Raw genomic sequence first — 230,686 nt, forward strand, 5'->3', positions numbered from 1 at the left:
CGACTTTCCTTCACGCAGAAGATATTCATCTTCGGAATGGATCGCGACGCGGCGTTGTCCGTGTGCAAGGACTGCTCGAACGCCTTCATCATCTTCGACTAATAGGTCGCCTGTTGAGGCACCCATAAAAATTTTGACACCACACACGCCCGGCAGCATCTCTAGCTCTGCCAGTTCTTTCGGGTTTCCGTGCGTTGCCCCAACGTAGAAAGCATGATCGCAGAACATTCCGCCGTGATCGACCTTACCCGCCGCCCGCGCAAGCTTGTCTTCAATCGCTTCTTGCGTAACCGTAAGCGGTGTCGTGTTCGGCATTTCGAAAACTGTGGTGACGCCACCAAGAACGGCGGCGCGGCTACCGGTTTCCAAATCTTCCTTATGGACGGGTCCCGGCTCGCGGAAATGAACTTGAGTATCGATCACGCCCGGCAGGACATGAAGGCCCTTACAATCGATGGTTTCCGCTGCATCAGCGCTCGCCGACACGCCAAATTCAGCAATTTTGCCGTTGCGAACACCAATATCGCGCGCACCCTCGCCATCATGATTGACGACAATCCCGTTCTTCAAAATCAGATCAAATGTATTTGCCATAGGGTGTGTTTAACGCTCAGCCATAAATTCGCAAACCGGAATTTCATCCTAAAATTGCCGCGTCGCAAAAAACGCTCGATTTGTTGGTTATTTCGAAATCGGCTAAGTTTTATCCAAGGGAGATTTCACATGACCAATGACCAATATAGTCAAGGGCGATGGGGTACCGGTACCCGTCCCGTAGGAACCGGCCCGGCGCAATCAGCCTGGGACCAAGGGGCAGCAGCCCGGCGACAACAGCAAGAAACGCAACGGCAACAAGCCCAGCAGCAAAGCCGCCACGCCCAGCAACAACGCGATGAATACAATAAAAATTATGGCCCCAACACGCCAAACGGCGCTTCATTACCCGCGAGCGAAGATTCCGAAGCCGCTGGCGGAATAATGCTGATCGCGAGTATCGGCGCTTTCGTGTTTCTATGTGTCGCGGTTTGGAACTTCGTTCTGATGGCCTTTCCATCGACCGGCGGCATTATTGGTACTGCACTCGATTTCAGTCCTTGGGCTGTTGGTGTCGTGGCGCTCGGTGTTGGAATCCGAATTCAGGAAATTCTGACCACAATTGCAATGTGGGTATTAGCGGCAATGCTTCTTTTTTTTGGTGCCGCCATTGTTCACGGAATTTTCTTCGCCTCGACCGGCTCGTGATTGCTCTTTGCACGCGCGACATTTGTTCATATATGACGACGCATGAGCAACATCGAATTTATTGAAAGCCGCAGCATCCTTCGAATTGAAGGCGACGACCGCCATAGTTTTCTGCAAGGCATCATTACGCAAGACATTGAACAACTTTCGCCCGAGCGGGCGATCACATCGGCGCTGCTAACACCGCAGGGCAAAATTCTCGCTGATTTTTTCTTGATCGAAAGCAGCGATGCCATTTTTCTCGATTGTCACGCAGATATTGTTGAAGCGCTCAGTAAGCGCCTCTCTATGTATAAATTACGCGCTAAAGTATCTATTACGCCGTTCGACCAATGTGCGACCTTGGCAAGCCCCCACCCTATTGATCTTGATGGCGCGGTAGCCGTGTTCCAAGACCCGCGCCATGACGACCTTGGGTGGCGCGCGATCGCCAAACCGCACAAGGAGTCCGTGCCAGAGCATACCTATCACGCCCGCCGCATTACCTGCGGCGTTCCGGAGTTTGGGTATGATTACAGCGCTGACGAAAAATTCCTGACCGACATCAATGCCGACGTATTAAACGCCGTGAACTATAAAAAAGGTTGTTTTATTGGTCAGGAAGTCACCAGCCGCATGAAACGCAAAGGCGACATTCGAAAACGCAGCATTATCGCAAAGTTTGCCGATGCCGTCGCGCCGACGGGAACCGCAGTTACGGCGGGCAGCTCAACCCTCGGCGAGATCATGAGCCAAAGCGGTGACCAAGCCCTTGCATTTATTCGCCTTGACCGGTGGGAAAAAGCGAAACTCGACCAAGTGCCTATTCTTGCGGACGGCAAATCGCTGCAATTCCGCGTTCCGAATTACCTTGAACACGACTAGCCTCCATCAAAACCTGCATCCAGCAGGTCATTGAATGGAGGGCAAATCATGACAGCTACATCAGTCGCACTTCTAGGTTTCGTAGCGTGGCTTATATTTCTCGTGCTCAGCTTAGGGATTGTAAGAACTTCCCTTGTGATGACCGGCAAACGCGCCGCAAATTCGTTTAACTCATCCGGCGACGATATGGCACCATTTGGCTATCGCCTGACCAGAGCACATGCAAATTGTTACGAAAACCTGCCTGCCGCCGCCGCTTTATTGCTTTATGCGATGGCAACAGGACAGACCGAAATCACAAATGGCCTCGCCTACATTTTTCTTGGTGCTCGCATAGCGCAATCTGTTGCACACTTGATCTCGACAAACCGAAGCTTTGTATTGATCCGATTTGTATTCTTCGTAATACAAATCGCCATAATGGTAATCTGGCTATTGTCATTTTTCGGTATTGTCTAGTTCATCTCTGGAGCCCAAAGTTTATGACTGAAATCAACTATTGTCTTTGGGCTCCACTAGATGACCCCATTTACCGTCAGTATCATGATGAAGAATGGGGTGTCCCGGAATATGACGACCGTGCACTTTTTGAAAAGCTCATTCTTGATGGTTTTCAAGCCGGCCTGTCATGGCGCACTATTCTTTATAAACGGGACAATTTCCGCAAAGCTTTTGACAATTTCGATCCGGAAAAAATCGCTCGTTACACACCTAAAAAAATTGACCGGCTTATGAATAACGCCGGCATTATTCGTTCAAAAACGAAAATACTTGCCACAATAGGCAATGCTAAAAGCTACCTTGAGATCATGGAAAACGAACCTAATGGATTTTCCGGTTTCTTATGGGACTTTGTTGACGGAAAGCCCATCAATAACAAGGTCAAAAACTACCGTGAACATATGGTCAAATCGCCAGAAAGCGAAGCCATGTCAAAGGAACTGAAAAAACGCGGATTTAAGTTTTGCGGGCCCGTAATTGTCTATGCCTTTATGCAAGCAGTAGGCATGATCAACGACCACGAACAAACCTGCCCGCGCTGGAAAGCCATACAAAAGTTGAGCAAACCCTGATGAAGTTTAATGGAGAAAATTCCCCTTATGTGAGGGATGAAAAACGATTGGCGGATGTGATTGCCGCAATCCAAACATTGGGCACTTACCGCTTTTATAAAATGGACTTTAAAGGTTGGGCTGATCGTATCTCAGGTGACGAGAATCTATGCCGTCATTGGGAAACGGTATTTAAGGAACATCCTGAATTTTTTCGGCTTGATGCAACGCGAGACCAAGCGTCGTTGGTCATTCGACGTCAGCACAGCAAGTTGTTCAATGTGGATAATCATCAGGACATCACGAAAAACGAGTTTCTTGCACTAAACGAAGAGCAGAAATCCCGGGTTTCTCGAAGCCCGCTCTCGCCGGAAGAAATATCAACCCTGATTAACACAGCGGTTTTACTTCACGCACGGGCGATTGAGCACAAACGCAATATGCGATGGTGGATCCCCATATTAACGGCCGGCATTGCAGGGCTTAGCGCAACCATTGGCGCATTTATCGGGTCAATATCCGGAAGCGGGTAAGGAACACCCGAAAGCCCCTATGCGGGAACACCTTACATCGCCGCCTCGAAGCCGCTAGGATACGCGCCAATCAATTAGGAAACGACGATGAACAATTCCGATGTGCGCCTCGTTGCCACCGGCCTTTACACCCCGCCCAACTCTATTTCCAACGAAGAGCTTGTGTCGGCGTTCAATGCTTATGTTGATAAATTCAATGCCGAAAACAGCACTGCAATCGAAGCTGGCACAACAGCGCCATTGCAAAAATCTTCAGCCGAATTCATCGAAAAAGCATCTGGTATCAAATCACGTCACGTGATGGATAAGGACGGCATTCTCGATATTTCGCGTATGGCACCCTTCATCAAAGCGCGCCCCAATGATGAATTATCCGTTTTGGCAGAAATGGCATTTAATGCCGCAAAAGAAGCTCTGCGTAACGCGGACCTTTCAGCGGCCGATATCGATGGTGTCATTTGCGCCGCTTCCAATTTGCAACGCGGATATCCGGCTGTAGCAGTCGAAATTCAAGACGCGCTGGGGATTGAGGGTTTTGCATTCGACATGAATGTCGCATGTGCGTCAGCAACATTTGGTATTGAAACGGGCCTTGGTTTAATTCGTGCTGGTGCCCGGCGCATCTTGATGGTCAATCCAGAAATATGCTCCGCGCATTTGAATTTCCGGGATCGCGATAGCCACTTCATTTTTGGCGACGTGTGCACAGCCGTCATATTAGAGCGCGCAGACGGCCCCGCCCCCGGCGAAGCATGGGAAATCATTGGCACACGGCTTAAAACACAGTTTTCCAGCAATATTCGTAACAATTTCGGTTTTCTGAACCACTGCGAACGCGAAACCGGCGAAGATGCCGATCAACAACGAGACCCGTTTACGGACAAGCTATTCAAGCAAGAAGGCCGTAAGGTATTCAAAGAAGTTGTCCCAATGGTGAGCGCACTGATTAACGAACATCTTGGCGAAACCGGCGTTGCACCCGATCAGATAAAGCGGTTCTGGCTGCATCAAGCGAACCTTTCCATGAATGAATTTATTGCCCGCAAGGTCTTAGGTCGAGACGCCACGCGCGAAGAAGCACCCGTCGTCCTTGATGAATACGCCAATACATCTTCGGCAGGATCAATCATCGCCTTTCATAAGCATCGCGCTGACTTCTCTACTGGCGAAATCGGGGTGATTTGTGGTTTCGGCGCTGGTTACTCGGCTGGCTCGGTAATTGTGCGCAAGATTGCTTAACCCGGAGCCTTCACAATTCATGTGAGAGTGCTAAGGCGTGACAGCAATTAAGGCTGACAACGAAAGACCAAGAGCTATGACCAACCATTTGCATAAAGGTGATCTACCCGAAGGACTCGATCTCGGCCCAGTCGTCGCTGTTGATAGCGAAACGATGGGGCTGATCCCCTACCGTGATCCCTTATGTTTGGTTCAGCTCTCTGCGGGTGATGGTGATACCCATCTGGTCCAGCTAGATCGAAATACCTATGACGCCCCACGGCTAAAGGCGCTGTTGAGCGACACGAATACCCTCAAGATTTTCCATTTCGCCCGATTTGACGTGGCAGCATTTCAACAATGGTTAGGGGTGGTGACAACGCCCGTATATTGCACCAAAATCGCGTCAAAGCTCTGCCGTACATATACCGACCGTCATGGACTGAAGGATGTGACGCGCGAACTTGCTGGCGTGGATCTTTCAAAACAACAGCAATCATCTGATTGGGGCGCAGAAACCCTTTCGGCCGCCCAGATCGAATATGCGGCTTCGGATGTCCTACATCTCCATCTTTTGCGCGAAAAGTTGAACGAAATGCTGGCCAGAGAGGGCAGGACAGCCCTCGCCCAAGCCTGTTTTGACTTTCTTCCCATACGATCGGCGCTCGATATAGCCGGATGGCCCGAAACTGACATTTTCGCCCATTCTTGAGTGGTGCCTGAAGGCAACTCGCGAAAAATCCTCAAAAATCGACCTAATTCGATGAAATTTGTGCCTATTGCTTCCCTCTCGCGGACGCGCGACTATATGGAAAGAGATACCGGTATGACATTATCCGGCCCTCTTAACTGTCTGGAAAATTAGGGAAACGACGCCGGGCATGAATAGCACCGCCACTGATCAGAACAAAGTTAGCGCGTCGGCCGAACCAGCGCCAAAACGCCGTGTTCTGGACACACTACCCATGCAGGCCCGGACCACCGGTGATCAGGCCGCTGCCCGTTCCCGTCTCGTCCGCCGCCTTAGGGTCATTCTCCCGATAATGGCACTGGTTCTTGTGGCGGCGTTTTTCTTTAATACTCAATCCAACTCCGTCGATGAAGCCTTTCTCAAAGACTTTGAGGATGTCGCCTCTTTTGCGGTAGACAAGCAAATGCTGAGCCCATCATTCGCAGGCACGGATAGCAGCGGTAAACCATTCGAGATCAGTGCGGATACTGCCTATCAGCACACAACGCAGAAAGACGTTGTTGAACTTGAACGCCCCAAAGCCGTCCAGGGCAAAGATGCGGAGACAACCATAGTCACCGCCGACAAAGGCCTCTACCAGACAGATGCGAAAGTTTTGGAGTTGCGCGACAGCGTTACACTCCAACATGACGTTGGGGACGACACCTATATATTCCGCTCGCCAGCCGCGACAGTTTCAATCGACGACGAAATTGTCTCCAGCGATGCCGGCGTCGGTGGAAGCGGGCCAGATGGTCGAGCACTCAAAGCAGACCGCATGAAAGCCTATAACGGCGAAGGCCGGGTAGTATTGGAGGGGAATGTTCACATGCGCATCTATCCCAAAAGCACGACGACACTTAAAAATGATAGTGACAGCGCCAACTCCGCACCGGCGCTAAAAGATGTAGACATAGAGACGCCGCAATGACCCTAAAACAATGGATTAGCCCCGCCCTTTTATTCGTCTTTTTTATGACGACGAGTGCTCAGGCTCAGTTGATTTCCAACGACAGCAAAGAGCCTGTGGATATCACGGGCGATACGGCTGAATTTCAAGACAATGTAGCGGTCTGGACTGGCAATGTCCGGGTTGTTCAAGGCGAAGCAATTTTAACTACAAAACGGCTTGAAGCACAGCTTTCAGAGGACGGACAGTTCGAGACAATCACGGCAATCGGACTTGTGCGGTATTCTAACGGAAAAGAAGCGATTACCGGTGAACGTGCGGTCTTTAATGACGTTGCGCGCACGATAACGATTACGGAAAATGTGATTGTCACCCAGGGCAAGCAAGTTATGTCGGCAGGAAAAATCACGTATTGGGTCGACACTGGTAAGATTTTGTTTACCCCAGAGGCCGGAAAGCGCATTCGCGGGCTTTTCTTCACAGGCGAGCAAGACGAACAGATCTAATTGATAAATTTTTAACTTTCACCGAACGTTAAAGAGAGACGCGCTTAATGAGCGAGAATATGCAAACAACCGCAGAAACACAGCCAGTGGCCAAGGAGTCGACGCAACTCAAACCTAAGATCATTGAGGGCGGCGGATCTTTATCGGCCGAAAATCTGGGCAAATCGTTCAAACGCCGCCCCGTTGTGCGCGGTGTGTCCATGAGCGTGAAGCGCGGCGAAGTTGTTGGCCTGCTTGGTCCAAATGGTGCTGGTAAAACAACCTGCTTTTACATGATTACCGGACTTATCCCCGCTGACCGTGGCCGTATCTCTATCGACGGAAATGACGTTACCAGCTTGCCGATGTATCAGCGCGCCCGCCTTGGCGTTGGATACCTACCGCAGGAAGCGTCGATTTTCCGTGGCCTTACAGTCGAACAGAACCTGCGCGCTGTGGTCGAATTGGTCGAGCGAAACAAAGACAAACAACAAGCGATCATTGATGATCTGTTGAACGAATTTCACATCACCCACCTACGCGGCGCACCTGCGATTGCGCTTTCTGGTGGTGAGCGTCGCCGGGTGGAAATCGCCCGTGCACTTGCGACTGCACCGTCCTTTATGCTCCTCGACGAGCCTTTCGCCGGAATCGACCCACTCGCGATCGGTGAAATCCGTGAATTGGTTAAGCATCTTAAGGAACGTGGCCTTGGAGTGCTCATTACAGACCATAATGTACGAGAAACACTCGATATTATTGATCGTGCATACATTATTCACGAAGGCGAGGTATTACTCGAAGGTGCGCCGGGCGATATCGTCGGCGATAAGGATGTTCGCCGGGTTTATCTGGGTGATCGTTTTCAGATGTAGGACGAAAGGTTAAGGGGGCATCGTGGCGTTAGGCCCAAGGTTAGAGTTCAGACAGTCACAGCAACTGGTAATGACGCCGCAATTGCAGCAGGCGATCAAACTCTTGCAGCTATCGAACCTTGAACTTACCGAGTATGTCGAAGAACAGCTCGAACAGAACCCTTTTCTCGAACGCGATGAATCTCCGGCCGACGGCCCTGCCGAACGACGTGGGGAGCGCGAACAGTCGGCTGAGAAACCAACAGAGACAGCAGGCGTAGACCAAACCAATTCGAAAGAAGCCCGCGAATCCCTTGATGTCGAATATGATGACGTTGATCCGGGCGCGTCAGGCAGTGATGCTGCCTATAGTGATTATCAGCCTAACGATTGGGCCTCCTCCTCTGGTGGTGGCGGAAGCTTTGAAGGTGACGACCGCGAGTTTGGCTCAAACCTAAAAAAAGAAATTTCACTCGCCGAACATCTAACCGAACAGCTCCATGTCGCTACCCGTGACCCGATGGAACTTTTGATTGGTGCCTATCTTATCGATAATATCGACGAAGCTGGTTATCTGCGCGAAGACTTTGATATCGCTGCAGACCGCCTCGGTGCAGAATTAAAGGACGTAGAGAAAACGCACCGGATGATCACATCATTTGACCCATCTGGCGTAGGCGCGCGTGATCTAAAGGAATGTCTCAAACTCCAGCTTATTGACGCTAACCGTTATGATCCCTCGATGCAGGCTTTTGTTGAGAATATTGAATTGCTCGCGCGCAATGATCTAAAAGGTTTGATTAATGCGACGCAAGCGGACGAAGAAGACGTCCGGGATATGATCGCAGAAATTCGCGCGCTAACACCCAAGCCAGGCTATGCCTATGGCGGCGGCGTGGTGCAAACAGTTGCCCCAGACGTTTTCGTTACAAAGTCTCAGGATGGTGGTTGGAAAGTTGAGCTTAATAGCGAAACTTTACCGCGCGTTTTGGTCAATCAGCGTTATTACACTGACGTCAAAACGGTGAACGGCACAGGCGAAGAAGATAAGACTTATATTGCCGAACAATTTGCCAGCGCTAATTGGCTTGCGAAAAGTCTTCACCAAAGAGCCCAAACCATACTCAAAGTGTCGAGTGAAATTGTACGTCAGCAAGATGCGTTTCTCGCCTATGGGGTTAAACATTTGCGGCCGCTCAATCTAAAGATTGTTGCAGATGCAATTGAGATGCACGAATCAACAATTTCGCGCGTCACTTCAAATAAATATATCGCCACCCCGCGCGGATTATTTGAACTGAAATACTTCTTTACAGCGTCCATTGCTTCGTCAAGCGGAGGTGAAGCACATTCAGCAGAAGCCGTCCGCCATCGGATTCGAGAGATGATTGAAGCCGAAACCAAAGATACAGTGCTCTCCGATGACAAAATTGTGGAAATCTTGTCAGCCGAAGGCATAGAAATCGCCCGTAGAACAGTAGCCAAGTATCGGGAAACGTTACATATTCCATCGTCGGTTCAGCGCCGTCGGGCAATGCTACAAACGGCAATATAACCCTTTAAACGGGGCCACCGACCACAATATGATGACTATGGAGCGGTCGTTTTAACGACTGCCATTTTCAGGAGGTCCAATGGACATTCAGGTCACCGGCAAGAACATGGATCTGGGCGACGCCCTTCAGACCCATGTTTCAGACAAACTCGCCGATAGCGTACGTAAATACTTTGATCGCGGCGCAGAAGCGTCCGTAACATTCACGAAAGAGCGACATCTCGTGGAGTGCGATTTGACGGCCCACCTCGCGTCTGGGGTATTCTTGGCCGCTCATGGCGAAGGCGGCGACGCCTATGGCGCATTCGACGCGAGTGTAGAAAAGCTCGAAAAGCGTATCCGGCGGTATAAGCGCCGACTTAAAAACCACCATGCCAACGGCAAAGAGCCATTACCGGCCGAAAACGCGTCATATTTCCTCCTACAGCCCCTTGGCGAGGAAACGGACGACGATTCCGTTGACGATGACCACAACCCTGTCGTGGTCGCTGAGAGCCAGACTCCGCTGCGAGAAATGACTGTGGGCGCAGCTGTGATGCAGCTCGACATCGCAGAACAACCAGCAGTTGTCTTTAAAAATGCTGCTCACGGCCGAATCAACGTCGTATACCGGCGCCGAGACGGTAACATCGGATGGGTTGATCCCACCGCCTCATAGGTCTATTGGCGTGCGGCCCGACATCGGATCTCAGAATTATGGGATTTTTGCCGGGCCCACGACAAGGTTAAGGACAAACCTGAGCCAAGTGGTACAACAAATGCTATACGCGTTAGTGAAATGAGTAAGTGTGAGTGTCATGGGACTTGAAGATCTGCTCAGCCCAGAGGGCGTCGTCCACAATCTCCGAGCTAAGTGTAAACGTGATGCCCTACAGGCGCTCGCGGATCAGGCCAGTGTCATCATTAACCGTCCTGCGTCTGACATTATGGCAACGTTGTTGGAACGCGAGCAATTAGGTTCTACCGGCGTTGGCGATGGCGTCGCGATTCCCCACGGGAAAATGGATGATCTCAAAAAGATTGTTGGCGTACTGGCCCGCGTAGAGACACCTGTCACATTCGATTCCGTTGATGATCAACCGGTCGATTTGGTGTTCATGCTTTTGGCTCCAGCGAACGCGACAGCTGCGCACCTAAAAGCACTTGCCAAGGTTTCCCGCCTATTGCGCGATCCAGAAGCACGCGATGCACTACGCGGTGCTGAGTCGGCCGAAGCCTTGTTTGCCATTGCCACATCTGACCGCAAACATCACGCAGCCTGATTAATTTCTGATTTTTTGAATTGCTATTGTACGCAGCGTTTAATGAACGCTGACCGGATTCATTTCGTATTGTCGTGCGGCTGCAAAAGCGAGCTCGCGACTCCCCACAAGGGCGATCCGTTCGCCGCTCGATGAATGAACAGAGTAAAGCGTCTCGTCGTCTTCAACCTCAATAGCCAACTCGCCTTCTTCGTCTATCAATTCATCAAGAACATCCCGAGCTATTACAGTGCGAATATAGACAAGCTTGCGCCCGCCAAGTTCCGCAAAGTCGCGTGCGGACAAAGGAATGCTTTGCCCTTCTGTCGCCATCGCTCCGTTCTTCATAATCGCCATCGTTTCTCACTTCCTTCGTCAGCAGCGATATTGTTTTCGTCCTTGATCTGCCGAGTTGTGATCCACACCATCTTGCCGGAAAACTGGCTAGCAAAATGTGAACGCAAACCACATAACTCGAAGATATTTTTCAACACCTTAAACACCAAGAATTGGTTTCCGTTCGATTAAGGTATTTTCTTCTGCTGACCGAATTACATGTGTGGCTATATTATATCGTTTCAATAGCAGTATTTTCCACACTCGCGATTGTGAATTTTCAGCGACAGGTGGGCAAACTATTGAATTTTCGAAGTAATTTAAAGAATCGGTTCGTTATTCAAGATCGCTGAAAACACCGTTACATCGACATTTCCACCCGAAAGGACAATCGCGGTGGTTTTCCCCCGCCCGTCAAATTTACCCGACAATATGGCTGCTAGTGCTGCCGCGCCGCCAGGCTCAACAACCAGCTTGAGATGTTGATAGGCGAAAATCATCGCTTCACGGATGTCTTTTTCCGACACGGTGACACCGCCACGGACCAGCCGTTCCATAATTGGCAGGGTCAACTTCCCAGGTTGTGGCGTCGCAATAGCATCGCAAATGGTCCGCTTAGTGACATCTGCAATGTGGGGCTTACCATCGCGAATGGTCGCCCATGCTTCATCATAGAACTCAGGCTCCGAAATCCAGACTTCGGTCTCCGGTGAAACAGCCTCAAGTGCGAGCGCACTCCCTGCTGTCAGGCCACCGCCACCGCAACAGATGATGAAACTATCAAGATCAATGTCTTTTTTCAGCGCGTCTTGAAATGTCTCAAGGGCCATTGTGCCCTGCCCTTCGATCGTGTGGGGATGATCAAAAGGTGGCGCGACTGCCAATCCGTATTTTTCGACAATTGGCCTCGCGACTTCTTCGCGGTCTTCAGAGTAACGATCATATGTAACAATGTTTGCACCAAGTGCCCGAACATTGTCTGCTTTCATTTTGGGCGCATCCGCCGGCATCACGATTGTAGCGTGGGTGCCAAGTAGCTTCGCGGCAAAAGATATTCCTTGCGCATGATTTCCTGATGACCAAGCCAAGACACCTCGGCTGCGTTCATCATCAGATAGCTGCGAGATCAAATTATAGGCACCACGAAATTTGAATGACCCGTAATGCTGAAGCACTTCTGCTTTGACAATCACGCGCCCGCCAACCGCTGCGTTCAACGCTTCATTTTCGATAATGGGCGTGCGAACCGCTTTTCCGTTAAGGCGCTCTGCTGCGCGCATAACCCCGTCAGCGGTAATCAATTTGAAATCGTCTGTTTTCGTCAGCATCGCTCAACCTTAATCCACAAAGCATTTGTGACCAGAGATACTGCTCACGCCAAGACCTTTTTGTGGCAAAGCCAAGAAAAATTTAGGCGTTCATCAACTGACCAGCAAAAACCAGCAACAAAACTCCGAAAATCACACGGTAAATCACGAAGGGCGTGAAGCTCATGCGCTGGGTCAACCGCATCAAGAAAGCGATAGAAGCGAACGCGCAAACAAACGAAAGAACTGCAACAATAAGCGCACTAACCACATCAGCGCCCGCGCCCTCCTGAAGGATTTTAATGCCCGCGAAAAAACCAAGTGCGAGAATTGTCGGTATGGCAAGCAGCATCGAGAACCGCGCCGCTTCGGGCCGTGACAGGCCAAGATAACGGCCCATGGTCATCGTTATCCCTGACCGTGAAACACCGGGAATAAGCGCTACCATTTGCGCAACCCCGATAGAGATCGCATCGCGCCACGTGATCTGATCAAGCCCCTCACGCGAACCTTTTGATCGATCCCCATGCCACAACAGAAGGCCAAAAATGATGCTGGTAAACCCAATAACGACCGGTGAACGAAGCATGTCAGAGATACCAAAAGCCACAAAAACACCCGCCAACATCAATGTCGGAATGGTGGCGGCAGCGATAAAGAGAAAGAGCTTTCGATCATCACTCGGATGAAACCGCAGCGTATCAACACCACCGCGAAAAAGCTTGGCCGTCTCCGCTCGAAAATAAAGCAGCACTGCCACCAGCGACCCAACATGGGCCGCGATATCAATCAGTGCCCCCTGATCTTGCCAACCATTTACAGCGAGCGGTGCGAGAATTAAATGCGCGGAAGAGGAAATCGGAAGGAACTCCGTGATCCCCTGAATGATGGCGAGAACGACAAGTTGGATTAATGTCATATGCCGCTCTTAAACGGATTTGCGAAATAAGTAAGTTGATAAATGCATCAACGGAGGTGGCGATTATATAGCAGTCTCTAAAATCAGGGAAAAAACTTTTCCCGGCCTGTTATCCATTGGCCGAAAGAAGCTCCGGATTTTCATTCGCATCAATCAAACCTATTTCCGCAAGCTTGCTTGCGATCGCGAATTTATCAAATGGCTTTAGAATGTGATGGTTCGCACCAGCCGCTTTCGCGAGGGTAAATTGCTGTTGGTCATTTTCGGTCGCGCACAAGATAATTTCTGGTTTTGGTTCAGCCTCGAGCACCGCAGCGCCACGCAGAAAATCTAGCGCACCCATGGACGGTAAATCCCAATCGAGGAAAACCGCTTCGGGATTAGCGTCACGGCAAAACTCCATAGCTTCAGCAGCATTGGAAACGCCTTTTGTCTCTAGGCCAAGATCTTCAATGATCCGAATGGCAATTTCGCGAATGACATCAGAGTCATCAATAACGAGGCAGGTTTTTTTGGCGCTCATGAATTGGGTCCGTTCAAGCTGTAACTCAAACCCAATTCTGCCCCTTTGGCGTTAGCGCATTGTTAATGCATCACCGCGATTGCCTGATATTTTCTCATCGTCAGCTCTTGAAGGCGGCCTTAAAGGTCACGGCTTCTTCTGTGCGCGCAACTTTGACCGAACCGCCAACAGAAGTCACCAACTGAGATGCAATCAACGCCGGCGTATTTTTTGGCGTCAGATCAGATGCATCGCCGCTAAGAACTTTGACAAGATCATCGTTGAGCAAAACTTTTTTGCCTGTCGCAACAATGGTGAAACTCTCAATATCACCCGAGATCGAGACAGTGCCCCCGCGCGGAACACAATCGGCCGCCGCATAGGCCAATACCAACAGAACTTTGACATTCTCTTTTGCCGCAAGACCAGTGCCGATCCCCCATTCGAGATCGGGCTTGGTGATTTCAAATAAACCTTCGAGCGCTTTTTTTGCATCTTCAAGGCTGATCTGAGCGCCAAAACCACCAGCCGCGCCATAGGCCAAACGGGCATAAGAAAGTAGTGCAATCGCTTTTTGCGCGCCGGCACGGATCAAATCCATAGCCGCTTCATGCATCGCGCCTTCCATGGCTGGGTCATCAAGAACCTCTAGCCCAGAGCTAAGCGCCCCCACCGGATTAATTAGGTCGTGGCAAACCCGCGAGGACAGCAATGCTGAAAGCGCGAGCGCATCAGGGCCTTCATCGTCGGGCGGTGTAAGATCGAGGGCTTCGGACATGGATAAGGGACTCTTGTTGCTAAGAGTCTCTTATCCACGATTCGCGCGCGCTTGGCCCGCGTTAAATCGGTTTCTGACTAAAGCTTTACCCAGCCGCCGGATTGCTTGCGAATGCATTGACCAGAAGTCGCGCTATTCATCAGTTTTTCCGCCGTTAGCGCGGCGGTGACTTCGATTGTCACACCATTGCGCCGGGCAAGGTCCGCATAAACCGTTTTGCGTTGCTGATTGATGTCTCGCACCTCACGGCGTAATTGATCACTTGCGTTCGCACCAGAGACGACACCGAGATAACCATCGGCCTGTTCACCGATCACACAGTTATTCTTGGCGTTTTCAACAAGCGCGCTGGCCGCAGACGCAGGCGTTACGAAGGCACCCATCATGGTGCCAGCGGCAATCAGACCCATCAGATATTTTTTCATCGAGTTTTCCATACCGGCTATCCCCCTAAAATATGTCCGGATTTTGTGAAATCAAATCCTCGATCTCACGATCGAGTTTTACGCGCACTTCTTGATCAATCTTGACGTTTAAATTGACCACGATTGGCTCATTCTCGTCACCTTTTAAGGTAACAGTCGTGCAGGCCATGAGGGTTGCTGCGATTACCGGCGCAAATACCGCCAGTCTTAAATACTCTGCCTTGATCATCCTTGATCACCCTCCGCCGGTGAATCCATCGCTTTACGCATGGATCTATCCAATTGATTGTCATTTTGAAACTCGGGACTAGGGTTACCATACCCCGCCCGTTAGGCAAAAAATAGGCGGAATTGCGCACATCACCGATAAAACCCGCCTTATTCTACCCGCTGTAACCCCTGTTCAATCTGAAGTTGGAAGCTGCGCGAAAGATTGGCTTGCTGTAAAAGCTCTAGTAACGCCGCATCCAAACTAATGGTGTATTTGACCGGCACCCGGCCTTTGGCGTTGTCCATATTGACCTCACCCGTGCCCTCAAAAAACATCTGAAAATCGAGACGCCCATCAAGCGCGCCATTCACCCGAACTTCGAGAGAGCTATAACGAAGATCACGGAGGATATCGAAGGCGATTTTCGCATTCCCTCCTGCGCTTGCTGCTTGTTCCGCAGCTTCACCTTGATAGCGAATAGCGCCCGGCCCGGCAGACTTCAAAAAGCCATTCTCAATTCGCGCTTTGCCGTCTTCAAACACAACCGGCAGCACACCATTCATAGTGCCCTCGCCGGAAAGGCCATTAATTTCTACATATTCAAAAATCTGCGCCAACTCGACTCTGTCTGCACGCAGAGGAATTTGCGCTTCACCGGTGAGCGATGCCACCGCATCATAAACCCCGATAACGCCGCCAAACCAAGGGAACTCTGCTTTTGGAATAACAATAGTGTCGTCGCCCGGAACATTAAAACTGATAATGCCGTCGGTTAATTTAAGTGCGTCCATATCGACCACGTCAACGGTAACGGTTTGTGTCCCGTCAGTGGTCACCGGCATTAAGTTGGTTAGCGCCAAATTGCCATTAAAGCCCGTGGTACGCGTCACGGCCCGCGTGGGCCCACCAAACGAGATATTCTTAAAGCTGAAACCCGCACTCGACGTGATACCGCTTTCATTCCATCCGAAAACCATCTCACCGCCCATCTCACCGACGGCGGCATCAACAAAACCCTTAAGCAGTGGTGACAACTCATTGGGCTGTACGCCACCCTGGATGAACTTAAGTCCCTCGAACGAAAAAACAGTCTCGCCGCTGGCCTGCTGCATGTTTTGGGTGCCGCGCCCTGTGCCTAATTGGTCACCTGACGGTGTCGATAACACATAGTCAAATGTCGCATCATTGCCGACGATACGCGCCGTGGCCGTTGCAATAACCGGCGCGATCACGGGCGCTTCGCCATGTTGCGCAATACGGAGATTGTCGACGATCGCATCAATTTTCATCTCTTCGGCATCGAGCACAAATTCAAAACCGCCATCAACCGCTGACATATCAAGAACGTCATTAAGGGTCATATCGCCGTCGGAAATTTTACCAATTATGCGCGTAACATCTTCGACCAAGTGATAGTCTGCATCGAACGCAATGACCGGCGGCTTACCCGAAGCTTTGGTTTGACCGATCCGGAAACTGGCATCCCGTGCGGATAAATTTCCGTTTAGGGTGCTTGTCACTTGTTCTGACCAGTTCACACTCATCAACCGGCCCTCGCGATTGCAAAGCTCTAAACCACTTAACCGGGCTTCTAAATCCTGCTCTGCTAAAAATGCGTGGGTACGTGCGAGGGCAAGACATTCGCTTTTGTTCACTATGGTCGCGTGCTTAGCCGCCGTGTTCGCTGCAATTTCAAACCCGCCCGTAAACGGGGTGTCGTCAATGGTCAGTCGGCCAATGGTCAGTTTTTTCAAACCGGATTTCAGGTTGATATCTGCAAGAATGTTTTCACCCTCTGAGCGAGCGGCAATATCAACCCGGGAGCCATTGAGCGATAGCGCGGGCGATTGATAAGCATCAATATTAATGGGCGCTGCAAGTCGCCAATTTCCGTCAATATACTCTGCGTCCGCCGCACCATTGGCGTTTACACCGCTGCCGGAAATCGCGAATTGAAACGACGTTGCATCCCGCGCCTCTCCATGGGCCAGAAATGGTGCGCTGCCTTGGGGACTGACGACCAACTTCGTGCCCTTGTCGGTTTCAACGGTCAGCGGCGGTTCATCATCGGCAAAAAGTATTTTGATGCCGTCTTGATTAAACGTCACGTCAAAAGCGCCACTGATCGCGCCACCAGTAACAGAGCCGCCCAGTAAGGCCTGCATCGCCGGTGTGCTTAGGGGCGCAAAAATCTCCGCTTGTTCAATGTTGATATTCGGTGCCTTAACATTGATCCGTGCCGCGCCCGTCAGTTTTTCCCGCGCGCCGTTTGCTGCGTCGCGCCATGATGCGCCCTTGCCATCAACACCCAAAGATAAGGCATGAACCGTCGCACCTTGGTAATCAATATCGCCGGTGAACTGCCCTTTCGCAGAAATATCTCCGTTGTCGGACAAAATAAGATTAAACGCCGTTTCGCCATCGCTTATCGTCATATCGCCGAAGCGCAGCATGTTGCTCAGAACTTCAAGTTTTGCGACGCCGCCGGTTCGCTGGTCATATTCAGCGGAGATATTACCCGCCGCTTGTCCTTCAGGGGCGTCGATAGAAATCTCAACATCGGAAAGGGTCAGGGTTTCAAATGGCAATGCCACCCCGCGCGCGCCGCCGCCCTCACCCAAAGTAATACCGGGCAGTGAAATGCGCCCCTGTTGGTCAATGTCGATCCGAACCAAGCCGGGTCCGACACGGACATTCTTTACCGAGCGTTCTGACAGTAATTGCCGCCAGTGATAGTCGCTGTTGATCTGGGCAAACCGAATGCCCTCGCCGCCAATGGGGCCAGCGGAGAGATTTTCTATGCGGATCGCATCAAGTGTTAACGCAGTGACCTGACCTTGCGGGTTTTCAAGCCCGGCCTGTGCCATCCCTTGACGCAGTGCCCAACTGGCGACGGGCTTGCGCAATAAATACAGCGCAGCCAATAAGATGGCCAACAGCAGAACGACAATCGCCAAAAAGCGCGCCACACGCATGATATTACCTGTATCCCTCAAACTCGACCGCCGCTTTTCTCTATTGATTAATGACATTTTCGTCTAATGAGCATTGCGACAAACCAAGCATGCCGAAAATTGAGGCGTTTGGCGAGGCGTGCAAAAATATGGCAATAGAGGGTGACGGCTCTTTCAAACGGTCCCAAAACCCCGCGAAACATTTGGCGAAAGCAATAAGAACGCGATGACTGACGACTTTGTTCAAACAGGTCAAACCTTTACGGGCGGTGACAATGCCTATTGCCCGCTTGAGCGTCGGCGCCGGGGCCCTGCTGCATTGGCGGTGGCCCTGTCGGTAATGGTCGCTGGTGGCGGTTTTCTGATCTATTCGGCCGCCTCGATTCCCGAAGAAGCAACGCAACTCGCGATTGAAACGCCAAGCCCGGCCGAAATTGCCGCCGAAGACCAATTCGCGGCCGTGACGCCAACAGCAAACAAAATCCCGCCCGCAGGTGCTGGCGCGCGTAAGCCTGAAAACTCCCAAGACGCTATTGATGCTGCGCTTGCCGAATCCCGTGCGGCCCGGGCCATGGTCACCCCCACTAGCAACCCAACCGGCGCTGAACCTCGGGGGTTGTTGCCACGCGTCAAACCAACCGAAGTCGCCAAAATCGCCGCCGCCGCAGATAACCGTGCGAAATCCGTTCCCGCCCCAGTCGCTGCCACGCCAGCAGAACCCACAGCGATTGCGAACCCCAGTCCGATGCGCCTTGGTGGTCTTGAGGTCGCCAGCGACACCGATGCACCGCCCGCATTTTTCTTTGCAGCCGACATCGAACCCGTTGTCATTACACGGACGATGCCCGTCCTTGCCTTTGCGTCTGATATTTCGCGCGCGCCCCAAGAGATCCGCATCAAGATCAACAAAGGTGAGAATTTTGTTGATGCACTGAAACGCGCTGGTGTCAGTGGTGCTGACGCCAACACTGCGGCTTATGCTTTTGGTAAACATCAAGATTTGCGCCGCCTCCGGCCTGGCCAAGAAATGGCGATGACCCTTGCTTGGCCAAACCAAACCCTTTTCCAACTGGCGTCCCAAAACGATGCCCCCGAAGCGCGATTGATGAACCTCGAATTTCGTGCTGATCCGGAAAACCGGATCGTTGTTCAGCGCGAGCTTTCTGGCGAGATGGTTGCCGAGAAACATATTATTCCGTTGACCACACGGGTGATGTCGATTGCTGGTCAAATCAACGGCAGTCTTTATATGTCGGCCAAATCGGTCGGCGCGCCAGACGAAGTTATCGCCAATCTGGCTGACGCTTTTGCCTATGATGTTGACTTCCAACGCGAGATTTTTGGCGGCGATGAATTCGAAGCGATTTTCGAGGTCCGGTATGATGATATGGGCCGACTTGTCTCCGCTGGTGACATCCTTTTTGCGCGCCTGAAATGGCGGGGCCGGTCGCGCGAAAAAGGCTATTACCGTTTTGCAGATGATGACGAGCGCGGCGATTTTTATGACGCGACGGGACAAAGCGCGAAACGGCTTTTGATGAAAACGCCAATCGATGGCGCGCGGCTTTCTTCTGGGTTTGGCACGCGCAAACACCCGATTCTGGGTTATCGGCGCGCTCATAAAGGCGTTGATTTTGCGGCACCGCGCGGCACCCCGATCAAAGCGGCGGGGGATGGCACCGTTCTTCGCGCTAATCGCTATGGCAGCTTTGGGAACTACGTCAAAATTCGCCACGCCAATGGCTATGAAACTGCTTACGCACATCTCAAAGGGTTTGCGCGCGGTATGCGCGCCGGCAAGCGCGTCCGACAGGGCGACATCATTGCTTATGTGGGCACAACTGGCCGTTCGACGGGTCCGCATCTTCATTACGAAGTCCACCTCAATGGATCAGCCGTAAATCCGCAGCGTCTTAAAATCGCGACGGGCAAACAGCTAAAGGGTGCGGCGCTTACGCGCTTTAAAGCCGAACGTGACCGGATCAACGCCATGCGTATGCCTGTTGAGGAACGCGATGCGCTTTATGCGCGCGAGACGGTGGCGGCCCAAGGCGCGCTCTAGGACAGCTGTTCATTTTTGATTTATCTGGATCGCACACGTAATTCACCTCTTGCTAATGACAGATGCAATTTACCCCCGTCCCGAAAGGCGGGGATGAAATTTAATGAAATAAATTTCAGCGAAACCACTTGCGTCACCCGGTGGTTGTAAAACCCGCGCCGGATTAACCCGACCTTTAGCGCTACGTGTTTATCCTTCCCCTATATCTGGGGGAATATGACTGCGTTTCGAAACATCCTGAACGTTCTGGCACCGATCGCATTTATCGCGGGGCTGGCCCATCTTATTTTTCAACTGATGACGCATTGGTCGATGATCGCACCCAATAGCCAACTGATATGGCTGGCAGGGCAAAGCTGGACCATTGGCGCATCGCCCTATCAAGCGGACCTTGCATGGCAGCCAATGCCCGCATGGATGCCCATCGCGAGTTTTCTTTCGTTGATGGATCCGCTCTTGGCATCGCGGGTGTTGATGGTTGTGACCACCGGGCTATTGCTCGGGGCAAGTGCGCTCAACGTATCGGCGTTCTATTCATTCAAAGATCGAACGATTCTGGTTTCGGAAAATAAGCTGACGGATTTCTTTCGTAGTCAGCCGCCTGTCATTTTGTTCTTTTTCCACGTCAGCTTTGTAGCGCTTAGTCAATCCGCTGCGTTTGGCCTACAACTAGGTGGTGCGCCTGCCCTCGTTTATTTTGGCGCGAGTTTATTGATCCGGTCTGCCATCGGTAAACGTGAACTTTCGTGCGGTGCAAGCCTTTGCATTTTGTTCTTTGTACCCACGGTTGCAATTCTAACCGTGCCTGCGCTTGCACTTTCCGCCTATGGTCGCCGCGTCATCGCGTTGGGTGTCTTACTCACATTTATCATCTCCGCACCGGCACTGGCGATTACCCCCGCACCCGACATGATTAGTGCTATCATCAATAGCCACCAAAACCTTCCGGAATATTCGACCGGCCTTCGGCACTTTATGTTTTTGGTGGGCGCACCAGACCTCGGCACAATATTCTATACGCTGCTAGCATTAACCGTGACCTGCGCGGTTGGTCTAACCGGTCGCAACAGCAATCCGCGATTAAAAACCATTGATAATCTTATGGCAGCGCTCGCGGTGATGATGGTCGTTGCACCGCTTGAGCCCGCTTACTTCTTATTGGTCGGCAGTATTCTTTTGTATGGTGCCGGCCTTCGGCCACCACTTGGGGCCATCGCATTGTTTGCCGCACTCTTGTTTTGGCGCGGCAGCAATTTCCCGGGGCTTCCCATCTCCGATGTGCACGCCACGACGAGTTTTTATGTCAGCGTTGGTGCCCTCATTCTCGCGCTGACTTTACTCCTCAGCAGTATCAATGCCCCTCGCCCGTCTCATCGTTCATCTTCTCACCCCATGGCGCGGGCGGCGATTTCACGGACTGCGTAAGGTCAAATTCTGCTCTGAATGTTCGATTTTCGCGAAATAATTCGTAGGCAAATTGATCATCACTCAGCTCAATCGCCCATGTGTTCGTCACGGCTGCTGTCAGCCCTTCTTTTTCAAATAGCGCCACCGAAAATTCATCTACCGGAAACTCAACACGGTGTCCGTCAAAACGCGCAGAATCGCCACCGTAATTTGTAACCGGATCGAGCGTGCCATCCATGTGTCGATGGATATGCTTCAGGCGTAGACCATCACCCGTTCGGGTAATGACCCAGGTGCGCGAGCGGTTGTCATCAATATGGAATGGAATGCGGATTTCGTCTTCAGAACAAGTGCGAACTTCCATCACCAACGGTGCATCAGCATAATCAGCATCCGCTGCATCGTTTGATGTGATCTCCCCGGCATATGATTTTCCGCAATGAGCGCTCAAGGTTTCAAAAAATGCATCAGCCGGAGATTGCTTGGGTGCACAACCCACAAAGATAAATGCCGTTATGAAGAGCAGAATTCGCATAGGATCTTGCCTTTATTGTTATGGCCAACCAGGAAAGCTTTCGACAAATTCCACCTTAATGTCTGGAAAGCTATTCACATACTGAATTTTCAAATCGGGAAAACTATCGACAAATTCCCACTCGCCACAGTTGTCTGGAAAGCTCGAAACAACTTTGACTTTGAGATCAGGAAAGCTCGAAACCTGTTCTACCTTTATGTCGGGGAAGCTTTCGACAATTTGCACACGCCCATTAAGCGGAAAGCCGTTCCACAAACATGCATCATGATCATAACCATCTTCCGCCAGAGCGCTATTGCCTGACATCAAGAACGCCAGACCCGCATAGATTGCGCATCGAATATGTAATCGCTCCGTCATGTGATGATTTTAGGCAACAAAATACCGCGACACCAGCCACATAGCCCCCAAAAAGGGCCGAGATTGTTGACTCTCGCCGGAAAGGCCCTTACCTCCGGCATCGCAATGTTGCAATGCAGCGCGCGCAATCGGTCGAAATCCCTGAGGAATCAAAATTCACAGGAACTCGGTCCCACGATAAGACGCCAGCGCAATACCCATCGCGACCGCGCCCCACCCGGCGCAAATTGCCAGATGACGCATCGCTTCCATGGCGGAAGAGCGGGGCGTTGAAATCAACCCCGCCGATGTGACGAAAAAGACTGGATAATTTCGAGACCCTGAACCGGCGAATAACCGGCTCCCCTCTTGCAATACCAGCAATAAATATAAACGGAGACTGAATGTCCTTTGCCGAACTCGGCCTATCGCCGAAACTCCTCGAAGCTATCACTGCGGCTGGCTACGAGAACCCAACCCCAATTCAAAAAGAAGCCATTCCACCTGCGCTAGAGGGCCGAGATGTTCTTGGTATCGCGCAAACTGGAACGGGCAAGACCGCATCATTTACATTGCCAATGATTGACCGGCTGGCCAAGGGCCGCGCCAAGGCGCGCATGCCGCGATCACTTGTTCTGGCCCCGACCCGCGAATTAGCCGCGCAGGTCGCTGAAAATTTTGAAAAATATGGCGTCAACCACAAGCTATCCATGGCGCTTCTGATCGGTGGTGTGTCGTTTGGTGATCAGGACGCAAAATTAACCCGCGGCGTTGATGTGTTGATCGCAACGCCAGGCCGCCTGATAGATCACTTTGAGCGCGGGCGTTTGTTGCTCAACGGAATCGAAGTCATGGTAATCGACGAAGCTGACCGGATGCTTGATATGGGCTTTATTCCCGATATCGAGAAAATCTTTAAGCTCACACCAATGACGCGCCAGACATTATTTTTCTCGGCGACGATGCCACCAGAAATTCAGCGCATCACAGACCAATTCCTTCATGCGCCTGCGTTCGTTGAAGTCGCTAAACCCGCGACCACAGCCGAAACGATTACTCAGCGCATCGTAAAACTCCCTACCCGCGATGACAAACTCAAACGCAATGTGTTGCGCGAGTTGATTACCGCCGATGATGTGAAAAACGGCATCATTTTTTGCAATCGCAAATCCACCGTCGATATCGTTGCAAAATCGCTTCAAAAGCACGGCTTCAACGCGCGCCCCATTCATGGCGATCTTGCACAAGCCTTCCGTATGGAAACGCTAGACAAGTTCCGCAACGACGAAGTCCAGTTCCTTGTTGCCTCTGACGTGGCAGCACGCGGTCTTGATATTCCTGCGGTAAGCCATGTGTTCAATTATGATGTGCCCATTCATGCGGATGATTATGTCCACCGCATTGGCCGCACCGGTCGCGCCGGCAAGAAAGGCGCAGCGATGATGTTGATCACCCCTTCGGACGATAAGCATTACGACCAGATCTTGAAAACAATCGCACAGTCAGAAATCGAAGCCTTGGATTTCACGAAATTTTTTGAAGAAAATCCGGTTACTGACAAGCGACGCGGCAAGTCAAAAGCCGAACCACGCGGATCAAAGCGTTCTTCGCGGAGTGCTGAAAAGCGCGGCGACAAATCAACTGAGAAACAGGCCGAAAACCCGGCGGACGCCGATCAACAGCCCGAAATTGCTGAGGCTACTGATGGCAACGAGCAATCATCTCAAACGGATAAAAAGCGCGAGCCCAATCGTGCCCCACGCCGGAATAGCCGCAATGATTCAAAGTCATCCCGTCGCCGCGAAACATCACCAACACCAGTGGTCGGCTTGGGCGACCATGTTCCCGCATTTATCCTGCGCGAAGTCGCACGTTAATACACTGTTAACCTACGCCTAAGGTTCTTGCTAAACGCACAATGCGCGCGGCGGTCTTAGTCTTTATTTTACTGTACTGACCTAGTTTTTCCTCAGGGGAGAACCCTCATGATGAGGAACGATAGGGCAGTATGACGGTAAGAATTGACGACACGCATCGTTTCGCGGAAATGGCATTGGCAGCACTGAGAGCGACCGGCCTTTGCGCGACACCACGAAATTACGAACTTTGGTATGCGCATGCGGAGGGAAAAAACCCCGCGCTCTCTGCGCATATACAAAAAGCGATGGATGAAACCGGCAAGGTCAGTCAGGAAAAAGCCGACGCGCTTTATGACCAGCTCGTCCAGCATGACGACATATCAAATGATGTCATCAATCTTGTCACGCGCTTCCACACAGAAGTGACCGACCTTTGGGATATCGTCGAAAAGTCAGGTGAAAGCGCGAGTGGGCACAATGAAAAATTGACCAGCCTTAGCGCTCAACTACGCGAATCCACGAACAATTACCCGGCCGTTGGTACCCTTCTCGAAGGTGTGCTTTCAGTCACAAAAAATATGATGTCGGAAAATGCAAACCTCGAAAACAGGCTTGCGGCCTCCGCCGAAGAGGTAAGTAACCTTCAACGCGATGTGGAGGCCATTCAGGCCGAGGCCATGCGCGATGCCCTCACCGGGATTGCGAACCGTGCTACCTTTGACCGTTCGCTAGACAAACACATGACCGAAGCGGGCGAGGCAAAAGAACCTTTGGCACTTGTACTGAGCGACATCGATCATTTCAAAAAATTCAACGACACTTGGGGCCACCAAACCGGAGATCAGGTCTTACGATTTGTTGCCGATGTGATGACCGCCAATGTGAAGGGCAAAGATCTTCTCGCGCGTTATGGTGGTGAAGAGTTTGCAATCGTGCTGCCGGGTACGACGCTTAAAAATGCGCACATGCTTGCTGATCGTATCCGCACGGCCGTTGAATCACGGCGATTACGCAAACGTCGAACCGACGAAGACTTGGGCGTTGTAACAATGTCTATGGGTGTTGCTCTTCTTAAAGAAGGTGAGACGATGGAAATGCTCATAGAGCGTGCCGATAATTGTCTTTACGCGGCGAAAAATAGTGGGCGCAACCGAGTTATCGACGAAAAAGAATTCAGTGAAATGCCGCAAGAAAGGCAAAAAGGCGTCGCATAGGCGCGCCTTTACCCTTCTTCATTCACCAAGTCGCCGCAAAAGAAAATCACGTGCTTCGTTGATCTTTGCGGCTAAATAATCTGTCCCCCCCTTATCGGGGTGAAGTTGCGCGATTAACTTTCGGTGGGCGGTTCTGATTTCTTCTGCCCCCGCCTCAGCCTTAAGGCCAAGCACTGAGAGTGCTTCATCTTCGGTCATTGTCCGTGCCGGCACTTTTCGGCTCGGTGGTGTTTCATCCAGCCCGGCTTCGTTGCCGCGCCATGCCTCAATGGCCGCAACACCAACCGCTGCGATAAGCACCATGAATGCGAGTGGCCATAATTTTGCGGCCAGCAGTGCACCACTAAGCGCGAGCCAAGCGATTACTTTTAAGGTGGTCATATTGCGCTTGCCGCCTTTTTGGGTGTTACCCGCAAGACGAAACAACAGCCATCCGGCCGCACCAATCGCAACGATCAAGGCAAGAGCACCAATCAACATAGTGATAGCATAACCGCATCCCTACTGACTGGCGATTACAATCAATCTGATGGCCCGATCGGCTAGGCCGCCGCAGCCTCTTTGGCGGGTGCCGAAGCTTCACCGGCAGGAAGATTGAGGGTTGCAACCAAGGACCGAATTTCCAGCCTCGCCGTCACGTGGCTCATGGTTGAAAGCCGCACTGGCGAATCTACACCACCGAGATCGAGCAGCGTTAGCCCGATCGGGAACAATTCGCGATAGATCACCCGGTCGCCAAAACCGCGCGCGAGGCGAAAACCAATTCGCGAAGACAGCTCTTCGAGCTTGTCACCCATCGTTTTCTTATTGCGGGCCCGGGTTGCGGAAAGGCGGTTCCGCATGACGACCCAATCAATGCCACCCGGCACACCAGACATCGCCCGATGCTTTCGCGCGGTCCAGACCATTTCGCTATAAAGGCTTGGCCCTGTGACTTTATTGGTTTCGGGATCGATCCGCGCCAAGAGGTCGAAATCAACGAAGCTATCGTTAAGCGGCGTGATAATCGTATCGGCATGAAGGTGGGCAAGACGCGACAAATGGGTGTTTGCACCGGGACAATCGATCACCACGAAGTCACATTCATCAAGGGTGCCCAGCGCTTCCTGAAGGTTCGCGGTTTCCTGTGCCTGAGACTCCGTCCGGCTGTCTACACTCGATGGCTTAACCTCTGCCATAACCGGAAGATCAAGTTCTTTTCCTTTGATTTCACTGAATTTTTTTCTATTTTCGATATATCGCGTGAGACTGCCCTGGCGAATATCGAGATCGACCGCACCGACCTTTTTGCCGGACTTCATAAGCGCCACAATCACGTGCATCGCGGTTGTGGACTTACCTGATCCACCTTTTTCATTCCCTAGCACTATTACGTGTGTCATCTCAAAATCCGCTATTGGCACGGTTGGCCAATTTTCATGAAACTTGCTTACCGATGGGAAACGACTCCCCTCGTATAACGAGTGTGAGACGATTCTGGTGCTTATGGCGATAGTGGTTAATTGCGTACTTTCTGTGATGGTGATGCTTCTGGCAATCACCACAGCGCATGCGGATATGGGCCTTGCGCCATTGCGTCAGGTCCTCACCGCGGAACACCCACGGGCGGCGTTCACCGTATCTAACGCCTCAGAGCATATTATGGACGGACGCGTCACCTGGGTCGATCTCTCTGCGACCGATATTGGATACGCCCCAGCTACGCCCACCGCCCGCGCGGAAATGAGCGCTGCACCCTATTTGATGGTTTCACCTGCGCAGTTTCGCCTGAAACCCGGCGAGCGAATGCTGGTCGATGTTTGGATAAAAGACGGTGTCACTATTCCTAACGGCGAAAAGCGGTCGCATTTGCTGATCGAAACCGAGGCTTCCCGCACCCCGATCAGAAAGGCCAGTAACAGCGGTCTTCAAATTGATGTGGGGCTTGGGATTTCCGCACCGGTTATGCTGCGCAATGGCGGCGAGGCAAAAGCCAAAATTACCGAAACCAAATTGTTGCGCGATGATGCCGGCTTATTAATGTTGGAAACGACCATTGAGCCGCGCGGCACGGTTTCTACCTTTGGCAGGATGCTGGTGCGCTTTACGCCAAAAGGCGCACCAACACGCGAGTTAGGCCGACGCGAAAATGTTGCGGGTTTTATTGACGCAACCGAACGCAAAGTCACCATACCGTTCGGCTTTGTCGCATTAGATGCCGGCGAGCTAGAGCTGCGTTACGAAGGCGATGCAGAGTTTGACGGGGTATTGTTTGATCGGCGCGTCTTTGATATCGCACCGCCTAAATAACTCAATGGGTAATGCCGCCAGTTCACCCCTGCCCTTCGGCCAAGGATAAACGATCGCCCTCAAATCCGGTTACGGAACAAAACAGTCCCCGCGATTTAAGCTGCAAACAAAGCGCTTCGGCCTTGTCACGCGAGGCAAAACCCCCACCCACAAGCCGGACAAACTTTCCTTTTCCTTTAACGGAAACGCTTTCAACACGCGGTTCTAACAACCCAAGTTCTTCGGGGTTTTCACGCTGTAACTGTCGCCATCCAGCGCGCGCTTCTTCGGGTTTGCGATAAGATGCCAGATGAACACCAAACAAAACACTTTCTGTTTTGATGTCACCTTCGGCTTCATTCTCAAACACGGTTTCATTTGAGGCGAATGTTGGTTGCACGAGACGTGGTGAGGTTTCGACCGGCACTTCACTCTGCGCGAGTGCGGGCGACGGCGCGTCATCAACCACCGCCTGTTGCTTTGGCGGTTCTTTCTTCTCAGCCACGTCTGGCTTTGGCGTCGGAACCGTTGTTTCTGCGCTCTCAGCGGCAGCAAGGCGATCTTTATCCCGCTGAAGCGCCAAAACCTCATTGGAAAGTCTCGCATTTTGCGACTTTAATCGTGTAACTTCCGCTTCGAGTGAAGCCACCTTTTGCAAGGCGGCTTGCTGGTCCGCGACGCTCGCATCGACCAACGGTGACCTATCTGGCGTTGAGGCGCACGCGGAAAGCGTCGCAAAAATCAGCGCAAGACCAACGTTTTTCAACGACGGAAAGGGCTTGGAAAATCTCGGTGACGGGATCGATTTATAGAACGCTGACACTATCGGCCTCTCCTGCAAAAGCCCCCGATTCGACCTTATCATAGCCCCCCGCGCCAGGTCATCCAATCCTTTGAAATAGTTTTAGGAAAGTTTCAAGACCACCACTAGCCACCGGCACCTGCGGCTTGGTTTTGGTCAAAATCCATCAATGTAAACCGCAATGGCGCATCGGCATTATCTTTTTCGATCAATCCCACATGATAAAAACGTGCAGACCCACCAGCCATTAGCCCCGCAGAATAGCCCAGAATTTCTTCGATACCGTCATTGTCAAAATCAGCATTGGCAAGTTCGGTCAGAAAAACGGTCTGATCACCGATATTAATTTCCCAACGATAATCGTCGGCCCGCGACACTGAAATCGACTCGGCCAGATTGCGCACCTCCCCCATTCGCATCGTAGGGGCAAGGCCCGCAACTTCTTCATCGGTAGGGGAACCATTCGAGAAAAATTGTGTTGATGCCTTTTGCGCTTCAAACAAGGCTGTCAACACGCCACATGCGCGCTTAAAATATCCCTCGCGGCGCATATCGCGCGATGTCATCGCGAACCAACCATCAAACATATATTCGCGATACTGACGGCAGGTCGTTGCATCCTCGGGCGTAATGCTGGCGTCACTTGGGTGCGTGAGACGAACAGAGACGTTGGCACCGTCTTGATTGACCAATGGTTTATCTAATAAGTCGTAGATTTCTTTTCGGTTATAACACCGCGCATCAGCGCCCTTAAAAAGCTGTAAATCTGCTTTCAGGCAAAGTGAATATTGATCGGCCTCTTTGGTGGCTTCTTCAGTACTGTTATTGTTAAGTATTGGCGGCGTGATAACCGCAATACCAGCCGCCCCGACGGCCCCTGCGCCCATCGCAATCGTTTTTACTGTTGGCATTATAAAAGCCCCAATTCTGCCAGTTTGCGCCCAAGTTCAGGGGGTGGCCCCTTCCGCCCCTTGCCCTTTTTCAAATCCGCTGGCGCGTCCTCTGCGGTGAGATAACGCCAACCTTGAAACGCTCTGCGCGGTTGCGCTTCGGTTAAAACATAACCCGGATCAAGCATAATCGCAGTGCGCCGGATATCATCTGTCCCCGTCTGTTTATTAAAACCGACGATAGGTTGGCGCGCAAGAATAACCCCTTTTATAACCCAATAGATCGAACCACCGGCAAGCAATTCTGATTCTCGCCGTGGGTGCATCCGCGTCACATGATCATGAACCCTGCCAATACCAGCGGCCTCATTCACGCGCACGCGATGTTCGATCCGCGCGATTAAATCATCTATTGCTTCAGCCCCGACACAGAGTTTTACGAGATTAAGGGCTTTCATGCTTTCCTGTCACATCCACGCTTGTTTCGTGGATGGATGTAAGTGCTATTCGGCGACGCGCAACTGGGCGAGGTCTCGCGCACGTTGTCGCTTGAGGTCGTGACGCGCAGAACGCTTCACAAGGATATAAAGGATGAAATAACACATGGCCGCGCCGATCGCTGAAATCCAGATGGGCAGGCTTTCAAAAATCGTCGTAAAGCGCTCATAGCTAAGGCCCATCGCTTCGGCGAGACCGGGCGCTTCTTGCCCGACAAGCAAGATCGCACCAATACCCGTCATCACAAAGGCCAAAAGCCCCGCAAGAAGTGCCCCAACGGTAACGCCCATATCGGCGCGTTCTTCGGCCTTCGAGATAATCATTTTTGTAGGCTCACCAGAAAGCGCCTGCGTTGCCGCAAACAACGCACGTGTACGTGCCGCGCGCTCCTCTGGTGCCAGTGCCCTGTTCGCATCGTCTTTCAGGCTATCGAAATCGACTAATGGCTTTGCACTATAGACACGATCCGAAACATATTCCGGTTCACATTCAGCGGCGGGATGAACGTCAGAAGTCGGAACAACCAATGCCGCATCTGTTGGCATCAAGAACAAAGATTTTTCGGCCGCGCGGCGACGTACCAATCCATCAAGCGTGACCAGTTCATTATTTACGTATGCCTTAGTCCAATATTCGAACGCGTTCGCAGCACCAAGCTTATCGCCAGCGTTGAGCTTGCGCAGAGCCGTCGAGCGCTTCCAATTATCTTCACCAATATTGAAAATGAGCGAAACAACCGCGTCATGCTCGTTTTGGTTCAGCGGTGCCCGAACTGTATCGGTGATTAATTGTTCGATTGGTCGCACGTCATCTTTAAGGAGACGTTCGGCATCCCCCTCTGTGACACTCATGCCGTGGCGCGCTGAACCTGTATGACCATAGCCGACGGTCCACTCCTCTGTCGGTGCGTAATGCGCCGACATACGAAGCCCCTCGTACCCTTTGATCAGATTAAGACCGGTCTCTCCCGTCCGCATCAGCCCGCAGACCCCCTCTAGACTACTGTTCCCACCAGAGTTCGCCGCTTCGCATCAAACTAGCGAAATCCACGGCTCCCCCCACGAATTTACCGTTAACGATTCTTATCATGTTAGGGCTGAATTGGGTAGATGCACCACCGCGATCATGCACCGGCCGCAAAAAAAATGCGTCGGATCGGCACAGTTTTGCCGCACATCCTTGGCAAAATGCCCCTATCTGGGATGCGCCCAATTTAGCCAATTCAGCCTAAGTCATTGAATTGAAATAGGTTATATAAAAACCAGCCAACTTCGCGTGCGCTATTTTCTGGCACAGAAATTGGGAGTATCGCTCACAGAGCCAATCGCCCTCTGCTGAATTCGCCATAATGGCGTTATGAATGGCATAAGCGGGGGCGTGGCGTTTGAGGTGTCTTATGATGGGTAATGGGATCACGAACATCGTCGCTGCTGCGATCATTGCGCTAGCGATTTTGTTCACAGGTGGGTTTGGCGGCGACCAAGCAAGCTCCACTGGTATGAGCGACGAAGAATTCGCGGCGTGGTATGCGCGAGCCGTCGGTGACATTCGCAATGACATTGTAGTCAACTGCGGTTGCTGTGGTGAAGGCGAGCGGAAGGTCACCAAAGAGGCTTTTTAGCACCCCGCCCGGTTCCTACGCGGCTTGCCGGTTACAATCCGGTCAAGCCAGCCGAGCCGAGGCGGGTTCCGACAGAAACGCCTGTTGCGCCGCCAGTGAACCCGGTTGTCAACGAGACGCTGTATCCACCAATTCAGCCGCTATTCCTGCCGGACTGGCCGCGTCAGCCACCGGTCCTTATACCGCCAGTGGTCATCCCACCCGTCACGCCCCCTTGTGACGAAGATGATGAAGATTGCGAACCACCCACAGAACCGCCGGTCGATGCTCCAGAACCCGGTTTACTGATTATTTTGATGCTGGGCGGTGTGATGCTTTATTGGCAGCGGCGTAAAATTCAGCACACCACATAAAAGCGACTAGCTTGCCGCCGGTAACAATACCGCGGCGGCAAGCCCCAAAAAGACAAAAAACCCGACAATATCAGTGATAGTCGTAACAAACACCGCAGAAGCAACCGCGGGATCGGCCCCCGCGCGTTGAAGCCCAATCGGCACCAAAATCCCAGCAAGACCAGCCGCCAACAAATTAATGATCATGGCTACACCAACAACGATCCCTAAACGGATGGCTTCGTTTTCTGTGCCCCAGCCGCTTGCAAAATACCAAACACCCGCAAGCATGCCCATGATCACCGCAAAAATAACACCGTTCAAAAACCCAACCGTGGCTTCGCGAAAGACAACACGCGCAGCGTTTGTCGCGGTCAAATCTTTGGTTGCCAATGATCGCACAACAACCGTTAGTGTCTGCGTGCCCGCATTGCCGCCCATCGACGCAACAATCGGCATCAAAACGGCCAGCGCAACAATCTGACCGATGGCTGCATCAAAAAGCGCAATCACCAAAGACGCCATGATTGCCGTACCTAAATTAATCGCAAGCCAAGAAAAGCGAGACCGCACGGTCTCGATCACCGTGTCGGATAGACCCGTGTCGGCCTCAACACCACCAAGCGCAAGCATATCTTCGTGGGTTTCTTCGCGGACCATTTCGACCACATCGTCCACCGTGATCATCCCAATCAATCGATCAGCATCATCAACCACTGGCGTCGAGATCAGATTATATTGTTCAAAGAGATACGCGACCTCTTCTTGGTCCATAGTGACCGGCACCAACCGCATATCACGGCTATTCATCAAATCTTCGATGACCGTTTCGCGTGATGCCTTTAAAAGCGTCGAAAGAGGCACGGACCCGACCGGTTTGAAAGCGGGATCAACTACAAACACTTCGTAGAATCGGTCGGGAAGTTCCTCGGCGCTACGCATCCGGTCGATGATCTGACCAACAGTCCAAAACGCAGGTGACGCAAAGAATTCCCGCTGCATCAGGCGGCCGGCACTCTCCTCTTCAAAGTCGAGTGCCGCGCGCAACGCTAGCCGATCTTCGATTGGCGCGAGCGCCAGAATTTCTGCCTGTTTTTCTTCGTCGAGGTCTTCGAGCAGAAAAGTCGCGTCATCAGTGTCAAGCTCGACAACCGCCTCAGCGACCTTTGATGGCTCCATTGCATCGATGACTTCTTCGAGGAGATCGCCATCAAGCTCCGCGAGAACATCAGATGGGATCGCCCCACCCATGAGCCGGATCAGAGATTCGCGCTCGTCATCGCGCAATAGGCCCATAAGGTCGGCAAAGTCAGCCGCGTGAAGCTCTTCGGTCAGTCCCTTAAAGGTTTCAGCGTCTTCGGCGTCCAACGCGTCAACAACCGAGCGCACGAATTCCGTCGACAGCGTGCGGTCGTCCGCAAACTGAGCGTCGTCTTCCGGTTCTTCCGGGCGCAACTCGTTCTCGGCGGGCGCGATTTCGCTCATAGACAGCCCTCGCCTCTTATACCTATGGAAAAGATTAATTGGGGTCTTGCTAGGATAGCCTATTCACGATGGCAAGGGCAGTCGGTGACGAAAATATTTCTTAACGCGACGATACCGGGTCAGTCAGTGAAATTGAAAATGCCACTAACAATGATTGCTGCCGTCACCGCCCAAAAGATCACCGCTATCTTCGTTGCGAGCCACGCCTTGGCACCGATATTGGGCGTCACCGGTGCGCCGGGATCAGCCCCTTCGACACCGTCGTCAGGTGCTTCCCATCGGCCTTGAATATCGCGCGGCAGAACAGCGAGAAAAACCACCCACCACCAAACGATATAAATGACGATTGCGCCTGCGGGATTCATTATTCGATCCTATGTATCTGGGTGATGACGATAGGACGCTTGCCCCAAACATCATCAAAATAAACGCGAACAGCGCGTTTCACCGCCAGCGAGACGGCTTCGTCATCTTTGCGCTTGGTCTTTGGTAGCGCAAATAATGCCTCTTCGATATCCCCCGACAGGTCCGACATATCGTCGCTTTCTTCTATCGTCGAGACAATACCGACCCCATCAATCGCGACGTCATCAACGAGTTCTGCCCGTTCAAATACAACCGAGACCACCAGTACCCCCGCATAGGAGAGCTTTCGACGTTCGCGGATTGGCGGCGCGCCATCAGGCAATAAAGTATCGCCATCAAGGAAAATTCGCCCCGCAGGCACCACTTCAATACGTTCCGGGCCTTCGGGCGCGATGCGGATCAGATCACCGTTCCGCGGCGCAAAACTGCGCTTAGTGCCCAGCTCCAGAGCAAATTTAGCATGTTCTTCGAGATGGCGAGCTTCACCATGCACCGGGATCGAGATTTCCGGGCGTGCCCAGTCATACATAGCACGCAACTCTTCACGACACGGATGACCAGAAACATGGATGAATTCGTCTTTCTCGGTGATGATTTTCACACCAAGTTCGACCAGGTCGTTCTGGAGGTTATAAATCTCACGGTCATTGCCGGGTATAATCTTGGACGAGAAAATGACTGTATCCCCCGCCGACAAGGTCAAGTCGCGGTGATCATTCCGCGCGATCCGTGAAAGCGCGGCCCGCGGTTCGCCTTGGCTTCCGGTACAAAGATAAAGAACGTGCTGGCGCGGTAAAAACCCTGCATCACGCGGCTCTACAAACCGCAGCCCTTCGGGCAGAATACCCGTCTCGCGCGCGGCGTCGACGATACGCAACATAGACCGCCCCAACAAACACACGCTGCGATCTGCGGCCATCGCCGCTTCACAAATGGAAACAACCCGCGAAACATTAGATGCGAAAGTCGTGACTGCGACACGTCCCTCTTGCTTTGCGATCAGCTTGGTCAGTGATTCACGCACCGCCGATTCTGATCCGGACTCGCCAGACGATAATACATTGGTCGAATCACAAACCATCGCCATCAAGCCATCATCGCCCAATTTTTTGATGATTTCAGAATCAGTGACCGGCCCCAATGTCGGCGCTTTATCGATCTTCCAATCGCCCGTGTGCAACACATCCCCTAGCTCTGTTCGCAAGATGATACCGCTTGGCTCAGGGATTGAATGGGTCAACGTTACATATTCAATATCAAACGGGCCGATCTGAAAACGCGCATTCATGTCGATGACATTCAATTCAACATCGTGCTCGCCATACTCCTCCAGCTTTCGCGCGACCAACGCAGCGGTAAACGGCGTCGCATAAACCGGACAGCCAAGCTTTGGCGCAAGCAAAGCAACAGCACCAATATGGTCTTCGTGGCCATGGGTCAGCAGCAATCCATTGAGCGCTTCTTTTTCTTCGAGAATATATGCCGGGTCAGGACAAATTAGATCAATACCCGGCGTCGACAGGTCCCCAAACATGACGCCGCAATCAATCATGATCCATTGACGGTTGGCCGGCGTGCCGAACCCATAAAGGTTCATGTTCATACCGATCTCGCCGGAACCACCGAGCGGAAGAAAGACGAGTTCTTTTTTCGACATCTAATTTACATCCGCATTTTGCGCGCGGGCAGCTTTAATGCGCTTATGTATTTCAAGAAGACCACGAATAGTCAGATCATGATCAAAAACATCAATGGCTTTCGTTTGACCTTCAAAGAGCGACGCGATACCGCCTGTCGCCACAACCTTGATAGATTGTCCGTACTCAATCTTTATCTTTTCAATCAGGCCCTCAATCAAACAGATATAACCCCAATAAACGCCAGTCTGCATTGCGCCCACTGTATCTGTACCAATAATTTTTTCAGGCTTTTCAATAGCGATACGCGGCAGACGCGCGGCAGCTTCATGAAGGGCTTGCATCGAAAGGTTAATCCCCGGCGCTAGCACCCCGCCCTCAAACGCACCATCCGCGCCGACAATATCGAAATTGGTCGCCGTACCACTATCGACCACGATCAACGGCCCACCATGGGCAGTGAACGCGCCGACGGCATTGACCAGTCGGTCGGCGCCCGCCTCAGACGGTTTCGTGATCCGCACTTCCAGACCGGGAACGTTATCATGACCAATCACAAAAGGTTCGCGCTCAAAATAACGGCGCGAAAGATTGCGCAAATGAAACAGCGATTGCGGCACCACAGTTGAGATTATGCACTCACTCACGTCTGAGAGTTGATAATCAGCCATGCCCATCAATTGCGATAACCAGACCGCATATTCATCAGCAGTTCTGACGGTGGATGTCGATGAACGCCATTGCGCGACGGGTTTCTCGCCGTCGAACAGCGCGATAACAGAGTTTGTGTTGCCGACATCAATCGCAAGCAGCATTGGCAATTCCTATTCGTAACTATCGGCGGGGCCCAAAGAAGACCTCACCGGCTGTAATAATCCGCTTTCCCGCGCCAGAGCGCAATATCAGCGCACCATTATCATCAATGCCGTTAAATGTGCCTGAAAGCGTTTCATTAGGCAGGCGAACCGTAATCTCAGTGCCGATTCCTACAGCCCTGTCGGTCCAGCGATTTTTAATCGATGGAAATCCCGTCGCGCGCCACTCGCGGTATAGTGTCCAGAAATGATGGTCCAGACGCGCGCAAAGCTGTGCTGGTTCCGGCGGTGCATCCGTGAAATCCATCATGCGGGCAGTTTTATATTCGAGCCCGCCGGGCGCATTCACGATATTTACGCCAATCCCAATCGCGAGATAGTCATCAAGATTTTCAAGCAAGATTCCTGCGCATTTCGCGCCGCCTAACAACACATCATTAGGCCACTTCAATTGGATGCGTTCGGCGTCAATAAATTCATCAAGCGTGAACGCAAGCGTAAGCGCTACAATAAACGAAAGCTGACCACGATGTTCAACGGGACCATCTGGCCGAAACAAAAGTGTGCCGGCAAAATCGCCGGTGCGCTGTTTCCAATCACGCCCGCGACGGCCATACCCCGCCGTTTGTTTTAGAGCAACAAACCAGCGAGGCTCAGCCATGCTTTTTTCAGCACGGCGCTTTGCCTCTAGGCTGGTTGAGTCAAGACTATCATAAAGTTCGAACGCGGTGCCAGATGGAAACCGGGTCACGCGTTAGAAAAGCGATGCGGCGGCATGCCCCGCAGCGCTGGAAAGTGGGCCCATAAAAATAGTCAGAACAGGGAACATCAAAATCGCCGAACCCCAAGCCGCAACTTTCAAAATTGATCCGCTGTCACGTTCAAACGCCGGTACAGGCTCATCAAACCACATGAACCAAACGATCCGAAGATAGTAGAACGCGGAAACCGCACTCAAGACCGCGCCCGCCACAGCAAGCCAGATTAAGCCCGCATCAACAGCCGCAATAAACACAAACCACTTTCCAAAGAAACCGGCTGTCGGCGGAACACCCGCCAGCGAGAACATGAGCACCGTCATGATCACGGCCATTGGCATGTTGGTTCGTGAAAGGCCCGAAAGGTCGGAAACATTTTCGGTCATGCCACCACGACGACGCATCATGAGAATGATCGCAAACGTACCAATCGTCATGGCCATATAGATCGCCATGTAAATTAGAACAGAACCAACACCGTCATTGGTGCCCGCCGCAAGGCCAATCAACGCATAGCCCATATGGCCAATCGAAGAATACGCCATCAGACGTTTGATATTGGTCTGCGCAATAGCCGAAAATGCACCAATGGCCATCGACGCCAACGCGATTAATGCAATCACCGGTTGCCAATCAACAACGACATCAAGGAATGAACTTGTTAGCAAGCGGGTGAACAATGCCATCGCCGCTAGTTTTGGTGCCGCAGAGAAGAAGGCCGTAACCGGCGTGGGTGCGCCCTCATACACATCAGGCGTCCACATATGAAACGGTGCTGCTGAAACCTTAAACGCGAGGCCTGAAATCATGAAAACAAGACCAATGATCAGGCCATAGTTTTCCGATGACAAAGCGGCAATCCGCGCGATTTCTGAGAACGTTGTAGCCCCTGTAAAGCCGTAAACCAGCGATGCACCATAGAGCAGCAAAGCAGACGACAACGCACCAAGAACGAAATATTTCAACCCGGCTTCTGTTGAGCGGCGGCTGTCACGGTTGAACGCAGCCAGAATATAAAGTGCCAGGCTTTGCGTTTCGATGCCCATGTAAAGCGAAATAAGATCGGTCGCAGACACCATCAGCGACATACCGAATGCCGCAAGCACAATCAGCACAGGAAATTCAAACCGGCCTTTTTGCTCGTTCGCCAAATAGCGCTCCGACATAAGGATAGCGATTGCCGCAGAACCAAAGATCAACACTTTGCAGAAGTCAGCGAACGCATCAATTCGGAACGCACCATCAAACAGCGACGCGGCCGGCGCACCCGGTGCAAAAAGCACAAGCAGAATTGCAGCAACCAATAAAAGGACCGCACCCAGCGAAATCTGCTTTGCAGATTTATCACCGATGAAAACACCCGCGATCAGTAGTGCCATTGACCCAATCGCCAACAGCAATTCCGGATACGCAAAGGAAAGGGTTTCAGCGAGGCCCATTAGTTTCCTCCGCCAGCGGCGAGCGCTGCATCGTAATTTTCAATCAACAAATCAACAGCCGGGCTGAACACGGACAATGCCGGCCCTGGGTTGAAACCGAGATAAAGTGTGAATGCCATCAGCACGCCGAGCATGATCAACTCGCGTCGGTTCACATCGGCAATATTCATTAACGCTTCTTTTGTCAGCTCTCCGAAGATGACCTGACGATAGAGCCGCAACGCATACGCCGCAGAAAGAATGACCCCAAACGCCGCGAAGAACGCAATCCAGCTATTGACTTTGAACGCACCCGTCATCGCAAGAATCTCGCCGACGAAGCCGCTGGTACCCGGTAGGCCCACATTCCCCATCGTAAAGAACAGGAACAAAAATGCGTAAATCGGCATCCGATGGACAAGGCCGCCATAGGCAGCAATCTCTCGCGTGTGCATCCGGTCATAAACAACGCCGACACAAAGAAACAGCGCACCAGAGATAAAGCCATGTGAAAGCATCTGAAATAGACCGCCCTCAATCCCCTGCTTCGTGCCGGTAAAGATACCCATGGTCACAAAGCCCATATGCGCAACCGATGAATAGGCAATCAGTTTTTTGATGTCTTCCTGCGCCAGCGCCACAAGCGAGGTGTAAATGATCGCTATGATCGAAAGCGCATAAACCAGCGGCGCAAAGTCAAAGCTGGCGATCGGGAACATCGGCAAGGAGAAACGAAGGAAGCCATAGCCGCCCATTTTCAAAAGGATCGCCGCCAGTACGACGGAGCCCGCCGTCGGGGCCTGAACGTGTGCATCGGGCAGCCAAGTATGGACCGGCCACATCGGCATCTTCACCGCAAAGGATGCGAAGAAGGCAAGCCACAACCATTTCTGTGCCCCGGCTGCGAAATCAAAATTCTGAAGGCTTGGGATATCCGTTGTACCAGCTTGCCCATACATCCACGCCATCGCAACGAGCAGCAACAATGAACCAAGCAACGTATAAAGGAAGAACTTGAGCGACGCATAAATCCGGCTCGGCATAGAAACGCCCGCGAACTCTTTTGTGCCCTTCGATCCCCAAACGCCGATGATCAAGAACATCGGGATCAAGCTGCCCTCAAAGAAGAAGTAGAACAAAAACAAATCGAGCGCACAGAACACGCCAATCATCAAGGTCTCAAGGATCAGGAATGCGATCATATATTCCGCAACGCGGTTTTTGATCGAGTCCCACGATGCCCAGATACAAATCGGCATAAAGAACGTGGTCAACAAAACGAACAGAATCGAAATTCCGTCCACGCCCATTTTATAGCTGATGCCACTTCCGATCCATGACACTTTTTCAACGAGCTGATAGCCCGCGATTGTTGGATCATAGAGCGCATAAACACCGAGCGAGATGACAAACGTACCAATCGTAAAGACCAGTGCGATAATTCTCGCATTGCGTTCGACATTTTCAAGATCACGGCCAACGATAACGCCATCATCGCTTTTGCGTGCCATCAACTGAGCCGCGACAATAAACAATGCACCAACGAGCGGCGCGAATGTCAGCATGGATAACCAAGGCTGGTTGGCGAAACTTTCAGTAATCACTGGCCGCCCCCTGCCCGAACGAGAATGTAAGTTACGAACACGGCGATACCGATAAGCATCGCGAACGCGTAATGATAAACATAGCCACTCTGCATTTTTACGATCCGGCGTGCGCCAATCGCGACCACATTCGCAATACCGTCGGGGCCGACACCGTCAATGGTTTTACCGTCACCGTCTTTCCAAAGGAAACGCCCGAAACGAAGCGCCGGTTTGACAATCAAGTAGTCATAAATTTCGTCGAAATACCATTTGTTCTTCAAGAAGGCATAGATCATGCCGCCCTCTCGCAAGAGCCCGGGCCGCAATGGATCGCCGCGCAGATAATGGAATGCGGCAGCACCCGTCCCCGTCAACATCGCAAATAACGGTGCCCAGAGAACCCATGTCGGCACGTGATGTCCGCCATCGTCGCCATGCGACTCAGCTGCATCATCGCCGTGACTTTCATCAGCATGCGACGCTTCGGCCCCATGATCATCGGCAGCAAGCGCAGCAACCTCAGCCGCATTCAAATGATCGGCAGAACTTACCACTTCTTCGTGGTGGGCGTCGGCCTTGTAGATAGCGCCGTTCCAGAACGCTTCGGACTTATCGCCCATGAAGTTCGGGAAGAACACGATACCAGCGAGCAACGCACCAATCGCAAGCGGAATTAGCGGCATCATCATCGCATCAGGCACGGCATGCGGATGCTTGCGGACATGTTCAGGTGCGCGCGATGGCCCCCAGAACGTCAAGAAAATCAAGCGCCATGAATAGAACGCCGTCATCACCGCCGCGAGCATACCAAGCGTAAAGGCGAAATAGCCAAACGCTTTGCCCGCTTCACCGCCGAAAAATGCCGCTTCTAGGATCATGTCTTTTGAAACAAAACCAGCGGTGCCGAACGGCGCACCAAAAACCATCAATCCCGGAATACCAACGCCGGTAATCGCAATCGTGCCGATAATCATCAAAATATGGGTGAATGGCATCAGCTCTTTGACGCCGCCCATTTTTTTGATGTCCTGTTCGTGATGCATCCCAATGATAACCGCACCAGAACCAAGGAACAGCAGCGCCTTAAAAAATGCGTGTGTAAACAGGTGGAACATCGCTGCGTCATACGCGCCAACGCCAGCAGCAAAAAACATATAGCCAAGCTGCGAACAGGTCGAATATGCAACGATTTTTTTGATGTCGTCTTGAAGAAGGCCAACGGTCGCCGCAAAGAACGCGGTAATCGCACCGACAAGCGTAATCATCGCCGCTGCGTTTGGCGCATATTCATAAATGACGGACGCGCGGCATACGAGGAACACACCAGCGGTCACCATGGTCGCGGCGTGGATAAGCGCGGAAACCGGTGTCGGACCTTCCATCGCATCGGGCAACCAAGTGTGAAGAAGGAACTGCGCCGATTTACCCATCGCGCCGATGAACAACAAAATCCCGATGACGGTTAGAGCATGAAATGACTGACCAAGGAACGTGATTGTCAGTTCCTGAATTGGTGCCCCGACGGTGCGTCCAAAGGGGATAACCTCCGCATTTGCAGCAACGGCGGAAAAAACGTCGTCAAATTGGATCGAGCCAAAAACGTAAAAGACACACATGATCCCAAGCGCGAAACCAAAGTCGCCAACGCGGTTGACCACAAATGCTTTGATCGCCGCCGCATTCGCCGATTTTTTCTTGAACCAGAAACCAATAAGCAAATATGACGCGAGGCCCACACCCTCCCAACCGAAGAAAAGCTGGAGGAAGTTGTCAGCTGTCACCAAGGTCAACATCGCAAAGGTAAAGAGCGAAAGATACGCAAAAAACCGCGACTGCTCGCCATAGTCCTTCATGTACCCCATGGAATACCAATGAACGAGGAATGACACCGAGTTCACCACCACCAGCATGATCGCGGAAAGTGTATCAAGGCGAACCGCCCAGTTTGCTTTGAACGCGCCCGACCCAACCCACTCAAACAACGTAATCGTGCGCGCATTACCGCCGAGCGCAACGTCAAAAAACAGCGTCCACGCGATCAACGCCGTAATCAACAAAAGCCCCGTCGTCAGAAGCTCGGCCGCACGCGTGCCGAATGCGCGGCCGACCGGCATCGCAAGCATGGCCCCGAAAAGCGGAAGGAGAACAACAAAGGGCTCAAAGGTCATTGTGATCAGTTCTTCATCAAGTTGGCGTCTTCGACGGCGATATCGCCACGATTGCGGAAATACGCGACAAGGACAGCAAGACCGACCGCAGCTTCAGCAGCAGCAACCGTCAGTACCATGAACGCAAAAACCTGGCCCGTAAGGTCCCCAAGAAATTGCGAGAATGCCACGAGATTAATGTTCACCGAAAGCAACATCAGTTCGAGCGACATCAAAATAACGATGACATTTTTCCGGTTCAGAAAAATGCCCGCCATACCGATCGCAAATAAGATTGCAGCGACGATGAGATAATGGCTAAGACCAATTGCTGCCATTTTAAGAAACCTTCCTCATGACAAGCCCTGTCCCGACTGGATGTCCACCAGCTCAACACCGTCGTCGCGTGTACGCGCGACCTGTGCGGCGGCATCTTGTTTTTTGATCCCTTCACGGGTGCGGAATGTGAGAATGATCGCCCCGATCATCGCCACCAAAAGAACGATGCCAGCGATCTGAAAGTAATGGACGTAGTCAGTATAAAGGATCAGCCCCAGTGCCTCGATGTTCGTCGGGCCGTTCGGGTCAGCAACCGTTTGCGCAACGGTCGGCGAAGGGTGCGCCCGCGCCAGATCTGCCTCGGATGGAAACACCCACACAGACACAACCAGAATAAGCTCGACCACGACAATACCGGCGAGCACCACGCCATAAGGCAAATATTGCAAAAACCCCTGCTTCAACTCGACGAAATCAACGTCGAGCATCATCACGACAAACAGGAATAAAACCGCGACCGCGCCCACATAAACAACGACCAGCACCATCGCGAGATATTCAGCCCCCATCAGCACGAAGAGCCCCGATGCGGCGATAAACGCACTAATCAAGAATAGAACCGAATGAACTGGGTTCTTTGACGCGATGACCATTACCGCAGAGGCAATGACAGCGACGGCGAAGATATAAAAGGCGGCGACTGCAATCATAAGGTTTCGCGGCGTAGCGTCCGTTCAGCTTAAGGGTCAAGTTGATGAATGGTCGGCAGAATGGAAAATTTCCGACCGGTTGGCGGTCCTTCTAGCGGTATGGGGCGTCAAGTTCTAGGTTTTTGGCGATTTCTCTTTCCCAGCGATCGCCATTAGCAAGCAACCGGTCTTTATCGTAGAAAAGCTCTTCTCGGGTCTCGGTCGCGAACTCAAAATTTGGCCCCTCGACAATCGCATCCACCGGGCAAGCTTCCTGACAGAAGCCACAGTAAATGCACTTGGTCATGTCGATGTCATAGCGCGTCGTGCGTCGTGAACCATCATCGCGCGGTTCGGCCTCAATCGTGATCGCTTGAGCCGGGCAAATCGCCTCGCAAAGCTTACAGGCGATGCAGCGTTCTTCGCCATTTGGATAGCGGCGCAAAACATGTTCGCCGCGAAAACGCGGGCTAAGCGGACCTTTTTCAAACGGATAGTTCAGCGTCGGTTTTGGCCGCACGTAATATTTCATCGCCAAAACAAATGCTTTGAGGAAATCCTTTAGCAAAAAGCCGTTTAGCGCCTGTCCAACACGCGACATTAGTATCTCCAGCTCTGGAACCAGTCTTCAAGCCCAGGGATCGCGAGCATCAGCCCGGCGACCAGAACAACCCACAAAAGCGAGAAAGGCAGGAAGAATTTCCAACCGATCCGCATAAGTTGGTCATAGCGGTAGCGCGGTACGATGGCTTTCACCATAGCGAAGAAAAAGAAGAAAAAGACGATTTTCAAGCAGAACCAGAAAACCGGTACGGCCTCTAGCGGAGCCCACGGGATGGGCGAATGCCAACCGCCAAAGAACAAAATGGTCAACATCGCGCACATCAACAGGATGTTCGCCAGCTCGCCGATCATAAACAAAAGGAACAAGGTCGAGGAATATTCGACCTGATAGCCGGCAACCAGTTCTGATTCAGCCTCGGGCAAATCAAACGGCGGTCGATTGGTCTCGGCCAGTGCCGAAATAAAGAACACAATAAACATTGGAAATAGCGGGATGAAATGCCAATTCAAAATCCCCCACCCGCGCGACTGGCTTTCGACAATATCCGAAAGATTCAAAGAGCCAACCAAAAGCAGAACCGAGATGATCACAAAGCCGATTGAGACCTCGTAGGAAACCATCTGCGCGGCCGAGCGTAGAGAGCCGAGGAAGGCGTATTTCGAGTTGGAGGCCCAACCACCCATGATGACCCCGTAAACGCCCAGCGACGAGATAGCGAAGAGATAGAGGATGCCCACATTGATGTCGGCACCAACCATGCCCGGCCCCACCGGAATGACGGCCCACCCCACAAGCGCTAAAATGAACGTAATCATCGGCGCGAGGATAAAGACGACTTTATTGACCCCTGATGGGATCAAGATCTCTTTGAAAACGAATTTCAGCAAATCCGCGAAAGATTGGAGCAAACCAAATGGGCCAACGACGTTCGGCCCTTTGCGCATTTGAACCGCCGCCCAAACCTTGCGGTCGAAATACATCAGGAAGGCCTGCGCGAGCAGCAAGGTCACAATTAGCGCCAACGCCTGAATGACTGTTGGCACAAGCCAGCCAACCCAGCCCTGATCCGCGGGACGGGTCGACAAAAATTCCCAGATATTGGTCAGCATTTCCATGGGCCCGCGTCATAATGCGGATTGCATCACTAGTCACGGGGGTAAAGGGGGCCAATCGGTCGCAATTAGGCCCTATTGGGCAAAAATATCAGCTTTATTCCCCCAGCATCAGCGAACAGTGATGTCAGAGAGAAAACTTGTCTGCTTTTGGACCGTCGTTGGGTCGCCATAAATCTCGACGGAACCAAGCCCATTCACCGCTGCATTCACTGATTCGGAGGCGTAAATACTGGCTTCCCCCAAACCAGAGACAGCCAGATCTGCATTTTCACACCGCAGCTCTTCAGCATCGAGGTCGCCTAACCCCGAAAGCCGAGCTTCTAGCTCGCCACAGCGGCCCCTAAGATTGAGGCTAGAAATTCCAGAAACGTCCACCGTGAACGAATCTGCATCGATCCCCACGATGGAACCATCAGAGATCCCCGAAACTTCGAGCCGGGAAAGTTTGGGAACCGTAATCGTGGCGGTCATACCAACATCCCGCCATTTGCGCTTGCCGCCACTCGTAATCCGAACCTGATCAAGCGCCAGCGCCCCATTAACCACATCCGCCTCTAGCCGATCCAGCGCGGTCTCGCTGCCGGAAATTGCAACGGAATAACCTTCGCCGACATTGATATCGAATTCGAAAACGCCCCGGATATCAATCGCATCAAATTCAGAGAGTTCAAATACTCTCGTTATGTCTTGCGTTTTGTCGCGATCTTCAATGTGACGCAACTCACCGAATGCGTAATAAGCCGCACCAATCCCAACGCCGATCGCCAAAAGCAATCCTATCAGTATACCTAGTATAATTCTCATGTGGCCCCTCCCGATTGTCACCACATAAAAATATCACCCCAACGCCGCGTGCGGAATACCATTCAGCGCAGGGACGATGCGCCCCATCTCATTCTCGGTTTCTAACATAAGAAAAGCCAGCGGATTTTATTCCGGCCTCAACACACGCGACATCATTAGCGGGTGCTTCACCAGATGCGGCCGCCGCACCAAGAAATGTTCTGCCGTCAGACGAGTAAACCGGAACACCGCCCGGCACTGTCACCACACCAGGGGCATATTGAAAGCCCGGTGTGTTTTTGACACCTTCCTCCATGCCACTTGTGGCAAAACCCCACATAGCAACAGCCTTGGCTTTTTCCATTGAGAACAACATTGCGCCAGCACTATTTCCGTTCATGCGCAAAACCGCGATCGGGCTAGCCCCCGGATCATAGACAGCAATGGCGTGACTGCGACCATTGTCGAGCGCAAATGCACTACAACCCGCAATGATAGATTGGGCCTGCTCTGCATTGAGTGATTGCGCAAATGCGCCACTAAAAGAAACCCCTAAACACGCAACCCCTAAAAATAATGATCTCATTTCAATCTCCCTTTATGAGAAGATGATAGATCAAAACTTTCCCTAATTATCGCTGCCCGTCGCACGGAGCCTTCCGTTCACCGCACAAAAAAACGGCGCGCATTTTTGATGCGCGCCGCAGAACAGTTGATCGTCGATGTCTTAGTGGATTGTTATGTCCGAAAACATACTTCCGTTTTTATGAACATCTTCAGGCGAACCGAACACTTCGATGTCGCCCATTCCTGAAACGCGTGCCTCCACCGCTTGCCGTGCAAAAACACTCGCGCTGCCGACACCAGAAACTTTGACCTTTACGTTATTGCACTCAAGGTCTTCCGCTGTCAGATCACCGACACCCGAAACTTTTGCGTCTAGGTCGTTGCACTGACCCGTGATTGTCAAATCACCGACACCTGACAAATCAAGATTAAAGCTATCCGCATCAACGTCCGTAATTTTGCCCGCGACCACGCCAGAAACCTCCAAGCCTTTTAGGCTCGGCAAAGTTACAACGGCCTCAATACCATCGCGATGAATACCATTTTCATTTCGCTCGCGTTTGCGCCGGTCAAGGATCAATACGCCATCACGCACCGATACCTGCGCAACATTCATTTCGCGCTCTGGACCAGTTAAGACAATGGAAAAATCAGACCCCACCTTAACGTTGAGATCATAAACCCCGGCAATGTCGATCATATCAAAACCGGAAAGATCAAAAGTTTTCGTTACATCGTCCTCGGCCCACGCTGCGCCGGTAGCAACGACGGCGGCCAATCCCGCAGCGATGCCTGCATTTAGAAATTGTTTCATGTTGTTTGCCTCCCTGATCCATACTGAATGTAACGCGTTGTCGGCGCGGCGTGAAGGCGGCCTGTCGCAGCGTCGGTCCGTTCTGTCGAAAGTTTAAGAACGCGAATGGTCAATGAAAAAAGCTTCAATGAAGGCGTACGATATTCGTACCATTGCGGCCCATCCCTGCCTGGGTGGCCGCTGCGTCGGCTTCTGCTTTTTCCGCTGCGCGCCAGACTGGGGCCATCATCCGCGCAAACATAAGCGCCACGAATATCGCCGGCACAAAAATTCGCGCGACAATCCCTAGGTTAAAGTCTGTTGCGGCCGGAAGTCCGCCCACAGAAAGAACAAAGGCAACAATGGACACCGCAATTGCCGCCGCCAAATAGGGCCAGACATTGCGGCGTTTATTTTTCTCTAGAGAAATAAAAAGCGGGGCACCGATCGCAACACTTGCGAAAAAACCTACCAGAAAAATCAAAAAACTGGCAAGAACGGTATCGAGAACCGCAACAAGCAATCCGCCAAAAGAAAAGCCGCCGAACGCCAAACCGAGCAATTCGAGCAATAAGGTCAGTGCGCCCCCCAAAGCGGCACCCGTCAGCACAGATGTGACCATTTTTTCGAACGCGATGTTGACGCGTATCTGATCGAGAGTTTGTTGCGCCTGATCATCCATCCTGCGCAACAAACCTATTCCGCTGCGATCTTACCAGAGCCACTCATAACCGACGAACATTCCGCCATCGTTTTTGACGCGCGGGCGATAGGGTTGGTCAGATAATAATCCTGAATTGGCGAGACCAATGATGCGCTATCGACCGAACCAGCAACGCCCACCGCATTGACATCGAATGCTGTGCCATTGCCGCCGATTTGATCAATCCGGCCCATGGTTGGTGCTTCTTCCAACATTGCCTGACGCAGTGCAAACATATCGTCATATGGCAGCGTCTTGCCCAAATGATCGGAGAATGCCCGAATGATCGCCCAATCTTCACGCGCCTCTCCCGGCGGAAACGAAGCGCGCGTCGCGAGTTGTGCGCGACCTTCGGTGTTCACGAAAATCGCGTTTTGTTCGGTGTAGGCTGCAGCCGGGAAAATAACATCCGCATAGCGCGCGCCGGCGTCGCCGTGGCTACCTTGGTAGATAACAAACGCGTCACGCATTTTAGACGTATCACATTCATCAGCACCGAGACTATAAACAACCTCGATATCGCCGGACTGAGCACCGTCAAGAATACCCGCAAAGTCTTTGCCGCCCTCACCCGGTAAGAAACCAAGATCAAGCGCGCCAACGCGGCCCGCCGCCGTTTGCAGTACGTTAAAACCGTTCCAGTCCTCACGAACCGCACCTATTTGCGCAGCAAACGTGGCCACTTGCGCAAGAATTGCTGCGCCATCATTTCGGGTCAAAGCGCCCATACCAACAATGATCGCCGGATTCTTCGCGTCTTTGAGGACCGCCGCAAAGTCACCCTCACCATTCGCCAAGGCAGATAAGCTGTCAGGGCCTGCGCCCAAATATTCATATTCGTAGGAAAGGTCTTTTTGCTCGCCGATCAATCCAATTTTGACCCCTAGCTTGTTCAGCCAGATTTTTCGCAAGCGCGCATTGATCATTGGCGCTTCGGCGCGTGGGTTCGTGCCAACAAGCAAGATCGCGTCGGCATTTTCAAGACCGGCAATGCCAGAATTAAACAAATATGAACGACGATCACCGCCGCCAATCGCTGCACCGTCCTGGCGGCAATCCATATTCGGCGAACCGAGCGCGGTCATCAGGTCTTTTAGCGCTTTGACCGCTTCGGTCGGCACAAGATCGCCGACAATCGCCGCAACTTTATCGCTGGTGGTATTTGAAAGCTTCTCCGCCGCCAGTTTGAACGCTTCGTCCCAGCTCGCCGGGACAAGCTTGCCGTCTTTACGGATATAAGGCTGGTCGAGGCGCTGTCGTTTTAGGCCATCCCAAATGAAGCGCGACTTATCGGCGATCCATTCTTCGTTGATGTCTTCATGAAGTACCGGAAGAATCCGCAGAACTTCGCGGCCACGCGCATCAACGCGGATATTCGACCCCACCGCGTCCATGACATCAACTGTTTCGGTCTTACGCAATTCCCAAGGACGCGCATTAAACGCATAAGGTTTTGAGGTCAGCGCACCAACGGGACAGACATCGATCAAATTGCCGGTCAATTCGCTTTCAACGGCCTTTTCGAGATAAGTCGTAATTTCTGCATTCTCGCCGCGATTAACGAGGCCGAGATCATCAACGCCAGCAACCTCAGTCGCAAAACGAACGCAGCGCGTGCATTGAATACAACGGGTCATGATCGTCTTGATCAACGGCCCCATATGTTTTTCTTCAACAGCGCGTTTGTTTTCTTCGTAGCGCGAACCATCACGGCCATAAGCCATAGCTTGGTCCTGCAGGTCACACTCGCCGCCCTGGTCACAAATCGGACAATCCAGCGGGTGATTGATGAGTAGAAATTCCATCACCCCTTCGCGGGCCTTTTTGACCATCGGCGTATTGGTGAAAAGCTCTGGCGGTGCGCCCTCCGGGCCGGGGCGCAAGTCGCGAACATTCTGAGCACAAGAAGCAACCGGCTTGGGCGGTCCCCCCTTTACTTCGATTAGGCACATGCGGCAATTACCAGCAACCGACAGTCGTTCGTGATAACAAAAGCGCGGAATTTCTTCGCCTGCCGCTTCGCAGGCCTGAAGCAATGTCAGGTTCGACGCGACTTCAACTTCACGATTATTGACCTTGATAAGGCGAGTGTCGGACATCTTGGAGCGTTCCCATTACGATTCGCGAGAGCAAACAGGCTTCGACATACCGTGGATTTCTTCAATGACAAGGGCTTAGAGTGGGCGCGGTTTGTCCCATCTCGCGCGGATTGCCTTTGCATAGCAAGAAAATAGGCTTTTTTCGGCAAAAAAATGCACGAAAGAATCGTCAGAAATTTAGTTCCACAACACCAGTTTTTGAATCAACATTGCAATCTAAACGCGCGCCACTCTGGGGATTTTACTGCGCTAGTCGTCACTACGAAGCTTGAGCCGCTGAACCACGCCCGCCATACGCTGAGTTTCTTGGTGTATTTGGTCCATCCGATCATCCATCTGACCAATCGCCAAAGAAATTTTTTGCAAGCTCGCTTCGATGGCGGAAAGCCGCTCCTCGGTACTTGTTTTGGCTTTGTCTGCTTCAACCACGTTTTGCTACTCCTTAGATCCGAATATTGGGAGATCCGGATATTGGGTCCTGATCGAACGACCATCAATTATACGCAAATATGGCAACAAACGGGCCGTTTTAACTAATACTCGTGATTTGTGGCATGTGCGTCACGTCTTCAATGCAAGGAAGTTGTGTTTTTCTCAATAATTATACCAATTTGTTGTGATTTTATCCATCGATTTTCAAGGCCTATAGGCACATCTTTCGGCCATGAATCAAGAAACCATGTGGATACAAGCCGCCCTTGACGAAGACCCGACGAAATCAAAAACCGGGCTGGCGCACGCACTCAATGTGGATAAATCAGCGATCTCCCGGCTTTTGCGCGGGGAACGCCGTTTAAAGTTTGATGAAGCCCAAAAAGCGGCCACCTATCTGGGTATTGACCCTTCCGGTGCGAAAACTGGATTCCAAGAGCCCGATGCTGAATTTCAGACCGAGGCTCGGCAGGTCCCTTTCTATCGCGTAGCGGAAAAAAAGTCTGGAATTTGGACGTTAGACCGTAGCGTCGTCATAGAACAACGCCGTGGCCCCAGTGAATTCACGACCGCTGAAGGGGTTTTTGGCTTGTATATCCCAAATTCGGACATGCAACCGCGTTTCCGCATAGGCGAGACGGCATGGATCAATCCCAACCGCCCGGCGGCAATTAATGAAGACGCGCTGATCATGCCGGCACAAACCAGCAATCCGATCGTCGAGGTCTTTCTGTGCTGTTTGGCCACTTCCGATGAGGAAGCAATAATTGGTGAGCAATATGGCTCCGGCCAGGAGCATCACTTTAACCGCGCCGAGTGGCAGGCGGTACATGTATTGGGCCGAAATTAACCGGCACTACATTATTCGGCGCTGCATTGTGTAATTTTTCGAGATTTTCAACGAACGTAGATCATAATCGCCCGTTCAAAAGTGAAATTGGGGCCAAGCGGGACGTTTAATGACCACCGACCACGATGCATATCTTGCGCGGAAATACTTTCCGGGCCTTGATGGCCTTCGGGCAATCGCCATTATTGCCGTTGTTTGGCACCATTGTGTGCGTTCAGAATTGCTTCCGATGTTCTCGCGGGGGTTCGCGGGCGTCGATCTGTTTTTCGTTCTCAGCGGATTTCTGATCGCGACATTGCTTATTCGCGAGAAAGCCAAAAACGGAAAAATTTCACTGCGCGATTTCTGGGCGAGGCGTTTTCTTCGCTTGATGCCTGCCTATTATCTTTTGCTGCTGGCCATGCTCGCTGCATACCTTTTACTCAAGCCGGACGATCCGAACACCCAACGGTTTGTTGATGGTTTTCATATTTACGCGCTTTACCTATCGAATTGGTATAATCCGGGCACAAACAATATGGGCATAACTTGGTCACTCTCGACCGAGGAACAGTTTTATATAATTTGGCCGTTCATCGAAGCGTTCGCAGCACCCTTTTTTCGGTTAGGATTCTGGCTCGTTGCTATCGTCATCAATCAGCTTGTCAATTTCGGTGTCTTCGATCCGATGATTGAAAATATTTTTGGTGCTGGTGCTCATGAAAAAGAAATACTCGAGGCAACCTTCACGCCCATTCTTTTTGGCGTTGCACTCGCGCATATTCTGAATGACAAAAAATATTATGGCTGGGCGTGCCGCCTATGTGGGTTCAAATATGCGCCCTATGTTATCGCCGGTTTTTTATTGGTACTCGTAAATATTCCTGCGGATGATATTTCTGGATTGTTCCGTCTTGTGATGCATCTCGGCATGACCGCGTGGATTGCATCCATTGTGCTTCAGCCCACCGCCCCACTAACAAACGCACTTAGCCTGCGCCCTATCGCTTTTATCGGTGCTGTTAGCTACGGCATGTATCTTTATCATATGTGGTGCATTCACATTGTGCGTGTCGTTATCGGTAAACTTGGTCTGTCGCAATTCTGGCTACAATTTCCAATCTCGTTGCTGCTGACTATGCTTGTTGCCGCTGCAAGTTTTTACCTCTACGAAAAACGTTTCCTCGATTGGCGCAAACGTTTCCGCAAATAAAAAAAACGCCCGGCAGCAAAAAGCAAACCGGGCGTTTCTGTACTGATGAAATCAGTGAATTAAAGAACGCGTTCTTTAAGGTCTTTCGCAGGACGGAAAGCAACTTTCTTAGAAGCTTTAATTTTGATCGACTCGCCTGTCGCAGGGTTGCGACCCATGCGCGCTGCGCGGTGGCGCACAACGAGGATACCAAGACCAGAGATACGAAGCTTCTTACCTTTTTTCAGGTAGCCGCCCATGCGGTCGATAAAGTCAGACAAGATTTCTTCTGTTTGCTTCTTCGACATTTCATGTGTTTCAGAAAGCTCAGCAGCAAGATGCTTAAGAGTAAGCACGTCTGGCAATGCTTTTTTCGCAGCTTTTTTCTTTGCTGGAGCTTTACGTGCTGGCGCTTTTTTAGCGGCAGTCTTTTTCGCAGCAGCTTTTTTCGCTGGTGCTTTGCGGGCCGGAGCTTTCTTCGCTGCCGTCTTACGGACAGGAGCTTTCTTTGCTGGGGCCTTCTTTGTAGTTTTCCGTTTAACGGCCATGTCGTTATCCTTTATGAATCAGTAGTAGCTGAATGCAGACAGAATCACGCAATTGCCTGCAACACAAGCATTAATGCGCGTGATTCGGTGTAGGAAGAGAAACATAAAAATGCGTTTACGCCTATTAAATCGCACTTTTCTCGATACTAACGCCACCGCGTTTCATGATCCATTCTGGATCCGGGTACTCACCGACCATAAAAATATAGTCTTGGACCTTCTCAAAACCATAGCGTTGATAGAGTTTTTGCGCGCGCACATTCTCTGCGTAAACACCAACATATAAGTGCTCAAAATTGGCTTCGAGCCATGCCAGAACGATATCCATAAAAGCGCGCCCAAGGCCCGTTCCCTGTTGGGACTGCTCAAGGTAGAGACGGTATAATTCCCCTGAATTCAAAGGCATATCATTAACTGGCAAGGAGCAAGGACCCGCTGCGCAATAACCTGTGATGGCCTTGTTATCGCCCTCGGCGACCCACACAGCACACTCTTGGTCGGTCAAAAGCGCATCGTAATATTCGCGCGAATGCCCCTCGTCGAGATAGGCATTGAGATCTTTGGGATCATAAAGATGCCCGAATGTATCAGTGAACGTCGCAGCCCCAAGCACCGTTAGAACGGCAGCGTCCGCAGGAACTGCACGGCGAATATTCAAACCGTTCAATTCTGTTTTTACTGACGGACGTTCATTCACTCTGCGGCGACGCCGGCCATCGCAACGTGTCCACGATCATTACGGTAGGAATTGATGCGCTCTTCGATCTCATGGCGGAAATGACGAATAAGCCCCTGAACCGGCCAAGCAGCCGCATCGCCCAATGCACAAATCGTATGACCTTCGATCTGGGTTGATACTTCAAGTAGCTTATCAATTTCGGCGGTTGTCGAATTGCCCACCGCCATGCGCTCCAGGACGCGCCACATCCAGCCGGTTCCTTCGCGGCAGGGCGTACACTGGCCACAGCTTTCATGCTTATAGAAATAGCTAATACGGGCGATTGCACGAACAACATCGGTTGAGTTGTCCATAACGATCACACCCGCTGTACCGAGGCCGGAGCGCACATCGCGCAGCGCATCAAAGTCCATAAGGATATCATCACAGATATCGCGCGGCAAAAGCGGCACAGATGAACCACCAGGAATAACGGCTTTGAGATTATCCCAACCACCGCGAACACCACCGCAATGGTTGTTGATTAATGTCTTGAGCGGAATCGACATCGCCTCTTCGACATTGCACGGCTTGTTCACATGACCGGAGATACAGAAAACTTTTGTGCCGTGGTTATTCTCGCGCCCGAATGAGCGGAACCAACCAGACCCCCGCCTCAAAATTGTCGGCACAACCGCAATCGATTCAACATTATTGACGGTCGTTGGGCAGCCATAAAGCCCCGCGCCCGCCGGGAATGGCGGCTTAAGGCGTGGTTGACCTTTTTTGCCTTCGAGGCTTTCAAGGAGCGCGGTTTCTTCGCCGCAAATATATGCGCCAGCACCGTGGTGAACATAGATGTCGAAATCCCAGCCCGAACCCGCTGCGTTCTTACCGACAAGACCAGCCGCATAGGCTTCGTCGATTGCCGCCTGAAGGTTGTTGCGCTCGTCCACATATTCGCCGCGCACATAAATGTAACACGCATGGGCCTGCATGGCGAAAGAAGCGATCAAGCAGCCTTCAATGAAAAGATGCGGATCATGGCGCATCATCTCGCGGTCTTTACATGTTCCCGGTTCTGACTCGTCTGCATTGACGACCAAATAATGCGGACGGTCTTTGACCTCTTTGGGCATAAACGACCATTTGAGACCGGTCGGAAAACCCGCGCCACCCCGACCACGAAGGCCAGAGTCTTTAACCTGCTGGATCAACCAATCCGCCCCCATCGCCATGAGATCGGCAGTGCCGTTCCACGCGCCACGTTGTTTGGCCGCTTCCAGCCGCCAATCATGGAGGCCATAAAGGTTGGTGAATATCCGGTCTTTATCTTCGAGCATTGTTTAAACCTTGTCGCTCAGTCCGATTTCAAATCGCTATTCGGTTTGGCCTTTAGGGCTTTACCGTGTTCGTTAAACCATCGCACAAACATCGGACCAAAAATTAGCGTTGACCCGACAATACCGCCAATTAGATGCACGATATTGTTCGTGTAGAGATAAGTACCCACGACACCCAAAAGAACGACACCTTCAAGCATGGCGATATTCATTAACGCCTTTACTGCTTCTTTTCGTTTCTGGTCTTCGATGGGGTTCATTCTAATTTACTCAGCCGGTGCCGGCGGCGCGGCATTCGGAATTTCTTTGAGCGGCTGCGCGCGTGATCCATCATAAAGCGATGGGTCGGTCAGCGAGGTGTTGTCCCCTTCCGGATCGGATGTATGCCGACCCGGGTTTTGCGTACCGATTTTGACTTCTTCTCCGCGACGCATCTTGCCCAACATGTCTTCGAGAATTTCCGGCGTCAGGTCTTCGTAATAATGATCGCCATCATTGGTCGAAATTTGCATCATCGGCGCATTCGCACATGCGCCAAGACATTCAACTTCGAGCCAAGAAAGCTTGCCGTCATCGGAAACATGGTTTTCAGGGCCGATGACTTTTTTGCACGTCTCACGCAGCTCTTGCGCGCCGCGCAACATGCACGGGGTCGTGCCGCAAAGCTGAACGAAATATTCGCCGACTGGAGCGAGGTTGAACATCGTATAGAAACTCGCAACCTCGTAGACGCGAATATAAGGCATACCGAGCTGCTGGGCGATGGCTTCCATCATGGGGATAGAAATCCAGCCCTCTTGCTTTTGGCCGCGCCACAAAAACGGGATCACACAAGATGCTGCCCGACCCTCAGGATATTTCTTGATCTGCGCTGCGCACCAATCCGAATTCTCGGACGTCCAGTTAAAGGACGCGGGCTGGTCTTTCGCGGGGCGTCGGCTCGCCATGGTCTCTCCTCGTCGCTGATGTCGTCTGGGCCGTCAGGCGAATTCCAGACTAGCGTGAATCTTGGGGCGCAGACATACCGGATTGGGCGCGAAACGGAAGGGGTGAGATGCCGCAATCAACGCGCTTTCGGCCCTATTCCAGCTCAATTTCGTTAATTGCCGCCGCATCTTCGAAGCAACCAAGGCAAATTACGCCGATATTCTCGGGACCTAGAGCCTCAAACGCTTCCTGAGACAGGCTGTTGCACTGATTACAGACGGCATCCCACACACCGTCTTCGCCCCGGCTCCACCAGAATCCTTTAGCCTCGCCATCGCGAATTGATTCGATGATGTGAACGCAAACAAAGGTCTGCGGCTGCTTGCCGTGGGTACCACAGGTGACGGATGGGACTTTCATGGCGCGGCTTTTAACGCCGCTCCCCTATAGGCGCAATAGGCAGCCTATTTCGCCTTCTCAATGACACTAAGTCCAATGAATTTCTTTCAAATACTTTGATGATAAATGACGCACTAATAAACGTTGTCGCCATTATTTCGTGGATGAGATCTTGTCCATGCGCAACTGCCCCAACTTAACACCCGACCTACAATTAGCTCCCAACTTTCCTTCCGAGGAAGAAACTTGCATTATCGTAGAATTGGTCGGATCGACTTGCAGCGTAATAAGTTCATTCTGTTCTGATACTTTTGTAATCTGCTGGTAAAACAACGAAGGATCACTTTCGATTGGCGAAATGGCGCGATACAAAGTCAGCCTAATCTTTCCGTTTCGAGCTTCATAGTCGCAATAAAGAGCAATTGGCCAAGTATCTATCGGAACAGCGTTTTGTAGTTTCTCATACTGAAGTCGCAGGTTAGACAATTGTTGGTCTTGCTGTCGGTTCAGTTCGCCCAACTCGCCGACTAGGGCAACACGCAAGCTAAGAAGCTCCTCCTCACCAACTAACTGTCGGATATCAATCTCTCGAATAGTCTGCAGGTCGCGTAGAATTTTTTGGCCTTCCGCATCTGCCGCATCCAGTCGCGATTGCGTAGCTACTAAATCCCCTTCTACTCGATTCCGAATCTCTAAAAATCGTCCGTACTCTTCCCTTATACTACTAAATTCGGAATTTAGCCGGTCGAAAGTTTCCTGACTACTTTTAGCAGCTTCACTTTCACCAATTACGTAAGCAAATTTCCCGAACACAAAGCCGAGAAGCGCGGCAATTCCTAGGAAGACGAAGCCGTAACCGCGCAACGATCTGAATACTTGATGCTCAATGAAGTCGCGGGCCTCTTTTTCGTTCATATAAGCTCCCCCGAACGAACTTACCTATCGATCTCGCCAAACACGATATCAAGCGATCCAAGGACAGCCGAGACGTCCGACAACATATGCCCGCGATTGATCCAGTCCATTGCCTGAAGGTGCGGATAGCCCGGCGCGCGAATTTTGCAACGGTAGGGTTTGTTTGATCCGTCAGAGACGAGATAAACACCGAACTCGCCTTTTGGTGCTTCGACGGCCGTATAAACCTCACCAGCGGGCACGTGAAAGCCCTCTGTATAAAGCTTAAAGTGATGGATCAGCGCTTCCATCGAGCCTTTCATATCGGCCCGTTTGGGCGGGGTTACCTTGCCGTCCGTTGACATCACAGGGCCCGGCGTCTCGCGCAGCTTGGCGATTGCCTGCTTCATGATGTGTACGGATTGTGTCATCTCTTCCAAACGGCACAAATAACGATCATAACAATCACCGTTTTTACCGAGCGGGATTTTAAACTCGTATTCGTCATAGGATTCATATGGCTGCGCACGGCGCAAATCCCATTGAATGCCTGAGCCGCGCACCATCACACCGGAAAAACCCCATGCGAGTGCTTCGTCTTTGGTCACCACACCAATATCAACATTGCGCTGCTTAAAGATGCGGTTGTCGGTGAGAAGTGTCTCGATATCCGCCATTCTTTGCGGGAACTGATCACACCAGACATCAAGGTCATTGATCAGATCTTCAGGTAGATCCTGATGAACGCCCCCAACCCGGAAGTAAGCTGCGTGCATACGCGATCCGGATGCGCGCTCGTAAAACACCATCAGTTTTTCACGCTCTTCAAAGCCCCAAAGCGGCGGTGTTAGCGCGCCAACGTCCATCGCTTGTGTGGTGACATTGAGAATGTGAGAAAGGATGCGACCGATCTCGGAGAACAACACACGGATGTGCTGAGCGCGTTTTGGCACTTCGATGCCAAGCAGCTTTTCTGCCGCAAGACAGAACGCGTGTTCTTGGTTCATCGGCGCAACATAATCGAGCCGGTCAAAATATGGGATCGCCTGAAGGTAGGTCTTATGCTCGATCAGTTTTTCAGTGCCGCGATGCAAAAGCCCGATATGCGGATCGACGCGCTCAACGATCTCGCCATCAAGCTCTAGCACCAGGCGCAAAACACCGTGGGCCGCCGGGTGCTGCGGGCCAAAATTGATTGTGAAGTTACGCTCAGACGATGCGTCAGATGTCGAATCTTCAGGATTGATATGTCCGTCCGCCATGCGTCAGTCTTTCTGTGCGTTAGCGAACATTTCAAATACTTGCTCGCCAGTCATTTGTTGAGTTTTTTCCGCGAAGGAATAATAGCCGGGTTTTTCGTCAATAAAGACTTCGTGATCTAACCGCAGCCCATCAATGTCGTCAAAAATGTCGATCGCAACGAGATTGCTCGACCTATCTTTCAACCGCCAAAACAGCGACGAACCACACCGTTTACAAAATCCGCGCTCAGCCCATTCTGACGAGCCAAAGACACCGAGCTGTGCTTCATCTGCGATTCTTAGCGTATCACCACAATCTATCGCAAAAAATGGCCCCGCCGAATTTTTGCGGCATGATGAACAATGACATACACCAACATCGCCGTTTTTGGGCGTAGCCGTAATTTTCAACGCGCCGCACAGGCATTGCCCTGTTTTTTCAGACACCGCTTACTCCTTCTCGGCTTCAGCCTTTTCATCACCCGGCAGCACATATTTTGCGCCCTCCCAAGGTGAGAGATAATCAAAGTTCCGGAATTCCTGTACCAGCTTTACCGGCTCATAAACGACGCGTTTTTGCTCGTCGTCATAACGAACCTCGACATGCCCCGTTAGTGGGAAATCCTTGCGCAGCGGATACCCCTCAAACCCATAATCGGTCAGGATGCGGCGCAAATCCGGATGACCGGAAAACACAATGCCATACATGTCAAAGGCTTCGCGCTCGAACCAATCGGCACACGGGAAGACATCGGTGATCGTCGGGATGGTCTCGTCTTCGGCGACCTGTGCCTTCACCCGAATGCGGGTGTTATTGTGCATCGACAAGAGATGATACACCACGTCGAAACGCTTTGCCCGGCCCGGAAAATCAACGCCAGTCAAGTCGATCATCACCAGGAATTTTGCCAGCGGATCGTCACGCAGGAATTGCATCACCTGCACAATGCGATCAGCGCGCACATCAATGGTCAGTTCACCATATTCAACCCGCCAGCCGCGGATATCGGCATCAATGGCGGTTGCAATATGGGAACCTAGTTCTTGGAGTTCTTCGCTCATAAAACCCTAGCGGACAATCGAGCCTTCACGGCGGATTTTCTTTTGAAGTTGCAGGATGCCATAGACCAGCGCCTCAGCAGTTGGCGGGCAGCCCGGCACATAAATATCAACGGGCACGACACGATCACAGCCACGCACGACCGCATAAGAATAGTGGTAATAGCCGCCGCCATTGGCACATGACCCCATAGAGATCACATAGCGCGGGTTTGGCATCTGGTCGTAAACCTTGCGCAGTGCCGGTGCCATTTTGTTAGTCAATGTTCCGGCCACGATCATCACGTCTGACTGGCGTGGGGAAGCACGCGGCGCGAAGCCAAAACGTTCAACGTCGTAGCGCGGCATGGACGCCTGCATCATCTCAACGGCGCAACAGGCGAGGCCAAACGTCATCCACATGAGCGAGCCGGTGCGCGCCCAATTAATCAAGCCATCGGCAGGCGCAGTAAAGAAACCACGATCCGCGAGCTGGTCCGATAGTTCGCCAAAGAACGGATCTTTCGCAGACGGGTTATACCCCGGCGAGCCGACACGCGCGCCCGTCCCGTATGGAAGGGCAGAAGCATTTGGGAGTTTCGAAGCGTCTAGCGCCATTCGAGAGCACCTTTTTTCCACTCATAAAGAAAGCCAACGGCGAACACCGCGATAAACACGAACATCGACCAGAAGGCGAAAATCTGGAAGCCGCGATCAGCCCCCAATTCAGGGTTGAACAAAGTGACCGCCCAAGGGAACAAGAATGCCACATCGAGATCAACAATGATAAAAAGAATAGCGACGATGTAGAACTGAACGTCGAATTTCATCCGCGCATCATCAAAAGCATTAAAGCCGCATTCATAGATAGAGACTTTTTCCGGATCTGGATCGTTCGGCGCGATAATCGAAGGCGCAAGGACGAACCCTACAGCCAATGCGACCGCAATCCCGAGAAATACGATAATCGGTAGATAATCGAGCAGAAAATCGGCTGTCGCCACGGTCAGTCTCCTCAATGGGCGCTAGATCAATGGACATTGATCAATGAGTTACAGACCCCGTTTTGAGGTGGGGCCTTAATTCTGGCCGGAACCTAGAAAGGTGCGGCAGCAAACGCAACGCGAATCCGCCCCGCTGAGGCCGAAAACCGCAGGGATTTTACCCTGATCGGTGTCTATTGGGGATCTTGCTGGTCAATTTCGGTCTGATTGGGGAATTCCCCTTCCCGGCCATCACTCAAAAACTCGCCCCATTCTTCCATTTCCCAGAATCGCTGGTCGAGCAGTCCTTCGCGGATATTCTGCGGAAGGCTGTCGGGGGTTAGCCCCTTTTGGGCGTCGCGATCAGCGGCAAAAGCGGCAATATCTGCGATCTCATCGGCTGTCAGGTGGATCGTGTAACCAAGTTCAATCGACTGTAGCTCGACCATCGCGGGCGCACCAAGCCACATGCGAGCCGCAAAATCGAGCGGATCAACAGGCGGCGCACCGATCTCAGCATCAAGTGCGGGCGCGGCTTTGCCGCCGACGCCATTGGTCGAATGGCAAATCACACAGCCCTTTTCGACGAACAGTTCCCGGCCATTCAACGGGTCCACGCCGCGCGTCACAACCGGCTTTAAGCTTACCGATGCTTGGTTTTGCGTCGCACCTTGTTGTGAAGTCTCACCACCGCAAGCCGCTAACAGCACCGCGCCCAGCCCAATGACCAATCGTTTTGCCATGTTATTTGTCCCCTTTGGCATGACCTTCAGTCTCGCGCCATTTCAGCATGACCGCAACGGGCTTAATCATGAATCCCGTGTAAGCAAAAGCGCCCCTGAGTAGATAATGATACAACAAAGTTCACTTACACGCTCAACGCTGCGTATCTTGGACAAATTCGGCAATAAATTCTGCAACGATCTGTGACTTGGTGTGATGCAGTAATTGCCCTGCCCCGGCGATCGGCGTGACCTGCGCGTGTTTATATTTTTGCGCAAAACTCTGTGCCCAATTCAACGGACATACCGGGTCTTCTTCGCCGATAACATAGTGAAGTGGCACTTGCATCTTTTCGACATATTCCGACCAGTCACCAAAGATGCGAAGACCGTCGCCAACAAACCCGTCAAAACCACTATCAGCGATCAGATCCATTCCCTCTATCAGCAATTGCCTGATCTCCGTGGAAGCAATAGCCCGCATATCAGATGGGGAATGGCCATAAGCTCGTTCGATTATTCGGCGACGACCGCTTTCGCTGCGATAAAACACTGTGGACGAACCCAGAAAAAACCTAAGTGCCGTCGCAGACATTCGTGATGTTCGCGACATAATCCGAACCTGTGTCGGATAATCCGCAAGCATCGAAAGGTCGTTGATCGGAACGCCGCCCGCCAACGCACAGACTCCATTAATGCGATCAGGATGCGCTGTCGCTGCTGCACATCCATAAAGCACACCCGATGTATGGGTCACAACGGTCACGGTCTTAAGACCAAATGCATCAAGAATTGAGGGCACCATCTCTGCCCAGCGCTCTACGCTTTGGCGCCAATCGCGAAACGGATCTGAACGGCCATATCCCGGGCGATCAACACAGATCGCCGTTATATTGAACTTCACAAGCGCATCAAGAAACGCCTTAGTCATGCTGTGGCCAACAGTCATTCCGTGCAGGAATAAAATAGGTGTTCCGTTGGCTGCTCCCCTCTGTGTCCACCCGATCCGTAGCCCTTCAGGCGTCGTGACGATGCCTTGATCAGGACCATATACCGGCGCAATTTTTGTTGGTGCACGGCCTGCAAAAACCAAATGGAACTGAAGCGCCGTACGAACAGCATCCTCACGGTTTGACGCGAGCATTTTTCGGTAGATTGATCGAGACTGGGTTTTTAACGTCTCAGACGAACGTCCCGTTTCGTCAGCCACCGCCGCAAAACTCTCCCCGACGGTCATTCGCTTTAATAGCGCCAATTCAGCTTCGGTTAGCTTAAATTCAGACGCAATCAAACTGCCCACATCATCGGACCACAAAGTCCGCGTCATACGCACGAGATAGCGGGACTCTGCCGTCTCGCTAGGTGAAAAAAGACGGCGCACCGCGACACCCGTTACACTTCCGTCTGGAAGCTCAATTTGTAGGAAACCCGTCCTCGGTTCCGCGATTTCGTGAAGCGACATCACCACGGATTTCAGCTTGGCGCGATCCTCGGCTTCTGTGCAAAGCTCCCACAGTTTTTTCACTGACTCAGGCAGAAAATCTCGCCAGCCCGAATTACTGGCGATCAATCCACCCGATGCGTCAATTATTGCGGCCGGGCCAACCTCAGATTCGACCAATGTCTGCGCATCAGGCTCATCTAGAAATACCGTATGCAACCGATCTAAAATTGTGAGCGCTTTTTCGAAATGAACCTGCAAATCGATGCCGTCATCTAATTCCGGATCAACCTGCGCGATATAGCGGTCCCATTGCTCGGCAAAAACCTCGTAATGGTCAGGCGTTAACGCCACCTCATAGATGGCGTTAATCGTATCAAGCAATTGTTTCGGTGAAGGCCCCTCACCATAATCTACGCTACCCACATCCCCTCGCCAATCTCCGCCCAGCTGTTCGCGGAAATTACGCGAATTGTGCCAATTCGCAACTGATTACTACTAATCGAGGATGTTTGGGCGTGTGGGCACAACGCCTTGACGGCTATGGAACGGACCCTTGCGCGGCCAGCCCCGCCATTACGTTTGTTTGCGTTCGCTCATAAGGCGGGTTCGCTGCCGCCTCACGCATGGCGGTTAATGCGGGTTGATCAAACCAGTTCCCGCGCCGCATCACGCCCGCAGGTGTTTCAACACACGAAATGTCACTAAGCGGATCACACTCATAAAACACCAGATCCGCGACGAAACCTTCTGCAACTTGTCCGCGTTCATTCTCTTCATTGAGAACTTTAGCCGGATTATAGGTTGCGGTCTTTAATGCATCATACGGACTTAGCCCTGCCTCGACCAAAAGCTTTAATTCATCCATCAGCGACTTACCGGGAACGTTCAAAAATATTCCTGCGTCGGTTCCCGCGACCATAGTCACGCCCTCTTCGTTGAAGATTTCTGTCACGCGCTTATAAAACGCATCATTGGTGGTTAAATCTTCGGTTGGCCGGGAACGCCAAAACGAAATTGTTTCCTGTTCTGCCTCAAGAACGAACGGGTTTAAAAGCTCTTTACCGGGCCTATTGATAAAGTTATCTTTTTCTCGCGCCGTCCGCAGCAGGTTATGATGCGCAACCAAAGTTGGTGTCACCGCCACATCAAGCCGTGCTATTTTCCGCGCCAGTGCTCGCGCTGCCAGTTCATCATGATGTTCACGCAACCCATGCCAGACAATGGATTCAACATGCTCGATCGTGACAAAGTCATCATCAAGAATATCTTCAAACGAAATATTAAAAGGCGTTTCATTAGGTATCCCTTCGTTACGCACGCCCTCGGGTGTGTGCCCACTCAACGTCATACCCAACAATGCAGCGTCGGTTTTGATCGCATCATATGCGTCACGCGTAAGATTTGAATACACCTTCAAATCGCGAAAACCAGTTTCATATTGCGCCCGAACAGCATCGGTCGCCGCGGCCGACGTATCCACAATTTGATGATTGATATGTGCATTAGGCCCCGTACTGTTCAAAATCGGCCCAGTGGTTAGAAAGCGCGGTGCAATGCGCTCACCGGAATCGATTTCTTTTTTTAACGGTATATGAAAAGGCATACCCGAGAGGTTCCTCACCGTGGTAATACCATAAGAAAGGTAGCTACCAAATTCAGCCTCATCCCAAATATGTACATGCATATCGGAAAGGCCCGGTATAACCGTCATACCTTTCCCATCAATCACTTTGGCCGCGTCCTTTGATGAAACTGATCGTTGGTCCCTAACGGCAGTGATGCGGCCTTCATCAATAACTATTGTCTTACCTAATTGAATAGTCGGTATATCATTCGAGAACTGAATTACTCGAACATTCGAAACCACCGTGGAGGTGTCATCCACCACAAGGACATCATTACCCGTCGTGCATGCCACCATGGTCACAAAAACCCCAACGGACACAACCGCAGCGGCAACGGCATCCACCAAAATTTGATTTTCCTTGCGCATCATTTTCCCCCGTCTTTCGCAGTGTCGATTACGGATTTTTTCAACTCAATCTGATTTCCATCTGGATCTTTAATATAAATCGATGGACCCATTCCTTCTGCACCGTATCGCAAAACGGTCTCACTCATCGAATGTCCTCGTTCAATCAGGAATTTGCGGATAGCCTTCTCATCCCAATCGTCCAATGTAAGACAGAAATGATCCATATTCTGTTCTTGTGCATTCGAATGGCGTTCGTTGCCATCGCTCACATCCAGCAAATCGATCAGACACACACCGGCGCGTAGCTGAACCAATAATGCGGTCGGAACAGTGCGCTCAATCGTACAGCCGAGTGTCTGGCAATAAAACTCTAGTGATCGCTCCATATTTCGCGTTTTCAAAACCACATGATCAAGCTGTTTAATTTTTATAGGACAATTCTTCATGATCCACTGCCTTTTTGTAGTCTGGTATCGAGCGGGCGATATGGCTCTTCTTGGACACCGTGACCAAGAACGATTTTAAAAAACAAACAGGGTACGAACCACTCAAGCCCCTCTGGAAAGGCCGGGCCATAGGTACTTCCCATAATCGCCATAACAACAAACGCCGATGCGAATGGTCGTTGAAGATATAGCGGCATTGCATGAGTTAACGCCGTGCTCATAAATAATAACGCATACCACGTAATGCCGACGCTAATATCACCATAAAAAATTACGCTAACCAGGATTGGGTGAATATGAAATGCCGTAAACGCGATTGGATTTTTAAGAATTTTTACTGTACCGGATTCGCTGGCCTGAAGCGGCGCATGGTAAAATCGTTTGCATGAATTCAACATGTTCGCGACAACGCCACCGGCTATGTCGAAAACCAGACCAACCATTGCCCAGTACCGCCACCCGTCAATTAATGGGCTTTCGTTGAACTCGTAATATTTCATCAACAACACCGTAATGCCAAGCGCAAAACTATAGGCTAATAGACGCTCTGCCCATGTAGCGCCTGATCCGCACAACGGGTCTGGTTTCGCTGAGTATGACCAGTCAATCAGTGTCGGTTGCATTTTCTCCCCCCTCCACTAGTCGCGCCCAAAGCGGCGCGCCTCATTCTCAAAATATTGCTTTAGCGTTTTCTCGCCGTGAGCCGGTGCAGACATACAAATAGACGATGCCGCCAAAAAGAATTCGAGCGGCCCAGTCTGAGATCTAAACCCTAGATTTTTTGCAAGAAACACAATCGCCTTTCCCAACCACAACGGCACATGGGTAATGCGCTCGCTCTTACCCAATGCCGCAAAAGCCATTTTGGCTATTTGGTTTTGGCTCAACGCATGTGGGCCGCCCACATCAAGCTTGGCAACACCGCGTTCGGCGGATTCAACTATGGTTGCCGCTAGGTCACTTCCATGAATGGGGCTGATCGCAAATTCGCCTTGTCCGAACAAATATATTTTTCCCTTTTGTGCCATCTCCAAAAAAGTTCGCAAGTCGGAGAAGTATCCACTGGGGCAAATAACACAGGACCTTATTGGGGCTGCGGCAAGCGCATCAACAAATTTCTGTTTTGCAATCGCTAACTCTACGTTCGGCATTCGATCAGCGTTTAACACATGAACATAGACGAACTGTTTAACCTCGCTACGCAGTGCTTCGTTCATCAAGTTTAGATTGGCACCGTAATCGACTTGTTCATAGCTCATCCCGTCTTGTTGGCGCGTTATGCCAAGGGCTGAAACAACCAGATCAACACCGTCACAAATACCTCTGAGACTTTCTACTTTTGTTGCCTCTCCGACATAAATCTCATCAACCCAAAGGTCGTTTTCGCGAATTTGATCTGCTTGCCGACTAAGTGCTTTCACACGATACCCAGCGCGCTTATAAGCTTCGGTTAAAAAACTACCGAGGTAGCCCGTCGCACCCGCGATTAAAACTGTTTTTTGCATTCTTCGACAACCCTTTGGAAGGGGTAGATGCCGCTAACGACATCTACCCCTTTTATTACCCGACGACTTGGTGGCCACGATTACGCATACAGGAAACGACAACAGATTTGCGTTCGCCTTTCGCCTTATAGGCACCAGCCGCCGTACCAGATGCGCCGCCAACGATTGCGCCACCAAGTACATCGCCATCTGCAGCACCGATTAACGCACCTAACGCCGCACCGAGAAGCGCATCACCTTTGGTGTCATCGTTTAAGTAACCGCGCTCGGTCGCCAAGGTCTGACAGGCGGAAAGGTCGGCGTAAAACGCTGAATTTTTCGGTCCGTCAACGATCGGTGTGTAATTTGCACCCGTGTTTGCACAGGCAGAGAGGCCGAGTGATATTAGCAGAAGAAGCATAACATTTTTCATTTTTATTTCCTTTCTAAAATGCTTTGCGAAGAACAATCGAAATACCCTCGGCACCAGAAACATCATCTGCCCATGTTTTTTCGTAGCGTGCGCCAAGCTTCCAGCTATCATCAAATTCAACATCGAACCCGAAAGCGGCGCTCAGTCGATCGGGGGCAACGCCGTCCGTCAGGAAGACTGCGCTATTGGCTGTGTTATCGATTAGCTGTGATGTCAGTGTATAACTTCCATCGGTCAGCTCTCGGCGGTAGCTAAAGTCCGCAACGGGGGACACTGAAAAGCGCTCTCGAACACGCCATACCATTGGTTGAATTTTAAGACCTGCCTCAATTCTTCGGCTCTTGCGTGTTTGCTTCTCATAACTAAGTGCTAGGCCCTGCGCGCCGCTTTCAATAAATCCGTCAACGCTGATTTCGCTGGCATGAAAGGACACATCACCATCGACGTTGATCCCCATGAAATCGGTTTTCCCACCAACTGCGACATAGGTATCCCAATAATTTCCGTCAGTTTGTCCGCTAGCGGACAAAAGTGAAACGCCAGTTGGGCGAATGATATCGTCAATATCTAACCAGCCATAAGCCGCACCAATCCGAACATCATACCAGTCCGGTTTGATGCCGATATACCCGTGCAAACCTTTTGACCCACTGTCATACCGGCCACCAGCAATAGTATCGACATCACTTTCCGTGAGCGTAAACGCTGCGCCGGCAAACACCGTTTCAGTCAAAAACCCTTCGCCGCCAATTACGACGCCTTTATAATCAGTCTCAACCAAAGAACGGATATCGTCATGGGCCAATAGTGGCGTGCCCATAAAAAAGTCACCATAAATACTAAAACGCTGATCCACATCGGGCCGCCCTGCCCCAACGCGCCCCAAGACATTTTCCAATTCAAATTGAGCGACATCACCAATTCGTGCCACCTGGCGCGATGCTTCGCCCGATGCTGCATTCAGTGTTGATTTCCACCACTGGGCCGCCAAACGGTGCCCCCCTTCAGAAAAATGAAGTTCATCAATAAAGACGTGGCGGTTTTGCTCATCGACGTCAGATGAACAAAGCGCATCAGTATCATCGTTGTAACAGGCAACATCCGTTTTCGTGAAACCAAGTGCCGTTGCATTACCCGTCATATATGAAAGAAAATTCTCATATTTCATTGTGACAAGGTTCAAATCCGACGGTAGCGTCGCCCCAGCAATCGCATCGAACATTTCTTCATTCGCTTCATCCATTAATTCGTCGAGCGACGATTTTGCGGCATCATCATCGGCAAACATTGGTGAATACTGAAGCGGCTGAATTTCTGAGATGATAATTGTTCGTATACCCGCATTTGCGAGTTCCACGACATTTTCCGCCGCAGCATTTGCAACATCTGTCGAAATTAAGTCGGCATCCTCTCCTGCATCCATGCGATCCAGAAAATCGTTTCCGCCAGCGATCATGAACGCTACATCGTCGTCATCAATATCAAGCATTCCGCCACCGACAAGGGCGGCAAACTCTTCGGTTTGAACACGCACGCCAGTCTCAACGCCAAATGGTACGAGGTCGCCACCGCGCGTCATATGCGCACCGGATATAGCGAAGTTTAAGTTTGAAGAATTTTGATCTGGATCAAGAACAATATCGACGTCTCTCCCCATCATTTCAGCCCAAACAAGTCCATTTGAGTCTCGCTCGAACCCGTTATTTGATGAATAGGGCGTGAAATCCTCTCCGCGCTCACCAACAATAGCGCTAAAATTTCCCTGCCCTATCGAGCTATCGCCGAAGAAATACCAATTCCCGTCTCCGGTCTCTGCGTTCGCCATCGGCGCATATAACGTTGCCGCTGCAACGCCCATTAAAAGCGCGGTAGTGGCATTTTTGGCATAAGGTCTTGTGGTGTATAATTTAGAAAAAGGCATGAGTCTCTCCATTGGGCCAAGAGGCCCATCGTTTGATTTTCATTTTTTTGTTGTGATCGACGCTTTGCGCGCCTTAATTCTTTGTGCCCAATCGGCCCAAAGTTATACTAGCTAGAATTATTCATTTCTCTCTCCGGTATCTACGCGCTAGCTGTATTCGGTTATGGGTTCGCTTTAGTTGCATGCGGTTTAAACCGTTCGCGATATTCGCTCGCGGCAATACCCAAATGTCTCTGAAAGGCGCGACGCATACGCTCGGGGTTCACAAACCCAACGTTCATCGCAATAACTTCGACAGGATGATTTGTCTGTTCTAATTCTACCCTCGCCGCCTGAAGCCTTGCCATTTCCACATAATTTGCTGGGGTAATGTTGGTTTCGTCCTTAAACTTCCGCGCGAATGATCGCTCTGACATCGCCGCGCGAGCAGCCAGCTTTGTAACATTGAGGTCTTCTTTGACATTGTTCAAAATATACTGGAGCGTTTCAGCAATCGCACTATCATCCGCTGTCTGAGCAATAAGTTGGGTACTGAATTGCGATTGGCCACCTGGGCGCATCATATACATTACATTATATCGCGCGACCTGAAGCGCGACCTCATGCCCCCAGTCTGCTTCCACAAGTGCGAGCGCCAGATCCATTCCCGTTGTTACGCCTGCGGAAGTCCAAATGTTTCCGTCTTGAATATAGATGGCATCGGGATCAATTTCGACTTTTGGATAACGCTGTGCAAGAATTGGACACCACCACCAATGGGTTGTCGCTCGCTTGTCATCAAGCAACCCCAGCTCAGCCAAAATCATAGCGCCCGTACAAATCGACACTATGCGCTTTGCGCGTTGTCCTGCCCAACTCACATATTCTAATAAATCACTATCGTTGATCGCCTCGCCCGTGCCATGACCACCAGAAATGATCAGAGTATCAATCTCTATCAGCTGATCTTTTGCCCCGTTAAAATCGTAGTCTGCCTGAAGCGTTAGCCCGCTCGTGGTCGAGACTGGCCCCTTATCATGTGCCACCAAAGCAACACGATACGGATCAATTCCCTCCGGAAGAAAGAGCTTGGAACCGGTCAAAATCTCGAGCGGCCCGACAACATCAAGAATATGTGCGTCGGGATATGCGACCATAACCACGTTCCGTGGCGGCTCTGCTGTTGTGTATGTTTTTGTTGTTTTCTTCATAATCAGACATTAGCCCGCCAGTTCCAAGACCGTTAGGACAAAGACCCCACCGTTCCTGCCAAAGTTAAATAGAGCCACTAAACCGCTGATTTCCGCGCAACGATAAAAACCACCTTCCCCGTAGAGGGTTGCCACTCATATTCGATTTCAAACCCCGCCTCGCGGAGGTCAGCGATCAATTCAGTTTTCCGCAAAAAATCAACATACGGTAGTTTTCCGATCATTCGGCCCATCCAAATCAATGGTTTCAAATACCCCATTGAATCATTCAGACAGACGGTGCTCGAAACAAAGACGCCATTTGGTTTGAGTAACGCATATACTTTCGCCAACGCTGCTTTTCTGTCTACCAACAGATGAACAATCGACATCCCTAAAATGACGTCAAAACCAGATGCGTGTCCGGTAAAATTTTCGATTGTCGATTGTTCAAAATCAATATTCTGGACGCCGGCTTCACGAGCTTTGTCTCGTGCTATGGCGAGCATGTTATCGGAAACGTCCAGGGCCAGGATGTGTTCTACATTCGGCGCATGTAGAATTGCCGTTGAACCGGTGCCGCAACCGAACTCAAACATCCTAGTCTCCGGCGTCAAATATTCCCTCGTGACCTTGAGTTTATGCTCGTAGGACTCTTGATCAGCGATCGGCTGCTTGGCGTATTTCGCTGCAACCTTGTCCCAGAACCGCTTATTTACCTTGCCTTGTGCTGTCACCGTGAACTCTCCCATAAATACGGTCATCTATTGTTTTCAGCATATACAGACAGCTTCGACATACGCATATTGCCTAAATTTCATGAACTGATATACGAAAATGCATGAACTGGGAGACTGTATCATTTGACTGGAACCAAGCTCGCGCCTTCCTCGCTACAGCCGAGGAAGGATCACTTTCGGCTGCGGCGCGTGCGTTAAATGTTACCCAACCAACCCTCAGCAGACAGGTAAGCGCGTTAGAGACGGAGCTGAATATTGTTCTTTTTGAGCGTGGCACGCGAAACATGTTGCTCACCGAAGCTGGGCTTGAACTTCTCGATCATGTGCGAGCAATGTTTGAGGCCGCCAGCCGAATGTCGCTTTCCGCATCCGGCCAATCGCAATCGATTAAGGGATCCGTAAAATTATCTACGACGAACACATTGGCCACCTATCACCTTCCCGCCATCATCGAGGTTATCCGCGAACAAGCACCAGAAATCGAAATTACCATTACGACGTCAAATTTGGTGCGCGATCTCACCCGTCGCGAAGCAGATATATCGATACGTCATGGGCGACCGACCCAACCAGAGCTTATTGCGAAACTCATCCGAGAAACGACGGCGCGTTTTTATGCGTCTACGGAGTTCCTAGATCGAATCGGGCGTCCACGCTCACCAGACGATTTAAAAGATGCTGTTTTCCTGGGGTTTGAAAACCTTGAACAATTAATCGCGGCTTATGGCGAATATGGTGTTCATTTGACCCGCAAAAACTTTCCGATCAATTCGGCAAGCGGAACCGCCATCAATGAAATGGTACGCCGGGGACTTGGGATCGGCACTCTATTGCAGGAGGACGCTGCACTTTTTCCCGAGCTAGAATTAGTTCTACCGGATTTAGAACCTATTCCTGTACCGATCTGGATCGTGACACACCGGGAACTTCATACCAGCCGACGAATCCGCTTGGTATTTGATCTGCTTACAGAACACCTAGCAAACATATAAACATTAGCCTTTGGAATAGTCATCCTATGCAATAGCTTGCTTCAGACCTTGAATCTATATGTGTCGAAATCATCAATCCCGAGAGGTTCTTGAGTTTCGACAACATTCGGCGCAACCTCACCCGTAATTTCAAGGTTTATACTGGCCCTACCAGCGTGCAGAATTCGCAAATCATAAAGCCCGTCCCATACATATATATATCCAGACGTGCCGTAGGTTGTTCCGCCCCCAAATAACCTTCCATCGTCGAGCAATGACCAGGTTGAATAACTTGCTTCAGCACCAGTAATATCTTTTATGCGTTCCATGCAATGCCCGTTTGAGGAATTCACCGTCGGAACCCAACGCTTCACTTGGTTCTGATCCAATCGGTTCTCAACGCGGCATTTAAAAGAATGCTGCTCGCCTTCTGGAACCACAATCCAGTCAACCTGAACATCCGGCGCGGGCAAGTGCCGATTGTCTACATAACGCTGTTTTTCGGAATGCTCCAATTTACCAAAATTATGATTTGACAACACGGCTTTTCCACTTGCGGCATCGGCAAAAAGCGGCAACGGCATAACATCAAGGCATTTGCCCGTGCGACGATCCCAAACTCGACCGAGATAGTCTCTACCCCATGTGATCAGCTTTCCCCCGGCTAATAGCTCTGCGCCGTAAACCGTGCCTAGATGATGACCTTCAAGATAAAGCTGCCGCTTTCCGGTCGTCAGATCCCAAATTGCCATAGGTTGCGGATGAAGAGATCGACGCCAACCGGCCTCTAGAAACTCCTGTCGATAGCACTGCCAACTATAATCAACCCCCAGCGCAGTCTCGTCACCAAGCTCATAAAAATTTGAAATGTGGGCGCTGTCTTTAAGCTCAAGCTCAACACCCGGTTTTGGGATATATGCTGCAGGTGCCGTTCCACCCCAGCTAATCAAAAACTGTCCCTTGTCTTGATGACGTGAAAAATCAGTAGGTGTGCGAATGAATTTTTCAATTGTTTCTATCGCCGATTCCATCTTTTGGCGTGCGGAAATATTCGCTGAATGCACAGACAGCTTTGGCGGCGTATACCCCCGCGTGAGCACTGCTTCTTCGATCCACAACAAAACATCATAGCCTGTCCCGCGATCATCATCGCCAAGATCATGATCGAGACTAACTTCCGAGACATTCTCGGTGTGCAATAAATTGATGACTTCATCTGGCCAGAAACATCGGGTCCAACCATCAGGCGTCGGCCGTTCATCGTCGAGATAAATTTTCACGCTATACTCCCCGGTCGAAACCCTATCGCCTTAAACACCTTAAAATACCCACACGCGAACAAAATCGAACGTATGTACTGAGTTTAGCTATTTAGGGAATTTGTTTTTATAATGGCGCGAGTGAAGGCGGGGCTTAGAACCGGCGATTGGACATAGTCTGTCAGACCGAGAAAGCGCAATTCCCGGAGTATGATGTGGGGCGGTTTTAGAACAGTTGAATAAAATCCTCTAGAGCATTCGGCTCAGGCGATTTGGCACCCTTTCCGTAAAAATGAATTCCCTGATTTTAATTCGCCCCACGAAGCCTCGTCAGGACAACGTCATTCGCAGTGCCCGAATTTGCAAAAACAAAGTCAATCGCACCATCACCGTTCATATCCCCTACAGCAACGCCATATGTATCGGCGCTATTCGGAAGAGTCTCTCGCTGGAATACTCCTGACCCATCATTAAAATACAACAGATTGTTTCCATCTGCACCCGCAACAAGATCAATGTCTCCATCAGCGTCAATGTCGACAGCAGCAACCGCCTGAACATTATCGCCGGTCCTTCCGAACAGCTTTGGTTCGGTAAACTCTTCCTCTTCGCTTTGCTCGTATAGCAAATGTACTCCAGTGGTGCCGGTCAGTATGATATCCACCCTCTCATCACCATTCATATCCGCGAATACGGCCTTACGATGATCGCCCTCGCTTGCAGGAAGCGCAATTGCATGGAAATCACCACTACCCTGATTGTTCAGAAGAACGCTTGCTGCACCATCGCGCCTAGCTATCAGTAGGTCGTAATCACCGTCGGCATCAAAATCACCGACATCGACACCGGTCGATCCATACCCATCTCCTGGAAGATCTGCTGGCAATCCGAAACCACCTTCACCATCACCGATATAGAGTCGATCTGTCCCGCGTCGGGTAACCATAACAAGGTCGAGATTTGAATCACCGTCGACATCAAGGAGACGCGCTGATCTTGTAGGACCGGCGCTTTTCGCGATTTCCCCGATCAGGGAAAATATGGCGTGGCCGTCATTTTCGAATACAAGGGCCGTCAAGTTATCCCGGACGACAATGGCATCAAGGTCGCCGTCCTTATCAAGGTCGCCTGCTTGTATTGTGTAGCTCGCGCCTATTTGTTCGCCAATCGGCCTTGCTTCCAGCATTCGGCCAGAGCCAGCGTTTAAAAACACAAAATCTTGCTCTGCCCAATGCCGGCCATTTGCCGTCAGAACGTCTAAATCTCCGTCACCGTCAAGATCAGCTAGCGTCACGTCTGCGGTAAGATGTTCAGCAATATCAAATGTTAAAAACGGGTGTTGATTGAAAGATAGTGCACGGTCCTGCGCAAATACAACACCGGATACTGACAATGTAGCTAGAAGATAACTCAGAAGCATCTTTCCACGCATAGACAGGTCCTCCTAATCACCAACCAACATATGAGCTACTAAATAATGAGAAAATCCACCCAGTCCGGCACAGGTGGCAGCAAACTATATACCGTCTTCACACGTTTCCCCGGCAAAGAGTTTACCGCTCGGCGTGCGTAGTGACGCTCAAGTTCTGCTTTTAATAGCTCAGCACGTTTTGCCATGCTTTATTTTTGATCTAACAACGACAGCACCCACAATAGCAGTAATTTCCACGGCTTAACTACGGCCCAAACGGACCGCCCACGAAAAGCGTGATGCATTAAAGACTGTTGTTATGTAAATTAAAAGTGGCGCGAGTGACGGGACTCGAACCCGCGACCTCCGGCGTGACAGGCCGGCGCTCTAACCAACTGAGCTACACCCGCATCAGATAAGCCTGACGCTTAATAGAGGGTGCCGTTTAAGATAGGGCGCTAAGGGCGTCAAGCGGAATATCGCAGATCGCGGCCACAATATTGGTAATTCTTCTTTCGAAACCAAAAAGATGTCCAAAAATATGAATAATTGCCCGCTATATAGCCACAAGCATAGCATTTACCATTAACGCTCAGAGCGGCACTTTTCACCGAGAGTTTTCCCCATCTATTCACCTCGCGCGATAAGTCGGATACTGGCGGGATGCCTCCACTCAGACCACGCGTTAACTGCCAAGATGAGAATTCCAATGACCGATACCCCACAATATTTTCCCGGACCCCATGGCCGCCTCGCCTATCGTCAAGTCTCTGGTGAGGGGCATCCGGGCATAATTTGGCTCGGTGGTTTTCGGTCCGACATGCTCGGCACGAAAGCGGAATTTCTAAGTGATTGGGCCAAGTCGAATAATAGACCATATCTCCGTTTTGATTATTCCGGCCACGGCGAGTCCGATGGTAAATTTGCCGATGGCTGTATCGGGGAATGGGCCGCCGACGCGCTCGCCATCTTTGATGCACAAACCCAAGGCCCGCAAATCTTGGTCGGGTCATCAATGGGTGGCTGGATTGCGACGCTATTGGCGCTTCAACGACCGGACAGAATTGCCGCAATCACTTTTATTGCCCCCGCGCCGGATTTTACCGAAAAGCTTATGTGGCCCTCGTTTTCGGACGCACAACGCGAAATAATCTTGTCGAAGGGTCGGTTAGAGCAACCATCTGAATATTCCGATGAGCCTGAAATCATCACAAAAAAACTCATAGAAGATGGCCGGAGAAACCTTGTCATGGATGGGCCGGTTCCGATCCACTGCCCGGTTCGGATCCTTCAAGGCATGAAAGACGAAGCTGTCCCCTATGGCCATGCTTTGGCATTTGCCGAACTTATAGAGACCAGCGATGTCGAAATATCGCTTGTCAAAAATGGCGATCACCGGCTCTCAGAGCCAACCGACCTCCAGCGGCTAACGGATACAATTAGCGCGCTGTAGACGAAACCGTTCACCGCGAAGACGAAACGGCTCATCGCATCAACGGCCCGAAACCCGGTCAATCGGTTGCGACAGATGTCGCAATGCTCTATTCTGGGGCCAAATAAAAGGGCAATTAGCCCTGTTTTTAGGCTGGGCAGCATATGACAGACATCAAGGGGACCGATCCCACCAAACCCGAACTCGCGATTTTAAAACGCCTTTGGCAGGCCAAAGAAATGAGCGCGCGCGAGATCCATAGCGAAATCTCCCCTGATTTCGACTGGTCATATTCTACAGTGCGCACCGTATTAGAGCGCATGACCGACAAGGGGCTAATCTCCAAAACTGCCATTGATGGCGTCAATATCTATGAACCTCAAATCGGCAAAGTCACGATGCTTTCGCGCATGATCGCTGATTTTTCAAAACGGGTTCTAGAGTTAGATTCGACACCGGCCACAGCATTCTTCTCCGATTCAAAACTACTTAGCGATGACGAGCTTGAAGAACTTCAAGAGGTCCTTCGAAAAGCGGAGACAGAATCATGAACGCGATGATCGAGCCATTTTTTCTTTGCTTACTCGCGTCCATGATCTGGGCACCGATTGTTTTTCTCGGCGCTTCTTATCTCGCGAAACACCAAGAGCGCCTAACCGGAAAATCGGCCATGGGTGGCACCATATGGCCAACAGCACTTGTCATTGCCGCTCTACCCGTCTTGCTGGCGCCGATCGCCGCATCATTCGGAATTTCAATGCGCGCAGGCTCGCCGCTCCCGCCAATGATGGAATTAGCAAACATTGCCGTGAGGCCAACGACGGGCACCGAAGCATTCGTCGCGGAGGCACCAACCACAGTCTCTCTTGCAGATATTTTGCGCATGTCGGCGGTGTTGTATTTTTATGGATTTGTCATGGTGATAACGCTTGCCGCTATTCGCCATGTTTGGTTTTCGTACCGGCTCAATTTTGCATTGTCGCTAGACGAGCCACAACTGGAAACTGCACTCGAGATGTGGCGGGTACGGATTGGTGTTTCCCAACACCCGCGATACGTGTTTTCCCATATTGTATCAAGCGTCTGTGTTTACGGCGTTTTTCGCCCCGTTGTCGTGTTGCCGTACAACCTTTTGGATCGCGTATCGATCAAAGATGCGGCCCTAATGGGGGCTCATGAAATGGCCCATATAAAACGCGGTGACGTAGCGCTTTTTGCACTATGTTCAGTCGCCAAGGCCGTATTCTGGTTTAATCCGTTCATGCACCGAATTTGCGCTCAAGCCAATCTTGCAGCAGAACAAGGTGCCGATGCGCTCGTACTTTCAGCCGGTGTTGATCGTCATCAATATGCGAATTGCTTTGTTCAAGGTCTTCGCCTCGCGGCAGGCGCGCGTTCGGGTTTTGCGGGCGAGTTAATCCCCTCCTTTACGCCATTTGATAAGCAATCGCGCCGAGCGCGGCTTGATGCGATTTTGTCAGGCGGCACAAGCCAAGCATTGCTTTCCACACCGAGTAAAATTGCCCTTATCGGAAGCGCCATATTCGCCGCCGGAATAGCTGTAGCGCAGGCAACGATCGCGGTTGCGCCGCCTCCGGCGAGAGTGGCGCTTCCCGTAACGCCCGTAAATGGCGAAATCACCATCAGTTTTGGCGAGACGAATGACGGAAAGAAGCTAGCTTACCATGAAGGTGTTGATATTCGCGCCAAGCGTGGAACGCCGGTTCTTGCCGCAGGCGACGGTAAAGTCATTGATGCAACTGATCTTTACCGTGGCGGAAAGTCATGGGGCAAAGTGGTGGTTATTGATCACGGTCACGGGCTGGTAACGCGCTACGCGCATCTTGACAGTTATAAAATCAATAAGGGCGACCGCGTAGCCGCAGGCGATGTCATCGCAAATGTCGGCAGTACAGGTAACGCAACCGGGCCGCACCTGCATTTTGAAGTCATTGAGAACGGCACAAATGTTGACCCCTCTCGGGTGATCATTCCTGATGCGCCACGACCATTGTCCACTGAACCACCTCTACGTGCACCGCGTGCAGTTGCCATCGTGCCGGCTGCGTCATCGCCCTCTTCCAAACCCGCACTAGCACCTGCCGCCCCAGAAGCTGCAAAAAATGCTCATGCGCTAGATAACAAACTCGCCCAGATTGAACACAAACTACGTAATCAATTTAGCAACTTCGACGCTTTCCAAGATTTCAATAAGATTGAATTTTCATTCGACAGCTTTCAGGGGGCAAAAGATGTAACCGCCCTTATCGACGATCAGCGCAAACAATTTCAAAAACTTGCGAAAACAAACAACGCTCTTCCCACATTCCAATTTAACGCCGTCGATCTAACGGAGGCCGAAATCGAAGCCATCCGTCAAGAAGGCGAGCAAGCATGGGAGGACGCACAACGCGAAATCGAAGCCGCACGCGATGAGATAGAAGCAGAGTTTCGGCACGAATTCAGCGATGTGGACCATGAACAATTTGAGCGCGAGTGGAGCCGCACTGCAAAACGCGAAATTGAACGCGCGAAACAGGAAATCTCCGTTGCATTTGCAGAGGCAGAACGTGAACGCCAACAAGAGATCATTCTACGCGAAGAAGAAATGCTGGATATAAGAGAAGACGCATTACGAGACGCAAAAGCTGATTTAGAACAGGAACTGCGAGACATTAAACGTCGCCGCAAAGAATTGTTGGCAGAAAACAAACGTTAACCCTCGATCCTGAATACTAGGCTCAAGGTGATATAACAGCCGGGCGGTAAACTCGGCTGTATACATCGTATTATTTTTTACATTTTCTCTACATTCCTAGTTAAAATTTATCCGCAGTCGGCTTATCGCACCGATCAGGCGACTGGTCGAATAACAGATGCATTGATCCCTACTCGGCGTAAGAGTCTCTTGAACCTTTCAAAAAGAAAAAGGCGGGAGAGAACCGATGGGACTGACACGGCTTTGCCTCAAAAATCCGGCGGCGGCACTTGTTGTACTGGCCCTTATCACAATGCTTGGCGCACTTTCTGTGTCGCGCCTACCGGTTCAACTCTTCCCCTCAATCGAGCGGCCTCAGATCGGCATTTGGACGGGATGGCGCGGTGCCTCCCCTCGCGAAGTTGAAAGCGAAATCACCGAACCCATTGAACGGGAGCTTCGAGGCATTCCCGGTGTCACGGTCATGCAATCATGGTCTAATCAGGGTGGTGCTTGGATCTCGCTCGAATTTTCCCTCGGCACCGATATGGACAAAGCCTTCACAGAAGTGAACGCCCGGCTCCAACGTGTTCAGGGATTGCCCGCCGAGGCCGATCGCCCCGCGATAAATAATGGTGGCGGCGGCGGCGCTGACAATCTCATCTTTCTTTTTCTTCAGCGACTGCCTGGTACCACAAATCAAAACGTCAACCTTAGCGATTTTGCGGAACAACGCATCGTCCCCCGCCTCGAGGCTATTGATGGTGTGGCTAGCATCGACATTCAGGCCCCAGACGGTGAACGAATCTTGAGTATCGAGTTCGATCCTTATCTTGCTGCGCAACTCGGCATTACACTCGATGAAATAACGCAAAACGTAAATCAGTCTACGGATATTACCGGCGGATCTGTAGAAGTCGGCCGACGTAACTATACCATGCGCTTTAAAGGCCGCTTTACCGCAGACCAACTAAGCGAGACCATACTCGCCTGGCGCGAAGGCGCGCCGATCCGACTCGGGGATATCGCCGACATATCGGTCTCCCCCGACCGCCGAAATTCGGGCCTTTCCTACCAAAACGGTAACCCGGCCATCGGCATGAGTGTTCTGCGATCTCCCGGGTCAAACACCCTCGAAGCCATCGACGGGATAACAGAGGTAATAGACGAATTAAACGCAGGTCCACTTGCTGAAATGGGCTTTGCTATTCACAAAAGCTTCGATCCCTCGGTCTTTATCAAACGGGCAATTACACTGCTTTCCGGCAATCTCGTTATCGGCATAATGCTCGCGATCGGGGCTCTATGGCTATTTTTACGCCGTGCGGCAGCAACAATGATTATTGCGGCATCAATCCCTATTTGCCTGATGGCAACTTTGATCGTCCTCAACCTCTTTGGACGGACGATCAATATTATTTCGCTTGCCGGATTGGCCTTTGCTACCGGAATGGTACTCGATGCTGCAATTGTTGTTCTTGAGAATTTTGTCCGCCTACGTGAAGAAGGCCGGACACCTTTCCAAGCGGCGGAAGAAGCCGTGGGACAGGTATTTGGCGCATTATTTGCCTCGACGGTCACGACCGTCGCAATTTTTATTCCGATTATGTTTTTTGAAGATGTCGAGGGGCAATTATTCGCCGACCTCGCCTTAACGATTGCGATTGCTGTTTCTTTCAGCCTTATTGTCGCGATCACGCTTTTGCCAACGGGGGCGCGGTATTTCGTTAAAAAGGGAAAATCCGAAACTGAACATCCTAATTTTGCCAAGGTTCTCGCGAATTTCATTATTCAACTGACCTCGACAAATAAACGACGTGGCTTAATCATTTCGGGTCTAACAATTCTACCGGTCATAGTTGCGTTCGTCCTATGGCCACAGCTCAATTACCTACCGCCAGTAAAACGAGATGCGGTCGATGGGTTTATTAGCTTCCCGTCTGGCGCAAACGCAGACACCATCCGCGAAGAATTCGCTGAAATCGTTGTTGAACGCCTTCAACCCTATATGGACGGTGAAAAACAGCCTGCTCTGCGCAACTACTATCTCTTTTCAGATGTCTTTGGCGGTAACATCGGTGTTCGGATTAATGATCAATCCCGAATTGATGAAATGGTCGATATTGTTAACAATGAAGTGCTCGCCGGCTTTCCCGACACGCGTGTCTTCGCAAGTCAGGGCAACTTGTTTGGTAATTTTGGCGGATCTGGCTCCATCACGTTGCAACTTCAAGCCGCTGATTATGACGCCCTCGTTGCGTCAATGCCTGCGGCAATGGATTTAATTCAAAATGCCTTGCCCGGTGCGCAAGTCTGGCCAAACCCTGATCCCGATGTCGTAACGCCAGAGCTGCAATTACTACCGAATGATCGCCGTATTGCCGAAGTGGGTATGACCCGCGCCGCCGTCGCGCGGGCCGTTCGCGCCTTGGGCGACGGACAATGGCTTGGTGAATTTTTTCATGAAGACGGAAGAATTGATGTCTTTTTGCGCGCGAAAGATTGGGCGGAACCGGAATATCTTGAAAGCGCCCCCATTGCGACCCCCTCTGGCGTGGTTGTACCCCTCGGTGAGTTGGTGACCATAACGCGTAGCGTTGGTCCACAACAGTTACGGCGGCTCGATGCGCGGCGGACGATCTCCCTCGGAATTAATCCACCCGATGGCATGGCACTTGGCCCTGCGGTTGAAATGCTAAAAGAAAATGCGGGCGATGAAATCTATGATCTCCTCCCGCAAGGCTCGACGGTCATTTGGGGCGGCGATGCGGATTCGCTTGCGCGCGCAATTAAAAACCTCGGTGCAAACTTCCTGCTCGCAGTGGTCATTCTGTTTTTGATCATGGCCGCGTTGTTTAAGTCAGTGAAAGACTCGGTGCTCGTTATCATCACCCTTCCGATGGCGGCGGTCGGCGGCGTTCTCGCTATACGGCTGCTTGATCTGTTTAAAACAACACCGCTTGATCTGTTGGGAATGATAGGCTTCATCATTCTTCTTGGATTGGTCGTCAACAATGCGATCCTATTGGTGTCACAAACACGTGCGTCTGAGCAGGACGGAAAATCTCGAACGGAGGCTGTACGTGAGGCCTTGATGTTGCGTATACGTCCAATTTTTATGTCAACATCCACATCGTTGATGGGCATGTTACCACTGGTGCTGGCACCGGGTGCCGGTAGTATGATTTATCGCGGACTTGCTACCGTTATTGTTGGCGGTATGGCGATCTCCACACTTTTCACATTGCTCCTGTTACCGGCGCTTCTCCAACTTGGTAACGCACGTTCTGCTCAAACCGACCCGCGTGGCCTCGCCATGCAGCCGGCGGAATAAGGAATTTCTATCATGAACCGTAAAATCGCATTTTCTAGTATCGCCGCAGCAGCGCTCGTTATTGCTGCTGGCACCGCATTCATTTATGGCGGCCATGTCGGCGCAAGCACAGAAACAGCAAGCGCGGAAGAAACCGAACAGCCACAAGGCCCGCCCCCCGCAGCTGTGACTTTGGCCAAAGCGGAAAGCCGCAACCTTGCTCCGCACGCAGAAACGCCAGGTACAATCGTATCTATTCGCGATAGTCGTATTTCCGCGGCCACGAGTGCAAAGGTCGAATGGGTTGCCGAAATTGGCGCGGAAGTTGAAACCGGCGACTTGATTGCGCGCTTAGACCCTTCGGATGCCAATTTTGCACGCAATGATTCCGCCGCGGCCGTTCAACGCCTAACGGCGCGTGCTGAATATCTCGACAGTCTATACAAACGTTATCTCGGGCTTGGCGAAGAGGCTGGTGAATCTGCTGCGACATTAGATGAGATGCGATCAAACCGAGATGAAGCATTCCAAGCTGTTGCACAAGCAGAAGTCGCATTGGATAGGGCGGAAACGAACTTAGACCGAACCGAAGTTCGTGCACCCTTCGCTGGCCGAGTCGTGTCGCAGGAAACTCAAATTGGTGAATACGCTACACCGGGTACGGAGCTTGTACGGCTGGTAGATATTCATCACCTTGAAGTCACCGCTCGCGCGCCCGTCGGGTTAACGCGCAATGTCGGTCCCGGCGAAACCATCCGTGTTGCGAATGGACCGGAAGTGCTTGATGCGAAAGTCCGCGCTGTCGTGCCGGTTGGCGATGATCGCTCTCGGATGTTGGAAATTCGGCTCGAATTGCCGGAAACTGCCTGGTATATCGGGTCCGCTGTTAGGGTTCATCTTCCATCCGCTCGACCAGTAGCTGTTACGGCAGTTCCCCGCGACGCGTTGATATTGCGCGCTGACCGCATCAGTGTTTTCGTTGTTGGCGAAGACAACCTCGCGAAACGCGTCGATGTAGAAATCGGTACGGCAGAAGGCGAATTCATCGAAGTCATCGGTGACATTGAACCGGGACAAAATGTTGTTATACGCGGGGGTGAGCGCCTACGTGAAGGACAATCGGTGACGGTGTCTCAAATTCTTGTTAGTCCGAGCGCTTAGTCTTTTTCGCCAAACCTGTCCTGCACAAGCTTAACGATTGAATCGACTGCTTCGGCGGCCTGTGGACCGGTGGCGGAAATTTCTAATTTTGCGCCTTTGCTCGCAAGCAGCATCAATAGGTCGAGTTGTGAATCCGCGAGCGCAACGCGATCTTGGTTTTTTACAGAAACAACCGCGTCATAAGACTTTGCTAAAGAAGAGAGATAACGTGACGGTCGGATGTGCAAACCTAGTTTATTACAAACTTCAACAGTTTCTGTAACTTTGTCTGCCACCTATTCCGAAGCCTCGCCAGATAAAACCCAAGATGCAACATTGATATATTTTCGGCCTGCATCATGGGCAGCCTTTACAGCTTCGGGCAAATCATCTTCAGCCCGCGCCGACGCAAGCTTTATGAGCATGGGTAAATTCACCCCTGCGACGACTTCCGCATTAGCTTTTTCCATCACTGAAATCGCAAGGTTTGACGGGGTCCCGCCAAACATATCGGTAAGAATGATGACACCCTCACCGCTATCAACCGAACGCGCCGCTTCAAGAATATCTTGCCGACGCTTTTCCATGTCGTCATCCGGCCCAATGGATACGGCTTTCACCTGTTCCTGAGGACCGACCACATGCTCAGCGGCAGAAAGAAACTCTTCTGCGAGGCGTCCGTGGGTTACAACAACGAGACCAATCATTTGTTTTTGCTCAACTCCGTCACAACTCTACTATGGTGCGTGATTGTTCCGAGATGTCCACCAAAAAATGGTTATTGCTGCCCCGGTAACTCAACCACAAAACGCGCGCCGAGCCGCTCACTTTCCGGATTTTCCGGCTCTGATAGGCGGTTTTCGGCATATATTCTGCCGCCGTGCGAATTAACGATCTGACGCGAGATTGCCAGACCTAGTCCGGAATTATTACCAAATGACGCACCCGCAGGCCGTTTGGTATAAAAACGCTTGAAAACGGATTCTAGATTATCCGGCGGGATACCGGGCCCATTATCCACGACATTAATCCGCGCGAATGGCAATCGGATAGAACTCGGCTCAAGCGTTACCCTTACCTCGCCGCCAGCGGGACTGAACGAGCGCGCATTATCAATTAGATTGCGTATGACTTGGCCCAGTGCGGCGGGGCTACCCAATATGTAAGCCGCCTGAAGCGGTTCATTAAAAGCGACAGACACGTCGCCATCTTTTGCCGTATCCGCATAAACGGAAACGATATCTTTGATCAGCTTTCCGAGATCAATTGCTTCGCGACTTTCGCGCGCGAGTTCCGCATCAAGACGCGACGCATTGGAAATGTCGGTAATAAGCCTGTCCATTCGCGCAACATCTTTTTGCACGACGGCCAAGAGCTTTGCCTGCTGTTCTGGCGTCTTCGCTAGCTGTAAAGTCTCTGCAGCACTCCGGATCGAGGTCAACGGATTTTTCAATTCGTGGGAAACATCTGCCGCAAAGTTCTCAATCGCATCAATCCGCGCATAGATTGCCTGGGTCATGGATTTCAGCGAACCAGATAATTCGCCAATTTCATCTTTACGGTTGGTAAAGTCGGGAATGCGCGCACGCCCCGCGGCACCAATTCCTTCACGCACTTTGTCAGACGCAATCGCCAACTGACGGATTGGCTGCGCGATCATCGTTGTGAGTAACAAAGAAGAAAGAATCGCCGCCGCAACCGCCCAACCAAAAAAAGGTAATATTGAAAGTCGCGCATCCTCAACCAGCGCATCAATCCCGCCACTCTCGGCTGTCACTATACCGTAGATCGCTTGAACCCGGCGAATAGGCACAGAAACCGAAGCAACAATTTCACCTTCTTCGTTGATCCTGACGGATGCTGCCCCGCGTTCCAATGCGAATGGCGATGATTCAAGCGCAGCATTTAACTCGTCTTCAATTGATCGGCGGGCCGCTTCTGCTCGATAGGCACGCGAAAAATAGCGTGATAAACGACGCCAAACATCGTCTCCGCTGAAGCTTGAAAAACTAGGCTGGTCATCATCAATAGCCGGAAGTTCTTGCGCAACAATTTCATCCTCGCGCAAAACAACGTCTTCGATGAGCAGGCTGCGCGCGTCACTAATGGGCGGATCTGCAAATGTCTGCGGCGCATTGAAAATCCGTACCCGACCTTCAAAGCTATCCCAAACACGATTGAACACCTCGCGCACATCACGCTGACTTAGCGCAAGCGCACAAACAGCTGTTTCATCCTGTAAGGCAATGTCAGTTTCTTCGATCGGCTGACAGGTATTCTCGTCTATTGCCACCTGCGCCAAAACATCGGCAATGATTTGTGCTTGCGCACGCACGCCTTCGAGTTTTGCTTGAACGAGGCCATCGCGATACTGCGTCAGGGCAAACGTGCCCATCAACAAAATAACCAGACCGATAAGATTGGCGAGAACGATGGTCAACGTCAGACGCGACACCGCCATGGGTGCGCGACGCTTGCGCCCGATCCCGCCCTCCTTTTCCATCAGCGATTAAGTATCCTTATACTTATAGCCGACGCCGTATAGCGTTTCGATAGAATCAAATTCCTTATCGACAACGCGGAACTTCTTCCGCACACGCTTTATGTGGCTATCGATTGTGCGGTCATCCACATATACTTGGTCATCATAGGCCGCATCCATTAGCTGATCGCGACTTTTCACAAAACCGGGGCGCTGCGCCAATGCTTCAAGGATAAGAAATTCAGTAACGGTCAGAATAACTTGCTGTTCTTTCCACAAACATGCATGCCGCATCGGATCGAGTGTTAGTGGCCCACGGCGAAGAATTTTCTTCTCTTCTTCCTCAGTTGGCGTATCGCCCGCCTGACCGCGCCGCAAAACGGCCTTGACCCGCTCAAGCAATAGCCGCTGTGAGAATGGCTTCTTGACATAATCATCCGCACCCATCGTAAGACCAAGAACTTCGTCAATTTCCTCGTCTTTAGAGGTCAGAAAGATCAACGGTAAGTTGGAGGATTGCCGAATACGGCGAAGCAGCTCCATGCCGTCCATGGTTGGCATTTTAATGTCCGAAACCACCACATCGGGTGGCGTCGCATTGATAAACTCGAGCGCTTTCGCACCGTCTTCGAAAGTTTTTACCGTGTGTCCTTCAGATTCCAATGCAATAGAAACTGAAGCCAAAATGTTTTCGTCGTCATCTACTAGTGCGATTGTCGCCATAGTCTCTAATCCCCGTGTAATATCAGTTTCTTACTATGTACCGGCGCGGGCGTATAGAAGGCGATGCCAAGGCGTTTTTGTGACCACCTCACTTTTGCCTTACATCTACCTCAAACACCGCCAGCAGCAGAATCGATAAATTTCGCTAACGACACGTCGCGCTCCGAAAGCCCGTCTGCGTCATGAGTCGTCAAAGTGATCTCTACTTTATTATAAACATTGAACCACTCCGGATGATGATCCGCCTTTTCTGCGGCCAAAGCGATACGGTTCATAAATCCCCAAGCGGCATTAAAATCGCCAAAAACAAAGGTCTTTTTAATAGCGTCTCGACCGTCCTGTGGTTTCCACCCCGGATTTTCACCCAAGAAAGCTTCGCGAGCATCTGCGGACAGTTTTTGGACCATTTGATTTCTCCTCTTCCTTGAGCTCCGGCATAGCCAAATTTCAAGCCATGCCCAACCTTTATTGACCATTGCCAAAACCAGCAGGCGACCGGGCAGCAACAGGTAACGCGAAAAGCGATACCAGCACCCTATTGTAATTGACAATCATTATCATTTCTTCTAGCCAACTCGTAATTGATAATCATTATCACAACCTCCGAAAACGATACGAAAGACCCCGAAAAAATGTTGAGGAAACTGGCTTTATTCACAGCCCCTATCGCCCTTTTGTCTGCCAATGCGCATGCCGACGAAGAATCACTTGAACTTGCCGCAATGGACAGTGTCGATCAGGTCACAGTCTTCGGGTCTGCTGGCGGGTTAAGCGAAGTCCCAGGTGCAATCACCTATCTCGACGCTGACGACATTGCCAAGCAATCCTACACCGACATTTTGCGCACTTTACGCCGCGTACCCGGGGTCAACATTCAAGAAGAAGACGGCTACGGCCTACGGCCAAATATTGGCTTACGCGGCTCCGGCTCGGATCGATCTGCACGAATTACAATTATGGAAGACGGAGTTCCGATCTCCCCGGCCCCCTATGCGGGACCGGCAGCATATTACTTCCCATACGCAGGGCGTATTAACTCAGTCGAGATCACCAAAGGCACCGGGGCAATAAAATATGGCCCACGGACAACTGGTGGCGCGATCAACCTGTTCTCGACACCAATTCCCGAAGATTGGTCCGCAGCTGCGCAATTTTTACTGGGTTCAAATGATGGCCGTCGCCTTCATGCCTATGCCGGTGGTCGGGGTGATCTCGGCGCGCTGGACGGCGGAATCTTGATTGAGACCTTCCAGCAATCCACAGATGGTTTTAAGAAAATTGATGCTGGCGGGGATACCGGCTTTGATGTTTCAGATTACGTGATCAAGGCGGGGCTATACACAAAAGATGGCGCGGCGATTCCCCAAAGCCTTGAATTTAAATATCAGCGTTCTGATGAAACATCCGACGAAACATATCTTGGGTTGACCCGTTCTGACTTCTCGCAACAACCCGATCGACGTTACAATGCGTCGCAAGAAGATCAATTTAATAGTGATCATGAAACATTTCAGATCACCTATAACGCGGAAATCACATCTGATCTAAACTTTAATGTAAACGCCTATAGAACTGAATTTGCGCGCGATTGGTTTAAGCTTGAAAAAGTATTGGGGACGTCCCTTTCAACTGTTCTCAATGATCCGACCACCTATTCAACCGAATTTGCAAACCTTGTTGCGGAACCCGGTTTTGTCGGCACCGCCGATGCCTTGGAAATCCGACATAATGCCCGTGAATATGTGGCCAAAGGAATTCAAGGAACGCTAAGTTATCAAACAAGAACCGGTGCAATCGCTCATAACCTCGAAGCAAGCTTGCGTTGGCACGAAGATGAAGTCGATCGTTTCCAGAATTTTGAATATTTTCAAGCGAACGATTCAGACCTACTCCGCACCAGCGTGGGTGCCCCCGGAACAGATTCCAATCGCATCGAAACCGGCGAAGCACTTTCAATATTCGTACAGGACAACATTGATTGGGGGCGCCTCCATGCAACCCTTGGTGTACGGATCGAAGACATTGAACTAAAACGCTTCGATTACGGCAAGGCCGACCCAAACCGAACTGGCGCTAGCCTTTCTACGCGCGAGAATTCTTTGACAGCCGTAACCCCTGCATTCGGGATCGTCTATGACGTTACGGATCAGTTTTCAGTGTTAGGCGGCGTCTATCGCGGCTTTGCTCCTCCCTCTCCTGGCAATTCAAACTCCAGCGAAGAAGAATCGACAAATTGGGAAGGCGGTTTCCGTTGGGCTAATAACGCCGCAAGCATAGAAGCAATCGGCTTTTTCAACGATTACCAAAACCTATTGGGCACATGCACGGCTTCCACCGGCGGCGGGTGTGTGATCGGTGATCAGTTTGGTGGTGGGGAGGTCGATGTATACGGCCTCGAACTAGTGACTGCTGTTGATGCCGCACAATGGCTTGAAACGCCTTTCTCATTACCGCTTTCAGCAACATACACCCTCACACAGTCTGAATTCAAAACCAGCTTTTCATCTGGCTACGGACCATGGGGTAATGTAAATATTGGTGACGAGCTTCCATTCGTAGCGGATCATCAACTTTTGCTTACCGCTGGCATCGAAGATACCCGCTGGGGTGGTGAAGTTGCGATGTTCTATCAATCCGAACGCCGCACGTCAGCGGGTCAAGGAGCGATAGCACTCGCGGATAGCCTTGATGCGCATACCGTGTTTGACGTTTCCGCATATATTCAAGTCATGGAGAATGTGAAAATACGCGGTAAGGTCGAGAACATCTTTGACGAGGAATACATCGCCTCGCATCAACCTGCGGGATTACGCCCCGGCCTACCCCGGACATTCTGGATCGGCGTAGATCTTTCGCTTTAACAAAAAGAATAGGGCCGCTCAAAAGAGCGGCCCTCAATCCATTTAAGGATCGCGATTCCTTCAGCCAAATGGCCTCGAGATCTATTCAAATCTGGTGGTCAAACGGCGGTCGAAGGCTGCTCCGAAACGCGCTTTTTCCACAAAGACCTCTTTGGCTTCCTGAAATCACTCGACATCGAACCACCTCCTCTCGTTGATTGAAACTAAGGGTAGTTTGGGGTGCATTATCCCATTTGGCAAGGGGGTAATAGTTAACATATCCGAGGTTATTTTCGTTGACGGTCACGCCCCTGCGCAGTCAATTCAGTATAAAAATACTATTTTAAAACCAGTGCGTACACAGAAAAAAAGGGCCGGTCATCAAATGGATGACCGGCCCTTTCATTTTGTTCAGCACAAGCCCTATGACGCGAGCATAGGTGCCAAAATTGTTGAATAGACGATCACCAACAAAATACTTGCCGGGCAAACGTAACGAATAAGAAAGCGCCAGCGTTGGAACCAAGCTTCAGATTTAAATCCAATGGCCTCTCGCGCAGTAGACGTCGATACAACCCAACCAGCAAACACCGCAGTGATAAACCCTGCGATTGGCAGCACCAGATCTGTCGTCGCGCTTAAGAAATCAAGAAGTACCATCCCCTTGAACAAGGTCGTATCGCCCAAAGGCTGCCACGTATTCCAGAAGCTAGTTTGATCTTCACCATTTGGCCCGACAGTCGGTACCTGACTAAGGGCATTCAACACACCAATTACAAATACGACTAACCCGATACCACCAGCTGAGAACAAACGTTGATCACTCTTGGTTTGTTCATCAACCCACTTTGTCGCCGTTTCCAACAATGCAATTGACGATGTAATGGCCGCAAAAAAACCAAGAACAAAGAACATCAATCCAAAAATTCCGCCAAACGGAATTCCTTGGAAAGCCAACGGCAATGTTTGGAACATCAAAGTTGGTCCGCTGCCTGCATCCAATCCCATTGCAAACACGATTGGGAAAATTGCAAGGCCTGCGATAATACCGACACCAGTATCTGCAATCGCCACCAGGCGGGCAGATTTCGGCAAGTCCTGTTCCTGACGCATATACGCGCCATAAGTTGCCATTAATGCTGAACCAAGGCCGATCGAAAAGAAGGCCTGTCCAAGCGCCGCAGAAATGACAGAGCCGTTTTTAACCCCAGCCCAAAGATCATCAAAGCGTACGCCCAAAAGAAAATCGACACCTTGGGGGGCATCGCCTTCGATCATCGCAAAACCAAGCAGCACAATCAGCAATACAAAGAATGCAGGCATCAAAAACATCACAGCCGCTTCGATACCGCCTTTGACGCCGCGCATAACGATACCCACCGTCAACACCATGAAGACCGCGTGAAACGCAATCATGCGCGTCGGGTCATTCAGAAGCTCACCCAGCTTGGCCGCCACTTGTTCGCTTGATTGCCCCTCGAAAGCACTGGCCCCAAGCCCGGCAATACCGCTCCGACCGATTGAAGCGATCAAATCGCCACCAATCATGATGACATAGGCCAATACCCAGCCCGCAATCACAGAATAGAACGTTAATATTATAAATGCGCCAATCATGCCGATCCATGATTGTGCGGCCCACATTGGCGAGCGCCCCTCAGCTTTCGCTAGTTTTACGACACTGCCGACAGCTGACATGCCGCCCCGACGGCCAATGAACAGCTCTGCGACCAATATCGGTAGGCCAATGACGGCTACGCAAATTATATAGAATAGGACAAAAGCCCCGCCGCCATTCTCTCCCGCGACATATGGAAATCGCCAGAGATTCCCTAATCCTACGGCAGAACCTACCGCCGCCATGATGAACGCCGCCCTAGAAGACCAGTGATTACCCTCGCCAGCCGTACCTTGCATAAATGCAACCCCTTATATTTTTAGCCACCGGAATGGTGTCTTTATAGATTTTAGACAAATTTTTACTGTTGTTAGCAAATATTGCTCAAGGGAGAGAGCATAAAAACACGGCCGAAGACGCGAATAATCGTCTAAAGCACATAAATTGGGGAAAAACCTTGCCGGAAACGCAGCTTTTCGAACCTTCTCACCTACAGACCGAACAGGTCGAAAGCCTTATTGCTGCCGCAGGCGTGGACGGCACCCGCGCTATTCTCGAAGCATTTCAGCGCTCCACCTTGGAATTGCTAGCTCTGCTCGACCATGGGCTTAAAGATGGCTCGCTAAACGAAGCCTATAAAAACGCTCACGCCGTAAAAGGATCCGCAGCCAATGTCGGCGCACAGCTTCTGGCAGAGGCTGCAGGCTCAATCGAAGGCGCGTGTAAAGACGGCAATGCGGTGGCCGCACTCCAGTTTCTGAGCGAGGCTCAATCGAAATTCGAGACATTCTGCGTACATTTCGACGCTCATCTCGCGCGATATTAGATCTCATAAATTTTGCGCTTGAGCGCCGGTCCAAGCGACGATTAGAATTCGCTCGACCGGTACATGTCCTGATCTCGGTGGACATGGGCGCTCATCACAATGCCAAACCCGGCCATAATTGTGAGCATCACAGTACCGCCGTAAGAGACAAGCGGTAATGGCACACCAACGACTGGTGCAAGTCCCATTACCATGCCGGTATTGATCAGCACATACAGCGTGAACGTTGCGACGACGCCTGTTGATGCCAATCTGGCAAAATGTGATTTGGTATTCATCGCCACAGAAAGCCCTGTGATGATGACTGCCATATAAATCAGCAACAAACCAACCGCACCAACGAAACCAAACTCTTCTCCAAAAATCGTAAAGATGAAATCGGTCTGCATTTCGGGAAGGAATTTGAGCTGGCTCTGCGTTCCCTCCATATACCCCTTGCCGTCAAGGCCACCCGAACCAAGCGCAATTTTTGATTGCATCAGATGGTAGCCCTCACCTAACGGATCGCGGTCAGGGTTTAGAAAAGTCAAAATCCGGCTGATTTGGTATTCTTTTAAAATCTCAAACCTATAGGCACCATATGCAGCAGCAATACCGCCCAAAATTGCAGCAAATCCGATTCGCCAACTCAAACCCGCAACAAAAATGATGATCGCGCCAGTGGCAGCGAGCAGTATCGCCGTTCCAAGGTCAGGTTGGATAAAGATCAAGCCAACTGGCACGCCAATCATCAATGCCGGCGGAATTAGGTAAAGGATATGGGACACCTGTTCCGCGCGAAGGCTATGATAATAACGCGCGAGCCCCAAAACCAGACCGATCTTCATCGCTTCTGATGGTTGAAACTGCATACCCCCAAATTCAATCCAGCGGCGCGCACCCATATTGACTTCGCCAATAAACGGCACCGCCAGCAATGCAACGAGTGAGGCGAAATAAATCGGATAGCTAAGCGCCATCCAATATCGAATGGGCACCATTGCAATAGTAGCCATGATCGTGAACGCCGCGACATAACGCAGACCATGTTTCAGCGCCCATGGCTGCCAGCTAGCCTCGGCAACTGAGTAGAGCGTGATCACGCCCGCACCAGCGAGCATCGTAAGCAAGATGACCAACGGCCAATGCAACCGAGAAAGCTTGTCGCGAATACCGCGCCGCCGACCGGGTAAGATGATGGATGACATCGCTATCCCCGCCGTGGTGCAGGCGCACGAGCCAACGTACGCGGATCAATAGCAGACCGAGACGACGGGTCTTTAGCCGCAACGGCTTTCATGATTTCACGGGCCTTTGGCCCCGCCATGGATGCGCCGCCGATTCCGTGTTCCACGACCACGGCACAGGCATAGCGCGGGTTTTCATAAGGCATATAGCTGACGAACAATGCGTGGTCTCGTCGTTCCCACGGCAAGTCCTGCGGCTTCGCAAGGCCCTTTGCCCGGTCTTCAGCGGTGATCTGGTAAACTTGGCTTGTACCTGTCTTGCCCGCCATTTGCCATTCAGGATCGTCGATACGCGAACGCGCGGCCGTGCCCCATTCATTCGTAACCGCATTCATCCCTGCACGGACAACAGAAAGGTGATCTTGGTCAACGTCGATCAATGGCGCTTCTGGCGCTGGCAGAATTAAATCACCAACAGCCCGAACAAGACGTGGCCTTACCGCCCGGCCCGTAGCCACGCGCGCGGACATCACCGCCAACTGCAAAGGTGTTGACGTAACGTAGCCTTGTCCGATGATGACAGATAAGGTTTCGCCCTGGAACCACGGTTGGTTCGCTGGATTGCCCGCAAAATACTGACGTTTCCAATCGCGGTCTGGAATGATCCCTTTTTGTTGTCCGGGAATACCCAATTCATAGGTCTGACCAAGGCCAAATTTGCGAGCGGTATCGGCAAGCAAATCAACATCAAGCGTTTTCGCGATATCATAATAAAAGATATCACAAGAATGTTTGAGTGAGCCTTTCATATCAACGGTGCCGTGACCACCGCGCTTCCAGCAATGAAAATAGCGGTTTCCGTACCAGATGCGCCCATTACAAAATGCGGTGTGGTTTGCCTTCACGCCGGCGCGTTGAGCCGCAATTGCACTCACGATCTTAAACGTTGATCCCGGCGGATAAACACCAGAAAGCGGTTTATTGAGGAGCGGTTTATATGGACTGGAATTTAAGTCGCGCCATAAATCAGGATTGATTCCGACGTTAAAATCATTCGGATTAAACGCAGGTGTTGAGGCCATGACGAGAATGTCGCCAGTTACGACATCCATCACCACGGCGGCAGCGCTTTCGCCCGCAAGCTCTTTCATCGCGGCTTCTTGCAGTTCCGCATCGATCGTCAACGACAAGGTTTTACCTTGCGCAGAGGGCACAGCAGAATCCGCCATCTCCTCAATCACGCGACCATGCGCGTTGACTTTAACGTTGATCGCGCCAGCGCTCCCGCGAAGCTCTTTTTCGTAGGTTCGCTCTAGCCCTTCGCGGCCCACCTTGAACCCCGGTTGCCGCAACAAAACACGGTCTTCGTCAGTTTCCTGAGAGGAGAGATCACGCTCGGTTACCGCACCGACATATCCGATGACGAAGGCAGAAGCCTCCCCTTCCGGATAGTCACGTGTCTCACCGACATCCGGCAAAACACCTGCTAAATGCGGCAGTTCAAAATTGATCTTGGAGAAATCATGCCAACTCAGATTGTCAGCAATTTGTACCGGGGTGAAGGATCCGCGACGACGAATTTCCCGCAAAATACGCGCGCGGCGTTCTTCGCTCACCGGCGTGATGCTAGCAATTTTATCAAGCGCAGCGTCAACGTCCCGGGCTTGCTCAGGGATCAGCAGAATACGAAAGTTTTTCCGATTAGAGGCAAGCGGCGCACCGAAGCGGTCAATGATCTCTCCGCGTAACGGCGTTAAAATACGCCGGTTAAACTGGTTGCGTTGGGCAAGGTCTAAATATTTCTGGTGGTCGGTAACTTGCAGCTGATAAAGCCGCCCGGTAATGCCCGCAAACAAAAGCCCAACGCCGCCACCAAACAAAACCGTCCGGCGGCCTACTGTTTCCTGTCGTTCTGGGTCATGTGGGTTTACACCAGCCATGATTACGCCTCCACCAAAACGCGGCGATGCAGCTCGCTAAAGGCTGCGCCAAACAGAGGGTAAATCAAAATTGTGGCCGCAAGTTGTAACACCAACGAACGGACGGGCAGCAAAACGCCTGACATCAAACTCATCACAAGCCACAGGATAATCCCTGCGCCCGCTGCTGCAAAGGCAAAACCGACCCAGACCACTTTTTGTTCTCGTCCTAAAAAATAAGAACGCTGCGACATGACGATAAACTGGGTAAAAAGGTAAACCATCGCCCATAAGCCAAGCGGCCCGCCAGTTAACAAATCCTGAACAAAGCCAATCAGAAATACGCTGACAGACGGTAGTGAATCCGGGCCATAGATTGACCAGAAAAACACCACAACCAAAGGAATGATGGGTGTCGGGGCAAAGCCTTCAAACAGTCTTATTGGCGCTGCCAGAATGATAACGCCGAGAAGACCCAGAATTGTCGGGGTAATTGCTTTGAGGAGCCGAAAGAGGTTCTCTGCACGGTATCCCATGCCCTACCCCTCGACTGGCGGCTGGTCGCTATCAGCGGCTGTTGCTTCGTCTTCAACGGGGTCAACCGTAGGAAATGCATAATTGATCACACGCACCATACGAGTTCTCGCATAATTTGTATAAAGATCAACAACGATGCCGCCATTACGTTCACCACTGACTTCACCAACGGGTAAGCCACGCGGCAACGCACCACCAGAGCCAGACGTCATCACTCTTTGACCAGGTGCGATTTCAACATCGTCACTCGTGACTGTTACAGTGATGACCGGATTTACGCGCGTATTGCCAACAAGAATACCTTCGATATCGGCACCTTCTACATAGACTGGAATTCGACTTTGGATGTCAGTCAGCAACAGAACCCGCGACGCCGCCCCTCCTGCCTCAACGATCCGGCCGATTAATCCATGATCATCGACGACGGCTTGACCAACTTCGACATTTCGAGCCCGGCCTGCATTGACGATCATCGAACGTGCGAATGCGTCATTTGACTCGCCGATTACAAAGGCTGTGACCGGTTGGGCACTTGGTGGTGCTTGGTATCCCTGCAGGGCATTGTAGGTGGCAACAGTCTCACGAAGCTCAAGCGCCTCTACCATCCACTGGCGAAGCTCTGCGTTTTCTGCACGCAACGCCTCGTTCTGTTCCATGACATTAAAATAATCGCCGACAGATCCGGCAACATCATGAACATAATTAATTGGTGCTGAGAAAAATGACAAAATGGGTGATGCTGCGTCCATCACCCCTTCGCGCGCCTTTTTGAAAACTGATGCCTGCGCCGAATACAAACTCGACAACAGCAACAAAATGGAGACGAGCATCAACAAGACGAGCACAAAGCGTGAGTGCGCTTTACGTCCCAATCCCTCGCGTTTGTCCTGCCCTAGAAATTCCATGCCTCGCGAACAAGATCCATTTTGCCGCGCCGTTAAAAACTGTGTCGCCCTAGATGGCCGAAGACAGAACGCCGCGCATTGCTTTCGTGTTTTCTAATGCTGCGCCGGTGCCTAACGCAACACAAGATAGTGGGTCGTCGGCGACAGAAACCGGCAAGCCTGTTTCATCGCGTAGCACCTGATCGAGATTCTTGAGGAGAGCCCCGCCGCCCGTCAACATAATTCCGGTGTCGACGATATCAGCCGCGAGTTCCGGTGGTGTCGCCTCAAGAGCAACTTTGACCGCTTCAATGATTTGGCTCACTGGTTCTGCGAGCGCTTCGGCGACTTGCGCCTCACCGATTCGGACTTCTTTCGGAACGCCGTGCATCAAATCGCGTCCCTTGATTTGGATAGTCGTACCTGATCCTTCGGTCGGGATCATCGCAGAGCCGACTTCTTTTTTGATCCGTTCAGCAGAAGCCTCACCAATCAGCAAATTATACATGCGGCGAATATAAGCGACAATGGCGTCATCCATCTTGTCGCCGCCAACGCGCACAGAACGCGAGTAAACAATGCCGCCAAGCGAAAGGACTGCAACCTCTGTTGTACCGCCGCCAATATCCACAACCATGGAACCGGTTGGCTCTGTCACAGGAAGCCCGGCGCCGATTGCGGCCGCCATTGGCTCTTCGATCAATTCAACCTTACGCGCGCCAGCTGACAAAGCCGATTCCTGAATCGCCCTGCGCTCAACAGCAGTTGCACCCGAAGGCACGCAGACAACGATACGTGGCGACGCGAATGAACGACGATTATGCACCTTACGGATAAAGTGCTTGATCATCGCTTCAGCGACTTCAAAATCGGCAATCACACCATCGCGCATCGGACGGATTGCTTCGATCTCGCCCGGCGTACGCCCAAGCATTTCTTTTGCTTCGTTTCCAACAGCACGCACCATCTTGCGCCCGCCACGGGTTTCAATTGCAACAACTGACGGCTCGTTCAGCACGATACCGCGACCTTTGACATATACCAGCGTATTGGCGGTACCGAGATCGATCGCCATGTCCGCAGAAAGCATGCCTAACAGTGTAGAGAACATTGGGCTTGTCCTATTCGTGGATACTAAAAATCACGGACGTTCTTATCCTTAATGGGTTCCTAAATCGTCAACAAAGAAACAAACGCCATTCTTTTTTCAGAAAAGATCAACGCTGAATATTTACGCATTAACAAGATTCTCGATCAACATACGCCTTTCTTCAGTGAACATTATCGCTTTTCCGCAAACGTCGATAAATCCAGCGCACCAAAAGCAAGAAGCTCAACCACACGACGATAATCAAAGCAACGATCGATAAGTCCTTGGGATTGCGGCTAGTAAAGAAATCAAACACGCCTGAAATTCCCTCGCGCAGCGCATCAGTATCCGGCGTGAAAGCGGCCAGCCCTGCGACAACGAGAATCTTCGGTATTATGCCAATGCCGGTCCCCACCCAGAATTTCCACAATGGAATATGGGCCGCACCAGCCGCCGCGTTTACAACAATGAACGGTGCCGACGGCACCACCCGAACCAGCCCGCTTGCCAAAACGCCGTGGCGACCGATGAAATCTATGGTGCGCTGCACACGTTCACCGCCCTTACGGCGCACCCAACGCCCCCCAAGGAAATGTCCTAGCCCAAAAGTAAGCGTGGCGCTCGTCATTGTGGCGATCCAAGAATAAATCGCACCATTCTGGGGGCCAAAAACAATCACTGTTGCCGTAATCAAGAAAATCTGCGGGAAGCCGGTTAACGCCAAAAATACGAAAATTGAGACGACACCAATCACAGCCCACGGGGATTCCGCTGCGGTCATCAGGAGTTGGGTTAAGCTGTCTTCTTGATCAATATTGAGCCATTGCTGGCCGAATGCGAGCATTAGCACGACAAAGACGAGCAATATCAAAGAAACAGCCAAAGACGTAAATGCCTTGGCATCCATCGACGTGAGCAAGCGCCCCAGAAGGCGCAGAAACTCAATCATAAAAGCGGTTCCACCTAGCGCAGCGCCCTCGTAGGCGCTAGCCGAATTGACCCCAAATTTGACTGCTTAACTATCCCCAAGCAGTCTTTTCCCTTACGTTATTTAATAACGCTCGCCCCTTAACAATGCAATCTATCCGGGCATATTTACGGTTAACGTTGCAGAAATAGCCTAGAGGGTTCAACATACACGTGGGTTTTTGTAGCCAGCGCAGGACCGATTTGATGCGCTGCGGGGAGAGTAAATATGCGTATTTCGATATTCGCATGGGTCATTATTTTTATCATTGGCGCACTCATTGGGGACCGATACGGAACCCCAAATTGGGCTAGTAACGTCGCTGATCGTGGCTTTGTCGCCGTTGAAAGTTGGTTCGGAAAACTAGATGAGCCAATACCTGCCGCAAATGAAGATAAAGCGGACGAAGATGATGACATCGCCGAACCACCTGCCGAAAGCGACCCCGCGCCCACAAATGACGCTGACGACCAAAAACTCCGCATTAATGCCGCGGGCCTTCAAATCATCAAGGAAAGCGAAGGCTTGCGGCTTGATGCCTATAATCTGAACGGCCAGTGGTTGATCGGATATGGCCATGCACGCACAGCGCAAGCAGGCATGACAATCACCGAAGCCCAGGCCGAAAAATTGTTACGTGAAGACATAGCGAGCACCGAAGGTGCAGTTCGCTGGATGGTCGAAGTGCCGGTTAATGCAAACCAATTCTCGGCGTTAGTTTCACTGGCTTATAATCTTGGTGCAGGTGGTTTTTCCAAAACATCAGTCTTGGAAAAACTAAACAAAGGCGAATACCAAAACGCAGCCGAAGCGTTTTTAAGTCATGACCGTGCCCGCATTGACGGCGAACTACAATCCATCCCCCATTTGACGGAGCGTCGCCAAAAGGAACATGATTTGTTTTTGCAACCAGTCTAAATTTAGAGAATCAAATCAATTGCTGCGGCACTGTCTTTCACTTGCGGCCAGTCGCGCGTTTGGTTTCTGAACCAAGTTAATTGGCGTTTAGCAAACCGCCGTGTGTTTTGTTGTAATTGACTGAGCGTCATTTCGCGGTCCCATTCATCTTGGATAAATGCCGTTAATTCAGCGACGCCTAGCGCTTTCATCAACGGCAAACTTGGATCGAGCTGCCGATCGAGCAATGCCCGAATTTCGTCAATCGCCCCCTGCTCTAACATTGCCTCGGCCCGTCTATCACAAGACGCATAGAGCCGTTCGCGTTCGGGGGCGATAACAACCCGCTTGGCGACACCATCAATCATCGGCTTTCGCGGCATTGCCTGAAAAAACGAAAGCGGCTTTCCTGTCGCCCGGTGCACTTCCCACGCACGCAGCAAACGCTGACTATCCCCTTGGGGGAGTCGCGCCATGGGCGGGTCAATCGCGACCACTTCAGCACGGAATGCCTCTGCGCCCAAGGTTTCGCGCCGGGATATGGCCTCTTCGCGCATCGACGCGGGAACATCCGGTATGGGCGACAGCCCTTCCGTTAGGGCGCGGAAATAAAGCCCCGTACCCCCAACGATCACCGGAAGTTTTCCGCGAGCCGCGATTTTCTTAATAACCTTTGCAGCACTTTCCGCCCACATTCCCGCCGAACAACGGGTGTCACCGTCAAGATGCCCATAGAGATGGTGCGGAACAACGGCTTCGTCAGCCACCGAAGGCCGCGCCGTCAAAATCCGCAAATCCTCATAAACTTGCATTGCATCAGCATTAACAATCTCGCCATCTAACTTTTGGGCAATAGATAATGCAGCCGCTGACTTGCCGCCGGCGGTGGGCCCTGCGATAAAGATTAAATTTGCAGCGCTCATGGAGTCGTCCGTACCCGTATGACTTATATTCTCTCGGTCATTGCCAATCCCGAAAATCCGGCCATTGATAACGAACTTCTCGACCGCATAGGCGACGCGGTCAAGGGAACCCCGCCCCGTATTTTGGCTCATAATATCGCCTATGACATAGGACTATCCCACCCGCCATCGTCAGAAGCCCTGACCGAAGCGGCCATGATTGCGCGCGAAGCACGCGTAGACATAAACTTGATTTCCGCCGAAAATCGCCGAAAAAAGCTGCTGATTGCCGACATGGACTCAACAATTATCCAGCAAGAATGCATTGATGAAATCGCCGAATATGCGGGTAAGCGCGATGAAATATCAGACATAACCGAACGTGCCATGCGTGGAGAGCTTGATTTTGACGCGGCGTTGAAGGAACGCGTTGCGATGCTCAAAGGCCTATCCGAAGACGTCCTGAACGAGGCTTTCACAAACCGTATTTCACTCACGCCGGGTGCAAAGACCCTTGTCCAGACAATGAATACGCTTGGCGCAATGACCGCATTGGTTTCTGGTGGGTTCACCTTTTTCACCAGCCGGGTCGCCAAGGAAACGGGCTTTCAATACAATCAAGCAAATGAGTTATTGCTCGATGACGGCGCGCTTACCGGCGATGTCGGCATGCCAATATTGGGCCGCGCGGCGAAAGAAAGCGCCCTTAAGCGCCTGGTTAGCGAAGCCGACATCACACTTAGAGATTCGATAGCCGTTGGCGATGGGGCAAATGATTTATCGATGCTGGGCGCAGCAGGCATCGGTGTTGCGTTTCGCGCAAAGCCGACAGTCGCCGCGGCCGCCCATGCAAGGATCGACTTCGCAGATCTCACCGCGCTGCTATATCTTCAAGGTATTCCGCAAACGGAATTTCGTACTTAAGGGCGAAGCGATTCGTAGAACAAAAGATCGCCGCGTTGGACATAAATCTGAACCGGTCCGCTATTGAGGTTCCGCAACTTGCCAAGCTTATCGACCGCAGACGAAGGCCGCGTCACACGCTCCCAACCGATTTCAAGAATGATGTCACCGGGCTGGAGTACGATCGCTGCTGCGCTATCTGGGTCAACTGCGGTTACAACCACGCCCTGCACTGTGGCCGGAAGGCCGAATGCCTGACGAATGTCATCCGTCGCCTCTTGCAATGTGAGGCCGGAACCTTTGGCCGCGCTGGCCGGCAAAACGCCCGTTGAATTCGACGCCAACATCCGCGTTTCACGGCGATCAACACGAACCGACACTTTGATGCGGCGGCCATCACGCAACACTTCAACGGGAACTGTTGTCCCTATTTGTGTATCCGCCACGGCGCGCGTTAGATCTCGGACACTGCCGATATCGCGGCGGTTAAACAGCAAGATCACATCATTAGGTTCAAGACCAGCATCGGACGCCGGGCTATTCGGGCGGACGACCGTGACTAAAGCACCTTTGGGCGAGCGCAGACCAAGCGTTGCCGCAAGTTCGGCAGAGACATCATCAATCGACACCCCAAGCCAACCACGACGTGTTTCACCATGTTCAAGCAACTGCGAAATAACCGTATCAGCGAGATCCGCGGGAACCGCAAAACCAACACCAACTGAGCCGCCAGTCTGTGAATAAATTGCCGTGTTCACGCCAACAACTTTGCCGCTCATGTCGAATAGAGGGCCGCCGGAATTACCTCGGTTGATCGCCGCATCGGTCTGGATAAAGTCATCATACTGACCTGAATTAATGTCGCGGTTACGCGCAGACACGATACCCACTGTCACCGTACCACCGAGACCGAATGGGTTGCCGATTGCAATCACCCAGTCCCCGACCCGAGCCGCATCTGAGTCACCAAAACTTACGAACGGAAATTTCGTCGAACCGCCGTCGAGCTGAAGCACCGCAAGGTCGGTTTCGCGATCGCGGCCACGAACGGTCGCGGCGAATTCGCGCCCATCATGTAACGTGACCGTAATATCGTCGGCGTTGTCGATGACGTGGTTGTTGGTGACCACAAGACCAGCCGCATCAACTATAAAACCAGAACCAAGCGACACCGCCGGCTGATTAAATTTACGCTGAAGCGGCGCAAGTTCACCACTCGCCTTGCCACCCGCGCTACGTTGGGCAGAAGAAATATTGACCACCGCAGGCGTCAATTTTTCGGCGAGATCGGCAAAGCTATCTGGCGCCCCGCGGCCCGCTGCGACCGCACCCATATCTGCTACAAGCAAACTACCTGACGCTACAAAGCAGGCTAAAAAACCCCGCACAATCCCCAATCGAGCCATAATCGCCTCTACTCTTTCCCCGAGAAAAACACCCTAGCAGAAACAGGTTAACCCAAAGACGACCGCCGGGAAACGCTTCTAATGCGCTTCCCGGCGGGCATTTTTGAACCGATTGGCTTGTGATTACCGCTTTCCGTCCAAGCTATTGAAATAACGGAAAAATTCGCTTTCCGGCGACAACAGAATTGTCGTATCCCCCATTTGATCATCCTTTTTAAGGGCCGCTTCATACGCTTGAAGAGAGCGATAGAACGCGAAAAACTCTGCGTCTTTGTCATAGGCTTCGGCGAAAACTGCGTTTCGCTCACCGTCAGCAGCACCCCGAATTTTTTGGGCTTCTTCTTCCGCGGCAGCTTTAATCTCGATCACCTGACGGTCGGCCTGAGCCTTAATCTGGTTCGCTTTTTCGCTACCTTCAGAACGATATTGCTGAGCAAGCTGACGCCGCTCAGCGATCATCCGTTGGAAAACTGCCTCAGAGTTCGTTTGAGGCAGGTCAGCACGACGGATTTTAACGTCGATGATTTCAACGCCCAAAGGCCGAGCCGACTCGCTAAGTTGCTCCTGGATACGCCCCATCAACTCGCTTCGGCGCTCAGATATAATTTCATCTACGGTGACCGAACCCAAAACAGCACGCATAGAATTCTCGAGCTGTGAACCGACACGATCTTCACCAACCTTTTCCGTGCGAACGGACTGGTAGAAGCGAAGCGGATCAATAATGCGATAGCGCGCAAATGCATCAACGATCAACCGCTCTTGGTTGCGAGCAATGATCTCTGTCTGCCCTTGCTCAAGATTACGGTTTCGTTTGTCGATGAAATTTACACTCTCGGCGAATGGCACTTTGAATTTCAAGCCAGCTTCGGTGTACTGATTTTTTGGCTCACCAAAACGGAAGACGAGTGCCGAATGTGTTTCTGGTACGATAAATGCCGAATTCACAACAACAATCAATAACGCCAGCACAGCGACGCCAATAAGGGGCAATGGAAGTTTATTCATCTTAGTTTGCTCCCTGTTTGTTGCGCAGCTCGTTTAGCGGAAGATAAGGAACGACGCCTGAGCCTGCATTTTCATCAACGATAATTTTATCCATATCGCCGAGAACACGTTCAACGGTCTCAAGATACATCCGCTGACGCGTCACCTCAGGTGCGCGTGCATATTCCGCATAGATCTCGTTAAATCGCGCAGCCTGACCACGGGCATCGGCGGTCCGTTCTGCTGCGTATCCTTGCGCTTCTTCAAGAATACGTTGCGCTTGACCGCGCGCTTCAGGTACCACCTGATTGGTGTACTGCCGCGCTTGTTGAATAGCCGTGGCCTGATTTTGCTCCGCTGCCTGAACATCACGGAAGGCTTCGTTGACCTCCTGTGTTGGCGGCTCAGCAAGGGTCATGTTGACCCGGTCAATTTCGATGCCCGCCTTATAGCTGTCGAGCGCTTTTTGCATCAGTTCTTTGCTTTCTTCCGCAACCTCAACACGGCCTTCGGTTTGAACAAAGTCCAGCGTATTGCTGCCGACGACTTCGCGCATTGCCGCCTCGCCGGTCATCCGAACCAACGCCGCCGGGTCATCAATGTTGAATACAAACTGTGCAACGCCCGGAAGGTCCTCGCCCGCGGCAGGGGTCCGGTCTGGCTTAATCCGCCACTGAACGATGAAAGCAATATCGACAATGTTTTTGTCGCCGGTAAGCATTAGCCCGCTGGACAACTGGCCCGAACGCCGCTCGGCCACGGGGATGGTCGTGTCTTGCAGCGCAAGCGCCGGCTGTTTGTTGACACCTTGAACTGGTGCCGGAATATGCCAATGAAGGCCCGGCCCCTGCACAGAATCATATTTGCCGAATGTGGTCACGACAGCGAGTTCGTTTGTCGCCACCTGATAAATGCCGCTAAAGAGCCACAACAGCACGACCGCGCCAGCGACCAAGCCGCCAGTCGCAGCGGACATATTGAAACCACCGCCGCCGCCATTGCCGCCACCACGACCGCCGCGCGGGAACGCGCGTTTCAATCGTTGGCGTGAGGCTTGAAGTAGATCTTCAAGATCCGGCGGGTCATTCCGTCTGCCGCCATTATTGTTTCCGCCGCCGTTACCGCGAGGGGGTTGTCCCCAAGGTCCGCGACCGCCGCCATTGCCAGAATTATCTTGCCAGGGCATTGAGCCTCTCTTTGCTTGATTTTTTTCACGCAGCGCCCATTCATTTTGCGGGCGCAGGTGGAAGTGACTGTATAGAGCCGTATATATGTTACCAGATCGTCCGCGCAACGCGCGGCCTGCGTTTTTTTAAGGATTTCAAAGGCAAAAGTGACCAATCCCCTCATCTTGCGCGTCCGCGCCGCTCTCGAAACCATCTCCGATCCCACAACGGGACGCAACCTAATAGCAGCGGGAGCGATTCGCGGCCTCGCGGCCGATGATGGCGGCCGGGTCCGTTTTACGCTTGAACTCGCTGGCGCTGACCGGAATGCCTCAGAAAAGCTGCTCGAAGCCGCAAAATCCGCAGCAAACGCGGTCGATGGGGTCCGCGTCGTCACTGCTGTGGCCACCTCGCATCAGCAACAACCGACACAAGCCAAACACACACCAGCAAACACGGCCAATGCACACGCAAACCCGTTTGGGCTGAAAAAAAAGCCCCAAATTGAAAGCGCGGGTGAAACCCTTTCCGGCGTCAAATCGGTGATTGCAATCGCATCTGGTAAAGGTGGCGTGGGCAAATCCACGGTCGCCGCCAATCTCGCAGTCGCGCTTGCGGCGCAAGGGGTCAAAACTGGCCTCCTCGATGCGGATATCTATGGCCCGTCATTACCCACCCTGTTTGGGATTAGCGCGAAACCCACCATGCGGGACGGCAAAATCGTTCCTCACGAAGCTTTTGGCGTCAAAGCCATGTCCATTGGCTGGCTGGTCGATCAGGAAAAGGCCGTCGCCTGGCGCGGCCCCATGGTCATGGGGGCCGTCCGTCAATTAATGAGTGACGTCGATTGGGGCGAGCTAGACGTTCTGCTGATCGACACTCCGCCCGGCACAGGTGACACGCACCTATCCCTCATCCAATCAAAACGCTTGTCAGGGGCTGTTATCGTCTCCACACCTCAAGAAATGGCATTGGCCGACATGCGCCGCGGCGTTTCTCTATTCCGTCAAGCCAAGGCACCGATTATTGGCATCATTGAGAATATGGCATGGTTAGAAATGCCCGACGGCTCTCGACAATATATTTTTGGCGAAGGCGGCGCACGCAAAGCTGCGGCAAAACTGGATGCACCATTCCTTGGCTCGATCCCGCTCTATCCTGAGCTACGTCAAGCATCAGATGAGGGAATGCCCCTCGCCGCGCGAGAACATCCCGCATCAGATAGCTTTAACGAGATCGCACATACCCTCTTCGAATTTACAAAAAACGACGAAGCCTAAACTATTCGTCCGCTGCGGTGTGATCGTGGACAATCCGCCAAGCGCCATTGTCCCGCCGCAACACGATTGTAAAGGTACCGCTCGATGGCCCTGCGTCGCGCACAAGATTGAAACGGCCAGTCGTCACTGCGACATCATCCGTAATCATCTTTATATCTAGTTTTTCAAAATTAAGCTGACCAAGGCTAGCGCCACCACCATAGGTATCGCGATAGCGTTTCATTGTGGACGACCAGCCACGAGTGATTGACGTTCCCGAAACGAATTTCAAGTCATCACTCTTCCAATAGGACTCCATAAACGCGTCTAGATCACCCTCATTCCATGCGGCAGCCTGCGCGTTGATGGTTGCGAGTATCACATCGCGCGGCGTCCGCAGTGACTTCGCCGATCCTGATGCGGTTTTTTTCTCTTCCACTTTCGGGGTCGCCACCGGCGCGGGTTCTGTTTCGGGGGTGCGGATCGGTTCTGTGGGCTGCACGGTTTGATCTTGCGCCATGCTGGCCTGGGTTACAGCCTGTGCAGGAGTTGGCGCGTCTGGCGCTACGCCTGAAATCCGGCCGACACCTACAGAAGCATGTCGAACACTATCTGTTTCCGCTCGTTGTGCGATCAATTGCGCGGGCCCACCCGAAGCTTCACCAAGCGAAGGCTGAGCGAGAATTTGGCTCATACGATCTTCTAGCGCATCGTCTGCGGACGCGACGACAGTTTCTTCTGCCATCAGAGTTTCGTCGATCTCGCCTTCCTGAAAATAGGTTGTCTCGGGGGCAACAATTTCAGGTTCAGGTGTGGTCGCCGCGACCAATAAAGGTTGCTCAGAATCGACCCCCGCCTCTGGCTCTGTCTCTGCATTTGTCTCGCGTTGCGCCTCGACTACATAATCACTAGCCGCATCCGTAGAAACATCAGTACGCAGAGCAGGTTTTGATGTTGTGCAAGTAAAGCCAGCGCCGCGCAATCGATTTACGATTGCCGTCGCCTTTTCGATGCAAAAACTGTCTGAGTTATTTGCGTGATATGGGACGGAAACATTTGCCCCACCACCACGGGTATATCGCACGTCACAGCTCTGTCCGACGTTACCCGGTGTAATCACCTCAATCACGCGCGCATCGCCCCCGCGGGCGCAGCTAGTCTTATCCGTTGCGGCTTGCGCTGGTCCCGCTGTCATCAGCACGCAAGAAATCGCAATTCCTGAAATAGCCTGTTTCATCTGTCCCCTCCTATATTCATCGCCGGTTGCGAAACGCGCATAGCCCGGACATGCCCCATTACCAAGACAATACCGCACCAAGCACCGCATTAGGAACTTTATGCTTGTTAATGGTTAGCCTATGGCAAATTTGGTGAATGTCTGGTCGTGAAAACCTATAAAAAACAGACTATTTGCTTGGAAATTCTTGATTTCGATCAAGAATGAAAAATTCGCAAGAATACTGATTTTTCGGCCCCTGAGCGCATGATGAGTGATGCGTTCGCGCCCATCGCGCCGAATCATAGGCCGGGAAATATGCATCACCCGCCACTTTGGCATCGACTTCACTTAGATATATCCGGTCAGCCTGTTCAATCATCTGGGCATAAATCTCCGCGCCACCGATGACACAGACTTCACTGGTGCCGCCTATTTCCGCACATTCACGGCCAAGACGCGTTGCCGCTTCAAGGGACCGCACAACGAACACACCCTCGGCTGCGAAGTCTGGCGCGCGCGTCACCACAATATTATCCCGTCCGGGCAATGCACGCCCTATCGAATCAAAAGTTTTCCGTCCCATGATAATCGGCTTGCCCATTGTCACCGATTTAAACCATTTAAGATCGTCGGAGATTTTCCATGCAAGATCACCGTCAACGCCAATGACACCATTTCTGGCGACGGCAACAACGAGGGCAAGGGAAATCGTCACTGTTCAGTTTCCGGCATTCTGCGCAGCCAACGCTTTTAATGGCGCACCCGTCAGCCGAAATGTCGTCCAGCCATCCATCGGCTCGGCGTCTAGAGATTTATAAAACGCTATCGAAGGCGCATTCCAGTCGAGTACTGACCATTCCATCCGGCCACAATCATTTTCCACGGCGACTTTTGCAAGCGCCGATAGCAGTGCCTTTCCGGCACCCCCACCGCGATGGTTTTTCTGCACGTACAAATCTTCAAGATAAATTCCGTGTTTTCCCAGAAAAGTAGAATAGCTGAAAAAATAGAGTGCAAAACCAATGGCGACGCCTGACCGTTCTGCGATCAACGCAAATACTTTTGGCTGGTCAGCAAACAGCGTTTTGGACAGGTGATCCGTTGTCGCAACGACCTCGTGGCTCAGCTTTTCATAATCAGCAAGCTCATTGATAAAGCCCAAAATAGTTGCTTCATCTCCAGTTTTTGCCGACCTTACGGTAATACTCATATCGCAACGGGTGCTTTAATATGCGCTTGCGGCACATAGTTTTCGATAGCGATATCGTCGTAAGTAAAATCAAAAATATTGGATATTTCCGAGTTTAATCGCAACTTCGGCAACTCCGTCGGTGAACGACTTAGTTGTTCATTGGCCTGATCAATGTGATTAGAATAGAGATGCGCATCACCCAGTGTATGCACGAAATCGCCAGCCTCCAGACCACAAACTTGAGCCATCATTGCTGTTAACAATGCATAAGAAGCAATATTGAACGGAACCCCTAAAAATACATCTGCCGAACGCTGATAAAGCTGGCAAGACAATTTTCCGTCCGCGACAAAAAACTGAAACAGACAATGACACGGCGCGAGTGCCATCTGATCGAGCTCAGCCGGGTTCCATGCGCTAACGATCAAACGACGCGAAGACGGGTTGCGCTTAATTTCGTCAATGACCCAAGAAATTTGGTCAATAGTTCGGCCATCGGGCGCGGCCCAAGACCGCCATTGTTGACCGTATACCGGGCCAAGGTCGCCATTCTCATCAGCCCATTCATCCCAGATCGAAACTCCGTTCGCTTTGAGATAACGAATGTTTGTATCGCCCGAGAGGAACCACAATAATTCGTGTACGATTGATCTGGTATGTAATTTTTTTGTGGTCAGCAGCGGGAAGCCCTCTGACAAGTCATACCGAGACTGGTGCCCGAAAACCGCGCGCGTACCCACACCTGTCCGGTCGAGGCGTTCATTTCCGCTTTCCAGCACTCGCGACAGTAATTCTAGATATTGACGCATAAATTTAGCGAATCTCCTGTTTCGGCCACAGTTTAACGATCCTGCTGAGCGATCCAACTGCTGCTTTTTCCACCGCCCTTATAATGTTACGGTTCTGGAAATCACTAATGGGGAACCGGGGAATGGGATTTTCAACAACTGATCGGCCCGAAAATATACAGGCGGGCAAGGGCTTGGCCCTGCCGGGATTGGTACTCGGGCTACTCACCGGGCTTTTGTCCTATGGAATCATTGAATTCTGGGTTGATGGAAACGACGAGAACTATCTCGCGATCACTAGCCTGTTTTTTTTAGTCACCGCGTCCATCGGTTATCTATTGCTCGCCGAGACTGGCCAGTTTGCGCGCGCGAGTGTCGCGGCCATTGTCATTGCCGCATTTCTCGCCCTCCCCGATTATTTCATGTTCAGCACCCTTGCCATCGAAACCGGCAATTATGACTCTTTTCCGGGCATGTTTTGGATGATGCTGGGGCGCGGGCTTTCAGCGTATCTGCTTATTACGTTGGTAAAGGCAGGGTTTGAAAACAGCACGGCTGTATTTTCTATCCCCTCTTATCCTCAAGTGTTCTTTCACGGCCTGACCATTCCCTTGATCGCAAGCGGTGCAAAGCTATTTGCCGGTCTCGCGTTACTCCTGCTTTTTGCTTGGGCGTATCTTCTCAAACAAATGGATGTCGAGTTTTTCCACAAGCTGTTTCAGGAGCCATGGTTCATCTTGCCCTTTCTCGGTGCGATTGGCGGACTTTCGATTGCCCTGATGCGCGGGCAGCAATCAGTTCTAAATGCATTGCGATTCGTGCTGTTGTTGTTCTGTCGCATCCTCATGGTCATCACCGCTTTATTCACAGTTACACTGCTTTTAGTGCTCGCAACAAAAGGCGTCGGCGTCGTTTTTGACCGCCCTTACCCGAGCATGTGGATGATGACGCTAGCCATCGCAGGCATGTTGATATTCAACGGTGTTTATCAAAATGGCGAAGCCGGACCGCCGCCAATATGGCTCAGAATCCCGACGCTGATTACGCTTATTGGCTTTCCGGTTTATGCGCTTTTGGCGTTTTACGCCTTTGGATTACGGATCGAGGAATACGGCCTCACCCCCACCCGAATTGTGGGAATTGCAATCAATGGCCTCGTGGCTGGTTATTCTTTGGTGTGTCTTGCGGGCCTGATCACAGAGCTAAATTGGCGTGGCCAAAAGTGGATGCCGCTTGTTGGGCCGCTCAATATTCTAATGGCCGGTTTTTGGATTGTCGTCTTATTCTTGCTCGCAACGCCAATTTTGAACCCATGGGCAATGAGCGCCCAAAGCCAATATAATCAAATCGCACAGCAAAAGACTGCCGCTGAGGAATTCGACTTTGGATATTTACGGTTCAAGCTAGGTCGTCACGGTGATCACGCGCTCGACAAAATGCTCAAGCTTACGGATCACCCCGAAGCTGACGCCATTCAAAGCGGTGTCACCCGCGCCCGTAGCGCAGAAAATTACTGGAGCTACAAAAACCAATTCGACGACGCGCCGGTAACCGAGCCTAACTAGCGACCGGCTCAAGAACCTTATCGGTCTTTTCTTTATCGGCTTTCTCTGCCTTGTCGCCGTGCTTATCAATCAGATGAAGCTTACGGTTCGGACCATTATAGTCTTCGATCCCTTGCGAAATCGCATAACATGCGAGCCGGACCGAACGAGGGATTTTGACTTTTTCTCCGTCGCGTTCGCCCTTTTCGTAATATTGGATCATGCGGCGCTTAAGGCCGAGGAGATGCGCTGCATCTTTCTGGGACAGCCCCAGTGTCTTACGCCATTTGCGGAAATCGCTGGATTCCATTTTTCCTGCCCCACCTTGGATTAAAATATCAGGCTGGTGCGCACATAATGCATGGATATTACAGAATATTGACATTAACCGAGTTTTTTCTGCGAATTTTGCTCTGAGCCTTGGTTTTTTTACGAGCGACACTTATATTTAGGGCGCTCGCGCAAGTGAGCTATGGCAATAAATGACGCGTGTAATAACCGTATCGGACCCGGGGGCGGTACCCGGCGGCTCCACCAAAACCCCTCTCCCATAAAAAAGCTGGGAGGTTTTGGCGGGGCCGAACTAGGATCGACGAGCGTCTAAAGACGATGTTTTTGCCCGGGTTGCCTCCGTTATTTGGCTAAACTGAATAGTTGCTAATGACAACAATTCGGAAGAGTTCGCTCTTGCTGCTTAATGCAGCTGAGTAAGCTCGCTTTTTAAACTCCTAACCCCTTCCAAGGGTTAGGCGGGGTTCCCCGGTACCTGGCAACAGAAACCGGGACTTTAATTTCCCTCGATTAATTCATCGCACGGTCACTCACCGCACCGCAAAGAAAGCAATTTCCCGCGCGTGCTGGTATCCAACCACAGGGAATCTATGCAATTCAGCCCCAGTAACGGCGCGGAGACGCTAGCGCCCAACCAGTTAGCTCGTTAAAAGACGGGATCGAAATACCAGAAGGACGGAAATCGTGAGTGAAGACGTCGAACTAGATTACAGCGAACTTATTCAGGACGCGCAGAAAAAAGCCTACCGATTTTTGATGCAGGACGTTTTGAAGATCGTTGCGGACCTCGGCGACGCGCCCGGCGAACACCATTTCTTCATCGAATTTCTCACGAATAGCAAAAATGTTACCATTCCCGATCACCTGAAATCGCAATATCCCGAACGCATGACGATCGTTTTGCAACATCAGTTTGAAAACCTGATTGTGACCGACGACCAATTCAGCGTGACATTGTGGTTCAAAGGGAAAGAAGCTCATCTGGTCGTCCCTTATGACGCGGTTACCCAATTTGCTGATCCCAGCGCACAGTTCGGCGTTAGCTTTGAGGCTGTCGAAGAAGAGTTCGAGGAAGTCGAAGACGAAGACGCGCCCGACTCCGCTGACAGCGATTTGCCGGATCCGGATGATACCGGTGATAGCGAGGACGAGAAAAAATCAGATGGCGCAGATATCGTCAGCCTTGATGCATTTCGGAAAAAGTAAATCAGTGCTCGCTTGACTCTCGTCTTGCCAGCACACCCTGTTTGCGGTTCGCCACGAAAGCGAACAACGATGATCCCCAAATCTGCGAAAGAAGATGTGATGACCAAAACTCGTACTGAATCCGATAGCTTCGGCAAACTCAATGTTCCCGGCGATAAATACTATGGTGCGCAATCTGCACGTTCTTTGATTAATTTCCCAATCGGCACCGAGACAATGCCGATTCCGCTCGTTCGGGCGCTTGGTATCGTAAAGCTGGGCGCTGTACGTACGAATATGAAGCTGAAATCTATTCCGGCGAAAACCGGAAAAGCGATTGAAAAAGCTGCGAAAGAAGTCGCTGAGGGAAAGCTCAACGATCATTTCCCACTTTCAGTCTGGCAGACCGGTTCAGGCACACAATCCAATATGAATACCAACGAAGTGATTGCGAACCGGGCTATCGAAATTCTCGGCGGGGTTATCGGCACGAAAGATCCGGTACACCCGAACGACCATGTAAACATGAGCCAGTCATCGAATGATACGTTTCCGACAGCCATGCATATCGCGGCGGCGGAGCAAATCATCCATGAATTAATCCCGGCGCTTGAACACCTTCACGCAGCACTCGCGGAAAAACAAAAAGCCTACGCCAAGATTATCAAAATTGGCCGGACACATCTTCAAGACGCAACTCCAGTGACACTTGGGCAGGAGTTTTCCGGCTACGCACATATGGTTAAAAATGGCATCAAACGCGCGAAAGGTGTTCTACCGACGCTTTATGCGTTGGCCCAAGGGGGCACAGCCGTAGGCACGGGCGTGAATTCCAAAAAAGAATTTGCAAAAACATTCGCAGCAGAGGTCGCGACTTATACTAAACTTCCCTTTGTGACCGCGCCAAATAAATTCGAAGCCCTAGGTACACATGACAGCATGGTTGAAGCGCATGGTGCATTAAACGAAATTGCCGTCAGCCTGTTCAAAATTGCCAACGACATCCGTCTTTTGGGTTCCGGGCCACGGTCTGGATTGGGCGAGATTAGCCTGCCGGAAAATGAACCTGGCTCGTCGATCATGCCGGGCAAAGTTAACCCAACCCAGTGCGAAGCAATGACGATGGTCTGCGCGCAAGTCATGGGCAACAACACTACCGTCAGCTTTGCCGGGTCACAGGGACATTTTGAGCTAAACGTATTCAAGCCAGTCATTGCACTCAACACGCTTCAATCAATTCGCTTGCTCGCAGACGCATCGCGGTCATTCACTGATCGTTGTGTTGTCGGCATCAAGGCCAATGAGGCACGAATCAAGTCATTGATGGAACAATCATTGATGCTCGTAACAGCGCTTGCACCGGTTATCGGATATGACAACGCAACCAAAATTGCCAAAACGGCACACAAAAATGGGACAACTCTCCGCGAAGAGGCGGTTGCCCTGGGCCTTGTCAGCACAGAAGAATATGATCGAATTGTTCGCCCAGCCGATATGGTTGGCCCTAAATAAGCGAATAGATTCAAGAGATTTTCCAATTATACGGAAACGGCCCAACCGCTTCCGTATGAGATTGGACCGGTTCTTGCCTTATCCATTCCAAGCGTTGTTCCAATGGAATGAAAATTGGGCACTTGGCGCTTTTTGGGACACGGAATTTAACAAGGACTAGGACCATCATGGCCGATACCAAACCTTCAGATAGCCAATTGCGAGTTCTTCTCGCTCAATTCCTTTTTGCGCATAATGTCGATATTGAAGCCCTATACGGCGCTATGGGAACCGATCTTTCCAATGCCGATTCAGAGGCCGTGTCACATATGGCGGGCATCATCGATGGTGTCATGCTTGCGACGTCGAAGATCCGCGCACACGGCATCGACAACTGGACAAAAAACTAGAACGGCGACGACTTTACTTTTTACTTGCACTGCGCGCGCGAACCGGTTTCCTCATGGGGGTGAGGAGCCGGTTTTCGCTATTCCAATGTTAAAAAGATCCATCACCCTAAAGGGCCACCGCACCAGTATCTCCCTAGAGAGGGAATTCTGGGACGAATTGGTTGTCATAGCCGCGCAGGAAAACTGCACCCTGCCCGCTTTGATCAATCAAATTGATCGCAATCGCCTCAAGTTAGATCCCGCACCGGGGCTGGCATCAGCGATACGGGTTTATATTCTCAACGCAAAAACCAGGGCTGACTAACCGGCAGCGTGGGCAACAGAACTGATACTTGGTCGGCCCAACACAATTTGCGCATAGGAACGACTGACCTCATCTGCATATCCTCGCATCATTGGTCGGACCTGATCATATTCCCGCACGCCACCTGCCCGGGCTAACAATCCGCCAAAACGGCTGCGCACCGGCGCTTGGATTGGATCACGCCATTGGCTGAGTGTGCGAACCAACTGAAGGCGCGCCCAGAAAGAACGCGCAGACCGCAATGTTTTTGCAGTTTCCTCAGAAATAAGCCCCGAACGTGCCATGGCCTCTAGCGCCTCAGCGGGGTCACAGTCCTGCACGAAGGGATGCGCAGAAGCATGTTTATAAATGAGCGTGCTGATGATCAGCTCTACGTCTGAACGTCCGCCTTCGATCCGATCAATATCCCAATCCGAGCTAGGCCGTTCGCGTCGCATTCGTTGCGCCCGTGCTCGATCGAGATCGCGGAACAAAATATCCGCGCGGCGCGCACCGGCGATTGCACCCCGAAGGGCATCACGGGCAGCATCCGCAACTTTATTATCACCGGCTGCAATCACGCGGCCTCGCGCCAACATGATCTGTTCGTGGGCGATAGCCTCTGATTGAACATACGACTTGAACGCTTTGAGGTCGGGCACCAACGCACCATTCACCCCCGAGGGTCTGTGCGTCGTATCGGGCAGCACCGCAAACACGCCGTCACACATATTACTTAAAGCTTCGAGATACTCCCGAGCAAATGCCTCGCCGGCCTCACCAAGCGGTTCTGCGCTGATAAACCCGAGATGCGTCGACGCGCCCGGCAAATGCGGCCCGTCAGATTCAAAAATATGCAGCGCGATTTTGTCCGCAGCCGACTTTGTATCAGCGGAAGCTGAGGCTTTAACGGCCTCAAACGTTTTCGTCAGTGTGCAGATATGAACGTCATTGATAGCTTCCACGGCCGTATCAAAACTCGTGGACCCGGTTGACGCACTATAGGCAATACGCGCAATCAATTCCTCACGCCACACGCCAATATCATGAAGAGCATTCTGCGCGTCAGGTTTCGGCGGCATATACCGCGTCAGCCATTCTTCTCGGGATTTAGGAACTTCGACCCCGCCCCCATCAAACAGCATATCAGTAGCAACATCGGTTTTCAGCAATGGTTCAACCGCAGCAGCAAAAGAGCCAATCGCATCAACAAGCCCATCGCGCTCTGGCGCACCTTCACGCACAAGCGAGAACACATCGTGTTTTTCACCCGCTACGCTGATCAATAGATCAAACAGGCGCACGGCTTCGTTCGGATATTGTGTTTCACCAAACGCAGTCAGCAAACCCGGTGCGCATGCAGAAAATCGTGTTTCACCACTTTTCTCTCCACTCCGACGCATCCATTTATCAATGGATTGCGACAATCCTGAACCGTTGAGGAAGCCAAGATCCTCAAGCTTATCCGCATCATGGTCTGCACCATCTTCTTGGCTACGGTATAGTGCCACCTCTTGTTGTGGGCCAGTCGCGAGCCGACGCAAAGAGTTCTTCGCATCCGTTTTTGCGCCCTCAAGTGCAACCAATAGATCGTCATATTCCGTATACCCACACAACCGTGCAAGTGCTTCTTTCTCGTCGTCGCGCTGTACATCAATGGTCGGGCAACCTTTGATAATCTGAAGTCGCGAAATATAGATATGAGCCAGCTCTTCACCGGCAATCAACCGACGAGACGCATCGCGGGTAATGAAATTCGATTGCGCTGCGGTTTCAAAAATATCTCGCGCCGAAGCCGTACGAAACACGGGGCGCACGCCGCCGATCGCCAACCGGCAGAGATCAGCAACACCGCGAAAAGTACTCCGAGGGTCGCTATCATTTTTTTCGACAAAGTTTTTCAAGACTTCAACCGAAATCGGGCTGTCGCTCCAAACCAGTTTTTCGATACTTTCCAGAAACCCGCCACCTGACGCACGATCACCAGCAACAATGCGTGCAGTACTCAACCACATCTTCAAGAGGTCTGCTTGTGGGCCTTTTGCCGTTGCCGAAACCCGCGCCACGCTATCCGCATAGCCCGCACCGCCGACACCAGAACCCAATGGGGTACGCAAGGCATAAAGCGTGTGCTCGCCCGGTTTACCCTCAAAGGCCTCTCTTAGTTCGGCACCGATCCGCACAAAAATACGGTCTGTTCCGCGTGCATTTGGTGCCGCAAAAACGCTTTCGTCATAAACGACGATTAGATCAAGCGGCCCATATGGTGAAAGATCCTCGTGCGCGAAATCTCCTCCCGCCACGACGAAGACACCTTTTAGAAAATTGTCTGGGTCTTCAACGCTAAGCTCGCCACGTTTTACTGCGGCTCGCACCAACCAGCGTAGTCCGGTCTCAACCATCCGTTCCGTAAAATCCACACGCGCGGCGGTCGCCTCTGCGACACCCCATTGCCCGCTTAATTCCGCAATCGCTATCGCCACATCGACCCGGTTTTTAAGCGGCGCGAGCGCCGCATGGAGTGCATCTGGCCCACCGACACCACGATCAAGTGCAGACATATCGCGCGCTGCTTGTGCCAAAATAGGTGATGCACCATCGGTGAGCGAGGTTGCTGCCGCGTCAGGATAGGTCATACACAAATCGGCGAGCCGCCGGGTTGTGCCAAAAATACGTAGCATCAATAGCCGTCTGTCGGGTTGATCCAGCGGCGCACCGGGATCGCCGCCCAAAGCCTCCGCGACTGCGCGACGCCACCGCTCAAGCGCAGATGCCGCACGAGAAGGTTCGATCTTGTCTCCGCTATTGCGCGCCGTATAGGTGCTCGCAGTCATAGTGTTCCCCATGATTGGCTTATTAATCCAGAATGGACTATGCCGACCCACGGTGAATGCTGCGTTAAACATATTGTGACATTTAGACTTCACCAAGAAGTCTGTTATGAGAACCTTTCCTTAACCACGCCAGATTGGTCATGACGCGGAACGTTGCACGCATATTGATTTTACTGCGCAAAATGCGCCGCCGCTTCCCGCGGATCGATGTGATGCGTGTTTGGGTGGTCGCAATTTTAATCGGGATCGCCGCTGCCTATGCGGTAATCGGGTTTCGCTTCGCAATCGACAATGTCTCGCTTTTTGCCTTTGGAGCGACCGAAGCCAGCATGACAAGCGGCGCGGCCTCGCTTAGCCCATGGCGGGCCTGGGTTGCCCCTGTCCTTGGCGGTTTGGTCGTCTCGGCGATGCTTTATCTTGCAGAAAGGTTCAACTGGCTCCCCGGCGGGCGCGGTCAGGCTGTTGCTGACGTCATCGAAGCCAGAGCCGTTTCCGGCGGCCGCATTTCTTTGCGCGCCGGTCTTGCTGCTGCGGCTGTATCTGCGGTTTCACTCGGCGCGGGCGGCAGTGCCGGGCGCGAGGGTCCGGCTGTCCATTTGGGGGCGACGATATCCTCTCTTCTTAATCGGAAGCTTGGATTTGATGCTAAACAACGTCGGGCACTGTTGGGATGTGGCGCTGCTGCGGCTGTTTCCGCCAGCTTCAACGCTCCCATCGCAGGTGTTTTGTTCGCATTAGAGGTCATTTTGGGCAATTATGCCCTCTCTGTTTTTGGGCCGATTGCCGCCGCCAGCGTTTCCGCAGCGATTGTCACGCGAATCCATTTGGGGAACTTCCCGGCATTTGCCCCCCCCGAATATGGAGCGATTTCCAACATCGATGTTCCGCTCGCCGCTGTGCTGGGTATTATTTGCGGGCTAATATCATCCGGTTTTCTTCTGTCTACGGAGAAAATGACGGTATCAGTTCGTGAATTCGCGCAAAAACGAAATATTTCCTATCTGCTGCTGCCCCCCATTGGCGGTTTTATCATTGGCGCTATTGGCATATTCTATCCCGAAGTTTTTGGCGTCGGCTATGAAGCCGTAACCAAGGCGCTCAATGGCGATTATGCAATCCCGCTATTGGTTATGTTAGTCGTGATGAAATGTGCGGCCACAGCGATTACGCTTTCTTGCCGCTTTGGTGGTGGTGTGTTTTCACCGGGCCTCGTTATTGGTGCGTTTGTTGGCGCGGCCTTTGGCGCAGCGCTAGGGCAATTACTGCCCGGCGTAACCGCAAGCCCCGTTTATTACGCAATGATTGGCATGGGCGCGGCCAGTGGCGCAATTCTCGGTGCCCCGATTTCTACAACCTTGATCGTGTTCGAGCTAACCGGCGAATACGGAATCACCATTTCGCTGATGGTAGCCGTCGCCATTGCGACCTTGATCACGCAATATATTTGCGGGCGTTCATTCTTTCATTGGCAGTTGTCACGTCGCGGATATGATCTCTCAGAGGGGCCGCAAGGAATTATTCTCAAAACCACCCGAGTACGCGATGTCATGGAGGCGATGCCGCCCGGATCACCACTCGCCCCCGACGCTGATCGCCTTGAAACTCGCCAGTCTCTAGGTGATGCATTAGCCCGTCTCAATGACGCAGAAGAGCATGGCTTGCCGGTTGTGAATGCTGAAAATCGCGATCAAATTGTTGGCTATCTTTCACGCGTAAAAGCGCTTGCCGCCTATAATAAAGCATTGATTGAAGACAATATCGAACATCACACCTAGTTAGATCAAAACCATCCAAAAGCCATTGCAAAGAAAAGCTTCAAACGCTTTTTGATCGGAAACTGACGGCTTTGATGGCTTACGTATAGCTTTGTAAGAGCCACATGAAGCAATGCCGGAGTGGCCTCTGCCGGCGCTCGTTTCAACTCGGGTCGCAAAGTAGCTGCAATCGTAACCGCACGTTCACCAATTTGATCCGCCAAATTTGAGGCAAGCCCCCGCCCCTCACGCGCCAATGCAAACCCAGCCCCGGCTTTTTTTGCAATATCGATCAACGCGTCATCACCACCCAATAATTTAACGGCTATCGCATCGATTGCACCATCCGCTGTGATTAGCCACGCCTCCAAGGTGTCAACATCCGAAAAACCTTCGCCATATAGCGGACGCGCGGCTGCATCGATGGCCCCGTCTATAAGCGAAGAAAAACCGTCACCGGCTAACCCAACGGCAGCTAACTCTTCAACCACCGGGTGTGCACGGGGAGGTTTTGCATTTCGAATTTCAACAAATGCTTCGCGCCACCACTGAAGTCGGATTTCCCCCAATGCTGGCTCACTGACCGCCGCCGGAATTCGGCGCAATTCAATTTGGAATGCATAGAGCGCAATCAGCGCACGCTTTTGCGGTTCGGACGCATAGCCGCAGGCTAACCACCGATCCTCGTCTTGCGATTGGACCGTGGTGGAACAATATGTACTGCTATCTGTTCGTTGTTCAGACATGACGGTTTTTTTGCCGCAAATTGGGCGACGCGCCTCTTTTTGATTTCGACTTCAGGCGTTATGAGCCGAAGTCATATTATGCAACCCTGAGAAAGGCGAATTCCATGGCGATTTCACTTCCCGATCTTCCTTATAGCAAGACCGCTCTTGCACCACACATTTCAGAGCAGACCATTGATTTCCATTATGGCAAACATACTGCCGCTTATATCGACAAAATGAACGCTGCCATTAAAGGCACAGATCTTGACGGTGCAGCGCTCGAAGACATTGTTCGTGCCGCCGACGAAAAAGGCGACCAAGGTCTTTTCAACAACGCTGCGCAATCTTGGAACCACATTTTCTATTGGAACTGCATGGCACCAAATGCTGGCGGCAAGCCACAAGGTGACCTCGCCAAAGCGATCGACGATGTCTTTGGCGATTTTGACGGTTTCAAAAAAGCGTTCTCTGACGCTGGTGCAACACAGTTCGGCTCAGGCTGGGCGTGGCTTGTGGCAAAAGGCGGAAAACTCGAAGTTCGCAAAACGCCGAACGCTGAAACACCATTCACTGAAAAAGGCGTAACGCCGCTTTTGACTATGGATGTCTGGGAACATGCTTATTATCTCGATTACCAGAATAAGCGTCCTGACTATATTGCTTCATTCCTCGACAATCTCGTGAACTGGGATTTCGTCGCCGAGAATCTCGCCAAAGCATAAATTGGCCATCCCAAATAAACAAAAGGGCGGCCCGTGGGCCGCCCTTTTTCGTATCTTACTGTTGAACGAACGCTCACGCGCCGCTCGGCACAACTTTCGACCAATCGCGCTTCACATTTGTTGCCATCAAGAATGGCGACGCCACAAATATGGACGAATAAGTACCAATCACAACGCCCCAGATCATAGCGAGTGTAAAGCTGCGCAAGACTTCGCCGCCAAAAATAGCCAACGAAACAAGCGCCAACATTGTGGTCAATGAAGTCATAACCGTACGTGCCAAGGTTTCGTTGATTGATTGATCAAGCAATTCAGAAAGCGGTTTTTGTTTATATTTCCGCAAATTCTCACGCACGCGGTCATAAACAACCACGGTATCGTTCATGGAATAACCAACAATCGTCAGGATCGCAGCAATCGTCGCAAGGTTAAAGTCAAGCCGAGTGACTGCGAACATACCAAGCGTAATGATCACGTCATGCACAAGCGCCACAATGGCACCAACCGAGAACTGCCATTCAAACCGTAGCCAGATATAGATCAGCATCATGCCAATCGCGAGCGCAACGGCGAGCGCCCCTTTCTGAACAAGCTCACCCGAAACTGTTGGGCCAACAATGTCAGTCTTACGAAAATCAACGCCATCGCCAAGCAGATCAGTCAGCGTATCCCGCACCAATGCGGCGGCTTCCTCTTGCGCGAGTTCATTTTCAAGCGCGGCGTCGTCACCCTCTTCTGTGGTTGCCGTTTGTTGTTCAATGAAAATAACCACCGCATCATCAGAACCAGCAAAATCATTAATTGCTTGTACTTGAACGTCGCCAAGACCGAGCGAGGTGACCGCATCGCGAATTTCGCCAATGTCTAACGGTTCGTCATCCGCAACTTCGATCGTGACACCGCCTCGGAAATCAACACCAAAATTAAGACCAAGGGTTGAAACAGCGATAAGCGACCCAACGACCAAAAACGCGGAAAATACCAACGCGATGGCACGCATCTTAATGAAACGAACATTCGTACTATCCGGGACCAGTTTAAGCAGCATCATTTTGTCCCTTACAATTTAATTTCTTGAGGCCGCTTCGAGAGCAGATAACCGCCCGCAAAGAGACGCGTCAGAACATAAGCCGTGAAAACAGATGTCACCACGCCAACCGCCAGCGTAATCGCAAAGCCGCGTACCGGCCCTGCACCAAGCTGGAACATGATCAATGCAGCAAGGAAGGTGGTGATATTCGCGTCAATGATTGCTGAACGAGCCTTATCATAACCGACTTCGGCGGCTTTGATTGGCGTCTTCCCGGATAGAATTTCTTCGCGGATACGTTCAAAAATTAGGACATTGGCGTCAACCGCCATACCAATCGTCAAAACGATACCGGCAATCCCTGGCAAGGTCAGTGTTGACCCCATTAACGACAGTGCACCCATCAACAAAATTACGTTCGCGATCAACGCAATATCTGCATACAGACCAAATCGTCCATAAGAGATAACCATATAAAAGATGACCGCGATAAAGCCGATGACCAATGCTTTCGCACCAGCATCAACCGAGTCCTTACCGAGTTGGGCACCAACAGATCGAGTTTCCAACGTATTTAACTCAGCTGGCAACGCGCCAGAGCGGATCAGGAGTGATGTTTCCGCAGCTTCTACTGCGCTAAAATTCCCGGTGATGCGGCCCGAGCCTTGAGTGATCGGTGTTTGAATATTTGGCGCAGAAATAATTTCGTTATCAAGCACAATAGCAAAGATAGAACCGACATTGTTGCGCGTATACTCAGCAAACCGGCGTGCGCCGCGCTGATCAAAGGCAAAGTTAATCTGGAACCCGCCGCCATCACTATTCGGGCTGGCTGATGCGGTTTGCACCATGTCCCCTGTTACTTCGGCATCGTCGTAAAGAACAAGGCCCGGACGCCCCGACCCCTCAAGCGAAGCAAACGGTAAAAAGACCCGGCCCGGCGGCAGGAGGCCCGCCATAGCATCTGACAACGAAACCGTCGGGTCTTGTCGATGAAAGCTGAGCTGGCCGGTACGGTTGATCAGATCTTTCAGCGCTTCCGGGTCATTATCGCCAGGCACCTGAACCACGATACGATCAGGCCCCTGAGGCGCGATCAACACTTCTTTATTGCCCGCTGGATCAATACGACGACGAACAACCTCGATCGAATCACGCACCGCCTCATCTGCGTAAAAACGCTGAGCCTCTGGCGTCATCGCAACTTCAATCGTTCTGCCATCAACATTGACGGAATACGCACGCAACCCCAAACCGAGGGCACCGCCTACACCGCCCTTTGTGAGGTCACGGATGCGATCTTCAGCCTCTTTTTCCATCGCACTGTCGGCAATCCGAAGTGTAATGGTGTCGGTCTGGTCATTATAAGTCAGGTTCTCAATCGAAATACGTTCTTGGCCGGCGGAACGATTTGGGCGCATCTCACGACGGAGATCTCCCATCAGGCCCTTCATTCGGTCATCAACAACTTTGCCTGTCTCAACCCTTAGCAGCAAATGTGAGCCACCTTGGAGGTCGAGACCCAGATTGATTGTCCCCTTTGGCAAAAAGCCCGGAAGTGACTCACGGGCTTCGTTGGAAAGAAGGTTAGGAACACAGAACACGACGCCCAATAAAATGAGCAGCATGATTCCTGCGGTCTGTAGTTTTGAAAATGAAAGCATTGATCAGCCCAGATGCAGCGCGTTTCGCGCCTCGTTTCTTTTGGTCGTTCGCTTATTTATCGTTTGCAGCCGGTTGTGTCTTGTTCCGCACGTCTGTGAGTGTGGATTTAATGACCTTTACCGTTACATTGTCAGCTAGCTCAACCATAACTTCCTCGCCTTCGAGGACTTTGGTCACCTTGCCGACAATACCGCCAGCAGTCACCACAACATCCCCGCGCCGAACATTGGAGACCATTTCCATGTGTTTTTTCCGCGCCGTCATCTGCGGGCGAATAAGCAGAAAGTAAAAAATCACAAAGATCAGGACGAGCGGAGCCATCTGCATCAAAGGATTGACGGTAGCGGCCTCAGTAGCCTGCGCATAAGCGGGCGAAAATAGCATGTTTTGTATACTCCCTCGGGAAGTGTGAGCCAGTTGCTTCTTATTCCTATGGTGAAGTTCGGCTTTGCCGCCCCTTCGCCAGCCAGATTCATTAAACCCAGAGTCCGCGGGTATATAGCGATCCAACGGTCAGTTGCAATCCACGTAACGTCATGGAATTCGGGAAAACCCGACACTTCCTTCTCTAATCGCAACAGAATGGTATGGTTTTCGCTTTATACGAAGGTGAAACGCCTTAAAACACCTGCGATTCTTGGGAAAATACACTAAAATGTCTGTCAAAACACTTCTAATTGGCCTTGATGGCGCAGATCATAACTTGATCGACGAAATGATTACTGAAGGTGAACTCCCCAATTTCAAAAAACTCCGTGACGACCTCACGACCCATGAGGTCGAAAACGACCCCGGCCAAGGTAACGGCCAATTTTGGACATCAGTCGCCATCGGCGGCAATCCGGCCCATCATGGCAGATATTTTTATATTCAGTTCAATCCAAAAACCTATGACATCCAGATGTGCGACGACCTGGATCTGCCGATACTCACACCGTTTTGGAAAACGCTAGACGACGAAGGCTATAGCGTCTCGATCGTCGATTGGTACAAAATGCCGGTGTCGCCCCTCGACAATGGCGTGGTCATGCATCGGTGGTTCGCCCATGAACCGCTAACCGCCAGCGTTTTTCACCCGCCAGAAATGGGTGACGTCGCCGCCAAATATATCGAAAGCGACCCCATTGCCGAAGGATTCGCCAGCCAGCCGCGTGATACAGCTGAAAAACTGCAAGATTTCCTCGACCGGCTATTGCAGCGCATCGAAATCAAACAGTCGTTTTATTCTGACCAAATTCGCGAAAAGGATTGGGATCTTTATATCGCCTGTTTCGGCGAGGCACATAATGTCGGGCATTATTTCATTCAACTTGATGACGAAGGCCACGCGCTGCACGATCCTGAAATAGCCCAAAAAGTAAAAGCCCCACTCCGGCAGACATACCATCGGTTAGATATCGCCATCGGCGAAATGTTGGACGCTGCGGGTGATGAAGCACAAATTTTTGTGCTTGGCGGCCCGGCGATGGGCCGGTTTGTGAGTGCCAATGGCGCGCTCGAAGAAATCTGCCGTCGTGTGGATTTGGGGTATGAAGCCCCCCTATCCACCGCAGAGACCGCCAAGAAGACCTATCATTCGCTAGTGCCCGAAACCATGCGCCGAAGGCTTGGGCCATTGGCTCGTGCAGTGCGGCGCCGCTTGGCAGGCAGCGACTTTAAACGCCGTCGATTCTTATGCGTACCGCATAATGACAATTCGGGATGTATACGAATTAACCTGAAAGGCCGAGAACGTTTCGGCACCATCTCTCGCGGTGAAGAATATGATGCACTGATTACAGAAATAACCGAAGGCGTATCTTCGTTTATCAATCCTGAAACCGGACGCTCGATCGTTAAGCGCGTTGTGAATGTCGATAAAGAATTCACTGGCCCCAATCGAGATTTGCTGCCCGATTTGTTCATAGAATGGGACAAAACAGAAACTTCAGGAAACTTCTCAACATTGATTTCCGAAAAGTTTGGTGAGGTATCTCAACCAGCGCACTCCCGCACAGGCGACCACGAACCATTCGGATTTTTCTGGACACCAAGAGAATTTGCGACGGACGAACCGGATCGCCCTGCGGACATCACGCCGATAATTCTAAAAGCGGCGCGGCAGTCGCCTCCATTAGGATAGCTTTTTTGACTGGCTATCTTTTTACGCATTTTGCGTTCCTCCTACGATATGTGCATATTTATAGCATCTGTTGAGAGGGGGCTAAATGTCTGCACGCAATCTATTTTTCGGTTTTGACGGATCAAATCCAGTCTTGGTTGATCAGATGATCACCGAAGGTGAACTTCCAACATTTAAAAAAATCCGCGACGCCGCATCTGTTCATGCCATTGAAAATGATCCCGGCATGGGTGCGGGGCAATTTTGGAGCAGCGCATCAATCGGCGCTGACCCGTCATATCATGGACGCTACTTTTATCTTCAATTTAATCCGTCTACATATGATATTGTTCCAAATCATGAAACGGAGTTGCCAGGCGTAGCGCCATTCTGGCATACGCTCGATGACGCCGGTTATAAAGTTGCCATTGTTGACTGGCACCGGATGTACGCAAAGCCATTAAAGAACGGCATCCTCGTCGATAATTGGCTCGGGCATGACCCGCTCACAGACACTCAATGGTTCCCGCCGACACTTTCGGAAAAAGGAAAGAAGTATTTCACCGGTGATACCATTGGGGGTGGCTTTGCCGCGCGCGCACGCCATTCCGAGAAAGACTTTCGGGATTATTTGACCCAAACTTTCAAGCGCATCGAGGCTAAAACCGATTTCTGTGTTGATCAAATCGCCTCTAATCATTGGGATCTGTTCGTCGCTTGTTATTCTGATACGCATGATATCGGGCATTACTTTTATTTTCTCGAAGATGAAAATCACGAGCTTTATGATGCTGCGCTAGCAGAGCGTTTACACAATCCATTGCGGCAAACCTATCGCGAACAAGACCGCGCGATTGCCCGTATAATTGAACAGGCCGGACCTGACGCTAATATCTTCGTATTCGGTGGCCCCGGCATGGAGACGCTCATCAGCGCCAATAATGCGCTTGAAGAAATGCTACGCCGCATTGACCTTGGCGTTGAGGCCCCTGCGTCTACGGCAGAAGTCGCAAAGAACACCTATCGCAACATTCTGCCCCAAGCTATTCGTAGGCGTATTGCGCCATTCGCTCGCAAAGTTCGCCAACGCGTCGCGAATTCCGAATATCAACGGAGAAAGTTTTTCAGCGTACCCCATAATGATAATGCCGGCGCAATTAGGATCAATGTTAAGGGCCGCGAAAAATATGGCATCGTCACAAAGGGGCAAGAATATGATGCTCTGGTCAAAGAAATAACCGCCGCCCTAGCAACTTTCCGCAATCCTGAAACGGGCCGCGCCATAGTGAAAAAGGTCGTCAGTATCGACCGCGAATTTGATGGCCCCTATCGCGATTTGCTTCCTGATTTATTTGTCGAATGGGACAGAACGGATACCGCGCGCGATTTCCGAAAGATAGTATCCGACGAATATGGTGAGATTCCTTTGAAATCAGTTCTGCGAAATGGTGATCACAATGCGCACGGCTTTTTCTGGATGCCTTCTACTGCACCAGATGATACATATACCCGACCGGGCGATATTAGCGCGCCGGTTTTAGATGCAGTACGAACGCGGTAACAAATTACATCATTACATTCTGTGTCATTTTCTCAAATGCGGTGCCAGATTTTTGCGCAGATCTCTTCCAAAAAATAACGAAGTGGACCGGTCCATGTTTAGTTTCGCAAGAGCGGTTTTATTTCGAGTGTTGTATTGGGCAACGTCAGTTTTTTATGTTCTCGGCGCGATACCACTATTGATGCTTCCGGGTCGAAAACCAATTATGGCATGGATCCAGACATACACACGCACTATGTGCTTCTGGATGCGTTGGATTGCAGGGGTGAAAATTTCCGTCCGCGGCAAAGAACGAATTCCAACGGGACCAATCATCATTGCAGCAAAACATCAAAGCTGGGGCGATGGCTTTGTTATGTTCTCCCAGATTGATGATTTGGCATTTGTTACCGGTGATCATCTTGAAAAATTTCCCCTCGTGGGAGGCTTATTGCGAAAAATGGGCGCGATCGTCGTTGATAATTGTGGTGGCGCGTATGCACGCGCACGCCTGATCGATCAGGAATTGAAGGTGGCCCAAGAAGAAAATCGGCGGATTTTAATATACCCCGAAGGGCATTTGGCACCGATCGGTCAGCAATATCGCTATAAAAAAGGCATATTTCATATGTATAGCGCTTATAATTGTCCCGTCATGCCCGTTGCCACCAATCTTGGCCTACGCTGGCCCCAACAGCACTGGCGTTTAAACCCAGGTGAAGCAGTTGTTGAATTTCTTGATCCGATTGAGCCCGGCCTCGACAAGGAAAGTTTTATGGAACGCCTTGAGAAGACCATAGAAGCACGCTCTATTGCCTTGCTGGGCGATGAACGACCAGACGGTGTAGTGATCGGCACCACCCTCCCCGATCCTCGGAATCTAACCTCTTGAAACAGGACACAGACAAACCTTCGCGGGGCGATTCGCCGCTATTCTTTCAGCGACGCTTCCTGCCCATGTGGACCGCTTTGTCCTTTGGCACCTTCGCAGATAATACACTGCGTCAAGCATTACTGATCGGGATTCCCGCCGGCGTCATCGCTGTTCCTTTTTTCTCCGATTCCGATAACGCCATCCCCTTCATCGGCGCGCTTTTACCTATCGCAATTCTAATTTTTTCATCTGTATCGGGACAGTTAGCTGATAAATTTGAAACATCATTGATGTTTAGACGTACTAAATTTATCGAATTATTGCTTATGACTTCTGCGGCCATTGCATTTGCGAGCGGAACTGGGTGGCTTGCCATAGCGATGTTGTTTGCGATGGGCGCACAGTCTGCGTTCTTCTCGCCGGTACGTGTGTCCGCCATGCCGAAATATCTTGCGCCTGATGAATTGGTCCGCGGCAACGGCCTTTGTAATGCTGGGTTATTCACTTTTATTCTAGTGGGCTACATGGTTGGCGGATCACTGATCGTTCTTGAAAATGGTGGTGCAATGGTTGGAGTGGTTCTCATCTCTGCATCCAGCATTGGCTTTTTCGCCGCCACAAGAACGCCATGGGCTGCGGCAAACGCACCAGAGCTGAAAATTAGCTTTAACGGCTTTACCCAAACCATTTCTATGTTCCGACATGTTTTCAACTCGCCGGGCGTCGCCCCGCCACTTATGGGCAGCGCAGTTTTCTATTTTCTTTCAACGGCGATTACGGTTGTCATTCCGCTTTACGGTCGCGATGCACTATTCGCGACACCGCTCGTATGGGCAGCCTTGAATGGCCTTTTTGCGATTGGTGCTGGATTGGGCGCGATCACTGCTGCAAGCATGTCAAAAAACCGGTCCGGTCTTGGCGCTTCAACAATCGCGATTGGATGCAGCGGTCTTATGAGTTTTGTTATTTACGCAATAACGCCGCTTGCCGCAGGTACGCCTGAAGCGCCCATAGGGTTGGGCGGATTGTTCACACAGCCAATGGGTATTTTGCTGACATTGTCACTTGTATTCACCGCAGCGCTTTCCGGTGTCTATATCGCACCTCTTCAAGCCGCGACCCAGCGGCGCGCACCAAGCACATTTCGTGCGCGGATTATGGCCGCCGGCGCATTTTCAAATGCCATGTTTGCTATTCCCGGCTCTTTGTCGATTCTCGCTGTTACGGGCCTCGGCATAAACCCGCGCTTAGCCTTTATTGCGCTGGGGTGTGTGATGTTGTTGATCTGCGCTGTTATGATGTATCGCAAGAAAGCCAATGCCGAAGGCCTATATGATGAGGTTTTGCACGCGGCACATAAAGCGAACACGAACCTTTAGCTTTAGGTACCTCCCCCAAAAATCGCGAATTCCGAATTCGCTTCTTACTGAAACACGACCGTGATATTCATAACTTGTTAACCATCCCGTATCGCGCAACCCTTTGCACTACACTCAAAAACATTTCGCATATTCTTTAATCTAGTTAACTGTGCGGCAAGGACAAAACGGTATTTTCCACAGCTTATGGAACTCACGATTGCCATCATTGCGACCTGTCTGGTCTTTGGGTTTGTAGCGGCTCTTGCCTCTTTCCGGCCGAACCTGATTCCTGAAATCGGCGCGAGTCTGCGCAAGACCGAAACGGTTAAGAAATTCTCGCCGCGCAATACACTGTTCATTATTGGGTCGACCGCAAACCATCCTGCCTGCCGGATGCAACGCCGGTTATTAAAACCTGCGATTGCCGCTCTCATCCGCGAAGAAGTAGCGGTCATGGAAATCTACGGCGAAGATACGCCGCGCCAGAATGGCGAACCAATTGACTGGCTCGATCCGGCGCTATTGCGCCATGCACTAAACGCCGAAGGCGGATTTTTTGTTATCTACGTGGATGCTGCCGGGAAAACATGCTTTCGCAGCGAAGCCCCCATGGTGACAGCCGATATTCTAAACCGCGCACAACTTGATATCACGCAGCCAAACCAAAATGCGCGGCGTAAGAATGCGATCTTGAAAAAACTTCGCGCGGCTTGATTACTTTAATTCAACCCGAGAACTTGGACGCCCAATTGAGTGGTAATCAAAGCCCGCTTCGGCCATTTCGTCGGGTCGATAAATATTTCGCAAATCAATCATCAACGGTGTTTTCATTGTCGATTTCACGCGTTCAATATCAAGCGCTCGAAACTCATCCCACTCAGTTATAATCACAACCGCATCAGCGTCATCAAGCGTATCATACGGCCCGTCCACATACTGAACATCTTGCAACAACCCTTGAGCCTCGTGCATCCCAGCCGGATCAAATGCCCGAACTTTCGCGCCCGCTTTTTGCAACTCCGGTATAATATCAAGTGATGGCGCGTCGCGCATATCATCCGTATTAGGCTTAAAAGTCAGACCAAGTACAGCAACAGTTTTGCCCACCAGTGACCCACCGCAGGCTTCAATAACCCGCTCGGCCATTTTCTTTTTACGCGCATCATTGATCGCCACAACAGCTTCGATGATCTGTGTTGGCGCATTATGCACCTGCGCTGTACGGACGAGCGCTAACGTGTCTTTGGGGAAACACGACCCACCATAGCCGGGCCCCGCATGCAAAAACTTGCCGCCAATACGGCCATCTAGCCCAATGCCACGTGCCACTTCCTGTACGTTCGCGCCAACCTTTTCGCACAGGTCAGCCATTTCGTTGATGAAAGTGATCTTGGTCGCAAGAAAAGCATTCGCCGCGTATTTGATAAGTTCAGACGTCGCGCGGTTCGTAAAGACAATCGGCGTTTCGTTGAGATAAAGCGGCCGATAGATTTCGCGCATCAGTTTTTTCGCGCGATCATCCTCTGCGCCGACGACCACTCGGTCAGGACGCTTAAAGTCCATGATCGCCGCACCTTCGCGCAGGAACTCCGGGTTAGAGACCACCGAGAAATCTGCGTCGGGACGTGTCCGTTTTATGATTGATTCAACCTCAGTGCCCGTCCCCACTGGTACCGTCGATTTGGTGACGACAACTGTATAGCCGTCCATGACTTCAGCAATCTCTTCCGCAGCCTTATAGACATACGAAAGATCAGCGAACCCATCACCACGTCGAGAGGGCGTACCGACTGCGATAAAAACAGCATCGGCATTTGGTGTGGATGCTGCGAGATCTAGACTAAATGAAAGCCGACCCGCCTTTACGTTCTCAGCGACGAGCGCTTCTAAACCTGGCTCATAAATAGGTATTTCACCCGCACGCAGCTTTTCGATCTTGGAGCGATCTTTGTCTACGCAGACGACCTCATGGCCGAAATCGGCGAAACAAGCACCAGAAACAAGGCCTACATATCCGGTACCAATCATGGTGACGCGCATGTCGATTTCCTACTCGCTATTTGGCCGAAAAGCGGCCGCGGTCCCTTGTGCGCGAAGGCCGATACCAGCCCCCATCCACTATCGCCTGCGTCTTATACGGCGTTAGTAGGAAAAACTACCGCCTTGACGGTCAGAATCAAGATTTTTGCATCAAACCAAAGCGACCAGTTATCAATATAAGCAAGGTCATAGCGCACTCTGTCCGCCATTTGTTCATTCTCAGAGGTCTCACCCCGAAAACCATTAACCTGTGCCCATCCGGTAATACCCGGTTTTACCTTATGTCGGCCTGAATAGTTTTCGATGGTTTGGGCGTATTGGTGATTATGCGCCATCGCATGAGGACGTGGCCCAACTAAGGACATCTCGCCGCGAATCACGTTGAAAATTTGCGGCAGTTCATCAAGGCTATATCGCCGAAGAAAACCGCCCAACGGGGTGATACGGTTATCCCCTATTTTTGCCTGCGTCACGACATCGCCGTCCTCGGCAACTGTCATTGTACGGAACTTATAGACCTTGAAAACAGCGTTGTTAAATCCATGGCGCTTTTGCGCAAACAATATCGGGCCTTTGCCTTGAAGTTTAATAGCAACAGCGATGACCAGCATTAGCGGTGCCAAGAGAAGCAATGCTATTGAGCCGATAATATAGTCCTCAATTGTCTTTAAGATTCCGCCCCAGGCATCCAGCGGGCGTCTGTATAACGACAAAACACGCACGCCCCCCACATCGCTTACGGCACCGCCAAGATGATCAAGCCAGTGGATATTTGGGCAAATCGCAATCGACACTGGCAAAATAGAAAGACGGCGGACCAATTTCGACATATCTTCGGGCGCTGCGCGCGGTACGGCGATGACGATATCATCTATCTCGCCATTCCGCGCAGCGATAGCCAGATCATCAAGATTGCCCTTTATACTGACGCGATTGGTATCACCCGTGTCGCTTAATCCGGAATCATAAACCCCGACAATAGAAATTCCGGTGGGCGATTGGAGTGCCTGATCTGCAAATTTTCGGCCCAAAGATGTAGCCCCAACAACAGCAACTCGCCGTGCGAATACGCCGCCATCGCGACTCATACGGCGCACACAGGCACCGGCAAAAAACCGTATCGAAATAATCCCGGTTAGTGTCGTGGCGGACCAAGCAGCAAGCCATACGCGAGAGAAATTTTCAGAAATCTTTAACGCGAACCCAAACGCCAACAACCCCAACAATGTCAGCGCCCATCGCGAAAGAATTGCACGCACCGCATATTCCGACGTCGCAATAACTTCATACTCATAATAGCCGTCGCGGCGCATCAACGCCGTAACACCTGTAGCCCCCATAATTCCGGCTGCGGCGTAGCTCTGGAAATCAAAATCCGTTCCCAACGTAAAGCGGTGATAAAGGAACGCGACTAGAACCGATGTCGAAATAACGACAAGAAAATCGATAAACTGAAGCACGTCACCAACAAGCGCCCGCGCAACTGGGCTACGCCGGTTAACGCCGTCTGTGGAGAAGCTATCTAAATTACTACTAATACCTGGTTCCGCCATGTTGGCGCTTATCCCTCAGTCTCGTGTTATGGGCAATTATATAATTGGAGAACTTTCACACTAAGTGAAAATTCAGAAAATTAACGCGGCCCAAAGCTTGAATATCCTTGAACACGGAATAGGGCTAATTTACGTCAAAAAGGGCAACTTGTACCATGTCGAAACAGTTTACCACGTTTCACGTGAGTTGGCGGGACGCTAAAGTCCGCCCATTAGGCCTATTTGCGGACGAACGCGATTATGGCCGGGCGGCTGCGGCGGCTCTGCAGGTCCGTCTTAACCAACTCGCGGACGAAGGCTGGATCATCCACGAAATCATCCCCATTACGGGTATCACCCCCAAATTATCCGCAGCTTTCACCATCATCGCATTTCGGTAGGTCCACCGAAAAAAAACGTTGCGTTTCCCGCGCGGTCATTTCATGGCTGGGAAATGACAAAAATTATATACGCCAACAGCCCATCTGACGCCGAAGCCTTAAGCCAAGCATTTGTCGATCTTGCCTTGAAGGCCGGATCAGCAGCGATGAAGATATATAATCAGAATTTCACAGCTGAAACGAAAGCTGATGCATCCCCCGTCACTGAGGCTGATCGCCTAGGCGAAGAAATAATTCTGAAGGGCCTTCGGGAATTTGCCCCAACAATACCAATTTTAGCCGAGGAAAGTGCCTGTGACGGCGACATCCCGGATGATCTCGGTACGCAATTTTTTCTCGTGGATCCGCTCGATGGCACACGCGAGTTTGTCAATAAAACAGGTGAGTTTACGGTGAACATCGCGCTGATCGAAAATGATCGCCCGGTTATGGGCGTGGTTTACGCGCCGGCAATCAACACTCTTTTTATGGGGACACCGTCAGGTGCGTGGAAGGCGAAAACCACCGATGATGGCCAATGGGGCGAGCGCGAAAATATTTCTGCGCGATTGGTCGATGAGCAAGGCTTGATCGCGGTGGCCAGCCGATCACATCGTTCGCAGGAAACCGACGACTACCTGAACCAATTAAATGTCAGTGATTTTACGGCGGCTGGTTCTTCGTTGAAATTTTGCCTACTCGCGGAAGGCGTCGCAGATATTTACCCACGCTTTGGCCGCACAATGGAATGGGATACGGGTGCCGGCCAGGCCGTGCTTGAAGCTGCCGGTGGGTCAGTGATGGCCCACCCAGAAAACATCCCATTGCGTTATAGTAAGCGCGAAAGAGGTTTCGATAACCCGTATTTCATCGCCTGGGGTAAACGCTAGCGATACATTCCAACATCAGAAATATGGAACAGCTTTGCTGGAGCCTGAGAGTCCCGACGCACCCAAATTTCCCATAGCGCAGTCCGCTCAACCATTTTGAATTGCGTATAAAGAAGCGCCTCCGCTCGTCCTTTTGCGGCCGTGGTTTTGGGGTCCATTTCCAAACGGGGTACGAAAACTACATTGGCGGCATTTGCAGCGGCATTGCCGTCAGCACGGCACCTGCGCGCTTCGGCCAACACACATGCGGTATCCGCTCCGGTTAAAAATGCAACGTCGATTCCTTCTGCGGTTAGCTCCCGCGCGCGGCTCGCGGCTTCTAACAACATCGCAGACTGATCAACGGGCGTGAGGGCAAAAAACTCTCGCGCCTCTGGCGTCGAAAAGCGCCCCTCTTCAACCCATTTCGCTATGGGCGCCCCGCCCGGCTGAACAAGCGCCAGCTCAGCGCGAATATTCTCCGGGGCTTTGGCCGTAACTTGATGCTGAAGTGAGAATTGACCCAGCGCATGAATGATGATTGCAAATGTCCAGAACAACGCAAGCGCAGCCGATGTCAGCGCGACCGAAACACTGGCACGATCATGAGCCTTGAATAGTCCATCGTAAAAGGGTGACGCCACAGAAAAGCAAGCAAGTCCCGCAGCAAGGCCAAACACAGGCATAGGGTTTGCGCCTGTAAGCCGTGATGCAATAACCCCCGTTAACAGTATCGCACTCGCGGCCATCCAATTTTTTCTGTGGGCATGGCCACCAAAGACAGCACTCGCAGCGACGACCAAAATCGCCGCATAGGCTGCGCCACCAAGACCTATGGCGCTTTCACTACCGCCCAATAATGTGCTCAGGTTAATAGCTTTTGACGCCAATGCCGCGCGCTCACCATTGATGCCGAAACTGATCAGTTCAAAGAGTAGGGCCAAGACAGCAAACGCACTAAGCGCCGATACATACCGCCACAACCCAAAACGCCCTGTAAGGAATGGACACCCAGAAAGAAGCGCGAAACCAACCAAGGCAAAAGCAGGATTGAGCAACCACATAGAATATAAACAAAGACCACCGATCGCGCCTTCAATACGAGCACGCAATATGGATTCATCAGCAGACACTGAAACAAATGAAAGTGCAGACACGAGAAAGAGCGCCAGACCTAACTCTTCGACACCCGCGAATGGAGCCGCGACATAGGCAGCAAAGGCCGCAGTTAATACCGCCGCAAAAATAGCTGGGAAACGCGACGCCGAGAGAAAAGCCAACGGATAGAAAATGATAACCGCGCTCAATGCTTTGGCTACAAGGTGAATTCGGCCCGGCGCATCGACAAAGACATCCGCGCCGATGAGCAACATTAAATAGAAAGGGGCATCATGAGTCGCTAATTTCGCCTCGCCCGACATCACTGCCCGCGCTTCCGCGATGGGGGCGATTAGATCAACGGTCGGCGTCAAACTGAGCAACGCCGGCGAAAACACGGCAAGAGCCGCAAAGATCAAAGCCCCCGCCATAGCCGCCAAGAAAACCCATCCCGGCTCCCGCCACGAATATAACTCCATAGCGACACGACGCGCCTTTGGGGCGTCTCTACGCCAAGGAAGTTCGGCTGTTTCGGGTTTTTGATGCGTTTTCATATGGGACACCCTCACCGTTATCTTGTGTCATTTCCGCCAGTCACGGATGACGCTGATGAGGGCATTGCAAGCCGAGTGCCGATCACTCGCCTAAAACGGGAAATTTCTCCCCGAAACCCCAAGTATTGACAGATTCTGGCTTTGCTTGGTCGGCAGCGCTGCTATGGTCGCGGGCCATGCGAACCTTATTACATATGCCACTTGATCCCGCTTCACGGATGGTCCGAATAGTTCTTGCCGAAAAAGGACTCCCCGCTGAATTGGTCGAGAGACGCCCTTGGGATGACGCCGAGGGTGCCCTCGCGTCGGTTAACCCTGCAGGTACCGTACCCGTTTTAATTGACGAGCCGCCAACCGGTGGTGAAGTTGCAATTTCACCCGTGAGTACCATCATCGAGTATCTCGACGAGGCTTATTCAAATGCCCCGCTTCTACCCTCGACCTCTGCCGCACGGGCCGAAGCCAGGCGCATTTCATTTTGGTTTCTCGACAAATTCGACAAAGAAGTTTCTGACTTCACCCTCCGTGAACGCGTCGATAAACGGTTAATGCGTCGTGGCCAGCCCGATTATGAAAAGCTAAAACATGGCGGCGAAGCATTGGTATGGCATCTCGACTACGCTGCGTGGCTACTTGACCAACGCCATTGGCTCGCCTGTGAGCGATTAACCATCGCTGACCTTGCTGCTGCCGCTCAAATTTCTGCGCTTGATTATATCGACCTAGTACCTTGGGACAAATTCCCCGCAGTAAAGGATTGGTACGCACGGATTAAGTCCCGCCCGAGTCTGCGCCCTATTTTACGCGATAGAATTGATGGGCTTCCGCCCCCCGCCCATTACGATAATCCAGACTTTTAGAGACATCACGGATGGATGCTCTCTCCCAACAAATTCGTCGCGCCGCCGCCGAGTGCGGATTTGATGCCGTTGGCTTCACATCTGCGGCAGTCCCCGAGACACTTCGTGAACGTCTAATGCGCTTTATATCTCTTGGCCGTCATGGAGAGATGGGATGGCTCGAAGATCGCGCAAGTCAACGCGCCCATCCACAGTCGCTGTGGCCCGATGCAAAAAGCGTCATCATGTTAGGTATGAATTACGGGCCAGACACAGACCCATTGGATGCTTTGAAAGAAAAATCAAATGGCGTTATATCCGTATACGCTCAAAATCGCGACTATCACGACCTTGTAAAAAAGCGGCTAAAACGCCTTGCGCGCCAACTCGTTGAAGACACGGGAACTGAGCTTAAGGTTTTTGTAGATACGGCACCCGTGATGGAAAAACCACTAGCGGCCCAATCCGGGCTTGGCTGGCAGGGCAAACATACAAATCTTGTGTCGCGCGACTTTGGATCTTGGTTATTTCTGGGTGCTATTTTTACCGCTATTGAAATCCAACCAGACGAACCGGCACGTGATAATTGTGGATCATGCCAAGATTGCCTTGATATTTGCCCAACAAATGCATTTCCCGCACCATATCAGCTCGATGCACGCCGGTGTATTTCTTATCTCACCATCGAGCATTCGGGCCCCATCCCTAGTGAATTCCGTACTGCAATGGGAAACCGCATTTATGGTTGTGATGATTGCTTGGCGGCATGCCCATGGAACAAATTTGCCTCGAATGCACGCGAACAAGCTTTTCATGCACGTGATGAATTGCGCAGTCCAGATCTACGGGAACTCGCCGGGTTGGACGATGCAAACTTCCGAACACTTTTTTCTGGATCGCCTGTGAAGCGAACTGGCCGCAATCGTTTTGTGCGCAATGTTATGATTGCAATCGGCAACAGCGCCGACAAAACATTACTGGATGTTGTCATTGATCGTTTGAAAGACGAAAATCCACTCGTCCGTGGCGCTGCAATTTGGGCACTGTCGCGTTTGTCACCAGAGCGATTCAACGAGGCAAAGAGTCAGTATGCCCCGGAAGAATGTGAAGAAGGTGTTCAAGCGGAATGGAATCAACAGAATGTCTAAGCTTCGACGGTAACTCTGACCAAGCCTTTGTCGAAATTCCCGTTATCATCCTCCAGCCAATACATAAACGCATCCTCGCCGGTGAAATTCGGGTCTGCAATGTAGCGCACTGAACCATCCTCATTGACGAAAACCTGACCGTTATTGGGCGGGCATAAACCGTCGATATTTATCTCACCACCGTCTGGGTCGTAATCATTCGCCAGAACGTCGATATCTATGGTACCCCCGCTTGAAACGGTTCCAAAATCTGTTCTCGCGACGGCTGCATTATTATCGCTTAGATCCAGCACACCGTTATATTGCGGAACGCCATCAACATCACTGAAATCGCGCTCCCACTCAACAAAGACTGTGACTTTATCAACTGAACCCGTCACTCGATCGGCGAAATATTGATCGATAGCGGTGACCTTCCGCCCGTCCGGTAACGTCCAGTATCCTTCTTCCACAAGGGCATTCCGAACGGTAAAATAATCGTGCCGAATAGGATCCCATGTGGGAGACACCTCAACCGCACCGATTGAATCAGTCTTAGTTCCCGTCACATCTACATATGTATGGTCTTCAGGCGGAGCGATCCAAGTCACATCCCCAAGATCAGAGTCATAAGTCAAACGCCCCTCAACCAGCTGATCACGTGTCAAATACACGTCCGAGCTGTGACTATTACTGTATTCGGTTGTCGCTCCATCGATATTTACGTCAATGAATACATATGCCCAATCGCCATCAAATGGATAGTTGAGATTGATTGCATCACGGCCCGCATGAAAACCGGTAGGGAACCCTTCGATATTAGCGCCATTAATCACCATATCGATCGTATTTGGGCCATATTCGATACCAAATCGGGCTGGCCGCGCTCCACTTGATCCATCGGTTGCAATGACATCAATATCTTTCAAAGTATAGTGCGCTGTATACTGAAGATGAACACCTGTGCGGACTTCCCACGCCGTGAATTGCTCAATCATTGAGCGGACATCGTGTTGTTGCTCTGGACCAGCTTTAATGACTTCCAAGCCGGTACCAACAGCGATTGCTTCGTTTCCTTGGAATTGCGAAATAACCGGATAGTTAGCAAACGCTTCGTCAATGTAACGCAAGCTTTCTGACCAATCGGCGGTTGACGGATCAACTTTTATGACACCACCACCACGCGACATCCAGACGAACCCTTGCCCCCCAGGAACACCGGCCGCTACGTTGTCGACCGCATCGACGAGGCGCCCTTGAAACCAGAAACCAGCGCCTGTTCGTCCTAAATCAAATGCCTGTACATCTTCGAATGATTTCGCGCCGCCGCCATTGCCGATAGATTTAATCGCGATGTTACTTACCCATCGACCGATTTCATTTCCTGTCTCAGCAACAAACGCGGCCCCATACACATCATAAGCAGCATTGTCAGAAAGTATCGCGTTAGAATCGTGCTGAACAAATCCCCAGCCGGGAGACCCCCAAACAGAATTTCCCATTAACATCGCTGGATCATCTGGGTCATCGACCCCGACGCGGTGTAAGTGGAGTGAGTATCGAGCTTTGGCATTCGTATCAGACTGAACATTGCCAACATCCGCGATATCGACTGCGCGTTCTGATTTATCGGTCCGTCCAAGGTCAGAAAATTCAGCATAGCGGATATCGATTGTATCTGAATGCATCAACATCACATGACCACGTTGGTGGACTGGCAGATCGTCGGCATTTTCTGTTTCAAAGCGAATATTGCGCGAATAGTTGGCAACATATGCCTTCAAGTCATCACGCGGTGCGTCATGGTCAAATTGTAGTGGTGTATCGAAATAGATCGTGTTTCCTTCGATACGTGAGATGACAAGCTCTTCGTCTTCTGTCTGATCGTCACGTGCAACTTGCGGCGCGACTTCCTTGCTATAAGTAAGATGGGTTCCCGTAAGCACCAGGCGATCGCCGACATTCCATCCATCGGCCGCAGACTCCAGGGTAATTGAGGTGTCGCCCGCCATCGGGTCAGTTGCGACTTTCAAAAAGGTTGTTTTCTCGGCGCCATGCACTTCGATCTCGCCGTGGCTCAATAAACCACGTGACAATAATTGTGGGTCCCACGAAACATCGATCGGCCCATTATCGGCAAACTGAATAATTGTTTGAACATTTGCGGAGACCGGGTTATCCGCAGTTCCAATTGTTAGCGTTCCGCTTGGCGAAACCACGAACGTATCAACCTCCATAAAGGTATCTTTATCAGTAGCAAAATCCAACTGGCCATCAACGCGAACGGTAAATAACGAAGCGTTATTTTGACCATCATAGGCAACTGAAACACCTTCTGGAATTACAACTTTTGCGCCCTCACCAGGGACTTCGCCGCCCGCCCATGTAGACGCATCAAACCATGAACCATCTTTCACAGCCACATGGGTTGCCTCTGAGACAGGCACGAGATTCATCATTGCCATGTGCTCGCTTGCCTTTGACGGATCATCCGAATGCACATGTCCGCCATCGCCCATGCCAGGCATGTCGCCATGTCCACTATCATGTTGATGGCCATCGCCATCTTCCATCACATGAAGATTCACACTGGCTTCGCTCAGATTTCCTTTGCTGTCACGAATTTCATATCGAAATGATGCCATTCCTTCGTAGCCGGAATCAGGCGTGAACATGATCACACCATTGTGCATCATCACAGTGCCATTTGCCGCCCCGAATACACGTACTAACTCGGCACCACCGTCTGGAATGTCATCATTTGCAAGAAGATCGTTTACTGCAATATGGACAGAGGCATCTATTTCAACGTGAAAGTTATCGTCGTCTTTTGCTTCTGCAACACTTACCGTAGCGGGAGGCGTCACGCCACCACCAGAGCTTGGTGGCGTCGTGGGCGTGCTGGGCGTTGGCTCCGGGATATTTACAATTGGATCACCTTTTCCGCCAATGGTGAAGCATCCTTCGAGCGCAAGTAAAGGTGCAATCATACCCATCTGACCGGTACGCTGCTTTAACGACTGCTTTCGCGAGCGCCGGTTGGCCTGAATAGATTTGGGTAATTGACCGTGCTGCGATGCCTCAATGAGGTCGCTAAAGTCAAATCCAGAGCCATTTTTAGGGGCAGTATACTCAACACTCATATCTCATCCCACAAAAGCGCACAGCGCAGCAACATGGGCGTAATAATATGTGCCTAGAGGAAAAGCTTAATTGCGTGGATTGATAGAATTGTTCCTAAGAAAGCGGTTTTTTCCGCCCACAGAGTTTAATGAATTGAATTTAATATAGACGAATCCCCACAGATATCGCGATATTCTGGGGCATGTTAGAGATTGAAAAGTTTTCTAACATGTTCAGTTAACCATATGCGGGGTTATTTACTTTTTGTTTAGGCCGAACAAATTCGCATTGGTAATGCCGCGTTCAATGAAACGCGTACGATCGGATTCCGGCAACCAACCAAGTATTTCTTTCGCTTTCTCATTTCGATAAGGGGAAAGCTGCGCACGAGATTTCCAATCCCGCATGCTCGGTTTTGTAAGCCCACTGCGCTTAGCCAGAACACGCTTCAACCAGTATTTGATGACATCAACCGTATAATAGGTCCATATCGGTGTCGGCTGCGCACGCATTGCGACCCCCGCCCCGTCCTCAATAGCCTTGAAGTAATCTTGGCCACTCAACAATGGATCACCAATCAGATTAAATGACTTTCCAGCTGCGTTTTCGGCTTGCATTGCCGCTACAAGCCCATCTGCGACATCGTCGACTAGGACAAATGGCATGATATTGCGACCATCCCCCCAAAGTTTACACGCTGTAGCCCCACGCCACATCGCAATTCCCCAATGTTGCAATGGGCCACCTTTGCCAATCACAATACCAGGCCGCACAATAACAAGTGGCAACCCGCGCGTAGCCGCAAGGTCGTTCAACTCCATCTCACAGGCCGCTTTAGATCTTGCGTATAAATTGCGTCGCTCAAGATCGTGGTCAAATGGCGTATCTTCAGTGATAGGACGATCCGCCTGAGATGCATCATAAGAATCGATAGTCCCCGTATAAACTAAACGCTCAACACCCGCAGCGAGGCAAGCCTCACCGATGCGGCGGGTAACAGCGACATCATTTTCAAGATACCCTTCCCAGCTCGCTTCTGTTGCCTTCGCAAGGTGATAGACGCCGGTAACGCCATCCATGGCCATGGTCAAATCTGTGTCGGATTTGAGACTGCCAGTAAAAACAGAGATACGGTTGTCGGTTCTTTCGAACCCCGCCCCACGACCACGCGAAAATACTCGAACATGATACCCCTCATCCGCAAGCGCATGACATAGGGCACGACCAATAAACCCCGTACCGCCAATGACCAACATGGTCATATCGTTTGACGGCTTAGTTTCATGGGTTTGTGGCTGTTGGGTCGGAATAAATTTCGGCGTGGCTTGTTCCGTTGCGACTTCTATCAATTCGATGGTTCTTGCCGCCAAGCCCGCTGATAAGCGCCGGTCCACGGGCTCCCCGCTAGCAAGTGATTGATAAAAACTTTCGATGGCGCGGTGAATTGATAGGCCATACGGTGCTTGAGCATTTAAAGATTTTGTCTGCCGAATTGCGTTCGTGATGCCCGTTTTTAATGACTGCCCCGCGAGCGAGAATTGACGCATCAAAGGCGCAACGACAATGTCTTTCATTGAGGCTTGCTCAATACGATAGGCGTCTTCAGCAAAGTCATATTGGGCAACGGCCCCAATTCCCCTCACCCGTAAGCTGCGATTATCGTGCCCCTCAACGAGTGAAAGATTGAGCGTAACCGCAGCGCCCATTGCTGTACCGGTTATCTGCCAATTTTGATGATGGGTAATGCCACCTGGAATTACGATTGGGTTTCGTAGCTCGACCGAGACATTTTCCAATTCACCAAAAATGTCAGCCACAAATGCAAACAAATGTGGCCCCAATTCAAACAGTAAGTTTTGTGGCTGACGAAGCATCCAAAGACTAAATGGTCCCGATCGGAGCGGCGTAAGCGGAAATTGCCAATTTGCCTCAAATGTATCAATCGGACCAATAGTTTTATTTTTTATGGCCGCTTTCAATTTGTCGTAGGAAGGCAGCATCAAAAAATTATGGTTCACACCGAGCGCTACATTTTTCTCCGTAGCCAGCGCATCAAGACGATGACATTCCGCAGCATTCAACGCAAATGGCTTTTCCACAAAGGCCGCGACGCCCGCGTTTAAAATCTGCTCAGTGGCTGCTCTGTGATGGTTGGGCGGTGTGAGTACGTGAATGCAGTCTGCCACATTCGCCGCCAGCATTTCTTCGAGCGAGGTGAAAACATTTGGCGCGCCATATTGATCTGCAAGGTTTTTCGCCGCATTGAGCGACAAGTCACAAACGGCGGTAATTTCAACATTGGGCAAGCGTCGCAAAACATTACCATGCCAGGATGAAATATAACCCGCCCCTAAAAGGGCCGCTCTTATAGGCTTGTTTTGCATGTCCAACCGTTCACTTATATTCAACAATGCCGATATTCCGGCGCTTTAGCTTTTTAACCCGATAATCGATTATTCCTTTCAGATTAGGAAATTTCGACAAGGTCATAAATAATGCCGCCAAGGTGGCGTGCTGTGCCGCAATACCGGCCGCTATTAATCCGCTTCGTGTTCGGAATAAAGAAAGCGGATAGAGAAACAACAAAAGAAGACTCAGCCCCCATGTCATTGGTACCAATAACAAAGACAAAACCGGCAAGAAAAACCCCCATCCCCAAGCGCGACGGCGCTGGGCCTTGAAATAGCCGGGATGAATTTCACCTAATTGAGCAAAGGCATGACCGGCCCTCACCATCCGTTGCCACCACTGCCTAAAGTGATGAATGTCTGCGTCATGGAGGCACATATCGGCGTCGATGCGAAGGATTCTCGAGCCGTCTTCACGAACGCGGACACAAAAATCATCATCTTCCGCCGCGATAATCGTTGGATTGAATCCGCCGACAGATTTAAAATTCTTGGTGCGTACAAGAAAAATTCCGCCACATGCAGAAATTTCGCCGATAGGCCCATTCCATTCAATTTCACATAGGCGGTTGTATATCGTTGCCTCAGGGAAACGCTCTCGGCAACGCCCTGTGACAATAGCAGTATCTTGATTTTTTTCTAAATGTCGATTGGCGGACGCAACGAACCCGTCACACAAAATACAATCGCCATCAATGAACATGACACGTTCTGTATCCGGCCATTTTGCGATCAGCGCATCAAAACCAGCATTGCGGGCGCGCGCCGCCGTGAAGGGAATGTCGGTCGTTAGCTCTACTACGTTTGCGCCTTTCCCTTGGGCAAATTCTACACTGTCATCATGAGATCCGGAATCAACATACACAACCCGCTCGCCGACGGATAACAGCGCCTCCAGACATGCCTTAAAGCGGCCGCCTTCATTTCGACCGATCGCTACGAACCCAACGGATGACGCATCTGTCATTGATCGTCCTCACGAGATGCATCCCGGGTCGGCGTCCAACGTTTTGCGCTGGCGCGGCCTTTTGCGCCAAAAACAGCTGCCTTTGACATCACAAATTGCAACACTCCACCAAGCGACTCTGGCGGAAGTGCCTCTCGGCCAAAGCGATGCCACCCCACAATGATAGCGCCACCCGTCAACATCAGCGCCCATAATGCAAGAATGAGCGGTAGTGGATCACCACTAATAGGCCACGCCAACATCCCAATGCCCGCGACAGCAACCAACAAAATAGAAAAAATTGTCAGTGGAGGAATCATCAAATCGATCGCCGCACCAATCAATGCGCGCCTTTTTGTAAATACCCCTTCGATCAGCGTCGAAATGCAAGCACGGAATGCGAACCGCATCGAACCAATTGACCAACGCGCGGATTGCCGCGCAAGGGCATCATCACCGGTCGGAAACTCACTAGTAACAATCGCATCGCTTATCAAAACTGGCGATTGCCCAATACGGATTAAGTCAAATGTCAGCGACAAATCTTCGACAATTTCACCGCTTCCCAAATGGATATTTTTTATCCCATCCCACGAAACGGCTAAGCCAGCCCCGGTAAAGCGCGTAACATCAAAAAGGCGCTGTAATCCACGCATACGGACATTATTGATGAAAGCCCATGCAAATTCCGAAACTTGTAAACGCGGGCTGGCCTCAGCTGGCGCACGCATCAGATATAGCGCCTGCGCCGGTCGGCCAAGTGTTACGGCACAATGCACAATACACGAAAGCGCATTAGGCCCGAACTGACAATCGGCATCGGTGAATACTACCATTTCCGGTGGTGTGTCCCGTAACGCATCAAGCGCAAACTGCAGCGCATAACCTTTGCCGCGATTTTCTGGGTCCGTGCGCTCTAAAACGCGAGCGCCAAACCCACGCGCGACCTCTGCGGTGTCGTCAGTGCAATTATCCGCGACCACGAGTACTTGGTCTCCTTCGCGCAGTTGGTCGTTGATATTTCCAAGCGTCGTGCCGATTGAACTGGCTTCGTTATGAGCCGGAATAATTACAACCACCGGGCCAACGGCAACCGCGTTATCGCTTCGTGTCTTCGCTGGCAGTATTGCCGCTACGGTTTCGAGCGCTAAAAAAATCGCCAGAAACAACGCCGTTACGGCTAGCGCAAAAGCAAAGAGAAAAACAAGAAAGCTCATAGTACGGACCAGTTCTGCGGTCGATCACCACGCAATGAGTTAGCGTGTTGGGCGGCTACCACCCGTCCAGAAACGTAGAACCCCAAGACACTGAGGTATCCGGCCAAAAACTGCTCCGAATGCACCGCGCCATCCTTCGATACTAAAGACACCACGTCTTAATACACTCGCAAAGATTTTTATGCCGTAAACCGCCGCCCCTAATAGCAATATACCAAGAGCAACCAAAGGTGCGGGCGTGAGCGGTGCAAACATAGATGCCGCAAGCCCACCAAGCCCTGCCGCCAAAACAATCGATATCGGAATTGCGCCGCCCCATAACACAGAAAACACTGTGTCGTTTACGCCGTGACGTTCTGGTGGGCTACCATGCAGCGACATAGCATAAGCACTATCAAATCCTGACTGAATTGACCGTTGCCACCAGCCATTTCCAGCACCGCGCCGTGGCTCATGGATGATCATATCTGCATCGAGCCGCCATATATGTGCCCCACGTCGACGCTGGCGAATGCAAAGATCGTCCATTTCACAGGCCAGCAGATCACCCCGATAACCGCCGGCAGCCTCAAAAGCATCCGTTCTGACGAATGCCGCATTTCTGGCAACCGTTACGATCTCGCCAGGCGTTTCATTCTTTTTTTGACCTGCAAGTGTCGCAAACACAGGCGCCGCACCTGTTCGCCTGATCGCACGACCTTCAATAATCGCTACTTCAGGGCGGCGATTCATAAATTTCTCTGCCGAACCCAACCAATCTGGATCGAGCACACAATTCACGTCAATGAACTGAACATAACGGATATGGGGCGCTATTTTCTTTAGCTGGCGATAGCCAGCATTACGCGCGCGCCCACTGGACGGTGCCGCTTTTCCGCCCTGCTCTGCGATAATCGCACCAGCGTTACGCGCCGCCGCCATTGCTTCCGGCATTGCCCCCATAGGAACAAATACGATAGCGCGCCCATTCCCTGCGGATCGGATTGCGGCTTCTGGAGAAATCTTAGGATCAATACCCAATACAACCACACCAGTAATTGCACTTGGTTCGTTTTCAGAACGCTCGCGCGCCGGTGCCGATTGCGTCGTCGGTTCGCGCTTTGCTGTTGCGGCCTTTTTTGCGTGCGCAACAGGCGGCGAGGTTCTCGATTTCGGCGCTGGGTTCGGTTTCGCCGGTGCCTCCGGCCTTTGTGTAATATTTGTTTTTACATCGCCTAATGTTTTAACAGATAAATGCGCTTCTTTTTGCGCATCGCGTTCAACTGACGATGGGATCTCAGTGCTTGGTGCGGGTTGCTCATCGCGCGTTGCACGTGCCTGCTCTGTCAGCTCTTGTAAATCCGGGTCGTGCTCTCCAACGAAGGCATCCGGCCCCTCGCCGTCTTTGTTTTCAATCGGTCCCGCAAGCGGTTCATTCGACGCGATGCCAAACACACCATAAGCTTTTTTATCGCGAATGACGTTACGAATTGTCTCAACCCCAACAACCAAGTCTTCGCCCGAAAAGGCGTAGACCAAAGCTGTATCCGCAATCACATTGATCACGCGCGGCACGCCGCGGGATTGTTCCGCAATCACGTCAATTGCGCGCTCGGTGAAAATTCGGCGCTTGCACCCCGCGATAGTAAGACGGGTTTCAATATAGGCGTGAACTTCGTCGCGGCTAAGCGGTGTAAGATGAAAGTCAGAACCAACCCGCTGGGTAAGCTGTAACAATTCTGGCCGGTTCAAAACGTCTTTCAACTGCGGCTGACCGACAAGAATAAGTTGCAAGAGCTGATCTTTACCGGCGTTGATATTCGACAACAGGCGTAGCTCTTCGAGCATATCCATTGAGAGGTTTTGCGCCTCGTCGATGATCAGGACGATACGTTTGCCCTTTGCATATTCACTAATGAAAAAGCTCTGGAGCTGAGAGAATAACGCTACATGACCTGAATCAGTGAACGGCTCACCAAAAGCCATCAAAACCCAACTTAAAAGATCGCCGCGCCCTTCCTGAACGTTTGAAAGTAGCGCAACGGTATGGGTGTCAGACAATTGATCGAGTAGACGATGCAACAACGTGGTTTTGCCGCAACCGACCTCGCCGGTGATTACCGAAATACCTGCGTGATTTAAAACGCCATACTCCAGCATCGCATAGGCAAGACGGTGCGTTCGGCCCCAATATAAAAATGACGGGTCCGGCTGAATGGAAAACGGCTTCTCCGTCAGGCCGAAAAACTGTTCGTACATAGTCGTAAAGCTCTCGATCGGCGATTAGGTCGCCAACACATACTGGGTCAGCCGGTTTCCTAGTCTGATTACATTTGATCTAAAAGTCCGCGAACCTCGTTTTCGTAGCCAAAGCTCGATCCACCCGCGCTGAGTGCACTTTCAAGAGTGGTTTTTGCGGATTCTTTATCCCCATTGGCGAATTGCGCCGCTCCGAGATGATAAAGCATCTCTGCATTATCCCCCGCTCCCTCAACAGCTTTGGTCAAATACTCCACCGCCGTTGCATAATTTCCGGCCCGGTAATTCGCCCAACCGACAGTGTCGCTGTAATAGGGATTATCAAGTTCAGCAATCGTCTTGGAAACCTCCAAAGCACGCGCGATGCTCGCCGCATCCGTACGCAGATCGCTCGAAAGACTAACGAAATTATTTGCGATGATACGATCCGTTGGTCGCGCTTCGATCAATTCGTCATAAAGCGCAAGTGCGGCCTCACGATTACCCTGGTTCAATAAAACGTCGGCTTTGAAAACTCGCAACGCCTCGCTATCGGGTTCTGCGCGCAAACCCCGTTCAATCAATGATGCGGCCTCTTCGCGTCGTCCGTCAGCCAAATATGTTCGGTACAAGAGCTCAAATGCTTCCGCCCGCGCTGGGTTACGTTCGGTTGCGTCAATCAAAGTGGCCTCGTAACCATCCAAGTTTTCTTGAGCAACCTGCACCCGAGCAAGCAAAATCCGAGCGTCGTAATTATCTTCGTCAGTCTCAATAATACGTTCGAGCAGGTCTTTTGCTTCTTCCGTACGATCTTCTTTAATATAAGCTGTAATCAAAGCCGTCAGTGGGCGGCTTTTTAACGGCGCACTCTCGTTTTGCGCTGATAATGTCTCAATCACGCTATCAAAATCTTGCAACCCGACATAAGCCGCAGACTTAATACTTGATGAAAGCTCCCCACTCTTTCCAATTGCTTCGATTTGAGTGGCAACTTCCTCAGCGCCGCGCCAGTCCTGACGCGACAAACGGATAGATGCTAAAAGCTGTAAATTATCGACGTCGGTTGGATGAGTCGAAAGAGAGTCCTCAAGAACTTGCTCAGCTCTATCGACGTTTTTCCGACGCAGCAAGAAACGCGCATAGCGGTTTGTAATTTTCGGGTCACGCTTACTTGAATCATACGCCTTCGCCAATTCAGATTGCGCGAAACTAAAGTTGTCTTGGCGTTCAAATGCCGCTGACATTAGAATCATCGCGTCATATGCATCAGGGCTATTGTTCAATGCTGTCCGCAAATTGACGATGGCTTGGTCATATTCTTCGTCGTCAATCTGAAGTGCAGCAAGCTTGATCAGCGCATCAGTATTACGGTCATCGGATGCAAGGATTTCATCAATGATCGGCTTTGCTTTATCTTGCTCGCCATTCGCCAAGTAAGATGCCGCAATTTTATTCTTTGCACGGAATGCAATGTCCTGCTCTTTGTTGCCTGCCAATTCTTCAAGCTGAGCATCAGATTTCTCGCGCTCTCCTTCGCCGAGGTAAAAATCAGCAAGCGCAAATTTCAGCTGCGTATCGCCAGAATCCGCCTCAATATATGACTTCAACTTTGCTTCCGCAGCGGATGAGCCTTTTGCAACTTTTACAATCCGGACCACATCAAGCTTAGCGTCAAGGCTCTCCGGATTTAGATCGACAATCGCTTCAAGTTGAGCCTGCGCGCCGTTCAGATCTTTGCGCGCTATCAATTCATTCGCGTAAACGCGACGGTAGGCAGATTGGTTAGGGAATAAATCAATTAATTTCGCATATGCTGAGTGGGCTTCATCATCACGGCCCAATGTTTTCAACGTATGTATCCGCAATAATTGCAACATAGCGACCTGCGGATTGAGATCGAGCGCTTTGTTCAATTCCGCCAACGCCGCTTCGCGATCGCCCTTCACAGTTAGGTCCGTGACCACCACCGTGACAGCTTCCGCGTTTTTGGGGTCTTCCGCCAAAACTTCACGAGCAAGCGCAACAGCACCTGCATTATCGCCAATTTTTAGAAGAATTCCCGATTTTAAGCTTTTCGCGTCTGTATTGTTCGGATCAAGTTCTAGGGCTTTGTCGGCTTTTTCTAGCGCACTAGTTTCATCACTACTGATCAGGAATAGTTTTCCGAGACGGATTTGAGCATCAATCTGGGTTGGATCGAGACGCACAGTCCGCTGAAGAAAGCCAAACATCGCCTCGAAATCCTGGCGCCGTTCTGCAATTTCCGCGAGGCCAAGAAGTGTAGGAACGTGTTCTTCATTATTTTTCAGAGCATTTTGATATTGGATATACGCTTTCGCGAGGTCACCCTCTTCAAGGAATTCTGTGCCTTCCTTGCTGTAACGTTCCGCTTTTTCCTCTGGTGATGCGCAGGCCGATGCCATCGCAAGTGCAGAAACCGCCAGCAACCAAGTTGCCGCCTGTTTTTTCGCCGAATTTTTGGCCGCAGCTCGCGGACGTCTAAAAGTGCCTGTCGTCAACATCTTCCCCTACCTTTGTCGCTAAGATTGCTCGGTTTGCCACTATTGCATGTTCGATACAATGAAACTCTTAACTTGCTATTTGCTGAACTGGTAATTTATCCAGTATTTTCAACTCTCTGGCATTTACCAACCGATAGTTCATGTTGTTCGAACGCAAAAGCGACTGAAGAGAACGTCTTGCACCCGCTATTTGAAGAACAACTGGTGCCCCCATAAGGTTCTTTTCGAGCATCAAAAGCTGTCCCAGAAAGGCACGATCAACGGCCTGTAACTCAGCAAAATCAAGAACAATCGCTTTTGCACCATGGTCTTGAGACGCTGAAACGGCCTGACGAAATGCTTCGCGCACGCCGCGCAGATTATGACGAGTGAGTACACCGGACAGCCGAACAACAATGTTCCCAGCGGCGTCTTGCGGTTCAGTGGTTGCTACACCCTCGCCCGCGAGTTCTTTTGCGCCCGTCATTTGTTTCGCAAAATCCGTAATTGCGATCTTGGCCAAAGCCAAACCGTCATCGAAATAACGACGCCATAGCGCTGGCTCTTCTTTAATACGCCACAACCATTCAAGACCTGAACGTTGGACCCATTCCGGCGCGCGTTCGATACCGCCAGCCGTGAAATCAACGACCGCACCCAAATGCGCAGTGACTGGTGCGTTCAATCGGTCTCGGTTGAATTCAATCCATGCCTGACCTTTGGCTGCACCAAGAGCAACCATCACGAAATCCGGGTTTGCAGCATTAATCTCTTCAATAATGGCGTCCGTGCTCATGCTTTCGACATCACCGAAACCAGGATTGATCCAGCCCACAGCTTCAACGCCGCGATTTTCAGTATTGAGCGCGTTGGTTGCTTGCTCCGCTGCGCCCTCCCGTCCGCCAAAGAAAAACACCTTAAGCTTACGGCCACCGAAACTGGGGCGACGACGTAATGCTTCAAAAACATCGGAACCGGCGACCCGTGAAGAAACCGGCAATCCCAGCATTTTCGCCATTTTGACCAGCGGTGCACCATCAATAACGCTAAGATCAGCGTTAAGCAGCTCCGCTCGGGCTTTTTTGTCTTTATTTGCACGAACGAGAAAATTCACATTTGGCGTAATAAAAGAAAGGCGCTTTCCGCTCCGCGCTGAATCTTCGATCATGCCGACCGTGCGATCAATATCAGCAATATCGATCGGCAATCCCATTAAACACCACACATCGCGATCGAAATCGTCTTTACGCAGCGCCGATATTTCAGCCGAAGGAGATGTGAGCCCGTTTTGGGCTTCTGCCGGGCTTACTATTTTATGTGTGCGGGTCTCATTCATGAACGTTTGGTGCCGTTTATTGTCATTAACGCGTTAACGTCGTTTCAGTTCTGAACTCTTTGCGCGGTAATTACGTTTCCAAGTTCAATCTCGAGACGACATGAGCAAGCTACGGGCCAAATTCGCGTGAAACGTGTTTTTAACGAAAAATTTACCCCAAAACTGCCGGAAGCAAAGCCTTATCGGCATTCGCGTCAAAATGCGTGCTTTTGCGCAGGTACCGGTTACTGAAACTAAGGTTCTGAATTTTTTAAGATATTTACCTTAACGCAGAACAATTATGATTAATATCCCGAGGCCTAAGAATAGGGCTTAAAACCCCTTAACCTTCGATCGTGCTTTACTTTGATCGGCACCATATGAATTGATCTACGGCATTGAATTTGCTGTTTAGCTGAGAAAATGGTTGTAACCGCGCCAAAGATGCGGAAACGAAACGGAGGGGTTCAAGCCCCTGAAACGCAGGAAACAAGACGCCCCTCATGAGTGACACCCCATCAGAGCAATCCCTTCCGCCCAGCAATAAGTTTGAGCTCCGCCCAATCTACCTTTTGGTGATTTTGGCAGCAGCGTTCACATTCGCCTTTTGGGGCGGGATTGAAAACCTATTCAAACGCTGGGGCGAACAGGAAGAATTGAGCCACGGTTATTTTCTACCTGTTATTGCCGCATGGATGTTGTGGGCACGACGGGACGCATTGCTCGGCAGCCTCGGTAAGCCAGTAGCCCTTGGTTTGGTCGGTGTCGCCATTTCGGCACTTGTTCTCATTCTTTCAGAGCTGACCGTTACATCATTGATGATCTTTCAACATCTGGCGATGATCACTTTGCTCGCATCGCTGGCACTTGCACTTGGCGGCTGGAAAGTATTCTGGCTTTCGCTTCTACCGATCGGGTTCTTGTTATTCATGGTGCCGCCGCCCTACTGGTTCATCACCATCCTGTCACAACAGTTTCAGCTCTGGTCGTCGCAGCTCGGCGTTTTCATGATCGAGCTTCTAGGGATCCCGGTTTTTCTTTCAGGCAACATTATTGACCTTGGCGATTATAAACTTCAGGTCGCCGAAGCTTGCAGTGGTCTTCGCTATCTATTCCCATTCCTAAGCTTGGGCTTCTTGGCTGCGTATCTATTTAACGCCCCATTATGGCAGCGCGCCATCGTATTTCTTTCAACCATTCCGATCACCATCGTCATGAACAGTTTCCGCGTTGCGGCAACGGGCCTTCTCGTACAACGCTTTGGCCCAGAGCACGCTGAAGGATTTATTCACATGTTCGAAGGCTGGGTGGTCTTCTTGATGTGTCTTGCGATGCTGTTTGTTGTGATCGGCGTTCTGTCTCGCTTTTCGGGCAAAAAAGGGGTGACCGAGCTAATGGGTTTGCCGGAAATTCCGGCTCAACCCTCCTCAACGGTTTGGACAGAAAAAGCCTTCACGCTTTTTGCAGCCATTTCCATCGCGATCATTCTTGCTGCTGGGGCTTATGTACATTTCGGCACGTCGAACATCCTGAAAGTGCCTGAGCGCACGAGCTTAGCTGGGCTGCCTTATGAGTTCGAAGGCTGGACCAGCGACGTACAGAAGGTCGACAATGAAACCCTCGAAGTGCTTGGTGCAGATGATTACATCATCACCAACATGGTCAATCCGACTAATGAACACTTCAACCTTTATGTCGCCTATTTGAACATGCAGCGGCACGGTCATAGCTGGCACTCACCGCGCCAGTGCATCCCAGGTGGCGGTTGGCAAATAACCCAGCATGACGTGGTTCCTGTAGAATTGCCGGACGGCGACAAGTTCCATTATAACCGCATCATCATCGAGAATCGCGGCGTAAGACAACTTGTCTATTATTGGTATGATCAGCGCGGTCGGAAAATTGCCAATGAATTCGTGATGAAGTTCTTGCTAATTTTTGATGCAGTGAAATTACGCCGGACCGACGGCGCTATGATCCGCATTATGACCCCAATCGGGCGCGAGGAAGTCGTCTCAGAAGCTGATGAACGACTGATGGGCTACATGAAGGAGCTAAATCCAAAATTGCCGGCCTATGTGCCCCCTGCGGATGCCCCGGTCACACGTGAGTTCGATCCGGACGCGTAATAAGCGCGATTTTATTGGCAGAGATCTGTCACCCACCAAGGAACAGCTCTCTGCCTCATTTGTGACCTGATTTTAATTTAGCAGCCCGTTACCGCCCAGATTGGGCGGAAATGGCTATTCAGGGAAATAAATCGTCTAGCGCTTGCTAACGTCACCTTTAACATATTGTTCTATGATCATAATCCGTTCATCGAAACAGTGTGTACTAGGCTGTCGATTTGATCGATATGGGAGAAATCCCGTCAAAAAGAGCGTATAATTTCCGGACGAAAGCGCCGGTATGGCGTTAAGGCTACAGTAGGAACAGGACCGACCGACTATGGGCGACGAATTTACTCTTGAAGATGCGCTGATCATCCTTCAGCGGCGCTTTTTAGCGTTCATCTTACCGGTCCTTGTGTTTGCACCGCTCGGCGTTCTGACCGTGATGCTCCTGCCCGCTAAATATACCGCCCAAGGGACGATCCTCGTCGAGTCCCAACAGATTCCAACGGAGTTTATTCGCTCAACGATCAATGCCTACGCTCAGGAACGAATTCAAACTATTCGCCAGCAAGTCATGACGCGCAACCGCCTGTTAGAAGTTGCCGACGAGTATCAACTGTTTCCGCGCGAACTTGGCCTGTCCGAGAGCGAACGAGTTAAACTGATGCGCCAGCGGCTGAACGTTCAGCTCATTACCACAAGCGCCAATCGTGGAAGCCAAGGTGACGGAACCATCGCCTTTACGGTTGCCTATACAGACCGTGACGCGAGAAAATCGTTTCTTGTTGCGAACAAATTTATGACGCTTTTTATTGACGAAGATATTCGCACACGAACAACAAGTGCATCCAATACAACTGAATTTTTTGAACAAGAATCGACACGTCTACGCAACGCAGTTGCCGACATGGAAAACCGCGTATCAGAGTTTAAATCCCAAAATTCTGATGCCCTTCCCGAACACTTAAACATGCATCTCAATATGCTTGAACGTGCACGCGATGATTTTAGTAATGCACAAGCATCTATCACCCAACTCGAAGAAGAGCGGCGTTTCCTTGAATCTCAGCTCATCAGCGGTACAGCCGGTGACAACAGCATGTCCATGGAATTGACTCGGCTTGAATCGGAGCTCGCGCGGCTTCGTGCGACCTACCGCGATAGCTATCCGGAAATCATCGCAAAACGTGAAGAAATTGCATCAATCCGCCAACGGATGGCACCTAGCTCCGAAATCAAGAGATTGCGCGAAGCACTATCTACAAAAGAAGATGCGTTGATTGCCTTGGAGCGCGCAGAAGCCCCTGACCCAGAGGCAATAGCTGCTGCTGAAACAGAGGTTGAAACGGCGCGCGAAGCATTGAGCGAACGGATCAGCGACGAAACGCGCAAAGGGTCCCCTGATATCACTGGCGTACAACTTGAAGGCCGCATCGCGGTTATCGAGAACCGCATTCGTATGCTGCACAAAAAATCTGACGCCACACAAGAACAGATTATCTCTCTTGAACAGCGTATTGCCAAAACCCCAGAAGTTGAGCGTGGCCTTGCTAGTTTGACCCGTGATTACGAAAACTTGTTCGGTGAATATCAGGATGTTTTATCGAAGCAACAGGCTGCGCAGTTGGCAGAAAACCTTGAGATCAACAACCGCGCAGAAAAGTTTTCTACGCTGGAGCCGCCGCTACTTCCCGAGAAGCCGTCTAGCCCCGATCGGGCAAAACTTATCCTTCTAGCGCTCTTCGCATCACTAGGCGCAGGTGGCGTGGCCGCGTTTGGAATGGAGCTTTTTAAATCTCGGCTTCGCGGACGGGCGCATATTTCCAGCATTATTGACGGTCCACCGATTGCAGTTATCCCCTATATTCACGGCGAAAAAGACCGGACTGGCCGATTACCATTCCGCCTTCCTATCGGCGGCAAACGGAAGAAACCTCGTAGTGGCAGCCGTGGCAATGCTATGCCAGATGCAGTGTGACCTTGATTACAAAGTTTGAGAAATAAGGCTTCCCCATGGACCGAATTCGTAACGCAGTAACACGCGCCCGACACACTAGAGATGCCGGCACGCAAGAAGCGCCCAAGCCGGGGCCAACGCCGTATGAAAAAGTAACGGAACGCGCCCGGACAGCTGTGAAACCAGATACCGTACCGTCCGCCGAAGTTCCAATAGATGACCTTGCCCTGCCAACAATCGAATGTGATTTTGATCGTTTTGGTACGAACCGAATTATCGCGAACGAACAAGACCCTGTTCTCAACGCATACCGCGTATTGCGAACACGAGTTTTGCAAAAAATGGATGCTGAAGGGTGGAAGACCCTAGCCGTTGTCTCGCCCGGGTCTGGTGCCGGTAAAACAGTTACAGCTATCAATCTGGCAATTGCGATTAGCTCCAAAGCAGGCTCGCGAGCGACGTTAATCGATCTCGACTTTTACCGACCCAGTGTCGCGCGCTATCTCGGCCTGAAGGATTTTCCTTCTGTTCTCGACTTCTTTGAGGGACAGAGCGACTTTAGAAATGTGGCCGTGCGCCCTCAACTAAGTGACGTCGTTCTTGTTGCAAATGAGCGGGTAACCCGGCGTGGTGCTGAACACCTCACATCGGCTCGGGCAGATGAGATGATAGACAGTGCGGTCAATGATTTTAACTCACGCGTCGTTATTTTTGATATGTCCCCAATTTTGGGATGCGATGATACAATCGCCTTCCTTCCAAAGGTGGATTGCGTCCTTCTAGTTGCGGCCAGTGGTGACACTCGCGTCGACGAGCTTAAAGAGGCGCGTCGAATTCTCGGAAAAGCCAATATTCTCGGCACCGTATTGAACAAAGCGCCGTCTGCGTTCCTTCCCAATCAATACTACTAACGCCCCTCTCGTACCGACTGTTCAACCTCGGTGCGGGAAAGTGATCATTGTGTCATTATTGTCAGCAATAATCGGTTGGTGAAACTTGAAGCCCACCGGTAAACTACCCAGTATATTAACCCGTGAATGAAATATTCACTCCAAGGGGTTTTAACAACCTATTAGCTATCATCGGAACGAGCCAACCGACATGCAGATTTCTCAGCCCGTCAAACTTGCAGGCATCATCGTTGCTCTGATTGTGATCTATTTTTTGGTCCGCGGAATGTTCGGTGGTGGAGATACGCAAATAGAAGCCGCAGCAAGTCCCGACTTTACCGTGGTCACAGAGCTCACCGCCCCACTCGAATGGCGAGATGAAGTCACTGTCCGTGGCCGTACGAAAGCAGAACGGAAAGTAATCGTCAGATCAGAAACAAGCGGAAACATTATTGCGACGCCGACGGCGATTGGTGCGTTGGTTTCAGAAGGCGATGTGTTGTGTCGCCTGAGCGTCGATGCACGCCGTGCGCAGTTAGCCGAAGCCAATGCCGGTTTAGCCAAAGCGGAACTGGATTATAACGCAGCCGTAAAGCTAGGCGCAGATGGTTTCCGTTCAGAAACAGGTGTTGCCTCCGCCAAGGCCGTTCGCGATCAAGCCGTAGCGCAAGCTGAACGCGCTCGACTTGAGTTAGAAAAAACAAATATCGTCGCGCCGTTTGATGGAATTTACGACGCACGCCACGCAGAGACTGGTGATTTTCTTAGCATCGGCGATCCGTGTGCAACAGTTATTCAGCGCTCCCCATTTCTTGTGGTCGGCGCAGTTTCAGAACGCGACGTCAATAAAATATCCAAGGGTGATCGCGGCGTCGCAACACTTGCAACCGGTGAAACAATCGAAGGCATTATACGCTTTGTTGCAGCTTCGGCAGATCCGGCCACCCGTACATTCAATGTCGAGCTTGAAGTTCCAAACGATGATGGAGGTTTACGCGATGGTGTTACCGCAGAATTTACCGTTTTTGCAAAAGAACGCAGCGCACACCGTGTCCCGCGTTCGGCACTCATTCTAAATGATAATGGTGATCTCGGTATCCGTTCCCTTGATGATGGTAATATCGTCGAGTTTCAGCCCGTTAGGATGTTGGGGGAAACGCCCTCTGGCATATGGGTATCTGGCCTCGAAAAAGATGTTCGCCTGATCATAAGTGGACAGGGGTTTGTTTCATCCGGACAAAAGGTACAGGCCGTCGATAGCTCGGAGCATCCGTCGTGACTGGCTTAATCGACGCTGCTTTCTCGCGAACGCGCGTCGTCATGACTGCGCTTGTGGTCATGATCCTATTTGGGTTTGTTTCCTACAATACCATACCGAGAGAATCCGAGCCGGACATCACCGTCCCTATTGTTGCGATTACACTGCCATTGCCAGGTGTTTCACCTGAAGATGGTGAGCGTCTTTTGGTGCGTCCAACCGAGCTAGAACTTCAAAACGTCGAAGGCATCAAACAGATGGATGCCCTCGCCTATGATGGCGCGGCGCAAATCATTTTAGAATTCAATACAACGGTCGATATCGATCAGGCCGTTCTCGATGTTCGTGAAGCGGTCGATCGCGCGAAAGCCGAATACCCGTCTGATGCGGAAGAACCTGTCGTCTCTGAATTCAATGTTCAAAACCAATTCCCAATTCTCACGACGATTATATACGGCAATGCCCCGGAACGAGCACTTTTCCAAGCCGCAAAAGATCTAGAGGATCGACTGAGTGGCGTTTCGGGTGTTCTCGAGGCGAAGCTCACGGGCGCGCGGGAGGAATTGCTCGAAGTCATTGTTGATCCCCAAGTACTCGAGTCATATGGGCTTACAGAAATCGAAGTGGTCAATGCCGTTAATGCGAACAACCAATTGGTCACTGCTGGTTCTATAAAACAAGATGACGGCAGTTTCTCGATAAAAGCCCCCGGTTTGGTACGCAACGCCCAAGATCTGGCCTCAACGCCGGTCAGGGCCAATGGCGACAATGTCGTCACCATTGGCGACATCGCGCAAGTGCGCCGCACCTTTAAAGACCGCGAAGGCTACGCGCTTTTCAATGGTGAAATGGCCATCGGTGTTGAGCTGACCAAACGCGCTGGATCAAACATCGTTGAAACAATCGAAGAGGCCCGCGCGGCAGTCGAGGAAGAGGCCAAGTTTTGGCCCGCAACGATCCGATACGAATTTCTTAGTGATCAATCCATAACTGTAAAAGATAGCCTTGAGGGCCTGACCGCTTCAGTCATGACAGCGATCTTGCTGGTGATGGTCGTGATCGTGGCCGCGCTCGGATTGCGTTCTGCGCTCATGGTCGGGATCGCAATACCCACAACATTTTTGATGAGTTTTCTGTTTCTGTCTGTCTCTGGCTACACCCTCAATATGATGGTTATGTTTGGCCTCATTCTCGCGGTAGGGATGTTGGTCGATGGCGCTATTGTCATTGTCGAGTATGCCGACCGGCGAATGGCCGAAGGTGCAGACCGAAAAACCGCCTATCTTGAAGCATCAAAACGTATGTTCTGGCCGGTGATCACCTCGACGGCGACAACACTCGCTGCTTTTGTGCCGTTCCTTTTCTGGAATTCTGTTCCCGGACAATTTATGCGGTACTTACCGCTGACATTGATATACGTCTTGCTCGGCTCACTTGTCGTTGCCCTTATTTTCCTTCCCGTCCTCGGGTCGCTATTCGGCATCCCTGATTGGATGAAGCGCCGGATGAAGCTAAAAGGGAAAACCGAGGGGCCACCAAAGCAATATGAAGTTGATGAAGTCGATCCCACGACATTATCAGGGCCGGTTGCTATCTATTCGCGTGTACTCAAGAATCTTGTTGGCAGACCCGTACTTGTCGGCTTTGCGGCCTTCGGTCTCGCCTTTGTTTGTCTTGAAGCCTTCAAGGCTGCTGCCCCAGAAGTTGAGTTTTTCATCCGGAGTGATGATGAGCAAATCAATGCATTGGTTCTAGCGCGGGGTAATTTGTCTCCTGAACAAAAAATCAATGTCGTCAGGGAGGTCTCTGCACGCCTCGACGATCACCCAGCCATCGAACATATCTACATCCAAACCGGCCCCGGCCTATCACGCAGCACAGAACTTCCGGCGGAAACCATTGGTCAGGTCGGTATCGACCTCGTTAGCTATTCCAATCGCAAGCATTCCCAAATTATTGTCGATGAATTGCGCGCCCGCGTACAAGATGTTCCCGGCGTGCTCGTCGAAGTGCGACAGCGCGAAAGCGGCCCCCCCGTCGGAAAGGACGCGCAAGTCGAAATTACCTCGCCAGATTTTGAAGCAATGGTTGCCGCCGCGAAAAAGGTCCGAACATTTGTCGATGAATCGACCATCATTGCGAATGGGCAGGAAGTGCCTGCCTATATGGACCAAGAAGATACGCTACCATTGCCCGGTATCGAATGGTCAATGGAAATTGATCGCGCCTTGGCCGGGCGATACGGCCTTTCAGTACAGCAAGCAGGTGCGGTTCTTCAGTTTGTGACCGATGGCCTTTTGATCGACAAATACCGCCCATCAGATTCAGACGACGAAATCGACATTCGCGCGCGCTATCCAGAAGAAAATCGAAACATCTTCGCGCTTGATGCTGTTCGAGTCCAAACGCCCCAAGGGTCAGTACCGCTTTCCAATTTCGTAACCCGCGAGGCAAAGCCGCAAGTTGACCGTATTGTCCGTCGCAACGGCAAACGTGTCATCGACGTAAAAGCAAACGGTAATACCCTCGTTGAGGGACATACGGTTAGTCAGGACCGCGCTATTAGCCATATGAAAGAATGGCTAGAAACCGGCGCATTGGGCCCCGATGTGAACTGGGTCATGCGCGGTGCGGATGAAGACGCCAATGATGCGGCCGCCTTTTTTCAAGGTGCGATGGCATCGGCGTTGTTCATGATCGCAATGATCCTGCTATTGGAATTTAACAGTTTCTATCATGCCGCCCTTACGTTGACCGCTGTCGTTATGTCCGTCTTCGGTGTTTTGTTATCGATCGCGCTTACGGGTCAGTATGTAAGTATAATAATGACCGGAACCGGCATCGTCGCACTCGCGGGGATCGTCGTTAATAACAACATCGTCCTGATTGATACTTACCAATATCTACGGCGCAAAGGCTTGCCCGTCGAAGAGGCCGTTGTCCGAACAGCCGCACAGCGTATCCGCCCAGTGCTACTTACCACAGCAACCACCATTCTCGGCCTGTTGCCCATGGTATTTGAAATTAACGTAAATTTCGCGGCTGGCACAGTCACTCATGGCTCAACCACATCCAGCTGGTGGGTGCTGCTCTCGTCAGCCGTTGTTTTCGGACTCGCGTTCTCGACGGTTTTAACGCTTATCCTGACACCAGTAATGCTCGCAGCGCCAGCCGTTTTGCGAGGCCGAGCGCCAATGATTAAACACGCGATAGTTGGCACATATCGATGGGGACAACGTCAGATCGGGATGACGCCCAAAACGAGCACACATTCCAACGCTAAAAAAGATACCGACTATCAGCAGGCTGCAGAATAAATTCCGAACCTGCTGATATGTTATCTATTGGCCATCGTCCGGTTCATTAGAAGTCGGTACCTCAAATATCTGTCCCGGATAGATTAGGTCTGGGTCACGAATTTGATCGACGTTTGCCTCGTAAATAATCGTATACTGCGCGCCACGGCCATAAGCGCGGCGTGCAATCCGCCACAAACTGTTTCCGGGCTGCACAATCACTTTACCGTCACGCAATTCGATTTGATCCAAGGTCGCGCGCTCAAACGGCAACTCGATTGCATATTCAGGCCGCCCATCTTCATCAAGTTGAATTACAAGCAATTGATACACACCCGGATCAACCTGAATTTCCGGCGCTATCATCCATTTGCCTTCTTCATCCGCAGCGACTTGGCCAATGAGACGCCGGTTGATGAACAACTGCACGACACGCCCGGGGTCCGCACGCCCCGAGAAAATCACGGCACCCGTGTCGTCATAATCAATGACGTCTAGGCTCAGAGGCCCAAGCCCTTCGGCTGCATCACGAGGGTCTTGAAGCACTTCAGTCGCGCCGCCCGGCGTGGTCCGCAAGACGAGCGGTAAATCCCCCTCGCGTTCCGGCACATAAATCAAAATGGTATCTTCCGAGCGAATTGTCGTGCCATCCGCCGTTTTCATGGAAAGCGCAAGCTCAACCGGGCCCGCGTCGAGCGGCGTGTCTGTCGCAACCACCCATGAACCGTCGCGATCGACCTCGGCTTTCTCAAGAACTTCATCATTTGCGTATATAGTCACGTCGGAGCCGGGTTTCGCACGGCCAGCGATCACCGCATAACCGGTGCGGTCAACGCGAACAATGTCGAAACTGGGTAAGGTCGGCTCTGCGATTTGATCAGAAGGTTCGTCGGTTGGCGTCACCGGCGCGGGTTGCTCGCTCGACTGATCTTGCGGGCTATCAATAATTTTGAATTTTTCGGCGGCCTTCCAGCCAATAAAACCGAGAACAATCAGTAACAGGATTATGATGATTACACGCACAGGACACTGCTCCTTTTGGTTAATTCGCAGGTATGAATTTACTTTACCCTCATGCAAAACCGCGTACAATGCCCGACCAACAAAAAGAAACTTGTAAGACTATGAAATCATTATGTGTTTATTGTGGATCGCGCCCAGGCAACGATCCAGCCTTCAAACAAGCCGCAATTGAGCTAGGTCAAGAGGCCGCAAAACGCGATTGTCGCATCGTTTATGGCGGCGGAAAACTGGGCCTTATGGGTGCGACAGCAGGTGCTGCTCGCGATGCCGGCGGCAAGGTTTTCGGTGTTATTCCCGATTTTCTTGTTGAACTTGAAGGCATTCTTGAAGGCGTCGACCACAAAGTCGTCAGCAATATGCATGAGCGTAAAATGATGATGTATGAGGAGTCAGACGCTATTTTGACGCTTCCTGGCGGCATCGGCACCCTTGAAGAGCTGATCGAAGTGCTTTCATGGGCGCGGCTCGGCCTTCATCGCAAGCCGCTCATCGTCCTGAATATCAATGATTTTTGGTCGCCTTTGCGTGTGCTTCTCAACCATGTGGTCGAGTGTAACCTTGCCGACAAAGAGCTTCTCAACGATCTGGTCTTTGTCGACAATGTTCAGGACGCGCTCAACGAAGCCGAAGACCGGATGCTTCGCTCAAAGGTCTAATCGCAATCTAGGCGCGCTCGCCCCGAAGACGAGCGCGGGCCTTTTCAGCGCCAATTAGCGGCAAGAGAACAGCCATTTCCGGGCCACGTTCCCGGCCGGTCAGCGCCAAACGTAGCGGCATAAATAATTTCTTGCCTTTGGCACCGGTTTTTTCCTTGAGCGCATTGGTAAGCACTGCCCAACTGTCGCCGTCTAACGTATCAGGCACCAACCCGGCTGCCTCGTCGGCAAAGGCCTGATCGTCGATTACCGGATCAACCTCACCGGAAATGACTTCAACCCAATCGGCCACGTCTTTTAGCCGCGTGATATTACCGCGAATAGCGTTCCAGACATCAGCATTAATCTCAACGCCATCAAGTCGTTCAGCAACTGCCTCAAAGTCAGTTTCGTGAAACAGTTTAGCGTTCAATGCTTCAAGCTCAGTGTTGTCGAAGCGCGCTGGTGCGCGACCAAGCCGGTCAAAGTCAAAGCTTTCAGCTTGTTTCATTAAATCAGCCTGCGGAACAACTGGGTCCGCCGTACCTAATTTAGCAAGTAGACTTGTGATCGCAGCAGGTTCGATACCGTCATCGCGCATTGCCTCGATGGATAGCGAGCCGAGCCGCTTCGAAAGCCCCTGCCCATCCGCGCCCACAAGCAAAGAATGGTGCGCAAATTGCGGCGGTGTACCACCCAAAGCTTTGATTATTTCGATTTGCACGCCGGTATTCGTAACGTGGTCTTCACCGCGCATCACATGCGTAATCGCAAGATCAATATCATCAACACAGCTCGGCAATGTGTAAAGAAACACGCCATCGGCGCGGATCAAAACCGGATCAGATACACTAGCGGTATCGACAACTGTTTCACCGCGAATGAGATCAGTCCATTTTACTTGGCCTTGCGAAAGCTTGAAACGCCAATGCGGTTTTCTGCCTTCTGCCTCAAATGCTGTCTTTTGTTGTTCAGTTAGCGATAACGCCGCACGATCATAAACCGGTGGCAGACTACGCGCCCGTTGAATTTTTCGTTTACGGTCGAGCTCGTCTGCTGTCTCATAGCAAGGATATAACAACCCAGCGGTCTTCAGGCCTTCGGCAGCTTCGGCGTAACGGTCAAAGCGCGCTGACTGGCGCATAGTTTCGTCATAGGTCAGACCAAGCCATGCGAGATCAGTTCTAATCCCATCTTCAAAGGCTTGGGTCGACCGCTCAAGGTCCGTATCGTCAATGCGCAAGACAAACGTCCCGCCGGATTTACGGGCAAACAACCAATTCCAAAGGGCGGCGCGCACGTTACCAACATGGAGCTTCCCCGTGGGGGACGGCGCAAAACGGACTTTAACACTCATGATTTTTTTCAACTTTCGCGGAACTTGCGCCGGATTAGCGGTTCCGGCGGCAGCGGTCAAACGGGACTATTTATCGCGCCAGCCATTGGTGATCGGATAACGCCTATCGCGGCCAAAATTGACCGAAGCAACCTTCGGCCCAGGCGGTGCCTGACGGCGCTTATATTCAGCAACATACAATAGATGCTCCACTCGCCGGACGAGTGCCTCGTCGTAGCCCTTCGCCACAATGTCCCTGACGGCCATTTCTTTCTCAACAAGCATTTCAAGCACCGCATCCAACACCTCGTAAGGTGGTAAGCTGTCTTCGTCTTTCTGGTCTTCACGCAACTCAGCCGACGGCGGTTTGGTGATGATGCGATCAGGAATAACCATCCCCTTTGGCCCTAACAGCCCATCGGCGTGATGCTGGTTGCGCCATCGGCACAGTGCAAAAACTTCAGTTTTGTAAATGTCTTTAAGCGGATTAAAACCGCCATTCATATCGCCATAAAGCGTGGCGTATCCAACCGACATTTCGGACTTGTTGCCTGTAGTCAAAACCATGTCACCGAATTTGTTCGAGAGCGCCATCAATATTACGCCACGAAGTCGCGATTGGATATTCTCTTCGGTCACATCTTTTTCGCGCCCCTGAAAACTTGGCGACAACATTTTGTCAAATGCCTCAACACCCGGCGAAATTTTAATTGAGCTATATGAGACACCCAATAGGTTAGCGCATTGTTCGGCATCTTCGAGACTATCTCTCGCAGTATATCGTGACGGCATCATCACGCACCGCACCACGTCTGCGCCCAGTGCATCCACCGCGATGGCAGCGGTCAACGCAGAATCAACACCGCCCGAAAGACCAATGACCACGCCTTTAAAGTGGTTCTTGTGGACGTAATCGCGCACAGCAAGCGTAACCGCACGATACACCATTTCATCGCCGTCGACCCACGCCGCATTCGGCCCGTTCGTACACTGCCAATGACCGTCAGTTTTGGTCCATGTAGTCAGAGCAATTGTTTCAGCAAATTGCGGCGCACGATATTGCACGACACCGCCGGCATTCATCACAAAGCTAGCACCTTCGAACAAAATCTCGTCTTGCCCTGCTAATTGATTGACAAAAATCAGCGGCAATCCCGTTGCAGTTACCCTTGCCCGCGCAGCCATTGTGCGTTCTGCGATCGCAGGTTTACGAAACGGCGACCCATGCGGAACTACAAAAATCTCAGCACCTGCGTCCGCTAATGCTTCCCCCGCACCCGGAAGCCACATGTCCTCGCAGATCATCAACCCTAATTTGACGCCCCTGAACATTGTTGGCGCGGGATAGTCTGGTCCGGGCGTAAAGCGCCTCGGCTCGTCGAAGACACCGTAATTTGGCAACCGTACTTTGTATCGGATCGCTTCAATTTTTCCGCCATCCAAAAGAAAGGTTGCATTAAACAACGCCTCGTCAACGCGCCACGGTGATCCGATGATCATTGCGGGGCCACCACTTTTTGTGTCCGCCGCAAGGGCATTTACGGCATCTCGACAGGCGCGCTGATAAGACGGCTTATTCACGAGATCTTCCGGCGGGTAACCCGAAACCACCAATTCGCAAAATACGACGAGATCCGCGCCCAATTTCGCGGCGTCGGCGCGCGCATTGCGTATCCGCTCGACATTACCGTCGATGTCCCCAACAACGGGGGCGATTTGGGCGATGGCGATTGAAAGAGTATCTGTCATCGGTGCGATTTAGGCGGTTTTTCCCAAGATTAGAAGCGCTCTGGCGCTTCACCCACGAAAAATTGCACAACCAACCCAATCAATCCTCATTCGGTCCTCGACCAACGGCTCCATAAACATCGCTGAAGAGAGGCGCGACTTCCGGCATCGCCGGACGGCCACGCGTCATCCCGGTTCGCACCATGACCATCTTTTTATCGGGTACGATCACTACATATTGACCTTCATGGCCACCCATATAGTACGCGCTCTCCGGAAGGCCCGGTATAAAGCGCTCGCGGCCATCTGCTCCGTCAAGGTTCAGCCAGAAATGCGCGCCATATTGGCGATCAGCCGCTGTCGTTGGAGACGTAACATATTCCGACCAACCTTCCGGCAAAAGGCGGACACCATCCCAAATACCATCGTCCAAATATAGCTGGCCAAGCCGCGCCCAATCCCGTGCAGTTGCATAAACATAGGAGGAGCCGATAAACGACCCTGAAGCATCCGGCTCGAGCACAACACTTTCTGCACCGATTGGATCCAGTAACGCATCATGGGCGAATTGATAAAAATCAACTCCTTGCTCTTTCATAACTTGGCGTAACGTCCGCGCAATTAAGTTCGTCGTCCCGCTTGAATAATACCAAACCTCGCCCGGGGCGTACTCGGCGTTACTGTGGGATGCAGCACCTCCGGCATCCGGCCGTTCAAACAACATGCGATTTACGTCAGATCGCGGATCATCGTAGTTTTCTTCAAAACTCAATCCACTTTGCATGCGCAACATATCATTCCAGGTTATTCTCGATTTAGCATCATCACCCGCCCATTCTGGTACTGGGATTGGCGCTTCAATATCCACATATCCGTTTAGGACTGCTGCGCCTACCAAACTGGCGGTCACACTCTTTGCCATCGACCAAGAAAGAAATGGCGTCGTTTCGGAAAACCCTTCCGCATACATCTCATCGATGATTTTGCCGTCCACAATAACCAAAAATGATCGTTGATTTGTGGTATTTTCCTCAAATGATTGAGTAATCGCGAAATCAACCGCTGCATAATCAACATAGTCCAGCGCTTCACCGGAGATCGGCCGCGCTAACGGCCACTCACCACCTGCTTGATCGGCGAGTTTCACAGGTACCAACGGACGAACTCGGCCCGCGTTCGCCAGAGTGCAGCCAAAACCTGAACGGTAAACGGCGTGAATGCCGCCAAGTCCGAACGGCCCTCGCGCTTTTACGGTTTGAGCATCTTCATCAACTTTGACCGTCACCTGCTCCATCGTCGCCGGCATACCGGCAAATTCAGCCCCAAGAACCTGCGCCTTATTGCGGCCTGCGACAAAGAGTTCCGAACAAACGGTTTTCGCTTTATAGCCAGCGCCAATCCGAACAAGTCGATCAACCTTGACGGCAGCATACACCGCCCCCGCTATACCGATCGCTCCAGCGACCAAAATAGCCTTTTGAGCAAATTTCCATTCTGTCATGGGCAAACCTTAGACCGCACACCGCCACGCTGAAAGCCGTTTTCACAGATCACGCTATCGATTTGTAGACGGGCCCAAGGTTTTGCGGTAGTCGAGTGGCGCATATGGGAGACAAGTTATGAAGAAGATTCACCAAGACGCCAATTCAGCACTTGATGGGCTCTTGTTTGACGGCATGACCATCATGGCTGGCGGATTCGGACTATGTGGAATTCCCGAAAACCTAATTCATGCGCTACGCGATAGCGGTGTCAAATACCTGACATTCATTTCTAATAACGCAGGTGTTGATGACTTCGGTTTGGGGCTATTGCTTCAGACACGACAGATTAAAAAGATGATTTCGTCCTATGTGGGCGAGAACAAAGAATTTGAGCGTCAATACTTGGCCGAAGAGTTGGAACTTGAGTTTAATCCGCAAGGAACACTCGCCGAGCGTTGCAGAGCCGGCGGTGCTGGCATCCCAGCGTTCTACACAAAAACCGGTGTTGGCACGCTGATCGCAGAAGGCAAAGAACACAAAGAATTCAACGGTGAGACTTACATCATGGAAACTGGCCTTGTTGCCGACCTTTCTATTGTGAAGGCTTGGAAAGCCGATGAGCAGGGAAATCTTGTTTATCGCAAAACTGCACGCAACTTTAATCCGATGATGGCAACGGCAGGGAATGTTACTGTTGCTGAAGTTGAAGAGATTGTCCCATTAGGCAGCCTAGACCCTGACAACATCCATACGCCGGGTATCTTTGTGCAGCGGGTTATTCCAGGCAAACAAGAAAAACGCATTGAAAATCGGACTATCCGCCAACGGGAGAACGCATAATGCCTTGGGACCGTAATCAAATGGCCGAACGGGCCGCAAAAGAGCTTAATGATGGGTTTTACGTCAATCTTGGTATTGGCATTCCGACCCTCGTCGCCAATTACATCCCTGAAGGCGTAGATGTTACGCTACAGTCTGAAAATGGGATGCTCGGCATGGGCCCATTCCCCTATGAGGACGAAGTCGATCCGGACCTGATTAATGCTGGCAAGCAAACCATCACCGAACTGCGCAGAACATCTTATTTTTCCAGCGCTGATAGCTTTGGGATGATCCGAGGCGGTCATATTGATCTGTCGATCCTTGGCGCAATGGAAGTTTCCGAAGATGGAGACCTCGCCAACTGGATGATCCCCGGTAAAATGGTCAAAGGTATGGGCGGTGCGATGGATCTTGTCGCTGGCGTCAAGCGGGTTGTTGTGGTGATGGACCACGCCTCGAAATCAGGCGCGCCAAAGCTCCTTCACAAATGCGCTCTGCCGCTTACTGGTAAGCAAGTCGTCGATATGGTCATTACCAATCTCGGCGTTTTCGAAATCAAAGAAGGTGAAGGCATGTCGCTCACCCAACTCGCTCCCGGTGTGAGCGTTGACGAGGTGAAATCACTTACGGAAGCTGACTTTAAAGTTGCAGTATAGCCGTTAGGACGCGACGGAAATTTCTTCCATCGCCGCTTTTTTGTGGTCGCCACTTTCGTGAACAATACACGTCAAAAGGTGCGCGATCACTTTCTGATCTCCAGAAAATTTCATTCGCGCCTTTGCCTCGTCGAGAGTTTTCTCGCCGCGGAATGATTGCATGATTGTGCCAACGTCCGCCGAAATTGTAGCAACCGCTGGTCCGTCAGCCCCACGACGGCATGTCATCTCGCCGTTCATATTATAAACAGTGTACGGAAAATCATCGATCGCAATATGGGCGACGTAATTCAATTCTGGTTCCGGGCATAATCCCGCAAACATTTCGATCGCAAGCGCAACCGAATCCGGCTGTAGATTATCTGTATAAATACACTCGCGCGCTGGAGATGAATCCGGCCTCTCAATAAAATAGAGGATCGACCATTTCATAAGCGAACGCACAGTCGTACGAAGCCCCTCCCCCATTACCGTCAAACGATAGCGCGTTTTGTTATCGCTATGTCCGGGCGCATCGATCAGATCCGCCTCTTCCAACTCCTTGAGGCGCTTACTTAATAAATTCGCGCCAATTCCCGGCAAGCCAGCCTGCAAATCGCCAAAACGTTGCGGTCCTAAAAACAGCTCTCGCAATATCAACAACGTCCACCGCTCACCCAAAAGATCGAGCGCGTGCGCCAATATGCAGTCCTGATTATAGGTTCGTGCCATTCAGCTTCCTCCACCATCAATCGGGCTTTTTTAACCAAGCTACTACTTTCGCTGGCATTTTGTTATGCGCACAAAAAAATCATGCGCTAGCTTCAAATGTATTTGACACTTCATTTTTATATAGTAAAGTCTTTCTTGTTATCAAATGGCGAAAAAATGAAATTTCCATCGCCGGAATCCCTGAAACGGAGAAACCCTATGTTTAACAAGATTGTAGCTGGCCTGGCCGTAAGTTCCGCCCTTGTTTTCGGCACTCCCGCATTTGCCGGCGATTGGACAGAAACTGTTGATTTGTGTGCCGCCGCCGCCGAAGCCGAAGGCGCAGTAACCGCCAACGAATATCGCTCAAAATTTCTGTATGGCTCTGGTGCCTCAACGAAAAAAGTTGCGATTGAAATGACCTCTGCGAATGGCGACGTCGTTAAAGCCGAATGCAAAATCCGTCGCGGCAAAGTGACGAGCATCGATATCAAAGCCTAACCGGACTTGATACTCCCTGAACTAAGCGCCTCATCTGAGGCGCTTTTTTTATGTCTGGGCTTCGCTTTAATGTACTAACTATGAGGCAACCAAAGAGCGATAGGCTGAACGGGTCATTTTCTCACCGTTGATAAACCCCTGCCCCCAGTGCGGATTCAGATCACTTAACGGGTCCGCCGCAACAACAGCGTCTTCGCTCATACCTTGGTTTATGAGGTTTTGGATTCGCCCTTTGACGTCCTTCAACATAGACACCGTTTTCTCAAGATCCGATTTGTCGGCTAATGGGCCATGGCCGGGGATTATTTTTGTGCCTTCATTAATCATGGCAAGAACACTGTCATGAGTTTCAATGTACCCATTCAAATCGCCTCCTGCATCAATATCGATATATGGATAACCACCGTTAAAAAAAACATCACCCATATGAACAACATCAGCATCTTTGGCGTAAATGATTGCATCTCCGTCCGTATGCGCTGGTTTTGAATGCCAAATATAAATTTCCTGCCCATTCCAATGGAAAGTCATTGAGTGCGAAAAGGTAATTATCGGTAGCGCATCATCGGTGCCATTCTCAGCACTCGCCGCGCCCTCCAAAAGTCGCGCTCGAACATTGTCGTGGGCCACTATATGCGCGCCAGCTTTTCCAAAAGCTTCGTTCCCGCCCGTATGATCTCCGTGGTAATGCGTGTTCAGCACGAATGCGACAGATTGGTCAGACACCTCGGCAATTGCTGCCGTAATTTTTTCACTCAAGGGAGCGAACTGATCATCGATAACGAACGGACCATCGTCACCAATCGAAAGACCAATATTGCCGCCCGCGCCTTGCAACATAAAAAGCCCCTGACCCAACTTGACTGTCGTGATCTCGACATTAGAAAAATCTCGTTGTGCACTCACCGGTCCGACCGAGAGCATGCCCATGCCAATTCCGAAAAAAGTCGCCTTTATGAAAGTTTTCCGATTCATTCGCGCCACGGCGGATCCCCTTTGCCAATACATCTGGGCACTTTGATAGCATTTTCTGCCTTATTCAAAAACCACCGCGACGCTATTGCCGGTTATGGCAGGTGATTTGATGACTTATGTTGCGACGCGGTGACCATACGGCTAAAGGGTCATCCATATGGAGTTATTGTGATGAATTGGACGAAAGACAGCTGGCGTCAAAAGCCTGCCAAACATATCCCGTCGGACTACCCGGACCCTGCGGCCCTTGAGGCTGTGGAGCAAGAACTTGCTGGGTATCCGCCTTTGGTATTTGCAGGCGAAGCCGAGACCCTGAAAACCGAATTAGCCAAAGTAACACGCGGAGAGGCATTTTTGCTTCAAGGCGGCGATTGCGCCGAGAGCTTTAAGGAGTTCCACGCCAACAATATTCGTGACACGTTCCGGGTTCTTCTTCAGATGGCGGTCGTCTTAACTTTCGGTGCAGCCATGCCCGTGATTAAAGTTGGTCGTATTGCGGGGCAGTTCGCCAAGCCACGTTCCTCTCCTACGGAAACAATAGATGGTGTTACCCTCCCCAGCTATCGCGGAGACAACATCAACGGGATTGAATTTGACGAAGCGTCTCGTGTGCCAGACCCGCAAAGGCTTTTAAAAGCATATGGGCAAGCAGCCGCGACGCTCAACCTGATCCGCGCATTTGCTACCGGTGGCTACGCGGATTTACACAACGTCCAAAATTGGAATCTCGAATTCGTTTCTGGTAACCCTCAGGAAGGCCGATATCGCGCACTCGCCGATAAAATTTCCGAAGCCATCACATTCATGAAGGCTTGCGGCATTAACGGCTCTAGCGTCCGCGGCATCAGCGAAGTTGATTTCTACACGAGCCACGAAGCTCTTTTGCTCGGCTTCGAAACAGCGATGACCCGTGTCGATTCAATCTCCGGAAAGTTTTACGACACTTCCGCACACATGTTATGGATAGGAGATCGCACACGTCAGCCAGACGGAGCACATGTAGAGTTTTGCCGCGGTGTCGAAAATCCGATTGGAATTAAATGCGGCCCCTCCCTCGAACCAGACGAACTCATCAAGCTACTCGATATTCTTAATCCGAAAAACGAAGCGGGACGTATTGTCCTGATTGCTCGCTTTGGCTCGGAAAAAGTTGAGGCTGGATTACCACCTCTGGTTAGCAAGGTGCTTTCAGAAGGCCGCAATGTCGTTTGGTCATCAGACCCGATGCACGGAAACATCATTAAAACCGGGCAAGGTTTCAAAACACGACCGTTCGACGCTATTTTGTCCGAAGTTGGTACATTTTTCGATGTATGTCGCGCAGAAGGCGCAATACCGGGCGGTGTGCACTTTGAAATGACTGGCCAAAATGTGACGGAGTGCCTGGGCGGCTCGCAGGAAATTTCGGAAAATGACCTGCATTCTCGCTATCACACCCATTGCGACCCAAGGTTGAATGCCAGTCAAGCGCTCGACCTAGCGTTTATCTTGGCTGATCGCTTTAAGGATAAGAGATCCTCAGTTTCATGATCAAAATGTCATCTTCTTTAGTGAAGACTTTTCATGAAATAGCCGGATATATAGTGTGAACTCTTCCATGTCGCGTGGCCTTCCATTTGCCGCGCGACATAGAGTATGACTAAATCCGGATCTGACAGGTCCGACCAGCCTAACGCGCGGGGGCGCAAACGGGGGGACAAACCTGTGACCACATCTTTGAGTGTAGGCGTGGCCGGTGCCGGTGTATTCGGTGGCCACCACGCATCAAAATACCATGCCCACCCCCATGCGCAGTTAAATGCAATCTTCGACATAGAAGTTGGTAAGGCCAGCGCTCTCGGTGCACGCTTTAATGCGCCGACATTTTCGGATTTTGACAAACTCCTCAATTCGGGATTGGACGCCCTTGTCATTACGACGCCAGCAAGTGCCCATTTTGAATTGGCAAAACGCGCCCTTCACGCAGGGCTGCACGTATTTGTCGAAAAACCGATCTCTATTGACCCCAAAGAAGCAGATGCGCTTATCAAAACCGCTTCTCGCAATCGTCTAGTTTTACAGGTTGGCCATCAGGAACGGTACGTCGCAGCGACGGCTGGTCTATTTGATCGCAAGCACCCCCCCGTCAAAATTGATTGCATTCGGGGTACAAGCGCGTCCGGTCGTTGTGAAGATGTGTCTGTAATTTATGATTTAATGGTGCATGACATCGATATCGTCCGCAAACTGACCGGTGCCGATGTCAAAAATGTATACGCAAGCGGTAACACGCACGAAGCCACCGCAGACCTTACATTGTCAAACGATACTATCGTTTCATTGAAAGCCAGTCGGCGTGCAAATGCGCCGCAGCGCCGTATGACGCTCGTTTATGAGGACGGCATCATCGACTTTGATTTCATCAATCGCGAGATGAACAACACGACGCCTGCCGCAATCGGAATCGACTTTGGTCAAAAAACTGGCCCCCTCGCTTTCCGCGATCCGCTTTCTTTTGGTGCAGATGAGTTTATCAATGCTATTATCGAAGGCCGCCGTCCCATCGTGACGGGTGAAGATGGACGTGACGCCGTAGCTTGGGCTAAATTAATTGAAAAAACTGCTGGGATTGCCAATACGCAATTTGAAAGTGATCTTCTTGAAAGACAACGTGCATGACTAGTGTCATTAACCTGAAGCCTGCATCCCCAAAAAAAATTGACGACATCGCTTTTATTGACCTTGTGGCTCAACAAAAGCGCATCAGACCTGCGATCGAGAAACGCCTTCAGGCCGTTCTCGATCATGGGCGTTATATTGCCGGCCCGGAAATTGACGAACTAGAAGATTTACTTTCCGAACGTACTGGCGCGCCGACTGTCATTAGTTGTGCAAGCGGAACTGCGGCTTTGATTATTCCCCTACTCGCGCGTGGCGTGGGGCGCGGGGATGCCGTTTTCCTTCCAGCATTTACCTATAATGCCACCGCCAACGCTGTGTTATTGTGTGGCGCGACGCCAGTTTTCGTAGATATTGATCCCAACACATTCAACATTGACCCTGTTGATTTAGACCACCGAATTGCCGCTGTTCGCGCTGAAGGGAACTTGCGCCCTCGTGCAATAATTCCTGTAGACTTATTTGGATCGCCTGCCGATTACCCAGCTATTCACGCCATTGCAAAACGTGATGACCTATTCATTCTTGCTGACGGCGCACAAAGCTTTGGCGGCGAGTTAAGCAACACACAGGTCGGTGCTTTAGCACCTGCGACCGGCACAAGCTTCTTCCCCGGCAAAGCACTCGGTGCCTACGGAGATGCGGGCGCGATCTTCAGTATGAACTCCCACGACCGCGAACGCTGGGCTTCTATCCGTTGGCATGGCACCGATGACGCCAGAAAAGAATCTGTTCGGGTCGGTTTCAATGGCCGCATGGATAGCTTTCAGGCCGGTGTTTTGCTCGAAAAACTAGCGATCTTTGACGACGAACTAGCAACCCGCCGACAGATTGCTGGCGTCTATAATGAGCGGCTAAAGTCCGTAACGAAGCCTCAGTCACACATTAAAGGGGCCTCATCCGGTTACGGATATTATTCGCTCAGGACAACTAATCGGGATCAGGCCGTCAAGAAACTCAAAAATATGGGCGTACCGACAGCAATTTATTACGCAACACCATTACACTTGATGCCTGCCTTTGCCGATTACGCACCGGTGAATGGGCTACCGCAGACTGAACTCGTTGCCACCGAAATTTTCTCATTACCCATGCACCCCTATTTAAGCGACGCGCAGATTGATCATATCTGTGACTCGGTGCTGGAAATTTGCGGTTAGCCCCAAGATCGTTCAGCGTTTTTCGGTATGAGAATACGCTTTGTGTATAAGGTGCTTACCTGCTTCGGGCCCCTCATCAATCTGCGCTAACAAGCGTTCGCGATCCGTCACGCGGAATTGCTGGATGTAGTCCTCAATCGTATTACTCTCATACCCCATACGCTCTAGCGCCTCACGCGCCATGAGAACGCTTGATTCAAGGGTTTCACGAACGATCACGTCGGGTCCCAGTTTTCGAAGCTCGATTTCGTGCATCCGGTCATGGGCACAAGCAATGATCGTTACATTTGGCAGACTTGCCCGTAACGAAGCCGTTGCATGATTTACCGCCTCTGGGTCATCCATACACAGAATAATTGCTTGAGCGTTCGCGGCGCCCGCATTCATTAACATATCCAACCGCGACCCGTCGCCAAAATATACTTTGAAGCCAAAGCGCTCCGCATTACGAATATGTTGTGGGTTGCGATCAATCGCGACAATGTCAACGCCGGAGTTTTGAAGCACCTGCGAAACGATCTGTCCCATACGTCCAAACCCGACAATAACCGCATGGTCTCGCCCCGCCTCCGGGCCAGAAAGGTCTTCACCATTATCCTGGCTACCCTGTGCCACACGGTTTGCGAGGGCGACCAATGCAGGGGTCAGCATCATCGACAACGTAACGATCGCTGACATCAAATTCGCCTGAACATCCGTAAACATCGCGGAGCCGACACCCAAAGTCACGACAACGAATGAAAATTCCCCACCTTGAGAAAGCGTCGCTGCGGTGCGCAACGCGTTATCTTTCCGGGCACCCATTAACTGCGCGAGGACAAATAGAATTGATGCTTTCAGGAAAACCAATCCTGACGCACCACCAAGCACAACCAGCCAGTATTGAAGAATGATACCAAGATCGAGACGCATACCAATCGAGATAAAGAACAATCCGAGAAGTAACCCGCGGAACGGTTCGATATCGGTTTCTATTTGATGCTTGAAAGAAGATTCAGAAAGCAAGACACCGGCGAGGAATGCACCCAGCGCCATCGAAAGGCCGGCCCAAGCCACCGCCAATGAGGTAAGTGCGACCACTAAAAGTGCTGTAGCGGCAAAAGCCTCGCGCGAGCCGGACCCGGCCACCAAACGAAAAATCTTATCCAACCCGAATCGGCCAACGATAATCACAACCGCGATTACACCGATAGCTTTTGCGCTGGCGGCAAGCGCATTTCCATCCGCGCCAACCCCAGCCAAAACGGGCACCGCCGCCAGCAATGGAATGACCGCCAGGTCTTGGAACAACAAAACGGAGAAAGACTGCCGCCCATATGCGGTGTTTAGTTCGCCTCGGTCTTTCAACCATTGTAGCGCGAACGCGGTAGAGGAAAATGCGAGAGAAAACCCAGCGATTGCAGCAGCCTGCACCGGCATGACACCAGCGGCCACAAATAAACAGGCGATAACCACGCCCGTGATGCCCATCTGCGCGGCACCCAATCCAAAAATCTGTTGGCGCATAGACCATAAGCGAGAGATTGAAAGCTCAAGTCCGATGACGAACATGAACAATACGACGCCGAGTTCCGCAACGTGAAAAACCCCGTCCTGACGATGCAGCAAATTCAGCCCATAAGGACCAGCAGCAACGCCAGCGGCAAGATAGCCAAGAATTGAGCCGAGTTTGAAACGGTTAAACAGCGGAACAGCAACAGCGGCAGCACCAAGATAGGTGGCCGCTTCGATCAAGAAGGCGCTGTCAGTTCCCGCCATAATATTTCAGATCAAACCCTTCGCTATATGCTAAACCAAGCCCTCAGTTTCATTCAAACCTAGCGCCAGATTGACGTTTTGGATCGCCTGCACGGCCGCCCCTTTTAGGAGGTTATCTTCTGCCGCGACAACGACAGCGCATTTGCCATCTTCACTAAGAGTAAAACCACCAATAATCACACCCGTGAGGTTCGTTCCCTCTTTAAGTTCCGGTGCATCACTACGCAAGAAAATCAATGGGTCGTTACCAAACTTATCGTCAAACCGCTGCGTTAAATCCGCAAGAGACATCGCTTTCGCGAGGGGGATATGCACGGTAACCATCAGCCCACGGAAAGCTGGGTGAACATGGGGCGAAAATCGTACCTGTGTTCCCAGATGGCGTGTGGCTTCGCGTTCATGCTTATGGCCCGCAAGCGCATATGGCATCAAATTGTCTTTTAAGCGATCAACATCATTGCGCGGGCTCGGCGTCGTGCCCGCACCAGAATAACCCGACACGCCAAAAACGGACGGCGTTCCTTCAAGGTCAGGCAATAATGGTGCAATCGCCAACTGCATAGCGGTCGCATAGCAGCCCGGATTAGCAATACGTTTAGCGCGGTTGATTTTCGCGCGATTGAGTTCGGGCAAGCCATAAACCCAATTATCGTCGAAACGATAATCCGCAGAGAGATCTATTATAATGCGATCCGGCGCAAATTTTTCTAGCGCATCTACATAAGCTTTGCTGGCACCATCGGGCAGCGCCAGAATCACAACATCTGCGCGGCGTTTGGCGGCTTCTTCAGGACCAAGCGCCTCAAAAACGCATTCGTCTTTGTCCTCTGGCGCTATTTCAGCGACCGCACGGCCGGCAAATTCCCGACTGACGGCAAAGGCGAGCATCAGTTCAGAATGACCAGCAATCAACCTGATCAATTCGCGACCAGTGTGCCCCCGCGCACCGACAATCCCAACTAAAAACGGGGTACTCATTCTGCGTCATCTCCAATGAAACTTGCTGGCATCGCGGCCACCCGGTCGGCAATCCGCGAGATTCTCGCCCAGTCTTTCTCACCTTTCCAAAACACTGTCCACGGCCCCGCCTTCACAGATCCGTCAGCGCTATTGTGGTAAAAGCCATTAAACCCATTGGAAGTGCGTGACCGCCAGAAAAAATTCGGGTTATTTTTGGTAAAAGCACGCCAAACGGTCCGGGAGAGCCCCTCCCCACGCGCATCCTCAATCACTGCGAACTTATCGAGGTAAACAAAATCATCGACCTTGGTCAGCAATGCCCCGGCCCGATAACTATCGGACATAATGACCTCATGAACGTCGAGCCCATCCCACCAATCTTTTTTCAGTGCGCGGCCAAAGGCATTTTCCACAAGGGCAATCGTCCGGTCACGATCAATCGCCGCAATGGTATCATACCTATTGATCGCCTCGCCCATACGAACGAGCGTGCCAGAGCCACCATGGGTGAAAAGCTCACGGATCAAACCTTCGGGGGTGGTAATCGAAACCGACGTCGACAACGGCGACGCATCAAGCAAGCGTTTTATTTCGCTCAATTTCAGGCGCATGCCGCCTTCGACCCATGACGCGTTCATCAGCTTATCATATTCCGATGCCAAATTGATCGAATGCATGATGTCACCATGTTTATCAAGCAAGCCACCAACCCCAGTCAGAAAAACGATTTTCATCGGCTGAAGCACTTCGACTAGCGCGCGTGTCGCGCTATCGCCATTAATGTTCAAGAGCTGGCCACCAGGCGCGATACCCAGGCATGTCAAAATCGGCATCGCACCAGAACGCACAACAGATTGGATCAGCCCCTGTCTTATGGTTGCGGGTTCACCGACAAGTCCAAATTTTTCTTTGTCCAGATAATTTGCTTCAATAACCCCCGCGATCACGCCCTCAGCTTCGACCCCCTGTTTACGGACGGCCTCAACCAGCTTGATGTTCTCGCCGATGAATACATCGCGTGCCACATCAAGCGTTGCCTCGTCAGTGACGCGCAGCCCTTCGACTTTTGGCGTTTTTATCCCGCGCTCTTTGAGGGCAATATCAAGCTGTGGGCCACCGCCATGCAGCACAATCGGTGTCAGCCCAACTGTATGAAGAAACGCCAACGCGGACGCGGTTTCTTCAAGCTGTTCTGCGAGGATGGCACCGCCAATTTTGATGACCGCAAAGCGCGACTGATCCACTTCGGAAAATCGCTGCAGATAGGCGCGGATTTCCTTGCCGTCGCTCATATTTGAAAGCAACTGGACGATCGTCTGGCGTGTGAATTCTGTCTGGGTCATTTAAAGTGCGGTCTTTTACAATATTTCGTCCCTGAGGACGGGCCCTAAAGATAGGCAGTTTCATCCGTAAGCCGGGAGCACAACTACCCTTTAACCGATAGCATGCTTACCAAATTAATCCGACCCGTTCGGCGTCAACCGAATGGTCAGCATCCAACAGAGCTTCATCGGACTACCGCTTTCATAATTGCTTTTTGCACGTGAAGCCGATTTTCCGCTTCATCATAGGCAATACAATTCTGGCTTTCGAAGACTGCATCCGTCATTTTTACGTTGCGACGCATAGGCAAGCAGTGCGACACCAATGCATCATTGGTCTTCGCCATTTTATCTTCATCAACTATAAAGTGTTTATACTGGTCGCGAATTGGTTTCTCCGGTTCCCAATTTCCAAAATAAGGAAGCGCGCCCCAGCTTTTTGCATAAACGACTTCTGCGCCATCATAGGCAGCGTCAATATCATGAGAGATGGTCAACTCGTGCCCATTCTCGCTAGCATCATGGGTGGCTTGATCGATATAACGCTGATCAAGAATATAATCTTTAGTCGGACAAAGAAGTGTTGGTTTCATGCCGAACTTTGCTGCGATGACAAGCGCCGAATTCGCCACAGCCGTGTTCAGAGGCTTTGGGTGGTATGTCCAAGTCAGGACAAACTTTTTACCTTCAAGCGATCCGAGCCGTTCCTGTAGCGCCATAATATGCGCCATTTCCTGACAAGGGTGGGTAATTGTCTCCATGTTGACCACGGGCACATCAGCATATTTCGCAAAAGCATTGAGAATTTTGTCTTTGCGATCTTCCTGCCAATCAACGAATTTCGGAAAGGCGCGAATACCGATCATATCGCAATAGCGCGATAGAATCTTGGCCGCTTCTTTCACGTGTTCTTCGGCATCACCATCCATGACGACGCCATCTTCGAACTCAAGTGGCCACATACCGCCGGACGGAGAAAGTACAACCGCGTGCCCACCGAGCTGTTTCGCGCCCACATCAAATGATGTTCGCGTCCGCAGCGAATTATTCAAAAACAACAGCGCGATCGTTTTGCCCTTCAAAGCATCGCCCAAAGGCGCGGCCTTCATGGCTCGGGCATCGTCGATCATGGCTTGCAACTCGGGGCGGGACCAATCCGCTGTGTTCAAAAAATGTCTCATATGCGCTCTTTACCGACCAAATCGGCTAATTCCAAGCTCCTGCTTTGGGGAAAATGCCTATACACGCAATAGGCGATTCGCGCGTGACACCGAGCGCCGAAACAGAATAGTTTCCAAATCGTTAACCCGTGACGTGCAGCATGCTGCTAAAGACACGGCCTACTTGTTACTTTTGGCGTATTTTTACCGGATCGGTCCGATTTTCCATGGCGGATGAGCCCAAACATATTGATGGCGAAAAACTGGCAGCGCGCATAGATGCGCTCTCGCCCCGTCGTCTCGGGATTCTAACTGGTGCGTTTTTAATCGCTTTGGCGACGCTTTTTGTTTTTGAGATGAACGATAAGGCGCTTTTGCGAGAATCAGAGACCCAACTCCGCCTATCCCAAGCGGCAAGTGATGGGGCTGCAGCGCTTAATATCGCGATCATGACGGGCACTCCAGTGCGCGATGCGCTTAGCGGGGTTGAGCCGGGGGGCTATACAGCGATGTTCCACCTTTCGACCTCGGGCGACATTCTGACCGCTGAGGGACGCACAGATATGATCGACATCCCTGCGTCTTCGCTCCGGGCATTAAACCTTGATGCTTCGACCTCAGCGCGCCTCGACCTGCCAGGCGGTAAAGTCGCAGTAGCTTGGCGGCGGCTGGATAATGGCGATGCTCTTGTGATTGCCGCCCCTGCGCGGGATATGTTCGACCGCACGCGTGTGTGGGTTCTTTACGCGGTTCTTATGGGCGCAATTACATTGGTAATTGGGTCATTGATGGCCGCGTTCATTCGCCAAAGCCGCGCAGCCGCAAGCGCCGCACATGCGCTTTCGACCTTGACGGAGTTCAATGCTGCGTTGACTGGTGGTCGCTGTTCACCGTGGTTTTACGACCATAAAGAACGCACAGTGCATTTGACCAAATCGTTCTTACAACCTCTTGGGCTCAGCGCGCGAGATCGCAAATTTTCAATGCGTGAAATTTCTGCGCTTGTTCACCCGCAAGACTTGCGAACGGCCTTGGCTGTTATCTCAGGCGAACCTTCCGGCGTCAGCGAAGGTGTTGTGCGTGTGAGAGAACCCGGTGGCGGTTGGTCACGGGCCTATTTCCGCACTTCGCCCGAGGCAACCCGCTTCCACCGCGCGGGCGTAGCATTTGACCTTGTGGGGGCATCCACCCTTGCGCCCGGTGCCGCAATCGCTGAAACGCGCCTGCGCGATGCGATAGAGAGCATTCCCGAAGCATTTGTTTTGTGGGATGCGCAAGGCAAGCTGGCGATCTGGAACAAACGCTTCACCAGCATTTTCCGTATCCCCGCAAAGGTGTTGAAACCGGGGTTGACCATTGACGAGGTATCCACCTGTGCGGCGGTTGCTGGCGATATTTTGGTGGCGCATTTCAGCCCGCTAGAAGACGCACAGCAAGAAAACCAAGAGGTTGCTCTGCCCGGCTCTCGATGGGCGCATGTTTCTCGGCGCAAGACCGCCGAAGGCGGGTATGTTTGTGTGGCAAGCAATGTCACCGATCTCAAACGCCGTGCATGGGCGCAGAAAAAGAAAGAGCGCGAACTTCAGCACACCGTCGAAGATCTGGAAAATTCACGCAAAGAACTCTCCGAAGCTCTACGCAAATATGAGTTTGAGAAATATCGCGCCGAAGAAGCCAGCCGTTCGAAATCTGAATTCCTGGCAAATATGAGCCATGAGCTACGCACGCCCCTGAACGCGATTAATGGCTTCTCTGAAGTTATGCAATCGGAACTCTATGGCCCGCTTGGCGACAATAAGTACAAAGAATATGTCACTGACATCCTATCTAGTGGGCGGCACCTACTGGAGTTAATTGACGACATTCTCGACATGTCTAAAATCGAGGCCGGTCGGCTTTCACTTGAACCAAAACGCATCGAACTTGAGCGCATTCTCAACGAAAGTGTCCGGCTAGTGGCGAAACGCGCGAGCGACGCTGGCGTTAAACTGACGGCATCTGTGGCCCATGCGCCTGCGGTTTGGGCGGATCAACGTGCGGTAAAACAGGTTGTATTAAATCTTCTGTCAAACGCGCTGAAATTCACGGGCCGGGGTGGTGAAGTCACCTTAACCGCCGAGGCGGACCTTGATGGCGTTACTATCATTGTCGCGGATAGCGGTACTGGCATTACTAAAGAGCAGCTCCATAAACTAGGTGCGCCGTTTGAATTGGCCGAGAGCCATTTCTCGCGGTCACGTAATGGCTCGGGCCTTGGCCTCGCCTTGTCAAAGTCACTCATGGAAATGCAAGGCGGTATCCTCGCGTTGGCTAGCCAGCCCGGTCGCGGCACGGTCGCTTGTGCGACCTTCCCTCGTCGCAAAGAGGCCAAGGTTCGCTTGCCGCAATTCGTACGCAAGGAAGCCTATGTGCTGACAGGCCGCGAAGCACCGCAACCCATGCAAATCGTCGGTACACAAGCCGCCGAATAAAGTCGGGCTGTCGAAATGAGGTCAGCAAGACTTTTGCGTGTTTACTCGTCGCGTGGCGGTTCTGGTGGACGATCACCTTTTCCGCCTTTTTTGTTACGCCGTCGTTTTTTATATTCTTTGCGGCGTGCATCCGCAGCCTCGATCAGACGCGCACGTTCCGCCGCAGGCAATTTTTCAAACGCATTCACAAATGCTTTGTTGAAGAATACATATTTTCGATCTTGAATTTCGCGAATTTCATCAAGCTTTGCATTAATCGCGTCACCGTCCCACGGATCAGCACTCATTAACGTGCCCAGCTCATCACGCAGCTCATGCATCCGATGATGCTCTTCACGTAAGTTTGGCAATTGCTTTTTAAACTCACCGCGAAACTCGTCTCGCAGTTCAGGTGACAGCTCTTCTGCATAACGCATAAGCTTAAACGGGTCGTCCAACCCAGAGCGGTGACGACCTTCACTTTTGGCGGGCGGCGGATCACCAGCGATAAACCGCCCCGACATATGCCCGATGGCAAAAATGTTCAGGCCCAATGAGGCAACAAGTAATATAATCAGTCCTCGTCCCATTGAAGGGTCTCCTCATCCGTCAAGCCAGAGAATGTAAGGCCATTCTCAATATAGGAAAGCGCCTCAGATTCGGGCGGAACCGGCGTCTGGGCAGAGGCCGACACAATACCCGATGCAACGCCCATAGCACCAATCCCCGCCAAAAGCCCGGCTGGGGCAAGCCGTATTCGTGGCAATGATCGACGCAAACGCGCAATCCAACCAACCGCAATGGGCGCATTATCGAATTGTGCGAGCACTCGGCGCTCCAAATCCTCCGCCATACGCGGCGCTGTCGCCGCGTTCAAAAAGCCATCAAGCATTTCAGCTTCGTTACGAATTTCGGGTACGTCATCCAACAGCGGGCCATATTGCTCGCGCAGTTCGGCTGGCCAGCGGGCGCTATCAGCGCCATACGCATCACAAATCTCGCGCAGTCTATTCATCTGTTCAGTTGACATGGCTACTTTGCTCATCGTCCATCTTCCCCATCAAATGTTCACGCATTGGTGCCAGCATGTCGCGCAATTTGCGTCGTCCGCGTGCCAATAATGATTCCAAAGCATCAACACTAATCTCCATTATCTCAGCAGCTTCGATATTCGTCATTTCCTGATAATGACATAACGTAATCGCCATTCTTTGCCGTTCAGGTAGCTTTTCCAACGCTTCGTCAATCGCGAAACGCCGCTCACTGAGAAACAGTGACTGATCCTGACGATCAGCACTATCGGCCCGTTCCGGGGCCGCATCTTCTGGTACGTCTCTTTTGGTTTTGCGCAACTGATCTACACAGATATTCATTGCGACACGGTATAACCAAGTCTCAAATTTTGCGCCTTGCGGTTTCCACTTCGACGCATGCCGCCACAATCGCAAGAAAGTCTCTTGCACCGCATCTTCTGCGGCATGCTTATTACCGAGCATTCTATATGACGCTGCATAAATCATATTCGTATGCCGCTCCACGAGCATCGCCGCCGCGGTTCTATCACCGTTGCCAGCGCGCTTAACCAGCGCTTCACTGCTATCCGTTTCTTGTTCCAACAAAGCGCCAGTCTTGTTCTTTTCCCGGTCACACCATTATGACATGATCGGAATTCTTGGACGTCAATTACTGATCACCGCGACGTTTGCCTTTATGCCCATGCCGACGCTTTTGTTCGTCTTCGGAAAGAATGCCATCGTTATTCTTGTCCATCTTGTCAAAACGAGCTTCGGCAGCATCCATAAATTCACTGCGATCTATAACGCCATCGTCATTTTTATCGGGATTGCGTTTCTCGCGGCGCTCCGCACGCTTTTTCTCGTGATGAGCTTTAAGTTCGGATTTTGAAACCGATCCATTGCCGTCTGTATCCGCTGCCGACAGAAAATCCCTATTTTTAGCGGCCATCTCTTCGGCGGTAATTTCGCCGTCACCATTAGTGTCCAAACGATCCCAACGACCATCACCCTTGCCATCCGCCGCAAACGCGCCCGCCGAAATAAGGACGGTGCCAGCAGCTGCCAGGGTAGCAATAGTAAACTTTTTCATAGCGTTCCTCTAGGTTTTCGCCTTTCCAGCACCTGTTAAACGCGTCACCGCCGAAAATCCGTCGCGCGGCCCTGCTCGCTCACAAAACGGTGTTCTAGAGCGCTTTCCGTGGTTTCAAACCGCTTTGCGGCAACCCTACCGTCCTCAGGCGTCAGCATCGCAATTTCGTAGTCCGCCCCCCTGCATGAGGCGCTGACATCTGCAAAAACCAACACCCGCTTGCGCGCAGGCGACCACGCACAACTGGTCACGCGGCCAACGTTTTTGCCACCCTGAAAAACCGCGGCCCCCGGCATTGATTGTTCTGCATCCAGCGATAGCGAAACCAAGCGCCGTTCGGGATGCCCCGCTGATTTACGTAACGCCCGTCGGCCATTAAACCATCCGCCATCAAGAGGGGCCAAATGCGCGAGACCTAACTCTTCAGGGGTACGTTTCGCGCCGCCGTCGCGACGGTCAGACGGAATAAAATCCAGGCCCGCCCGGGGCACACCGCTCTCAAGACGCAGAACATCAAGCGCATCAAGCCCGATGGGCCGTGCAATGCTTCGCCGAATTATCCGTTCCCAAATGGTCAACGCATCATCTTTTGGAAAGATCAGTTCGACACCATGGATACCGCCGAATTGAAGCGGGCGAGCTGCGGTCTCAACACCGCGCAAAACGCCAGAAGCCGCAAATGTTTCGCTAACAGATTTCAATCCAGCAGCACTTAAAACGCTTCCTGTTTGCGGGCCTAGAATGCCAAGTGCGGCTACATCGCCTGAGATATCCTGTGTTTCCAACTCCATACCGCGCGCCGCCAGATCAATACGCCGAGCATGAGGACCGGGCAACGAAACCAAAAACAACTCTTCGCTTAGGCGAGAAACTTCGGCGAGATCAATTACATGCCCCTGGTCATCCAAGACTAGTCCACGTGCGCCTTCCCCCACATGAAGCGAGATCGCGGGTGCCGTGGTTAATCGGCTGAGAAAATTCGCGGCATCCTTACCCCTCACGGCATATCGCGCCATCGGTCCAAAATCGGCAATTACGGCAGTATTTCTTGCGGCCTCATACTCCTCTCCTACCGCTGTATATACGCGCGCAGCCGTCCATCCGTTTACGGATGTCCAAAGGTTAGCTTCACTGACCGATGCGGCCGCCGAAAACAAAGGCGTGGGACGCGGTGCATCGGCAAAAATATCTTCGGCAGCAAAGATCATGGCGCGCCCCTCTTATAGTCACGTAAAGCGGTCTTGGCGGCGGCCCGCCCGGCAGAACAGGAAATACCACCACCGATCTGCGCCTCCGGCCCACAAAAATAAAAACCGCCGATTTTTGCCGCACTGGTGACTGTGCGCGCTGTCGCCCATTGCTGAATAATATCTGGTTTGCTGGCATAAGATTGGGCGGTCGCCCCGGTATTTTTTGCATCATCAGCAGGCAATCGCAGATCAACAGCTTCAATTCGCTCCGATAAATCGGACGCGAAGATTTCGATATTACTGAGAAGCGCTTTCTTGATCTCTTCACGGCGCACCTCATCCGGTGTCTTATCAAATGGCAAGGGATGCGCCATCACAGACATAAGTTGCCGTTTTTCGAGCGAGCGCTCTTGGTCCAGGGCCGTCGGAAAAATCGCTTCTATAATTAATTTTTCGGGAATTCGGCCCGCACGCGCATCCATAAAAGCAGCTGACAATTCTTCGGGTGTCGGTGTGAATACGAGCCGCCGCGTCATATTCTTACGAGTCGCATCATCCTGAGCGACCCCTTTTAATAAAAGATGTAATCGTGCCGAGCCTATGTCACTTTGCGACACGCTCAGCATGCGTTGTAGTTCTATATCAATCAGCTTGGGACCGATCATATCCATATAAGCTTGTTTCGCATCAATAGCAGCGACAACAATATTGGCGCGAAGTTGCCCCCCATCTTTAAGTGTGACGCCCGCCACCCGGTCACCTTCAATTAGAATTGACCGAACCGGCGTCGCAGCCCGAACATCTACTTTCGCAAGCTGCGCAGCACGACGTAACGCAGTGATCACCGACATCACCCCGCCCTTGGGGTAAGCGACGGCACCTTGCAGGCCAGCGGCCTCCCCTGCATAGCGACGGATCAGCGACATAAAACTAAATGCTTCAAAAGGGGGAACACCTGAACGAAAGGATGCTTCACTTAGAAGTAAAGCTCTCAACCGTGTATCGCCAAGCCGTGCACGCAAAATGTTGTCCGCTGTCCCGAATAGTACACGGTCGATCCGCTCGGATACTTCAGTCGGAAGCGACGCTAGGATTTTTTCCAATCTACGGTCACCATCCTTTTCCGCGAACACAGACATATTGAACGCTGGTCGCAGACGATCTGCGATTTCCAGCATTTCGCTCATGAATGTTTCGAGACGCTCGCGATCAGCATCATCATCTAAAGATAACAACGCCGCCTGGGCGAGATCACCGTCGAAACGCAAAACCTCGCCATCATCAAAGTAATAAGTCGTATCCAAACGGCGCGCAGCATACTCAAGTCCGTGCCGATACAAATCCAACTCTGCAACAACATCTGGATCAAGCACTGTTACCAAATGCTCACCGTCTACCACAGGCACATCGGGCGCAATTTCCCGAACGGCGACTTTCCCGCCGATCTCTTTTCCTGCCCCCACCAAAACCGTTTTTAATCCAGCGCGTCCAAGATACGCCGCTGCAGCAAGCCCATCAGCACCCGCACCAATGACTATCGCGTCGATGCCACCTTCGATCCGGCCCGGTAGCCGTTCATCATCAGGCATCACCATATGTTCGTCAGCATTATCACTCATCGCGGGCGATGACCTCGTCAATCAAACTCACGGCAGCACTAATGGTGTTGTGTTGGGACGATTGAATAATGATACGATCATTACCAGCAAAGGGTGATTTCCCTAGGAACGGTGTTATCACATCCGTCTCGGTTCGGCGTATCTGAGGGGACAGGCCAGGAATTCGGCTCGTCAGACGTTCCTTTATAAGAGCCGCGGCGGCTTGTCGGTCTTGCCCGGTCCATCCCCGCCATTCTCCATCTTCAAAGAACGCACCCGGAAGATAAGATGATCGCGCGACAATCTCACCATGTCTTGTGAATTCAAACTCTACGGGGAGCTTTTTAGGAAACCGCCCCGCAACAGCTTTATCACGCGCTACCTGCAAGTCCGAAGGATCATCTATTATTTGGAATATATCCGTATTATCGCCCAGCGGTAAATCAACCATCTCCGCCAGCTTGAATTTAACACTGAAAGTTGCATGCCCCGCTGCTGCATTGATCGGAGCATCTAGATGTTCATGTGCACCAAATTGCCGGGCGGTATCAGGTGTCGCAAAGAAAATATATTTAGCCTTAAAGCGTTCATCCGTTCCGACAGAAAGTGAAAGATACTTTCCATTCGCCGGTGTGATCTCTGTTACCCTACCCGACAAAAAAGTTACGCCTTCTTGCTGGCATATTTTTTCAAGAATTGACCTAATGCTCGGCGTATTTTTATCAGGCCGGACACGCCAAGATGCTTCGTCAAGAAAATGAACAAGCGCCGCCGCAGAGCCTCGCTCTTTTGGACCGAATCCAGACGGAGAGAGCGCATGTGCAGCCAGATGCGTTTTCAAAGCGTCGTCACTAAAATAATCATTAAGCACATCTATGCATGGACCAAACATACGTGCTGCGCGGTCGAGGGCGTATGGGTCAGCCAATAACGCGGCAAACCCTTTGCGCGACGATATCTGCGCAGAATATTGCAGCGAAGACAGATAATTATCATCATTCAGACTGACAATTTCATTTTGGAAATCAGGCCATAACAGGTGATCTTTGATATCAGCAGCAACCAGTGAATTCACTGTATCGCGATTAGTTGCATGGGTCGAAACGGCTTTTGAACCGTTTAACAAAGTCACCCGCGCGCCTACAGGCACTAATGAAAGGTCATAATCCTGTAGATCGAGCCGTCGCCAAACAAAGTTTGGAACCGCTGATGTCGACGCAACGAAGTTTTTGCGCCGTGCATCATCCTTTTTCAACACCCCTATACGCGCACCGGATTTCGCAGCACAAGCAGCCGCACACAAAGCTGGTTCTTCGTCGCCTACGATCAATATGTCGAACGGGCCCATCATGAAGCAGTCGTTGGCTTCATTCTAAACACGCGCATTCCGTTCACCAATTTTTTTGGTAAAAAGTTGCGCCACTTGATCCTGATGGTCTTTCAATACTGTTTCCGCTTTTTCTATTTCTTCTTCTCCGCATACAGATGCCATTCGACTTCGTAGCGCTTCACCTGCGCGTTCAGGCGCAAAGACACCGCCCGTTGCTGCGCGGCTTGCCTGTAAAACCGCTTCGAACATTGAATGCGCATCAATCAGAATCATCGCGTCGGATTTTGTCAGTTTTTCTTTCTCTTCAAACCACTTCAACGATAGCCTCACTGGTCGTGGCGGTCGGCCAACCTCATGGGCATAGCGCAGTGTCAAATATTGGCAAATGAATGCAATATCCGTTAGCCCGCCAACTACATTTTTAACATCCCAAGCGCTCATTCCGGGTTTTGCTGCATCAAGACGCATCCGCATATTGGCAATATCAATTCCCAATGTTTCCACATCTCTAACACGCGCCAAGATAGAATTGATCTCAGCTTCAACTTTGTCTGCCAATGCGCCCGCAGGACCAATCACCCGTGCCTTCACAAGTGACATTACTTCCCATGTCCAAGCCTCATCCATGTAATAATTATGGAACGCAGAAAAACGCACCGCAGCAGGCCCCGCCTTACCCGATGGACGCAACTGCATATCGACCTCATAGAGCGCGCCCTCTTCCGTTGCCGCCGAGAGGGCCGTTACAGCGCGGCGCACGAACCGACTGAAATATTCGACGACACCTAACGAGCGCTTACCGTCAGACATTGCTTCATTTTGGGCATCATAAACAAACATAAGATCAATGTCTGATGTAGCAGTCATCTCACCTGCACCCAACCGACCTAACCCTATTACAACAAACGCACCATCAATGTTGCCGTGTTGTAATTTCATTTCCTCCATTGCCGCTGCGAGCAACGAATTAATCGCGGCATCCGCAATTTTCGTAAAATGCGCCGAAGCATCGCTAGGCGCAATTAACCCCACACCAAGTTGTGCTGTGACCTGAAACTTTTGCTCACCGACCCAACGTCGCGCCGCGTTCAACGCAGCCTCGTAATCGGGCGCATTGGCAACCGTAGCGGCACATGCTTCCGCATATGTAGATGGTAATGGCGGCGGCGCAGACCAACGATTGTCTAATAGTCGCTCGATCAAATTCACACGCTTCGAAAACTCTCGTCCGAGATATGGCGATATTGTCATGATGCGAATAAGTGCGTCAAAAACATCAAGATTATTTAAGAAGAGAGAGAAAATCTGAACACCGGCCGGTAGACGTTCGAGAAAACCCTCAAACGCAAAAAAGGCCTCGTCAGGGTCACTGGCTTTTGCTAGCGACTCCAACAATGGCGGCACCAGCTTGGTCAAGAGCGTTCTTGCCCGTTCTGTCTTGGTCGCGCGCATTGCCCCGGTGTGCCAACGCCGGATAGCAGCGCTCACATCCGCCGCGCGCTTAAATCCTAGCCCTTCCAGCGTATCAAGCGTCGCCGGATGCGCATCGACCCCGGTAAACACCATTGGGCCCAGACGTTTTTGTGGGTCTTCGTCATCTTCGAACAACGCATCATAACACTTTTCAACTGCGTGCAATGTATCCATCATTTTGTGTCGAAATGACGCTGAATCATCTGCACCAGAAAAAACCGAGAGTCGCGCAATATCGTTCTGTGACGCCGGCAAGCGATGAGTCTGCTCATCATTGATCATCTGAAGCCTGTGTTCCACATGCCGCAAATAGAGATAAGACGCCGTCATAATATCACGCGACTCTTCGTCGATCGCATTGACTTCAGCCAGCGCCTTAAGCGCATCAAGCGTCGCGCGATGACGTAATGCTGGGTTTTTGCCGCCTAAGATCAACTGTTGTGTTTGCGCATAAAATTCGATTTCACGAATACCGCCGCGCCCAAGCTTTACGTCATGCCCTTCAAACGCAACATCACGACCACCCTTTGCAGAATGCATTTGTCTTTTGACCGCATGCACATCCTCAATGGTGGCATAGTCAAAATATTTTCGCCAAATAAATGGACGCAAGGTTTTCAAAAACTCTTCACCCAGAGCAACGTCACCCGCACATGGCCGCGCCTTGATAAAGGCCATACGTTCCCAGTTTTGACCATATGATTCATAATACGCCTCAGCGGACCGAACAGAAACTGCCGGAGCTGTCGCTCCGGGGTCCGGTCGCAAACGCAGATCAGTCCGAAATACGTACCCATCGGCAGTCTGCATTTGCATTTGATTGACAAGCTCGCGTGCGATACTAACCGCATATTTTTGCGCATCAAAACGATCCGCATCCATACGTTCTGGATCAAACAAAACAACAAGGTCAATATCGCTAGAGTAATTCAGCTCAAATGCACCGTGCTTGCCCATGGCAAGGATGACAATGCCGTCCGTACTTTCGAGTTTAGACCGATTGATAGCGCCTTGTAACGCACCCTGCACCGCAGCATCGGCAAATCGCGATAACGCACCAGTCGCGGTCATGACATCCCAAACGCCACCAATATCTGCAAGTGCGATGACAAGCGCAGCATCCGCTTTCGCCTCTCGCAGTGCTTTCATTTGCGTATGGGCGCCACCCTCATTTGCTGAGGTGAGTGCATTTCTTATTGCTGCGGCAAGACAGTCTTCTGGAGGTGACGAAAGGAACTCCACAAGCTTGCTTTTTCGGCGCACCAACAAGCGGCGTAAATACGGTGAGGCACTCGCTACGGCATTTAAGAACTCATTCGCACTGCCCGGCAATTCGGCGAGTGCATCGGCGCATTCGTCGCGAAAGCGCTGCGCTGCATCCGGATCATAAACCGCAGGCGCGCACTGAATGCGATCAGTGAGACTTTGTTGGTCTTTCATGCAACCTAAGTTGACATTGGCCGGGTTAAAAAATCCAGCAAAAAAACCGCTGATGAACAAATTCCACCAGCGGTTTCGCGTAGACTAATGTTTTGGTTCGATCGGCTAACAGCCAGCCGCATCTTTCAATGAAGATGACGGGCGGAACCGCAAGCTTTTTGACGCTTTGATTTTAATTTCTTCGCCTGTGCGCGGATTGCGCCCCTTGCGGGCTGCGCGTTTGGAAACTGTAAAGGTGCCAAAAGTGCCAATGGTATATTTTCCGTCTTTTTTAGCGCGCTTTAGACCATTTTCGATTTCGCCAAAAACCAACTCCACGACGCGCTTCGCTTCTGCGTTGCTCATGTCGCCTGCTTGCGCAACATTCGCAATAAATTCTGCCTTGCTCATATTATTTCCCTCACGAAAATGCGGCCGGAAACATTCTGAAAAGGCCGCGATTGCAGATAGGTTTATCCCCCAAAGTGAGAACTGATTTTCCCCATCACGCAAGGACAAAGGCACTCAATGCCTGTTACAAACTGGCATTTATGGCCAATCGAATCACTTTTCTGATTCGTTCGCAGCAGGAGCGCCGCTCACTTACTCCGGTGGTCCGAAAATCATAACTATCCGTAGGCCAAACGAATCGCCATTCTTTTGCGGCAGTCCGTCGGTTAGCTCCAACGTCGCCCCATGGGCCCGAGCAATCGCTGACACCAATGATAGCCCCAGCCCGCTGCCCGGTGTTGTCCGGCTTTGTTCAAGCCGCACAAACCGCTCAAACACGCGGTTTCTATCCTCTTCTTTGATACCAGGGCCATCATCCGAAACCGACAAAATTGCGCCACCCGCTTTTGAAGGCTCAACCCGCAATTCTATGTGTGATCCGCCCTCGGCATATTTCAATGCATTATCGAGGAAGTTTGCAATCGCCTGAGAGACAAGCTCGCGCGAGCCTTTTATCGCCGGTGTTGGCGCGGTAATGAACGTAAACTCAAACCCGGAATCCTGCGCCGCAGGTTCGTAAAGCTCCGCCATTTCCTCGGCGATCGCTACAATATCAATAGGCTCCATCACGCCAGCCCCCTCGCCCGAACGAATTCGGGCGATAGACAACAGCGCATTAAACGTCGCCAATACCTTATCGGAATCATCAATGGTCGCGCGCAATGCGATGTCTTTATCATCGTCGGAGCCTTCGAGCGCACTGTTTAACCGGTTGCGAATTCGCGTTAATGGCGAGCGCAAATCATGGGCAATGTTGTCACTGACATCGCGCATACCGGCCATTAAGCGCTCGATTTGATCGAGCATTGAATTCAGGTTCTTACCCAGATCATCAAGCTCATCACCCGACCCAGTGGTCGGAATCCGTTGAGAAAGATCACCACCGCGAATGGCCCGTGTGGTTTTATTGACCACCTCCACACGGCGCAAAAATGACCGCGAAAACATAAGCCCGATGACCACACCGAAAGCGATTGTGACTAGTGCGGCGCGCGTCACCACGCTTTGGGAACGACTGCGTAGAAATTCCCGCCCTGCCACATCGCGCGCGACAACAACAAGGTATGATTGTTCTGCATCCGGAGCAGCGCGGAACCGCATCATCTTGCCGCGGGCTTCGCGTTGCTGAATACCAACCTCACGCCCCGCAGCATCGACCAATGGTTTTTCAAATTTGAAGTTGAAAAAATCACCCTCACCCGTAAGAGCTTCGGGTGGTAGCGCGGTCAAATTCCCCGCGAGAACAGCACCAGATGGCGCGCCGATAAGCATATAAATCGCGTCATCTGACCATGCGACCCGCTGCCGAATCACGCGGGTTAACATCCCTGAGCCGCTAGTTGAGAACAGATCGGCGAGGACGCTAATTTCGCTGTCGATCACCGTATCTGTTTGCTTTGCGGCCTCGCCAAAGGTCGCACTGTAGAGATATGCCCCCAGCGCCGCCATCGCCCCCGCAAACAACACGACATAGATGATCGTGAAGCGGAACGATGTCGTGCGCAGTATACGGAGCATTGCGTTCCTATGGCTCTTCAGAGAGCCTGTAACCCGCGCCTCGAATCGTCTTTAACAATGGTTTGTCAAAGTCTTTATCAATTTTAGCGCGAAGCCGCGAAATGTGAACGTCAATAACATTAGTTTGCGGATCAAAATGATATTCCCAGACATTTTCTAATAGCATTGTCCGTGTAACCACTTGCCCGGCATGGCGCATTAAATATTCCAATAAACGAAATTCACGTGGCTGTAGGTCAATTTTTGTTTCCGCACGACGAACCGTCCGCGTCAAAACATCAAGCTCAAGATCAGCCACTTGGAACCGTGTCGTGACTCCAGTTGGTTGCGCACGGCGACGCCCAAGCGCTTCGATACGCGCCAGTAATTCGGAAAAAGCATAAGGCTTTACAAGATAATCGTCGCCCCCGGCCTTGAGACCTGAAACCCGATCATCAACTTCACCCAAAGCAGAGAGAAACAATGCCGGCGTTTCGTCGCCATCGTCGCGGCGCTTTGACAACAAAGAAAGCCCATCCATCTTTGGCAACATACGGTCAATAACAAACGCATCATAACCGCCCGAATTCGCCATATTCAGACCGGCCTCACCGTCAAGCGCGTGGTCAACCACATGCCCCGCTTCCCGAAGGCCTTTTGCGACATACGCCGCTGCCTCTGCATCGTCTTCAACCAAAAGGATTCGCATAAGTTCACCTTACATTAAAACTGGCGACATGGATAGAAAACAGCGCCCCAAGGACAACCCGCAACCCCTAATGGGGGTGCGAGCGCACGAGGAGCGCCATTAGACAATTCCTACTCGCTATCTAGTGATAACGCGCCGAACTGTCTGTTTGATCCAAATTGCATGCGTAAAAGTACGGCATCTTTTTTAGATTTTTTCGCATTGGCTAATTTGCTGCGAAGATCATTGCCGGAATCAACAGCCTCACCATCAACCTGAAGAATAACAACGCCAGGCTGGAGGCCCGCTTCTTGGGCCGGGCTACCCGGGCGAACCGCCGTTACAACAACGCCGTTCACGTCATCCGGCACCCGGAATTGCTGGCGCAACATGTCTGTTAGCTCAGATACTCGCAAACCAATATCAGCAGCCAGAGAATCATTGTCGTTTGACGGCACTTCGGCTTGCGCGACTTCTTGGTCTTCATCGCGCGCGCCTAGCGTGACGGTCAGGTTACGGACCTTACCATCGCGATGAACTTTTACGTCAATTTTTTTACCGGGCGGGAATGACGCCACACGCCGCGATAGCGCATTCGCCGTATCGACCGTATCGCCTTCAATACCAAGAATAACATCGCCATCGCGAAGCCCAGCTTTTTGAGCTGGTGTGCCATCAATCACATCAGCAACCAACACGCCTTTGTCGTCTTTTAGGCCGATCGCAGCAGCAATTTCGTTGGTGACTTCTTGTAATTGAATACCCAGCCAACCACGGGTTACAGAACCGCTTTCGATAAGCTGTGCAACCATATCTTTGGCGACACGCGCGGGAATAGCAAAGCCGATACCGACGCTACCCCCATTAGGTGAAAAGATTGCGGTGTTAACGCCGACAACCCGACCCTTAAGATCAAATGTCGGACCACCTGAGTTACCGCGATTGATCGGTGCATCGATCTGGAGGAAATCGAGATACTGGTTTTCGCGGTTCTGGCCACCGATTGCAGAGACGATCCCGCTCGTGACCGTGCCGCCAAGACCAAACGGATTACCCACAGCAACAACCCAATCGCCAACACGCAGATTCACATCATCTGCGAATTCAACATAGGCCTGTCCTTTGATCGGCTCGATCTTGAGAACAGCAAGGTCTGTCAACGGATCAGTACCAACGACGGTAGCATCAACCTCATCGCCGTTAGCCAACCGGACTTTGACGCTGTCAGCATCGGCTACAACGTGGTTATTCGTAACCACATGCCCTTCGCGATCAATAAAGAACCCCGAGCCTTGGGCTTGCATGCTCTGAGTGCCGCCATCGTCAAAATCTTCTTGGGGGGCCGTGTCTGGGTCGCCAAATCGGAAATTGAACAGACCATCCAGACCTTGCGGAAGGCGCGGTCGTTCGACTTCGCGTTCGACCAAAACACTCACAACGGCCGGGCTGACGCGCTCAACCAGATCCGCGAATGATAGCGTACCGTCGGCGGCCAGTGGCGGTGCCATCAAGCGGGGTGCTTGGGCATCAGCCGTTGAAAATCCAAAACCCGCTATTGTTAACGCGGTTGCTGCAACACCCGCCGCGAGAACCGCAACCGGACGCTTAGATGATCGTTTTGTAATCTGTGACGTCAACTTCATATTCCTTCTCTGCCCTCTACTCTGAAAGCGCCCCAATATCGTGACCATAAGGTAAGTAATCACGAAAGGACGTTATCAAAGCGGTCTGGCCCCATTAAAATTTGTTAAAAATATCAAACGATTCGGGAGTTTACGGTGACCCCCTCGGTTAAGACCCGATGAACCGGGCATTTGTCGGCAATTTCAAGCAGCCGTGCTCTCTGGGTTTCGTCGAGATCCCCGGTGATCCGCAGCTCCTTTTCGAGCAAATGCGGCACATGCGCGTCTTCAGATTTCGCACGACGGATTCGAATTTCCACGTCTTCCACGTTCCACTTCTTGCGACGGGCATACATTTTGATGGTCATAACACCGCAAGCGGCCAATGCGGCCTCCAGCGTTCGCGTCGGGTTCGGGCCGAGGTCATGCCCGCCATCTTCTTTACCAGCGTCGATGAGCATCGGGTACCCATCAATCGAAAGCGCAACCGCAAATGGCTCTCCCGAAATATTTTGGGCCAATGCCCCGCCGTTAAATGCGGGTGCCGATTGCGCTGGTTCTGGCGTAGCAGCAATGATCTCCTTCGCCGGTCCATCAATGAAACGTCCCGCCCATGCTTCAAGCACCGAGGCAGCATAATGCGCATCTTTCGGGCTCGACAATAAGTGATCGGCCGTATCCAAACTAACAAAACTTTTGGGATGTTTCGCAGCCACAAAAATCTTGGTTGCGTTTTCAATACCTACCGTTTGATCAAGCGGCGCATGCATAATCAATAATGGTTTTTTCAGGCGGGATGCGCTTTCAAGTACATTCTGGTTTTCGATATCATCAAGGAATTGCTTTTTGATTGTGAAAGGCCGCCCAGCAAGCTTTACAGTCGCGTGGCCCTTTTCTTCAATTTCCGCACGGCTTTCGCCAATTTGCATTGCTACATGATCGGCCTCGGCTGGGGCACCGATAACCGCTACGCCCTTAACCTCAGGAATACGCTCCGCCGCAACGAGCGCCGCCGCGCCACCCAAAGAATGACCTATAATCAAACTCGGTGCCGAGTATGTTGTACGCAGATAATCAGCGGCGCTCACAAGGTCATCAACATTCGAAGAGAAATTCGTGTTTGAAAAATCGCCCTCCGACGAGCCAAGACCAGTGAAATCAAAACGAAGCACGGCAAAACCCGCAGCCCTTAAAGCGCGGGCCAGTTCGCGTGCGGATTTGATGTCTTTGGTACAAGAAAAACAATGCGCAAACAGCGCAAAGGCGCGTGGTGATTGCGCCGGAAGCTCAAGCGCTGCGGCAAGCGTTTCACCGGTCTTGGTTTTGAACTCTGTCTTTTTTGTCTCGCCTGTCATTAGCTGCGCCCTTTCGCGGTTCAATCTGTCGTCCGGCGCTTCTCAGTGCCATGACCATCCCCTGCGCCCATATGCGCAGCAAACGCAAAGATAGACCTAAACGGTCACAGCCGCAGCGGCCGCACGGTCACGGATCAAGCCCGCTTCATCACTTTTCAGTAAGGGGCCAATCACAGATAGAGTTTGATCGAGTAGTCGCCGCGCCGCCGCACGATCATTGCCTTCTGCCGCGCGAATTTCGGCGACCAAATCATTGGCATAGGTTTTAGCCTGATCATGGGCACCGTCAGTAATAGATTGGGCATTGACCGGATCATCGCCCAACCGACGGGCATCAAGCGGGGCCGCTACGATCAACTCCACCGCACTTTTCGCATCATTGACAATTTCAGGCGCAAGTGGTCGCGCAAAATCAGGTCGTGGCGGCGCAAGTCGACTGGATCCACCTGCTCGACGCACCGGCAATGCATCCCGCATGTTGGCCAGTGCCAACTCCATAAATCGCGCATGGGCTTCGCTAGCGATATCCCGGCAAGCTTCAATCCGGTTGACAAAAACATTGTCGCCCGTCCGTGTTGCCTGCCGCATAAGGCCATCAGCATATTCCGCAAAATAGGAAATTCGCGCCATAGCCGACTGTGCATCAAGTGGCAACGCGCATGCACGCTCCAATGCGCGTGCTAATTCCTCTATGTCTTCGAACAAACTTTCAGGCAACGCCATCACCGCATCTCGCGCATCATGAAGTTGCTCGTCGGCGCTACGGGCGAGATGGTAATAAACCCCAAGCGCACGCCATGGGGCCTCCAGCCGCCCCTTTAGCGCCAACAAAACATAGGAACCCAAAAAAGGGGACTGTTCGTGAGCAGATAAAAATAACTTTCGCAAATGAAAGAACTGCTCTTCATTGAGTGATGGCGAGGACGATGGCACGACCGCACGAAGGTCCTTCAATATGTCGATTGCGGGCAATAAATGTCGCAGTTCTTCAAGGTCGAAAAACGCGCCCTCACCGCCAAGCTCTGATATTAGCTCCGTCTCAAATTCGGAATTCGCTTGCGCCCGAGAGAACAAGCGCCCAAGCCCCGCCTCAGCGGCCAAGTAAAGCGACGCTAATAAACCATCCGCCTCTGCACCCGCGCGATAAGCATCGTCTAATGCGGCGGCGGCCATGGCCGCCTCTGTCAATGTCGGGTCCGTCATCATCAAACGCCAAATTGGCTCTAACGATGTTCGTGCAATTTGCGCCCTGCGCTTTTTACCAGTTCGTATGCTGATAAAATAATCTTCGAACGGTTCAAAAAATGACCGTTTTGCATTTTGTGGTCGCGCGGGCAGTGACGCACTTCGCGATGCTATCCGTTGGCGTAGATCCTCAAGAACGGCATTATGGGGAATACCCTTGCCCCCAACAGCGCGATCAATCTCTAGCGCAGAAAACAACTTCACCGCAGCGGCCACGGGCAACTCGCCCAAAAAGGCACTTAGGCGTTCTCTTTTGCGCGGAGAAAGTGTCATCAGTTTTATTCTTGCTCGCCGTCGAATTGTAAGTCGTCAGAAAGGGGCTATCGGTACGATTTTAACAGCCAGCGGTCAAACACGGACCAGCTTTAAGCACCTGCGAAATCTTTGCGGGACTTTTCGCTCTTCCACTTTTTAACAAAGTCTTCGAGCTCGGCATCCCCCCCATCGGGGAGAACAATCTTGAGCTTCACATACTGATCACCAGCCCCGCCGGATTTACCCTTGGGCACGCCGCGTCCCCGAAGACGTAGAACAGTGCCTGAGCTAGAATATTTCGGTACATTGACCGAAACATCTCCGGCGATTGTTGGGGCCGTTACCTTGCCGCCCAAAACGGCTTGCTTGATGCTGATCGGTACATCAACGTGAATGTCATCGCCTTTGCGTTCAAACATCGAATGTGGCCGAACTTTTACTTCCACATAAACATCGCCAGAACCGCCGGGGCCACGTTCGCCTTGTCCCTTTAGGCGCAAAGTTTGACCATCTTCGAAACCCGCCGGAATCGACAAATCAAGATTGCGTCCATCGGGCATGGTTACGCGCTTTTTCGCACCATTGACCGCATCAAGAAAATCTACGTCGAGCCGGTAGCGCACATCGCGTCCGCGCGCTTGCTGCGCCGAAGCGCGCTGTCGTGCGCCGAACAGGTCTGAAAAAATGTCACCAAAGTCTTCAAAATTGGCCCCAGCACCGGGACCACCGCCTGGCCCACCGGGACCCGCACCATAACCGCCGCCCTGGGCACCGCGCTGCGACCATTGCCCAAACGGATTGGCGCGTTCGCGGCCATCATCGTCTAATTCGCCATGATCGTATTTTTTCCGGCGCTCGCTATCGCCCAGAATCTCAAACGCGGCAGAAATTTCTTTGAATTTGTCTTCAGCTTTTTTGTCATCGGGATTGCGATCCGGATGATATTTTTTGGCAAGCTGACGAAAAGCCGTACGGATTTCTGCATCCGTCGCCTTCGGGGATAGTCCTAAAACGATATAAGGGTTTCGTGCCAAGGCCCGTTTCTTCCTCTTACTTCACCAAAGTGGGCGCAACCAGCTGCGCCCACGGCCATAGAGATAAGTGATTTTGTCCCAAATTGAAGTGTTTAGAGTTAATTTTGACCAGGAAAAATCACTCAAAACCATTGTTGTTTTAGGTAACTTACCCCCTTTTTGCCACGCCTTAGCGCATCGCCATAGGCACTGACCAACAGCCCGTGATACCCCACAGACAACATAAAAAATGGGGATATCATGAAAAAAACGATTTTGTTGCTGGCCTGTTCTACACTTTTGCTTGTCGCCTGTGACAGCCAAAACAACACGGCGCGATCCGAGGGAACTGCGAATCAAGACTTCCGAGCCACTGAAACCGCCGAGGATGTGACCGTCATCGCTGATGATTATATCAATGCGATGGCCGATGTTCATCCGCTGTATCTGGTCGCAACGGGCCTTGCCGCGGATTACGGCATTTCGAACACCGCTTTTGAGGATATCAGCCCGGAAGCCACCGCCCGCTTCGAGGCTGCCGAAGATCAATTACTTTCCCGGATTAATATGGTTGATCCGGATAATATCGAAAACCGCAATGATTGGGTCTTGCATCAATCGCTGAAAGAAACTCTCGAAGCAAGCATTCAGATGCGGGTGTGTAAAACGCCGCTTTGGTCGCTCAATCATATGAGTGGCTGGCAGAACTCGCTGGGGCAGATCGTTCCCCTGCAACCGGTTTCCACCGCCGAAGAACGTACCGATGCGCTGGAACGCTGGGCAAAACTGCCCGCATATCTGGCGCATGACCGCGCCAATCTCGAGGCCGGATTAGCCCAAGGGTATTCCGCACCCAAACGGGTTGTTGCACGCGTCATCAAACAGCTCGACATCGCACTTGCGACACCCCCAGCCGAATCGCCCTTTATCGGTTTTATCAAAAACGCAGAAGACGCACCGGAATTTAGCTCAGCCGCTGAACGATTGGTCATCGACAAACTAAACCCCGCGATTGCATCTTATCGTGCGTTTTTGAATGACACCTATATGCCCGCTGCGCGAGATGCGCTGGCGGTGACGGCCCTGCCCGATGGCGACGCCTGCTACGAGGCATTTCTGCGTCTGTTTCATGGCGCGAACATTGGATCGAAAGCCACCTTTGAGAACGGCCAAAAGGCCGTAGCGGCCAATATGGCAGGACTTCTTGATCGCGGTGAAGAGGTCTTTGGCACGCGCGATCTTGGAGAAATTTTGGCCCAAGTCAAAGACGCTCCGGGCAACCGATTTGAAACCGAGGAAGAGTTGATCAGCTTTACCCGCGATCAAGTCGCCCACACCCGCGAAAAATCTGAACCCTTCTTTAGCGCACTTCCAGAACAAGAAATGGTGGTTGAACCGTATCCGGATTATCTTAAAGGCACCGGGCAATCGTCTCGATACGAACCCACCGAAGCGGAAAAAGGGCCTGCAACCTATCGGATCAATACAGACGATTGGGCAGAGCAAACGCGCGGCGAAGCGATGGTGGTGGTCGTTCACGAAGGTTGGCCGGGACACCATTTGCAATTAGCAACCTTTACTGAAAAAGGTGACCTGCACCCCGCGATGAAACTGCTGGGTTCTTCGGCCGCTGTCGAAGGTTGGGCGCGCTATGCCGAAGCACTTGCTGAAGAAGCGGGCATCTATCACAACGTCTACGGAGAGATTACGCGACGCGCATGGCCCGCACGCGGCATGGTCGGAGACCCCGGCCTTCATGCCTATGGTTGGACCAACGAAGAAACCGCAGCCTATTTCATAGAAACCGGAAACTTTAACGAAGAAACCGCAGAGGTTTTGCTTGACCGCATGGCCGTCATTCCGGGCCAGTTGACCGGCTATGACACAGGCGGTCTAGAGATTTTTGCCCTGCGCCGCGAAGCCGAAGAACGGCTTGGCGACCGGTTTGATATTCGCGCCTTCCACGATCATGTCCTCGAAGTTGGTATGGCCCCGATTTCCGTCATACGCGCAAATGTCGAAGCATGGATTGAGGAAGAAGCCGCTCAATAGCCTATTCAATCAACACGTCCCGGTGGGCGGCGATGCCGTCGCCCACCGCATCAGACAGCTGAACAACCGAAAAACTGATGACGCCGTCAGGCGGTGTTATGCCAAAATCAACAGCAATATCAGCGCTATCATAGAGATATTCGGGCTGCGCGAGTTCAACAGTTTTCAGCACTGTTTCCCCATCGAAAATCGTCAATCGATAGCGCTCAAACGCTTCACCCAACGGCACTTCGCCTTGCCAACTATCGCCGCTGGTTCTTGTTCGTCTTATCCAACTCAACCTTATATCACTGCCCACGCGTTTTGCCCGAAGGTGCACAGGCGAAAGCGGCATCAATGCACGAAGGTTTAGCGCATAGGACCGTTTCGTAAACTTATCTGTATCAGGAATTTCTGACTCGGGCCCGGCCTGCCATTCAAATTCAATGCCGCGCAAATCATTAGAAAATTCGACTGGCGTAACCGCTGGCGACAACAAAACTGCACGGGCATTGATGGCAGCACCTATTTTGGCTTCGCTCTCGGTGCCCGCCTGCCCACGCAAAAGATTTGAAAGCCGCCAAGTGTTATCCTCCAATAACTCGGCATCGCGAAACTGAAGCACTTCCCATGCTCCATTATCCGCCATGACAAGCAATGTGTTGGCACCGGAAAAGATATCGTCGGTCATACGCGACGCGAGATTACCATAGAACAATCGCAACCCCACCGATGCGCCGGACCAACGCCCGCTGGGCGCTGGTGGCAAAGAGGTAACAAGCCGCCCCATCACCGCGCGCGCCGGTGCACGACCCGCTAACAATGGTGCCCCACCCGCGCTACGATAAAGCGCTGCACCGCCCGGCCACGGGTCAGAAAAGGCCGCAAACATCGGCGCAATTCCATCACCCAAAAATGGCAAATCCATCAATTCCCATATCGGCGCGGAAAACACGGGCACCAGCGATGGCGGCGTAAAAACAGCCGGTCCCACCGGCGCATTATAGACGTCGGGTGAAACCCGAACGAGCGAACATTCACGGCCATCTGCATCGTCGATTTGGAGAATTCTATATTGTCGATCCGTTCCAAGATCATTTAGATTAACCGCGTCTCCCGGCTCTAGACCGATCAATGACGGGGGCAGCGTGAATTCTAACGCTTCACGCATCACCCACGCATCCGCAAGAATTGACCGTGCGCGCGCTTCCGCTTCGGCGGCGGGGATCACAGCGGCGATATCGACCCCAGCTTCCCGGAGCGGGCGTGCGCCGGGGTCACGGGCCTCAGCCACCGCAGCGCCAAAGTCATCTTGTTCATCAAAAAACCCCAATCGAAAGGCCGAAGGCAAATCGGCCTCTTGGGTGAAATGATGACTAAACGGGCCGTCGTTTCGCGCCAACAAATCACCCACAGAAAAGTTGGCGACCGGTGCCGCGTGACGAGGTTGGCACCGAATTTCATCGCCGACTTCGATCATGTCGAATTGATAAACATCGGCAAGCGGATCAATCATTTCACGCGCTGACATTGGCCGATCAATCAGGTAACCGGTGACCGTTCCCTCAAGCTTATGGGTCACCAGATTATCGGCCCCGGCTTCGGCGCTAAGGGCCGATACCAAAAGACCCAATGGCGCGCGGCCCAATCGACCGTTCAACCAATGTCCCTTTTCCCAATTAGCAGTATCACCCCAAATATCTGACCGTGCGGGAAAGTCTGGGAAAGGCCGCGCATCCCACGCATAAACATATTGCCGGTCAGCATCGACCATCGCCGAACCATAAACCGATGACACAGGATTGTTTGCCGCCTCGCGCCAAAAATGACCGTGGGCTTCAATAAGGCTACGTTGCGCCAAGTCGTCTCGGCGTCCGTCAGAGAAATAGGGCAGCGCGCTTTCGCTGCTCTTCGCATCGACAAAAACATTGGGCTGGTTCGCCCCCTTATCGACCGCAGGGCAACCAATCTCGGTGAAGTAAATCGGTTTTGATTGTGGTTGCCAGGTCGTCGGTGTTTCTGAACGCGTCCCATTCGGGCGGTCATAATGATAATTCGACCACCAGTTTCGAAGGTCTTTGCACCGCCATACCCATGGCTCGTTATACGCACTATCTGTGATGGGGGTGCGTGTTTGCGCCGCGCGGTCGGCCCCGGTGGCGTAGTAATAATCATACCCCTCGCCCCCGGCGATATTCGCCGCTAGGTAGTCGCGATCATATTGGCTGGCATAACCCGCCTCTGCATCAAGATGACCGAAACCATCACGCCAATCAGCCAGCGGCATGTAATTGTCGATCCCGATAAAATCGACATTCGTGTCACTCCAGAAATCATCGAGATGAAACTGCACAGCGCCACCGCCGGGATGATGGCCAAAATATTCCGACCAATCGGCCCCATAAGAAAGCTTGGTCCCTGCCCCCAGAATAGAACGGACATCCGCCGCCAAAGATTTTAACTGCGCCACCGCCGGATACGCACCCGTCTGGTCGCGCGTGGTGGTCAGCCCGCGCAATTCCGACCCCAATAAAAAGCTATCGACACCGCCCGCCAGCACACATAACCGCGCGTAATGCAAAATCATACGCCGGAACGACCATTCGCTCGGCCCTGAATAACTCACGGTATCGCCGCTTGTAGAAAATTCCGACGGAGACGCCGCGCCAAAGAAATATGTTATGTCCGAGCCGGCCATCGCAGTTTGATCATCCCCCGCAATACGCCCCCGCCACGGAAAACCTGCGGCGTCCATCAGAATAAACGGGTGGAACATGACTTTAATGCCGCGATTATTCAGTGCCTTGATAGTCTCGATAACATTGCGGTCGGCGGGGGTTCCGCCATAGGCCGCACCGCCATCAAGATTTGAGATCAGATGCGCACCATCACGATCGACACCGCCCACAACCCAATCATAAGGGGTCGTTTCTTTGGTGCGGGTTTCAACACCGGGGCGCAGATCACAACTGCCAGCATCAATCGTATTACCAAACCAACTGACGACAATCGATACATGGTCAAGGTTGGGCGCAGCATCCAATAACGCATCAATAGAGGCCGTGAAATCTGTGCCGCCTTGATTGTTGTGAATGTTCTCCGACGCGGTGACACCCTCATCCAGAATACGCGTAACGCCGGTCGTCCCATAGACAAACTCTCCCGACCCAGGGATCAGGCAAACAGCCGACAACCGGTTTTCAAGCGAATCGGGGTCAGTTTTCTTGAGGCTTTTTTCAACCTCAAAAGAAAGCTGTGGAATGCGATTTCCAAATTCTTTCAGGGGCATGTCCTCAAACACAATATAGGCAAGCCCCCGAAACGCCGGCGCTACGTCTTCTACGGCCTCGATCAACGGGTCCGGGTTTTGGCTTTCTGTGCCGCGATAGACCCGAACATTTAGCCCCGATAGATCAAGCGGCTTTCCGTCGGCCCAAACGCGGCCAATTCGGTCAATCTCGCCCTCACAAATGCCCACCGCAAAAGAAATAGAATATAGATATTCCGTATAGGTTGTTTGTGCCGCTGGGCGTGCGCCTTTACCGCCCACCGCTTCGGTCGTTTCTGCCGTGTTTTCCTTAAAATTCGCCGCCCATATGAGCTGACCAGACATGCGCGCACGCCCATAGACCCTCAGGACTGGCGCACCTTCTTGTGCGGCCTGAACCGAAAAACTATCGAGACGCGGCCCATCAACGGCGCGTTTGCGCGGGCCAAAAATCAACCGGTCTGCATATCCGGCCGCATAGGATGCGGCTGTGGTCGCCGCTGTCCGCGCGAGAAAAGCACCAATTCCGGCTTTCGAAATCGCCGTGCCGACACCAGAGGCCGCTGTCAAAAGTAGTTGCGCCATTATTCAGCTCCCGGAAAAATAAAAACACCCGCAATGCGCATTTGCCACCAACGGTTCATCCAACTTTCCACGACCTTGCGCCCCGCATAGGCGTGAATAAATTGCTCAGGCGCACTGACAATGCCGCAATGTTTTGCCGGACCATCGGTGGTGACGCGAAAAACCAAAACATCACCCGGTTCAAATCGCCCATCAATTCGCTCGATCAGGTTCCGGCGCGCAGCACCCAATAATGGTTCCTCACCCTGGTGGCGTTCATTCCAATCTGGCGTATAGGCGGGCGGGTGCTCTGGCTCATCTCCATATAGCGAGCGCCAGACACCCCGCACCAAACCAAGGCAATCACATCCTGCTCCGCGTGCGCTGGCTTGATGGCGATAGGGCGTGTCGATCCAATCACGCGCGGCATCAATGATTTCCATCCGTGATCGGACAGCGGTAAAACTATTGGTAGCGGTCATGACCTTTTACCTCCGTCATTGTTCTCGCTGCGTAGTGGATAGGAAATCGCCACATCATTACCCGGCATCATCGGAAAACCGCGGAAATTGACGCTGTTAGAAAATTTCTCACGGCAGGTTGCGAAACGCTTGTCGCAACCCGCTTGAATTTCAAAAGCATCACCGAGCTTTATGGGGCCTCCAGCTGGCAGCCAGAGCGAAATTGCGCCTGCGCCAGCTTGGTTTTTCACATGCGCCGCTAGCCCCGCATTCGCCCCGCTAAGCCATTTGATTAAACCGTGAGAAAACCACCCATCGTCATAATGATCGAGCGATGAAGCGCTGAAATTCTGGCTGTTGCGAAGTGAAGTGACTGCGGCGCTGACAAATGCCGGGCTGATGCCGCATTTATCACTACCAAGATTGACATCACAAAGCCGCTGATAAAGACGCCCGGTTGGTTGGTCGAGTTGGTGGGAAAGACCGCGAATCTCTGCGCGGAACTGCGCCCCCACCCGCGTGACTTCTCCGATTGTACCAGCCTTTAACAACACATGTTGCGATGGCGCGGCCCAATTTACGCGATAAAGTTCAACCGCCGCACCATCATAGCGACCGGCATTCAGATCATCAGCGGAAATCGACGACAACAGCCCTTCGATTTCCGAATTATCGACGCCAAGATCCGCACTGGCCCGCAGCGCACTGCCCTTTGCGCCGCTTTCTGGCCGGAATTCTGTTTCAATAAAATGAAGCGCCCGGTCATGATCGGTAAAGCCGTGCACAACTCCATCGCGCCGCGCGATTCGCCAGCACGTCGCAAGGGTGGTTATTCCGCCTTGAAGATGTGCCGCAAATGCAGGATCAAGAACGCGCATTACACCAGGACCTCAACCAACGGAATTGAGGGAATATCGCCAGCTTGAAACGCCGCTAAATTAATCCGTAGGTCATCATTATCAAAACGAACCGGCACATCAAAAACAAATCCTGCTGTGACGACCGCGCCATCCGCTGGCGGCGAGACCATTGTCACAATCCCGGTAGTCGGGTCGATAGAATAATCATCCCCGATCGTCGCTTCGCTTGCGTCAACGGCGACGCGAACACTGCCCTCCACCGGTTTTTTGATTAACCGTCGATAACTATGCGCGCCGGAGGCATAGGCTTTTGAAAGTTGAAACTCAGTTTTGGTGCCGTCGCCTGTACCGATCAGTTGGTCATCGGCTTGGGGGGTGTTGGCGATCACACAGCTTTTGCAATCAAACGGGTCGCGAAATCGAAACCCATACAGCCGGCCATGCCGAGCCTCGAAAAACGCAATGATATTTTCAATATCGCTGATCGATTTTACGCCGTATCCCGCATTGAACGAGCGACGAGAGGCCGCCCAAGGGCTATTGCGTTCTTCAAAACCAGAATGAAGCGCTACGATTTCTGTCTTGCGGCTTGGGCCACCTTCGGAATTAAGCGCGATATCAAGCGGAAACAAAACTTCATGAAATGTCATGCTAATACCCTTTAAGCGTTGCGTTGACCGCGACCGACCGCGCGCGCCAACGCGCTGGCGATCTGGGTTTCAGACCTGCGAAAACTGTCCGTATCCGTCACAGATGGAAGCGTGATATTGACGTTGACGCCGCCACGGCTCGTGGGTTGAATCCCCCCACTCTGCTTTGGGGTGAACCATTCTGGCCCGCGTTCGCCAACCAGATAGGATTGCCCCGGCGCAACCGTCCCACCATTGGCGCGCGCACCGCCAAAGGCACCGGACAACGCCCCACTGACCAGATTATGAACCGGCTGACGCACCAAACTATCAATGGCGAACCCGCGAAGATCACGCAAAAGCGACTGCGACAGTTTTTTGAGTGAAATCTCACCGCTTTCGGCCGCGCGCGCCAAGTTTGATTGAATGGAACGCGCCGCAACCGAGAACGCATCCTCAATCATCATCGCCGCTGGTGCGATCTGATCGCGCGCAAGACGCTCAATTTCCGCACTGGCTTCGGCAATACCAGAAATATCTACATTCACATTTACCGCATCAGTCATTTTTATTTCCTTCGATCTGGTGAATAAGGTGCGCAAGATCCTGTTGTCCCATGCCGCGCGCATCACTGATCAGTACACGCCATTCCGAAACGGAAAGATTCCAAAAATCGCGTGGCGAGAGGCCCAAGCCGGTGACCGCAAAGCCAAACATCACGGGCCAGCTTGCGACTTTCCCGGCGCACCGCCCAAAGCCGCAAAAGCTTTTGCGATTGCTGTCCCAGCCTGCGCGAGATCTAGATCACTGGTCCTTAAAACCTCCATCGCCAGCGGCGCACCACCCCCAGCGATTAATGCGTGAAGGACGATGATGATGTCGCTGACACGCGGATTTTTTAGCCGTTCTTGAAGCGCTAAAAGATCACCGCCACCAAGTTTATCTTCGATGTCGGCAAGCGCACCAAGCGTAAGCCGAAGCACGCGCTCTTCACCATTTATTTGTAATCGAACGTCGCCGCGAGGATGGGTCATTACGCGCCCTCCGCGGCAAAGGTGATTGCGCCCGCTGACTCGAGCGCGAGCGCCATCGTCGCTTCGCGGTCATGTTCACCCGCATAGTCCAGATTGGTGATAAGAAATGCGCCCGCGATTGTCCCAAACCCCGGAATAATGATTTGCCAATTCCGCGTCTCGCCCGCAAAGAATACGGATCGCACCGTCACAGCGCTCGCATCATTTAAAAACACCCCTGCCCCCGATACTGACGCTTGGCGAACGCCACCACCCACTAATAGCTCGCGCCAGCCACCGGATGATTGAGAATGGGTAACATCAATCATCTGTGTATTGAGTGATAGAGTTTTCGTCCGCAATCCACCGATAATCGAGAACGCTTCTGGGTCCGATGCGTCGCTGAGTTTTAACAATAGGTCTTTGCCCCGTTGTGCGGTCATATCATTTCCTTTTCTTGTGTAACGGCACGGAATCTGGCCACGCCCTGATAGGTCTCGCCATCTTGGCGACGAAAAACATCGCCAAAGACAAAGCGGATATTCACCAAATCGTGGTCTGGCAGGCTGAGCATGGCTTCGTGAAGCGCGTCATAAACCACACCCAAAATGCGCTTCACCTCACGGCGGCCCGCATAGCGCGAGAACACATAGAGCTTCAGTTCGTGCTCCAAACCGCCATCAACGCCTTTCCAATCGCTGGCGCGGGCCTCCCCCAACGTCAGATAGGGAAAAACCGCATCAGGTGGTGGGTCATCGTAAATCCGAGCGGGCGTACCGAGTTCGGCTTGCAGCGCGCTATCCGCGCGCAAATGTTGATAGATTGCCTTTTGAAGGTCCCAAGTGACAACACTCATGCCAGCACCTCTTCACAAATCAGGGTTAAGCGGCGGTCATCTTCGCTCTCTATACTGACCACCTCATATGGCGAATCTTCAAATATAATCCGCTGACCAAGGAGGATATCGGCGCGATAACGCAGACTGGCCGCGATACGACGCAATCGATTGTTACGGTCTCCGGCTACATCGCGGGTCGACGTAAGACGCTCGACGCGCGCCCACATTTCCGGTCCGGGCAGCCAAGAAAGACTGGCTCCACCGGCCTCATCATCCACACGTGACGGTGTAAGAAATTCGATTTTTTTGCCTAAACCACCGATCACAACCGCATCTCCCGATAAGGTGCGATCAATGCGTCGATGGCTTGTGGCACGTCAAAAAAACGGGTCGCGCTCGTGCTTTCGCGTTGTTCATAAAACGCTCCACACAACATTTTGGCGGCCTGTAATAAAGGGGCCGGAACATCATCGGTAAAGCCTGCCGTAAAGGTTATGGCGATACCCCCTAGGGCCGCTTTGGGCCATGGCGCGGTTAACCGAATTCGCCCACTCGACGTTTCGTAAAGGGCTTCATCAATCGATTGCTCCGTACCGGACACATTGGTGACTGTGACACTATCCAGACCGATGACAGGCCCTATAGGCAATGTCAGCAAACTCGGCATGGTATCTAGTCGCAAACGCCATTGTTGTGGCGACATTGCTATGGCGCAGCGCGCTTCAATCGCGCGAACCGCAGCAATGATAATGCCTGTAAGCAAGGCATCTTCGTCGTTATGGGTAACACGCAGATGCGATTTTATATCGTTCAGGGTTATGGGTTCCGCTATTGGCGGTGTCATTAAAGTAAGGGACATAACGCAACTCGTCCGTTGTTTTTGAGGTTGGGCGACAGGCCTCCGCCCCGTCATCCCGGACTTGATCCGGGATCCAGAAATCGTCGCAAAACATTCTGGATTGCGGGTCGGAGCCCACAATGACGAGGTCGAACGAAAACTTTACGACACAGCGAATTTCAGAAACTTGATTGCGTCGAAATCCTGAACGCCGCCACCAACACGTTTGGTTGTATAGAACAACACATAAGGCTTGGCAGAGAATGGGTCGCGCAAAACGCGCACGCCCACACGATCAACGACCAGATAGCCTCGGCGGAAATCACCAAACGCGATTGAATGACTGTCCGACGCAACATCATCCATGTCTTCCGCTTCGGTCACCGGATAGCCCATCAACCGTGCTGGCTCACCCGGTTCGCTATTGGGTTGCCACAGATAATTGCCGTCCGTGTCTTTGAATTTACGCAATGCCCCCACGACCGAACGGTTCATCAAGAACCGACCATTGGCGCGATAGGCCTGTTTCGGTGCATAAATGAGGTCGAGCAATTTGTCCGACGGGTTCGACGCCGCAAAGGCACCATCCGCACCCGATGCAATATAGCCAAGCTCGCCTGCGCTACGGGTCGCATCCGCTGCAATCGTATAAGACAAAATTCCTTTGGGCTGGCTCGTGCCATTGCCGCCGATAAAGGCCGCAGACTCTTGAACCGCAAATTCCGTTTGCACTTCATCGGCGAGCCATTGTTCAATGTCCACGATCGAATCGTCCAGCAACGCCTGGCTCGCGGCCGGCATCGCATAAAGCTCCATGGTCGGGAAATCGAGCGCCGTTAGTGATGGCGATGTGGTCTCAACCCGTGCGCCGGTTTCTGCGACCCAACCTGCAACGGCGTCGCCGTTAGAGATCGGTTTGCGAAAGACATTGCCGCCAATTTCACGCACGGAGGCAATCTGGCGCATGGGCGAGATGTCTTTCACCGCAGCAGTGATCAGGCTTTCCACCTGGTTCGGCGCGAGATAACCGCCCTCTGCGCCGGTATCGGTATTGACCGATTTTGCCTCTAAGGTTGTTCCGATATCGCCCGCCCGCATATAGCGTTGAAAGGCGGCTTTGCGCTCATCCGGTTCTGGCGTCTTACCGCCATGCAGCGCTGGCCGCTTCGCCTTTAGGGCGATACGATCGACCACGTCTTTTTGTTCGGTAACAGCCTTGTTGATGCGGTCGATTTTATCGCGCAATAACACATCGTCTTGACGCTTTTTCTCTAGCGCATCCAACCGGTCATCATTGGCGGTTTTGAAACTTTCAAAGGCCGTTAGAAATTCGCGCATCGCGCCGCGGACGTCACTGCCCGCTTTGGTTTCAATATTCATGGTACTCTCCTTTACTGATAGGCTTTATACTGACAAGGTCGATGTTGCTTGACGCAACGCACTGGTGAAATCACCAAGTGGCCCGTCGATATTTTGTTCTTGGCGATGTTCTGGTCGTGGCGATCCCACCTGCGATATCCGCGCTAATGGGGCCATGGGAAATGTCACCACTGATATTTCCCACAAGGAAGCAGACAAAATCTTCCGGCCGGTCTTGGTTTTCACGGCACGGATGGTTTGATATCCAATCGACAACCCATCAAGCGCACCGCCGATAAGTAGCGCGTGGATTTCGCGTGCGCGCGGTGACGAAAGAATAATCTGCCCCCGAACGAACAACCCGAAGCGATCTTCGCGGAGTTCCATCCAACGGCCAATGGGGGTTTCTGCGGCATGTTGATAGAGCATCCGTACCGGTCCATCGCGATTAAACGCGCCAGGAACGACAATATCGCCATTGAGGTCCGGCTTGTGAAAAACCGCGCCATAGCCTTCGATATCGGCGACGAGGCTATTATCATTGGCTTTTATGTCGGTCATGATTCTGACCATCACTCCCCCTCGCCGCTATTGCGGTCGATTTTGTCTTCGATGCGCACCAACGCCGCCGAGATAAAGCGCGTCTGTTCTTCTAACCGCGCTGTGCGTTCAAGAATTTGAGCGTTGCCCGCCGATCGGCGCTCTAACTGCGCCAAGCGTTCGGTGGCTGCGCCGGCCCAGATCAGCCCCAACCCGCCTTGAACAATCATCGCCGCGCCAATCGCAATGGTGACGCGCAATTCCTGTGGTCTATCGCTGGGTGATTTTGGTATGGTCACGCTATGCATCACGCGCCCCCAAACCCAACGCTTGCCGCTTTTCATCATCGTTCAGGAATTCTGCGCGGCTGACCCGCGCCCAAAGCGCATCACGATCTGCCGACAGCGCTTCAATATCCGTTGACTGACAAATAATCTTTGCGTCAGGATAGACCGGCGAGAACCAGTTGGTCAGCGCATTTGCGGTCTTTTTAACCAGCGGCAAAACCGTTTGCTTCCAAAACGCTAAATTTGCCTCTCGGTAGTTGGAATAGGTATTGTCACCGGGAATGCCGAGCAACATGGGCGGCACACCGAACGCAAGCGCAATTTCCCGCGCGGCTGCATTCTTGGCCTCGATAAAATCCATATCCGACGGCGACAACGACATGCTGCGCCATTCAAGCCCGCCATCAAGCACCAAGGGGCGCCCTGCATTGGCCGATCCTTGATACGCATCTTCCAGTTCAGATTTAAGCCGCCCGAATTGTTCCGTCGTCAGGTTCTCGGCACCATCTGGCCCCTTATAAACTAACGCACCAGAAGGCCGCGCCGCATTATCGAGCAATGATTTGTTCCATGCGGACGCCGCATTATGAAGATCGACGGCGGTTGACGCTGCTTCTAACGGTGAAAGCCCGTAATGGTCGTTGGTGGGATGAAATAGTTTAAGATGCAGGATCGGTGACTGACCAATTTCAGGCTTACGGAACACTACCGAGCGTCCACCCGCCGAATATTCATAAGCCTCCGCCCAACCCGAATGACCGGCGCGCACTTTCATTCGGTCGGGACGCAGAACATAAAGTTCACGCGGCGTACCATCGAGTGCAACAGATTCCAGATACGCATTACCGGCGGTTTGCAGATAGCCGTAAAAACCCTCTAACAATTCACTGCCCGATTGTTCATCATTGGGCCGCGCCAACAAATCAATCAACGGGTGGTCAGATAAAACCTCACCGCCTTCTGTAATCTTGAGCGGCGCAGATGCCGCTGCTTCCGCGGTTAAGCGCACGCAACGATAGGCAATGACATTGCGCTCAAATCCCGAACGGGCAAGCGACGCATAATCTCGCGGTGTCCAATTTGGTGCCCCAAGACGATGCATGGCGATAAGCGCCTTTGCGGCAGATGCTTTGGCTTCCGGCGCTTTTGCGGCGCGGTTAAACAAGTTTGGCAAGCGTGGCATGGTCGCGCTCCTAATTCATTCGACGAACGCCGGGGGTCGGCGCCGGTTTTTTCAGTAATAAATCGGTCAGTGCCCAAACCAGTGCATCGAGCCGATCCGGGCTTTTGCCGCCGCCGATATAGCTGGTCATCTGGTCTTCGAGTGTTGCAAAAGATCCCACATGGCGAACCCGACCTTGCTCATAGAGCGCCGCAACCGGTTCGGCCCGAAGGCGCTTGCCGCGTGTGGCGTAAACCCCGCGAATGGGCACCGCGCCATCAATTTGGGCGATCACGCTTTTGGCCATGTCACCGCCCTGATTGACCTCAACGACAATTCGATCCGCAGAAAACTCGTGAAAGGCAGCAACCGCTTTCTCCGCCCACTGACGGGGCGTTAGCCCGGCCCCCGACCGGTCAGCGAGAACGAATGCGGTATTCACGTCGCCGCAATAGGCTACGCCAGCGACGATGATACCGCATTCATCCGCGTCGGGGCCGCTTGTTGTGGGGGGATCAACAGCGACCACCACCCGATCAAGGTCAGGCGCGGCGCTGATGCGCGCGACCTCGATCAGATTCCAGGTCCAAAGCGCACCGGCGATATCCTCGACCAGCTCGCCCAATAATTCCTGCCGGCCAAGAGCCGTTCCCTCATAGAGCGCGGCAATTTCGGTAAAGAATGCATCTGACAAATGCGCCCGGTTGTCATAGGTCGAAGCGCGAGTGACATGAGTTGTCTTGGCTTTCATCAACCGTTTGATCAGCGCCATGGGGCGCGGCGTCGTGGTCGCAATCTGGCGCGGTCGCGGCCCAAGCCGTAGCGCCAGTTGGAGGTTCGACCATGTTTCTTCCGGATAGCGCCACTTACATAACTCATCCGACCACGCCGCATCGAACTGATAGCCGCGAATTCCATCGGGGTCTTCGGCGGAGAACGCATAGGCCACCGCCCCTGTCGGCCAGACCAGCCTTCGTCGCGACGCCTCGAACACGGGACGGTCAACATCGGTCGCCACAGCGCGAATACCCGACGGTCCCTCGATCATGACTTCCCTCGCATCGGCATATGTCTCGGCGACCAGCGCGATGGCCGGTTTCGAATTTTCATCATTGGCACGGGACGCAACAAGCGCGCGGATCCATTCGGCACCGGCGCGGGTTTTGCCTGCGCCTCGGCCACCGAGAATGAGCCATGTTGTCCAATCGCCATGGGGTGGTCGTTGATGGTCATGGGCGTTTACCTCCCAATCCTTTTCCAGCATCTTCGGAAACAGCTCGCCCATCACCTCCGCCCTGATCCGCGCGATCTTCGCGTTCAATGCGCGCAATCTGGCGGTCGATCCGTCGCTTAACCCGTCGGATGGCGTCGTCTGAGATGGCGGTGTCTTGGGCCGGGTCATGCGCATCCTGTTCCTTTTGTTCTTCAAACTTCATGCGTCGTGCGATCTCCGCCGCGCTCATCAAAGTCCGCAGGCTTCGCGCCCCGCGATCAAAGCTGTCTGGCTCGTCTTCCGTTGCGAGCAACGCAACCGACCTTTGATACGCAAGCTGACGAATGCGGGCGTAGAGCGATTGCCAGTCATCATCCGCAGGTTTTGATTGTTTTTGTGTTTGGTTTGTCATCATGGCCCGCATAATGGGGCACCTGACGAATGGGTGGATATCTATCCACCAACACTGGGAAAATTTGAAGAATTCAACACAAGTGATGAATACCTAGCAAACAGTTTCCCGTTAATGGGGTACGAATATTCTAATGTTCGTAGCTGATTGAATTATTTTTATTATTAATCGTCATTATTGATTGTTTTATACAAAGAAGACAAATAGATTCGCACCTCTTTGCATGACTGGTTTCGGTCGGGCGCGTTCACTTTTGGGGAGTTTTTTCGTGAAATTTAGGAATATTGTATTTGGTGTATTGGGAAATGTCGCTGCGATTGTCGGCGCACAAGCCGCAACCGTTAATTTTGCCGATCTACCAACCTCAACAACACCAGAACTATTTTTTGATGGCGGTTCCGTTACGGGTTCTGCTGATGTTCAGGTGTTAAACTTCAACGGCATCGGCATTGTTGGCGGTCCATTTGACTCGACCGTCGATGGAAATGAATCAATGGCGTTCTCTTTTTCCGCGCCCGTCAATAATGTTTCTTATTCAGTACAATTTGCAGGCAATAGCGACGGTGACGGAACCGTCGGTGACCGGTCGATTGAAATTTTTGGGCTTGGCGGTACATCGCTTGGGGTTTTTGCACAGTTCCATATCGGGACATTTGCCTTAAGCGATCTGGTCGGGGCCGCGATCATTACCGGCTTTGAGCTAACGGCGGAAGTCGATAGTTTCAGAATATCAAGTATTTCGTTTGATCTGGCACCAAGCGAAGTGCCGATTCCTGCGGCGCTGCCATTGTTCCTTGCGGGCCTAGCGGGTGTGGGCGCGATCGGCCGCAAGCGTAAGCAATCAGTATAAGGTTCCAAAATTGCTATATTGCGAAAGCCCGGTGAGCGCCGCTTACCGGGCTTTTGTTATGCGGCTTTCCAATAGCGTGTCATCAATTTCATCTTCGGGGATAAGATCTGGCGACACCGCAATCTTTGCGCGCTCAACCGATTTTGGATCGCCAGTGATCAGCGGGTGCCAGCGCGCGAGGCCCCGCCCCTCGGACAGCCGGCGATAGGCACAGCTTTTCGGCATCCAATGAAGGGTCGAAATATTATCCGGCGTTAATTGAACGCAATCGGGTACGCGTTTGAGGCGGTTGTCATAATCGGTGCAGCGGCGCTTTTTCGCGTCAAACAGCTTGCACGCCACATCAGTTTCAAAGACATCGCCGGTTTCTTCATTATGCAGAATATAAAGACAACACCGCCCACAACCATCGCAAAGTGACTCCCACTCTTTTGGTGTCATCTCGCTTAGTTTTTTTGTTTCCCAAAATGGCTTGGTCACGGCACTGGATCCTATCTTGTCCGGGCTCCCCTAGCAGAGCTTAGGACGACAACGCAAACACCAATTCATCGCCTATTTGCGACACTATCGGAAATGCGCTTATGATCGACTATCAACTAACGGGGAGGCTTAGCAATGATCCGCATACTCAAAATCGTTCTGGTTGCGTTTGTGGCCCTACAGGGGCTGACCTATTTCGCTGAAAACATACTGAATTGGGAAGCGGCTAAGGGGGCTGTGGGCTATGTGTTGTCGCTGGCCGATCACACAGTTTACCCAAACAGCTTTGTGCCGCCGATCACCAACCCGGCATTGGTGACGTTGACACTGGTCGTTATTGTCACCGGTGAATTGCTGGTTGGCGTGATGGCCGGGCTCGGCGCGCTAAGGCTATTGTCCGTGGTCGGTAAATCGGCCGAAGAGTTTAATAACGCGAAAACACTCGCGCTTTGGGGTTGCGGCATGGCGTTGGTGGTCTGGTTTGGGCTGTTCACAGTGATCGGCGGCGGGGTTTTTCAGATGTGGCAAACACCCGCCGGTGGCATGTCGATGGATGGGGCCATGACCTATTACCTATCAAGCGGGATTGTGTTGCTCTTTTTGAATATGCCCGACCGTTAAACGCCGGTTACTGGCCCCAGATTACTGGCCCTTCACGCGATAGGTGCATCGGCGACCACCGCTTAGGATATGCTCCTCGCGGGTGATCGTTACCTCGTCGCCCAGTACATCGGAAAAGACTTTTAACTCGTTTGCGCAGAGGCCCTTACAGGCCTTTGCCGCTGAGCAAATCGGACAATGGTTTTCAATCAACAGCCAATCGTGACCGTCTTTTTTGACCTCGGCCATATAGCCTTCGTCGCTGCGCGCTTTTGCAAGCCGCTTTACCCGATCGCCAATGGTTTTAGCGGCGCTTAACGTCTTACCATAGGTCACGCGTTGTTTTTTTCCGTGATTATGAACAAGCTTTTCCAACCCTTCATCACCAAATAATTCCCGCACGGAATCAATCATCTCAACCGCTAACCCCTGATGGGCGTCAGGGAATATCCGCGCAGCCTCGTCGGTCAGCAGCCAATTTTTGGTGGGCCGCCCGCGCCCTTTGGCCTCTGATTCTGATGACACCAGACCTTCGTCTTCGAGCGCATAAAGATGAAGGCGCACCGCCATTGCCGTCACCCCCAATGCCTTTGCCAACGTCGCCGCCGATTGCGGCCCGCCCCGTTTGAGGTGGTCAATGACGGCCCCGCGCGTTGCGCCGTCGGCTTTATCGATTTTGTCGATGGTCTCGTTCGGAATTTTGCTCATGGATTTTTATATAAAGGAATTGCTTTTGAAAACAAGCCGAATTAATTAAAGGATATTCTTTATTTAATAGGAGGCAAAAATGACAAAAGCACGACTTGAACATGCAAATCTGATGGTCACCGGAATCGAAGAAACTGCGAATTTTCTTTTGGCGGCATTCCCGCACTGGAGCATCCGCGGTGAAGGCGGCGGTGAATGGTATGGGGTGCCGCGTCGCTGGGCGCATGTGGGCGACGATTACAACTACATCACCCTGAACGAATTTTTTGGTGCTAACGCCAGTGACAAACCACAGCGCGATCTCGCCGGGACCGATCCTGGGCTCGCGCATCTGGCCTTTGAGGTTGACGACCTTGATGCCATCGTCAGCAGGCTGAAAAAAGTCGGATATGAGTCCCACAATTTGGGCGAGGATCATCCCCACCGCCGGAACAATTATTTCAAAACCAAGGAAGGCATTGAATTCGAGTTCGTTCAATATCTTTCCGACAAACCAGAAGAGAGAAATCTTTATGCGTGAGGGAGCAGAAATTGTGGAATTCTTGCGACGAATATTCGAACGCAGAAATGGGATCAAATAATGAGTTATTTAGGAATAATTGGGACGAGCCGCTCTGGCGGACAGACAGCGCAGCTCGTCCGTGAAGTCTTTAATGATCTTGATGACGGACAAATCATTGACCTGAATGCCCTGAATATAGGTTACTTCGACTATGATTATGGCAATCAGAGTGATGATTTTCTTCCCGTCGCACAGATGATGATGCGTGCCGAGACGATTGTCCTTGCCTCGCCGGTTTATTGGTACACGATGAGCGCGCAAATGAAGGCATTTATTGATCGGTTCAATGATTTGACCGGGCCATACAAACCGCTCGGAAAGCGCCTTGCGGGGAAACGGCTTTATCTGGTGGCAACGGGCGGACAACCAACTGTGCCGAAATCATTCGATCAGCCTTTTGTGGATTTGGCGAATTATTTCGACATGCGTTGGGGCGGCATGCTGTATCAGCAGGTCCGGTCAGAAAACGCGGATATTAACGCCAATTCAGAAATTTTGGATTTCGCGCAGGCGGTCAAATCGCCGATTGATCTTCGCGAGGCAATGCTGTCAATTTAAAGCTCGGTTTTCCGCGTGATCGAAAGAGAGAGCCCAATGCCTGTGGCTGTTGTTATCTTGAAAAATGCAATTCCCGCCATCGTCGAAGAACGCGATGACGCAGCTTTGCTCAAACGGTTGAAAGACATCCCCGAGCTGCCGGATTTTTCAACCGTCAATGAAGCGCGCGGACACCTCGCAAAGCTTCCCTTCCCCAGCGGTTGGTTCGATTCGGTAGCCGAGGCACAACTCTACGCCAAACAAGATGAGCCAGAATAAATGGCCAAAATAAACGAACGTTCAACAGGCCGAGCTATGTCGGGGTTCCGCATGCCTCGCCGAATTACCGACTTTTCATCAAGGTCTTGAAATCTTTACGCTGATGCCGCGAAAACGCCCTCTTTGCAGCGCAATGAGCAGTGTTATTTTACGTCAAGCGCGTCATAATGGCGACGAGTCACGAAAAGCCCCGCATGAGCAAGCGTCCAAAGAGTTTTAGCGCCACCCTTGCCTCGTTGTATGCCGACCTGAAAAAGGGCGCGTCGGCGGTGCGCGATGATGGTGCGGGTCTATGGGCGCGGCTGACCAGTGGCAAACAGGAAAATCACAAACTGGCCAATCGCAAAAAGTCCAAAGCCAAGCCCGCTGGCCGTGAACCCTATTCGGAAAACACGAAATATGAAAAACGCCCCGGCGACGGTATTGCCTGGCGGCAGCTTTGGGGCTCGCTTGCGGCTGCCTGTGTGTCGCTTTCGTTTTTAGGCGTCGCTGGTGTTTTGGGTTTTGCCTTTATTTTTATGGCACCGCGCGTGCCCGACGACGCCGATCTTTGGAACGTCAACCGACAGGCCGCTATCATCGTTCTCGACCGCAATGGCGAAGAAATCGCGGCGCGCGGTGCACGTTATGGCGAGCACGTTGATCCGGCGGAGCTACCAGAGCATTTAATCAAGGCTATTCTCTCTACGGAGGATCGCCGGTTTTTTGACCATGGCGGGGTTGACCTGCGCGGGACATTGCGTGCCGCCATCACCAACGCGAAATCCGGCGCGGTTGTCGAGGGTGGTTCGACCATCACACAACAACTCGCAAAAAACCTGTTCCTCTCCCCCACACAAACCTATGAGCGTAAAGCGCGCGAGGCATTGTTGGCGCTTTGGATAGAGGGGCATTATTCCAAAGACGAAATTCTGTCGCTCTATCTCAATCGGATTTATCTTGGTGCCGGTGCCTATGGCGTCGAAAGCGCGTCACAAACCTATTTCGCTAAATCCGCGCGCGATATTTCGCTTGCTGAAGCGGCAATGTTGGCGGGCCTGCCCAAAGCGCCGTCCACCTATGCGCCCACACAAAACCCACTCGGCGCACAACGCCGTGCATCTGACGTTCTCGATAATTTGCTTGATATCGGGGCGATAACCGAATTTGAGGCGCGCGAAGCCCGCTCAAACCCACCCGTGATTGCGAAATATAATGTCGATAACGGGCTTGGCTATTTCTTTGACTATGCCGCCGCCCAAGCGAAAAAGATCGTGCCCAACGCAACGGGCGATTTAATCGTTAGAACCACCATAGATCAAAAACTTCAACGCGATGCAGAAGCAGCAGTTAAAACCGCGCTCACGGTCGAGGCACGGCTAAAGGGCGCGGATCAAGCGGCCCTTGTGGCCTATGATGCCGATGGTGCCTTGCGCGCTTTGGTCGGCGGCAGAGATTATAAAGAAAGCCAGTTCAATCGCGCCGTGCAGGCCAAACGCCAACCCGGTTCTGCGTTCAAACCCTTTGTCTATGTGGCCGCGATGGAGGCCGGGCTGACGCCGCAATCGCGCTTTGTCGATCAACCCATCGATATCGCCGGATGGCAGCCCACCAACTATACCCCCGGTTATGCGGGCCCCGTACGCCTGACCGAAGCGGTCGCAAAATCCATCAACACCGTGGCTGTTCAGGTTACGGAGCAAGTAGGCCGTGCAAAAGTTGCTGCTGCTGCCAAACGTCTCGGCATTCGCTCTGACATCGCAGCGCACCGGTCGATTGCGCTTGGTGCTGTTGATGTCACCTTGGAAGAGCTAACCAGCGCCTATGTGCCGTTCGCACGGGGCGGCCTCGCACCAACGCCCTATGCAATCACAAGCATCGAGACTCGCGGCGGCGAAGAATTATTCTATCGTGATGAGCGCGCCCCTGAACGGGTCATGACCAAAGATGTAGCGCGGAAAATGAACCACCTGCTTTATCAGGTCATGTTAACCGGAACGGGCGGTCGCGCGCGCCTTGGTCGCCGCGAAGCCGCCGGAAAAACCGGCACCACCAATGATTGGCGCGATGCGTGGTTTGTTGGCTACACGCCCCAGATCATCGCCGGTGTCTGGGTCGGTAACGATGCCTACACCCCCATGGAGAAAGTCACAGGGGGGTCTATTCCGGCGTCGATATGGAAAGAATTTATGGTCTCCGCCCATCAAGGCCTGCCTTTGCGTAATCTTGATGGTGCCTATCCGGCCGTCCGCTATGCGTCGGAACCGGTATTGCTTGATTACTATGCGGAGGTTTCGCGAGGGTTTAACCGCGTTCGCCGCGATGGTGACGAACGCCGTTATAATCGGCGGCGCTAAGCGGTTATAATCACGCCGCCTTTTTATCGCACAAGCGATCAATTTGTGACGATAGCCAGTCATGATGCTTTTCAAGATCGGCAACGAGATCAGACTCTTTTGGCCCGCGTGCCATCACATCTTCTATCCATAACCTCAGCACTTTTTCCTGAGTAATCAACCATGTGACCAGCGCGCGATCTTCGCCATGTTGTCTAATCATCGTTACCTCTTTTATTTGTATTGTCGCCTAAAATCCCTGTCGCCAGCTAACCGCGACCTTAAAGTTCCGGCCCGGCTCACTCACACCTGCGGCGACGATCTGGTAGTCGGTATCTGTGATGTTATCGACGCCGAGATCAACGCGAACCCCCTTTAACCCACCGCGTGATGGTTCCCACACGGCATAAATATCACCAACCGCATAGCTATCGCGCGAATCCGTTGGGGTATTGACCTTGGTGAAGGCGCTGGCCAACGACACACGGCCGCCAAGGCGCATGTCACCACCCGCGAATTTTATTCCGCCATCGACGTAATAAGTATCGGGCGAGAGAATGCCCACATAATCACCGCTATCGGCGTCAATGCCATCAATAGTTGAGAAATTCCCGCGTATGTAAGCAACGCGGCTATCATATTCAGCTTCGATTTCGACGCCATCAAGTTCGGCGTTAGTGACGTTTACATTTCGGCTGAAATTCCCGAAGGCTTCGCCGGTACCGCATGGCGGGAATGGCGCACCAAAACAGCCCGCCGGTATATTGACCTCAAGATCAATCAAATTGGTAACATCAGATTTGAAATATGATACTTTAATGGTCAATCGGTCCCCATTTAACAGAAGGTCATCAAGATCGATCCCTGCACCGACCTCCCATGTTTGAGATTCTTCCGGTACCAAATCAGGATTCGGGATAAAGAAATTCGTCACAAGCGCGAAACTGGGCGATGAGAAATCTGGAATCTGGAAATGTACATTATCCGCATAGATCTCATTAAATGATGGCGCGCGATATGCCTCTGACCAATTACCAAACAGGATAATTTCTTTGACCGGCTTATATGAAACACCGACTTTTGGTGAAACTGCTTCATCACTAGTGGAGGGCCCGCTCGACGCATCGGTCTGGAATTTGTCCCAACGCACCCCCGGGAGGAAGGTAAGTACGCCGGGTGCGCCGAGCGGGCTTTGTACGGCGAGCTCACCCTGAATAAACGCGCCGTAGAATTTTGCAGAAGCATCAGGAACGCCGCCCCGTTTGCCGTCAGTGGTGGTGTTATCGCGACCGACTTGATCATCGCGATAAAACTCACCGCCATAGGTCAGCGTCAGCGCGGCTGGACCTAAGTCAAAACGTGATCGATTATCGAGTGACACCCCAAATGTTTCGACCTCGCGGCTAACAACCCGCGTTGTGTTCACTTCGGCTTCTTCGACCTGATTTTTCGTAAGATAGGTGGTCAGATTCGCATTGATCAAATCAGAATTCGCAGGGTTATAATTGATTGCCCCCTGAAACGTGTTGGTGTCGATATTACGGAAAACATTATCATTTCCGGGGCCGCCAATGTTATTTCCCTGCGGATTATTCGGATCGATAGAATCGCCACCAAAGCGGATCCAAGACGTCGAGATTTCCCAGTCATCATTAGGACGGAAGCTCGCTTTCAGGAGTGACGAAACAACTTCGTCATCTGCCGGCAGCGTTACGCCACTGCCCAGTTCAATGTTTTCGGACAACCGAAAGGTAAGATTACCGACAACATCGAAACGGTTATCATTACTGCGCCAGACGCCTGTACCATTCACACGGAACTCGTCATTAACGCTTTGATATCCAGACCCGACCTTGAACCCTGCGGTTTCGCCATCGTCCAAGAGATCGCTTGCGTTGATCGTCCGCATAGCGACGACCCCGCCGAGCGCCCCCGATCCGTAAAGCGCCGACGTTGGCCCACGCACGACCTCTACCGCACGTAACAGGTCCGGATCGATAAAGAACCGACCGTCATGCCCCGAGAGAAAGCTTTGGCGTGCGCCATCAAAAAGCACCAAAACACCCTCGCCGGACAGACCACGAATATCTGGTGTCTGGCCAGTCCGGCGAGGGCCTCCCCCAATGGATGCACCAGGAACGGCGGTAAAAATATCTGCAATCGTCGAGGGGTTGATGTCATCAATCACGTCTTCGCCAATGACAGTGACTTGACCGGGATAGTCAAAGGCCGCAATCGGATTGCGGGTGGCATAGACCGTGACTTCGTCTATCTGGGCCAGCTCGATTTCTTCGTTCTCTTGCGCGACAGCAATATCGGCCTGAACCGCAGCCCCCAAAATCGCGGCACTCATTAAATACGTATTTTTCATTCGGTCCTCAAAAATTTCTGTTGTCGGCCGCACCACATAATTTTCTGGCGCGCCGCGATTTCCCCGGTCTAGTTGCGAATGATTTGCAACAATGGATCGATAACATCACATATTTGCGATTGCAACTCAGAATCGTTCGCATTATAGAAAAGAAACAAGATTTTTTTGGAAAAGCGTCCGGCGAAATGGCTGGGCCAAACCAAACCTAAAGTACAAAAGGATTTAGAATGACATTTCACCAAGATCGCTCACGCATAATGATGGCGGCCATCGCCCTCGTTGCGGTCAGCGGCTGCGCCACCGCTCAGACGAACCAGGCAACCAATGCGAATGCGCCAACACAGCAATCACAAGATGAAAATTTTGCCGCAGACCGAAAAGCAATTCTGGCGATGGCTGGGAACTACCGCGTGAAATTCGACTTTATCGAAACGGTACCATTCGCCGCGGGCTACGAAATCAAAGACCGAAAATTGTCCGGCGGCGATGAAATTGTGCGCGTCATTGAAGACAATGGAGACTTCATCAGTCTACAGCACATTCTTGTTGTCGGCGGCGATAAAAAATTTCCGGTCAAACATTGGCGCCAAGATTGGCAATATGAACCAGAAAACGTGTTGGTCTTTATCGGCGGCAATGCTTGGGAAAAGCGCCCGGTCAAAAATAACAAGGGAACATGGTCACAAACGGTCTATCAAGTCGATGACGCCCCGCGATATGGCGCAGTCGGCACATGGAGCCATGAATATGGCGTATCCGCATGGAATCCGCCGGCTGAGTTACGCCCCCTACCCCGACGTGATGCCACCACCCGCGATGACTATCATGCAGTGAATGCCGTCAATCGTCATGCAATTACGCCTGAAGGCTGGGTGCATGAACAAGACAACACAAAAATCATCCTGACCGGAGAACCGCGCGCGCTGGTTCGGGAGGTCGGGATCAACACCTATAAGCATTTCGATGATTTTGATATTGCGATTGGGGATGACTATTGGGCCGCTACGGAAGAATTCTGGGCCGGTATCCGCGATGAATGGACTCGGATCGAGAACGAAAATACCGTCTTTGGCCTGACGATTCAGGGCGAGCCAGAAGCGCTCTATATGCCAATTCTTGAATTGGCCGAAGCGGTCGAAAAAAATGAAAAATCTGCCGATGCAGCGCTCGAAGAAGCCAAAGCCATCATCGCAGAATATACGACAACCGATATTGGCACCGATATGGGCGATGTAGCGGATCGGGTCGCCACCAAGGCCACCGGTGATGCCTATTAGGCGATCACGAAATTCAAACCGAACACTAATCAGCAAAACACCGGGCCATCGCCCGGTGTTTTTGTTTATAGCCCTAACAACTCATCATCGGCGCTGGGCGTTTCTGGTTCCGGGCGTGCAATCCGCCACCCTGTGCCATCGTTACAGGCCGCCCCATCCCAAACATGGCGCTCTGAATAAACATTAAGCCGTTGGCTAAAGTTTCGACACAGAACAGGCTTTCGAACTGGACCACCCGCAAGCTCCAGTTCCGACCCCGGTGCCTTGATCAACAAGTCGCCAAAGACATAACCGCGGATCGAATCATTGGCGGCGATCAACATCCAGTTTTTATCGGTAACGCGACCGACCACATCAACACCCGACCCGGACGGTAACACCTCGGACGCTTTTCCTTTTGTCGATGGTGCCGTGCGAATGTTCGAGTTACGGGTCAAAACATAAAGCCCCATTTCGGTTTCAACCATATGGGTTAGGTCAAGATCACCCCGCGCAGCATTGATGCGCGTATTCGGATTGCTCTTTAAATTTGCAATCGCATAGGCTTTTGGCTCAACCACACCGCCGGCCCGTTTTCCGCGCCAGCTTTGGGGCTTTCCTGTGTTCATTGCCTGATTAAATGCATAAGCGAGTGCGTCATAATCAGCACGTGATAACTCGGTTCTGATCGGTGCGCCCTCAGCGTAGTTAACACTGCCACCGCTGAACGGATCCATCGATGATAAACTCGAACAAGCGCCTAATGTTCCGGCACCCAACAGGGTAAATGAGAGGGCAAAAAGCCGCGAAGAACGTCTGAACATTTAGTCACTCCTATAGGGCAATTCGGCGACGGTTTGTTTACCTTTGTTGCACACTCTGCGCGCCTTGTGGAGGGAGACACATGGTGCCACAATCTACGCAACTGGCTGAGCTGCTCTTGATGGCGAGCAATATCATCAAAGGTAAAACATCCAACCCTTCAGCGGGGATGGAGGTTCGCTTTTTGCGGGGTCTTATCGACATTTTTATGGCCGCACCGCAAAAGTTCACCGGACCTGCGCTCGATCAGATCGACCAAATCATGTGCGAACTGTGCGAACGTGCAGATCACACAACCTGCCAGGAAATCGCGGCGACTTTTGCCCAAGCGCGCATCGCACCACGCGGCATCACGAACCAACTTGCACGACATGACATGTCGATCGCTGAGCCATTGCTGCGTCATGGGGCAATGTTGAATGATGATGACTTATTAGCAATCATTCATCAGCGCGGCACCCCACATCACATGGCCATTGCACGCCGTTATGATGTCAGTTACGCGATCGGCGAGGCATTGTTAGCGCTCAATAACGAAGCTGTTACGGTCAGCCTTTTGAAAAATCAGCGCGCCCATTTTCGGCCCCATACCCTTGACCAATTAGCAGAGACGTCGAAAAAAATGCCGTCGTTACGGGCCCCGTTGACCGGTCGGCATGATCTCGACCCGATCTTGTTGACGCAGCTATATTTTCAGGTGCCGGCCGCGCTTAAATCACAAATTCTAAACCGCTCTGAAGTGCTTGATCCCGCATTGATCAGCGAAGCGATTACTATCAACCGCACGTCGCTACTCCAGCCGGGGCAAGAGACGGAAAACTTCCGCCACTTCGTTCACAAGCGTTCGATCCATGGCCAGATCAATCAGTCATTGATGAAACAATTAATTTCGGAAAAACGCCTGAATGAGCTTGTATTGACCTTTGCTTATCTTACCGGCGTTGATGAACCCGCCGCAAAAGCCATTATGCGCGATACGCGATTTGAATCTCTTGCTATCGCCTGTCGCGCGACAGGAATTCATCGCGATGTCTTTTCGCGTATGGTATTTGGGTTATTGCTCGGGGACCGCGACAAAACGAATGCCCTTCGGATTTTAGATCTCTATCAAAAAATCCCGACTGACGCCGCCGAAAAGCTAATGCGGTTCTGGCGCCTGAGAAGTCAGGCCGTGGCCGACGCCGGACAGACAATCGTGCTTGAGCAATCCACAACTTCCCCACAAACCAAAAATTCTGTGGCCAGTTAATCGAGAAACGCACGCCCTTCGCGATCTTCGATCTCGACCACCCAAATATCAGGGTCAATCGAGGATTCTTTTTCGATCCAACGGTCAATACGCGTTTCTATATCATCAGACTGCTGATCACCCTCCAACGGCTCGCGCCATACTGGGTTACCATCGAGGTCGCGACTTTGAATAAATAAACGCGCTTCACCGCGCCCGATAAAAAGCTTTACCGCCACCGCCCCAGCGTCAGGATCGCCCTTTCGGACAATGGTTGCAAACGCCCCGCCCGCCTGAGCGCGGCGCAAATGAGCAGAAATACGGATTTCGGTTTTAAGACGTGGCTCAATCATGATGGGCGCACGCTCGCGCAATGATCACAAACGGTCAAGCCGCTTTTGGCGATTTCAAGGTACGAACCAGCGTGGCTTTTAGGGCACCGGCGCGCAACGGCTTGGTGATATAATCGTTCATACCTGCCGCCAGCATTTCTTCGCGCTCGCCGGGCATCGCATCTGCGGTGACCGCAATAATTGGAATGCTCGCCTTGGGGTCGTTACGCCCTCGGATCGCTCGTACCACATCCACCCCGTTCAAGATGGGCATGTTTTTATCCATCAGAATGATGTCAAAATGATCCGCCTCGAACACATCCAGACATTCTTGACCGTTGCACGCGAAAACCGTTTCAACGCCCCAAGATTTGAGGAACTCACCGACGACCAGTCGATTGACCTCATTATCCTCGGCCACGAGAACGCGAAGGCCCGTAAGATCACTTGCCGCATCATAGATCTCATCATCAAGATCGTTCGCGGAAACAACGACGGCTTCAACGGGCAAGGTCAACAAAAATGTTGTACCTGCATTTCCTGTTTTCTCGACACAAATTTTGCCCCCAAGAAGCCCCGCAAGCTCGCGGCAAATCGGCAGGCCAAGCCCTGTACCGCCATAAAGCCGCGCGGTGCCGCACTCACCCTGTTCGAAGGGTTCGAAAACACGGTCGAGCAAATCATCCGAAATGCCTTTACCGGTGTCTGTTACACGAATATCAAGACGGTAATTCCCGGCACCACGCGCGGATGCATGAAGGTGCAACAAAACATGTCCCTGTGCGGAGAATTTTACACCATTGGACATAAGGTTTTGAAGAATTTGCCGTAAACGCAGATCATCAATCATAACTGCCGGCGGTATCGGGCCGGTCACTTTAACGTTGATATTGATCCCTTTGGCCGAGGCAGACTCGCGCCAGCTATCACCAACAAAACGCACAAGATCGCGAAGGTCTGTGGCGCGCGGTTCGAGCGTCAACATACCCGCTTCAATCTTGGAAAGATCAAGCATGTCATTAAGGATCAACAAAAGCGACTCGCCTGAGGTTCTAATCGTCTCGGTCAGTTTTTGTTCCCGCTTCGGTAAGTCACCACTAAGCACCGCATCCGTAAGTCCGATCACGCCATTAAGGGGCGTGCGTAATTCATGGCTCATGGTGGCAAGGAACTGTGACTTTGCCGCTTCAGCATTTTGCGCGCGGATGGCGCTTTTGTGCATTTCATCAAGCGCCGCATAAACACGTTCGGTAATGATGACCGCGATACCGGTTGAAATACACAAGACGAAAAAACCCTGGAAGAAGCGGTTTGTTTCTCGCGAATAATCAAATGGCGCAACTATCGACGGATTATTCAGTGAAACCCAATAAATGAATATGAGAACCACCGTCCCCGCACCACAAAACGTCATCGCCGCGCGACGACCAGCGATAAATCCGGCCATGACCGGGCCAATCGCAATGAAAGGCAAAATCGCCGTATTGATCCCAGAATTTCCGTAAAGTGCGCCCGCCAGCACCGCGCCAACCATCAGGGCTGAATAAAACGCCGCATAGAAAAACGGGTTTTTATACCAACGCACCATCTGTATCGAACCGATGATACAACTGACCACGATCAACGTTAGCGTATGATCAAAGGTCCACGCCGAATAGATAAAAAACATCAGAAAGAAATTTGCGATCTGCGATGCCGCGACCATGGCACCGATCATCCAAACCGCACGCATACGCATCAGATTTTCTGGGCGTCCATCTTCGGATATGCGTAAAAAACGCTCATAGGATTTTACCCAGCGCTTCATTATGAAACAGTCTCCAACGCAATTCTTGCCGCGGTCATATCTTAGCGGAATGTTCCTCAAGAAAAGGTCAATAGCCGCCCAAATCAACCCGCGTTCTGCCGGTATTTTTCCGCATGCTGTGGAGCTAATTGGTTAATTTAATTGTAAAATTTTGATTTCTGGCGGAAACAGCAGAGGCCCCGGATAGAAAACGCTATGCCGCGTTTTGATCCATCCGTTCGCGCCGATATTGGGCAACCCGGTCAAGCTGGCTCTGAATATCGGCTGCACGCGCCGCCGATACGCCCGACGCAGAAAGCTCAGCGGCCGTCTTAGCAACAGGCAACGTCAATGTCGCCACCGTGCCCTCGCCGGGTGCAGAAGAAAGCGACAACATACCGCCATGCAGTTTCGCCATAGCAAAAGCCAAGGACAACCCAAGCCCAGTTCCCGCTGTTCCGCGTACGCCATTTTTATGCATGTCGGTGAAACGCTCGCCTAACCGCGCGAGAGCAATTTGGCTCATGCCGACGCCCGTGTCCGCGACAGTGAACGATATCGTTCCATCGGTTTCACGCACATTCAGGCTGACCTCGCCATCCGCTGTGAATTTCACGGCATTCGATAACAAGTTAATCAAGATCTGCTTGACGGTTCGGCAATCGAGCATTGTCTCAGGCAGGTTTTCAGCAATATCAATATTGAGCGAAAGACCCGCTTTTTCGGTTTCACCGCGCACCATTTCTGCGCAGGTTTTAGCAAGCGGTCCGGGTGCAGACAAAACGGGCGCAATTTCATAACGCCCCGCCGCAAGCTTGGCCCGGTCCAGAATGGCCGAGATCAATTCGGCCAAATGTCCCCCCGAAGAATGAATCAAATCGGCATATTCGTTATATTTCTCGTGCCCCAAAGGACCAAAGGTCTCCGTCCGCATGGTTTCAGCGAACCCCATAATCGCATTCAGCGGGGTTTTCAGCTCATGGCCAAGGTCGGCCAGCATATCCGCAGAAACGCCATGCTCGGCCTCAGCGGTTGTGGCACCATTCGCCGTCATGTTTGCGGTGCGGCGCTCGTTTAATTCTTCACTACGGTCGCGAATTAAAATCGCCGTCCCGTCTTTATTGTTTGCCAGTGCCAGCTCAACAAAACGCGGGGATTTGCGCGCGTCATCACCAGCTTGGGCCAAAAGACGTACCGTCAAGCGAATTGCAGGCGCAGAAGGCATATTGGCGCTAACGCGGGTTAACGCCTCTTTCAGTGCCGCGCGATCATCCCGTGCGATAAATTCAAGAAATGAACGGCCAACCGGTCCGTCATTGCCGCCGATCATTGTTTCAGCAGCGCCCGTAACCGCCACGATAGTGCCGTTGTGATCAAGACCAACAACCGGATCACCGTCGGTCGAACGCCAAGAAACACGCGCCTTTTGGCCATTCTTGCCGGTCAGCGCTTTTAAAAAAGATGGCAGTCTTATAGCCATTATTATTTCCGGTTTTGGGCGTCACGTAGCATGAACCACGCGAACCGATTCGTTAACGCCCCTTCACCATGCGCTAATTGACGTTAATAAAAGATAAACTGAAAAAACGTCGAAAAAGGGGTGTATCGCGGTGCAAACCGGTCGAATTTGATAATAATTCAGCTAGTGTGGTCAGCGCACTCTTAAAATATCAGACCATAGGATGGCGGATATGATAAAACACCGCCACTTGGGAGAAGTAATCTATGTCGCGTAACAAGTTGGGGCCGCGTAAGATGCTGATTACGCGAAGAAATTCTGAATCGCCCTCAGTCAAGAGGCAACCTCGCGCCAGCCTTCGCAAAGCGATCCGTCGCCCATACTTTCTCGCGGTGGCGTTAATGGCCGGATTTGCGACCACGGGCGTCTCTGCCGACACGCTGGCACAGCCAAAAGATAATGCACTGGAACGTACGGCGGCGAACTATATTCGTTACCGCGAAGATGTCGCCGCGATCGAGGCCATGCCATTCAAAAACGCAGAGGTCACGCGCGAAGCACATCTCCGCCTCGCTGGTCATGACCCAGACAAGCTTGCCGCCGGTTGGGTCGCTTATGCGGCATTGGTCGTTGCCGACCAGCCGAGCTTTGCCGAAGCGCTCGAAAAAGAGCTCAAGAAAAAAGGCAGCAGACGAAAAGGCATCCTTGGCGGTATCGATGGGTTGATGTCGAATGTATCCGCGAACCCGTCTTTCCTCCGCAGCCTTGAAGGCACCGACATCGCGGTAAACGCCGTTTTGTCCATGGCTGTTCAAGATGGTGCACGGATTAGTGCGTTAGGCGAAGCCTTTAAGACCCAAGCCTATGCAATGCAGAAAACAAATTGGGGCAAACAACGCATCTCCAATAGCCAGACACGGATCACCGAGGCCGCAAATTATGGCCGCACACG

216 protein-coding genes, 1 tRNA gene, 1 other RNA gene and 1 pseudogene (2 of these 219 only partly in view) are annotated in these 230,686 nt (G+C 51.7%); 73 read left to right on the forward strand and 146 right to left on the reverse strand.

The genetic code is table 11. The annotated features are described in order from the left end of the window. Window positions 1–594: the beginning of a dihydroorotase gene (locus tag ABFZ84_RS00230; RefSeq protein WP_369311581.1), read on the reverse strand. It extends 753 nt beyond the left edge of the window; only the first 594 of its 1,347 coding nucleotides appear in the window; it begins with the start codon at window positions 592–594; the stop codon falls past the left edge of the window. A 129-nt stretch (window positions 595–723) separates the two neighbouring features. Between ABFZ84_RS00230 and ABFZ84_RS00235 the strand changes: the two genes are divergently transcribed. From ABFZ84_RS00235 to ABFZ84_RS00295, 13 genes are all read left to right on the forward strand, one after another. After that, window positions 724–1,242 carry a hypothetical protein gene (locus tag ABFZ84_RS00235; RefSeq protein WP_369311583.1) on the forward strand — a complete coding sequence of 173 codons (519 nt, stop codon included), beginning with the start codon at window positions 724–726 and terminating at the stop codon, window positions 1,240–1,242. 42 nt (window positions 1,243–1,284) lie between these two features. Beyond that, window positions 1,285–2,106 (forward strand): CAF17-like 4Fe-4S cluster assembly/insertion protein YgfZ, encoded by an 822-nt coding sequence (ygfZ, locus tag ABFZ84_RS00240; protein WP_369311585.1) that lies wholly within the window; start codon window positions 1,285–1,287, stop codon window positions 2,104–2,106. Between the two features lie 48 nt (window positions 2,107–2,154). Next, window positions 2,155–2,565: an MAPEG family protein gene (locus ABFZ84_RS00245; protein WP_369311587.1), complete on the forward strand. Its 411-nt coding sequence runs from the start codon at window positions 2,155–2,157 to the stop codon at window positions 2,563–2,565. A 23-nt stretch (window positions 2,566–2,588) separates the two neighbouring features. Continuing rightward, entirely contained in the window at window positions 2,589–3,179 is a 591-nt protein-coding gene (locus ABFZ84_RS00250) for a DNA-3-methyladenine glycosylase I (RefSeq protein ID WP_369311589.1), read from the forward strand. Further along, on the forward strand, window positions 3,179–3,691 hold the full coding sequence (locus tag ABFZ84_RS00255) for an N-carbamoyl-L-amino acid amidohydrolase (RefSeq protein ID WP_369311591.1): 513 nt from the start codon (window positions 3,179–3,181) through the stop codon (window positions 3,689–3,691). The genes ABFZ84_RS00250 and ABFZ84_RS00255 overlap by 1 nt, the downstream gene beginning before the upstream one ends. Before the next feature lie 87 nt (window positions 3,692–3,778). After that, window positions 3,779–4,930, forward strand: a complete 1,152-nt coding sequence (locus tag ABFZ84_RS00260) for a beta-ketoacyl-ACP synthase III (RefSeq protein WP_369311593.1) — start codon at window positions 3,779–3,781, stop codon at window positions 4,928–4,930. Between the two features lie 76 nt (window positions 4,931–5,006). Beyond that, window positions 5,007–5,621, forward strand: a complete 615-nt coding sequence (locus ABFZ84_RS00265) for a ribonuclease D (protein WP_369311595.1) — start codon at window positions 5,007–5,009, stop codon at window positions 5,619–5,621. A 169-nt stretch (window positions 5,622–5,790) separates the two neighbouring features. Then, window positions 5,791–6,570, forward strand: a complete 780-nt coding sequence (gene lptC / locus ABFZ84_RS00270; RefSeq protein WP_369311597.1) for an LPS export ABC transporter periplasmic protein LptC — start codon at window positions 5,791–5,793, stop codon at window positions 6,568–6,570. Beyond that, on the forward strand, window positions 6,567–7,055 hold the full coding sequence (locus tag ABFZ84_RS00275) for an LptA/OstA family protein (RefSeq protein WP_369311599.1): 489 nt from the start codon (window positions 6,567–6,569) through the stop codon (window positions 7,053–7,055). Before lptC ends, ABFZ84_RS00275 begins: the two co-directional genes overlap by 4 nt. Before the next feature lie 47 nt (window positions 7,056–7,102). Next, window positions 7,103–7,909 (forward strand): LPS export ABC transporter ATP-binding protein, encoded by an 807-nt coding sequence (gene lptB / locus ABFZ84_RS00280; protein WP_369311601.1) that lies wholly within the window; start codon window positions 7,103–7,105, stop codon window positions 7,907–7,909. Between the two features lie 22 nt (window positions 7,910–7,931). Then, complete coding sequence (rpoN, locus tag ABFZ84_RS00285; protein ID WP_369311603.1) at window positions 7,932–9,443, forward strand: RNA polymerase factor sigma-54; 1,512 nt, start codon at window positions 7,932–7,934, stop codon at window positions 9,441–9,443. A 79-nt stretch (window positions 9,444–9,522) separates the two neighbouring features. Next, on the forward strand, window positions 9,523–10,101 hold the full coding sequence (gene hpf / locus ABFZ84_RS00290; RefSeq protein WP_369311605.1) for a ribosome hibernation-promoting factor, HPF/YfiA family: 579 nt from the start codon (window positions 9,523–9,525) through the stop codon (window positions 10,099–10,101). 139 nt (window positions 10,102–10,240) lie between these two features. After that, window positions 10,241–10,705 carry a PTS sugar transporter subunit IIA gene (locus tag ABFZ84_RS00295; RefSeq protein ID WP_369314523.1) on the forward strand — a complete coding sequence of 155 codons (465 nt, stop codon included), beginning with the start codon at window positions 10,241–10,243 and terminating at the stop codon, window positions 10,703–10,705. A 39-nt stretch (window positions 10,706–10,744) separates the two neighbouring features. Here ABFZ84_RS00295 and ABFZ84_RS00300 read toward each other — a convergent pair whose 3' ends face one another. From ABFZ84_RS00300 to ABFZ84_RS00335, 8 genes are all read right to left on the reverse strand, one after another. Beyond that, a complete protein-coding gene (locus tag ABFZ84_RS00300) occupies window positions 10,745–11,041 on the reverse strand; it encodes a DUF1150 family protein (protein WP_369311607.1) in 297 nt (98 codons plus the stop codon). 299 nt (window positions 11,042–11,340) lie between these two features. Next, window positions 11,341–12,348 (reverse strand): threonine ammonia-lyase, encoded by a 1,008-nt coding sequence (locus ABFZ84_RS00305; RefSeq protein WP_369311609.1) that lies wholly within the window; start codon window positions 12,346–12,348, stop codon window positions 11,341–11,343. A gap of 82 nt (window positions 12,349–12,430) precedes the next feature. Continuing rightward, window positions 12,431–13,246 (reverse strand): undecaprenyl-diphosphate phosphatase, encoded by an 816-nt coding sequence (locus tag ABFZ84_RS00310; protein ID WP_369311611.1) that lies wholly within the window; start codon window positions 13,244–13,246, stop codon window positions 12,431–12,433. Between the two features lie 109 nt (window positions 13,247–13,355). Further along, window positions 13,356–13,769 carry a response regulator gene (locus ABFZ84_RS00315; protein WP_369311613.1) on the reverse strand — a complete coding sequence of 138 codons (414 nt, stop codon included), beginning with the start codon at window positions 13,767–13,769 and terminating at the stop codon, window positions 13,356–13,358. 100 nt (window positions 13,770–13,869) lie between these two features. Then, window positions 13,870–14,526, reverse strand: coding sequence for a histidine phosphotransferase family protein (locus ABFZ84_RS00320; protein ID WP_369311615.1), 657 nt, complete (start codon window positions 14,524–14,526; stop codon window positions 13,870–13,872). A 77-nt stretch (window positions 14,527–14,603) separates the two neighbouring features. After that, entirely contained in the window at window positions 14,604–14,951 is a 348-nt protein-coding gene (locus tag ABFZ84_RS00325) for a YdbL family protein (protein WP_369311617.1), read from the reverse strand. Between the two features lie 25 nt (window positions 14,952–14,976). Further along, window positions 14,977–15,180 carry a YnbE family lipoprotein gene (locus tag ABFZ84_RS00330; protein ID WP_369311619.1) on the reverse strand — a complete coding sequence of 68 codons (204 nt, stop codon included), beginning with the start codon at window positions 15,178–15,180 and terminating at the stop codon, window positions 14,977–14,979. A 149-nt stretch (window positions 15,181–15,329) separates the two neighbouring features. Then, a complete protein-coding gene (locus ABFZ84_RS00335) occupies window positions 15,330–18,158 on the reverse strand; it encodes an intermembrane phospholipid transport protein YdbH family protein (RefSeq protein ID WP_369311621.1) in 2,829 nt (942 codons plus the stop codon). A 184-nt stretch (window positions 18,159–18,342) separates the two neighbouring features. Here ABFZ84_RS00335 and ABFZ84_RS00340 point away from each other — a divergent pair, with 184 nt between their 5' ends. Both ABFZ84_RS00340 and ABFZ84_RS00345 read left to right on the forward strand, forming a co-directional pair. Beyond that, window positions 18,343–20,178, forward strand: coding sequence for a peptidoglycan DD-metalloendopeptidase family protein (locus ABFZ84_RS00340; RefSeq protein WP_369311623.1), 1,836 nt, complete (start codon window positions 18,343–18,345; stop codon window positions 20,176–20,178). A 216-nt stretch (window positions 20,179–20,394) separates the two neighbouring features. Further along, entirely contained in the window at window positions 20,395–21,603 is a 1,209-nt protein-coding gene (locus ABFZ84_RS00345) for a hypothetical protein (protein ID WP_369311625.1), read from the forward strand. Here ABFZ84_RS00345 and ABFZ84_RS00350 read toward each other — a convergent pair. Both ABFZ84_RS00350 and ABFZ84_RS00355 read right to left on the reverse strand, forming a co-directional pair. Beyond that, window positions 21,530–22,120, reverse strand: a complete 591-nt coding sequence (locus ABFZ84_RS00350) for a hypothetical protein (protein ID WP_369311627.1) — start codon at window positions 22,118–22,120, stop codon at window positions 21,530–21,532. The genes ABFZ84_RS00345 and ABFZ84_RS00350 overlap by 74 nt on opposite strands. Before the next feature lie 18 nt (window positions 22,121–22,138). Then, window positions 22,139–22,426, reverse strand: coding sequence for a hypothetical protein (locus ABFZ84_RS00355; RefSeq protein WP_369314524.1), 288 nt, complete (start codon window positions 22,424–22,426; stop codon window positions 22,139–22,141). A gap of 437 nt (window positions 22,427–22,863) precedes the next feature. Here ABFZ84_RS00355 and ABFZ84_RS00360 point away from each other — a divergent pair, with 437 nt between their 5' ends. Together ABFZ84_RS00360 and ABFZ84_RS00365 are read left to right on the forward strand one after the other, a co-directional pair. Further along, entirely contained in the window at window positions 22,864–24,336 is a 1,473-nt protein-coding gene (locus ABFZ84_RS00360) for a DEAD/DEAH box helicase (RefSeq protein ID WP_369311628.1), read from the forward strand. 131 nt (window positions 24,337–24,467) lie between these two features. Next, window positions 24,468–25,532, forward strand: a complete 1,065-nt coding sequence (locus tag ABFZ84_RS00365; RefSeq protein WP_369311629.1) for a GGDEF domain-containing protein — start codon at window positions 24,468–24,470, stop codon at window positions 25,530–25,532. Between the two features lie 18 nt (window positions 25,533–25,550). Here the strand turns inward: ABFZ84_RS00365 and ABFZ84_RS00370 are convergent, their stop codons facing one another. After that, window positions 25,551–26,012, reverse strand: coding sequence for a DnaJ domain-containing protein (locus tag ABFZ84_RS00370; protein ID WP_369311631.1), 462 nt, complete (start codon window positions 26,010–26,012; stop codon window positions 25,551–25,553). A gap of 62 nt (window positions 26,013–26,074) precedes the next feature. Continuing rightward, a complete protein-coding gene (locus ABFZ84_RS00375) occupies window positions 26,075–26,914 on the reverse strand; it encodes a division plane positioning ATPase MipZ (RefSeq protein ID WP_369311633.1) in 840 nt (279 codons plus the stop codon). 103 nt (window positions 26,915–27,017) lie between these two features. Between ABFZ84_RS00375 and ABFZ84_RS00380 the strand changes: the two genes are divergently transcribed. Then, window positions 27,018–27,821: a fimbrial biogenesis chaperone gene (locus tag ABFZ84_RS00380; protein WP_369311635.1), complete on the forward strand. Its 804-nt coding sequence runs from the start codon at window positions 27,018–27,020 to the stop codon at window positions 27,819–27,821. 22 nt (window positions 27,822–27,843) lie between these two features. On the opposite strand, the gene ABFZ84_RS00385 is transcribed toward ABFZ84_RS00380, so the two are convergent. The 4 genes from ABFZ84_RS00385 to ABFZ84_RS00400 form a co-directional block, all read right to left on the reverse strand. Beyond that, window positions 27,844–28,623, reverse strand: a complete 780-nt coding sequence (locus ABFZ84_RS00385) for an SPOR domain-containing protein (protein ID WP_369311637.1) — start codon at window positions 28,621–28,623, stop codon at window positions 27,844–27,846. 104 nt (window positions 28,624–28,727) lie between these two features. Then, window positions 28,728–29,513, reverse strand: coding sequence for a hypothetical protein (locus tag ABFZ84_RS00390; protein WP_369311639.1), 786 nt, complete (start codon window positions 29,511–29,513; stop codon window positions 28,728–28,730). Continuing rightward, window positions 29,513–29,950, reverse strand: coding sequence for a DUF1489 family protein (locus tag ABFZ84_RS00395; protein WP_369311641.1), 438 nt, complete (start codon window positions 29,948–29,950; stop codon window positions 29,513–29,515). Before ABFZ84_RS00395 ends, ABFZ84_RS00390 begins: the two co-directional genes overlap by 1 nt. 45 nt (window positions 29,951–29,995) lie before the next feature. Further along, window positions 29,996–30,967: a lysozyme gene (locus ABFZ84_RS00400; RefSeq protein ID WP_369311643.1), complete on the reverse strand. Its 972-nt coding sequence runs from the start codon at window positions 30,965–30,967 to the stop codon at window positions 29,996–29,998. Window positions 30,968–31,386: 419 nt separating this feature from the next. Here ABFZ84_RS00400 and ABFZ84_RS00405 point away from each other — a divergent pair, with 419 nt between their 5' ends. After that, complete coding sequence (locus ABFZ84_RS00405) at window positions 31,387–31,611, forward strand: hypothetical protein (RefSeq protein WP_369311645.1); 225 nt, start codon at window positions 31,387–31,389, stop codon at window positions 31,609–31,611. 95 nt (window positions 31,612–31,706) lie between these two features. Continuing rightward, window positions 31,707–31,964 (forward strand): PEP-CTERM sorting domain-containing protein, encoded by a 258-nt coding sequence (locus ABFZ84_RS00410; RefSeq protein WP_369311647.1) that lies wholly within the window; start codon window positions 31,707–31,709, stop codon window positions 31,962–31,964. Between the two features lie 6 nt (window positions 31,965–31,970). Here ABFZ84_RS00410 and mgtE read toward each other — a convergent pair whose 3' ends face one another. The 18 genes from mgtE to ABFZ84_RS00500 all read right to left on the reverse strand — a co-directional run bounded on the left by mgtE (window position 31,971) and on the right by ABFZ84_RS00500 (window position 50,177). Beyond that, on the reverse strand, window positions 31,971–33,428 hold the full coding sequence (gene mgtE, locus ABFZ84_RS00415; RefSeq protein ID WP_369311649.1) for a magnesium transporter: 1,458 nt from the start codon (window positions 33,426–33,428) through the stop codon (window positions 31,971–31,973). A gap of 119 nt (window positions 33,429–33,547) precedes the next feature. Further along, window positions 33,548–33,793 (reverse strand): DUF1467 family protein, encoded by a 246-nt coding sequence (locus ABFZ84_RS00420; protein WP_369311651.1) that lies wholly within the window; start codon window positions 33,791–33,793, stop codon window positions 33,548–33,550. Then, window positions 33,793–35,451: a ribonuclease J gene (locus tag ABFZ84_RS00425; protein ID WP_369311653.1), complete on the reverse strand. Its 1,659-nt coding sequence runs from the start codon at window positions 35,449–35,451 to the stop codon at window positions 33,793–33,795. The genes ABFZ84_RS00420 and ABFZ84_RS00425 overlap by 1 nt, the downstream gene beginning before the upstream one ends. Continuing rightward, window positions 35,452–36,246: a type III pantothenate kinase gene (locus ABFZ84_RS00430; protein WP_369311655.1), complete on the reverse strand. Its 795-nt coding sequence runs from the start codon at window positions 36,244–36,246 to the stop codon at window positions 35,452–35,454. A gap of 19 nt (window positions 36,247–36,265) precedes the next feature. Continuing rightward, on the reverse strand, window positions 36,266–36,997 hold the full coding sequence (locus ABFZ84_RS00435; RefSeq protein WP_369311657.1) for a biotin--[acetyl-CoA-carboxylase] ligase: 732 nt from the start codon (window positions 36,995–36,997) through the stop codon (window positions 36,266–36,268). A 3-nt stretch (window positions 36,998–37,000) separates the two neighbouring features. Beyond that, window positions 37,001–38,443, reverse strand: coding sequence for an NADH-quinone oxidoreductase subunit NuoN (nuoN, locus tag ABFZ84_RS00440; RefSeq protein ID WP_369311659.1), 1,443 nt, complete (start codon window positions 38,441–38,443; stop codon window positions 37,001–37,003). Next, complete coding sequence (locus tag ABFZ84_RS00445) at window positions 38,443–40,026, reverse strand: NADH-quinone oxidoreductase subunit M (RefSeq protein ID WP_369311661.1); 1,584 nt, start codon at window positions 40,024–40,026, stop codon at window positions 38,443–38,445. Before ABFZ84_RS00445 ends, nuoN begins: the two co-directional genes overlap by 1 nt. Further along, on the reverse strand, window positions 40,023–42,176 hold the full coding sequence (nuoL, locus tag ABFZ84_RS00450) for an NADH-quinone oxidoreductase subunit L (RefSeq protein WP_369311663.1): 2,154 nt from the start codon (window positions 42,174–42,176) through the stop codon (window positions 40,023–40,025). Before nuoL ends, ABFZ84_RS00445 begins: the two co-directional genes overlap by 4 nt. Before the next feature lie 5 nt (window positions 42,177–42,181). Beyond that, entirely contained in the window at window positions 42,182–42,493 is a 312-nt protein-coding gene (gene nuoK / locus ABFZ84_RS00455; RefSeq protein WP_369311665.1) for an NADH-quinone oxidoreductase subunit NuoK, read from the reverse strand. A gap of 15 nt (window positions 42,494–42,508) precedes the next feature. Beyond that, complete coding sequence (locus ABFZ84_RS00460) at window positions 42,509–43,144, reverse strand: NADH-quinone oxidoreductase subunit J (RefSeq protein WP_369311667.1); 636 nt, start codon at window positions 43,142–43,144, stop codon at window positions 42,509–42,511. A gap of 91 nt (window positions 43,145–43,235) precedes the next feature. Then, the gene (gene nuoI, locus ABFZ84_RS00465) at window positions 43,236–43,724 is read right to left on the reverse strand and encodes an NADH-quinone oxidoreductase subunit NuoI (RefSeq protein ID WP_369311669.1); all 489 of its coding nucleotides are present in this window, start codon (window positions 43,722–43,724) and stop codon (window positions 43,236–43,238) included. Continuing rightward, a complete protein-coding gene (gene nuoH, locus ABFZ84_RS00470) occupies window positions 43,724–44,803 on the reverse strand; it encodes an NADH-quinone oxidoreductase subunit NuoH (protein ID WP_407067066.1) in 1,080 nt (359 codons plus the stop codon). The genes nuoI and nuoH overlap by 1 nt, the downstream gene beginning before the upstream one ends. A 108-nt stretch (window positions 44,804–44,911) precedes the next feature. Continuing rightward, window positions 44,912–45,607 (reverse strand): head GIN domain-containing protein, encoded by a 696-nt coding sequence (locus tag ABFZ84_RS00475; protein WP_369311671.1) that lies wholly within the window; start codon window positions 45,605–45,607, stop codon window positions 44,912–44,914. An 88-nt stretch (window positions 45,608–45,695) separates the two neighbouring features. Continuing rightward, a complete protein-coding gene (locus ABFZ84_RS00480; protein WP_369311673.1) occupies window positions 45,696–46,172 on the reverse strand; it encodes a heme-binding protein in 477 nt (158 codons plus the stop codon). A gap of 141 nt (window positions 46,173–46,313) precedes the next feature. Further along, a complete protein-coding gene (locus ABFZ84_RS00485) occupies window positions 46,314–46,967 on the reverse strand; it encodes a head GIN domain-containing protein (protein WP_369311675.1) in 654 nt (217 codons plus the stop codon). Window positions 46,968–47,091: 124 nt separating this feature from the next. Continuing rightward, window positions 47,092–47,640: a hypothetical protein gene (locus ABFZ84_RS00490; protein WP_369311677.1), complete on the reverse strand. Its 549-nt coding sequence runs from the start codon at window positions 47,638–47,640 to the stop codon at window positions 47,092–47,094. Window positions 47,641–47,642: 2 nt separating this feature from the next. Continuing rightward, the gene (nuoG, locus tag ABFZ84_RS00495) at window positions 47,643–49,748 is read right to left on the reverse strand and encodes an NADH-quinone oxidoreductase subunit NuoG (protein WP_369311679.1); all 2,106 of its coding nucleotides are present in this window, start codon (window positions 49,746–49,748) and stop codon (window positions 47,643–47,645) included. Window positions 49,749–49,997: 249 nt separating this feature from the next. Continuing rightward, window positions 49,998–50,177, reverse strand: coding sequence for a hypothetical protein (locus ABFZ84_RS00500; protein ID WP_369311681.1), 180 nt, complete (start codon window positions 50,175–50,177; stop codon window positions 49,998–50,000). A gap of 235 nt (window positions 50,178–50,412) precedes the next feature. On the opposite strand from ABFZ84_RS00500, the gene ABFZ84_RS00505 reads away from it, so the two are divergent. Both ABFZ84_RS00505 and ABFZ84_RS00510 read left to right on the forward strand, forming a co-directional pair. Beyond that, window positions 50,413–51,030, forward strand: coding sequence for a helix-turn-helix domain-containing protein (locus ABFZ84_RS00505; RefSeq protein WP_369311683.1), 618 nt, complete (start codon window positions 50,413–50,415; stop codon window positions 51,028–51,030). 109 nt (window positions 51,031–51,139) lie between these two features. After that, window positions 51,140–52,222 (forward strand): acyltransferase family protein, encoded by a 1,083-nt coding sequence (locus tag ABFZ84_RS00510; protein WP_369311685.1) that lies wholly within the window; start codon window positions 51,140–51,142, stop codon window positions 52,220–52,222. Between the two features lie 59 nt (window positions 52,223–52,281). On the opposite strand, the gene ABFZ84_RS00515 is transcribed toward ABFZ84_RS00510, so the two are convergent. From ABFZ84_RS00515 to ABFZ84_RS00620, 22 genes are all read right to left on the reverse strand, one after another. Next, complete coding sequence (locus tag ABFZ84_RS00515) at window positions 52,282–52,749, reverse strand: HU family DNA-binding protein (protein ID WP_369311687.1); 468 nt, start codon at window positions 52,747–52,749, stop codon at window positions 52,282–52,284. A gap of 124 nt (window positions 52,750–52,873) precedes the next feature. Beyond that, on the reverse strand, window positions 52,874–53,446 hold the full coding sequence (locus tag ABFZ84_RS00520) for a GNAT family N-acetyltransferase (RefSeq protein WP_369311689.1): 573 nt from the start codon (window positions 53,444–53,446) through the stop codon (window positions 52,874–52,876). Further along, window positions 53,443–54,750: an NADH-quinone oxidoreductase subunit NuoF gene (nuoF, locus tag ABFZ84_RS00525; protein WP_369311691.1), complete on the reverse strand. Its 1,308-nt coding sequence runs from the start codon at window positions 54,748–54,750 to the stop codon at window positions 53,443–53,445. The genes ABFZ84_RS00520 and nuoF overlap by 4 nt, the downstream gene beginning before the upstream one ends. A gap of 17 nt (window positions 54,751–54,767) precedes the next feature. Continuing rightward, window positions 54,768–55,010, reverse strand: coding sequence for a hypothetical protein (locus ABFZ84_RS00530; protein ID WP_369311693.1), 243 nt, complete (start codon window positions 55,008–55,010; stop codon window positions 54,768–54,770). A 6-nt stretch (window positions 55,011–55,016) separates the two neighbouring features. Next, window positions 55,017–55,697 carry an NADH-quinone oxidoreductase subunit NuoE gene (gene nuoE, locus ABFZ84_RS00535; RefSeq protein ID WP_369311695.1) on the reverse strand — a complete coding sequence of 227 codons (681 nt, stop codon included), beginning with the start codon at window positions 55,695–55,697 and terminating at the stop codon, window positions 55,017–55,019. 133 nt (window positions 55,698–55,830) lie between these two features. Next, window positions 55,831–56,097, reverse strand: coding sequence for a hypothetical protein (locus tag ABFZ84_RS00540; protein WP_369311697.1), 267 nt, complete (start codon window positions 56,095–56,097; stop codon window positions 55,831–55,833). 132 nt (window positions 56,098–56,229) lie between these two features. Then, window positions 56,230–56,991 carry a hypothetical protein gene (locus tag ABFZ84_RS00545; RefSeq protein ID WP_369311699.1) on the reverse strand — a complete coding sequence of 254 codons (762 nt, stop codon included), beginning with the start codon at window positions 56,989–56,991 and terminating at the stop codon, window positions 56,230–56,232. Window positions 56,992–57,011: 20 nt separating this feature from the next. Then, window positions 57,012–58,232, reverse strand: coding sequence for an NADH-quinone oxidoreductase subunit D (locus tag ABFZ84_RS00550; protein WP_369311701.1), 1,221 nt, complete (start codon window positions 58,230–58,232; stop codon window positions 57,012–57,014). Between the two features lie 3 nt (window positions 58,233–58,235). Further along, window positions 58,236–58,658: a GFA family protein gene (locus tag ABFZ84_RS00555; protein WP_369311703.1), complete on the reverse strand. Its 423-nt coding sequence runs from the start codon at window positions 58,656–58,658 to the stop codon at window positions 58,236–58,238. 3 nt (window positions 58,659–58,661) lie between these two features. Further along, a complete protein-coding gene (locus ABFZ84_RS00560; RefSeq protein ID WP_369311705.1) occupies window positions 58,662–59,273 on the reverse strand; it encodes an NADH-quinone oxidoreductase subunit C in 612 nt (203 codons plus the stop codon). Between the two features lie 6 nt (window positions 59,274–59,279). Then, complete coding sequence (locus tag ABFZ84_RS00565) at window positions 59,280–59,867, reverse strand: NuoB/complex I 20 kDa subunit family protein (RefSeq protein ID WP_369311707.1); 588 nt, start codon at window positions 59,865–59,867, stop codon at window positions 59,280–59,282. Beyond that, window positions 59,858–60,253 (reverse strand): NADH-quinone oxidoreductase subunit A, encoded by a 396-nt coding sequence (ndhC, locus tag ABFZ84_RS00570; protein ID WP_369311709.1) that lies wholly within the window; start codon window positions 60,251–60,253, stop codon window positions 59,858–59,860. The genes ABFZ84_RS00565 and ndhC overlap by 10 nt, the downstream gene beginning before the upstream one ends. A 173-nt stretch (window positions 60,254–60,426) precedes the next feature. Further along, window positions 60,427–60,975 (reverse strand): c-type cytochrome, encoded by a 549-nt coding sequence (locus ABFZ84_RS00575; protein WP_369311711.1) that lies wholly within the window; start codon window positions 60,973–60,975, stop codon window positions 60,427–60,429. 133 nt (window positions 60,976–61,108) lie between these two features. Next, window positions 61,109–62,821 carry an alpha/beta fold hydrolase gene (locus ABFZ84_RS00580; protein WP_369311713.1) on the reverse strand — a complete coding sequence of 571 codons (1,713 nt, stop codon included), beginning with the start codon at window positions 62,819–62,821 and terminating at the stop codon, window positions 61,109–61,111. A gap of 115 nt (window positions 62,822–62,936) precedes the next feature. Then, window positions 62,937–64,394, reverse strand: coding sequence for an amidohydrolase family protein (locus tag ABFZ84_RS00585; RefSeq protein ID WP_369311715.1), 1,458 nt, complete (start codon window positions 64,392–64,394; stop codon window positions 62,937–62,939). Next, window positions 64,391–64,819: a VOC family protein gene (locus tag ABFZ84_RS00590; protein ID WP_369311717.1), complete on the reverse strand. Its 429-nt coding sequence runs from the start codon at window positions 64,817–64,819 to the stop codon at window positions 64,391–64,393. The genes ABFZ84_RS00585 and ABFZ84_RS00590 overlap by 4 nt, the downstream gene beginning before the upstream one ends. Then, complete coding sequence (locus tag ABFZ84_RS00595) at window positions 64,816–65,442, reverse strand: hypothetical protein (RefSeq protein ID WP_369311719.1); 627 nt, start codon at window positions 65,440–65,442, stop codon at window positions 64,816–64,818. Before ABFZ84_RS00595 ends, ABFZ84_RS00590 begins: the two co-directional genes overlap by 4 nt. A gap of 15 nt (window positions 65,443–65,457) precedes the next feature. Beyond that, a complete protein-coding gene (locus ABFZ84_RS00600; RefSeq protein ID WP_369311721.1) occupies window positions 65,458–66,324 on the reverse strand; it encodes an SDR family oxidoreductase in 867 nt (288 codons plus the stop codon). Between the two features lie 55 nt (window positions 66,325–66,379). Continuing rightward, on the reverse strand, window positions 66,380–66,736 hold the full coding sequence (locus tag ABFZ84_RS00605; RefSeq protein ID WP_369311723.1) for a glycine zipper family protein: 357 nt from the start codon (window positions 66,734–66,736) through the stop codon (window positions 66,380–66,382). 13 nt (window positions 66,737–66,749) lie between these two features. Then, window positions 66,750–68,657: an autotransporter domain-containing protein gene (locus ABFZ84_RS00610; protein WP_369311725.1), complete on the reverse strand. Its 1,908-nt coding sequence runs from the start codon at window positions 68,655–68,657 to the stop codon at window positions 66,750–66,752. A 161-nt stretch (window positions 68,658–68,818) separates the two neighbouring features. Beyond that, a complete protein-coding gene (locus tag ABFZ84_RS00615; RefSeq protein WP_369311727.1) occupies window positions 68,819–69,847 on the reverse strand; it encodes a GlxA family transcriptional regulator in 1,029 nt (342 codons plus the stop codon). A gap of 77 nt (window positions 69,848–69,924) precedes the next feature. Beyond that, the gene (locus tag ABFZ84_RS00620) at window positions 69,925–70,590 is read right to left on the reverse strand and encodes a class I SAM-dependent methyltransferase (RefSeq protein ID WP_369311729.1); all 666 of its coding nucleotides are present in this window, start codon (window positions 70,588–70,590) and stop codon (window positions 69,925–69,927) included. A 77-nt stretch (window positions 70,591–70,667) separates the two neighbouring features. Here ABFZ84_RS00620 and ABFZ84_RS00625 point away from each other — a divergent pair, with 77 nt between their 5' ends. After that, on the forward strand, window positions 70,668–71,558 hold the full coding sequence (locus ABFZ84_RS00625) for a LysR family transcriptional regulator (protein WP_369311731.1): 891 nt from the start codon (window positions 70,668–70,670) through the stop codon (window positions 71,556–71,558). Between the two features lie 977 nt (window positions 71,559–72,535). Here the strand turns inward: ABFZ84_RS00625 and ABFZ84_RS00630 are convergent. From ABFZ84_RS00630 to ABFZ84_RS00640, 3 genes and pseudogenes are all read right to left on the reverse strand, one after another. Then, window positions 72,536–72,817: pseudogene (locus ABFZ84_RS00630) on the reverse strand (cyclic-phosphate processing receiver domain-containing protein); the annotation flags it as partial. A 286-nt stretch (window positions 72,818–73,103) separates the two neighbouring features. Next, window positions 73,104–74,228, reverse strand: a complete 1,125-nt coding sequence (locus ABFZ84_RS00635) for an FG-GAP repeat domain-containing protein (protein ID WP_369311733.1) — start codon at window positions 74,226–74,228, stop codon at window positions 73,104–73,106. A gap of 312 nt (window positions 74,229–74,540) precedes the next feature. Beyond that, window positions 74,541–74,617, reverse strand: a tRNA-Asp gene (locus ABFZ84_RS00640). A 299-nt stretch (window positions 74,618–74,916) separates the two neighbouring features. Between ABFZ84_RS00640 and ABFZ84_RS00645 the strand changes: the two genes are divergently transcribed. The 5 genes from ABFZ84_RS00645 (at window position 74,917) to ABFZ84_RS00665 (ending at window position 82,811) form a co-directional block, all read left to right on the forward strand. After that, complete coding sequence (locus tag ABFZ84_RS00645) at window positions 74,917–75,660, forward strand: alpha/beta hydrolase (protein ID WP_369311735.1); 744 nt, start codon at window positions 74,917–74,919, stop codon at window positions 75,658–75,660. A 143-nt stretch (window positions 75,661–75,803) separates the two neighbouring features. Next, window positions 75,804–76,190 carry a BlaI/MecI/CopY family transcriptional regulator gene (locus tag ABFZ84_RS00650; RefSeq protein WP_369311737.1) on the forward strand — a complete coding sequence of 129 codons (387 nt, stop codon included), beginning with the start codon at window positions 75,804–75,806 and terminating at the stop codon, window positions 76,188–76,190. Further along, window positions 76,187–78,358 carry a M23/M56 family metallopeptidase gene (locus ABFZ84_RS00655; RefSeq protein ID WP_369311739.1) on the forward strand — a complete coding sequence of 724 codons (2,172 nt, stop codon included), beginning with the start codon at window positions 76,187–76,189 and terminating at the stop codon, window positions 78,356–78,358. The genes ABFZ84_RS00650 and ABFZ84_RS00655 overlap by 4 nt, the downstream gene beginning before the upstream one ends. Before the next feature lie 226 nt (window positions 78,359–78,584). Beyond that, window positions 78,585–81,671, forward strand: a complete 3,087-nt coding sequence (locus ABFZ84_RS00660) for an efflux RND transporter permease subunit (RefSeq protein ID WP_369311741.1) — start codon at window positions 78,585–78,587, stop codon at window positions 81,669–81,671. 12 nt (window positions 81,672–81,683) lie between these two features. After that, the gene (locus tag ABFZ84_RS00665) at window positions 81,684–82,811 is read left to right on the forward strand and encodes an efflux RND transporter periplasmic adaptor subunit (protein WP_369311743.1); all 1,128 of its coding nucleotides are present in this window, start codon (window positions 81,684–81,686) and stop codon (window positions 82,809–82,811) included. Here ABFZ84_RS00665 and ABFZ84_RS00670 read toward each other — a convergent pair. The 5 genes from ABFZ84_RS00670 to ABFZ84_RS00690 all read right to left on the reverse strand — a co-directional run bounded on the left by ABFZ84_RS00670 (window position 82,808) and on the right by ABFZ84_RS00690 (window position 86,471). Continuing rightward, window positions 82,808–83,086: an HPr family phosphocarrier protein gene (locus ABFZ84_RS00670; protein ID WP_369311745.1), complete on the reverse strand. Its 279-nt coding sequence runs from the start codon at window positions 83,084–83,086 to the stop codon at window positions 82,808–82,810. The genes ABFZ84_RS00665 and ABFZ84_RS00670 overlap by 4 nt on opposite strands. Further along, entirely contained in the window at window positions 83,087–83,497 is a 411-nt protein-coding gene (locus ABFZ84_RS00675) for a PTS sugar transporter subunit IIA (RefSeq protein WP_369311747.1), read from the reverse strand. A gap of 71 nt (window positions 83,498–83,568) precedes the next feature. Further along, a complete protein-coding gene (locus ABFZ84_RS00680; RefSeq protein WP_369311749.1) occupies window positions 83,569–85,293 on the reverse strand; it encodes an ATP-binding protein in 1,725 nt (574 codons plus the stop codon). A 6-nt stretch (window positions 85,294–85,299) separates the two neighbouring features. Continuing rightward, entirely contained in the window at window positions 85,300–85,995 is a 696-nt protein-coding gene (locus ABFZ84_RS00685) for a response regulator transcription factor (protein WP_369311751.1), read from the reverse strand. A 110-nt stretch (window positions 85,996–86,105) separates the two neighbouring features. Then, a complete protein-coding gene (locus ABFZ84_RS00690) occupies window positions 86,106–86,471 on the reverse strand; it encodes a 4a-hydroxytetrahydrobiopterin dehydratase (protein ID WP_369314526.1) in 366 nt (121 codons plus the stop codon). Between the two features lie 156 nt (window positions 86,472–86,627). On the opposite strand from ABFZ84_RS00690, the gene ABFZ84_RS00695 reads away from it, so the two are divergent. Further along, complete coding sequence (locus ABFZ84_RS00695; RefSeq protein ID WP_369311753.1) at window positions 86,628–88,856, forward strand: TonB-dependent receptor family protein; 2,229 nt, start codon at window positions 86,628–86,630, stop codon at window positions 88,854–88,856. 402 nt (window positions 88,857–89,258) lie between these two features. On the opposite strand, the gene ABFZ84_RS00700 is transcribed toward ABFZ84_RS00695, so the two are convergent. After that, window positions 89,259–90,752, reverse strand: a complete 1,494-nt coding sequence (locus tag ABFZ84_RS00700; RefSeq protein WP_369311755.1) for a sodium-dependent transporter — start codon at window positions 90,750–90,752, stop codon at window positions 89,259–89,261. A gap of 158 nt (window positions 90,753–90,910) precedes the next feature. Here ABFZ84_RS00700 and ABFZ84_RS00705 point away from each other — a divergent pair, with 158 nt between their 5' ends. After that, window positions 90,911–91,279 (forward strand): Hpt domain-containing protein, encoded by a 369-nt coding sequence (locus tag ABFZ84_RS00705; RefSeq protein ID WP_369311757.1) that lies wholly within the window; start codon window positions 90,911–90,913, stop codon window positions 91,277–91,279. 41 nt (window positions 91,280–91,320) lie between these two features. Here the strand turns inward: ABFZ84_RS00705 and rodA are convergent, their stop codons facing one another. The 6 genes from rodA to ABFZ84_RS00735 all read right to left on the reverse strand — a co-directional run bounded on the left by rodA (window position 91,321) and on the right by ABFZ84_RS00735 (window position 97,824). Next, window positions 91,321–92,466 (reverse strand): rod shape-determining protein RodA, encoded by a 1,146-nt coding sequence (gene rodA / locus ABFZ84_RS00710; protein WP_369311759.1) that lies wholly within the window; start codon window positions 92,464–92,466, stop codon window positions 91,321–91,323. A 2-nt stretch (window positions 92,467–92,468) separates the two neighbouring features. Next, entirely contained in the window at window positions 92,469–94,385 is a 1,917-nt protein-coding gene (gene mrdA, locus ABFZ84_RS00715; protein WP_369311761.1) for a penicillin-binding protein 2, read from the reverse strand. A gap of 2 nt (window positions 94,386–94,387) precedes the next feature. After that, window positions 94,388–94,900, reverse strand: a complete 513-nt coding sequence (gene mreD / locus ABFZ84_RS00720) for a rod shape-determining protein MreD (protein WP_369311763.1) — start codon at window positions 94,898–94,900, stop codon at window positions 94,388–94,390. Window positions 94,901–94,903: 3 nt separating this feature from the next. Continuing rightward, window positions 94,904–95,806, reverse strand: a complete 903-nt coding sequence (mreC, locus tag ABFZ84_RS00725) for a rod shape-determining protein MreC (RefSeq protein ID WP_369311765.1) — start codon at window positions 95,804–95,806, stop codon at window positions 94,904–94,906. Window positions 95,807–95,855: 49 nt separating this feature from the next. Beyond that, window positions 95,856–96,896 (reverse strand): rod shape-determining protein, encoded by a 1,041-nt coding sequence (locus tag ABFZ84_RS00730; protein ID WP_369311767.1) that lies wholly within the window; start codon window positions 96,894–96,896, stop codon window positions 95,856–95,858. 160 nt (window positions 96,897–97,056) lie between these two features. After that, window positions 97,057–97,824, reverse strand: coding sequence for a TVP38/TMEM64 family protein (locus ABFZ84_RS00735; RefSeq protein ID WP_369311769.1), 768 nt, complete (start codon window positions 97,822–97,824; stop codon window positions 97,057–97,059). 246 nt (window positions 97,825–98,070) lie between these two features. Between ABFZ84_RS00735 and ABFZ84_RS00740 the strand changes: the two genes are divergently transcribed. Then, on the forward strand, window positions 98,071–98,760 hold the full coding sequence (locus ABFZ84_RS00740; RefSeq protein ID WP_369311771.1) for a lysozyme: 690 nt from the start codon (window positions 98,071–98,073) through the stop codon (window positions 98,758–98,760). 2 nt (window positions 98,761–98,762) lie between these two features. Here ABFZ84_RS00740 and miaA read toward each other — a convergent pair whose 3' ends face one another. Beyond that, window positions 98,763–99,662, reverse strand: a complete 900-nt coding sequence (gene miaA, locus ABFZ84_RS00745; protein WP_369311773.1) for a tRNA (adenosine(37)-N6)-dimethylallyltransferase MiaA — start codon at window positions 99,660–99,662, stop codon at window positions 98,763–98,765. Window positions 99,663–99,680: 18 nt separating this feature from the next. Here miaA and serB point away from each other — a divergent pair, with 18 nt between their 5' ends. After that, window positions 99,681–100,565, forward strand: a complete 885-nt coding sequence (serB, locus tag ABFZ84_RS00750; protein ID WP_369311775.1) for a phosphoserine phosphatase SerB — start codon at window positions 99,681–99,683, stop codon at window positions 100,563–100,565. On the opposite strand, the gene ABFZ84_RS00755 is transcribed toward serB, so the two are convergent. From ABFZ84_RS00755 to hflK, 3 genes are all read right to left on the reverse strand, one after another. Continuing rightward, the gene (locus ABFZ84_RS00755; RefSeq protein ID WP_369311777.1) at window positions 100,562–101,950 is read right to left on the reverse strand and encodes a Do family serine endopeptidase; all 1,389 of its coding nucleotides are present in this window, start codon (window positions 101,948–101,950) and stop codon (window positions 100,562–100,564) included. The genes serB and ABFZ84_RS00755 overlap by 4 nt on opposite strands. A 123-nt stretch (window positions 101,951–102,073) precedes the next feature. Then, entirely contained in the window at window positions 102,074–102,958 is an 885-nt protein-coding gene (hflC, locus tag ABFZ84_RS00760; RefSeq protein WP_369311779.1) for a protease modulator HflC, read from the reverse strand. A gap of 1 nt (window position 102,959) precedes the next feature. Beyond that, complete coding sequence (hflK, locus tag ABFZ84_RS00765) at window positions 102,960–104,123, reverse strand: FtsH protease activity modulator HflK (RefSeq protein WP_369311781.1); 1,164 nt, start codon at window positions 104,121–104,123, stop codon at window positions 102,960–102,962. Window positions 104,124–104,270: 147 nt separating this feature from the next. On the opposite strand from hflK, the gene ABFZ84_RS00770 reads away from it, so the two are divergent. After that, entirely contained in the window at window positions 104,271–105,383 is a 1,113-nt protein-coding gene (locus tag ABFZ84_RS00770) for an Mrp/NBP35 family ATP-binding protein (protein WP_369311783.1), read from the forward strand. 1 nt (window position 105,384) lies between these two features. Here the strand turns inward: ABFZ84_RS00770 and ABFZ84_RS00775 are convergent, their stop codons facing one another. The 4 genes from ABFZ84_RS00775 to ABFZ84_RS00790 form a co-directional block, all read right to left on the reverse strand. Then, window positions 105,385–106,599: a YybH family protein gene (locus tag ABFZ84_RS00775; protein WP_369311785.1), complete on the reverse strand. Its 1,215-nt coding sequence runs from the start codon at window positions 106,597–106,599 to the stop codon at window positions 105,385–105,387. A gap of 169 nt (window positions 106,600–106,768) precedes the next feature. Beyond that, the gene (locus tag ABFZ84_RS00780; protein WP_369311787.1) at window positions 106,769–107,296 is read right to left on the reverse strand and encodes a dihydrofolate reductase; all 528 of its coding nucleotides are present in this window, start codon (window positions 107,294–107,296) and stop codon (window positions 106,769–106,771) included. Between the two features lie 3 nt (window positions 107,297–107,299). After that, window positions 107,300–107,791 carry a GNAT family N-acetyltransferase gene (locus ABFZ84_RS00785; protein ID WP_369311789.1) on the reverse strand — a complete coding sequence of 164 codons (492 nt, stop codon included), beginning with the start codon at window positions 107,789–107,791 and terminating at the stop codon, window positions 107,300–107,302. Further along, a complete protein-coding gene (locus ABFZ84_RS00790) occupies window positions 107,788–108,582 on the reverse strand; it encodes a thymidylate synthase (RefSeq protein ID WP_369311791.1) in 795 nt (264 codons plus the stop codon). The genes ABFZ84_RS00785 and ABFZ84_RS00790 overlap by 4 nt, the downstream gene beginning before the upstream one ends. 122 nt (window positions 108,583–108,704) lie before the next feature. Here ABFZ84_RS00790 and ABFZ84_RS00795 point away from each other — a divergent pair, with 122 nt between their 5' ends. Next, window positions 108,705–110,126: a DUF4153 domain-containing protein gene (locus ABFZ84_RS00795; RefSeq protein WP_369311793.1), complete on the forward strand. Its 1,422-nt coding sequence runs from the start codon at window positions 108,705–108,707 to the stop codon at window positions 110,124–110,126. Here ABFZ84_RS00795 and ABFZ84_RS00800 read toward each other — a convergent pair. After that, window positions 110,119–110,415 (reverse strand): helix-turn-helix domain-containing protein, encoded by a 297-nt coding sequence (locus ABFZ84_RS00800; protein WP_369311795.1) that lies wholly within the window; start codon window positions 110,413–110,415, stop codon window positions 110,119–110,121. The two genes, ABFZ84_RS00795 and ABFZ84_RS00800, sit on opposite strands and share 8 nt — an antisense overlap. 106 nt (window positions 110,416–110,521) lie before the next feature. Here ABFZ84_RS00800 and ssrA point away from each other — a divergent pair. From ssrA to ABFZ84_RS00825, 5 genes are all read left to right on the forward strand, one after another. After that, window positions 110,522–110,892: a transfer-messenger RNA gene (ssrA, locus tag ABFZ84_RS00805) on the forward strand. Between the two features lie 188 nt (window positions 110,893–111,080). After that, window positions 111,081–111,602: a ClpXP protease specificity-enhancing factor SspB gene (locus ABFZ84_RS00810; protein ID WP_369311797.1), complete on the forward strand. Its 522-nt coding sequence runs from the start codon at window positions 111,081–111,083 to the stop codon at window positions 111,600–111,602. Between the two features lie 69 nt (window positions 111,603–111,671). Continuing rightward, the gene (fumC, locus tag ABFZ84_RS00815; protein ID WP_407067067.1) at window positions 111,672–113,093 is read left to right on the forward strand and encodes a class II fumarate hydratase; all 1,422 of its coding nucleotides are present in this window, start codon (window positions 111,672–111,674) and stop codon (window positions 113,091–113,093) included. Window positions 113,094–113,260: 167 nt separating this feature from the next. After that, the gene (locus ABFZ84_RS00820; RefSeq protein ID WP_369311799.1) at window positions 113,261–113,482 is read left to right on the forward strand and encodes a hypothetical protein; all 222 of its coding nucleotides are present in this window, start codon (window positions 113,261–113,263) and stop codon (window positions 113,480–113,482) included. Window positions 113,483–113,567: 85 nt separating this feature from the next. Continuing rightward, on the forward strand, window positions 113,568–113,786 hold the full coding sequence (locus ABFZ84_RS00825; RefSeq protein ID WP_369311801.1) for a ribbon-helix-helix domain-containing protein: 219 nt from the start codon (window positions 113,568–113,570) through the stop codon (window positions 113,784–113,786). Here ABFZ84_RS00825 and ABFZ84_RS00830 read toward each other — a convergent pair. After that, window positions 113,783–116,599, reverse strand: a complete 2,817-nt coding sequence (locus tag ABFZ84_RS00830) for a hypothetical protein (protein WP_369311803.1) — start codon at window positions 116,597–116,599, stop codon at window positions 113,783–113,785. The two genes, ABFZ84_RS00825 and ABFZ84_RS00830, sit on opposite strands and share 4 nt — an antisense overlap. 140 nt (window positions 116,600–116,739) lie before the next feature. Between ABFZ84_RS00830 and ABFZ84_RS00835 the strand changes: the two genes are divergently transcribed. After that, a complete protein-coding gene (locus ABFZ84_RS00835) occupies window positions 116,740–118,374 on the forward strand; it encodes a chloride channel protein (RefSeq protein ID WP_369311805.1) in 1,635 nt (544 codons plus the stop codon). 5 nt (window positions 118,375–118,379) lie between these two features. Here the strand turns inward: ABFZ84_RS00835 and ABFZ84_RS00840 are convergent, their stop codons facing one another. After that, entirely contained in the window at window positions 118,380–119,099 is a 720-nt protein-coding gene (locus ABFZ84_RS00840; RefSeq protein ID WP_369311807.1) for a squalene/phytoene synthase family protein, read from the reverse strand. 104 nt (window positions 119,100–119,203) lie between these two features. Here ABFZ84_RS00840 and ABFZ84_RS00845 point away from each other — a divergent pair, with 104 nt between their 5' ends. Next, window positions 119,204–119,803: a superoxide dismutase gene (locus ABFZ84_RS00845; protein WP_369311809.1), complete on the forward strand. Its 600-nt coding sequence runs from the start codon at window positions 119,204–119,206 to the stop codon at window positions 119,801–119,803. Window positions 119,804–119,876: 73 nt separating this feature from the next. Here the strand turns inward: ABFZ84_RS00845 and secF are convergent, their stop codons facing one another. The 3 genes from secF to yajC are packed head-to-tail and all read right to left on the reverse strand — an operon-like array spanning window position 119,877 to window position 122,882. After that, a complete protein-coding gene (gene secF / locus ABFZ84_RS00850; protein ID WP_407067096.1) occupies window positions 119,877–120,851 on the reverse strand; it encodes a protein translocase subunit SecF in 975 nt (324 codons plus the stop codon). Between the two features lie 11 nt (window positions 120,852–120,862). Continuing rightward, window positions 120,863–122,497 carry a protein translocase subunit SecD gene (gene secD, locus ABFZ84_RS00855; RefSeq protein WP_369311813.1) on the reverse strand — a complete coding sequence of 545 codons (1,635 nt, stop codon included), beginning with the start codon at window positions 122,495–122,497 and terminating at the stop codon, window positions 120,863–120,865. Between the two features lie 52 nt (window positions 122,498–122,549). Next, window positions 122,550–122,882, reverse strand: a complete 333-nt coding sequence (gene yajC, locus ABFZ84_RS00860; RefSeq protein WP_369311815.1) for a preprotein translocase subunit YajC — start codon at window positions 122,880–122,882, stop codon at window positions 122,550–122,552. 271 nt (window positions 122,883–123,153) lie between these two features. Here yajC and ABFZ84_RS00865 point away from each other — a divergent pair, with 271 nt between their 5' ends. The 5 genes from ABFZ84_RS00865 (at window position 123,154) to ABFZ84_RS00885 (ending at window position 129,088) form a co-directional block, all read left to right on the forward strand. Then, window positions 123,154–124,620, forward strand: a complete 1,467-nt coding sequence (locus ABFZ84_RS00865) for an alkaline phosphatase family protein (protein WP_369311817.1) — start codon at window positions 123,154–123,156, stop codon at window positions 124,618–124,620. Window positions 124,621–124,705: 85 nt separating this feature from the next. Continuing rightward, a complete protein-coding gene (locus ABFZ84_RS00870; protein ID WP_369311819.1) occupies window positions 124,706–126,160 on the forward strand; it encodes an alkaline phosphatase family protein in 1,455 nt (484 codons plus the stop codon). A gap of 265 nt (window positions 126,161–126,425) precedes the next feature. Continuing rightward, the gene (locus tag ABFZ84_RS00875) at window positions 126,426–127,031 is read left to right on the forward strand and encodes a lysophospholipid acyltransferase family protein (protein ID WP_369311821.1); all 606 of its coding nucleotides are present in this window, start codon (window positions 126,426–126,428) and stop codon (window positions 127,029–127,031) included. Then, entirely contained in the window at window positions 127,028–128,392 is a 1,365-nt protein-coding gene (locus tag ABFZ84_RS00880) for an MFS transporter (RefSeq protein WP_369311823.1), read from the forward strand. The genes ABFZ84_RS00875 and ABFZ84_RS00880 overlap by 4 nt, the downstream gene beginning before the upstream one ends. A gap of 186 nt (window positions 128,393–128,578) precedes the next feature. Next, window positions 128,579–129,088: a hypothetical protein gene (locus ABFZ84_RS00885; protein ID WP_369311825.1), complete on the forward strand. Its 510-nt coding sequence runs from the start codon at window positions 128,579–128,581 to the stop codon at window positions 129,086–129,088. Here ABFZ84_RS00885 and ABFZ84_RS00890 read toward each other — a convergent pair whose 3' ends face one another. Both ABFZ84_RS00890 and ABFZ84_RS00895 read right to left on the reverse strand, forming a co-directional pair. Next, window positions 129,089–130,414 (reverse strand): UDP-glucose dehydrogenase family protein, encoded by a 1,326-nt coding sequence (locus ABFZ84_RS00890; protein WP_369311827.1) that lies wholly within the window; start codon window positions 130,412–130,414, stop codon window positions 129,089–129,091. A 92-nt stretch (window positions 130,415–130,506) separates the two neighbouring features. Further along, window positions 130,507–131,967, reverse strand: a complete 1,461-nt coding sequence (locus ABFZ84_RS00895; RefSeq protein ID WP_369311829.1) for an undecaprenyl-phosphate glucose phosphotransferase — start codon at window positions 131,965–131,967, stop codon at window positions 130,507–130,509. A 155-nt stretch (window positions 131,968–132,122) separates the two neighbouring features. On the opposite strand from ABFZ84_RS00895, the gene ABFZ84_RS00900 reads away from it, so the two are divergent. Then, window positions 132,123–132,347 carry a hypothetical protein gene (locus tag ABFZ84_RS00900; RefSeq protein WP_369311831.1) on the forward strand — a complete coding sequence of 75 codons (225 nt, stop codon included), beginning with the start codon at window positions 132,123–132,125 and terminating at the stop codon, window positions 132,345–132,347. A 53-nt stretch (window positions 132,348–132,400) separates the two neighbouring features. Next, window positions 132,401–133,216, forward strand: a complete 816-nt coding sequence (gene cysQ, locus ABFZ84_RS00905; protein ID WP_369311833.1) for a 3'(2'),5'-bisphosphate nucleotidase CysQ — start codon at window positions 132,401–132,403, stop codon at window positions 133,214–133,216. On the opposite strand, the gene ABFZ84_RS00910 is transcribed toward cysQ, so the two are convergent. Next, on the reverse strand, window positions 133,213–134,847 hold the full coding sequence (locus ABFZ84_RS00910) for a hypothetical protein (protein WP_369311835.1): 1,635 nt from the start codon (window positions 134,845–134,847) through the stop codon (window positions 133,213–133,215). The genes cysQ and ABFZ84_RS00910 overlap by 4 nt on opposite strands. 176 nt (window positions 134,848–135,023) lie before the next feature. Here ABFZ84_RS00910 and ABFZ84_RS00915 point away from each other — a divergent pair, with 176 nt between their 5' ends. Continuing rightward, the gene (locus ABFZ84_RS00915; RefSeq protein WP_369311837.1) at window positions 135,024–135,707 is read left to right on the forward strand and encodes a glutathione S-transferase family protein; all 684 of its coding nucleotides are present in this window, start codon (window positions 135,024–135,026) and stop codon (window positions 135,705–135,707) included. Between the two features lie 11 nt (window positions 135,708–135,718). Then, the gene (gene queG, locus ABFZ84_RS00920) at window positions 135,719–136,834 is read left to right on the forward strand and encodes a tRNA epoxyqueuosine(34) reductase QueG (protein WP_369311839.1); all 1,116 of its coding nucleotides are present in this window, start codon (window positions 135,719–135,721) and stop codon (window positions 136,832–136,834) included. Here the strand turns inward: queG and ABFZ84_RS00925 are convergent. The 7 genes from ABFZ84_RS00925 to ABFZ84_RS00955 all read right to left on the reverse strand — a co-directional run bounded on the left by ABFZ84_RS00925 (window position 136,831) and on the right by ABFZ84_RS00955 (window position 150,561). After that, window positions 136,831–139,956: an Ig-like domain-containing protein gene (locus ABFZ84_RS00925; protein WP_369311841.1), complete on the reverse strand. Its 3,126-nt coding sequence runs from the start codon at window positions 139,954–139,956 to the stop codon at window positions 136,831–136,833. The two genes, queG and ABFZ84_RS00925, sit on opposite strands and share 4 nt — an antisense overlap. Before the next feature lie 237 nt (window positions 139,957–140,193). Next, a complete protein-coding gene (locus tag ABFZ84_RS00930) occupies window positions 140,194–142,320 on the reverse strand; it encodes an NAD-dependent epimerase/dehydratase family protein (protein WP_369311843.1) in 2,127 nt (708 codons plus the stop codon). A gap of 10 nt (window positions 142,321–142,330) precedes the next feature. Then, window positions 142,331–143,311, reverse strand: a complete 981-nt coding sequence (locus ABFZ84_RS00935) for a glycosyltransferase (RefSeq protein WP_369311845.1) — start codon at window positions 143,309–143,311, stop codon at window positions 142,331–142,333. Then, entirely contained in the window at window positions 143,308–144,507 is a 1,200-nt protein-coding gene (locus ABFZ84_RS00940; protein ID WP_369311847.1) for a glycosyltransferase family 2 protein, read from the reverse strand. Before ABFZ84_RS00940 ends, ABFZ84_RS00935 begins: the two co-directional genes overlap by 4 nt. A gap of 39 nt (window positions 144,508–144,546) precedes the next feature. After that, window positions 144,547–146,745 (reverse strand): AAA family ATPase, encoded by a 2,199-nt coding sequence (locus ABFZ84_RS00945; RefSeq protein ID WP_369311849.1) that lies wholly within the window; start codon window positions 146,743–146,745, stop codon window positions 144,547–144,549. Between the two features lie 68 nt (window positions 146,746–146,813). Next, window positions 146,814–149,246, reverse strand: a complete 2,433-nt coding sequence (locus ABFZ84_RS00950; RefSeq protein WP_369311851.1) for a tetratricopeptide repeat protein — start codon at window positions 149,244–149,246, stop codon at window positions 146,814–146,816. A gap of 67 nt (window positions 149,247–149,313) precedes the next feature. Beyond that, window positions 149,314–150,561: a WecB/TagA/CpsF family glycosyltransferase gene (locus tag ABFZ84_RS00955; protein WP_369311853.1), complete on the reverse strand. Its 1,248-nt coding sequence runs from the start codon at window positions 150,559–150,561 to the stop codon at window positions 149,314–149,316. A gap of 482 nt (window positions 150,562–151,043) precedes the next feature. Here ABFZ84_RS00955 and xrtD point away from each other — a divergent pair, with 482 nt between their 5' ends. From xrtD to ABFZ84_RS00980, 5 genes are all read left to right on the forward strand, one after another. Next, entirely contained in the window at window positions 151,044–152,669 is a 1,626-nt protein-coding gene (gene xrtD / locus ABFZ84_RS00960) for a VPLPA-CTERM-specific exosortase XrtD (protein ID WP_369311855.1), read from the forward strand. Window positions 152,670–152,988: 319 nt separating this feature from the next. Beyond that, window positions 152,989–154,632, forward strand: coding sequence for a GumC family protein (locus tag ABFZ84_RS00965; protein WP_369311857.1), 1,644 nt, complete (start codon window positions 152,989–152,991; stop codon window positions 154,630–154,632). A gap of 35 nt (window positions 154,633–154,667) precedes the next feature. Further along, window positions 154,668–155,522, forward strand: coding sequence for a CpsD/CapB family tyrosine-protein kinase (locus ABFZ84_RS00970; protein WP_369311859.1), 855 nt, complete (start codon window positions 154,668–154,670; stop codon window positions 155,520–155,522). Window positions 155,523–155,712: 190 nt separating this feature from the next. After that, window positions 155,713–156,780, forward strand: a complete 1,068-nt coding sequence (locus tag ABFZ84_RS00975) for an efflux RND transporter periplasmic adaptor subunit (protein ID WP_369311861.1) — start codon at window positions 155,713–155,715, stop codon at window positions 156,778–156,780. Beyond that, a complete protein-coding gene (locus ABFZ84_RS00980) occupies window positions 156,777–160,076 on the forward strand; it encodes an efflux RND transporter permease subunit (RefSeq protein ID WP_369311863.1) in 3,300 nt (1,099 codons plus the stop codon). Before ABFZ84_RS00975 ends, ABFZ84_RS00980 begins: the two co-directional genes overlap by 4 nt. A 24-nt stretch (window positions 160,077–160,100) precedes the next feature. Here the strand turns inward: ABFZ84_RS00980 and ABFZ84_RS00985 are convergent, their stop codons facing one another. Then, window positions 160,101–161,078 (reverse strand): LysM peptidoglycan-binding domain-containing protein, encoded by a 978-nt coding sequence (locus ABFZ84_RS00985; RefSeq protein WP_369311865.1) that lies wholly within the window; start codon window positions 161,076–161,078, stop codon window positions 160,101–160,103. Between the two features lie 101 nt (window positions 161,079–161,179). On the opposite strand from ABFZ84_RS00985, the gene ABFZ84_RS00990 reads away from it, so the two are divergent. Next, on the forward strand, window positions 161,180–161,734 hold the full coding sequence (locus tag ABFZ84_RS00990; RefSeq protein ID WP_369311867.1) for an LOG family protein: 555 nt from the start codon (window positions 161,180–161,182) through the stop codon (window positions 161,732–161,734). A 7-nt stretch (window positions 161,735–161,741) separates the two neighbouring features. Here the strand turns inward: ABFZ84_RS00990 and gltX are convergent, their stop codons facing one another. The 3 genes from gltX to ABFZ84_RS01005 form a co-directional block, all read right to left on the reverse strand. Further along, window positions 161,742–163,070, reverse strand: a complete 1,329-nt coding sequence (gltX, locus tag ABFZ84_RS00995; protein WP_369311869.1) for a glutamate--tRNA ligase — start codon at window positions 163,068–163,070, stop codon at window positions 161,742–161,744. Window positions 163,071–163,136: 66 nt separating this feature from the next. After that, window positions 163,137–164,798, reverse strand: a complete 1,662-nt coding sequence (locus tag ABFZ84_RS01000; protein ID WP_369311871.1) for an NAD+ synthase — start codon at window positions 164,796–164,798, stop codon at window positions 163,137–163,139. Between the two features lie 79 nt (window positions 164,799–164,877). Further along, the gene (locus tag ABFZ84_RS01005; protein ID WP_369311873.1) at window positions 164,878–166,278 is read right to left on the reverse strand and encodes a serine hydrolase domain-containing protein; all 1,401 of its coding nucleotides are present in this window, start codon (window positions 166,276–166,278) and stop codon (window positions 164,878–164,880) included. A 118-nt stretch (window positions 166,279–166,396) separates the two neighbouring features. Between ABFZ84_RS01005 and ABFZ84_RS01010 the strand changes: the two genes are divergently transcribed. Together ABFZ84_RS01010 and ABFZ84_RS01015 are read left to right on the forward strand one after the other, a co-directional pair. After that, a complete protein-coding gene (locus ABFZ84_RS01010) occupies window positions 166,397–167,101 on the forward strand; it encodes a CoA transferase subunit A (RefSeq protein ID WP_369311875.1) in 705 nt (234 codons plus the stop codon). Next, entirely contained in the window at window positions 167,101–167,739 is a 639-nt protein-coding gene (locus ABFZ84_RS01015; protein ID WP_369311877.1) for a 3-oxoacid CoA-transferase subunit B, read from the forward strand. The genes ABFZ84_RS01010 and ABFZ84_RS01015 overlap by 1 nt, the downstream gene beginning before the upstream one ends. Before the next feature lie 3 nt (window positions 167,740–167,742). On the opposite strand, the gene ABFZ84_RS01020 is transcribed toward ABFZ84_RS01015, so the two are convergent. Further along, window positions 167,743–168,450: a winged helix-turn-helix transcriptional regulator gene (locus tag ABFZ84_RS01020; RefSeq protein ID WP_369311879.1), complete on the reverse strand. Its 708-nt coding sequence runs from the start codon at window positions 168,448–168,450 to the stop codon at window positions 167,743–167,745. Window positions 168,451–168,648: 198 nt separating this feature from the next. Here ABFZ84_RS01020 and ABFZ84_RS01025 point away from each other — a divergent pair, with 198 nt between their 5' ends. Beyond that, window positions 168,649–168,930 carry a hypothetical protein gene (locus ABFZ84_RS01025; protein WP_369311881.1) on the forward strand — a complete coding sequence of 94 codons (282 nt, stop codon included), beginning with the start codon at window positions 168,649–168,651 and terminating at the stop codon, window positions 168,928–168,930. A 78-nt stretch (window positions 168,931–169,008) separates the two neighbouring features. On the opposite strand, the gene ABFZ84_RS01030 is transcribed toward ABFZ84_RS01025, so the two are convergent. Further along, window positions 169,009–169,905 (reverse strand): MBL fold metallo-hydrolase, encoded by an 897-nt coding sequence (locus tag ABFZ84_RS01030; protein ID WP_369314528.1) that lies wholly within the window; start codon window positions 169,903–169,905, stop codon window positions 169,009–169,011. 165 nt (window positions 169,906–170,070) lie between these two features. On the opposite strand from ABFZ84_RS01030, the gene ABFZ84_RS01035 reads away from it, so the two are divergent. The 3 genes from ABFZ84_RS01035 to ABFZ84_RS01045 all read left to right on the forward strand — a co-directional run bounded on the left by ABFZ84_RS01035 (window position 170,071) and on the right by ABFZ84_RS01045 (window position 173,723). Further along, window positions 170,071–171,435, forward strand: a complete 1,365-nt coding sequence (locus ABFZ84_RS01035) for a class II 3-deoxy-7-phosphoheptulonate synthase (RefSeq protein ID WP_407067097.1) — start codon at window positions 170,071–170,073, stop codon at window positions 171,433–171,435. A gap of 174 nt (window positions 171,436–171,609) precedes the next feature. Then, on the forward strand, window positions 171,610–172,563 hold the full coding sequence (locus ABFZ84_RS01040) for a Gfo/Idh/MocA family protein (protein WP_369311885.1): 954 nt from the start codon (window positions 171,610–171,612) through the stop codon (window positions 172,561–172,563). Next, complete coding sequence (locus ABFZ84_RS01045) at window positions 172,560–173,723, forward strand: DegT/DnrJ/EryC1/StrS family aminotransferase (RefSeq protein WP_369311887.1); 1,164 nt, start codon at window positions 172,560–172,562, stop codon at window positions 173,721–173,723. The genes ABFZ84_RS01040 and ABFZ84_RS01045 overlap by 4 nt, the downstream gene beginning before the upstream one ends. Window positions 173,724–173,735: 12 nt before the next feature. Here the strand turns inward: ABFZ84_RS01045 and ABFZ84_RS01050 are convergent, their stop codons facing one another. The 4 genes from ABFZ84_RS01050 to ABFZ84_RS01065 form a co-directional block, all read right to left on the reverse strand. Next, window positions 173,736–175,481 carry a monovalent cation:proton antiporter-2 (CPA2) family protein gene (locus tag ABFZ84_RS01050; RefSeq protein ID WP_369311889.1) on the reverse strand — a complete coding sequence of 582 codons (1,746 nt, stop codon included), beginning with the start codon at window positions 175,479–175,481 and terminating at the stop codon, window positions 173,736–173,738. A 30-nt stretch (window positions 175,482–175,511) separates the two neighbouring features. After that, window positions 175,512–176,459 carry an N-acetyl-gamma-glutamyl-phosphate reductase gene (argC, locus tag ABFZ84_RS01055; protein ID WP_369311891.1) on the reverse strand — a complete coding sequence of 316 codons (948 nt, stop codon included), beginning with the start codon at window positions 176,457–176,459 and terminating at the stop codon, window positions 175,512–175,514. After that, entirely contained in the window at window positions 176,456–177,784 is a 1,329-nt protein-coding gene (locus tag ABFZ84_RS01060; protein ID WP_369311893.1) for an acetylglutamate kinase, read from the reverse strand. The genes argC and ABFZ84_RS01060 overlap by 4 nt, the downstream gene beginning before the upstream one ends. A 164-nt stretch (window positions 177,785–177,948) precedes the next feature. Then, complete coding sequence (locus tag ABFZ84_RS01065; RefSeq protein WP_369311895.1) at window positions 177,949–178,944, reverse strand: N-acetylornithine carbamoyltransferase; 996 nt, start codon at window positions 178,942–178,944, stop codon at window positions 177,949–177,951. A 140-nt stretch (window positions 178,945–179,084) separates the two neighbouring features. On the opposite strand from ABFZ84_RS01065, the gene ABFZ84_RS01070 reads away from it, so the two are divergent. Beyond that, window positions 179,085–181,394 (forward strand): sensor histidine kinase, encoded by a 2,310-nt coding sequence (locus ABFZ84_RS01070; RefSeq protein WP_369311897.1) that lies wholly within the window; start codon window positions 179,085–179,087, stop codon window positions 181,392–181,394. 41 nt (window positions 181,395–181,435) lie between these two features. Here ABFZ84_RS01070 and ABFZ84_RS01075 read toward each other — a convergent pair whose 3' ends face one another. The 15 genes from ABFZ84_RS01075 to ABFZ84_RS01145 all read right to left on the reverse strand — a co-directional run bounded on the left by ABFZ84_RS01075 (window position 181,436) and on the right by ABFZ84_RS01145 (window position 198,695). Next, entirely contained in the window at window positions 181,436–181,963 is a 528-nt protein-coding gene (locus tag ABFZ84_RS01075; RefSeq protein WP_369311899.1) for a periplasmic heavy metal sensor, read from the reverse strand. Next, window positions 181,948–182,418 (reverse strand): hypothetical protein, encoded by a 471-nt coding sequence (locus ABFZ84_RS01080; RefSeq protein ID WP_369311901.1) that lies wholly within the window; start codon window positions 182,416–182,418, stop codon window positions 181,948–181,950. Before ABFZ84_RS01080 ends, ABFZ84_RS01075 begins: the two co-directional genes overlap by 16 nt. Beyond that, window positions 182,393–182,992, reverse strand: a complete 600-nt coding sequence (locus tag ABFZ84_RS01085) for an RNA polymerase sigma factor (RefSeq protein WP_369311903.1) — start codon at window positions 182,990–182,992, stop codon at window positions 182,393–182,395. The genes ABFZ84_RS01080 and ABFZ84_RS01085 overlap by 26 nt, the downstream gene beginning before the upstream one ends. Window positions 182,993–183,056: 64 nt before the next feature. Further along, a complete protein-coding gene (locus ABFZ84_RS01090; protein ID WP_369311905.1) occupies window positions 183,057–183,479 on the reverse strand; it encodes an EF-hand domain-containing protein in 423 nt (140 codons plus the stop codon). A gap of 44 nt (window positions 183,480–183,523) precedes the next feature. Continuing rightward, window positions 183,524–184,687, reverse strand: a complete 1,164-nt coding sequence (locus tag ABFZ84_RS01095; RefSeq protein ID WP_369311907.1) for a glycine cleavage T C-terminal barrel domain-containing protein — start codon at window positions 184,685–184,687, stop codon at window positions 183,524–183,526. Then, window positions 184,684–186,288, reverse strand: a complete 1,605-nt coding sequence (locus ABFZ84_RS01100) for a phytoene desaturase family protein (protein ID WP_369311909.1) — start codon at window positions 186,286–186,288, stop codon at window positions 184,684–184,686. Before ABFZ84_RS01100 ends, ABFZ84_RS01095 begins: the two co-directional genes overlap by 4 nt. Further along, window positions 186,281–187,618 carry a hypothetical protein gene (locus ABFZ84_RS01105; protein ID WP_369311911.1) on the reverse strand — a complete coding sequence of 446 codons (1,338 nt, stop codon included), beginning with the start codon at window positions 187,616–187,618 and terminating at the stop codon, window positions 186,281–186,283. The genes ABFZ84_RS01100 and ABFZ84_RS01105 overlap by 8 nt, the downstream gene beginning before the upstream one ends. 21 nt (window positions 187,619–187,639) lie before the next feature. Continuing rightward, window positions 187,640–190,510 (reverse strand): bifunctional [glutamine synthetase] adenylyltransferase/[glutamine synthetase]-adenylyl-L-tyrosine phosphorylase, encoded by a 2,871-nt coding sequence (locus ABFZ84_RS01110; protein WP_369311913.1) that lies wholly within the window; start codon window positions 190,508–190,510, stop codon window positions 187,640–187,642. Between the two features lie 105 nt (window positions 190,511–190,615). Beyond that, window positions 190,616–190,900, reverse strand: a complete 285-nt coding sequence (locus ABFZ84_RS01115; protein WP_369311915.1) for an HU family DNA-binding protein — start codon at window positions 190,898–190,900, stop codon at window positions 190,616–190,618. Window positions 190,901–191,092: 192 nt separating this feature from the next. Next, window positions 191,093–192,517, reverse strand: coding sequence for a sensor histidine kinase (locus ABFZ84_RS01120; protein ID WP_369311917.1), 1,425 nt, complete (start codon window positions 192,515–192,517; stop codon window positions 191,093–191,095). Between the two features lie 7 nt (window positions 192,518–192,524). Continuing rightward, the gene (locus tag ABFZ84_RS01125) at window positions 192,525–193,205 is read right to left on the reverse strand and encodes a response regulator transcription factor (RefSeq protein ID WP_369311919.1); all 681 of its coding nucleotides are present in this window, start codon (window positions 193,203–193,205) and stop codon (window positions 192,525–192,527) included. 110 nt (window positions 193,206–193,315) lie between these two features. Further along, the gene (locus ABFZ84_RS01130; protein WP_369311921.1) at window positions 193,316–194,827 is read right to left on the reverse strand and encodes a Do family serine endopeptidase; all 1,512 of its coding nucleotides are present in this window, start codon (window positions 194,825–194,827) and stop codon (window positions 193,316–193,318) included. A 113-nt stretch (window positions 194,828–194,940) separates the two neighbouring features. Beyond that, window positions 194,941–196,161, reverse strand: a complete 1,221-nt coding sequence (locus ABFZ84_RS01135; protein ID WP_369311923.1) for a bifunctional alpha/beta hydrolase/OsmC family protein — start codon at window positions 196,159–196,161, stop codon at window positions 194,941–194,943. A gap of 96 nt (window positions 196,162–196,257) precedes the next feature. Further along, window positions 196,258–197,679, reverse strand: coding sequence for a hypothetical protein (locus tag ABFZ84_RS01140; RefSeq protein ID WP_369311925.1), 1,422 nt, complete (start codon window positions 197,677–197,679; stop codon window positions 196,258–196,260). A gap of 92 nt (window positions 197,680–197,771) precedes the next feature. Continuing rightward, window positions 197,772–198,695, reverse strand: coding sequence for a DnaJ C-terminal domain-containing protein (locus ABFZ84_RS01145; RefSeq protein ID WP_369311927.1), 924 nt, complete (start codon window positions 198,693–198,695; stop codon window positions 197,772–197,774). A 240-nt stretch (window positions 198,696–198,935) separates the two neighbouring features. Between ABFZ84_RS01145 and ABFZ84_RS01150 the strand changes: the two genes are divergently transcribed. Continuing rightward, on the forward strand, window positions 198,936–200,726 hold the full coding sequence (locus tag ABFZ84_RS01150; RefSeq protein ID WP_369311929.1) for a DUF885 domain-containing protein: 1,791 nt from the start codon (window positions 198,936–198,938) through the stop codon (window positions 200,724–200,726). A gap of 1 nt (window position 200,727) precedes the next feature. Here ABFZ84_RS01150 and ABFZ84_RS01155 read toward each other — a convergent pair whose 3' ends face one another. The 17 genes from ABFZ84_RS01155 to ABFZ84_RS01235 form a co-directional block, all read right to left on the reverse strand. Next, window positions 200,728–204,558, reverse strand: coding sequence for a baseplate multidomain protein megatron (locus ABFZ84_RS01155; protein WP_369311931.1), 3,831 nt, complete (start codon window positions 204,556–204,558; stop codon window positions 200,728–200,730). Next, on the reverse strand, window positions 204,558–205,019 hold the full coding sequence (locus tag ABFZ84_RS01160; RefSeq protein WP_369311933.1) for an NlpC/P60 family protein: 462 nt from the start codon (window positions 205,017–205,019) through the stop codon (window positions 204,558–204,560). The genes ABFZ84_RS01155 and ABFZ84_RS01160 overlap by 1 nt, the downstream gene beginning before the upstream one ends. After that, on the reverse strand, window positions 205,016–205,876 hold the full coding sequence (locus tag ABFZ84_RS01165) for a DUF2163 domain-containing protein (RefSeq protein ID WP_369311935.1): 861 nt from the start codon (window positions 205,874–205,876) through the stop codon (window positions 205,016–205,018). The genes ABFZ84_RS01160 and ABFZ84_RS01165 overlap by 4 nt, the downstream gene beginning before the upstream one ends. After that, window positions 205,876–206,508: a phage distal tail protein, Rcc01695 family gene (locus ABFZ84_RS01170; protein ID WP_369311937.1), complete on the reverse strand. Its 633-nt coding sequence runs from the start codon at window positions 206,506–206,508 to the stop codon at window positions 205,876–205,878. The genes ABFZ84_RS01165 and ABFZ84_RS01170 overlap by 1 nt, the downstream gene beginning before the upstream one ends. 11 nt (window positions 206,509–206,519) lie before the next feature. Next, entirely contained in the window at window positions 206,520–207,053 is a 534-nt protein-coding gene (locus ABFZ84_RS01175) for a phage tail tape measure protein (protein WP_369311939.1), read from the reverse strand. Then, window positions 207,046–207,204, reverse strand: a complete 159-nt coding sequence (locus ABFZ84_RS01180; protein ID WP_369311941.1) for a phage tail assembly chaperone — start codon at window positions 207,202–207,204, stop codon at window positions 207,046–207,048. Before ABFZ84_RS01180 ends, ABFZ84_RS01175 begins: the two co-directional genes overlap by 8 nt. Further along, window positions 207,204–207,521 carry a GTA-gp10 family protein gene (locus tag ABFZ84_RS01185; protein ID WP_369311943.1) on the reverse strand — a complete coding sequence of 106 codons (318 nt, stop codon included), beginning with the start codon at window positions 207,519–207,521 and terminating at the stop codon, window positions 207,204–207,206. Before ABFZ84_RS01185 ends, ABFZ84_RS01180 begins: the two co-directional genes overlap by 1 nt. Continuing rightward, the gene (locus ABFZ84_RS01190) at window positions 207,521–207,943 is read right to left on the reverse strand and encodes a phage major tail protein, TP901-1 family (protein WP_369311945.1); all 423 of its coding nucleotides are present in this window, start codon (window positions 207,941–207,943) and stop codon (window positions 207,521–207,523) included. Before ABFZ84_RS01190 ends, ABFZ84_RS01185 begins: the two co-directional genes overlap by 1 nt. Next, window positions 207,940–208,356, reverse strand: coding sequence for a DUF3168 domain-containing protein (locus ABFZ84_RS01195; protein WP_369311947.1), 417 nt, complete (start codon window positions 208,354–208,356; stop codon window positions 207,940–207,942). The genes ABFZ84_RS01190 and ABFZ84_RS01195 overlap by 4 nt, the downstream gene beginning before the upstream one ends. Beyond that, complete coding sequence (locus ABFZ84_RS01200) at window positions 208,353–208,664, reverse strand: phage head closure protein (protein WP_369311949.1); 312 nt, start codon at window positions 208,662–208,664, stop codon at window positions 208,353–208,355. The genes ABFZ84_RS01195 and ABFZ84_RS01200 overlap by 4 nt, the downstream gene beginning before the upstream one ends. Then, window positions 208,661–209,197 carry a head-tail connector protein gene (locus ABFZ84_RS01205; RefSeq protein ID WP_369311951.1) on the reverse strand — a complete coding sequence of 179 codons (537 nt, stop codon included), beginning with the start codon at window positions 209,195–209,197 and terminating at the stop codon, window positions 208,661–208,663. Before ABFZ84_RS01205 ends, ABFZ84_RS01200 begins: the two co-directional genes overlap by 4 nt. 141 nt (window positions 209,198–209,338) lie before the next feature. Continuing rightward, complete coding sequence (locus ABFZ84_RS01210; RefSeq protein ID WP_369311953.1) at window positions 209,339–210,556, reverse strand: phage major capsid protein; 1,218 nt, start codon at window positions 210,554–210,556, stop codon at window positions 209,339–209,341. A 24-nt stretch (window positions 210,557–210,580) separates the two neighbouring features. Further along, complete coding sequence (locus ABFZ84_RS01215; RefSeq protein WP_369311955.1) at window positions 210,581–211,096, reverse strand: HK97 family phage prohead protease; 516 nt, start codon at window positions 211,094–211,096, stop codon at window positions 210,581–210,583. Window positions 211,097–211,107: 11 nt separating this feature from the next. Then, window positions 211,108–211,383, reverse strand: a complete 276-nt coding sequence (locus tag ABFZ84_RS01220) for a hypothetical protein (protein ID WP_369311957.1) — start codon at window positions 211,381–211,383, stop codon at window positions 211,108–211,110. Further along, window positions 211,376–212,545: a phage portal protein gene (locus tag ABFZ84_RS01225; protein WP_369311959.1), complete on the reverse strand. Its 1,170-nt coding sequence runs from the start codon at window positions 212,543–212,545 to the stop codon at window positions 211,376–211,378. The genes ABFZ84_RS01220 and ABFZ84_RS01225 overlap by 8 nt, the downstream gene beginning before the upstream one ends. Before the next feature lie 10 nt (window positions 212,546–212,555). Further along, complete coding sequence (locus ABFZ84_RS01230; protein WP_369311961.1) at window positions 212,556–213,809, reverse strand: DNA-packaging protein; 1,254 nt, start codon at window positions 213,807–213,809, stop codon at window positions 212,556–212,558. Next, window positions 213,754–214,161 carry a hypothetical protein gene (locus ABFZ84_RS01235; protein ID WP_369311964.1) on the reverse strand — a complete coding sequence of 136 codons (408 nt, stop codon included), beginning with the start codon at window positions 214,159–214,161 and terminating at the stop codon, window positions 213,754–213,756. Before ABFZ84_RS01235 ends, ABFZ84_RS01230 begins: the two co-directional genes overlap by 56 nt. Window positions 214,162–214,417: 256 nt before the next feature. Between ABFZ84_RS01235 and ABFZ84_RS01240 the strand changes: the two genes are divergently transcribed. Further along, window positions 214,418–214,999: a VPLPA-CTERM sorting domain-containing protein gene (locus ABFZ84_RS01240; RefSeq protein ID WP_369311966.1), complete on the forward strand. Its 582-nt coding sequence runs from the start codon at window positions 214,418–214,420 to the stop codon at window positions 214,997–214,999. A gap of 42 nt (window positions 215,000–215,041) precedes the next feature. On the opposite strand, the gene ABFZ84_RS01245 is transcribed toward ABFZ84_RS01240, so the two are convergent. Beyond that, window positions 215,042–215,479, reverse strand: a complete 438-nt coding sequence (locus ABFZ84_RS01245) for a YcgN family cysteine cluster protein (RefSeq protein WP_369311968.1) — start codon at window positions 215,477–215,479, stop codon at window positions 215,042–215,044. A gap of 135 nt (window positions 215,480–215,614) precedes the next feature. Between ABFZ84_RS01245 and ABFZ84_RS01250 the strand changes: the two genes are divergently transcribed. Then, window positions 215,615–216,100, forward strand: a complete 486-nt coding sequence (locus ABFZ84_RS01250) for a DUF2165 family protein (protein WP_369311970.1) — start codon at window positions 215,615–215,617, stop codon at window positions 216,098–216,100. A 21-nt stretch (window positions 216,101–216,121) separates the two neighbouring features. Here the strand turns inward: ABFZ84_RS01250 and ABFZ84_RS01255 are convergent, their stop codons facing one another. After that, window positions 216,122–216,787, reverse strand: coding sequence for a helix-turn-helix transcriptional regulator (locus ABFZ84_RS01255; RefSeq protein ID WP_369311972.1), 666 nt, complete (start codon window positions 216,785–216,787; stop codon window positions 216,122–216,124). Window positions 216,788–216,866: 79 nt separating this feature from the next. On the opposite strand from ABFZ84_RS01255, the gene ABFZ84_RS01260 reads away from it, so the two are divergent. The 4 genes from ABFZ84_RS01260 to ABFZ84_RS01275 all read left to right on the forward strand — a co-directional run bounded on the left by ABFZ84_RS01260 (window position 216,867) and on the right by ABFZ84_RS01275 (window position 220,501). Continuing rightward, window positions 216,867–217,307, forward strand: a complete 441-nt coding sequence (locus ABFZ84_RS01260) for a VOC family protein (protein ID WP_369311974.1) — start codon at window positions 216,867–216,869, stop codon at window positions 217,305–217,307. 60 nt (window positions 217,308–217,367) lie between these two features. Then, a complete protein-coding gene (locus tag ABFZ84_RS01265; RefSeq protein WP_369311976.1) occupies window positions 217,368–217,907 on the forward strand; it encodes a flavodoxin family protein in 540 nt (179 codons plus the stop codon). 36 nt (window positions 217,908–217,943) lie between these two features. After that, on the forward strand, window positions 217,944–218,165 hold the full coding sequence (locus ABFZ84_RS01270) for a hypothetical protein (protein WP_369311978.1): 222 nt from the start codon (window positions 217,944–217,946) through the stop codon (window positions 218,163–218,165). Between the two features lie 194 nt (window positions 218,166–218,359). Continuing rightward, a complete protein-coding gene (locus tag ABFZ84_RS01275) occupies window positions 218,360–220,501 on the forward strand; it encodes a transglycosylase domain-containing protein (RefSeq protein ID WP_369311980.1) in 2,142 nt (713 codons plus the stop codon). Between the two features lie 10 nt (window positions 220,502–220,511). Here the strand turns inward: ABFZ84_RS01275 and ABFZ84_RS01280 are convergent, their stop codons facing one another. Together ABFZ84_RS01280 and ABFZ84_RS01285 are read right to left on the reverse strand one after the other, a co-directional pair. After that, the gene (locus tag ABFZ84_RS01280; protein WP_369311982.1) at window positions 220,512–220,703 is read right to left on the reverse strand and encodes a hypothetical protein; all 192 of its coding nucleotides are present in this window, start codon (window positions 220,701–220,703) and stop codon (window positions 220,512–220,514) included. A gap of 27 nt (window positions 220,704–220,730) precedes the next feature. Continuing rightward, window positions 220,731–222,851: a TonB-dependent hemoglobin/transferrin/lactoferrin family receptor gene (locus tag ABFZ84_RS01285; RefSeq protein ID WP_369311984.1), complete on the reverse strand. Its 2,121-nt coding sequence runs from the start codon at window positions 222,849–222,851 to the stop codon at window positions 220,731–220,733. Between the two features lie 227 nt (window positions 222,852–223,078). Between ABFZ84_RS01285 and ABFZ84_RS01290 the strand changes: the two genes are divergently transcribed. Next, complete coding sequence (locus ABFZ84_RS01290; protein ID WP_369311986.1) at window positions 223,079–224,128, forward strand: DUF6607 family protein; 1,050 nt, start codon at window positions 223,079–223,081, stop codon at window positions 224,126–224,128. Window positions 224,129–224,193: 65 nt separating this feature from the next. Here the strand turns inward: ABFZ84_RS01290 and ABFZ84_RS01295 are convergent, their stop codons facing one another. Next, a complete protein-coding gene (locus tag ABFZ84_RS01295) occupies window positions 224,194–224,931 on the reverse strand; it encodes an SH3 domain-containing protein (RefSeq protein WP_369311988.1) in 738 nt (245 codons plus the stop codon). 80 nt (window positions 224,932–225,011) lie between these two features. Here ABFZ84_RS01295 and ABFZ84_RS01300 point away from each other — a divergent pair, with 80 nt between their 5' ends. Beyond that, window positions 225,012–226,178, forward strand: a complete 1,167-nt coding sequence (locus ABFZ84_RS01300) for a DUF2336 domain-containing protein (protein WP_369311990.1) — start codon at window positions 225,012–225,014, stop codon at window positions 226,176–226,178. Here ABFZ84_RS01300 and ABFZ84_RS01305 read toward each other — a convergent pair. The 3 genes from ABFZ84_RS01305 to ABFZ84_RS01315 all read right to left on the reverse strand — a co-directional run bounded on the left by ABFZ84_RS01305 (window position 226,175) and on the right by ABFZ84_RS01315 (window position 229,755). Then, entirely contained in the window at window positions 226,175–226,510 is a 336-nt protein-coding gene (locus ABFZ84_RS01305; protein WP_369311992.1) for a DUF1491 family protein, read from the reverse strand. The genes ABFZ84_RS01300 and ABFZ84_RS01305 overlap by 4 nt on opposite strands. A gap of 34 nt (window positions 226,511–226,544) precedes the next feature. Next, entirely contained in the window at window positions 226,545–228,296 is a 1,752-nt protein-coding gene (locus ABFZ84_RS01310) for an ATP-binding protein (RefSeq protein WP_369311994.1), read from the reverse strand. 193 nt (window positions 228,297–228,489) lie between these two features. Further along, window positions 228,490–229,755 (reverse strand): PAS domain-containing sensor histidine kinase, encoded by a 1,266-nt coding sequence (locus ABFZ84_RS01315; RefSeq protein ID WP_369311996.1) that lies wholly within the window; start codon window positions 229,753–229,755, stop codon window positions 228,490–228,492. A 245-nt stretch (window positions 229,756–230,000) separates the two neighbouring features. On the opposite strand from ABFZ84_RS01315, the gene ABFZ84_RS01320 reads away from it, so the two are divergent. After that, window positions 230,001–230,686: the 5' portion of a hypothetical protein gene (locus ABFZ84_RS01320; protein ID WP_369311998.1), read on the forward strand. It continues 388 nt past the right edge of the window; only the first 686 of its 1,074 coding nucleotides appear in the window; the start codon lies at window positions 230,001–230,003; its stop codon lies beyond the right edge, outside the window.

The sequence above is a fragment of the Hyphococcus lacteus genome (genome assembly GCF_041058985.1).
GTDB lineage: Bacteria > Pseudomonadota > Alphaproteobacteria > Caulobacterales > Parvularculaceae > Hyphococcus > Hyphococcus lacteus.

Bases quoted from the DNA above. Each gene is read 5' to 3' on its own strand.
- ABFZ84_RS00235 (WP_369311583.1), top strand. From the start codon at position 724: ATGACCAATGACCAATATAGTCAAGGGCGATGGGGTACCGGTACCCGT.
- ygfZ (WP_369311585.1), top strand. From the start codon at position 1,285: ATGAGCAACATCGAATTTATTGAAAGCCGCAGCATCCTTCGAATTGAA.
- ABFZ84_RS00245 (WP_369311587.1), top strand. From the start codon at position 2,155: ATGACAGCTACATCAGTCGCACTTCTAGGTTTCGTAGCGTGGCTTATA.
- ABFZ84_RS00250 (WP_369311589.1), top strand. From the start codon at position 2,589: ATGACTGAAATCAACTATTGTCTTTGGGCTCCACTAGATGACCCCATT.
- ABFZ84_RS00255 (WP_369311591.1), top strand. From the start codon at position 3,179: ATGAAGTTTAATGGAGAAAATTCCCCTTATGTGAGGGATGAAAAACGA.
- ABFZ84_RS00260 (WP_369311593.1), top strand. From the start codon at position 3,779: ATGAACAATTCCGATGTGCGCCTCGTTGCCACCGGCCTTTACACCCCG.
- ABFZ84_RS00265 (WP_369311595.1), top strand. From the start codon at position 5,007: ATGACCAACCATTTGCATAAAGGTGATCTACCCGAAGGACTCGATCTC.
- lptC (WP_369311597.1), top strand. From the start codon at position 5,791: ATGAATAGCACCGCCACTGATCAGAACAAAGTTAGCGCGTCGGCCGAA.
- ABFZ84_RS00275 (WP_369311599.1), top strand. From the start codon at position 6,567: ATGACCCTAAAACAATGGATTAGCCCCGCCCTTTTATTCGTCTTTTTT.
- lptB (WP_369311601.1), top strand. From the start codon at position 7,103: ATGAGCGAGAATATGCAAACAACCGCAGAAACACAGCCAGTGGCCAAG.
- hpf (WP_369311605.1), top strand. From the start codon at position 9,523: ATGGACATTCAGGTCACCGGCAAGAACATGGATCTGGGCGACGCCCTT.
- ABFZ84_RS00295 (WP_369314523.1), top strand. From the start codon at position 10,241: ATGGGACTTGAAGATCTGCTCAGCCCAGAGGGCGTCGTCCACAATCTC.
- ABFZ84_RS00300 (WP_369311607.1), bottom strand. From the start codon at position 11,041: ATGGCGATTATGAAGAACGGAGCGATGGCGACAGAAGGGCAAAGCATT.
- ABFZ84_RS00305 (WP_369311609.1), bottom strand. From the start codon at position 12,348: ATGCTGACGAAAACAGACGATTTCAAATTGATTACCGCTGACGGGGTT.
- ABFZ84_RS00310 (WP_369311611.1), bottom strand. From the start codon at position 13,246: ATGACATTAATCCAACTTGTCGTTCTCGCCATCATTCAGGGGATCACG.
- ABFZ84_RS00315 (WP_369311613.1), bottom strand. From the start codon at position 13,769: ATGAGCGCCAAAAAAACCTGCCTCGTTATTGATGACTCTGATGTCATT.
- ABFZ84_RS00320 (WP_369311615.1), bottom strand. From the start codon at position 14,526: ATGTCCGAAGCCCTCGATCTTACACCGCCCGACGATGAAGGCCCTGAT.
- ABFZ84_RS00325 (WP_369311617.1), bottom strand. From the start codon at position 14,951: ATGAAAAAATATCTGATGGGTCTGATTGCCGCTGGCACCATGATGGGT.
- ABFZ84_RS00330 (WP_369311619.1), bottom strand. From the start codon at position 15,180: ATGATCAAGGCAGAGTATTTAAGACTGGCGGTATTTGCGCCGGTAATC.
- ABFZ84_RS00340 (WP_369311623.1), top strand. From the start codon at position 18,343: ATGACTGACGACTTTGTTCAAACAGGTCAAACCTTTACGGGCGGTGAC.
- ABFZ84_RS00345 (WP_369311625.1), top strand. From the start codon at position 20,395: ATGACTGCGTTTCGAAACATCCTGAACGTTCTGGCACCGATCGCATTT.
- ABFZ84_RS00350 (WP_369311627.1), bottom strand. From the start codon at position 22,120: ATGCGAATTCTGCTCTTCATAACGGCATTTATCTTTGTGGGTTGTGCA.
- ABFZ84_RS00355 (WP_369314524.1), bottom strand. From the start codon at position 22,426: ATGTCAGGCAATAGCGCTCTGGCGGAAGATGGTTATGATCATGATGCA.
- ABFZ84_RS00360 (WP_369311628.1), top strand. From the start codon at position 22,864: ATGTCCTTTGCCGAACTCGGCCTATCGCCGAAACTCCTCGAAGCTATC.
- ABFZ84_RS00365 (WP_369311629.1), top strand. From the start codon at position 24,468: ATGACGGTAAGAATTGACGACACGCATCGTTTCGCGGAAATGGCATTG.
- ABFZ84_RS00370 (WP_369311631.1), bottom strand. From the start codon at position 26,012: ATGTTGATTGGTGCTCTTGCCTTGATCGTTGCGATTGGTGCGGCCGGA.
- ABFZ84_RS00375 (WP_369311633.1), bottom strand. From the start codon at position 26,914: ATGACACACGTAATAGTGCTAGGGAATGAAAAAGGTGGATCAGGTAAG.
- ABFZ84_RS00380 (WP_369311635.1), top strand. From the start codon at position 27,018: ATGGCGATAGTGGTTAATTGCGTACTTTCTGTGATGGTGATGCTTCTG.
- ABFZ84_RS00390 (WP_369311639.1), bottom strand. From the start codon at position 29,513: ATGCCAACAGTAAAAACGATTGCGATGGGCGCAGGGGCCGTCGGGGCG.
- ABFZ84_RS00395 (WP_369311641.1), bottom strand. From the start codon at position 29,950: ATGAAAGCCCTTAATCTCGTAAAACTCTGTGTCGGGGCTGAAGCAATA.
- ABFZ84_RS00400 (WP_369311643.1), bottom strand. From the start codon at position 30,967: ATGCGGACGGGAGAGACCGGTCTTAATCTGATCAAAGGGTACGAGGGG.
- ABFZ84_RS00405 (WP_369311645.1), top strand. From the start codon at position 31,387: ATGATGGGTAATGGGATCACGAACATCGTCGCTGCTGCGATCATTGCG.
- mgtE (WP_369311649.1), bottom strand. From the start codon at position 33,428: ATGAGCGAAATCGCGCCCGCCGAGAACGAGTTGCGCCCGGAAGAACCG.
- ABFZ84_RS00420 (WP_369311651.1), bottom strand. From the start codon at position 33,793: ATGAATCCCGCAGGCGCAATCGTCATTTATATCGTTTGGTGGTGGGTG.
- ABFZ84_RS00425 (WP_369311653.1), bottom strand. From the start codon at position 35,451: ATGTCGAAAAAAGAACTCGTCTTTCTTCCGCTCGGTGGTTCCGGCGAG.
- ABFZ84_RS00430 (WP_369311655.1), bottom strand. From the start codon at position 36,246: ATGCTGCTTGCGATTGATGTCGGCAACACAAACTCTGTTATCGCGCTG.
- nuoN (WP_369311659.1), bottom strand. From the start codon at position 38,443: ATGGGCCTCGCTGAAACCCTTTCCTTTGCGTATCCGGAATTGCTGTTG.
- nuoL (WP_369311663.1), bottom strand. From the start codon at position 42,176: ATGACCTTTGAGCCCTTTGTTGTTCTCCTTCCGCTTTTCGGGGCCATG.
- nuoK (WP_369311665.1), bottom strand. From the start codon at position 42,493: ATGGCAGCAATTGGTCTTAGCCATTATCTCATCGTCGCTGCAATCTTA.
- ABFZ84_RS00460 (WP_369311667.1), bottom strand. From the start codon at position 43,144: ATGATTGCAGTCGCCGCCTTTTATATCTTCGCCGTCGCTGTCATTGCC.
- nuoI (WP_369311669.1), bottom strand. From the start codon at position 43,724: ATGTCGCGTGTTGGACAGGCGCTAAACGGCTTTTTGCTAAAGGATTTC.
- nuoH (WP_407067066.1), bottom strand. From the start codon at position 44,803: ATGGAAATGCTGACCAATATCTGGGAATTTTTGTCGACCCGTCCCGCG.
- ABFZ84_RS00475 (WP_369311671.1), bottom strand. From the start codon at position 45,607: ATGAGAATTATACTAGGTATACTGATAGGATTGCTTTTGGCGATCGGC.
- ABFZ84_RS00480 (WP_369311673.1), bottom strand. From the start codon at position 46,172: ATGAGATCATTATTTTTAGGGGTTGCGTGTTTAGGGGTTTCTTTTAGT.
- ABFZ84_RS00485 (WP_369311675.1), bottom strand. From the start codon at position 46,967: ATGAAACAATTTCTAAATGCAGGCATCGCTGCGGGATTGGCCGCCGTC.
- nuoG (WP_369311679.1), bottom strand. From the start codon at position 49,748: ATGTCCGACACTCGCCTTATCAAGGTCAATAATCGTGAAGTTGAAGTC.
- ABFZ84_RS00505 (WP_369311683.1), top strand. From the start codon at position 50,413: ATGAATCAAGAAACCATGTGGATACAAGCCGCCCTTGACGAAGACCCG.
- ABFZ84_RS00510 (WP_369311685.1), top strand. From the start codon at position 51,140: ATGACCACCGACCACGATGCATATCTTGCGCGGAAATACTTTCCGGGC.
- ABFZ84_RS00515 (WP_369311687.1), bottom strand. From the start codon at position 52,749: ATGGCCGTTAAACGGAAAACTACAAAGAAGGCCCCAGCAAAGAAAGCT.
- nuoF (WP_369311691.1), bottom strand. From the start codon at position 54,750: ATGCTCGAAGATAAAGACCGGATATTCACCAACCTTTATGGCCTCCAT.
- ABFZ84_RS00530 (WP_369311693.1), bottom strand. From the start codon at position 55,010: ATGAACCCCATCGAAGACCAGAAACGAAAAGAAGCAGTAAAGGCGTTA.
- nuoE (WP_369311695.1), bottom strand. From the start codon at position 55,697: ATGGCGAGCCGACGCCCCGCGAAAGACCAGCCCGCGTCCTTTAACTGG.
- ABFZ84_RS00540 (WP_369311697.1), bottom strand. From the start codon at position 56,097: ATGAAAGTCCCATCCGTCACCTGTGGTACCCACGGCAAGCAGCCGCAG.
- ABFZ84_RS00545 (WP_369311699.1), bottom strand. From the start codon at position 56,991: ATGAACGAAAAAGAGGCCCGCGACTTCATTGAGCATCAAGTATTCAGA.
- ABFZ84_RS00550 (WP_369311701.1), bottom strand. From the start codon at position 58,232: ATGGCGGACGGACATATCAATCCTGAAGATTCGACATCTGACGCATCG.
- ABFZ84_RS00560 (WP_369311705.1), bottom strand. From the start codon at position 59,273: ATGAGCGAAGAACTCCAAGAACTAGGTTCCCATATTGCAACCGCCATT.
- ABFZ84_RS00565 (WP_369311707.1), bottom strand. From the start codon at position 59,867: ATGGCGCTAGACGCTTCGAAACTCCCAAATGCTTCTGCCCTTCCATAC.
- ABFZ84_RS00575 (WP_369311711.1), bottom strand. From the start codon at position 60,975: ATGGCAAAACGATTGGTCATTGGGCTGGGCGCGGTGCTGTTAGCGGCT.
- ABFZ84_RS00585 (WP_369311715.1), bottom strand. From the start codon at position 64,394: ATGATGCGCAAGGAAAATCAAATTTTGGTGGATGCCGTTGCCGCTGCG.
- ABFZ84_RS00590 (WP_369311717.1), bottom strand. From the start codon at position 64,819: ATGAAGAATTGTCCTATAAAAATTAAACAGCTTGATCATGTGGTTTTG.
- ABFZ84_RS00595 (WP_369311719.1), bottom strand. From the start codon at position 65,442: ATGCAACCGACACTGATTGACTGGTCATACTCAGCGAAACCAGACCCG.
- ABFZ84_RS00600 (WP_369311721.1), bottom strand. From the start codon at position 66,324: ATGCAAAAAACAGTTTTAATCGCGGGTGCGACGGGCTACCTCGGTAGT.
- ABFZ84_RS00605 (WP_369311723.1), bottom strand. From the start codon at position 66,736: ATGAAAAATGTTATGCTTCTTCTGCTAATATCACTCGGCCTCTCTGCC.
- ABFZ84_RS00610 (WP_369311725.1), bottom strand. From the start codon at position 68,657: ATGCCTTTTTCTAAATTATACACCACAAGACCTTATGCCAAAAATGCC.
- ABFZ84_RS00615 (WP_369311727.1), bottom strand. From the start codon at position 69,847: ATGAAGAAAACAACAAAAACATACACAACAGCAGAGCCGCCACGGAAC.
- ABFZ84_RS00620 (WP_369311729.1), bottom strand. From the start codon at position 70,590: ATGACCGTATTTATGGGAGAGTTCACGGTGACAGCACAAGGCAAGGTA.
- ABFZ84_RS00625 (WP_369311731.1), top strand. From the start codon at position 70,668: ATGAACTGGGAGACTGTATCATTTGACTGGAACCAAGCTCGCGCCTTC.
- ABFZ84_RS00635 (WP_369311733.1), bottom strand. From the start codon at position 74,228: ATGCGTGGAAAGATGCTTCTGAGTTATCTTCTAGCTACATTGTCAGTA.
- ABFZ84_RS00645 (WP_369311735.1), top strand. From the start codon at position 74,917: ATGACCGATACCCCACAATATTTTCCCGGACCCCATGGCCGCCTCGCC.
- ABFZ84_RS00650 (WP_369311737.1), top strand. From the start codon at position 75,804: ATGACAGACATCAAGGGGACCGATCCCACCAAACCCGAACTCGCGATT.
- ABFZ84_RS00655 (WP_369311739.1), top strand. From the start codon at position 76,187: ATGAACGCGATGATCGAGCCATTTTTTCTTTGCTTACTCGCGTCCATG.
- ABFZ84_RS00660 (WP_369311741.1), top strand. From the start codon at position 78,585: ATGGGACTGACACGGCTTTGCCTCAAAAATCCGGCGGCGGCACTTGTT.
- ABFZ84_RS00665 (WP_369311743.1), top strand. From the start codon at position 81,684: ATGAACCGTAAAATCGCATTTTCTAGTATCGCCGCAGCAGCGCTCGTT.
- ABFZ84_RS00675 (WP_369311747.1), bottom strand. From the start codon at position 83,497: ATGATTGGTCTCGTTGTTGTAACCCACGGACGCCTCGCAGAAGAGTTT.
- ABFZ84_RS00680 (WP_369311749.1), bottom strand. From the start codon at position 85,293: ATGGAAAAGGAGGGCGGGATCGGGCGCAAGCGTCGCGCACCCATGGCG.
- ABFZ84_RS00685 (WP_369311751.1), bottom strand. From the start codon at position 85,995: ATGGCGACAATCGCACTAGTAGATGACGACGAAAACATTTTGGCTTCA.
- ABFZ84_RS00690 (WP_369314526.1), bottom strand. From the start codon at position 86,471: ATGGTCAATAAAGGTTGGGCATGGCTTGAAATTTGGCTATGCCGGAGC.
- ABFZ84_RS00695 (WP_369311753.1), top strand. From the start codon at position 86,628: ATGTTGAGGAAACTGGCTTTATTCACAGCCCCTATCGCCCTTTTGTCT.
- ABFZ84_RS00700 (WP_369311755.1), bottom strand. From the start codon at position 90,752: ATGCAAGGTACGGCTGGCGAGGGTAATCACTGGTCTTCTAGGGCGGCG.
- rodA (WP_369311759.1), bottom strand. From the start codon at position 92,466: ATGTCATCCATCATCTTACCCGGTCGGCGGCGCGGTATTCGCGACAAG.
- mrdA (WP_369311761.1), bottom strand. From the start codon at position 94,385: ATGGCTGGTGTAAACCCACATGACCCAGAACGACAGGAAACAGTAGGC.
- mreD (WP_369311763.1), bottom strand. From the start codon at position 94,900: ATGGGATACCGTGCAGAGAACCTCTTTCGGCTCCTCAAAGCAATTACC.
- mreC (WP_369311765.1), bottom strand. From the start codon at position 95,806: ATGGAATTTCTAGGGCAGGACAAACGCGAGGGATTGGGACGTAAAGCG.
- ABFZ84_RS00730 (WP_369311767.1), bottom strand. From the start codon at position 96,896: ATGTTCTCTACACTGTTAGGCATGCTTTCTGCGGACATGGCGATCGAT.
- ABFZ84_RS00735 (WP_369311769.1), bottom strand. From the start codon at position 97,824: ATGATTGAGTTTCTGCGCCTTCTGGGGCGCTTGCTCACGTCGATGGAT.
- ABFZ84_RS00740 (WP_369311771.1), top strand. From the start codon at position 98,071: ATGCGTATTTCGATATTCGCATGGGTCATTATTTTTATCATTGGCGCA.
- miaA (WP_369311773.1), bottom strand. From the start codon at position 99,662: ATGAGCGCTGCAAATTTAATCTTTATCGCAGGGCCCACCGCCGGCGGC.
- serB (WP_369311775.1), top strand. From the start codon at position 99,681: ATGACTTATATTCTCTCGGTCATTGCCAATCCCGAAAATCCGGCCATT.
- ABFZ84_RS00755 (WP_369311777.1), bottom strand. From the start codon at position 101,950: ATGGCTCGATTGGGGATTGTGCGGGGTTTTTTAGCCTGCTTTGTAGCG.
- hflC (WP_369311779.1), bottom strand. From the start codon at position 102,958: ATGAATAAACTTCCATTGCCCCTTATTGGCGTCGCTGTGCTGGCGTTA.
- hflK (WP_369311781.1), bottom strand. From the start codon at position 104,123: ATGCCCTGGCAAGATAATTCTGGCAATGGCGGCGGTCGCGGACCTTGG.
- ABFZ84_RS00775 (WP_369311785.1), bottom strand. From the start codon at position 106,599: ATGAAACAGGCTATTTCAGGAATTGCGATTTCTTGCGTGCTGATGACA.
- ABFZ84_RS00785 (WP_369311789.1), bottom strand. From the start codon at position 107,791: ATGAGTATTACCGTAAGGTCGGCAAAAACTGGAGATGAAGCAACTATT.
- ABFZ84_RS00790 (WP_369311791.1), bottom strand. From the start codon at position 108,582: ATGCGTCAATATCTAGAATTACTGTCGCGAGTGCTGGAAAGCGGAAAT.
- ABFZ84_RS00795 (WP_369311793.1), top strand. From the start codon at position 108,705: ATGGGATTTTCAACAACTGATCGGCCCGAAAATATACAGGCGGGCAAG.
- ABFZ84_RS00800 (WP_369311795.1), bottom strand. From the start codon at position 110,415: ATGGAATCCAGCGATTTCCGCAAATGGCGTAAGACACTGGGGCTGTCC.
- fumC (WP_407067067.1), top strand. From the start codon at position 111,672: ATGATCCCCAAATCTGCGAAAGAAGATGTGATGACCAAAACTCGTACT.
- ABFZ84_RS00820 (WP_369311799.1), top strand. From the start codon at position 113,261: ATGGCCGATACCAAACCTTCAGATAGCCAATTGCGAGTTCTTCTCGCT.
- ABFZ84_RS00825 (WP_369311801.1), top strand. From the start codon at position 113,568: ATGTTAAAAAGATCCATCACCCTAAAGGGCCACCGCACCAGTATCTCC.
- ABFZ84_RS00830 (WP_369311803.1), bottom strand. From the start codon at position 116,599: ATGACTGCGAGCACCTATACGGCGCGCAATAGCGGAGACAAGATCGAA.
- ABFZ84_RS00835 (WP_369311805.1), top strand. From the start codon at position 116,740: ATGACGCGGAACGTTGCACGCATATTGATTTTACTGCGCAAAATGCGC.
- ABFZ84_RS00840 (WP_369311807.1), bottom strand. From the start codon at position 119,099: ATGTCTGAACAACGAACAGATAGCAGTACATATTGTTCCACCACGGTC.
- ABFZ84_RS00845 (WP_369311809.1), top strand. From the start codon at position 119,204: ATGGCGATTTCACTTCCCGATCTTCCTTATAGCAAGACCGCTCTTGCA.
- secF (WP_407067096.1), bottom strand. From the start codon at position 120,851: ATGCTGCTTAAACTGGTCCCGGATAGTACGAATGTTCGTTTCATTAAG.
- secD (WP_369311813.1), bottom strand. From the start codon at position 122,497: ATGCTTTCATTTTCAAAACTACAGACCGCAGGAATCATGCTGCTCATT.
- yajC (WP_369311815.1), bottom strand. From the start codon at position 122,882: ATGCTATTTTCGCCCGCTTATGCGCAGGCTACTGAGGCCGCTACCGTC.
- ABFZ84_RS00865 (WP_369311817.1), top strand. From the start codon at position 123,154: ATGTCTGTCAAAACACTTCTAATTGGCCTTGATGGCGCAGATCATAAC.
- ABFZ84_RS00870 (WP_369311819.1), top strand. From the start codon at position 124,706: ATGTCTGCACGCAATCTATTTTTCGGTTTTGACGGATCAAATCCAGTC.
- ABFZ84_RS00885 (WP_369311825.1), top strand. From the start codon at position 128,579: ATGGAACTCACGATTGCCATCATTGCGACCTGTCTGGTCTTTGGGTTT.
- ABFZ84_RS00890 (WP_369311827.1), bottom strand. From the start codon at position 130,414: ATGCGCGTCACCATGATTGGTACCGGATATGTAGGCCTTGTTTCTGGT.
- ABFZ84_RS00895 (WP_369311829.1), bottom strand. From the start codon at position 131,967: ATGGCGGAACCAGGTATTAGTAGTAATTTAGATAGCTTCTCCACAGAC.
- ABFZ84_RS00900 (WP_369311831.1), top strand. From the start codon at position 132,123: ATGTCGAAACAGTTTACCACGTTTCACGTGAGTTGGCGGGACGCTAAA.
- cysQ (WP_369311833.1), top strand. From the start codon at position 132,401: ATGACAAAAATTATATACGCCAACAGCCCATCTGACGCCGAAGCCTTA.
- ABFZ84_RS00910 (WP_369311835.1), bottom strand. From the start codon at position 134,847: ATGAAAACGCATCAAAAACCCGAAACAGCCGAACTTCCTTGGCGTAGA.
- ABFZ84_RS00915 (WP_369311837.1), top strand. From the start codon at position 135,024: ATGCGAACCTTATTACATATGCCACTTGATCCCGCTTCACGGATGGTC.
- queG (WP_369311839.1), top strand. From the start codon at position 135,719: ATGGATGCTCTCTCCCAACAAATTCGTCGCGCCGCCGCCGAGTGCGGA.
- ABFZ84_RS00925 (WP_369311841.1), bottom strand. From the start codon at position 139,956: ATGAGTGTTGAGTATACTGCCCCTAAAAATGGCTCTGGATTTGACTTT.
- ABFZ84_RS00930 (WP_369311843.1), bottom strand. From the start codon at position 142,320: ATGCAAAACAAGCCTATAAGAGCGGCCCTTTTAGGGGCGGGTTATATT.
- ABFZ84_RS00935 (WP_369311845.1), bottom strand. From the start codon at position 143,311: ATGACAGATGCGTCATCCGTTGGGTTCGTAGCGATCGGTCGAAATGAA.
- ABFZ84_RS00940 (WP_369311847.1), bottom strand. From the start codon at position 144,507: ATGAGCTTTCTTGTTTTTCTCTTTGCTTTTGCGCTAGCCGTAACGGCG.
- ABFZ84_RS00945 (WP_369311849.1), bottom strand. From the start codon at position 146,745: ATGTACGAACAGTTTTTCGGCCTGACGGAGAAGCCGTTTTCCATTCAG.
- ABFZ84_RS00950 (WP_369311851.1), bottom strand. From the start codon at position 149,246: ATGTTGACGACAGGCACTTTTAGACGTCCGCGAGCTGCGGCCAAAAAT.
- ABFZ84_RS00955 (WP_369311853.1), bottom strand. From the start codon at position 150,561: ATGAATGAGACCCGCACACATAAAATAGTAAGCCCGGCAGAAGCCCAA.
- xrtD (WP_369311855.1), top strand. From the start codon at position 151,044: ATGAGTGACACCCCATCAGAGCAATCCCTTCCGCCCAGCAATAAGTTT.
- ABFZ84_RS00965 (WP_369311857.1), top strand. From the start codon at position 152,989: ATGGGCGACGAATTTACTCTTGAAGATGCGCTGATCATCCTTCAGCGG.
- ABFZ84_RS00970 (WP_369311859.1), top strand. From the start codon at position 154,668: ATGGACCGAATTCGTAACGCAGTAACACGCGCCCGACACACTAGAGAT.
- ABFZ84_RS00975 (WP_369311861.1), top strand. From the start codon at position 155,713: ATGCAGATTTCTCAGCCCGTCAAACTTGCAGGCATCATCGTTGCTCTG.
- ABFZ84_RS00990 (WP_369311867.1), top strand. From the start codon at position 161,180: ATGAAATCATTATGTGTTTATTGTGGATCGCGCCCAGGCAACGATCCA.
- gltX (WP_369311869.1), bottom strand. From the start codon at position 163,070: ATGAGTGTTAAAGTCCGTTTTGCGCCGTCCCCCACGGGGAAGCTCCAT.
- ABFZ84_RS01000 (WP_369311871.1), bottom strand. From the start codon at position 164,798: ATGACAGATACTCTTTCAATCGCCATCGCCCAAATCGCCCCCGTTGTT.
- ABFZ84_RS01005 (WP_369311873.1), bottom strand. From the start codon at position 166,278: ATGACAGAATGGAAATTTGCTCAAAAGGCTATTTTGGTCGCTGGAGCG.
- ABFZ84_RS01010 (WP_369311875.1), top strand. From the start codon at position 166,397: ATGAAGAAGATTCACCAAGACGCCAATTCAGCACTTGATGGGCTCTTG.
- ABFZ84_RS01015 (WP_369311877.1), top strand. From the start codon at position 167,101: ATGCCTTGGGACCGTAATCAAATGGCCGAACGGGCCGCAAAAGAGCTT.
- ABFZ84_RS01020 (WP_369311879.1), bottom strand. From the start codon at position 168,450: ATGGCACGAACCTATAATCAGGACTGCATATTGGCGCACGCGCTCGAT.
- ABFZ84_RS01025 (WP_369311881.1), top strand. From the start codon at position 168,649: ATGTTTAACAAGATTGTAGCTGGCCTGGCCGTAAGTTCCGCCCTTGTT.
- ABFZ84_RS01030 (WP_369314528.1), bottom strand. From the start codon at position 169,905: ATGAATCGGAAAACTTTCATAAAGGCGACTTTTTTCGGAATTGGCATG.
- ABFZ84_RS01045 (WP_369311887.1), top strand. From the start codon at position 172,560: ATGACTAGTGTCATTAACCTGAAGCCTGCATCCCCAAAAAAAATTGAC.
- ABFZ84_RS01050 (WP_369311889.1), bottom strand. From the start codon at position 175,481: ATGGCGGGAACTGACAGCGCCTTCTTGATCGAAGCGGCCACCTATCTT.
- argC (WP_369311891.1), bottom strand. From the start codon at position 176,459: ATGAGTACCCCGTTTTTAGTTGGGATTGTCGGTGCGCGGGGGCACACT.
- ABFZ84_RS01060 (WP_369311893.1), bottom strand. From the start codon at position 177,784: ATGACCCAGACAGAATTCACACGCCAGACGATCGTCCAGTTGCTTTCA.
- ABFZ84_RS01065 (WP_369311895.1), bottom strand. From the start codon at position 178,944: ATGAGACATTTTTTGAACACAGCGGATTGGTCCCGCCCCGAGTTGCAA.
- ABFZ84_RS01070 (WP_369311897.1), top strand. From the start codon at position 179,085: ATGCTGCTAAAGACACGGCCTACTTGTTACTTTTGGCGTATTTTTACC.
- ABFZ84_RS01075 (WP_369311899.1), bottom strand. From the start codon at position 181,963: ATGGGACGAGGACTGATTATATTACTTGTTGCCTCATTGGGCCTGAAC.
- ABFZ84_RS01080 (WP_369311901.1), bottom strand. From the start codon at position 182,418: ATGAGCAAAGTAGCCATGTCAACTGAACAGATGAATAGACTGCGCGAG.
- ABFZ84_RS01090 (WP_369311905.1), bottom strand. From the start codon at position 183,479: ATGAAAAAGTTTACTATTGCTACCCTGGCAGCTGCTGGCACCGTCCTT.
- ABFZ84_RS01095 (WP_369311907.1), bottom strand. From the start codon at position 184,687: ATGATCTTTGCTGCCGAAGATATTTTTGCCGATGCACCGCGTCCCACG.
- ABFZ84_RS01100 (WP_369311909.1), bottom strand. From the start codon at position 186,288: ATGAGTGATAATGCTGACGAACATATGGTGATGCCTGATGATGAACGG.
- ABFZ84_RS01105 (WP_369311911.1), bottom strand. From the start codon at position 187,618: ATGATGGGCCCGTTCGACATATTGATCGTAGGCGACGAAGAACCAGCT.
- ABFZ84_RS01110 (WP_369311913.1), bottom strand. From the start codon at position 190,510: ATGAAAGACCAACAAAGTCTCACTGATCGCATTCAGTGCGCGCCTGCG.
- ABFZ84_RS01115 (WP_369311915.1), bottom strand. From the start codon at position 190,900: ATGAGCAAGGCAGAATTTATTGCGAATGTTGCGCAAGCAGGCGACATG.
- ABFZ84_RS01120 (WP_369311917.1), bottom strand. From the start codon at position 192,517: ATGCTCCGTATACTGCGCACGACATCGTTCCGCTTCACGATCATCTAT.
- ABFZ84_RS01125 (WP_369311919.1), bottom strand. From the start codon at position 193,205: ATGCGAATCCTTTTGGTTGAAGACGATGCAGAGGCAGCGGCGTATGTC.
- ABFZ84_RS01130 (WP_369311921.1), bottom strand. From the start codon at position 194,827: ATGAAGTTGACGTCACAGATTACAAAACGATCATCTAAGCGTCCGGTT.
- ABFZ84_RS01135 (WP_369311923.1), bottom strand. From the start codon at position 196,161: ATGACAGGCGAGACAAAAAAGACAGAGTTCAAAACCAAGACCGGTGAA.
- ABFZ84_RS01140 (WP_369311925.1), bottom strand. From the start codon at position 197,679: ATGACACTTTCTCCGCGCAAAAGAGAACGCCTAAGTGCCTTTTTGGGC.
- ABFZ84_RS01150 (WP_369311929.1), top strand. From the start codon at position 198,936: ATGAAAAAAACGATTTTGTTGCTGGCCTGTTCTACACTTTTGCTTGTC.
- ABFZ84_RS01155 (WP_369311931.1), bottom strand. From the start codon at position 204,558: ATGGCGCAACTACTTTTGACAGCGGCCTCTGGTGTCGGCACGGCGATT.
- ABFZ84_RS01160 (WP_369311933.1), bottom strand. From the start codon at position 205,019: ATGACCGCTACCAATAGTTTTACCGCTGTCCGATCACGGATGGAAATC.
- ABFZ84_RS01165 (WP_369311935.1), bottom strand. From the start codon at position 205,876: ATGCGCGTTCTTGATCCTGCATTTGCGGCACATCTTCAAGGCGGAATA.
- ABFZ84_RS01170 (WP_369311937.1), bottom strand. From the start codon at position 206,508: ATGACATTTCATGAAGTTTTGTTTCCGCTTGATATCGCGCTTAATTCC.
- ABFZ84_RS01175 (WP_369311939.1), bottom strand. From the start codon at position 207,053: ATGACTGATGCGGTAAATGTGAATGTAGATATTTCTGGTATTGCCGAA.
- ABFZ84_RS01180 (WP_369311941.1), bottom strand. From the start codon at position 207,204: ATGTTTGGCTTTGCGGTCACCGGCTTGGGCCTCTCGCCACGCGATTTT.
- ABFZ84_RS01185 (WP_369311943.1), bottom strand. From the start codon at position 207,521: ATGACCCATCCTCGCGGCGACGTTCGATTACAAATAAATGGTGAAGAG.
- ABFZ84_RS01190 (WP_369311945.1), bottom strand. From the start codon at position 207,943: ATGACCGCACAACGGGGCAAAGACCTATTGTTAAAACTCAGCGACGCA.
- ABFZ84_RS01195 (WP_369311947.1), bottom strand. From the start codon at position 208,356: ATGAGTGTTGTCACTTGGGACCTTCAAAAGGCAATCTATCAACATTTG.
- ABFZ84_RS01205 (WP_369311951.1), bottom strand. From the start codon at position 209,197: ATGTCCCTTACTTTAATGACACCGCCAATAGCGGAACCCATAACCCTG.
- ABFZ84_RS01210 (WP_369311953.1), bottom strand. From the start codon at position 210,556: ATGAATATTGAAACCAAAGCGGGCAGTGACGTCCGCGGCGCGATGCGC.
- ABFZ84_RS01215 (WP_369311955.1), bottom strand. From the start codon at position 211,096: ATGACCGACATAAAAGCCAATGATAATAGCCTCGTCGCCGATATCGAA.
- ABFZ84_RS01220 (WP_369311957.1), bottom strand. From the start codon at position 211,383: ATGCATAGCGTGACCATACCAAAATCACCCAGCGATAGACCACAGGAA.
- ABFZ84_RS01225 (WP_369311959.1), bottom strand. From the start codon at position 212,545: ATGCCACGCTTGCCAAACTTGTTTAACCGCGCCGCAAAAGCGCCGGAA.
- ABFZ84_RS01230 (WP_369311961.1), bottom strand. From the start codon at position 213,809: ATGGGCGAGCTGTTTCCGAAGATGCTGGAAAAGGATTGGGAGGTAAAC.
- ABFZ84_RS01235 (WP_369311964.1), bottom strand. From the start codon at position 214,161: ATGCGGGCCATGATGACAAACCAAACACAAAAACAATCAAAACCTGCG.
- ABFZ84_RS01250 (WP_369311970.1), top strand. From the start codon at position 215,615: ATGATCCGCATACTCAAAATCGTTCTGGTTGCGTTTGTGGCCCTACAG.
- ABFZ84_RS01255 (WP_369311972.1), bottom strand. From the start codon at position 216,787: ATGAGCAAAATTCCGAACGAGACCATCGACAAAATCGATAAAGCCGAC.
- ABFZ84_RS01260 (WP_369311974.1), top strand. From the start codon at position 216,867: ATGACAAAAGCACGACTTGAACATGCAAATCTGATGGTCACCGGAATC.
- ABFZ84_RS01265 (WP_369311976.1), top strand. From the start codon at position 217,368: ATGAGTTATTTAGGAATAATTGGGACGAGCCGCTCTGGCGGACAGACA.
- ABFZ84_RS01270 (WP_369311978.1), top strand. From the start codon at position 217,944: ATGCCTGTGGCTGTTGTTATCTTGAAAAATGCAATTCCCGCCATCGTC.
- ABFZ84_RS01275 (WP_369311980.1), top strand. From the start codon at position 218,360: ATGAGCAAGCGTCCAAAGAGTTTTAGCGCCACCCTTGCCTCGTTGTAT.
- ABFZ84_RS01280 (WP_369311982.1), bottom strand. From the start codon at position 220,703: ATGATTAGACAACATGGCGAAGATCGCGCGCTGGTCACATGGTTGATT.
- ABFZ84_RS01285 (WP_369311984.1), bottom strand. From the start codon at position 222,851: ATGAAAAATACGTATTTAATGAGTGCCGCGATTTTGGGGGCTGCGGTT.
- ABFZ84_RS01290 (WP_369311986.1), top strand. From the start codon at position 223,079: ATGACATTTCACCAAGATCGCTCACGCATAATGATGGCGGCCATCGCC.
- ABFZ84_RS01295 (WP_369311988.1), bottom strand. From the start codon at position 224,931: ATGTTCAGACGTTCTTCGCGGCTTTTTGCCCTCTCATTTACCCTGTTG.
- ABFZ84_RS01300 (WP_369311990.1), top strand. From the start codon at position 225,012: ATGGTGCCACAATCTACGCAACTGGCTGAGCTGCTCTTGATGGCGAGC.
- ABFZ84_RS01305 (WP_369311992.1), bottom strand. From the start codon at position 226,510: ATGATTGAGCCACGTCTTAAAACCGAAATCCGTATTTCTGCTCATTTG.
- ABFZ84_RS01310 (WP_369311994.1), bottom strand. From the start codon at position 228,296: ATGAAGCGCTGGGTAAAATCCTATGAGCGTTTTTTACGCATATCCGAA.
- ABFZ84_RS01315 (WP_369311996.1), bottom strand. From the start codon at position 229,755: ATGGCTATAAGACTGCCATCTTTTTTAAAAGCGCTGACCGGCAAGAAT.